This is a genomic window from Qipengyuania gaetbuli, from assembly GCF_020524765.1.
GTDB lineage: Bacteria > Pseudomonadota > Alphaproteobacteria > Sphingomonadales > Sphingomonadaceae > Qipengyuania > Qipengyuania gaetbuli_A.
The window spans coordinates 1,400,201-1,629,430 of sequence record NZ_JAIVLR010000001.1; the positions used below are offsets into that span (position 1 = coordinate 1,400,201).

Here is a 229,230-nt window from a genome sequence, read left to right on the forward strand (position 1 = left end):
CAGTTTCGCCGTGCGCGCGGTAATGATGCTGTTCCAGCTCGTCGTTCCGATGGGTATCGCGGCCGTGACGATATTCGACGAGGGCGAATTCGCCGGGCGGATCGCCTATGCCGTGCCCTTCATCGTCGCGATCATCCTGTTCAACGTGGCGGTCGCCTACCTGCAATGGACGCGGCTGACCTATACGGTGGGCGAGGCCGATATCCGCGTCGAAAGCGGCCTGTTGTCGCGCGCCGCGCGCTCGGTCCCCTACGAACGCATCCAGGACGTGAGCCTCGAACAGAAGCTCCTGCCGCGCCTCTTCGGCCTCGTCGAAGTGAAGTTCGAAACGGGTGCGGGCGGCAAGGAAGACCTCGCGCTGACCTATCTGTCCGAAGCCGAAGGGGAGCGCCTGCGCGAACTGGTGCGCGAACGCCGCGAGGGCGATGCGCCTGCCATGGCAGATACCGTTCCCGCCAAAGCCCCGCCGGAAGCCGCGCCGCTGTTCGCGATGGACGGCAAGCGCGTCCTGACCTTTGGCCTGTTCGAATTCTCGCTCGCCGTAGTGGCGGTGATCGGTGGTCTTGCGCAGCAGTTCGAATTCCTCCTGCCGTTCGACCTGTGGGACATCGACGGCTGGCAGGAGAGGTTGGCCGGGCCGGGCCAGTGGCTCGCAGGGCTGGGCCCGCTGGCACAGGTGGTCGGCATCGTCATGGCGCTCGCCAGCCTCTCGCTGATCGGCTTTGCGACCGGCATCGTCCGCACGGCGCTGCGTGAATGGGACTTCCGGCTCGACCGCACGGCCAAGGGCCTGCGCCGCCGCCGCGGCCTGCTCACCCGCACCGACCTCGTCATGCCCGTGCACCGCGTCCAGGCATTGCGGGTCGAGACGGGTTTCCTGCGCCGCCTGTTCGGCTGGCACAGCCTCAAGGTCGTCAGCCTCGCGAGCGATAGCGGCGCGGCCAATCACGAAGCGGTGCCGTTCGGCCAGATGGACGAAATCGCACCGGTGGTCGCCGAAACCGGCTTCGCCCTGCCGCCGCAGGACACAGGCTGGATGCGCGCGATGGACCGCTATCGCTTCGACAAGATCGTGCTCGCCGCAATCGTACTGCTGCCGGCCACCATCGCTGCCATTTTCATCGCCGACTCGGTCCAGTGGCTGATCCCTGCCGGAGTGCTCGGTGCAGCCGTGGTGCACAACTGGTGGCGCTGGCGCCATGACCGGCACGCGATCGATGCCCGCCAGATCTACAGCCTGCACGGCTGGTTCTCTCCCAGCCTCGCCATCGGTTCGCGGGTGAAGCTGCAGTCGGTCGAAATCCTGCAGGGCCCGATCGCACGCCGCCGCGGCTATGCCAGCCTTCTGCTGGGTCTGGCGGGCGGCAATCTGCGCGTTCATGGAATGCCTGTCGAACGCGCACGCGAATGGCGCGCCGGCATTCTCGACAGCATCGGTAGGACCGATTTTTCAGAACTGGTCGAAGCGCAGGTGGATGCCCGCGCGGCCTAGGCGCGCAAGTCCGACAGCTCCGCATGGCGGCGGAAATAGGTGTCGACATAGGAACAGTCGGGCGCGATCCGGAAACCCTGCTCGCGCGCATCGGCGATCATCGCCTTTACCAGCTTTTCGGCAATACCCTTGCCCCGCGCCGCGGTCGGCACGAAAGTATGCGTCGCATGGCGCACCTTGCCATCCCCGCGCCAGGTCAGTTCGGCATCGCGCGGTGCGCCTTCGACCGCGGCGAAATAACGGCCTGCGGTTTCGCTGCCCTCGTGTTCGATGGTGATCGTATCGCTCACAAAATATCCTTTCTGTGCAAGCAACGCCGTGCGCGCTAGTGGCGTTCCTGACATGAGCCAGGCCCTCTTTCTTTCCGACAATGCCGCGCGCGTCCATCCCAGGGTATGGGCGGCCATGCAGGCGGCCGATGCGCCCGATTCGCCGTATGATGGCGATGCCGTCAGCGCGGCGCTGGACGAGAGGTTTTCCGCCCTGTTCGGCCGCGAGTGTGCCGCGCTCTGGGTGGCGACGGGCACGGCGGCAAACTGCCTTGCGCTTGCCACCATGGTCCAGCCGCATGGCGGCGTGGTCTGCCACGAGGAAGCGCATATCGAGGTGGACGAAGGCGGCGCGCCCGGCTTCTATCTGCACGGTGCCAAGCTGCTGCTGGGGCAGGGCGAGGGTGCCAAATTGACCCCCGATGCAATCCGCGCCGTGATCGACCCGATCCGCGATGACGTCCACCAGGTCCAGCCCCATGCGATCTCGATCACGCAGGCGAGCGAATATGGCCGCAGCTACCGGCCGGACGAGCTCGCGCAGATTTCCGCGCTGGCACGCGAACGCGGGCTGGGGCTCCACATGGACGGTGCGCGCTTCGGCAATGCGGCGGCCTTCCTCGGACTTCCCGCCGCAGAGGTGTCAGGCGATGTCGATGCGCTGAGCTTCGGCTTCGTCAAGAACGGCGGCATGAGCGCGGAAGCGATCGTCTTCTTCGACGCCTCGCTGGCCGATGTCGCTCGCTATCGCCGCAAGCGCGCGGGCCATTTGCAGAGCAAGGGCCGCTACTTGGCAGCCCAGATCCACGCCATGCTGGAGGGCGATCTGTGGCTCGCCAATGCCCGCGCAGCCAATCATGCGGCGCAGGAAATAGCCGGTGCCTGCAGCGACCGGCTGATGCACCCGGTCGAGGCGAACGAGCTGTTCGTGAACTGCACTGCCGCCGAGCGCGAGGTGCTGCGCGGTCAGGGATTCGCTTTCTACGACTGGGGCGATGGCGCGGCCCGCTTCGTCACTGCCTGGAATACGCGCGAGGAAGACGCCCGCGCGCTGGCGACAGCGATCGCCGCTCTATGAGCGCAGCGTCCGGCGACGAGAGCCTGCTCTCCCCGCGCAATCTCGCGGCCTTCCTGCTCGTCAGCGTGATCTGGGGCGGAACATGGCTGGTCATCCGCGACCAGATTTCTTCCGTGCCGCCAAGCTGGTCGATCGCCTACCGCTTCATCGTCGCGGCTGCGGGGATGTTCATCCTCGCCAGGATGCGCGGCGAGCCGCTGGCCCTGCCGCGCGAAGGCTGGGTCTGGGTGCTGGCGCTGGGCCTGTTCCAGTTCTCGCTCAATTTCAGCTTCGTCTACAATGCGGAACACTACATCACCTCCGGCCTCGTGGCGGTGATGTTCGCACTGCTGGTCGTGCCCAATGCCGTGCTCGGCCGCTTCGTATTGGGCCAGCCGATCCGGCGCGAGTTCGTGATCGGATCGGGCATCGCGGCGGTCGGCGTCGCCATGCTGTTCGCGCATGAATACCGCGCGTCCCCGGCAACGCTCGGCGAAGTGCTGCTCGGCGCGGCGCTGACGCTGGGCGGGATATTGTCAGCCAGCGTCGCCAATATCGTGCAGGCGACCGAGGGGGCGAAACGCATCCCGCTGCTCACGCTGCTCGCCTGGGCAATGCTGTGCGGCGTGGCGATCAATTCGATTTTCGCGCTGGTGACTCAGGGCCCGCCGCAATTCGACCCGCGGCCCGAATATGCCCTCGGCATCCTTTATCTTGGCCTCATGGGATCGGTCGTCACCTTCCCGCTCTATTACGGCCTCGTGCGCAAGGTCGGGGCAGGGCAGGCAGCCTACAGTTCGGTCGTGGTGCCGGTGGTGGCGATGATCCTCTCGACCCTGTTCGAAGGGTTCCAGTGGGACTGGCTGCCGGCCGCCGGAGCCGCGATCACGCTCGCCGGCATGGTCGTCGCCATGCGCACCCGCGCCGCGCCGCCGCGCCGCGCTACTCCCGAGCCCTGATCGCCGCCAGCCCTTCGCGGTAGGTCGGGTAGAGCGGCTCCCAGCCAAGCGCCCGCTTCGCCTTGCCGTTCGCCACGCGCCGGTTCTCCGCATAGAAGCCGCGCGCCATGGGCGAGAGATCAGCCTCTTCCATCGATAGCAGCGGTGGCGGCTCCAGCCCGAGCAAACGGCAAGCCTCCTCGATCACGGCGTTCTGGCTGGTCGGCAAATCGTCGGAAAGGTTGTAGGCGCCCTCTGGCGCATCGCTCTCGATTGCCGTGACCACGCCCGTAACGATATCGTCGACATGCACACGGCTGAAGACTTGCTCCGGCAAGTCGATCCGGTGCGCCTTTCCCGCACGCACACGGTCTAGCGCGCTGCGTCCCGGACCATAGATGCCGGGCAGGCGGAACACGCGGGCACCCAGCCGGAGCCAGCGGGAATCGCATTCCGCACGGGCGGTGCGACGGCCGGTTCCGACAGGCGCACTCTCGTCAACCCAGGCCCCCTGTGCATCGCCATAGACGCCGGTCGAAGACAGGTAGCCGAGCCATTTGTCCTCCAGCACTTCGCCGAAACCATCGAGCACCGGATCGCTTTCCTCTGCCGGCGGGACGGAACTCAGCACATGGCTGGCATCATCGAGCGCGGCGAGAACGCCTTGGCGGTCGGCGAAATCGAGATCGCCCGCGCTGCCGGTGGCCCGCACCTCCCAGCCGCGCCCGCGCAGCGCATCGGCGATGCGCGAGGCGGTGTAGCCAAGGCCGAAGATGAGAAGGCGGCTCATTCGGCGTCGAGATAGCCTTCCTCGGGAACGACGACTTGCGGATCGGCCACATTGTCGGCCTTCCACTGCATCGCCATCCGCACGCGGGTCGCCCCGCTCGGGTGGTCGAAGAACAGCATTTCCTCGATCGGGCCCGGTTCGATCTTGCGATATTCGGACAGGCGCATGGCGACCTTGGCGAAACCGTCCGGCTCCTGCGCCGCATCGAGCCCGAAGGCATCCGCCCCGCTCTCCGCCCAGCGGACGAGCGAATTGGTCGCCGGGGTCATCACCAGCATCCACGCGGAAAACAGGATCGTCAGGACCGGCAGCGAAGCGGGATCGGTGATGTCGCGCACATCCCATTTCTGGCCGTGCCGCGCGATCAGCCTGGGTGCGACGCGGCTGATCGTGAACAGCCCGGCGCCGAAGATCGCGAGGTAGATGCCGACGATCCACCAGACGTGGTCGAGCTTGTAGTGACCCATCTCGTGGCCCATCACTGCTAGGATTTCTTCCTCGCTGGTGCGTTCGAGCAGGTTGTCGTTGAGCGAGATGCGGATCGTCGGGCCGAGGCCGGAGACGTTGGCCGAGATGCGCTTGTGCTGTTTCGACTGGTCGAACACGTAAATGTGTTCGGCCGGGATGTCGTACTTCGCGGCCACCGCCTCGATCCGGTCGCGCAGCGGGCCCTGTTCCATTTCCTCGTAGGTGTTGAACAGCGGCGAAACGAACACCGGTGCCAGCACCATGCCGACCAGCATGAACACCCCGATGACGCCGGTCGCCCAGAGCCACCAGCTCTTCGGCGCGCGCCGGATCAGCGCGTAGATCGCTATGATCAGGAGCGGCGCGATGACGAGTTCGATGGCGAGCCCCATCAGCTGTTCACCTGCCCATGTGCCGAAATCCTGCGACATCAGGCCGTACTGCTTCTCGCGGAAGAACTCCGTGTAGATAGTCCAGGGGAGCAGCAAGATCGGCGCCACGATCGAGTAGAGCAGGGCGGTAATGCCGGTGACAACCCAGCGGCGCTTGCTCACCCGCTCGCCGATGTTGCGGAAGGCTGCCGCCAAGCGGAAGCGCAGCAGCAGCCAGTCGGCCAGGATGCTGGCCAGTGCGCCCCACAGGATCAGCCAGTAGCCCCCTTCGAAATAGGCGTCCGACTGTGCGCGGGCCGGGCCCTGCAAGGTATCGAGATAGGCGCGCGTTGCGGTTTCGACATCGAAACCGCCCGCTGCCGTCGCAAGCAGGTCCAGCATGGCAAATTCCCTCCTGCGCGCTGGCTGCGGGAGAGCGGCGAATCTGTCAATCGCACTGCGCTTGCGGTCCGACGAGTGAACGCAAGCCCTCGACGGGCGTTGGTTTGGGTGACACAGAGCACCCGACCCCAGCATTTATCAGGAAAACCATGGATATCGCCCGCACCCCCTCGAACCCCGACGGCAATATCGAGATGGCCGATGCCGCGATGCAGCCGCACGATCCGCCCGAGATCCGGCGCGAGGATTACCGGCCCTTCGCGTGGCTCGTCCCCGAGACCCGGCTGGATTTCGAACTCGGCCTCGACTGCACGCGCGTCCGCTCGCGCCTGACGGTGGTGCGCAATGCAAAGGCGGACAAGTCGCCCACCATTCGCCTGAACGGCGACGGCATCACGGCGACCAGCGTCAAGGTCGATGGCGAGCCGACCAGCGCCTTCACCATGGACGGCGACGATATGGTGCTGACCCTGCCGGGCGATGCGCACGAGATCGCGATCGAGACCGAGATCGATCCGGCATCCAACTCGCAGCTGATGGGTCTCTATGCCTCGAACGGCATGCTTTGCACCCAGTGCGAATCCGAAGGCTTCCGCCGCATAACTTTCTTCCCCGACCGGCCCGACGTGCTGTCGACCTACACCGTCCGCATGAGCGGGCCGAAGGCGCAGTTCCCGATCCTCCTGTGCAACGGCAACCGCGTGGCGACCGGAGAAGAGGGCGGTGACCACTGGGCCGAATGGCACGATCCCTGGCCCAAGCCGTCCTATCTCTTCGCGTTGGTGGCAGGCGACCTCGTCGCCAACTCCGACAGCTTCACCACCATGAACGGCCGCAAGGTCGAACTGAACGTGTGGGTGCGCGAAGGCGATCTCGAACGCACGCAGCACGCCATGGACAGCCTCAAGCGCTCGATGAAATGGGACGAGGAAGCCTTCGGGCGCGAATACGACCTCGACCTGTTCAACATCGTCGCGGTGAGCGATTTCAACATGGGGGCGATGGAGAACAAGGGCCTCAACGTCTTCAACACGAAATACGTGCTGGCCGACCCCGACACCGCGACGGACGGCGATTTCGATGCCGTCGAAGGCGTGATCGGGCACGAGTATTTCCACAACTGGTCGGGCAACCGCATCACTTGCCGCGACTGGTTCCAGCTCTCGCTCAAGGAGGGCTTCACGGTCTTGCGCGACCAGCTGTTCAGCCAGGACATGGGCTCTGCCCCGGTCAAGCGGATCGAGGACGTGCGCATCCTGCGCAGCGCCCAGTTCCCCGAGGACAGCGGCCCGCTGGCGCACCCCATCCGGCCCGACAGCTATCGCGAGATCAGCAATTTCTACACTGCGACGGTTTACAACAAGGGCGCCGAGGTCATTCGCATGATGCGCACCATGGCGGGCGAGGAACGGTTCCGTCAGGGCACCGACCTCTATTTCGACCGCCACGACGGCGAGGCCGCGACCTGCGAGGATTTCGTCAAGTCGATCGAGGACGGCGCGGGTCTCGACCTCACGCAGTTCCGCCTGTGGTATTCGCAGGCCGGCACGCCGAAAGTGACCGTCGACCTGTCGCACGAAGGCGACGAGGCGGTGCTGAAACTCGGCCAGACCGTGCCGGAGACGCCCGGTCAGCCGCTCAAGCAGCCCATGCCCATCCCGCTCACCCTTGCCCTGTTCGACCGGGCCAGCGGAAAGCATTCGGGCGAACAGCTGGTCGTGCTGGACAAGGCGAGCGCCGAATACCGCTTCAAGGGCTTTGCCGAAAAGCCGGTGCTCTCGATCAACCGCGGCTTCTCCGCGCCAGTCACGGTGGAGCGGAGCATTGCGCGCGAGGAGCTCGTGTTCCTCGCCGCGCGCGACGACGATCCCTTCGCCCGCTACGAGGCGATGCAGGACCTTATGGTCGGTCACCTTGTCGCCGCGGTCGGCGGGACGCTTTCGGACCATGAGCGCAAGGGCGGGCGCGCGGATATCGCCGAGGCGATGCGCGCGATCCTTACCGACGCCAAGCTCGACGATCTGATGCGCGGCGAACTGATGACCATGCCGAGCCAGACCTACATCGCCGAGCAGATGGACGTGGCCGACCCGGGCCGCATCCATGCCGAGCGCGAGGCGCTTAAGGCGGAACTGGGCAGCAGGCTGTCGGCAGAAATGCACGCGCTCTACGATCGCGCGGAGAAGATCCCCTTCTCGCTCGAAGCGGAGGCCAAGGGCGCGCGCAAGGTCAAGACGCTGGTGCTGGCCTATGCCGCGGCGAGCGATCCTGAGAAGGCTGCCGAGCTGGCCGCCTACCAATACGAGCGCGCCGACAACATGACCGACCGGCAGGGCGCGCTGATGGTGCTGACCGGCCTCGAAGGGGTGGAGCGGACGAACAAACTGCTCGATTTCTACAACCGCTATCGCGGGAATGCGCTGGTGGTCGACAAGTGGTTCGCGCTGCAGGCTTCCTCGCTGCACCCCGACGTGGTGGAGCACGTGAAGGCGCTGGCTGGCCATCCCGATTTCACCCTGCGCAATCCCAACCGCGTGCGCTCGCTCTACATGGCCTTTGCCGCCAATCCGCACGGGTTCCATGCCGCCGACGGCGAGGGCTATCGCATGATCGGCGACCTGATCCTCGCGCTCGACCCGATCAATGCCCAGACCGCGGCGCGTTTCGTGCCGCCGCTCGGCCGCTGGCGCAGGATCGAACCGGGCCGCGCAGCGATGATGCGCGAGCAGCTGGAACGGATCGCGGAAGCGCCCAAGCTGTCGCGCGATACCTTCGAGCAGGTGACCCGCTCCCTTGGTTGAGATCGTCCGCTCCCCGCTGCTCGAAGGGCTGCCGCATGGCTTCTCGACGCGCGGCGGGCTGACCTCCGAGGATGTCCTGCCCGGCGCGCCCCTGTGCAAGCTGGTGCAAATCCACTCCGCCGACGCGATCAAGTTGCGCGAATTGCCGAGCGAGCCGCGCGAAGGCGATGCGCTGGTGACGGACAGGCCGGGCCTCCTGCTGGGCATTGTCACGGCCGATTGTGCGCCGGTCCTCTTTGCCGACCGCGAGGCCGGCGTGGTCGGCGCGGCGCATGCCGGCTGGCGCGGCGCGCACGGCGGCGTGCTGGAGAACACCATCGAGGCTATGGAATCGCTCGGCGCTTCGGCATCCCGGATCGAGGCTGCCATCGGGCCGACCATCGCGCAGGCCAGCTACGAGGTGGACAGCGGCTTCCGCGACCAGTTCGCGGCGGACGACGGGCGATTCTTTGAAAGCGGGCAGGGAGATCGCCTGCAATTCGACCTGCCCGCCTACGTCGCGCACCGGCTCGGCAAGGCAGGCGTCGGGCGAATCGACGATCTCGCGCTCGACACCTATGCCGAGCCTGCGCGGTTTTATTCCTATCGCCGCGCCACGCACCGACAGGAGCCCACCGAGGGGCGCCAGCTCAGCGTTATCGGGCTTCGTGGATAGTTGCATGTTTGCGAACGCCCGTCGCCAAAATGGCGGTTGGCAAGGAGGCGCAATAAGGCTAGAGGCCCGGACCAAACCGGGACACCGGGGGCTTTCGCGCAGGCTTTTTCGGCACGCCGAAGCTGCACCGGAATCTCCGGCAAACGGATCGCAATTCTTTTGGTCGAACGCCCGTCCTGGGCGTGTGACATGTAAGGCAGGCAAGGCAACGCGCTGATGGCAGACACGACTGCAACCGCTTCCAACGAAACAGTGACCACGACCGAGGACGGTATCCGCCGTCGCGACTTCCTCGACGTGGCAGCAATCGGCGCAGCCGGCGTCGGCGGCCTCGCGGTCGTCTACCCGCTGGTGAGTCAGATGGCGCCCTCCAAGGACGTCCTTGCTGCCAGCACGACCGAAGTCGACGTTTCGGCGATCCAGCCGGGTCAGGCCATCAAGGCCGTGTTCCGCAAGCAGCCGCTGTTCGTGCGCCGCCTCACTCCGGCGGAAGTCGCCGAAGCCAACTCGGCCCCGCTGTCGGCGATGCGCGACCCGCAGACGCTGGAAGAGCGGACCAAGGAAGGCCACAACGACATGCTCGTCACCATGGGCGTTTGCACCCACCTCGGCTGTGTGCCGCTGGGCGCCGCCGAAGGCGAGGTGAAGGGCGAATTCGGCGGCTATTTCTGCCCCTGCCACGGTTCGCACTACGATACGGCCGGCCGCATCCGTAAAGGCCCGGCACCGACCAACCTCGAAGTGCCGGAATACGAGTTCACCTCGGACACGGTCATCCAGGTCGGCTGAGCTAAGAGACGAGAGACAAGATCATGAGCTTTCCCTGGGCACGCGAATACCAGCCGAGCAACGGCTTCACCCGCTTCCTCGACGAGAAGCTGCCGCTTCCGCGCCTCGTCTATAACGCTGTCGGTGCCGGCTACCCGGTTCCGCGCAACCTGTCCTATTTCTGGAACTTCGGCGTGCTCGCCGGTGTGTTCCTCATGGTGCAGATCGTCACCGGCATCGTGCTCGCCATGCACTATGCGGCGAACGCGCAGGTCGCCTTCGCGACGACCGAGCACATCATGCGCAACGTCAACTGGGGCTGGCTGATGCGCTATGCGCACGCCAACGGCGCCAGCTTCTTCTTCATCGTCGTCTACATCCACATCTTCCGCGGCCTCTTCTACTCCTCGTACAAGGCCCCGCGCGAGATGATCTGGCTGCTGGGCGTCGTGATCTTCCTGCTCATGATGGCGACCGCCTTCATGGGTTACGTCCTTCCCTGGGGCCAGATGAGCTTCTGGGGCGCGAAGGTCATCACCGGCCTGTTCGGCGCGATCCCGCTGGTCGGCGAGCCGATCCAGATCTGGCTGCTCGGCGGCTTCGCCCCCGATAACGCTGCGCTTAACCGCTTCTTCTCGTTGCACTTCCTGCTGCCCTTCGTGATCCTCGGCGTGGTGATCCTGCACATCTGGGCGCTGCACATCCCGGGTTCGTCGAACCCGACCGGCGTCGAAGTGAAGAGCGAAAGCGACACCGTTCCCTTCCACCCGTATTACACGGCGAAGGACGGCTTCGGCCTCGGCATCGCCCTGCTGGCCTATTTCGCGCTGGTCTTCTTCCTGCCCAACGCGCTCGGCCACCCGGACAACTACATTGAGGCGAACCCGCTCTCGACCCCGGCGCACATCGTTCCGGAATGGTACTTCTGGCCGTTCTACGCGATCCTGCGTGCTTTCACGGTGGACTTCATCCTGCCGGCGAAGCTGTGGGGCGTGATCGCCATGTTCAGCGCCATCCTGCTGTGGTTCTTCCTGCCCTGGCTCGACAAGTCGCCGGTGCGCAGCGGCCACTACCGCCCGATGTTCCGCAAGTTCTTCTGGTTCGGCCTGATCCCGGCGATGATCGTCCTGTTCATCTGCGGCGGCGCTCCGGCTGAAGAGCCCTACGTGATGCTCAGCCAGATCGCCACGGCGTACTACTTCCTGCACTTCCTGGTGATCCTGCCGATCGTCAGCAGCGTGGAGAAGCCCGAACCGCTGCCCTACTCGATCACCGAAGCGGTGCTGGGTTCGGACAAGAAGGCCGTGCTCGGCGAAAACACGACGCCGGCCGTCTAAGCGATACGAGAAAGATACCAGGTCATGACCAAACTCCTCAGCGTCCGCCTCGTCGCCATTCTCGTCGGCCTCGGCTTCGCCTTCGTTGCTCTCTTCGCCTTCGTGATCGGCGCCTATAACGCCGCGACCGAAGAAGCGCAGGGACACCTGCCCTATGCCAAGCCGGTGGACGTCGACTATTCGTTCGACGGTCCCTTCGGCACCTGGGACAAGGCGCAGCTGCAGCGCGGCCTCAAGGTCTACAGCGAAGTCTGTGCCGCCTGCCACAGCCTCAAGTTCGTTGCCTTCCGTAACCTCGAGGACCTGGGCTATTCCGAAGGCCAGGTGAAGGCATTCGCCGCTTCGAAGCAGGTCCCGGGCATCGACCCGCAGACCGGTGAAGCCAACATGCGTCCGGGCCTGCCGACCGATTACTTCCCGTCGCCCTACCCGAATGCGGTTGCCGCTGCGGCTGCCAACGGCAACGCGATCCCGCCGGATCTCTCGCTGATCACCAAGGCACGCGGCGACGGCACGAACTACGTCGCCTCGCTGCTCCAGGGTTACCAGGAGCCGAGCGCGGAACTGCTGGCAGAACATCCCGAAGCGGCTCCGTCGCCGGGTCTCCACCACAACATCTATTTCCCGAACCTCAACCTCGCCATGGCCCCGCCGCTGACCACTGCTGGCCAGGTCACTTATGACGACGGTACCGAGGCGACGGTGAAGCAGATGTCGGAAGACGTCGCTGCTTTCCTCACCTGGACGGCAGAACCGACGCTGGTGAAGCGCAAGCAGACCGGTTGGCCGGTCCTGATCTTCCTGCTGTTCGCGACCATCCTCGCCTACATGTCGAAGAAGCAGATCTGGGCTGCGGTGAAGCCGCGGAAAGACTGATCCCCGCTTCGATCACGATAACAGGGCGCCCCTCCATCCCAGCGATGCGAGGGGCGCTCTGCATTTCAGGAGTAGCGTTTCGATGACCCCGGCCGAGCTCAAGGCACTCGTGCGGACCGTTCCGGACTTTCCCAAGTCCGGCATCCAGTTCCGCGACATCACCACGCTGATCGGGCATGGAGAAGGCTTCCGGGCCAGCGTGGACTGGCTGGTCGAACGGGTTTCCGAATCCGGCGCGCAGGCGATCGCCGGCATGGAAGCGCGCGGGTTCATTTTCGGCGCAGCGAGTGCGGCCGCGCTCGGCCTCCCCTTCATCCCGATCCGCAAGCCGGGCAAGCTGCCGATCGCGACCATCGGTGTCGACTACGCACTGGAATACGGCGCCGACCGGCTGGAGATGGACCCGACCTCGGTCGCGGCAGGCCAGCAGGTCGCGATCGTCGACGACCTGCTCGCCACCGGCGGCACCGCCTGCGCGGCGGCAGAGCTTCTCCGCAAGGCCGGGGCGAGCGTGCCCGTGGCGGCGTTCGTAATCGACCTGCCGGATCTCGGCGGGGCGAAGCGTCTAGAAGCCACCGGTGTCCAGGTGCGCTCGCTGATGGAATTCGAAGGCGACTAGCCGGAAGTCCCGCGAAAACTTGGATATATCGGGCGTTTCGGGCATTGAGGCTGCGTGACGTGCCGCGGGGGCGTCGGCAGTCAGTGCGAGGGGCATGGAACAGACACTTGTCATAGCCTTGGTGGGCATCCTCGGGATCGGCGCGCAATGGCTTGCGTGGCGGACCGGGTGGCCTGCCATCGTCCTGATGCTTGCAGCCGGCTTCCTTGCAGGACCGGTGCTGGGCGTGTTCGACCCCGAACACGCGTTCGGCGAATTGCTCGAACCCATGGTGGCCGTCGGCGTTGCGCTGATCCTGTTCGAAGGCGGGCTGAGCCTCGATTTCCGCGAGCTTCGCCATACGGGCAGCGCGGTCATGCGCCTCGCAACCGTTGGCGTGGTGCTGGGCTGGCTGTTCGGCTCGCTGGCGGGCATCTACATCGCCGGCCTTGCGCCCGAAGTGGCAATCCTGTTCGGCGGCATCCTTGTCGTGACCGGCCCGACCGTCGTGATCCCGCTGCTGCGGCAAAGCTCGGTCAAGTCGCGCCCCGCCTCGATCCTGAAATGGGAAGCGATCGTCAACGATCCGACCGGCGCATTGTGCGCGGTCATTGCCTTCGAATATTTCCGCAAGGTCGCCGAACAGCCGAACGCCACGCTGTTCGAAGTCGTTCCGCCACTCATCATTGCCGCCATCATTGCCGGTATCATCGGCTATGTCGCCGCGCTCGCCATCGCCTGGTCCTTCCCGCGCGGTGCGGTACCCGAATATCTCAAGGTCCCGGTGCTGCTGACCGCAGTGATCGGCGTCTTCGTGATTTCGAACCTGATCGAGCACGAGGCGGGCCTCGTCGCAGTGACCGTGATGGGCGTTGCGCTGGCCAACATGCATGTCTCCAGCCTGCGCTCGATCCATCCGTTCAAGGAAAACATCGCCATCCTGCTGGTGTCGGGCATCTTCATCCTCCTGTCGGCCTCGCTCAGTTTCGAGGACATCAGGCTGATCAACTGGCCCATCGTTGCCTTCCTGCTCGCCCTGCTGTTCGTGGTGCGACCGGCCACCATCCTCCTCAGCCTGCTGGGCACGAATATCCCGTGGAACGAGCGCCTGTTCCTCTCGTGGATCGCCCCGCGCGGCATCGTGCTGGTCGCCATCTCGGGCCTGTTCGCGCTGCGGCTTGCCGAACCACCGCTCGCCTTCAAGGACGCCAACCTGCTCATCGGCCTCAGCTTTGCCGTGGTCGTCGTGACCATCGTGGCGCACGGCTTCACCGTGAACCCCGTCGCCAGGCTGCTCAACGTGAAGGGCGCCACCCGGCCCGGCATCCTGATCGTCGGCAGCACGCCCTGGACCATCGCGTTGGCAGAGCAGGTGCGCGACATGAAGGCGCCGGTCATCATCGTCGATGCCAGCTGGCAGCGCCTTGCACTCGCACGGCAGAAGGGCATCCCCTTCTACCACGGCGAAATTCTCAACGAGGCGACCGAGCACAACCTCGAGCTCGCGCCCTACCAGAACCTCGTCGCGGCGACCGAGAACGAGGCCTACAACGCGCTCGTCTGCAATGAATTCGCCTTCGAGATCGGGCGCGACAAGGTTTTCCAGCTGGGCGAGGCGGCGCAGAGCGACGACCGCCACTCGCTGCCCGAGAGCCTGCGCGGGCGCGCCCTGTTCGAATCCGGCTTCGGCGTGGAGGACGTGTCCGAGCGCCAGCGCCAGGGCTGGGTCTTCCGCAAGACCAAGCTGTCGGACGAGTTCGATTTCGAGGATGCGCGCGAGCGCCTGCCGGACGCCGCCAACATGCTGCTGCTGATCCGCCGCGACGGCACCATCCGCTTCTTCACGCACGCCGCACGGCCCGAACCGCGCGCGGGCGACACGATCCTGAGCTTCCTCCCGCCGCAACCCCGCACCGCGGAAGACAATGCGGCCCGCCGGAAGCCGGGCAAGAAACAGGGAACCCAGACAGCATGACCCGCCAACCGAGGACATGGATCCCCACCATCGCGCTGGCCGTGGCAGTCGCAGGGCTTTCGGCCTGTGGCAGCGGTGACGCGCCCGATCCGGAAACGACGCCCACCGACGGTCCGCGCTCCATCTTCGACAAGGAGGGGGCAGGCCCCAAGGGTTCGGATGCCCCCGAAGCCGTGCTGCCGCCGCTCGTCACCACGCTGGGTTTTCCCGACGGGACGGCGGAACTGACCGAAGCGGCGCTGGCGGAACTGGCGACGGTGCTCGATTCCCCGCAGATGGACCAGGGCGGCCGCATCGTGCTGCGCGGCCATTCCGATTCGGGCGGGACGGATGCAGCGAACCTTGCCGCATCGCTCAAGCGGGCCGAGGCGGTGCAGGCTTTCCTCGTCGAGAACGGCGTCGCCGAAAGCCGGATCAAGGTCATCGCCTTCGGCGAACAGAACCCGATGGAGCCCAATGCGCTGCCCGATGGCCAGCCCAACGAAGTCGGGCGCGCTGCCAATCGCAGGGTGGAAATCACCATCGAGACCACCAGATTGGAACAGGAAGACGCGCGCGAGCCGACGCTGATCGAGACGATCACCAAGGAGCAGGAAGAAGCGCGCGCGCAATCCGAAGTCGCAGGCGAATGACCTGTTGACGGCAGGTATGTCCCGGTGGCATTTGCGCGGCCGCCCGGACGGACACGAGCGGGTATAGCATAGTGGTAATGCTCTAGCCTTCCAAGCTAGCTAGAGGGGTTCGATTCCCCTTACCCGCTCCAGTCCGCAGGCCTTCAAACGACAGCCATGTTGTCGATCAGCCGCGTGCCGCCGATCCGCGCCGCGACAAACAGGCGCGCGTTGCCGTTGTCCGTGTCCAGCGGGACGAGGCTGTCCGCATCGCGGACCTCCGCATAATCGATACTGTCGAATCCGGCTTCGAGGAGCTTGGCGGAAAGCGCAGCGAGTGCATTCTCGACTGCCTGACCGTTACCGATCGCCGCGATTGCTTCGCGCATGGCCTGCGGGATCGCCGCTGCCTGGCTGCGCTGCTCGGCGGAGAGGTAGGCATTGCGGCTGCTCATCGCGAGACCGTCCGCCTCGCGCACGATCGGCACACCGCGAATATTGTCGACATGGGGCAGCGTGAGGTCGAGATCGCGGGCCATCCGGCGGATGACGGCGAGCTGCTGCCAGTCCTTCTCCCCGAAAAAGGCGATGTCGGGCATGACCTGGTTGAAGAGCTTGCACACGACCGTTGCGACGCCGTCGAAATGGCCCGGCCGGTTTCCGCCGCACAGGCCCTCGCTCACCCCGGCGACCGAGATGTTGGTGGCATAGCCTGCCGGATACATGGCTTCGGGCACCGGCGCCCACAGCAGGGCCACGCCTTCCGCTTCCAGCAGTTCGGAATCGCGCGCGAGCTGCCGCGGATAGGCGTCGAGATCCTCGCCCGCTCCGAACTGGCGGGGATTGACGAAGATCGAGGCGACCACATGATCCGCCGCCTCGCGCGCGCGGCGCATCAGCGTCAGATGGCCGTCGTGCAGCGCGCCCATCGTGGGAACGAGCGCAATGGTCCGGCCTCCGCTCCGCAGGGCTCTGACTTTATTCCTCAACACTTCCAGTTCACGGGCCGTTTGCACCTGTGTATCCCCTTGGATAAGGACCGATGCCAAGCCCTAGCGCCGTGCGCGGGGATGCATCAACCATTTGCGAGAACAGCCCCACCGTGCCTACCGACGCGCCCCACTGGATTACCTTCGCCAACGAAAAGGGCGGCACAGGAAAATCGACCACGGCCGTCCATGTCGCGGTTGCGCTGGCCTATCGCGGGGCGGATGTGGTCGCCTTCGATCTCGACCACCGCCAGCGGACCATGTGCCGCTATTTCGAGAACCGCGCGGAGACTGCGGCGCGGCGCGGCATCGAACTGCCGACAGTGCGGTGCCACACCGTCGAAGGCATGGACGAGCAGGAATTCGGCGCCTTCGTGGAAGAGCAGGGCGCGGGCGCAGACTTCGTGGTCGTGGATACGCCCGGGCGCGACGATCCGCTGGCCCGCTTCGCCGCGACGCAGGCGGATACGCTGGTCACGCCGATGAACGACAGCTTCGTCGATTTCGACCTAATCGGCCAGGTCGAGGGCGAGACGTTCAAGGTGAAGAAGCTGTCCTTCTACGCCGAACTGATCTGGGAAGCGCGCATCAAGCGCGGCCGCGCCCAGCTCGAACGCCAGCGCCCGCCGATGGACTGGGTGGTCGTGCGCAACCGCACCGGCCACACCGAGGCGCGCAACATGGCGCGCATCGAGCAGGCGCTGGCGGAAATGTCCAAGCGCGTCGGGTTCCGCACGGCCAAGGGTCTGTCGGAACGCGTGATCTACCGCGAGCTGTTTCCTTCCGGCCTGACCCTGCTCGACAAGGGTCACCTGGGCGATCTGGGGACCAGCCACCTTGTCGCGCGACAGGAATTGCGCGGTCTGGTCGCCTCGCTGCGGCTTCCCGGCAGCGCGACAGGACCGCATGAAGAGGCAGCCGAATGACCCGTTTCATCCTGATCGCCGCAGCGCTTTCGATCTTCTGCCGCTGGGCGCTGGGCAAGTGGCCGTGGGACTATCTGAGGCCCGCCAAGACCCGCGAACAGGCGATCTTCAAGGCCCGCCGGCTGCTCAATGTCTCGGCCAGGGCGAGCCACCGAGAAATCCGCGATGCTCACCGCCAGATGGCCGCGCTGCTCCATCCCGACAGGGGCGGAGACAAGGCCCAGATGCAGGAACTGAACGCGGCACGCGACCTGCTGTTGAACGAACTACCTTACGAGAATCCGGAGCCTCCCCAATGAGCCACGCCTTCGACGCCACCATCCTGCGCGAATACGACATTCGCGGGATCATCGGCGAAACCCTGGGGGCAGACGATGCGCGGGCGATCGGGCGTACCTTCGGTTCGATGCTGCGCGAGGCCGGCGGAAGCCGCGTCGCGGTCGGCTATGACGGGCGGGTCAGCTCGCCGATGCTGGAACACGCCCTCGTGGAAGGCCTCACCGCATCGGGCTGCAATGTCGTGCGCATCGGCCTCGGCGCGACGCCCATGCTATATTATGCCGAGGCTAGCGATCACGACATCCATGGCGGCATCCAGATAACCGGCAGTCACAATCCCCCCAATTACAACGGCTTCAAGATGGTGTTCCAGGGCCGCCCGTTTTTCGGCGCGGACATCCAGGAACTGGGGCGCAGGGCGGCTGCGGGCGAGTGGGCGGATGGTGCAGGCGAGGTCGAGAAACGCGATATCATCGACGAATACGTCCACCGCATGGTGACCGCGCTCGACGCTATCGACAGCGAAGCGCTGGCGGATATGCGGATCGGCTGGGACGCAGGTAACGGGGCCGCCGGTCCGGCGCTCGAAAAGCTGGTCGCGCAGCTGCCCGGCGAACACCACCTGCTCTACACCGACGTCGACGGCACGTTTCCCAATCATCATCCCGATCCTACTGTCGAGGAGAACCTTGCGGATTTGCGAAAACTCGTCTCCGCAAAGTCCCTCGATTTCGGTATCGCTTTCGATGGCGACGGCGACCGCATCGGCGCGATCGATGGCGAAGGCCGGGTGATCTGGGGCGACCAGCTGCTGATGATCTATGCCGAAGACCTGCTGCAGACGCTGGGCGGTGCGACGATCATCGCCGATGTGAAGGCCAGCCGCGCGCTGTTCGACCATGTCACGGCGCATGGCGGCGAGCCGCTCATGTGGAAGACCGGCCACTCGCTGATTAAGTCCAAAATGAAGGAAACCGGTTCGCCGCTCGCCGGCGAGATGAGCGGCCACGTCTTCTTCGCCGACGAATATTACGGTTTCGACGACGCGCTCTATGCCGGCGTGCGCCTGATCGCCGCCTCGGCGCGGCTGGGCAAGTCGGTCACCGAACTGCGCGGCGCCATGCCCCAGCTGGTGAATACGCCCGAGATGCGCTTCCAGGTCGACGAGAGCCGCAAGTTTGCCGCGATCAAGGAGGTAGAGGACCGCCTTGCAGGCACCGATGCCGACGTGAACGGCACCGACGGGGTACGCGTCAGCACGCCCGACGGCTGGTGGCTGCTGCGCGCATCGAACACGCAGGACGTGCTTGTCGCCCGCGCCGAAAGCGACAGCGAGGAAGGCCTTGCCCGCCTGATGGCACAGATCGACGAACAGCTGGCGCTGAGTGGGCTCGAGCGCGGCGAAAGCGTCGGGCACTAGGCGATTTACGGAGAGGGAATGCCGATGACGAGGTGGCTCCTGGCGCTGGGTGCGCCGCTTGCCTTTGCTGCCCAGCCGCTGGCTGCGCAGGACAATTCCGCCAAGGAAGCGGACATGATGGCGGCCATGGCGGAAGTCTTCGCCGCGCCGCCGCTGACCGCCGAACAGCAGGCCCGCCTGCCGCTGGCCACCAGCGTGGTCGACAAGCTCATGCCGCAAGGAACTATGGGCGAGGTCATGGGCTCCATGTTCGAAGGCATGCTCGGCCCGATGATGAAGCTGGCCGAGAAGGCCCCGCCGAACCTGGCCGAACACATCGGCTACGACGCCTCCGAGCTCGATCTCACCGACGAGCAGGTGATCGAGATCGCGGCCATGGTCGATCCCGCCTGGCGCGAGCGGCGCGAACGCGAGGGCGCGCTAATGCAGGAAGTCATGGTCGACCTGATGACGGCGATGGAACCCGCCATCCGCAAGGGGATGAGCGAGGCCTATGCCGCCACCTTCTCGGTCGCGGAATTGAACGACATTTCCGCCTTCTTCTCGACCCCGAGCGGCGCGACCTTCGCACGCAAGTCCTACCAGCTGGCCAATGACCCGCGCATCATGGGTGCGGCCATGGGCAGCCTGCCGGTCATGCTCGAACAGTTCGCCGCGATGGAGGCCAAGATGGCCGCCGTTACCGCTGAACTCGGCGCCAAGCGCACCTATGCGACGCTCACCGCAGCGCAGAAGGAGCGGATCATGGGCCTTGCCGGGCTGAGCGCGGAAGAGCTGGAGCTGGGAATGCAGGTCGCTGCCGAAGCGGCTGCGGAACAGAACCCCTTCTGAGGCGCGCGGGAACGCACTTCCATCCGGCTCGCTCTGACAGCGTGAGCGACGTGTCCATCCCGCCGGAAATCGCAGACTGGTTCGCCGGTCGCGGCTGGCGCGTGCGCCGCCACCAGGCGGAAATGCTTGCGGCGAGCGATGCGGGCGACCATGCCCTGCTGGTGGCGGATACGGGGGCGGGCAAGACGCTGGCGGGGTTCCTGCCGACGCTGGCCGATTTCACGCCATCGCGAATGGCGGGGGCCAAGCCGCACGAGGGGCTGCACACGCTCTACGTCTCGCCGCTGAAGGCGCTGGCCCATGACGTCCAGCGCAACCTCCTGACACCGATCGAGGAGATGGGGCTCCCGATAACGGTCGAGACGCGCAGCGGCGACACGCCGTCGGACCGCAAGCGCCGGCAGCGCCAGAAGCCGCCCAACGTGCTGCTGACGACGCCGGAAAGCCTTTCGCTGCTGCTTTCCTTCCCCGACAGCTTTGCGCTGTTTGCGGGCCTCAAGCGGATCGTCATCGACGAGGTCCACGCCTTTGCCACCGGCAAGCGGGGCGACTTGCTGGCGCTGGCATTGGCGCGGCTGCAGGCCATCGCACCCGCCATGCAGCGCGTGGCCCTGTCGGCCACCGTTGCGAGCCCCGAAGCCTTTCGCGAATGGTTGGCCCCCTGGGGCGATCTCGATTCGGTGCGGCTGGTGGAAGGCGAGGAAGGCGCGCCGTCGGAAGTTGAAATCCTGCTGCCCGATGAAGAGCGCGTGCCATGGGGCGGCCATGCGGCGACCTGGGCGATCCCGCAGCTCTACGAACAGATCCGCAGGAACCGCACCACGCTGGTCTTCACCAACACGCGTTTCCTCGCCGAATACATCTTCCAGAACCTGTGGGACGTTAACGAGGACAAACTGCCCATCGGCATCCACCACGGTTCGCTTTCGCGCGAGGCGCGGCGGAAGGTCGAAGGGGCGATGGCGCGCGGCGAGCTGCGTGCGCTCGTGGCGACGGCCAGCCTCGATCTCGGCGTGGACTGGGGCGATATCGACCTCGTCGTCCAGATGGGCGCGCCCAAGGGCTCCTCGCGCCTGCTCCAGCGTATCGGAAGGGCCAACCACCGGCTCGACCAGCCCAGCCGCGCGCTGCTGGTCCCCGGCAACCGCTTCGAGTTTCTCGAAGCGACCGCGGCCAAGGAAGCGGTGGACGAGGGCCAGCGCGATGGCGAGGACTTCCGCCCCGGCGGTCTCGACGTGCTGGCGCAGCACGTCATGGCTTGCGCCTGCGCCGCCCCGTTCGAGGAGCAAGCGCTGCTGGCGGAAATCCGTTCCAGCCTCGCCTATGCCTGGGTCGACGAGGAGGTGTGGCAGCGCGTGCTGACCTTCGTCGCTACGGGCGGCTATGCGCTGCGGGCCTACGACAAGTTCAAGCGCATCGTGCGCGACCGTGAGGGCGTGTGGCGCCTCAGCCATCCCGAACAGGCGCAGCGGCACCGGATGAACGCCGGGATCATCATCGACAGCGAAATGCTCGACGTGCGCATCAATGCCGGGCGCGGCAGGGGCGGGCGCAGCCTCGGCAAGGTGGAGGAACGCTTCGCAGCCTCGCTCAGCCCGGGCGATACCTTCGCCTTTGCCGGCATGAGCCTCGAAGTGGTCAAGCTGCAGGACATGGAAGTGGTGGTGAAGGCCGCCAAGGCATCTGCCATGATCCCGAGCTATGGCGGGGCGCGCATGCCGCTGACGACCCACCTCGCGGATCGGGTGCGCGAGATGCTGGTGGACCGCGCAGGCTGGGCGCGCTTTCCCGACGACGTGCGCGAATGGCTGGAAGTGCAGGACTGGCGCAGCCGGATGCCGGGGCCGGGCCAGCTGCTGGTCGAAAGCTTCCCGCACGCCAAGCGGCATTACAGCGTCTACTATACGTTCGAAGGCTGGAACGCGAACCAGAGCCTCGGCATGCTGATTACGCGGCGGATGGAGGACAGGGGGCTGATGCCGGGCGGGTTCGTTGCCAACGATTATTCACTCGCGGTCTGGGGGCTGAAGCCCGTCACCGATCCTGCGCCCCTGCTGTCGCCCGATATCCTGCAGGACGAATTCATCGAATGGGTCCAGAATTCGCATCTCTTACGGCGAGCCTTCCGCGAAGTCGCGGTGATCGGCGGGCTGGTCGAACGCCAGCATCCGGGCAAGCGCAAGACCGGCAAGCAGGTCACTTTCTCGACGGACCTCATCTACGACGTGCTGCGCAAGTACGAGCCCGACCATGTCTTGCTCGAGGCGGCTTGGGCCGATGCGCGCACGCGCATGACCGACGTGGGGCGGCTCGGCAATCTGCTCGACCGGTCGGCCGAGCAGCTGGTCCATGTCGAACTCGACCGGGTCAGCCCGCTGGCCGTGCCCGTGATGGTCATGATCGGGCGCGAGGCGACGCCGCAAGGCTCGGTCGACGATGAACTCCTGCTCGAGGCGGAGAGCTTGGCCGGAGCCGCCATGCGGGTCGACGATCTGCCCTAGTTGCCGACTTCGCTGCCGAACTCGCGGTACTTCTCGTTCCCGACGAAAGCGAAGCGGGTGACGCCTGCATCCTTGATCAGGGCGATGGTGCGGGCCGAGGCCTCGTAGCTGGCGAAGGCGTCCGGTTCGAAGCGCAGGAGCGGTTCCTCGCGCATGTCCGCAGCGGCAGCGAGCTGGTTGAGAAGTTCCTGCCGGTCCAGCTCCGCACCGTTCCAGTAGAGGCGGTCCTGCGCGTCGATGGTGACGACGTTCACGTCGCGGATGTCCTCTGTCGCGCGGCCCGTCGGCAAGGGGACCTGCAGAGCATGGGTCGCGATGGGGATCACCATGATGAACATGATCAGCAGGACCAGCATGACATCAATCAGCGGGGTGATGTTCATGTCGCCCAATGGACGGCCGACCGGAGCGAGGGCGCGCGAGGGATAGGGCATGCTTATTCTCCTTTCAAAAAGACAAGATAACATACCATAGATTTACGTGGGAAAAAGTCGATGTCGGGATACCTGCAGGCAAAAGAAAAGGGGCGGATCGCTCCGCCCCTTTCCCATGTTCCGATTGTCCGGCGTTACTGGGCCGAAGCCGCCTTGCCGAAGGTGCGGTAACGTTCGTTACCGACGAAGCCGAACTTGGTCACGCCGCTCGACTTGATGATCTGGAGCACGCGGGCCGAAGCTTCATAGCTGGCCAGGGCTTCCGGTTCGAACTGCAGTTCGGGTTCCGGATTGATCGTCATCGACTGGGCGAGCAGGTTGACCAGATCGCCTTCCTGGATGGTCTGGCCGTTCCAGAGCAGTTCGTCACCCTGCGTGATGACGAGCTTGTTCTTGTCCGGCTCCACCGTCACAGGGGGCGGGTTGGGGTTCGGTTGCGGAAGGTCGATGTCGACCGAGTGGGTCGCCACCGGGATGGTGATGATGAACATGATGAGGAGAACGAGCAGGACGTCGATAAGCGGCGTCATGTTCATTTCCATCATCGGCGCGCCATCATCCTTGCCGCCTGACATTGCCATGAGGGTATCTCCCTAGAAATTCGGGCTCGAAGCCCGGTCAGCCGTTCGGGTCGACCGGGTTCGAGATGAAGCCGACGGTCGGATAACCGGCCGCCTGCACGTTGTAGATCGCCCCTGCGACGCATGACCAGGGAGCATTCACGTCGCCGCGAATGTGGACCTGCGGGATCGCTTCGGGATCTTCCATGATCGCTTCGGGACCACCGTAGCGCTGAACGATCTGGTCGAGGCGCTCGAATGCCTGGTCGTAGAGCTCTTCAGACGTCACCGGAGTGGTGTTGTTGAAGTACACGCGGCATTCGCCGTTGCGTGCAGCCCCTTCGAACCCGGCCTCGCCCGCGCTGCGGCCTGCCGCGTCGGTCGTGCTGACCGTCAGGAGCAGGTTTTCGACCTTATCCTTCGATTCGATCGACTCGAAGATCGGGATCTCGAGCTTCTCGATCGTCTGGATCGCGACCGGGACCGCGATAAGGAAGATGATCAGAAGCACCAGCATCACGTCCACGAGCGGGGTGGTGTTGATGTCCGACATCGGCGTTTCCGCGCTGCCGCCTACTGAAACCGCCATCTTGTGTCCTGTCCGTAGCTAAAACTTATCGACTGCTTGCGGGAATGGCGGGGACCGTCGGGCCCCCGCCGATCCAGCTTACTTCTTGACCGTGGTGCCGGCCGGAGCAGCGGCAGCCTTGCCAGCCTGCTGGGTCGAAGTCGCGGTCATCACTGCCGGGCGGATCTTGCCGTCCGAGCTGATGTTGGCGAGCAGGTCGGTGGTGAAACCGGTCATCAGTTCGGCGATGCGACGGTTACGGCTCTGCAGCCAGTTGTAGGCGAACACGGCCGGAACGGCGACGAGCAGACCGATGGCGGTCATGATCAGTGCTTCACCGACCGGGCCTGCGACCTTGTCGATCGATGCCGAACCGGCAGCGCCGATGTTGATCAGAGCGCGGTAGATACCGATAACCGTACCGAGCAGACCGACGAACGGTGCGGTTGCACCGACGGTCGCGAGGAACGGCAGGCCGCCTGCAAGCTTGGCGTTGATGGTCGCTTCCGAACGGGCGAGCGAACCGTGCAGCCAGTCGTGGGCTTCGAGGCTGTCACCCATCTGGTGGTGGCTGTCGCGAGCCTTGACGGCATCGTCGACCAGCTGGCGCCATGCGCTGTTCTTTTCCAGCTTCTTCGCGCCTTCGTCGAGGGTGCCTGCACGCCAGAAGTTCTGACGCACGCCCTTGAACTGGTTCATCACCTTCTGCTGTTCGAACAGCTTGGTGAAGAGGATGTAGAACGAACCCACCGACATGATGATCATGACGGAGAGAATGAACCAGGCAACGAAGCCGCCCTGTTCCATGGCTTCCCAGAAGCCGAAAGAGGTCTGCGGAGCAGCATCGCCCGCCGCGGCAAGAAGTTCGATAATCATAGCGAGTAATCCTCTTAGGTAATTGCTTTCAGGCCCAAGACCGGGCGGATTCTTAGTTCAAACGGTAGCTGATCGTACGCACGTCGCTGTCGGGAATCGGGTTCCCGTTCTGGTCCAGCGCCGGATCGTAGCGAGCGTAACGGCTCATGCCGTCGCAGGCTGCGGCGTCGAGGTCGGCGTTGCCGCTCGAAGCCGAAACCGCACAGGCCGAGACGCGGCCGTCGGGTCCGACAGTGACGCGGACGGTCACGTTGCCCTCGATGCCATCGCGTTCCGCACGACGCGGATAGTTGCGCTGGATTCGGGCAGCCCAGCCGCTGAGGCCCTTCGGCGTCGCTTCACGCGACTTGTTGACGGGCGGCGGAGCGGGCGGAGCCGGCGGAGCGGGCGGCGGAATCCGGACCGCGGGCGGTGCCGGCGGCGGAATCGTCGTCTGCGTACGGATCGGGGGCGGCGTCGTCGCGATATTGATCGGCGGCGGCGGGGCCACCGGCGGCGGCGGGGCCGTTTCGGGAATATCTTCCGGCGGCGGCGGCTCGTCCTCGGGCTCCGGCGGCGGTGGTTCTTCCACGTCGATCGTGGTCACGCGTTCGACAACCGACTTGGCCACATCGAGTGCCAGGCCGGTGATCAGTGCGTAACCGAGTCCTATGTGGATGAGGGCAACGATGATGATCGCAACGATGCGATTGCCACTCATCTCTTGGTCAGCATAAGCCATTCGGTTGCATCACTCCATCGTGTCTGCCCGATTCGCACCGGGCCGTTCTGGCGCCGTGGGGGGTGGCTTACTCAACCGTAATCCCGACGCCGAATTCCATTTTTCACACGTACGTTACCCTAGGGGCAACGACGGTGCAGGCCTTTGGCTGTTCCCGAAAAAATCCGCAAGTGGACCCAATCAGGCAATATTGTATCATTCGCCCGGCTCTGGCCATCCCCTTAGCTGCGATGCCAGACAGGGGCAAACGCTTTATCGGTTAACGGCGGATTCACGGCACCGCTGGAAGGTATGACCGTTATCGCCGAATCCATGGCATATTGCGACATGCCTGAGAAAAGCGCCCGAGAAATCACGAGGTTCGTCCCGATCATGCTTCCCCGACACATACTTGCCTGCGCCGCCGTCCTCGCGATCGCGACTCCGGCCGCCGCGCAGCAGGCTGCCCCCGCGCCGCTCACCTATGCCGACCTCGTCGACCTCGCCGACGGCACGCCGCTGGTGATCAAGGCGCAGATTCGCAAGCAGGCGACGGTGGAGCCCGAGCGCGCCCGCGGCCTCGCGCCGGGCCATGCCCGCCTCTATATCGAGGCGCGCACATCGGCGCTCATTTCGGGCACCGTGCCCGTGGGCGAGGAGCTGCGCTATCTCGTCGACGTGCCGCTCGATGCGAAGGGCAAGCCGCCCAAGCTGAAGAAGCAGGAAGTGCTGCTGTTCGCGCGCCCCGTCGCCGGTCGCCCGGGCGAAATCCAGCTGGTCGATAGCGGGGCGCAGCTTCCCTATTCGCCGGAGCTCGAGTCGCGCCTGCGGCCGATCCTGACCGACCTGCTCGCATCCGACGCCCCGCCGGCAGTCACCGGCATCAGCGATGCTTTGGCCGTCGAAGGGACGCTGGTGGGCGAATCGGAAACCCAGCTCTTCCTCGACACGGCGAACGACGGGCCGGTGTCCGTCACCATCGTGCGCCGCCCCGGACAGGCCCCGCGCTGGGGCGTGTCCTGGACCGAGATCGTCGACCAGTCCGCTCGCGCTCCGCGTCCGGGCACTATCGCCTGGTATCGCCTCGCCTGCAGCCTGCCCGCCGAACTGCCGGGCAGCGCGAACCTGTCGCGCGATGCGGGCGCAAGGGCGCTGGCCGCGCGCGACTATGCCTTCGTGATCGACCAGCTCGGCCCGTGCGAGCGCACACGGAACTGAAAGCGCGCTTAGGCCTGCCAAAGACAAACTGGTTCACCTCGCCGCCCTGCCTGCGCTAGGCGGGGCGGCATGAAGCCCTTTTCCCATACCTTCCGCGTGCGTTACGCCGAGGTCGACCCGCAGAGCGTCGTCTTCAATTCGCGCTATCTCGAATATGCCGACCTGCTGGTCAGCGAGTTCTTCCGCGAAGCGCGCGAGGAGCGGGGGATGCCCGCCGATGTCGAGTTCCATGTCCGCCGGGCAGAGGTCGATTACCTCGCGCCCATCCGCCTGGAAGAACTGATCGAGGGCCGCCTGACGATCGAACGCATCGGCAATTCCAGCATGGAAACGCTGGTGACGCTGCACGGGGCGCAAGACGGCGACCTGCGCGCTGAAATGCGCCTGCTCACCGTCCATGTCGATTTGCCCGAAGGACGCCCGACCCCGGTTCCCGATGCCGTGCGCACTGCCTTCGGCTTCCCCGCACTGGAGAAAATCGATGGCTGATCCGCTGCGCATCGCGCTTGCCGGCCTCGGCACTGTCGGCACCGGCGTCATCCGCCTGATCGAGACCAATCGCGACATGATCGCGGCGCGTGCCGGCAGGCCGATCGAGATTACCGCGGTGACCGCACGCGATCGAGGCCGCGACCGCGGCGTGGACCTGTCGCCCTATGCCTGGGTCGACGACATGCACGCCATGGCCGAACGCGCCGATGTCGATGTCGTGGTCGAGCTGGTCGGCGGGTCGGACGGTCCGGCCCTGACGCTCGCCCGCGCCGCGCTCGATGCGGGCAAGGGCTTCGTCACCGCGAACAAGGCGATGGTCGCGCACCACGGCCTCGAACTGGCCGAGCTCGCCGCGATCAAGTCCGCACCCTTCGCTTTCGAGGCGGCGGTCGCGGGCGGCATCCCGGTGGTGAAGGGGCTGCGCGAAGGCACGGCGGCCAATGCGCTCAACCGGATTTACGGCATCCTCAACGGCACCTGCAATTACGTGCTCTCGGAAATGGAGCGCACCGGCGCCGATTTCGACGACATGCTCCGCGCCGCGCAGGAAAAGGGCTATGCCGAGGCTGACCCTGCCTTCGACATCGAGGGCGTGGACGCAGCGCACAAGCTCGCCATCCTGGCCGCCATCGGGTTCGGCACGCGGATCGATTTCGACGCCGTACGCACCGAAGGCATTACCAAGGTGCGCGCCTCCGACATCGCGCAGGCCGATGCGCTGGGTTACGTGGTCCGGCTGGTCGGCACTGCTGCCTTCGACGAAAGCGGCGACGAGCCGCGCCTGCTCCAGCGTGTGCGGCCCTGCCTCGTCCCGTTCCGCCACCCGCTGGCCGCCGTGACGGGCCCGACCAATGCGGTCGTGGCGGAAGGCGATTTTTCGGGACGGCTGCTGTTCCAGGGCGCAGGCGCGGGCGACAAGCCGACCGCCAGCGCGGTGGTGGCCGATCTCATCGAGATCGCCCGCGGGCAGAGCGGGGCACCGTTCTCCGTGCCGGTCACGGCGCTGCGCGAATGCGCGCCTGCCGATCCGGGCCAGCGCGTGGGCCGCGACTACATCCGCTTCACCGTGGCCGACCGCCCGGGCGTGCTTGCGGAAATCACCGCCGCGATGCGCGATGCGGGCGTGTCCATCGAAAGCCTGATCCAGCGCGGCCGCGACCACGAAGGCGGCGAGGTGCAGGTGGCGATGGTCACCCACGAGGGACCGGAGCGCTGCGTCGACGAGGCGCTGGCGCTGCTCGACGGCTCGCCTAGTCTGACGGCTCCGCCTCTGGTGATGCCGATCCTGAAGGACTGACCCCTGCCGCCCGCCCCTGCGGGGCTTGGGGAAGGCCGAGCGCATCGGCATTGTCCTGCCGGCCCGGCTCGGTCACGATCTGCGGCTCGCTTAGCTGGCTGACAGGCGTCTCGCGCCCCAGCGGTGCAAGGCCGCGTGCAATCCGGTCGGCATCGGAGCCGGGCGGGGCTTCGGGCAGGGCCTCGATATCGATCAGCACCGCCATCGGCGGCGGGCAGGGCGGGATGAAGCAGCCGCGTGCGACGACCGGGCCGTGGTTCGGGATGCCGAACATCTCCACCGGCTTCTGGCCCTGCGTGCGCTGCGCATGGCGACGCTCGGCCGCTTCCTTGTCGTAGAGGCGGTTCTCGTCGCCGGTCTGGCGGCGGCAGACGATGATTTCGCCGGAGATTTCAGCGGCATCCTGTTCGGCGCTGCAATCCTCGAACTTCGGGCCGTCGTCCTCCGGCTGGACGCGCAAATCGATGCGCTCTGGCGGCGTCGCCGACTGGGGCTGCAGGGCCTCCTGCGCCGAAGCGGCGAACGGGCTTGCGGCAATGAGGACGGGTACGACCGCAAGGACGCGTCTCGACAATGTCATGCTCCTGCGTCTATCGGCGCGGCGCATACGAATTCGCGCACCGCCCACCCGGTCGCTCCCCAAACTGGCTTCAAGGACTGAACCCGCCATGAACTCGCCTTCCGAAAATCCCCTCGACCGCGTTCTCGTGCTCGAAATGGTCCGCGTGACCGAAGCTGCCGCCATCGCTGCCTCCAAGCTGATCGGCCGCGGCGACGAGAAGGCCGCCGACGCCGCGGCCGTGGAAGCCATGCGCCGCGCCTTCGACACGCTGTACATGGACGGCACCGTGGTCATCGGCGAGGGCGAGCGCGACGAGGCACCCATGCTCTTCATCGGCGAAAAGGTCGGCGGCGCGCCGGGCAAGGGCCCGAAGATCGACATCGCGCTGGACCCGCTGGAAGGCACGACCATCACGGCCAAGGCGGGGCCGAACTCGCTTGCAGTGCTCGCGGCGGCGGCAGAGGGCTGCCTGCTCAACGCGCCCGACGTCTACATGGACAAGCTGGCGGTCGGCCCGGGCTATCCCGAAGGCATCATCGACCTCGCCAAGAGCCCGACCGAGAACGTGAAGGCGGTCGCGGCCGCCAAGGGCGTGGAGCCGGGCGACATCATCGTCTGCGTGCTCGACCGCCCGCGCCATGCCGACCTCATCGCCGAACTGCGCAGCCTGGGCTGCGGCGTAGTGCTGATCGGCGACGGCGACGTGGCCGGCGTCATCGCGGTGACCGACGAGGACACCACGATCGACATGTACATGGGCCAGGGCGGCGCACCCGAAGGCGTGCTGGCGGCAGCCGCGCTGCGCTGCGTCGGCGGCCAGTTCAACGGCCGCCTCGTCTTCCGCAACGACGACGAGAAGGCCCGCGCCCGCAAGTGGGGCATCGAAGATCTCAATCGCATCTACACGCGCGACGACCTGGTGAAAGGCGACTGCATCTTCGCTGCGACCGGCGTGACGTCCGGCTCGCTGCTCGAAGGCGTGAAATACCGCCGCGGCGGCGTGATGACGACCGAAAGCGTGGTCATGCGCGCCTCCAGCGGCACGGTGCGCTGGATCAAGGGCGAACACCGCACGAAATAGGTTCCGGGCGGGGAAAGGCCCGCCATGCCATGTTGCAATCCCATGACGTGTCGCTAGGCGGATTGCACAGCCGCTCACGGGGATTCGCACGCATGAAGATCTTGGCCGCCAATTCGAACCTGCCGCTCGCACGCGCGATCGCGGGCTATCTCGAACTGCCGCTCGTCGACGCGCAGGTACGCCGCTTCGCCGACGAGGAGATCTTCGTCGAGATCCATGAGAACGTGCGCGGCGAGGATGTTTTCGTCGTCCAGTCGACCAGCTATCCGGCGAACGACAATCTCATGGAACTGCTGATCTGCATCGATGCGCTGAAGCGCGCCTCGGCGCGGCGCATCACGGCGGTGGTGCCCTATTTCGGCTACGCGAGGCAGGATCGGAAGCCCGGCCCGCGCACGCCGATCTCGGCCAAGCTGGTGGCGAACCTGATCACCGAAGCGGGCGCCGACCGCGTGCTGTCGGTCGATTTGCACGCCGGCCAGATCCAGGGCTTCTTCGATATCCCGACCGACAACCTCTATGCCGCGCCGGTCATGGCGGCCGACATCCAGGCCCGCTACGGCGACCAGGAACTGATGGTCGTCTCGCCCGACGTGGGCGGCGTGGTGCGCGCCCGCGCGCTGGCCAAGCGGCTCGACAACGCCCCGCTGGCGATCGTCGACAAGCGCCGCGACCGTCCGGGCGAGAGCGAGGTGATGAACATCATCGGCGACGTGTCGGGCCGCCACTGCATCCTGATCGACGACATCATCGATTCGGGCGGCACGCTGTGCAACGCGGCGCAGGCGCTGCTCGACGAAGGGGCGGCATCGGTCGCGGCCTATATCACCCACGGCGTGCTCTCGGGCGGAGCAGTGGCCCGTGTCGACGGTTCCGCGCTCAAGGAACTGGTCATCACCGATTCCATCCGCGCAACCGACGCGGCGAGCGATTCCGAGCGTATCCGCATCCTGACCATCGCCCCGCTGATCGGCGAAGCGGTCCGCCGCATTGCCGACGAAAGCTCGGTCAGCTCGCTCTTCGACTAGGTTTCGTCCGAGCCCTCCATTGGTAGTTCCGATGAAGGGTCGCGCCAGCTCGGCGCCCCGCCCTCGTGCGCGACCGCCAGCGCTTCGGCCTTGCGCGCCTGCCGCGCTTCCAGCGTCAGCGTGATGATCGGCTGGGGCGAGCGGGCGAAGACCATCGGCGTCATGCCGAAGAACTCGCCGAAATCGCGGATCATGTGCGACTGGTCGTAATAACGCATCACCGCTTCATCGCCTTCCGCACCTTCGCAAATACCCCGCAATGTCGCGGCGAGGTCGAGCGCGCGGGCGCGGCGCAGCACGTGCTTGGGTGGCAGGCCGTAATCGCGCAGCACCTGCCGGGTCAGCGTGCGCGGGTTGACGCCCAGCTGTTCGGCAAGGTCGCCCACTTGCAGGTTAGGGTCGGCCAGCGTTGCAAGGTCGAACAGGCGGATCGTCTCGCTCGGCTTTTCCGGCTGCATTTTGCGGACGAGGTCGAGCAGGCATTGTTCGACGAAATCGATCCAGTCGCGCGGCGTGCCGTCGAGATCGAATTCGTCGAGCCATTCCTCGCGGATGGCAGGGTAGACTTCCGCCAGCGTCCTGATTTCGTCGACCAGCGGCGCGATCTCCGGACCACCGAGCGCCCCCACTGCTCCGGGATGGAACTGGATCGCCACGGTCGAAAATCCGCCGCGGAAGGTCGCCGGCATGCGCTTCGAATTGGGGCCGTAGAAATAGGCCCCGCGGCCATGCAGGTAGGAGCCTGACGCCGTCTCGCCGTGCAGATCCCCCTTCAGGATGAAGCGGATGATCGGCACGTCGGAAAACACCCCGCAGGACACGAGATTATCCGCCGGAGCCTCGACCTTGGTGGCATAGAGGCGGCACACCCAAGGCTGCAGTTCCTCGCGGGCCGCGCGGTTGAACGACAGCGGATTGCCGTCGCGGGTGGCGCCCGCAAGCGAGTGCAGGCGGTTGTCCGGGGTCAGGGGCTCGTCGGTTTCGTCACGCATGGGCAGGTCAGGCGGTCAATCGGTATCGGGTTCGGCATCGGGGTCGCGCCACGGGGCAGGCTCGTCGGCGGACAGTTTCGCCAGTGCTTCCAGGCGGCGCGACTGGCGGATTTCCATGGTGATGCGCAGGAGCGGGCAATCGCCGACCTGCAGCCCGCGCGGGGTCTGGTCGAAGAAGTGCCGCATCTCGCGCGACAGGTGGGACTGGTCGAAATAGCGCAGGCGAAGCTCGGGCTCCTCGTCCTCGTCCGCCACGCCGAGCAGGGCGGCGGCCATGTCGAGCGCGCGGGCCCGGCGCAGGGCGAACTTGGGCGTTACGCCCCAGTGGCGGTTGATGGTCCGCTCAAGCGTGCGCCGGGTCACGCCGGTCGTGTCGGCGAAATCGGCAAGGCTCGCATTGGGAGCGGTCAGGCACTGCCACTCGAAAGCCTCGAGCAGGCCGTGCGGCTCCTCGAGCCCCGCCTTGCTGATGCGCTCATGCAGATGCGCCTCGCAGGCATCGAGCCAAGCGACGGGATCATCCTGCGGGCGATGCCCTTCGTGCGGGATGCCGTGACCCGTCAACGGGTCGATCGGCAGGATGCGGTCGAGCATTTCGCTCGCCTCGGGCAGGTCGAAGTTATGCGCAAAGCCGGAGGTGCAATTGACCGAGACAACCCGGAAGGAGCCATGCACCTTCAGCTTCATGGCGCGCGTTTCCGGCCCGAAATAGAGCGCCATGCCCTCTTCGCCCGGCTCGAATTCCTGCACCCCGTCTGCGGTCTCGGCGGTCCATTTCGCGCCGTAGATCATCCGCAGGACCGGGTGTTCGCACATGGACGCGCATTCGATCGCGGCGCCTTCGGGCATGTCGACCGACGTTACGCCCACGCGCATCAGCCAGTGGCGCAGGTCAGGGTGCGGCGACCGGTTGAGCGAAAGGGGCATGCCTTTTGGCGTCGATCCCGTGTTGGAGTGGATCGACGAAATGTCGGCTTCGGTGCCACCAGGCCCCGGCCGGTCAGTGGCGTCCTTGGACGTCGTGACGTAATCCCCCTTCGATGCGACCCGAAGGCGGGATGCGTTATCAAGCTATCTTGACCGTATTGTGTAATGCAGCAAATGCACCGCCATGCCAACGCTTTCCGATCTCGCCTTCGCCAACCGTCTCGCCGATGCCGCCGGGGAAGCGATCCGTCCGCTGTTCCGCGGGAGCTGGGAGCAGGAGCAGAAATCGGACTCCACTTTCGTCACCGAAGCCGACCGCGCCGCCGAGGCCGCGATGCGCGCGTTGATCGAGGCGGAACACCCCGACGACGGCATTTTCGGCGAGGAATACGGCATCCGCAACGAGAGCGCTGGGCGCCGCTGGGTGCTCGACCCGATCGACGGCACCACCAGCTTCATCGCCGGACGGCCCATCTTCGGCACGCTGATCGCGCTGCTGCAGGACGGCTTTCCCGTGCTCGGCATCATCGACCAGCCCATCGGGCGCGAACGCTGGGCGGGCTTTTCGGGGCGCGAGACGACTTTCAACGGCAAGCCGGTGCGCAGCGCGCCGTGCCGTGCGCTGGGCGATGCGGTGCTTGCCACCACCACGCCGCACCAGTTCTCCGACCACGAGGCGGACCATTTCATGGGCCTTGCGAAGTCGGTGGCCGAGCGAAAGATCATCTACGGCGGCGATTGCTACAATTACGGCCTCGTCGCGAGCGGCCATGTCGACCTCGTGTGCGAGGCGGGCCTCAAGCTGCACGATTTCGCCGCGCTGGCCCCGGTGGTGGAGGGCGCAGGCGGCCTCATGTGCGACTGGTCGGGCGAGCCGCTCCATGCGGGCAGCGATGGCAATGTGCTGGCCATCGGCGATCCCGCGCGGCTCGAGGACGTGCTCGAGGCCATGGGCCTCGGCGAATAGGCGGGAAAAGCCCGCGCCGTTCACTTTACAATCATTTGGCCGCCTCTAGGGACCCGTTCGCCGTTTGGACGGCATGAACTCAAAAGGGTCTCAGAACACATGAACAAGACGATTATCGCGCTTGCGCTCGCAGGCGTCGCCATGCCCGCAGCGGCACAGGCACAGGATTACGACAGCTCGAACGCAGTTGCCGCCGACAAGGCCGGCGTGCGTGTCGAAGGTCGCGTTTCCTGGGAGCGGATCAACGATCCCGAAGAAGAAGCCGGCATCAATTACGAAGTGGGTTCGGGCATCGCCTATGGCGGCGAAATCGGCGTCGATTTCCCGGTCAGCGAGCGCGTCGTGCTCGGCCCCTACGTCAACTACGAAGCTTCGAGCGTCGAAGATTGCGCCGACGGCCTGTGCGTCGGCTCGGACGGCTTCTGGTCGGCAGGTATCCATGCAGGCCTGATCACCGGCCAGTCGGGCATGGTCTATGCCAAGCTCGGCTACGGCGAGCAGACCATCTACCTCGACGGCGAATTCTACGATGCCGGCACGAACACCACCTTCGTCTTCGACGAGAGCGAAACCGGTGGCGGTTATGCCTTCGCGATGGGCTACGAGCACGGCTTCACCAGCACGCTCTACGGCCGCGCCGAAGTCGGCGTGAGCGAAGCCTCCGACATCTACGGCTTCGATTTCCAGCGCGGCCACATCGGCCTGTCGCTTGGCGCGCGTTTCTAAGCGCGTAGCAGACTGAAGAGCGTAGGGGCGGGTCGCCGGTCGGGTGGCTCGCCCCCTTTGCTGTCCGGGGACCGCCGGACCTCCTGCGAGCCAGGGGCGTTGTCGGGGCATGACGGATAGCAACACAATCCTCGTGACCGGGGCAGGCAACGGCATCGGCCGCGCGGTCACCACCCATTTCCACGGCCGCGGCTGGCGCGTGATCGGCCTCGATACCGACAGCGAGGCGCTGGCCGAACTGCGCAGCGCCATGCCGGCGGACGGGGCCCTGTTCCTCACCTGCAATGTCGGGCGCGAGGGCGAGGTGAGCCGCGCCTTCGACCGGATCGCGCAGTGGCTGGGCGAGGATGCGATCGACTGCCTCGTCAACAACGCCGGGATCGCCGATCCCTATGCGGGCCCGCTGGACCGGCTGTCGCTCGCCGACTGGCAGGCGTGGATCGATGCGAGCCTCACTGCCGCCTTCCTCGTGACGCGCGGCGCCCTGCCGTTCCTCCAGCGCAGCGGGAGCGCGAGCATCGCCAACATCTCATCCACCCGCGCCGTTATGAGCGAGCCGGAAACCTTCGCCTATGCCGCGGCCAAGGGCGGGCTCGACGCGCTGACCCATTCGCTGGCGGTCTCACTCGGCCCGAAGGTGCGCGTCAACGCTATCCGCCCAGGCTGGATCGAGACGGGCCCGTGGCAGCGCAAGGGCAAGCGCACCGATCCCGACCACCGCGCGAAGGACCGCGCCCAACATCCCGCCGGGCGGATCGGGGAGCCGCAGGATATTGCCGGGGCAGTCGAATACCTGCATGGCGCCACCTTCGTCACCGGCCAGCACCTCAATGTGGACGGCGGCATGACCGTGAAGATGATCTACGAGGACTGAGATGCAGGCGAGGGGGCCATTGGAGGGACGCAAGGCGCTGGTGACCGGCGCCGCGCGCGGGCTCGGCTTCGAGATCGCGCAGCGGCTTGCCGCGCGCGGCGCGAAGGTCTGGCTCAACGGGCGCGATGCGGCGGCGCTCGAAGAAGCGGCCTCGCGCATCGGTGGGGGCTGCGAACCCCTCGCCTTCGACATTGCCGAGGATGCGGCCACGGCGGCGGCGTTCGAGCGGCTCTCCGCCGAGGGCGGGCTCGACATCCTGGTCAACAATGTCGGCCAGCGTGACCGGCGCCCGCTGGCAGACCTCAACCGCGAGGACATGCGCGCCATGCTCGACGTGAACCTGACAGCGCCGTTCGACCTCGCCCGCCGCGCGGCCTTGCAAATGGCGCGCAAGGGCAGGGGCCGGATCATCAACATCACCTCGATCGCCGCCGATATCGCGCGCGGCGACGTGCTCTATACTGCGAGCAAGGGCGGACTGGCCGCGCTGACCCGCGCTCTGGCGGCGGAACTCGGCGGGCAGGGCATTACCGTCAATGCCGTGGCGCCGGGCTATTTCGCGACCGAGGCCAACGGCGAGATGGTCGCCGACAAGGACATCGCGGCCCACCTCGCACGGCGCACCTCGCTGGGGCGCTGGGGCCAGCCGGACGAGATCGCGGGTGCAGTGGCCTTCCTCGCCTCGGACGAGGCGAGCTACATCACCGGGCAGACGCTGGCGGTCGACGGGGGCTACCTCACCCACTTCTGACTTGCATTCGCCGCCCGAAACGCTATTTGCGCGCCCTTCACCGACACGTGATTCACCGCCGGTCTGGCCACAAGGGCTGCCAGGGCTGGTTGGACGTGTCTCCGAACCGATATCCGTAAAGGAGATGAAAATGCCCAAGCTGAAGACCAAGAGTGGTGTGAAGAAGCGCTTCAAGATCACCGCCACCGGCAAGGTCAAGCACGGCGTCGCTGGCAAGCGTCACCGCCTGATCAGCCACAATGCGAAGTATATCCGCCAGAACCGCGGCACCTCTGTCCTGTCGGAAGCCGACACGAAGACGGTGAAGAAGTGGGCGCCTTACGGCCTCGACTGATCGCGAACTAAGGAGAAACTGATATGCCTCGCATTAAACGCGGCGTTACCACGCGCCAGAAGCACAAGCGGCTCCTAGACCAGGCCAAGGGCTATCGCGGTCGCCGCAAGAACACCATCCGCGTCGCGCGCCAGGCCGTCGAAAAGGCCGGCCAGTACGCTTACCGCGACCGCAAGATCAAGAAGCGCAACTTCCGCGCTCTCTGGATCCAGCGCATCAACGCAGCGGTCCGCGCCGAAGGCCTGACCTATTCGCAGTTCATGCACGGCACCAAGCTGGCCGGCATCGAACTGGACCGCAAGGTGATGGCCGATCTCGCCATGAACGAAGGCGCTGCCTTCAAGGCGATCATCGAGCAGGCGAAGAAGGCACTTCCCGCCTGAACGCCAGCCTGACCGGCCGGACGAAATCAGGAAGGGCGTCTCCTTTTGGGAGGCGCCCTTTCTTTTTGTCTCGGCCCGATTGGCTAAACCCCCGTATTTGCGTTACTCTGTGACGCATGGTGGAAGTGGTCTTTCCCGAGAAATCCGGCCGGCTGGACGTGCGGTTTTTCCGCCTGCCCGACGATCTCGAACCCCTTCTCACCTCGGTCTACCACATGAAGATCGATCTTCGGGAAGGCGAGAAGATCGAGGATTTCCTCCAGCCCGAATGGGCGAACCTGCGCTTTTCCTGCGGAGACACCTTCAGCCGCAAGACGAAGTCGGCGGACCAGGGAAATATCGTTGACGGGGATTACCGCTTCGTCGTGACCGGGCCTCGGGCCAAGCCGGTGCATTTCGAGGTGGGCAGCACCGAAATCTGGGGCATCGGGCTCAAGCCGCTGGGCTGGGCGACCTTCGTCGGCGAAGATGCCAGCGAATACGTCGATTTTGCCGGTGACGGCGAAGCCAATCCTGCCTTTGCGCGCTTCCTGCCCCTGTGCGAAGCCCTGTGCGAACCCGATCCGGCCCAGGATGAAACCTTCGCGGCCCTGGTCGAATTCCTCCGCCGCCAGAGAAGCAAATGCCGCGACGCGGACAGGATCGAGGCGATCCACGCAGCCATGGTCGATCCCTATCTCACCCAGATCGAGGATTTTGCCGATGCAGCGAAGATGCACAAGCGCACGCTGGAGCGGCTCTGCCGCAAGCATTTCGGTTTTTCGCCAAGGTTCATGCTAAGGCGCCAGCGCATGACCCGCTGCCTGATGGCTTTCATGCTGTCAGAGGACAAGAACTGGAGGCAGACGATCGATCTCCATTACCATGACCAGTCGCACTTCTTTCGTGAATTCCAGGTCTTCATGGGGATGAGCCCAAGCGAATATGCCGCCCTGCCGCACCCGGTGATGGGCGCCTTTGCTGCCGAGCGGCAAAGGGTATGGGGAGCGCCCGTCCGGGAAACCGTGGCGGCGCAGGCCGATCAGGCGAACGGGGCCTGACGCGTGGCAAGATCGGATGACCAGGGCGAAGTAACACTCACGTTCTTCCTTCCTCCGCCGGAGCTGAAGCCCTTTATCACCACCGTCTACCACATGAGCGTGGCCTGTTCGGGCCGCGGCCAGAACTCCGCGGTGCGCGACTGGCTGCATCCGGAATGGGCAAACCTGAGGGTAGCAACCAGCGGACAACTCATGGCGGGCATCGGCACAGAAGACCCGCAGCCCATGCCGCGCGTGGTCATGACCGGGCCGACCAGCCGGACGATCAATTTCGTAGCGCCGCCCGGGCGCACCTGGGGCATCGGCATACTGCCGCTCGGCTGGGCGCGGCTGGTCGATGCGGCTGCAAACCTCTACGCCGACCGCTCGGTCGACGTGGAGCGCGACCCTGCGCTCGCGCATCTCAAGCCGCTCGGCAGGCTGGACGACAAGGCACCGCTCGAGGAAGAGCGCGACCGCATCTTCGCCATACTGAAACCGCTGCTGGCAACCCCGCACAAGCGCGAGGACGATATCGTGCGGGCGCAGCAGGCGCTGATCGATCCGGCCTGCGCGACGGTCGCCCAGCTGGCGCAAAGCCTGTCGATGACGACGCGCACGCTGGAACGCTTTTCCTGCGAGGCGTTCGGCTTCTCGCCGCAGCTGCTGCTGCGCCGCCAGCGGTTCCTGCGCAGCCTTGCCCAATTCATGCTCGATCCCTCGATGCACTGGATCGAGACGCTGGACCCGCAATATTACGACCAGTCGCAGTTCACCCGCGATTTCAAGCGGTTCATGGGGATGGCGCCGCGTGAGTATGCCAGGCTCCCCCATCCGGTGCTTGGGGCGGCTGCGCTCGCCCGCAAGGAAGTCGTCGGGGAAGCCGTGCAGGTGCTGCACAAGCCGGAAGGTGCACCGGGCGCGGATTGAACCTTCGGCCGCGAGGGAACTCCTGGCCGCCTCCTGCGCTTGAGGAGGCATCATGTCGGATCGTGTTTTTGCCAATGCCGAGTTTGCGGCAGGTGGACTGCGTTTGCAGGTCGCCGGACCGCCGTCTGATCTCGCTCCCTATATTTCCGCCTACTACCGCACCGAAGTCGCGCCGGGCGCCGTGGTCGAGGACTGGTTGCCGCCCGAGGAGGCCAATTTGCGCTGCGGCAAGGCCGAAGTCTACGAGGCCGCCATCGGCGACAGCGGCCTTGCACAGGTACCCGCCTGCGTCTTGTCCGGTCCGACCGACCGGGTCACGCGCCTCAGGATCGGCGGCGGGCGTTTCTGGGGGATCGGTCTCACGCCTGCTGGCTGGGCGCGCTTCGTGGGCCAGCCCGCCATAGCCATGGCGAACCGCTTCGAACGGGTCGATACGGCAGTGGTCGAGGAAGGCCTCGCTGGTCTTCTGGCAACGCTGTGCCACGAAGTGGACCGGATGGAGGAAGCTGCCGACCTCATCGCCGCGACCTTCCGCTCGCTCGCCGGCGACCCGCTTGCCGAAGTGCAGGCGATCCGCAACGTCCATCTCGCCATCACCTCGAGCGATGTGCACACCGTCACCGAACTGGCCGAAATCGCGGGGATGCAGTCGCGCACCTTCGTGAGGTTCTGTCGGCGCCATTTCGGTTTCACGCCCAGCAATCTGCTGCGCCGCCAGCGTTTCCTGCGCAGCCTCGGCAAGTACATGCTCGACCCTTCCATGAACTGGATCAGCTCGCTCGACACGCATTACTGGGACCAGGCGCAGTTCATCCGCGATTTCCGGTCGGTGATGGGCATGACGCCGGGCGAATATGCCGCCCTGCCGCACCCCATCGTCCATGCCGCCGTGGCGGTGACCAATGCGGGCAGCGGCGTTGCCATGCAGGCACTCTACAATCCCGACCGCGAAAGAGAGTCCGAAACTGGGCTTTAGCATTGCCGCACATCCCGCTAGAGGCTGCGCGCAAGACGAAACCCGAGGATTCAATGACCGATCTGGCAACAATGCGGGACACCGCGCTCGCGCGTATCGAGGAAGCCGGCGATGCCGCTGCACTCGAGGCCCTGCGCGTGGAGTTCCTGGGCAAGCAGGGCTCCATCTCCGCACTGATGAAGACGCTGGGCAAGATGAGCCCGGAAGAACGCCAGAGCGAGGCGCCCAAGATCCAGGCCCTGCGCACCGACGTCGCCGACGCGCTGGCCGCGCGCAAGGACGCGATCGACGGGGCTGCCCTCGAGGCGCGGCTTGCCACCGAGACGCTCGACCTCACCCTGCCTGCGCCGCACGCGCCGCGCGGCAGCGTCCACCCGGTCAGCCAGGTGATGGACGAGCTTGCCGAAATTTTCGCCGACCTCGGCTTCTCGGTCGCCACCGGTCCGGAAATCGAGGACGACTGGCACAATTTCACCGCGCTCAACATGGCCGAAACGCACCCTGCGCGCGCCATGCACGACACGTTCTATTTCCCCGACGTGGATAGCGAAGGCCGCCGGATGCTGCTGCGCACGCATACCTCGCCGGTGCAGATCCGCTCCATGGTCCAGCAGGGCGCGCCGATCCGCATCATTGCGCCCGGCCGCGTCTATCGCTCCGACAGCGACGCGACGCACACGCCGATGTTCCACCAGGTCGAAGGCCTCGTGATCGACAAGGGCATCCACCTCGGCCACCTCAAGTGGACGCTGGAAACCTTCCTCAAGGCTTTCTTCGAGCGCGACGACATCGTGCTGCGCCTGCGCCCCTCCTACTTCCCCTTCACCGAGCCTTCGGTCGAGGTCGACGTGGGCTGGCAGGACGTGGGCGGCCGCCGCGTGCTCGGCGGGGACGGCGATGCGCCGGGTCACGGCTGGATGGAACTGCTCGGCAGCGGCATGGTCAATGCCCGGGTGATCGAGTTCGCCGGGCTCGACCCCAAGGAATGGCAGGGTTTCGCATTCGGCGTGGGCGTCGACCGCCTCGCCATGCTCAAATACGGGATGGATGATTTGCGCGCGTTCTTCGACGGCGACCAGCGCTGGCTCGACCATTACGGCTTCTCGCCGTTCGACCAGCCGACCCTTTCCGCTGGCGTAGGAGCGAAGGCATGAAGTTCTCGCTCGAATGGCTGAAGTACTTCCTCGACACCGAGGCAAGCGCGGCGGACATCGCGGCTGCGCTCAACCGCATCGGCCACGAAGTCGAGGGGATCGAGGATCCGGCTGAGCGCCTTGCAGGCTTCCGCGTCGCCAAGGTGCTGACCGCGGCCCCGCACCCCGATGCCGACAAGCTGCAGGTGCTCAGTGTCGACACGGGTGACGGCAACCCGCTGCAGGTCGTGTGCGGTGCGCCCAATGCGCGCGCCGGTATGAAGGGCGTGCTCGGCCTGCCCGGTGCGGTGGTTCCGGCAAACGGCATGGAATTGCGCAAGAGCGCGATCCGCGGCGTCGAATCGAACGGCATGATGTGCTCCGTGCGCGAGCTCGAACTGGGCGACGAACACGACGGCATCATCGAGCTGCCGGACGATGCGCCGGTCGGCACCAGCTTTGCCGAATACCATGACGCCTCGCCCGTTTTCGACGTGGCGATCACGCCCAACCGGCCCGACTGCATGGGCGTCTACGGCATCGCGCGCGACCTCGCCGCAGCGGGTGTCGGCACGTTCAAGCCGATCGAGATACCGGCGATCGAAGCGGCTTATCCCTGTGCTGTCGAGATCCGCACCGACGACCCTGAGGGTTGCCCGGCATTCTACGGCCGCACGATCCGCGGCGTGTCGAACGGCTCCAGCCCCGAATGGATGCAGCGCCGCTTGATCGCGGCCGGCCAGCGCCCGATCTCGGCCATCGTCGACATTACCAATTACGTGATGCTCGCCTTCGGCCGTCCGGCGCATGCCTACGACCTTGCCAAGCTGACGGGCGCAGTGGTCGCCCGCCGCGCGACGAACGGCGAACAGGTCGAGGCGCTGAACGAGAAGACCTACACGCTCGACGAGACCATGACCGTCATCGCCGACGATGCGGGCGTGCACGATGTCGCTGGCATCATGGGCGGCGAACATTCGGGCGTCACCGAAGCGACCACCGACGTCCTGCTCGAAATCGCCTATTTCGATCCCGAGCGCATCGGCGTGACGGGCCGCAAGCTCGGCCTCGCCTCGGATGCGCGCACGCGGTTCGAGCGCGGCGTCGACCCCGCCTTCCTCGACGATGGCCTTGCTCTGCTGACCTCGCTGATCCAGCGCATCTGCGGCGGCGAGGCGAGCGAAGTCGTGCGCGCCGGCCAGCCGCCGGTGGAGCCCAAACTCGTCGCTTTCGACCCCGCGCTGACCCGCGATCTCGGCGGCATCGACGTGGCCGAAGACGAACAGCGCCGCATCCTGACCGCGCTCGAATTTGGCGTGGGCAGCGACTGGCAGGTGACCTGCCCGCCGCGCCGCCACGATATCGAAGGGCCGGCGGACCTTGTCGAAGAGGTGGTCCGCATCCACGGCCTCGACAATGTCGCCAGCGTCGCCCTGCCGCGCGCCGACGGCGTGGCGAAGCCGACCGCGACCCCGCTCCAGCAGACGGAGCGGAAAGTTCGCCGCGCAGCCGCCGCGCGCGGCCTGAACGAGGCGGTGACCTGGTCCTTCCTGCCCGCTGCGGAAGCCGAGCACTTCGGCGACGGCGCGCAGCTCTGGGCGCTCGACAACCCGATCAGCGAGGACATGAAGGTCATGCGCCCCTCGCTGTTGCCGGGCCTCGTCATGGCCGCCCGCCGCAATGCCAATCGCGGCGCGGACGCCTCGCGCCTGTTCGAGATCGGCCGCCGCTATTTCCGCGCAGCCGACGGGTCGAGCGACGAGAAGCCGACGCTCGGCTTCGTGCTGGCAGGCGAGCGGACCCCGCGCGGCTGGGCCAATGGCAAGGCGCAAGGGTTCGATGCCTATGACGCCAAGGCCGAAGTCACGGCCCTGCTCGAAGCGGCAGGCGCGCCGGTCGCCAACCTCATGGTGATGGGCGAGGCTGGCGAGCAGTTCCACCCGGGGCAGTCGGCCACGCTGCGGCTCGGCCCCAAGACCGTGCTCGCCCGCTTCGGCGCGCTGCACCCCAATACGCTGAAGGCGCTCGACATCGACGGGCCGGTGGTGGCGGGCGAGATCTTCCTCGACGCCATTCCCGCCAAGCGCGGCGGCGGCGGCTTTGCCCGCGCAGCCTATGCGCCGCCCGCGCTGCAGGCCATCACGCGCGACTTCGCTTTCCTCGTGCCCGCAGGCCTTGCCGCAGGCGACCTCGTGAAGGCGGTGCGCGGCGCGGACAAGAAGTCGATCGTCGATGCCCGCGTGTTCGACGTCTTTGCAGGGCAAGGCGTGCCCGAAGGCAAGAAGTCGGTTGCGGTGGAGGTCATTCTCCAGCCGGGCGACAAGACCTTCACCGACGAGGAGATCAAGGCGATCTCCGACAGCATCGTGGCAAGCGCCGCGAAACAGGGCGCGGAGCTGCGCGGATGAAGACCGCGCTCGTCACCGGAGCCACTTCGGGCATTGGCGAGGCGACCGTTCGTGCGCTGGTCGCCAGCGGCTGGCGCTGCGTGGCGACGGGGCGGCGCAAGGACCGGCTCGATGCCCTCGTGACGGAACTCGGTGCGGACAAGGTCCATGCCGCCAGCTTCGACGTGCGCGAAGAGGCGGCGCGCGATGCGGCGCTCTCCGGCCTTCCCGAAGCGTTTGCGGCCATCGACCTGCTGGTCAACAATGCCGGGCTCGCGCTCGGCACCGCGCCTGCGCAGAGCGCCGATCTCGACCAGTGGAAGACCATGATCGAGACGAACGTCACCGCGCTCGCCTCGATCACGCACAAGCTCCTGCCCGCGCTGATCAAGCGCAAGGGCGCGGTGATCAACGTCTCCAGCGTGGCGGCGACCTATCCCTATCCGGGCGGCAATGCCTATGGCGGGACCAAGGCCTTCGTGCGCCAGTTCAGCCTCGGCCTGCGCGCCGATCTGCACGGCACGGGCGTGCGCGTCTGTTCCATCGAGCCGGGTATGGTGGAGACCGAGTTCACGCTGGTACGCACCGGCGGCAACGAGGATGCGCACCAGGCGCTTTACGGCGGGGCCAACCCGATGACGGCGGACGATATCGCGGAAACGATCCGCTGGGTCGCGGAACTGCCGCCGCACCTCAATATCAACACGCTCGAGCTGATGCCGGTCAGCCAGGATTTTGCCGGCTTCCGGATCGCGCGCGAGGGCTGAGGCGGGCCGGGGTCAGTTGCCCCAGCCGTCGGCGCTCGAACTGCCGCTTTCGCCCCATTCGCTGCCGTAGCTGCTTTCGAACTCGGCTTCCTGTTCGTAGCGCGACATTTCGGCCGCCGCGGCATTGGCGGCATCGACGTGCTGCTTCATTTCAGGGTTCATCGCCATGGCGGCCTTGGCGTTGGGATTGCCCAGCGTCATGTCGAAGGGTCGCCCCTCGATCGCGGCGGCGACGTGTTCCTTGGCCAGCATCTGCATGACGTTCATCGCATGCGCTGCCATCGGGTCCTTCGACACGGCTTCGTCGAGCCGGTCCTTCACGCCTTCAGGCACGCTGAGTTCGGTGGAGACGCGGCTGCCCGACCCGTCCGGCGTGATGGTGGTGACGAAATGCATCATCTCGCGCCCGCCAGCGCCCAGCAGGGTGGTGACCACCGTATCGGGCGAAGACTGCGTGACGCGGCTGCGCTTGATCTGGCTACCGAGCACGTGGGTCGGCAGGTAAGCGCCCTTGATCGCCTTGGCGACATCGGCCGGCGGCTTTTCGTAATAATCGCCCGATGCACCGCAGGCCGCCAGCGAAACGGCCATGAACAGGGCGAGTATTGACTTGGACAGGCTCATTGTAATTCCCCCGAATATTATCGCCTTTTATAAATGCCGAGTGTTTCCATTCACTTAAAGCGTGCCCCTCGGGGCGGCGCGGTTAGCGGTGGACGCGGGGGCGCTTGCGGTCTAGCGGGCGGCGCATGGCGCAAGCGAATACCGATACCACCCAGTCCCGCCGCACTTTCGCGATCATCTCGCACCCTGACGCGGGCAAGACCACGCTGACCGAGAAGCTGCTGCTGACCGGCGGCGCGATCCACCTTGCCGGCGAGGTCAAGGCGCGCGGGGCGGCGCGGCGTGCGCGTTCGGACTGGATGAAGATCGAACAGCAGCGCGGCATCTCGGTCACCTCCAGCGTGATGACCTTCGAGCGCGACGGCATCACCTTCAACCTGCTCGACACGCCGGGGCACGAGGACTTCTCCGAAGATACCTACCGCACGCTCACCGCGGTCGATTCCGCCATCATGGTGATCGACGCGGCCAAGGGGATCGAGCCGCAGACGCGCAAGCTGTTCGAGGTCTGCCGCCTGCGCAGCGTGCCGATCATCACCTTCGTCAACAAGGTCGACCGCGAAGGGCGGCCTGTGTTCGAACTGCTCGACGAGATCGCCGACATGCTCGCGCTCGACGTGTCCCCGCAGATGTACCCGGTCGGCATGGGCGGGGAATTCCAGGGCATCCTCGACTTCGCCAGCGGCGAAGTGGTCGTGCCCGAAGGCCCGTCGAAGGAATTCAAGGGCAAGCGGGTGGCCGGGTTCGACCTGCCCGACGCGATAGCCGAGAATGTCGAGCTGGCGCAGATCGGCTATCCCGAATTCGATCTCGACGCCTATCGCAATGGCGACATGACGCCGGTCTATTTCGGCTCGGCGCTGAAGAACTTCGGCGTCACCGAACTGATCGAGGCGATTGCGAAATACGCCCCGCCGCCGCGCCCGCAGCCGGCCGGCGAGGAGCAGGTTTCGCCAGACCGCGACGAGGTCACCGGCTTCATCTTCAAGGTGCAGGCAAACATGGACCCCAACCACCGCGACCGCATCGCTTTCATGCGGCAGGTGTCGGGCACCTTCAAACGCGGCATGAAGCTGACGCCGTCGGGCCTTGGCAAGCCGATCGCGATCCACTCGCCCATCCTGTTCTTCGCGCAGGACCGCGAACTGGCCGACACGGCGCAAGCCGGCGACATCATCGGCATTCCCAACCACGGCACGCTGCGGGTCGGCGACACCTTGTCGGAAAAGAACCAGATCCGCTTTACCGGCCTGCCCAATTTCGCGCCCGAAATCCTGCGCCGCGTCCAGCTGGAAGACCCGACCAAGACCAAGCAATTGCGCAAGGCACTGGACGATCTGTCCGAAGAGGGCGTGATCCAGGTCTTCTATCCCGAGATCGGCGGCCAGTGGATCGTCGGCGTGGTCGGCCAGCTCCAGCTCGAAGTGCTGATCAGCCGGCTCGAAGCGGAATACAAGGTCGAGGCACGCCTCGAAGCCTCTCCCTTCGCCACTGCCCGCTGGCTCAGGGGCGATGCCAGGGCGATGGACGAATTCGAGAAATACAACCGCGCCAGTCTGGCCAAGGACCGCGACGGCGACCTCGTGTTCATGGCCAAGAGCCCGTGGGACGTGAGCTACCAGCAGGAGAAGAATCCGGAGCTGGTTTTCTCGGCCACGAAGGAAAGGTGAGGTTGAATCAATTGTGGAGGCGTTGCAAAGCGCCTGCATGACGCTCACCGGACCGACTTCGCAGACCTTCATTTCGCAGCGCCTGCGGCTCAACTATCTCGACTGGGGCAACCGCGGCAAGCCGCCGCTGGTGCTCGTCCATGGCGGGCGCGACCATGCCCGCAGCTGGGACTGGGTGGCAGAGGAATTGCGCCAGGACTGGCACGTCGTCGCCATGGACCACCGTGGTCACGGCGATTCCGACTGGGTCAGCGACGGAAATTACCACGTGAACGACATGGTCTACGACCTTGCACAGCTCGTTCACCAGCTGGGCGTCGGACCGGTGACGATCGTCAGCCACTCGATGGGTGGCAATGTCTCGCTGCGCTATGCCGGTACCTTCCCCGACATGGTCACCAAGATCGTCGCGATCGAAGGGCTGGGGCCGAGCCCGAAGCGGCAGTCCGAGATGCGCGAGCGCCCCTATCCCGAACGCATGGCCGAATGGATCGGGCAGAAGCGGCGCGCCTCCGGCCGCATCCCGCGCAAGTACGAGAGCATCGAGACGGCATTCGCCCGAATGATCGAGGAGAACAGCTACCTTACCGAGGAGCAGGCGCGCCATCTCACGATCCACGGGGTCAACCGCAACGAGGACGGCACCTACAGCTGGAAGTTCGATCCGCACCTCAACGTCTGGCCGGTGGAGGATATCGCCGACGAGTTCCTCCACCAGACCTGGGCGGCGATCAAGGCGCCCACGCTGCTGCTGTATGGCGCGGACAGCTGGGCCTCCAACCCCGAAGGCGACGGCAGGCTCGACCATTTCGCCAATGCGCGGGTGATCGAGTTCGAGAACGCAGGTCACTGGCTGCACCACGACCAGTTCGACCGCTTCATGGCGACGCTGGGAGAGTTTCTCTAGTGGCCGACTTTTTCGACGCGCTGGACGAAAAGCACATTGCCATGATCGGCAAGCAGCCGGTCTTTTTCGTCGCCACCGCTGCCGAAGATGCCCGCATCAACCTGAGCCCCAAAGGGTACGACGCCTTCCGCGTGCTCGGCCCGACGCGCGTCGCCTATCTCGACCTTGCCGGCTCGGGCAACGAGACCCACGCCCATTTGTCGAAAGACGGGCGCATCACCGTCATGTTCTGCAATTTCGACCGGCCCGCGCTGATCCTGCGGATCTACGGCACGGGCCGCGCGGTCCTGCCGCAGGATGCGGACTGGGCTGAACTGTCCGCGCATTTCGACCTCTTGCCGGGCACGCGGCAAATCTTCGATATCGCGGTCGAAAGCGTGCAGACCAGCTGCGGCTGGGGTGTACCCTTCATGGAGTTCACGGACGAGCGCGCCACGCTGAAGAAGGCCCATGCGCAATCCGATCCCGAAGAATGGCTTGCACGGGCGCGGGGCCGCGACCGGAGCATCGACGGGATCGAAGTGCGAACGACCGATCGCTACATCTCGGGCGAATAGGACGTCTGTGCGGCTCACCTTCGCCAGCTACAACATCCACAAGGCCGTCGGCCTCGATCGCAAGCGCGATCCCGACCGCATTCTCACGGTCCTGCACGAAATCAATGCCGACATCATCGCGCTGCAGGAAGTCGACCGGCGGATCGGCGACAGGGCGACGACCATTCCCCGCGCCGAGCTGGACGATACGCACTGGCGCGTCGTCGAGGTCGCGCGCAGGCCGCGCTCCATCGGCTGGCACGGCAATGCCCTGCTGGTGCGCCGCGACCTGGAAATCAGCGAAGGCGAGGCACTCGACCTGCCGACGCTGGAGCCTCGTGGAGCGGCCTGCGGCGAATTGATGGTGGAAGGCCATGCCATTCGCGTGATCGGCACTCACCTCGATCTGTCGGGGCTTCGCCGCCGCGAGCAGATTCGCTCGCTGCTCGGCCATGTCGAGGCCTGCAAGCGCAATTTGCCGACCGTGATCATGGGTGATTTCAACCAGTGGGGCCGCGCCACGGGTGCCATGCGCGAGTTCACCAAGGACTGGATGGTCGTGACCCCCGGGCGCAGCTATCCCAGCCGCCAGCCCGTCGCCACGCTCGACCGGATCGTCGCCAGCAAGCACTGGCGCTGCATATCGTCCGAAGTGCACCACACGGCCCTTTCGGCCGTCGCTTCGGACCACCTGCCGGTCGTCGCGACGCTCGAGTTGCACAAAAAATAAACACGCGCACATAAATTAGGCAAACATGGGGCTTGGCCCCCCGTTTTGGTGCCTCCGTCCCCTCTCTACGCAATTTGGCACGCTTCGTGCTGCATGTGCGAAGGCCGGTGCTTGGCCGGTGCGCAGCCAGAGGGGTGAACGCGTGAAATACATCATCGCAGTCATCAAGCCGTTCAAGCTCGACGAGGTGCGCGAAGCCCTCGGCGGCATTGGAGTGGCGGGGATGACCGTGTCCGAGGTGAAAGGCTTCGGACGCCAGAAGGGGCAGACCGAGATTTATCGCGGTGCCGAATATTCCACCAACATGCTTCCCAAGGTGAAGCTGGAAATCGCCGTCGCGGACGGTCTCGCACCGCAGGTGATCGAGACGATCCAGCAGACCGCCAGCACCGAAGCCATCGGCGATGGGAAGATCTTCGTTCTCGATCTCGCCGAAGTCACCCGCATCCGCACCGGCGAAACCGGCGAAACCGCGCTGTGAGCCGCAAGGAGACACTCATGACCATGCGTAAGTTCCTCTCCGGTGCCGCTGTGCTCGGAGCTTCCCTGACTGCCTCTACGGCAGCTTTCGCGCAGGAGGCCGCAGAAGCTGCCGCTGCCGTTCCCAACCCCGGCAACAATGCCTGGATGATGACCGCAACGGTCCTCGTCATGCTGATGATCATCCCCGGCCTGACGCTCTTCTACGGCGGCCTGACCCGCTCGAAGAACATGCTCTCGACCATGACCCAGATCGGCGCCACCGCCGCTCTGGCGATGATCATCTGGGTGATATGGGGCTATTCGCTCGCCTTCGGCGACACCACCTATGAAGGCACGCTGGGCCTGTTCGTCAGCGGGGGCAGCTACTTCCTTGCCGGAACCGATGCGTCCAGCACGGCTGCAACCTTCACCGACGAGGTGATCAGCAAGTACGTCTTCATCAGCTTCCAGATGACCTTTGCGGCCATCACCGCGGCGCTGATCCTGGGCGCGACAGCAGAGCGCATGAAGTTCAACGCCGTCATGCTGTTCGTGCCGATCTGGCTGACGATCGTCTATTTCCCGATCGCCCACATGGTCTGGGCCGGCGGCGGCCTGCTGTTCGAAGACGGCGCGCTCGACTTTGCTGGCGGTACCGTGGTGCACATCAACGCCGGTGTCTCGGGCCTCGTCCTCGCCTACCTGCTCGGCAAACGCCGCGGCTGGCCGCAGGAGCCCATGATGCCGCACAGCCTGACGCTGACCATGGTCGGCACGGGCCTGCTGTGGGTGGGCTGGTTCGGCTTCAACGCCGGTTCGGAACTCGAAGCCGACGGTTCGGCCGGCCTTGCCATGATCAACACCTTCGTCGCGACGGCGGCAGGTGCCCTGACCTGGATGGTGATCGAGCGGATGGCCGGTCACAAGGGCTCGGCCCTGGGCTTCTGTTCGGGCGTGATCGCCGGCCTCGTCGCCGTCACCCCGGCAGCCGGCAACTCGGGCCCCTTCGGCGCGATCCTGCTCGGCATCCTCGCCTCGGCGGTCTGCTACTTCTTCGTTGCCAAGGTGAAGGCCAAGTTTGGCTATGACGACAGCCTCGATGCATTCGGCATCCACGGCATCGGCGGCATCGTCGGCGCCATCGGCACGGCCGTGGTCTACCAGCCGTTCCTCGGCGGCCCCGGCGACGGTTCGACCGCGCTTGGTGCGCAGCTCGGCGTGCAGGTCTTCAGCGTCATCGTCACCATCGCCTGGGCAGGTATCGGCACGCTCATCGCCGGCCTGATCGTCAAGGCTGCAATCGGCCTCCGGGTGACCGAGGAAGACGAAGTCAACGGGCTCGACATCTCCGAACACGGGGAGCGCGCGTACAACTGACAACCGACTCGGCGGGGCCGCCCACTCTCTCCTCTCTCTCCCCGGGCGGCCCCGCCCACCGATGTTCCTCCTGCGAACACAAGACTAGCCACAGGCCGGAGCCCGCGGGTTCCGGCCTTTTTTTGTTGCGCAAATGCCACACGGTTTTCCCGTTTCTTGCGGGCGTTTCGTTGCATTTGTAAAAAATCCGCAATAGACCGGCGTGCATCGCGGCAACACGGTTTGCCGCCGACAACAGGAGGAGGGAAAATATGCTACGGAAAACCCGTTCCCAATTTCGCACGCGCGCCGCGTTCCTGACTGGTGCCGCAGGTATCGCGATGGCGGTTCCGGCCGCTGCGCAGGACGCCCAGACGCAAATTCGTACGGACTCGGTTTCGGATGCGCCGGCCATCATCGTGACCGGTACTCGCCAGTCCGACCGCTCGGCCGCTGACACCGTCGCGCCGGTCGATATCGTTTCCGCAGCCGAGCTGTCGAACAATGCCGATAGCGACATCGGCAACGTGCTCCGCGTTTCGGTTCCTTCCTTCAACGTCGGCACCCAGCCGATCTCCGACGCGGCGACGCTGGTGCGTCCGGCCAACCTTCGCGGCCTTTCGCCCGACAACACCCTCGTCCTTGTCAACGGCAAGCGCCAGCACCGCGCCGCTGTCATCGCCTTCCTCGGCGGCGGCATCTCGGATGGCTCGCAGGGCCCGGACATCTCGGTCATCCCGTCGATCGCCATCAAGCAGCTCGAAGTGCTGCGCGACGGTGCATCCTCGCAATACGGTTCGGACGCCATCGCGGGCGTGCTGAACTTCATCCTCAAGGACAGCCCCGAAGGCGGCACGATTTCCGGCCAGTGGGGTGAAACCTACGAAGGCGACGGTGACACCTACACCATCGCTGCCAATGTTGGCGTTCCGCTCGGTTCGACCGGCTTCCTCAACCTGTCGGCCGAATATGGCGAACAGGACGCAACCGTGCGTTCGGTCCAGCGCGACGATGCCGCAGCCCTGATCGCTGCCGGCAACACCGCCGTTGCCGACCCGGCCCAGATCTGGGGCCAGCCGAACGTCAACGACGACTTCAAGATCTTCGCCAACTTCGGCGTCGACCTGACCGATGCGATCGAACTCTACGCTTTCGGCAACTACGCCGAGCGTAACGTCGATGGCGGGTTCTTTTTCCGCAACCCGACCAATCGCGGCGGCGTCTATGCCGGTCCGACGGTCGATCCGGCCACCGGCCAGCCGCTCGCCGCTTCGGCAGGCGGCGTGCCCTCGGTCCTCGTGGGTGACCTTTCGAACACCACTGCGGGCGACTGCCCGGCGGGTATCCCGCTGACGCAGGGCGGCCTGATCCCCGATCCGACGATCCTCGCGCAGGTCAGCGCCGATGCGAACTGCTTCAGCTTCGTCGAACTGTTCCCGGGCGGCTTCACCCCGCGCTTCGGCGGCGACATCGAGGACTACTCGATCGCGGCCGGTATCCGCGGACAGATCCTTGGCGGGCTCGACTTCGACCTCAGCTATCGTCACGGGCGCAACAAGTCGTCCTTCTCGATCCGCAACACGGTCAACGCCTCGCTTGGCCCGAACACGCCGACCGAATTCAACCCGGGCGGCTATTCGCAGACCGAGAACGTGATCAACCTCGACCTCGGTTATGAAATCCCGGTTGGCGGCGGCAGCGTCTATGTCGCAGCCGGTGCGGAATATCGCGACGAGGAATTCGGTATCACCGCCGGCGATGCGGCTTCGTTCGAACTGGGCCCGCTTGCCCAGCCGACCGCTGCCTATCCGACGGGCCAGGGTTTCTCGACCAGCTCCAACGGCTTCCCGGGCTTCGCCACCAATGCGGCGGGCACCAGCAAGGAAGACAACAAGGCGGCCTATATCGACATCGAAGCCGACCTCATCGACGCGCTGACCCTGCAGGGTGCGGTTCGTTACGAGGACACCAAGAGCTTCGGCGATACGCTGACCTGGAAGCTGGGCGGCCTGTTCAAGGTTTCCGACGCATGGCGCCTTCGCGGTACCTATTCGACCGGCTTCCACGTCCCGACCGCGGGCCAGGCGAACGTCATCAACGTGACCACCCAGTTCTCGAACGGCCAGCTGCAGGATGAAGGCACCTTCCCGCTCTTCAGCCCGGCAGGCCTGATCGCTTCGGACTATATCGCGGATACCGTCGCCAATGGCGGTCTCGGCCTCGACCGCCCGACCCTTGGGCCCGAAAAGGCCGACAGCTTCACGCTGGGTGTCGCGGGTGACCTGGGCGATTTCTCGGTCACGCTCGACTACTTCAACATCAAGCTGAAGGACCGCATCTCGCGTTCCTCGACGATCGATTTCCCGGCAGCGCTTTGCTATCTGGCCGATCGCGAGAACGTGGCGAACAATTGCACGGCAACCTTCACGCCGACCCCGGCCGAACTGCTCACGCAGCTCGACGCGGCAGGCGTGATCGACCGGAACGACTTCACCGGCTTTGAAGACCTGGTGGCCTTCACCTTCTTCAACAACGACTTCGACACCCGCACTCAGGGTCTCGACTTCGTTGCCAACGCCCGGTTCTATCCGATCGAGGGCGGCACCACGCGTGCCACGCTGGCAATCAACTACACCGAGACCGAAGTCACCGACGTTGGCCAGACCATCTCGGCGACCCGTGTCCGCCAGCTCGAAGAAGGCCTGCCCAAGTGGAAGGGCTTCCTCAACATCACCCACGAACAGGGCCGTTTCCGCGGCTTCGTGCGGGCCAACTACTTCGGCAGCTACTACGAGGCCCACCTCGAAGACGAAACGCTGCCGATCGATGCCAATGCCGAACTGACCTTCGATGCCGAACTGGCCTACGAAGCGTTCGACGGCCTCGAACTGGCAGTCGGCGCGCAGAACGTGTTCGACAACTACCCGATCGAGAACCCGTATTCGGGCATCGTCGGTGCCAAGTACGGGGAACGTTCGCCGTTCGGCTTCAACGGCGGTAGCTACTACCTGCGCGCCCGCTTCCAGTGGTAAGCGCATAACAGTCTGGGGAGAGGAGAGGGGCGACCGCGAGGTCGCCCCTTTTTCGGTTGGAGGAACAGGTGCTGACGATCAGGCTCGCCACGCTCGATGATGTCGATGCGATCAGCAGCCTCATGGCGCGCTCGATCGAGGAATTGCAGCACGGCTACCTGACGCCGGAACAGGTGCAGGCTTCCAAGGCGGGCATGGGTCTCGATCGCGTGCTGATCGAGGATGGCACCTATTTCTGCGTGGAGGATGGCGAGGCGCTGGCCGGGTGCGGCGGCTGGTCGCGACGGGCCACGCTATACGGCGGCAACCACTCCGCAGGACGCGATCCCCGCCTGCTCGACCCGGCGAGCGAACGAGCCCGCATCAGGGCGATGTACACCCATCCCGAGCACACCCGCAAAGGGGTGGGCCGGATGATCCTCGAAGCGGGGGAGCAGGCCGCGAGGGCGGAAGGCTTTCGCGAGATAGAGATGGCCGCGACCATGGCGGGCAAGCCCTTCTACGAGCGCTGCGGCTACGTGGTCGAACGCGAATGGTTCGATACCAATGGCGCCGTCCCTGTCCCGCTCGCGACGATGGCGAAGGCGCTCTAGACCTCGCGGATCAGGTACAGGCCGGTGACCGCCGCCAACGCGAACCAAATCGAGAGCACGAGCAGCAGCCCGACCATGGAATTGGGCCGTTCCGCCAACTTTCCCGCACGTTCGCGCAGCTCTGCCATCAGCGGGGCGGGAATGAGCTTCAGCACGAGCCAGATGCCGACCGGGACGATCAGCAGGTCGTCGATCAGGCCCAGCACCGGGATGAAGTCGGGAATCAGGTCGATCGGGCTCAGCGCATAGGCGGCAACCCCTCCGGCAAGCAGCTTGGCGGCCAGCGGCGTGCGATGGTCGCGCGCCGCCAGCCACAATGCCAGCGTGTCCCGCTTGAGCGCCTTCGCCCGGTCGCGCAGGCTAGGCAGCAAGCGCAGCCTTCACGAAATCGGCGCAGCGTTCGCCGATCATGATACTGGGCGCATTGGTGTTGCCCGAGACGAGCCGCGGCATGATCGAGGCATCGGCGATCCACAATCCGTCGATGCCGCGGGCCTTGAGCGTGGGATCGACCACCGCGTCCTCGTCAGCGCCCATGCGGCAGGTGCCGACCGGGTGATAGACCGTGTCGGCGCGGTTGCGGATCAGCTCGTCCAGCTGTGCATCGTCGTCGATGTCGATGGGGTAGCGGTCGCGCGGCTCGAACGCCTGTAGCGAAGGCGACCCGGCGATGCGGTGCGACAGGCGCACGCCTTCGCGCAGCACCGCAAGGTCTCTCTCGTCACCGAGGAAATTGGGGTCGATGACCGGGGCGTCTGCGGCATTGCCGCTGCCCAGCCGCACGGTACCGCGGCTTTCGGGTCTCAGGACGCAGGCATGGAGCGAGAAGCCATGACCCTTTACCTTGGTGCGGCCGTGGTCTTCCAGCATGGCCGGCACGAAATGCCACTGGATGTCGGGCGCGGGTGCATCGGGCATGACGGTCCAGAAGCCGCCGGCCTCGGCATAGGGCGAGGTCCACGGCCCGGTCTTGTGACGACGGTGTTCGATCAGCCCCTTGGCCATGCGGATCGTGCCTTTGAGGCTGTCGCCCAGCAGGTCCTGGTTCGGGCTTTCCCAGCTCGACACGTAATCGAGGTGGTCCTGCAGGTCTGAGCCCACAGCAGCCTTGTCGAGCACAACGTCGATCCCGTGCTCTTTCAGATGCGCGCCCGGGCCGATGCCCGAGAGCATCAGGATCTGCGGCGAATTGAATGCGCCGGCGCTCAGTACCACGCCGCCGCGCGCCTTGACGGTGCGGCTGCGCTTGCCGACCGAATAGGTCACGCCGGTGACGCGCCCATTCTCGATCTCCAGCTTCTGGACGGTCACCCCGATACGCACGTCGAGGTTCCGGCTGCTGCGCAGCGGCTCGACATAGGCGCGCGCTGCGGACCAGCGCTCCCCGTCCTTCTGCGTGACCTGGTAAAGGCCGAAGCCTTCCTGTGTTTCGCCATTGAAATCGGCATTGCGCGGAAGCTGCAGCTCGCTCGCCGCCTCGATGAAGGCGAGGCTGCCGGGGTTGGGGGTCTTCTGGTCGGACACGAACAGCGGACCATCGGCACCGTGATATGCATTCTCGCCGCGCTCGTTCTGCTCGGCGCGTTTGAAATAGGGCAGCACGTCGTCATAGGCCCAGCCGGTGCAGCCGAGGCTCGCCCAGTTGTCGTAATCCCAGCGGTGACCGCGGATATAGACCATGGCATTGATGGCAGAGGATCCGCCGAGCCCCTTGCCGCGCGGCTGGTAACCGATGCGGCCGTTGAGGCCCTTCTGGGGGACGGTCTCGAAGCGGTAATTGATCTTGTCGGTGCTGAAGGCGAGCATGCCCGGGATAGTCACCCTGAACCCGTCGTTCCGCCCGCCAGCCTCAAGCAGGCACACGCTCTTGCCAGCTTCTGCAAGGCGGCCTGCAACCGCGCTCCCGCCGCTGCCGCCACCGACAACCACTACGTCGAATTCGTCCATGGGTACTCCTCTCGATTCGAGAGGTTAGGCAGGCTCGGCCTCGCCCGCAATCGGGTTTTCGGTTGAAACCGATTTTGTCTGCTCGCCCTGCCGTTCCTGCCAGCGCTGGCGGATCATGTCGGAGGTTTCGCGGCTCCCGTCATGGGTCCAGCCGGGTTCGCGTAGCAGGTAGCCGAGCTTGCTGCCCCAGGGCGCGCGCCACATGTCCTGCACAATACCGATCCATTCGTGGAACACGGCCCACAGCAGGTTGAAGCTGCCGAGCTGCTTGACGATACCGTAGCGGATTTTCTCATCGTCCACTTCGGGCTCGAACGTGCCGAACATCCTGTCCCAGACGATGAACACGCCGGCATAATTGCGGTCGAGATAGCGCGGATTGGTGGCATGGTGGACGCGGTGGTGACTGGGCGTGTTCATCACCGCCTCGAACCAGCGCGGCATTCGCCCGATCGCTTCGGTGTGGATCCAGAACTGGTAGATCAGGTTGAAGCCGGCGCAGATGGCGATCATCCCGGGATGGAAGCCGATGAGCACCAGCGGGAGCTTGAATGCGAAGCCCAGCGTCAGGAAGCCGGTCCACGTCTGTCGCAGTGCGGTGCTGAGGTTGTAGTGCTGGCTCGAATGGTGGTTCACATGGCTCGCCCAGAACCAGCGGACGCGGTGGCCGAACCGGTGCACCCAGTAATAGGCGAGGTCGTCCAGCACGAAGCACAGGGCGAAGGCCCACCAGCTCCATGGCACGTCGAACAGCCGGAACTGCCAGGCCCACAGGAACAGTGCCAGGAAAGCGCCGCCGAAGATCAGTCCCGATACGGTGCTGCCGAGGCCGAAAGCGAGGCTGGTCAGCGTGTCTTTCGGTTCATAGGCACGCGGGTTGCGGCGGCGCGCCCAGATCATCTCGATCAGGACGAGGGCCACGAAACCGGGCACGGCAAGTTCGGTGGGCGAGAAATCGGGCATGGCGGATCAGCCTTCTATCGCCTCGATCGCCTGCATCCAAGCATCGGCATCATCGACGCGCAGCCGTGCCGCGCCATAGCGCTTTTCTGCCGTGTCGATCACCAGCGCATCGCCCTCGAGGCGGGCCTTGGCGGCGGCTGTGAGGACGCGGCCCGCAAAATGCGTGCCGTGCGGGCGCAGCAGGAGGATGCGGCCCTGTGCATCGCGCAGCAGCGCGCCGCGACCATCGGCATCAAGCGCGAGAGCGACGGCACCGAAGCCGCTGACCGCTTCTTCTGCCGCTTCCAGTGCCTCTTCGCGCGACTTGAGCCTCCGCTCGGGGCCGAGCTTCATCGCCCACGCTATTGCGGCGAGCGCGAGGATGGCGACGAGCGAGCCGAGAAACTGGAGCAGGGCGGGGGGCAAATCCATGGGAAGGACGGATTGGCATGACGCCAAGTTTGCGGCAAGCAGCAAGCCGAGGAAAGGATGCCCATGAACAGAATCGCTCTCTTTGCAGCCGCCAGCGCCATGCTCGCCGCTCCGCTCGCCGCCCAGACCGCCGACCCGCTTGCCGAAGTTGACGCACAGGGCGATCGCACCGCCCGTGTCGCCCAGCAGATTTGGGATTGGTCGGAACTCGGCTATCTCGAAGCGGGCTCGAGCGGGCTGCTGCAGGACGAACTGCAGAGCGAAGGCTTCAAAGTGGAGGCGGGCGTTGCCGACATTCCCACTGCCTTCATGGCCGAATGGGGCAAGGGCGGTCCGGTCATCGCCATCCTGGCCGAATATGATGCGCTGCCGGGCATCAGCCAGACCTCAGCGCCCACGCGCGAGCAGTCGGAGCTGGGCGCGGGCCATGCCTGCGGGCACAACCTCTTCGGGGCGGGCTCGCTGACGGCGGCGATCGCGGTCAAGCGCTGGCTCGAAAAGACCGGCACGCCCGGACGCATCCGACTGTACGGCACGCCTGCCGAGGAAGGCGGCTCGGGCAAGGTCTACATGACCCGCGCCGGCCTGTTCGAGGATGTCGACATCGCGCTGCACTGGCACGCCGACGACGAGAACAGCGCGGCTGCCCGCACCAGCCTGGCCAACCGTTCGGCCAAGTTCCGCTTCCGCGGCGTTTCTGCCCATGCTGCCGGCGCGCCCGAACGAGGGCGCAGCGCGCTCGACGGGGTCGAGGCAATGAACATGATGGTGAACATGATGCGCGAGCACACCAGCATGGATACGCGCATCCACTACGTCATCACGGAAGGGGGCGCGGCGCCTAACGTCATTCCCGATTTCGCGGAAGTGTTCTATTACGTCCGCCATTCCGATGCGGAAGAAGTGCGCGCCCTGTGGACCCGCCTCGAAGCCGCTGCGAAGGGCGCGGCGATGGGGACGGGCACCGATGTCGACTGGGAAATCATCCACGGCAACAACCCGCTGCTGGTGAACGAGACGCTGGCGAGGGTGATGGACGCGAAGCTGCGCAGCCTCGGCGGTATCGAATACACCGCAGAAGAGAAGGCGTGGGCGGAGAAGATATCGGCCAGCTTCGGCGACAATGCCAAGCCGCTCGAGGAAGCGGCCAAGGTCCAACCCTACGAAAAGACGCTGGGCTATGGCTCGACCGACGTGGGCGACGTGTCCTGGGCCACTCCCACGGTCGGCGTGCGCACGGCGACCTGGGTCCCGGGCACCAGCGCGCATAGCTGGCAGGCGGTCGCTGCAAGCGGCCACTCGATCGGGCACAAGGGCGCGGAACTTGCCGCCAAGGCCCTCACGCTGATGGCGGCGGAACTCTACACCAATCCGCAGCTGCGCGAGGCCGCGCGGGCGGAATTCGTCGAATCGCGGGGCGAGGATTACGAATATGTCTCGCTCGTGGGCGACCGCGCCCCGCCGCTCGACTATCGCAAGTAATCAGCCCCGCGCGCGGGCGGCCAGCGCCTCGATCGTCGGGCCCAGCGGCGTTACGTCGTAGCCGGCCCCCATGGCGAGGGCTGCGATCTCCGAAGGATCGCGGCCCGCAGCAGCCTGGGCGAGCGACCACAGGAAGGTCGAGCGCGTGCCCGACCGGCAGAAGCCGAGGATCGGCCCGTCATTCGCGTCGATTGCGGCCTGCAGCGCCTCGACCTCGGCAGGGCCGAAGCCTCCGGGCGTGATCGGAATCGCGAGATAGCCGATGCCTGCCTCCGCAGCGGCAGCCTCGATTGCGGCACCGTCGGGCTGGCCGGGTTCTTCGCCTTCAGGACGATTGTTGACGATCAGCGTGATGCCGAGCGCTTTCGCAGTGGCGACGTCATCCGGCTGGATCTGCGGGCTGGCGTAAAAGCCGTCGGTGACCTTGCGGAAATCGCTCATGCCGCGCCCCCTTCGCTGGCAGCCGCCGCAAGCCGCGTACGGCGGCGGCGCTGGACGATGTTGAGAATTTCGACACCGACCGAGAAGCCCATCGCGGCGTAGATGTAGCCCTTGGGCACGTGGAAGCCGAAGCCGTCGGCGATCAGCACGAGGCCGATCATCACGAGGAAGGCCAGCGCCAGCATCACCAGCGTCGGGTTCTTCTCGATGAAGCGCGCCAGCGGGTCGGCGGCGACCATCATGATGCCGACGGTGATGACCACGGCCGTGACCATGATCGGGATGTCGTCGGTCATGCCGACAGCGGTCAGGATCGAATCGACCGAGAAGACGAGGTCGATGGCCACGATCTGCGCGATCACAGCGCCGAAAGTCGCCTTCACGGCGGCACCGGTTCCCGGGGTCTTGTCGAGCAGATCGCCGGAATCGTCTTCCGGCTCCATCGAATGGTGGATTTCCTTGGTGGCCTTCCAGAGAAGGAAGAAGCCGCCTGCAAGCAGGATCAGGTCGCGGCCCGAGAATGCCGTTTCGAAGCTGGGTTTCCCATACTCGTTCTCCGCCCCCACGATGCCGAGGTCGAACAGCGGCGTCTGCAGCGTGACCAGCCAGCCGATCAGCATGAGGAGGCCGATGCGCATGATCAGCGCCAGCGCCAGGCCGATTCTTCGGGCCCGCTGCTGCTGGTGCTCGGGCAGCTTGTTCGACAGGATCGCGATGAAGATGAGGTTGTCGACCCCGAGGACGACTTCGAGCGCGATCAGCGTGAGCAGGGCGAGCCAGGCAGCCGGATCGCTCAACAGGGCTATGATATCCATGTGGGCGCGATGGCGAAGGAATGGGCCCGATGCAAGCGAAACGCTGCTGCAATGCGCCATGCGGAAATGTCACAATCGTGCGTGACAAGGGCCTCAAATGCTAAAACATTCGCGTGTCGCGATCTTTCGCGCTATGCGTAGGGTCATGAGGGGTAGGTCTCGCGCGTTTTCGCACGTGCCCGCCCGCGCTCGGCACGTCTTTCAGCCCTCGTGCCGGCGCACTGACTACCGGGCTGAGCACAAGGTATTTCGAGGGTTATGGGTTACGACAGAGGGCGGCGCCGCGGACGGGACAAGCGGGACGGTTTCGGTGAAGACAATTACGATCCGTTCGGTGGCCCCCCGGGTGGCTTCGAACAGCAGGGCGGCGGCTTCGGCGGCGGCGACCGATTCGGTGGCGACCGCGATCGCGGCGGCTACGGCGGTGGTGACCGCGGTGGTTTCGGCGGCGGTGACCGTGGCGGCTTCGGCGGCGGCAACCGTGGCGGTGGCGGCTTCGGCGGCGGCCCGCGCGGCGGCGGTGGCGGCGGCAATCGCATGCCCGCCCAGGTCGTCGGCACCGGCAAGGGTACGGTGAAGTTCTTCAACGCACAGAAGGGCTTCGGCTTCATCCAGCAGGAAACCGGCGGCGAAGACATCTTCGTCCACATCAGTGCTGTCGAACGCGCAGGCCTCGAAGGTCTCGCCGAAGGCCAGGAACTGGAATTCAACCTGGTGGATCGCGGCGGCAAGGTTTCGGCGCAGGATCTCCAGGTCGTTGGTGACGTCATCGAAGTCGAACAGCGCAGCGCCGCACCGCGTCGCGAGCTGACCGGCGAAAAGGCGACGGGCACCGTCAAGTTCTTCAATTCGATGAAGGGCTTCGGCTTCCTGACCCGCGACGATGGCCAGCCGGACGCATTCGTGCACATCAGCGCGGTCGAGCGTTCGGGCCTGTCCGCCATCAACGAGGGCGAACGCTACGAGTTCGATCTCGAGGTCGACCGACGCGGCAAGTACTCGGCGGTCAATCTCGTCCCGGCGGAATAATTCCGCCGGAATCCACCCGCCCGGTTTGACCCGCGGCGAGCGAGGCAATAGATCGTCGATCAACACGCAGATGGCGGTTCCCTGATGGGGCCGCCATTTGTCGTTTCAATTTCGTGAGTGCCGGAGGCCCCATGTCGATTACCCCGTTGATGCCCGTCTATCCCCGTTGCGGCGTGCGCCCCGTTGAAGGCGACCATTGCCACCTGATCGACGAGGACGGTACCCGCTACCTCGACTTCGCCAGCGGCATCGCGGTCAACCTGCTCGGCCACAGCCATGCCGGCCTGATCGGCGCCATCCAGCGCCAAGCCGAAAAGCTGATGCACGTTTCCAACCTCTACGGCAGCCCGCAGGGTGAAGCGCTGGCCCAGCGCCTGGTCGATGCGACTTTCGCGGACACGGTGTTCTTCACCAATTCGGGCGCGGAAGCGGTCGAGGCCGCGATCAAGACCGCGCGCGCGTATCACCAGCACGAAGACGGCAATTCCGACCGCTTCGAACTGATCACCTTCTCCAACGCCTTCCACGGTCGCACGATGGCGACCATCAGCGCGTCCAACCAGGAGAAGATGCACAAGGGGTTCTACCCCATGCTGGCCGGCTTCAAATATGCCGAGTTCGACAATCTCGACAGCGCCAAGGCCCTGATGAGCGACAAGACCGCCGGTTTCCTGGTTGAACCGATCCAGGGCGAGGGCGGCATCCGCCCGGCCTCGGACGAGTTCATGCAGGGCCTGCGCGCCTTGTGCGACGAGCACGACCTGATGCTGGTCCTCGACGAGGTGCAGTGCGGCGTCGCACGCACTGGCAAGCTCTACGGCTACGAGCATTACGGCATCGAGCCTGACATCATGGCGACCGCCAAGGGCATCGGTGGCGGCTTCCCGCTGGGCGCCTGCCTCGCGACCGAAAAGGCTGCGCGCGGCATGGGCTTCGGCACGCATGGTTCGACCTATGGCGGCAACCCGCTTGCGATGGCTGCCGGCATGGCGGTCATGGATGCCGTCGCGAATGACGAATTCCTCGCCGAAGTCACCGAAAAGGGCGAGCGCCTGCGTGCCCGTCTCGAACAGTTCATCGGCAATTACCCCGACCTGTTCGAACTCGTGCGCGGCAAGGGCCTGATGCTCGGCCTCAAGATGAAGGTCGAAAGCCGTCCCTTCTTCGTCCACCTGCGCGACAACCACCAGCTGCTGACGGTGGCCGCAGGCGACAACACGCTGCGCGTCCTGCCCCCGCTGGTGGCAGGCGATGCGGAATTCGATGAATTCATCGAAAAGCTTTCCGCAGGCGCGGCGAGCTTCGAGCCGGAAGACGCCTGATGGCAGGCGGCAGCGCACTCGACCTGGGGCCGGCAGTGAGGAATTTCCTCGACCTGTCGGACGCGGGCGGGGATGCGATTGCCGCCATGCTTGCCGATGCGCAGGACCGCAAGGCGGCGCGGGCGGGCTGGCCCAAGGGCAAGCCCGACGCCGATGCACCGCTCACGGGCCATGTCCTCGGCATGATCTTCGAGAAGAATTCGACCCGCACGCGCGTCAGCTTCGATATCGCGATGCGCCAGCTCGGCGGATCGGCGCTGATCCTCGATTCCGGCACAAGCCAGTTGGGGCGCGGTGAAAGCATCGCCGACACTGCCCGGGTGCTCAGCCGGATGGTCGATGCGATCATGATCCGCACCGACGATCATGCCAAGGCCGAGGAACTGGCGCACCATGCCCACGTGCCGGTGATCAACGGGCTGACCGACCGGTCGCATCCCTGCCAGATCGTTGCCGACCTGCTGACCATGGTGGAACACGGCAAGGCGCTGCCCGGGCTGGAGCTTGCATGGCTGGGCGATGGCAACAACGTGCTCCATTCGATTCTGGAAGCGGCCGGTATCTTCAAATTCAATGTCCGCGTAGGCACGCCGCAGGGCTACGAGCCGGATGCCGAATTCGTGGACATGGCGCGGGCAGGCGGTGCCAATGTCCTGCTGACGAAAGATGCGCAGGAGGCGGCGCGGGGTGCCGATATCATCGTCACCGATACCTGGGTATCGATGGGCCAGCAGCACGCGCACAACAAGCTGGCGGCGATGGCGCCGTTCCAGGTCGACAAGCGCCTGATGGAACTCGCCGCGCAGGATGCCAAATTCCTCCACTGCCTGCCTGCGCATATCGGCGAGGAAGTCACCGAGGACGTCTTCGAAAGCCCGCAATCGGTCGTCTTCGACGAGGCCGAGAACCGGATCCACGCGCAGAAATCCGTCCTGCTGTGGTGCTTCGGCCTGCTTGCCGCAGGTGACTGACCCCTGTTAATCGGGGCATGCCGCCCCATATGGCGCCCATGACGCAGATCCCCGCTTCACCCGAAGAGACCTTCGCCGGTCGCACGCTCGCTTTCGCCATCCCCTCGCGCAATGCGCGCGGCAGGGTGGTGCGCCTTGATAGCACGCTCGACGAAATCCTCGGTGCGCACGACTATCCTGCCCCCGTCACCCACCTGCTGGCAGAAGCGCTGGTGCTCGCAACGCTGATCGGCGGACTGCTCAAGGACGACGCCTCGCAAGTGACCATGCAGGCGCAGACCGAGGCGGGCGCTGTCCGGCTGCTGGTGTGCGACTACAAGGCGGGCGCGCTTCGCGGCTATGTCGATTTCGACGAGGCGAAGCTGGCGGAACTGGGCGCCAATCCGTCGCTCTTCGCCCTGTTCGGCAAGGGCTATCTCGCGATCACCTTCGACATGGCCGACGGGCGCGGGCGGTACCAGGGCATCGTTCCGCTCGAGGGCGATTCGCTGGCCGATGCCTGCCAGAGCTATTTCTTCCAGTCCGAGCAGGTACCGACGCTGATCCGCACGGCCGTCAGGTCGGGCAAGGACGGCAGTCTTGCTGCAGGCATGCTCCTGCAGCACCTGCCCGATGGCGAGGAAGGGCGCGAGCGCCTGCACGCGCGGCTCGACCATCCGGAATGGGAGCATGTGGCTGTCATGGGCGGCTCGCTGCGCCACGACGAACTGCTCGACGAAGCGCTTTCGCTCGAGGCGATCGTCTGGCGCCTGTTCCATGAAGAAGATGAAGTACGCATCATTGCGGGACATGAAGTAACCCGCGGTTGTCGCTGCTCGAAAGAGCATTACGAAATGGTACTTGCGAAGTTTCCTGAAGAGGACCGCGCCGATATGCGCGACGATGACGGGATCATAATGGTCGACTGCGCATTCTGTTCGCGCAAGTTCCCGATCGAGGCGTAAATCCCGCCTGTCGAGGCGGAACCGACAACCGAATGTCGCTGTTCTACAACTGTTCAGCGCGAATTGTTCATAGACTGATGCTAGCGAATCGGCTCGCGAGCACGATGACGAGGTGGATCATGGGACCATTCAAGGCCCGCAAACGCATGGCTGTCCTGGGCGCGATTGTCGCCCTGCCGGCGCTTGGCCTGGCTGCACCTTCGATGGCGCAGGCCTCGCTCGCCATGCTCGCCTCGCTCGATAGTGGTGCATGGGAAGTGCGTTTTCGCGACGGCAGTCCCAGTCGCAAGCTGTGTGTGCGCAGCGGACGCGAATTCATCCAGCTCCGCCATACGGAGAGCGGGTGCAACCGCTTCGTCGTCGAAGATGGCAAGGACGAAGTGACGGTCCAGTACACTTGTCCGGGCAATGGCTACGGCCGCACGAACATCCGCAAGGAAGGGTCTGGCCTCGTCCAGATCGACAGCCAGGGGATTGCCGACGGTCGTCCGTTCCAGTTCTCTGCCGAAGCCCGCCGGACCGGCACCTGCAAGTGAGCATTGCCGAGGCGGCGGCTCTTCGTTAGCTGCCCCTCTCATGCCTGCAACTGACACCCAGCCGAAACCTGTGGCCGTCCTGCTCCTGTCGGGCGGTCTCGATTCCATGGTCACGGCCGCGCTGGCCCAGGAGGCCGGCTTTGGCGTCCATGCGCTGACGATCAACTACGGCCAGCGGCACAGCCGCGAACTCGAATCTGCGCGAGCGATTGCTGAACGTCTCGGCGTAGAGCGTCATGTCGAACTGCCGCTCGATCTCAGGAAATTCGGCGGGTCGGCCCTGACCGACGATATCGATGTGCCGAAAACCGGGGTCGGCGACGATATTCCGGTCACCTATGTCCCCGCGCGCAACCTCGTCTTCCTCGCGTTGACTACGGCGTTTGCGGAAAGCGCCGGCTCGAGCGACATCTTTATCGGCGTGAATGCGCTGGATTACTCGGGCTATCCCGATTGCCGCCCCGAATTCATTGCCAGCTTTGCCGAAACGGCACGGCTCGGCACCAAGCAGGGCGTGGAGGGCAGGCCCTTCCACATCCACGCCCCGCTCCAGCATATGACCAAGGCGGACATCGCGCGCGAATGCCATCGCCTGGGTCTCGATCCGTCATGGAGCTGGTCCTGCTATGACCCGGGCGCAGATGGCCTGGCGTGCGGAGCCTGCGACTCGTGCCGCTTGCGTCGAAAGGGCTTTGCCGAGGCGGGTCTTGTCGATACGACCGCTTACCGGGCCGATGCGCCGGAACTGAGGGAGTGAGAGATTGAGCCAGACTGATGCGAGCAACGAGACAGAGACACAGGCATCGGCTCAAACAGACGCGAAAGTCCCTGCCTACAGTTGGTACGCACTGGGCGTGTTGGTCGTGGTCTACATGCTCAACTTCATCGACCGGCAGATCCTCTCGATCCTGGCCAATGATATCAAGGCCGACCTCGGTGTCGGCGACGACTATCTGGGGTTCCTCTACGGTACCGCCTTCGCGGTTTTCTACGCGCTCTTCGGCATCCCCCTCGGCAAGCTGGCGGATAGCTGGAAGCGCGTCCGGTTGATGGCCATCGGCCTGACGCTGTGGTCGGCCATGACCGCACTGTCGGGCTTTGCGAAGACCGCGGCAGGCCTGACGGTTGCCCGTATCGGCGTGGGGGTCGGGGAAGCGACCGCCAGCCCCTCTGCCTATTCGCTCATTTCGGACTGGTTCCCTGCGCGCCTGCGCGCCACTGCCCTCGCGATCTATTCGTCGGGCCTGTATGTCGGCGGCGGCATCTCGCTGCTGATCGGCGCGATGGTGGTCGAGGCCTGGAACGAGGCATATCCCGGCGGCGGCCCGCTGGGCCTTGTAGGCTGGCAGGCCGCATTCCTCGCGGTCGGCATTCCCGGCCTGCTGCTCGCCATCTGGGTCCTCAGCCTGCGCGAACCCGTGCGCGGCGAGATCGACGGCCTGCCAACGCCGGAAGATCCGGAGCCGTTTCGCGGCTTCATGCGCGAACTCTTCCAGGTCATCCCGCCGTTCACGATTTTCGGCGCGGCCATGCGCGGTACTTCGGCGCTGATGGTCAACCTTGCCGGTCTCGTGGGTTTCGCGGTGCTCGCCTGGGTCATGACCCAGATCGCGCCTGCCAGCGCAGCGCTGCTCCCCGGCATCGTATCCGACCAGTGGCTGTTCCTGGGCATCGGCTATTATGCCGTATTCAGCTGGGCGATGGGGCTGAAGGCGCGTGACCTGCCCACCTTCAAGCTGACCTGGGGGTCGCCGGCCTTCCTGACCGTCATCCTCGGCTACGGTATGGTCGCCTTCATGTCCTATGCCGGATCCTATTGGGGCGCTCCCTACGCAGAGCGTGCATTGGGTGCGGCAAAGTCGGACCTCGGGTGGTTCCTCGGTGCACCGGCCGCAGTTGCAGGCTTCCTCGGGGTGATCCTCGGCGGACGACTTGCCGATTTCCTGCTGGAACGTCGGCCCGAAGGCCGCCTCTACGTGGTGATGTTCGGCCTCGTGGCGCCGATCCCGGCGCTTCTTATCGCCTATACAACGGACATCCTGGTCACGTTCTACATCGCCAGCTTCTTCGCCAATATGTTCTCCGCCTCGGCACTCGGTGCAGCAGCGGCGAGCAGTCAGGCACTGGTCCTGCCGCGCATGCGTGGTCTCGCGACGGCGACCTTCTTCCTGTCGACGACGCTGGTGGGCCTTGGGCTTGGTCCGTTCATGGCCGGATATGTCTCGGCCACCAACGGCGACAACCTGTCCTTCGGTGTGCTGTCGACGCTCGTTGCCGTGCCGATCGGCTTGGTGCTCCTGCTGGCTGCTATGAAGCTCGTGCCTGCAGCCGGAGCGAGCGTTGTGGAGCGTGCCCGGGCTGCAGGGGAAAACGTCTAGGACAGTAGGCGATCAGGCGGGGCGCAATACGCCGCACGCGATCCGCGAACCGGCATCGCCGGCCGGGTCGCTGCGATAATCGTCCGCGCCTGCATGGATCATCACGGCCGCACCGTCTGCGTCGAAGATGTCGGCCAGGACCTGGTCGCGCGGGCCTGAAAGATCGAACTCTGCGGTAGCAGTGCCGTTGGCGCCGACGACAAGGTTGGGCAGGTCCCCGAGGTGCTTGCCGGAAGGGTTCTCGCTTCCGTGCTGGCGACCTGCCGGATTGAGATGGCCGCCTGCGCTCGTGAAGCCGGGTGCTTCGCATTTGCCGGTCGTATGGAGATGGAAGCCGTGAGGGCCCGGTTCGATCCCGGTGACGGCAACGGCGATGCTCACCGTGGTGCCGTCTGACAAGAGCTGTGCCGTCCCCGCTGGGACACCGTTGGCGAGGGTCAGGCTTGCTTGGCCGACGCGCTCTGTCGGCAGGCTGCTCAGGGTGCTGCACCCGCCAAGTGCGAAAGCAAGCAGGGCAGGGGCGGCTAGACTTTTCGAAATCATGTGGTCGATCCTCGCAAGTTTGGTGTCTCTGCAAGGCCCAACGAAAAAGGGGCCGGATTGCTCCGGCCCCTAATCCTGTTTCTACCTTGAAGGGTAGAATTACATGCCCGAACCCGGACCGTAGGTGACTTCCACACGACGGTTCTGGAGTTCGCGGACGCCGTCTGCGGTCGGAACGCGAAGCTGCGTTTCGCCGAAGGCTTCGCTGCTGATCCGGCCATCGGGGATGCCGCGGGCGGTCAGGTAGTCGCGAACCGACGAGTTACGACGCTCTGCCAGGCCCATGTTGTACTGGGCCGAACCCGAGGTGTCGGTGTGGCCAGCGAGCATGACCGAAGCCATACCGCAGTTGGCGTATGCCGAAACCGCGTTGTCGAGGATCGTCGCTGCTTCCGGAGTGATGTCCGACTCGTCCCAGTTGAAGAAGACGATGTACGGGCCCTGCTGGCACACCGGAGCCGGCGGCGGCGGCGGCGGGGGGGGCGGCGGGGGCGGCGGCGGCGGCGGCGGCGGCGGAGGCGGCGGGGGCGGCGGGGTCGGAGCACCGAAGTTGTAGGTCAGGGTGCCCATGAGCGAGTGCGTGCGCCACTTTTCGTCGAGCGAACGACCGCCAAGGTCGACGACTTCCACGTCTTCGGCGGTGAACATGCGATAGCGCAGGCCGACGTCGACATTGTCGCTCAGCGGAGCGTTGATGCCGGCAAGCAGCTGCCATGCAAGGTCAGTGCTCGAATCGTCGATCGACGGGCTGCCAGCGCTGGCAATACGAGCTTCGACGCTGGTGCGAGCAACACCGATACCAGCACCCGCATAGAACTGGAGGCCATCGTCCGAACCGAAGTCGAACAGACCGTTCAGCATGAAGCTGAGCGAGTCGATACCGCCATTGGCAGCATATTCGCCAGCAGGAGCAACCGCGCCAACAGCATTGGCAAGGCTGGCACCGACGTCGACGCTGTCGAGCGAGGCATCGCGGTAGCTGGCTTCTGCTTCGAGGCGGAATGCACCGAAGTCGTAACCGACGTAACCACCGCCATCGAAACCGTAGTCGGTATCGAGGCTGACGATGCTGGTTTCATTGCCGTCGGCATCGCGGACGGCGAGGTCGAGATCTTCCGCAAGCATCGGGCCGAATTCGGCGCCGATGTACCACGAATTATCTCGTGCGAGGGCAGGCGACGCAAGGGCCGTAGAGGCCATCGCCATTCCTAGGACGAAATTCCGCATTATTTATTTCCCCTTTTTGCGAATTTAAGCCACCGAGTGAAACTTATCTAACTTTCCCTCAGCAAGGTGGCAAGCTGCCTTTGAACGGGAACTGTTGCAAGAATGTCGCGATTCCCGTCAGATTATTGGGTTGTCTGGCGGGTTTCCCCGTCCAGCACGCGGCTTTAACGTGACCGCCCGAAACTAGTTCCGACAAATCAGACGAATAGGCCGAACTGTCGCAAAACGGCTACAACTTCCCCAATCGCGGCCCATGCTTCGGTATCGATGGTGCCTCCCCTGGACGGTTCGAACAGGGCGCCAAGGCGCATTCAGCTACTCGAGTATGCCAACGACGAGGCGGCGCTTTAGTCCCTAATGGCCATGCCATCGCACGGTCGACGAAGCTCCAGCTACCCCTGGTCCTCCTAATCGCCTTTGTTTAGCCAATTGAGTTATCTTGAAGTGCTTGTCTACACTGCGAGGCCGGCATAATTGCCGCGCTTCGGACGAGAAGGGTCACACCAGTGCTGCGCAGCCTCTACAACTGGACGATGGACAAGGCCGCGCACCCGCATGCGGTGTGGTGGCTGGCCTTCTTCTGCTTCATCGAATCCTCCTTCTTCCCGATCCCGCCGCACCCGCTGCTGGGCCTCATGTGCCTCGCCGAACCGAAGAAGGCGGTGAAGTTCGCGACTGTCGCGACGCTGTCGTCGGTCGCGGGCGCGCTGCTCGGCTACGCGATCGGCTGGGGGCTGTACGACACGGTCGGCGTGTGGCTGATCTCCAGCCTCGGCCTCAGCGAAGCCTTCCCGGTCGCTGCCTGCCACTTGCGCGAATACGACTTCGAGGCGATCCTGATCGCCGGCGCCACGCCTGTCCCGTTCAAGCTGCTGACGATCACTGCCGGTTTCGTGGGCATGAACCTCGTTACTTTCGTGCTGTCGAGCCTGTTCGCCCGCGCGCTCATCTTCATGACGGTCGGTATCCTGTTCCGCGTTTTCGGTGCGCCGATCAAGCGGCTGATCGACAAGTACCTCGGCCTGTTGACCACGCTGTTCGTCGTGCTGGTGGTGGGCGGCGTGCTGGTGCTCGCCCAGTTCGGCAGCAGCGATGAAGGCAGCGACGACGTCTGCGCCAACGCTCCGGCTATCGAGGCCGGCGCCTAGGCCAGCGCAAAGGCCGCGAGCCGCTCGCGGTCGGGCACCCTGATGCGGCCGTAGCCGCGCTCCACCAGCCGTTTCGCCTGCAGCTCGCGCAGGGCCGCATTGGCGGTCGCGCGCGTCACGCCGAGGAGGTCGGCCAGTTCCTGCTGGGTGATCGCGACAGTCCCGTCCTCTCCCGCCATGTTGGCGAGCAGTTCGGCAAGGCGGGCAGGGTTGGTTCCGCGCCTTACGCTGGCAAGGATCGCGAGGACGTCCTGCAACTGCGCCGACAATGCGCCGAGCAGGGCCTTGCTCGATGCCGGGTAATTGCCCAGCGCATCGAGAAACCGGCGCGCGGCGATGAAGCGGATGCGGCTGGTCCCGCGCGACACGGCATCGACGATGCGCGGGCGGCCGGAGAACACCGCCAGCTCGCCATAGGAATCGCCCGGGCCCAGCAGGGCCATCGCGCGGAACTCGCCATCGGGCAGGAATTGTCCGACCATGACCGAGCCTTCCTCGATCAGCCAGAAACCGTCCGCCTGCGTCCCGCGCTGCTGGATGAGCTGCCCGTCGGCGAATTGCCGGTCGACGCCGCCATTGCGCAAATGCGCCTGGAGCGAGGGATCGAGCGCAGTGAACAGCATGGGTGTCACCAGCGAGCGCCGAGTCGTGCGAGAATGTAAAATATTCGACATTCTTGCGCCTCGGTAAACGCTAGACAGCGAATCGACAAGTTTGTCCGGGGAGAGGACACATGCCTGCATCGACCATCGCCATCGTGGCGATCTATCTCGGTTTCGCGCTGCTGGAGCTGTGGCGCTCCAACCTTTTTTCGAAGGAAGAGCAGTCGCGCGACGACGGGATCGTCGAGGCCATCAGCATGACCATGCTGCTCGCCGTGACCCAGCCGACCGTGCTGCTGCTGGCGGGCAAGGTCGCCGACATGGTCGCGCCGCAATATGCAGGTGCGCTGTCGGGCCTCAACATCTTCGCCGCGATCGCGCTGTTTCTCGTGCTCGACGACATGCTGCAATACTGGTGGCACCGCGCGAGCCATTCGACGCCGTGGCTCTACAACCTCCACCGTGCCCACCACAACGCGCGCTACATGAGCGTGCGGCTCGTCTACCGGAACAACATCATCTACTACGCCATGATGCCCAGCCTGTGGATGTCGGGCATGCTGATCTGGCTCGGCCTCGGCTGGGTCTACGCAGGCTACATCGTGGTGAAGCTGCTGGTCATCACCAGCGCGCATTCGGACGTTGCCTGGGACAAGCCGCTCTATGCGAAGAAGTGGCTCTCGCCCGTCATGTGGGTGGTCGAGCGCACCATCTCGACGCCCGCCACGCACCATGCCCACCACGGCCGCCATGCCGACGATCCGGCGGTCCACTACAAGGGCAATTACGGAAACCTGCTGTTCTTCTGGGACGTGCTGTTCGGCACGGCCAAGATCACCCGCACCTTCCCGGTAAGCTACGGGGTCGAGAACCTCGCACCCGCAACGCTCGGCCAGCAATTGCTGTGGCCGATCTTCCCGGAGAACAAGGTGATGGACGAACCGGTTGGAGAGGGGACGACCGCAAAGGTCGCCTGACGGAAAGGCCGGCCGGTTTTCGCGACCCTCCGGCCGGTCTTTCCATTTCCGCTCAGCCTTCGAAGGCGGTTTCCAGAGTTATCTCGCAATTCAGCAGGCGCGAGATCGGGCAGTTCGCCTTGGCGTCTGCAGCCAGCTCCTCGAACTTCGCCTGGTCCATGCCCGGGACCGATCCCCTGGTCGAAAGGGCCGAGCGGGTCACGGTGAAGCCGCCGTCGAGCTTTTCCAGCGTCACTTTCGCTTCGGTTTCGACCTTGCCGTCGGTGAAGCCGGCTTCGGCCAGCTTGAACGAGAGCGCCATGGTGAAGCAGCTCGCATGGGCTGCGGCCACCAGCTCTTCCGGGTTGGTCCCGGCCGCATCCTCGAAGCGCGTGTTGAAGCCGTAGGGCTGGTCCGACAGCGCGCCCGAGCCGGTCGAGACATGGCCCTTGCCGTCCTTGCCGAGGCCTTCGTAGGTCGCGCTGCCGCTATTGGTCGTCTTCATCGGTGCAATCTCCTTTGCACCGATGAGACGGATGGCCGGACCTGCCGTTCCCGCAGGCTCAGATGATGCCGACGGCCTTGCCCGATTTCTCGAAGATATCGAGGATCTGTCCGACCTCGTCCTCGCTGTGTTCGGCACACAGCGAGCAGCGCAGCAGCGTCATGTTGGCAGGCGTTGCCGGCGGACGCGCGAGGTTCACGTAGAGGCCATTCTTGATCAGCGCTTCCCACATGGCCGCGCCCTGCTGGAGGTCGGGCATGATTACCGCGATGATCGCGCTCTGCGGTTCCTCGGTGCCGAGCTGGAAGCCCAGGTCCTTGAGGCCTTTGTGCAGTGCCTTGGAATTTTCCCAGAGATGCGCGCGCTTGTTCGACCCGTGCATCAGCTTGCGGATCGAGGTGCAGGCTGTCGCCACCACGCTCGGCGGGAGCGAGGCGGTGAAGACATAGGGGCGGCACACAAGGCGCATGATCTCGAACTTGGGGTGGTTGGAGACGCAGAAGCCGCCCACCGTGCCCACGCTCTTGGAGAAGGTGCCGATGATGAAATCGCAATCGTCGATCACGCCGGCCGCTTCGCACACGCCGCGCCCGTGTTCGCCGATGAAGCCCATCGAGTGCGCTTCGTCGACCAGCACCATGGCACCGTATTTCTTGGCGACCGCGACCATTTCCTTCAGCGGCGCGACATCGCCCAGCATCGAGTAGACGCCTTCGAGGATGACCAGCTTGCCGGCCCCTTCGGGAATGCGCTTGAGGCGCTTTTCCATCGCTTCGATGTCGTTGTGCTTGAAGGGCACGACTTCGGCATTGCCCATCGCGCAGCCGTCCCAGATGCTGGCATGGCTGTCGATGTCGAGGATGATGTAATCGCCCTTGCCCGCGATGGTGCTGATGATCCCGAGATTGGCCTGGTAGCCGGTCGAGAAGACCATCGCGTGGTCCATGTCGTAGAAGTCCTTGAGGGCTTCCTCGACGTCCTTGTGACCCTGGTAGGTGCCATTGAGCACGCGGCTGCCGGTGGTGCCCGCACCGAAATCGGTCAGCGCCTGCTTGCCCGCCTCGACCACGTCGGGGTCGAAGGTCATGCCCATGTAGTTGTAGGTGCCGAGCAGGATCGTCTCGCGCCCGTTGCAGATCGCGCGGGTCGGCGAGAGGACCTTTTCCATCACCAGGTTGAAGGGATCCTCGACACCGCTGTCGAGCAGGCCCTGGCGCATGGCGATGATGTCGTCGAACTTGGAGAACAGGTCCTTGCCTTCGCCCTCGCGCTCGATCGGCTGGTCCGGCTGGGAGATGCCCTCGCTCATCAGTCGGCCTGCATCTTGGTCACGGCATCGACGAGCTGGCCGTAGGTTTCGATCTCGGCCTGCTGGTTCATCGAGATGATGATGTCGAACTCGTCCTCGATCTCGGCGACGAAATCCATGACCGTCAGGCTGTCGAATTCCAGGTCGTTCTGGAAGCTCGTGTCTTCGGTGATGGTGACGCCCTTCTTGTTGAAGGGTTCGGCGATCTCGCGAATCTTCGCGTCGACTTCCGCTCGGTCCATGAAGGTCCTGTCCTTGTAATGCGTGGCGAGCCGCAGCTGTTGCGGTTCATGACCATTGGCGCGGCAAAGCGGTTTCCGCAGGGTTTTGTCAAGCGCGGCGGCGCGTTCCTATTCGCCGACCAGGCGGCGCACGGCGGCCATGAAGGGGCCGATAGACACCGGCTTGGCGAGGTAATCCTCTGCCCCGGCACCGCGAATCCGTTCCTCGTCGCCCTTGCCGGCATAGGCAGTCACGGCCAGCACCGGCACTCTCGCCAGTTCGCCGTCGCGCTTGATTTCGGCGATCAGGTCGACCCCGCTCACGCCGGGCAGCTGGATGTCCATGATGACGAGGTCGGGCGAGAACTTGCGCGCGGTCGCCAGCACGTTGTTGCCGTCGGCCACGGGAACGACTTCGTGCCCGTTTGCCTTGAGCACGTCACAGAACAACTTACGATTGAGATCGTTGTCCTCGACAACGAGGATTCTTCTTGCCACGGGCCTGCCGTCTCCTGCGAATGGCGCAAGTACCGGCAGGCGGCATAGGGACAAGCGAAAGGGCTGACAATTCCTGCATCGGACAAAGCTGACGAAACGCGCGCGCCGGAAGTCCTGGCGCTGGAAGCGCTGGGCTGGGCGCTGGTCGACGAGCGCCGGGCAGAGCGCCTCTTGTCGCTGACCGGCCTGACGCCCGAACGCCTGCGCCACGGCATCGCCGAACGCGAAGTGCAGGCCGCGGTGCTCGAATTCCTCGCAAATCACGAACCCGACCTTATCTCGGCAGCCGATGCGCTGGGCACGACGCCCGAAGCGCTGGTCGCTGCCCACAGGAGCCTGTCACAATGAGCCGCCCGCTGATCATCACCGATTGCGACGAAGTCCTGCTCTACATGGTGTCGCCGTTCCGCGACTGGCTGGACGAGACGCAGGGCGTCGACTTCCACATGGGGACGAACGATTTTTCCAAGGCGCTGCGCTGGCAGGAAAACGGCGAATATCTCGCGCCGGACGAAATCTGGCACATGCTGGGCCGCTTCTTCGATACCGAAATGCACCGCCAGTCGCCCATTCCCGGCGCGATCGAGGGCATCAACACGCTGGGCGAGAAAGCCGACGTGGTGGTGCTGACCAACCTCGTCGACAAACGCCAGCAGATGCGCACCGAGCAGCTGGCCGACCACGGTCTTGCCGCGCGGGTCTTCACCAACCAGGGCCCCAAGGGCCCGGCGCTGCAGCGCATCCTCGAAGAATACAATCCGACCAAGGCGATCTTCATCGACGACCTTGCGCAGCACCACCGCTCCGCACGCGAGACGATCGGGACGATCACCACGCTACATTTGTGCGGCGAGCCGATGCTTGCCCCGCATATCGACTGCGCCCACACCTCCGGCCATGCCGATGCCCGCATCGACTGCTGGACCGAGGCGCTGCCCTGGCTGATGGGCGAACTGGAGAGGGAAGAAGCATGAGCATCGAAGCGAAACTGGCCGAACTGGGCCTCACCCTGCCGCAGGCCGCGGCACCGGTCGCCAGCTACCAGGCAGTGGTCGTCACCGGGAACATGGCCTTCCTGTCGGGCCAGCTGCCCTTCGTCGACGGCCAGCTCGTCACCGGCAAGCTGGGCGCGGACGTCTCGCTCGAAACCGGACAGCAGGCCGCGCGAGCCTGCGGGCTGATGATCCTTGCCCAGCTCAAGGCAGCCGGGCTGCTCGAACGCGTGGAACAGGTGGTTAAGCTGGGCGGCTTCGTTGCCAGTACTCCCGATTTCACCGACCAGCCCAAGGTCGTGAACGGCTGCAGCGATTTGATGGCCGAGGTGTTCGGGGATGCCGGCAAGCATGCGCGCAGCGCGGTCGGGGTGCCGGTCCTCCCGCTCGATGCCGCGGTCGAGGTCGATGCGATTGTCGCCCTTCGCCCTCATTGACCGGCTGGTCGTTCCGGCACCCGACCCCGCGCGGGTCGGGTGGCTGCGGACATGGACCTATGCCCACCGCGGCCTTCACGGGCCGGGCCGGATAGAAAACGGGCCGAGCGCCTTTCGCGCCGCGGTGGAAGCGGGCCTCGGGCTCGAATGCGATATTCAGCGCAGTGCCGACGACTGGCCGATGGTCTTCCATGACTGGGATTTCGCCCGGCTGGTCGGGCGACCGGAGAAGACGGAAGCGCTGACCCGCGAAGAATGGCGCGAGCTCGCCTATCTCGAAAGCGAGGACCGGCCGATGGACCTGCCCGAGCTGCTGGCGATGGTCGCAGGCCGGGTGCCGCTGCTGATCGAGATCAAGTCGCGTCGCGGCTACGATGTCGAGCTCACCTGCCGCCGCGTGGCCGATGCGCTGGAAGGCTATGCCGGCCTCCACGGTGTGATGAGCTTCGATCCGCGCGTCTCGCGCTGGTTCGCGAGGCATAATCCGCAAACGGTGCGCGGCCTCGTCATGCGCGAGGACGAGCGCGGCTACACGCAGTCGGCCGCCAGCCGCCATCTCGCCCTGTGGGCGGCACGCCCCGAATTCATCGCCTACCATGTCGCGGCCTTGCCGAACCCGATGGTCGCGGAACTGAAGGTGCGCGGGATGCCGGTCCTCACCTGGACCGTGAACTCGCCCGAAAGCCGCGCGGTCGGCGAAGAACATGCCGATGCCCTGATCGCGGAAGGAGCGGGGCTGGCGTGAGCGAGGGCGACCTGGCGGCAAGGGTGGCCGGATCGGTCGGCGCGATCGACCGCGATGCCTGGAATGCGCTTGCCGGGGACAATCCCTTCGTCTCGCACGAATTCCTCACCGCGCTGGAGGATTCGGGCAGTGTCGGACCCGGCACAGGCTGGCAGAGCGCGCCGCTGGTCATTTCTTCGGCAGGCGGTCCGCCGCTTGCTGCCATGCCTGCCTACCTCAAGAGCCACAGCCAGGGCGAATATGTCTTCGATCATGCTTGGGGCGATGCCTACGAACGGGCAGGGGGGCAGTATTACCCCAAGCTCCAGATCGCCGCGCCTTTCACGCCGGCCACGGGCCCGCGCCTGCTGCTGTCGGACGAGAGCCTTGCCGCGCCCCTCCTGAAGGCGGCCGAGCAATTGTGCCTGCAGAACGGCTTTTCGAGCGCGCATGCGACCTTCATCGAACCGGCGCAGGTCGCCCTGTTTGAAAAGGCCGGCTGGCTGATCCGCAAGGACCTCCAGTTCCACTGGCACAATCGCGGGTTTGCAGGTTTCGACGATTTCCTCGCCACGCTCACTTCGCGCAAGCGCAAGGACCTGCGCAAGGAGCGGTGCACGGCGCAGGCAGGGCTGGAGATCGTGAAGCTGCGGGGCGGGGAGATCCGGCCCGAACACTGGGACGCCTTCTGGGTCTTCTACCAGGACACCGGCGCGCGCAAATGGGGTCGGCCCTATTTGACGCGCGAGGCCTTCGACCTCTTCCACGAGCGGATGGGCGAGAAACTGCTTCTCATCCTTGCGCTGGAAGACGGGCTGCCGATTGCCGGCGCGCTCAATTTCATCGGGGGAGATGCGCTCTACGGGCGCTACTGGGGCTGCACGAAGGACGTGCGCTTTCTGCATTTCGAGCTGTGCTATTACCAGGCCATCGATGTCGCCATCGAACTCGGCCTCGACCGGGTCGAAGCCGGCGCGCAGGGCGGGCACAAGCTGGCCCGCGGATATGAACCTGTCGAAACGGTCTCGGCGCACTGGATCGCCGATCCGGGTTTTCGCGAGGCGGTGGCCGATTTCCTGACACGCGAACGCGCCGGAGTGGCGGCCGATCGTAACTACCTCGCGCGCCGCACCCCGTTCAGGCGCGGCGGGTAGGAATCAGGCGACGCGGCGTTCGCCTTCGCACAGCCACTGGCGTGCACGGCGCTGAGCTTCGGAAATTTCGCGGGCGGTCATTTCGTCCGAAATGTCGGCACGGCACCAGGCAGCTTCCTCGTGACCCTTGGATGCGGCGATGTTGAACCACTTGTGCGCCTCGATCATGTCGCAGGCCACGCCGTGGCTGCCGGTCGAGAAAGCAACGCCCAGGTCGTAGAGCGCGTCGATGCTGCCCTTGGCAAACGCACCCAGATATTCAGCGATGGTCGCTTCGCCTTCACCGGTCTGGTCGATGCGGCCGGCGCCCCCTTCGATGCTCGTCAGTACGGTCATTTCGAACTTCCCCCATTGGCCCGGCCCCCCGCCGGGTGAGGACAGTCCTCGCCTGTTATGGTCAATAAAAGGTTAACGCGGTTTTCGTTACCTCGCCGGGGATGCGGTCCATTTGTCACAGGTCGGTGAAAGGATTGGGATTGCGCCTTGTGCCGGAAAGTCGTGCGACCTATAGGCCGCGCCATCGAACAGGCGGCGAGGTACCGGAAAGATCCGGACCAGCAGGGCGACGCGGCATCCGTTCCGATGGGTAGAAGGATTACGAGGTCAATGGCCACTTCGGCTTCGAGTGTTTCCGACAAGCTCGCCAAGGCAAAGGCGGCTGTCGCTCCGGACTATGTTCCGTCCGACGACGAAGAATACATGAGCGACCAGCAGCTCGATTACTTCCGCATGCTCCTGCTCGACTGGAAGAAATCGATCCACGACGCGGCCGGGCTCACTCTCCAGCATTTGCAGGACGGCCCGATCCGCGAGCCCGACCTCAACGACCGCGCATCGTCGGAAACCGATTGGGGCATCGAACTGCGCACCCGCGACCGCCAGCGCAAGCTCATCGCCAAGATCGACGCTGCGCTGCGCCGCATCGACCAGGGCGAATACGGCTATTGCGAGGTCACCGGCGATCCGATCGGCCTGCGCCGTCTCATCGCCCGACCGGTCGCCACCATGACGGTCGAGGCGCAGACCGCGCATGAACGCAAGGAAAAGATCTCGCGCGACGATTGATTTTCCTAGGAAATCTTGCTGCGCGGGTAACCATTTCTTCATCGGTAAATCGCTAGTTTCGGCGGCAGCGCACCCGGTTTTCGGGTCGGCGCGCGAAGCTGCTCGGAGCCCACTCCCTTGTCGATGATAGACACGCGAAACCTGAACCGTGACAGTCTCTTCCTGACTGCAACCCTGCACGCCGGTGCGGCTGGTGAGGCGGTCAGGGTCAAGGTGCGCAATTTGTCGGACGGCGGCATGATGGCAGAAGGGCTGCTGGCCCTCTCCCGCGGGGATCGGGTCACGGTCGAACTGCGCAATACCAAGCCGGTTCGCGGCGTTGTCGCGTGGACGCAGGGCAACCGCTTCGGCATCGCCTTCGAGGAAGAGATCGACGCCAAGGCCGCCCGTGCGGTGATGGCCGTCTCGGAAAGTGTCGCGCCGCGCCACACCAGGCCGATCGGCTTCTACCAGCGCGACCCTTCGCAGCTGCGCAAGCTCTGATTGCCTTGCACGACGGCGGTGCGCTGCTAACCCAGCGCAATGCGCCGCCTCGTCCTCACCCTTGCCGTGCTGGTCCTTGCCGCCTGTTCGGGGCGCGAGGATGACGGTGTGCTCGACGTCGCTTTCATCGGACAACCCGAAGATGCTTTCGAGCAAGGCCTCCGCATCGGTCCGGCCGCACAGCTGGTCCGGGCTTCGACCCAGCAGGGCCTCGTCCGGCTGAATGCCGCCGGCGAGGTCGTTCCCGGCATCGCCGAACGCTGGATCGTCACCGATGACGGTGAAAGCTACATCTTCCGGATCACCGAATTCGACCTGCCGAGCGGCGAGCGCCTGACGGCAACCATGGTGCGCGATTCGCTTCGGCGCACGATCGCGCGGCTGGATGGAACCAGTCTCGGCCTCGACTTGCAGAAGGTCGCAGAGATCAGGGCCATGACCGGGCGCGTGGTGGAAATCCGCCTGAAGAGTCCCATGCCTGGTCTGCTGCAGGTGCTGGCCCAGCCGGAGCTCGGCATCTCGGCAGAAGCCGCCCGCACCGGCCCGATGAGCGCGGCGCGCGACGGCGATGCCTGGCTGCTCGAGGCGATGGCACCCGAACTGCGCGGCCAGCCCTCGCAGCCCGAGTGGGGCGAAGGCATGCGCGCGATCCGCTTCCAGACCGTGCCTGCCGAACAGGCGGCGCAAGGCTTCCAGCAGAACCGCTACGACCTCATCCTTGGCGGGCGGATACAGGACCTCCCGCGCGCCTCGACGAGCACGTTTTCGCGCGCAACCGTCAGGCTCGATTCGGCGATTGGCTTGTTCGGCCTCGACGTCAGGCAGCAGCGCGGCTTCCTTGCGGATGCGGCGAACCGGGAAGCGATTGCCTTGGCCATCGACCGCAATGCCATTGCCAGCGCGCTCGGCATCGGCGGCTGGAGCGCTTCTGCCCGGATCGTCCCTGCGGACCTGCCAGGCGTCGCACCTTCGCCGGAGCGCTGGGAAGGGCTGTCGCTCGACCAGCGCAGGGCGCGCGCGGCACAGCGGGCAGCCGGGTGGCGCGCCTCGAACGGCACCGCGCCGAGCGTCTCCCTCGCTCTACCCGAAGGGCCCGGTTCGGACCTCTTGTTCGCCAGCATTGCCAAGGACCTCTCGGCAGTCGGGATCGTGCTCGAACGCGCCGCTGCTGAATCGCGGGCCGACATGGTCCTGCGCGACCGGGTCGCGCGCTATGCGGGGCCCCGCTGGTTCCTCAACCAGTTCAACTGCAGCATCTCGCCGCGCATCTGCTCCGAGGACGTCGATTTCCTCGTTTCGCTCGCCACCGATGCTGCCAATGCGGAGGAAGAAGCCTCCTATCTGCTCGAGGCCGAGGCCACGCTGGCGGCGACGAACCTCTACATCCCGCTCGGCGCACCCATCCGCTGGACCCAGACCCGTTCGGAAGTCGAGGGCTTTTCGGAGAACCCCTGGGGCTTCCATCCCTTGTTCCCGTTGACCCTCGCGCCCATCTAAAGGGCATGGACGACAATCGCCTGACCCCGATCGATATCTACACCGGTCGCGAGGAGCCCCGTGCCGACCGCGCTTCTGCGCAGGCATTCGGCATCGAACTGCCCATGGGCAACGACCCCCAATCCATCCGCCGCCGGGTGGAAGCGCTGGAGATGATCCTCGAGCGCAGCATGGTCATCCCGGGCACGAACTACCGGATCGGCCTCGATACGATCATCGGCTTCGTGCCGGTACTGGGCGACATCATCACGGCCGCCATGGGCAGCTATATCGTGTGGGAAGCCCGCAATCTCGGCATTCCGAAGTGGAAGCTTTGGCACATGATGGGTCGCATCGGCTTCGACACCGCAGTAGGCGCCGTGCCGCTGCTGGGCGATGCGTTCGACGTGCTCTATCGCTCGAACACCAAGAATCTGAAGACGATCAAGAAGCATCTCGACCGCCACCACCCCGAGACGCGGGTCATCGACCAGTAGTTTTGCCTGCGTCGGGGGCGCGGCCATTGCGCGCCGGTTCCAGCGGCCATAAGGCTGCGCGCATGACGCAGGACGTGACCTATTCCTCCTATCTCGATCTCGACCGCATTCTCACGGCGCAGCACCCCTCGTCGGATGCGCATGACGAGATGCTGTTCATCATCGTCCACCAGGCGAGCGAGCTATGGCTCAAGCTGTGCCTGCACGAACTCTTCGCCGCGCGCGACTGCATCCGCGACGACCGGCTGCGCCCGTCCTTCAAGATGCTCGCCCGCGTCGCCCGCGCACAGGGACAGCTGATCCAGAGCTGGGACGTGCTGAGCACGATGACGCCGCACGACTATTCGACGATCCGGCCGCACCTCGGTTCCTCCAGCGGGTTCCAGAGCGCGCAGTATCGGATGATGGAATTCCTTCTCGGCGGCCGGAAGCCGGCGATGGTGAAGATGCACGAGACCACGCCCGAGGTGGCGGGGCAGCTACGGGCCGAGCTTGGTCGCAAGAGCATCTACGCCGAAACGGTCGCCCTGCTCGCGCGGCGCGGCTCCGCCATTCCTGTGGCGGTCCTAGACCGCGATGTCGGGGAACCGTGGGCGCATTCGCCCGAGGTCGAGGCGGCATGGGCCGAAATCTACCGCGATCCCAAGGCGCACTGGGACCTTTACGAGCTGGCGGAGAAGCTGGTCGACCTCGAGTATCACTTCCAGCGCTGGCGCTTCGGTCATTTGAAGACGGTGGAACGGATCATCGGCTTCAAGACCGGCACCGGCGGCACGCCCGGCGTGCCCTACCTCGCCGGTGTCTTGCAGCAGGCCTTCTTCCCCGAGCTGCTGAGCGTGAGGACCGCGATATGAGTTCCTGGCGCAGCTCGCGGCGGATCTGGGATATCAGCCAGGTGCTGCGCCCCGGACTGCCCGTCTGGCCGGGCGATACCGCCTTCGAGTTCGAGCGCACATGGCGAATGGAGGACGGCTCGCCGGTCAATGTCGGCCGGATGGTGATGAGCACGCATTCGGGCACCCATGCCGACGCGCCGCTGCACTATGACGCCGCCGGTATGGACGCGGCGCAGATGGAACTCGATCCCTTCATCGGCGAGTGCCTTGTGGTGGATGCACGCGGCGTTTCCGGAGAGATCGACGTCGCCGACCTGCCGCACCTTGGCAGCGCGGACAGGGTGCTGTTCCGCACCTGGGATGCATTCCCGCATGACGAATGGCGCAGCGACTGGAAGCCTATCGCCGCGGAGACGATCGAGTGGCTCGCGCTGCAGGGTGTAAAGTTGGTGGGCACAGACGCCCCCAGCGTCGATCCGCAGGATTCCAAGACCATGGATGCCCACAAGGCCGTGGCGAGAAACGACATGCGCATCCTCGAAGGTCTTGTGCTCGATGATGTGGCCGAGGGCCGCTATGAGCTTATTGCACTGCCACTCAAGGTGGGCGGCGGCGATGCCGGCCTGACACGCGCGATCCTCAGGGAACTTCGCGATGCTTGAGCGCGCACGCAGCCTCGACGCGGCGGACCCGCTGGCAAGTTTCCGCGACCGTTTCGACGTGCCCGAGGGCGTCATCTACCTCGACGGCAATTCCCTCGGCTGCCTGCCCAAGGACACGCCGGCGCGTCTCGAACAGGTCGTCCGGGGCGAGTGGGGCAATGATCTCATCCGCAGCTGGAACAACGCGGACTGGATCCACCTGCCGCAGCGCGTCGGGGCGAAGATCGCCCCGCTCATCGGCGCGCAGCCGCACGAGGTCATCGCCTGCGACAGCGTCTCGGTGAACCTTTACAAGCTCATCTCCGCCGCGCTTGGCATGCAGCCGGGGCGCAAGACCGTGCTGAGCGAGCCGGGCAATTTCCCGACCGATGTCTATATGATCGAAGGCCTCGAAAAGCAGGGGTTGGCGCAGCGTAGGCTGGTCGCCCGCGAGGAACTGGCCGATGCGCTGGACGATGATGTCGCGCTGCTGCTCCTCACTCACGCGCATTACAAGACGGGGGAGCTGTTCGACATGGAGGCACTCACCCGCGTGGCGCACGAGGCGGGCGCGCTGGTGCTGTGGGACCTGTCGCATTCGGGCGGTGCGCTGCCGGTGAACCTCGAGGCCTGCCGGGCCGATTTCGCGGTCGGGTGCGGCTACAAGTACCTGAATGGAGGCCCGGGCGCACCGGCTTACGCTTTCGTCGCTAAGCGGCATCACGAGGCCATCGCGCAGCCGCTGAGTGGCTGGATGGGGCACGCGAAACCGTTCGAGTTCAGCGACGATTATACGCCTGCTGCAGGCGTTGATCGCCTGCTGTGCGGCACGCCCGGCATCCTTGGCCTCGCCGCGCTGGAAGTGGGCGTCGACCTCATTGCCGAGATCGGGGTGGAGCGGCTTTATGCCAAGTCGCAGAAGCTGTCGGAATTTTTCCGCCAATGCCTTTTCGAAGCGGGTGTCCAACTGGAACTCGTCAGCACGGCAGATCCCGCGCAGCGCGGCAGCCAGCTCTCGTTCCGCCACGGCGATGCCTACGCCATCTGCCAGGCGCTGATCGCGCGCGGCGTGATCGGCGACTTCCGCGATCCCGACATCCTGCGTTTCGGGTTCGCGCCTGCCTACTTGCGTTTCGCAGACATGGCCGAGGCCGTGAGGCACCTCGCCGAGGTGCTCGAGACCGGCGAATGGCAGCGCAGCGAGTTTCGCGAGCGAGCGGCCGTCACCTGACAGGCTGGGCCTTGTGCCCTTACTGCGGCCGCTTGCCCAGGCTGGCGCGATATTCCTCGATCGTCATGGCGTCCTCGTAACCCTCGTCGCCGGGGGAGACGCAATCGCCGGTGACGACGACATTGCCGAACATCCCGCCCTGAGATTCCGCGGTGGGAGATGCGATCCGCGTGTTCGGTCCGTTGGATTCGCACAGATCGGCCAGCTTGTTGCCTGCCTGGTCGATGGCCGTCGACACGCAACCGCCAAGGACTGCCGCCAGCGGCAGGAGGAAAGCGACACCAGTAATTCTCATGATCGTTCAATTCCTTGCGCCAAGATTGGCGTCAACGATTGAATAATTTACGGAGTTTTCTTGGACAAGCGAATAATCGGGTCGCTGTAACTACGGGTACTGCCCGCTATGACGCTTTACTGCCGCCCTAACTAGAGTGCGCGGCGCATCAGGATATCGCGCTGCACATCGTCCCCGATCGTGAATTCGTGTTCGCCGAAAGCCTTGAAGCCCTGCCGCGAATAGAACTCGATCGCCTTGGGATTTTCTTCCCACACCCCGAGCCACACGGCGTCGGCCGCCATCGCTTCGGCCTGCCCGACGGCATGCTGGAAAAGCGCCTTGCCGACGCCCGTGCCCTGCATCGTTTCATCGACGTAAATGCGCTCGATTTCCAATGTACGGCCTTCGACTGCCTCGGTTTGGGCACTCCCGGTGTTGGTCTTGAGATACCCGCCGATCTCGTCCCCGATCCGCGCAAAATAGAAGTGGGAATCCGGATTCTGCAGTTCCTGTTCGAGCTGCTCCTGCGAAAACGCCCGGTCGAGGTAGACGGCAAAATCGTCGGGATTGTTTCCGGCAGCGAAAGTCTGCTCGAAGGTCCGGCGCCCGATCGCGGCCAAGATAGAAACCTCGTCAGGCTGGACCGGCAGGATCGAAATAGCTGTCATCGATGCGGGCTAACCGCTGCCTTGCGCGGCGGTCAAGCGAATGTCCGCACCCTTACTCTTCCAGCTCGATGTCCCAGTAGAGCCAGTCGCGCCAGGTTTCGTGGAGGTAGTTGGGCGGAAACATCTTGCCATGCTGCTGCAGCTGCCAGTGCGTCGGGCGGATCGGCTCGTTGTAAAGCTGCATCCCTGCCTGCTTCGGCGTGCGGCCGCCCTTCTTCATGTTGCAGGGCGCGCAGGCGGTGGCGATGTTTTCCCAAGTCGTCTTGCCGCCCAGCCGGCGCGGAATGACATGATCGAAAGTGAGATGGTTCATGTCCCCGCAGAACTGGCAGGAAAACCGGTCGCGCAGGAACAGGTTGAAGCGGGTGAAGGCGGGAAATTCGCTTGGGCGCACATATTGCTTTAGCGCGATCACGCTGGGGATCTTCATGTCGAGATTGGGGGAATGGACCTCGCGGTCGTAGGTGGCGATGACGTCCACCCGGTCGAGGAAGATGGCCTTGATCGCGGTCTGCCATGGCCAGAGGCTGAGCGGGTAATAGGAAAGCGGGGTGTAATCGGCATTCAGGACGAGTGACGGACACGACTGCAGATTGCGGGTCGGATCCCCGTCCGTACTTCGGAACCTTGCGGCCCGTTCAAGCAGTTCGGCCCTGAACACTTCGGCGTTCCTCCCCGATGGCTGTGAGAATGCACTTGCACAGATACGGGTCAAGACTGTTACAGACAGGCTTTCCACAGGCTTATCCAGCGAGTCCGGTCATTTGGTAGTCACGCGCTTCGCCCCAAGTCCCAATGGTTCGCTCCACCTGGGGCACGCCTATTCGGCCGTGGTGGCACACGACATTGCCAGGGAACGGGGCGGGAAATTCCTCCTGCGGATCGAGGATATCGACGGGGTGCGCTCGCTCCCCGAAAAGCCCGACGAATTCCGCGAGGACCTCGCCTGGCTCGGCCTGGAGTGGGAGGAAGTGCCCGCCCAGTCCAAACGCCTCGCCAATTACGAGGAGGTGGCCCAGTTCCTCCTCCACGAGGGCCTGCTGTATCCCTGCACCTGCACGCGGGCCGAAATCGCCGCGCTCGAACCGCGCCTGGGGCCGGAAGGGGCCGTCTATCCCGGCACCTGCAAGGGACAGAATTTCGATCCCGAAAAGCCCGTTTCGCTGCGGTTGGATGTTGACAAGGCGCTGGCGCGGGTGGGCGAGGTCATCTGGGAAGACGAGACGAACGGCGTGATGGTGGCGGACCCGCGGGTCTTCGGCGATGTCGTGCTGGTCAGGAAGGATGCGCCGGCGAGCTACCACCTTGCCGCCACGCTGGACGATGCTGCAGACGGTGTGACGCTGGTGACGCGCGGGCAGGACCTTTTCGCCATGACGCATATCCACCGGGTCCTCCAGGAATTGCTGGGCCTGCCGGTGCCCGAATACCATCACCATCCCATCCTGCTGGACGACACCGGGCAGAAACTTGCCAAGCGCCGCAACTCCCCCAGCCTTGCCCAGAGGCGCAAGGATGGCGAGGACGGACGGGAACTTGCAGCCCGCCTGCGCGCTGGAGAGTTTCCGGCTGGAATTTCTCTCGCCAATGCCTAGGTAATCCCCATGAACACGTTCTTCGTCATCCTGCTCATCGCGGCCATGGTCATGGTCGTCGTTTCACTCGTGCGCGGCGTGGTCGCTTTCCTGCAAAGCACCAAGATCGACCTCGAGAGCGGCGAGCAGGTCGATGCGACCGAGATGCAGCTCAAGCAGAACCGCGCCATGATGGCGCGCGTGAAGTGGCAGGCGGTGGCGATCATCATCATCGCGATCATGCTCGCAGTCGCCAGCTAGGCGGGCTGCGGGGGTGGTAAAGCTCAACAAGATTTATACTCGCACGGGCGACGACGGGACCACCGGTCTTGTCGACGGTTCGCGCCTTGCCAAACACGCTCCGCGCATGGAAGCGATCGGCGCGGTGGACGAGGCGAATTCCGCCCTCGGCCTTGCGGCGGTGGTGCTGGCGGGTAGCGCGCCGGGCGATACGCTCTACCGCATCCAGAACGACATGTTCGACCTCGGTGCCGACCTCGCCACGCCTGCTGGCGAGGGCGAGGATTTCGCACCGTCCGAAATGGTCCTGCGCATCGTTGCCGGCCAGGTCGCCTGGCTCGAACAGGCCATCGACGCGGCCAACGAACAGCTCGAGCCGCTGACCAGCTTCGTGCTGCCCGGCGGAAGCGAGGCCGCGGCGCGCCTCCATGTCGCCCGCGCGTCCGCCCGCCGTGCCGAACGCGCTATGACCGCCATGGCTGCGGCAGAGCCGGTCAACCCGCAGGCGCTCGCCTATATCAACCGGCTGTCGGACTATCTCTTCGTCCTTGCACGGTTGGCCAATGACGGCGGCAGGGCGGACGTAAAGTGGATTCCGGGCCAAAACCGCTAACTGGCCGCTAGCCAGCCCCCGCCACCTTCGCTAGACCGCGCGCTTTGCTGCACGTGCGAAGGAATTTCCAAGTGACCAAGACGATCGCGATCATCGGTGCGGGCCAGATGGGTTCGGGCATCGCGCAGACCATTGCCCAGCACGGCATGCAGGTGCTGCTGGCCGACGTCAGCCTCGAAGTCGCGGCGAAAGCGCACGCAGGCATCGACAAGGCGCTGGGCAAGCTGGTCGGCCGCGGCAAGATCGAGATCGCCGATGCCGAAGCGGCGCTGTCGCGCATCACCCCGGTGGGCGACTATGCCCGCATGGACGAAGCCGAGATGATCATCGAGGCGGCGACCGAGAAGGAAGAAATCAAGAAGGCCATTTTCGAAAAGGCGGGCGATAAGCTGGGCGCCGGTGCGATCATGGCTTCCAACACCAGCTCCATCCCGATCACGCGCATGGCGAATTACTCGCCCGATCCGGCGCGCTTCATCGGCCTGCATTTCTTCAACCCCGTGCCGGTGATGGGCCTGATCGAAGTCATTCCCGGCCTCGCCACCAGCGAAGAAACGACCGCTCGCACCAAGGCATTTGCCGAGGCTTTGGGCAAGGAAGTCGTGCTGTCGCAGGACGAGCCGGGCTTCGTCGTGAACCGCATCTTGCTGCCGATGATCAACGAGGCGATCTTCGTCCTTGGCCAGTCGACGGCCGGCATCGAGGATATCGACAAGGGCTGCCGCCTTGGTCTCAACCACCCGATGGGCCCGCTCCAGCTGGCCGATTTCGTCGGGCTCGACACCTGCCTCGACATCCTGATGGTGCTGTATCGGACCACGCGTGACAGCAAGTACCGTCCCGCGCCGCTGCTGGTGAAATATGTCGAGGCCGGCTGGCTTGGCCGCAAGACCGGTCGCGGCTTCTACGACTACTCGGGCGAGGTGCCGGCCCCCACGCGTTAGGAACCGCGCAGGCCGCCCGCCCGTTGGTCATGCAAAGGAGATCTTGCATGACCGACACCAAGGCAGAGAGCCAGGAAATGCGCCAGTCGGGCCTCGCGCCCGAGACGCATAATGACGAGCAGGACGATCACCGCTCGCAGGCACAGGAAGTGGCCGAGCAGGCCCGTTCGCTGACTTCGGAAACGCTTTCGCCGACCGAAAGTACAAAGGGTCCGCATTCCTCGGGTCTGATGGGCGATTCCACGCAGGACACCGTCGATCACATGCGCGACATGGAAAGCTCGGGCCGGATCGACATGGGCGCATTTCGCGGCGAACCCAACATGGACGACAATGCCGGCAAGTATGGCGAAGGCCATGATGCCGAATTCGAAGAGGACGACAGCTAGCCGCCCAGATTGCCGTCGTTGAGGATCCAGAGGCCTGCAGTCAGCACTAGCGAACCTGCGGCGACCGAATAGGCGAGGGCGCGGAAGTTCGGTGTCGAAATGGCTTCGAACTTGTGCGCGTCGAGCCGTTCCAGCGTGCGACAAGCGCGTTTCTGGGCGGTGATCGCCAACCAGCCACCTGCAAGTATGAAGACCGTGGCGATGGCCTTCGCCAGCCACGGCGGGTCGAATGCGCCGAACACGGCCTTGAAGCCAAGGCCGATGCCGATAGCGGCGAAGGATGTCCGTATCCAGCCGGCAAAGGTCCGCTCCATCGCCATGATGTTGCGGTCTTCGGCAAGGTCGGTGCGCAGTTCAGCCCACTGGGTGCTCTTGTCGGGTTTCTCGGGCGGATCGTCCTGGGCCATGCCCTAGAAGCGAGCGAGGAAGGCAGGCGTTCCGGATTACTGGGCCGCGACGGGGTCGGTCGAGACCAGCGGCTCGGTATCGTTGACCAGCCAGCTCTGGTCTTCCGGCGTCGTTTCGGCGGGCGCATCCAGGCTACCGGCTTCGGAATACCAGCTGTCGAGTTCGGGCGAGGCCTGCTGGCGCGGTTGCGCCTGTGCCTGCGCCGGGGCTGCGGCTGGCGCAGCCACTACGGGGCGCGCAGTGGCTTCGGCCGACTGGTCGGCAAGGCTCTGCAACATGCCCGGGTCTTCCTCGCGCCCTACCATCGCCACGACAGCGAGAAGGAACAGGCCGATCATCACGAGCTTCTTGCGCTGGGTGGTAAACAGGCTGGTTTCCATGACGCGCAACTATATGCGCGGCGCGGTTAAGCCTTCGTTGATCCGGCTTCGGCCTTGAGTTCGTAGAGTTTTTCCAGCGCCTCGCGCGGGCTGAGCGTGTCGACGTCAAGCGCTTCGAGCATCTTGCGCAAGCCGTCGTCGGCCGCTTCCGGCGCTTCGAGGCTGGCAGCGAACAGGGGCAAATCGCCAAGCCCGGCAGCAAGTCCGCCGGTTTCCGCGCGGCCCTTTTCCAGCTTGTCGAGCACCGCCTTGGCCCGCCGGATGATCGGCGCAGGCACGCCAGCCAATTTGGCGACCGACAGGCCATAGCTGCGATCCGCCGCGCCCTTTGCGAGCTCGTGGAGCAGGACGAGGTCGCCCTTCCACTCGCGCGCCCGCACATGGTGGAGCGAAAGCGCATCGCAGGTGTCGGCGAGCCGGGACAGCTCGTGGTAGTGCGTTGCGAACAGGCAGCGACACTTCAGCTGCTCGTGCACGGCCTCCACCACCGCCCAGGCCAGCGCCATACCATCATAGGTCGACGTGCCGCGCCCCACTTCGTCGAGAATGACGAAACTGCGCTCGGTCGCCTGCGACAGGATGGCGGCGGTTTCCACCATCTCGACCATGAAGGTGGAGCGTCCGCGGGCAAGGTTGTCCGATGCCCCCACGCGGCTGAACAGGCGGTCGGCAAGGCCGATCCGCGCCGAGGAGGCAGGGACGAAGCTGCCGGCCTGCGCCAGCAACAGGATCAGCGCGTTCTGGCGCAGGAAGGTCGACTTGCCGCCCATGTTCGGGCCGCCGATGAGCCACAGGCGATCATCCGGCCCCAAGGCGCAATCGTTGGCGACGAAGCGTTCGCCTGCCTTGGCCAATGCCTGCTCCACGACCGGGTGACGCCCGCCGGTCACTTCGAGGCAAGGCTCGTCGAGCATCTCGGGCCGCGACCAGTCGCCTTCCACTGCCCGTTCGGCGAGCGCTGCGGACACGTCGATGCGGGCAAGCGCGGCAGCAGTGGCTGCGATTGCCTCGCGCGCGGCCACGACTTCGCTGAGCAGGACCTCGAAATGCGCGTCCTCGGTGGCGAGTGCATGGCCGCCCGCTTCGGCGATCCGGGTCGCTTCCTCGTGCAGGCCGACCGAATTGAACCGCACCGCGCCGGCCATGGTCTGGCGATGGGTGAAGCCGCTGTCGGCTGCCATCAACTTGTCGCCGTGCTTGGCAGGAACTTCGATGAAATAGCCGAGCACCTTGTTGTGCTTGATCTTGAGCGAGGGCGTCCCGGTCTCTTCGCGGTATTTCGCTTCCAGCGCGGCGATGGCCTTGCGGGCATTGCCCGAAGCTTCCCGCAGTGCGTCGAGCGAGTGGTCATAGCCGGCTGCAATGAAGCCGCCCTGACTACGCTCGGTTGGCGGGGAGGGAACGAGCGCGCGGGCGAGGTGGTCGACCAGGGCCGCATGGCCGCCGAGGGCGCCCGTCATCCGCTGGAGCAGCGCTGGCAGGTCAGGGCTTGCGGCCAGCATGTCCCGAACGCGCCGCGCTTCCGACAGGCCGTCGCGGATCTGGCCCAGATCGCGCGGGCTGCCGCGCCCCGCGACGAGGCGACCCAGAGCGCGGCCGATGTCCGGCGCCTGCCGCAACACTGCGCGCAGGTCGGCGCGCAGCAGGGGATCGGTGTGGAAATGCTGGACTGCGGCCAGCCGCTCCTCGATCGCACCCCGGTCGGCGAGCGGGGCGGAAAGGTCTTCGGCCAGTTGGCGAGCCCCTGCTCCCGTCGAACATCGATCGACACAGGCGATGAGCGAACCGGTCCGTCCGCCGCCTTGCGCCTCGAGGATTTCGAGGCTGGCGCGCGTCGCTGCGTCCATGGCGAGATGCGCGCCGCTGCCGCGGGCGACGGGAGGCAGCAGGAACGGCAGCGTGCCGCGCCCGGCATGGGCGAGATAGGCGACCAGTCCGCCTGCAGCCGCCAGCATGGGCCGCGTGAAATCGCCGAGCCCGTCAAGCGTCGCCACGCCGTGGACCGCCTTCAGCCGCGCTTCGCCTTCCTCGCTCCGGAAATCGGGACGCGGGCGGGGGATGACATCGGCAGGCGCATCCTCCCAGTCATCGGGCGCGACGATCTCGCTTGCCCCAAGCCGCGCAAGGGCCGCATCGAGCGCCTGCGGCGCGCATTCTTCCAGTTCCATCCGCCCGGTCGAGATGTCGCAGGAAGCAAGGCCCACGCCGTCGCGTACCGGCGCGATGGCGACCAGCAGGTTGGCCCGGCGCGGCTCGAGCAGCGCCTCTTCGGTCAGCGTGCCGGCAGTGACGAAGCGCACGATATCGCGGGCGACCAGCGCCTTCGACGTCGGGGTGCCTTCGCGCTTCGCCCGCTCCTTGGCCTCGTCGGGCGTTTCAGTCTGTTCGGCGATGGCAACGCGGCAACCCGCCTTGATCAGCCGGGCGAGATAGCCTTCCGCCGCATGCACCGGTACGCCGCACATGGGCACAGGCTCGCCCCCGTGCTCGCCGCGGCTGGTCAGCGCGATGTCGAGCACTCCCGAGGCTACTTTCGCATCCTCGAAAAACAGCTCGAAGAAGTCGCCCATCCGGTAGAACAGCAGCGCATTGCCGGCCTCGCGTTTCAGCGCGAGATATTGCTGCATCATCGGGGTAGGCTTGCCGGACATGGGACCGGCCTAGCGAGGGGCTTGGCGATTCGGGAGTCGGCGGGAGGCGCCTTTCCCCTATGACTTCGCGGAAAATGCCCTTAGGGCGGGGCCGGATAGAGACAAGGACGCACATGGACGACGAGAAACCGACCGCATTCACCACGCGCGAGGCGCTGTTCTACCACGAGACCATCCGTCCCGGTAAGATCGAGATCATCGCATCGAAGCCGATGGCGAGCCAGCGCGACCTGTCGCTTGCCTATTCGCCGGGCGTCGCCGCGCCGGTCGAAGCGATTGCAGCCAATCCGCAGGATGCGGCGAAATACACCGCGCGCTCGAACCTCGTCGCGGTGATCTCCAACGGCACCGCCATTCTTGGCCTCGGCAATCTGGGCGCACTCGCGTCGAAGCCGGTGATGGAAGGCAAGGCCGTCCTGTTCAAGCGCTTCGCCGATGTCGATTCCATCGATCTCGAACTCGACACCGAAGATCCCGACAAGTTCATCGAGGCGGTCGCGCTGATGGAGCCGAGCTTCGGCGGCATCAACCTCGAAGACATCGCTGCGCCGGAATGCTTCATCATCGAGCAGGCGCTGCGCGAACGCATGAACATCCCGGTCATGCATGACGACCAGCACGGCACCGCGATCATTTCCGCCGCTGGCCTGATCAATGCCTGCCACCTGACCGGCCGCAAGCTCGAAGACGTGAAGATGGTGGTCAACGGGGCAGGGGCATCGGCGCTCGCCTGCACCGCGCTCATCAAGTCGGTCGGCGTGCGCCACGAGAACGTTATCGTGTGCGATCGCACGGGCCCGATCTATCCGGGCCGCGATGGCGTCGATCAGTGGAAGAGCGCGCACGCAGTCGAAACCGAGGCCCGCAGCCTCGAAGAAGCGCTCGAAGGTGCCGACGTCTTCCTCGGCCTCTCGGCGGCCGGCGCACTGAAGCCCGAATGGGTCGCCAGGATGGCGGACAAGCCGATCATCTTTGCCATGGCCAATCCGGTGCCCGAAATCATGCCGGAAGATGCCAAGGCTGTGCGCCCCGATGCGATCATCGCCACCGGGCGCAGCGACTATCCCAACCAGGTCAATAACGTGCTGGGCTTCCCCTTCATCTTCCGCGGCGCGCTCGACGTGCAGGCGACAGCGATCAACGAGGAAATGAAGATTGCCGCTGCCCGGGCCATCGCCGAACTGGCGCGCGAGCGCGTGCCCGAGGAAGTGGCCGCCGCCTACGGAGTGACCCACCAGTTCGGCGAGGAATACATCATTCCCGCGCCCTTTGATCCGCGTCTCATGGAAGTCGTCTCCAGCGCGGTCGCGCAGGCGGCGATGGATTCGGGCGTGGCGCAGGCCCCGATCGAGAACATGGAGGAATACCGCCACAAGCTGAAGGCCCGCCTCAACCCGACCACGGCGGCACTGACCAATATTTACGAACTCGCCAAGGCGAATCCCAAGCGCATGGTCTTTGCCGAAGCGGAAGAGGAAGTGGCGCTTCGCGCTGCGATCCAGTTCCGCGATTTTGGCTATGGCGAACCGATCCTTGTCGGTCGCACCGAGAAGGTGCGCGAGAAGCTGGTCGAACTGGCGGTGGAAGATCCCGACGACTGGATCATCGAGAACTCGGCCGTGTCGGACAAGGTCCCGGCCATGGTCGACTATCTCTACAAGCGCATGCAGCGCCGCGGTTATACCGAGCGCGACGTGGGCCGCATGGTCAATCAGGAGCGCAACGTCTTCGCCGCCTTGCTGGTGGCGCTGGGCCATGGCGACGGGATGATTTCGGGCCTTACCCGCACCTTCGCGCAGACCGCGCGTGAGGTCGGCCGCGTGCTTGATGCGAAGCCCGGCGCAGTGCCGTTCGGCATCCACATGATGATCGGCAAGAACCAGACGACCTTCCTTGCCGACACGACCATCAACGAGCGGCCGAGCGCCGAACAGCTGGCCCACATCGCGCGCGAGACGGCTGCCGTCGCGCGCCGCATGGGGCACGAACCGCGCGTCGCCTTCATGTCCTATTCCACTTTCGGCAATCCGTCGGGCCAGTGGCTGGCCAATATCCGCGATGCGGTGGCGCTGCTCGATGCCGACCCGAACGTGAACTTCGAATACGAGGGCGAAATGGCGCCCGATGCCGCGCTCAACCCCAAGGTCATGGCGCTTTATCCCTTCAGTCGCCTGTCGGGTCCGGCCAACGTGCTGATCATGCCCGGCCTGCAATCGGCGAACCTGTCGGCCAAGCTGCTGCGCGAACTCGGCGGCGAGACCACGGTCGGGCCGATGATGATCGGGATGGAAAAGCCGGTGCAGATCGCGCCGATGACCTCGATTGCGCCCGATATCCTGACGCTGGCGGTGCTGGCGAGTGCGGGCGTGCTGGGCTGACGCCTTGATCGGCTCGCAGCGCCACCTGTTCTCGATCCCGCGGGAGGTTCACTATCTCAGCTGCGCCTATATGGCGCCGCACTCGCACGCGGTCACGGCGGCGATGGTGGAAGGCGCGCGGCTGAAGGAGCAGCCGTGGGATTTCCGCCCGCCCGACTTCTTTCGCGTGGTCGAGGATTTCCGGTCCAAGGCGGCGGGACTGGCCGGGGTCGATGCCGATTGCATCGCCGTGGTGCCGTCCGTCAGCTATGCGATTTCCGTGGCGGCGAAGAACCTCTCGCTGGGGCCGGGCCGCAAGGTGGTGACGCTGGGCGACCAGTTTCCTTCCAACGTCTATCCCTGGCAGGAGAAGGCCAAGCGCGAAGGCGGCGAGGTGATTGCGGTGCAGCGCCCGTCGCAGGATTGCTGGACCGGCGCAGTCCTCGACGCGATCGGCGAGGATACCGCCATCGTTGCCGTGCCAAACTGCCACTGGGCAGACGGACGCGTGGTCGATCTGGTGAGGGTCGGCGAAAGGTGCCGCCAAACCGGCGCCGCGCTGGTGCTGGATCTGACCCAGTCGCTGGGCGCAATGCCGCTCGATTTCGCGGCGGTGAAGCCCGATTTCGCGGTTGCCGCCTGCTACAAGTGGCTGATGGGGCCCTATGGCATCGGGATGCTCTACGTCGATCCGAAGCATCACGGGGGCGAGCCGATCGAGCACAATTGGATCAACCGCGCCGGATCGGAGGATTTTGCCCGGCTGGTCGACTATCGCGACGATTTCCAGCCTGGCGCACGGCGTTTCGACATGGGTGAGAAATCCAATGCCCCGCTGTTGATGGGGGCGGGCGCAGCGCTCGATTTCCTGACCGGTCACGGGGTCGACGCGATCGCCGAGACACTTGCCGCGAAGACGCAGGCGATCGCCGAGGAGGCGGCGACCCTCGGCCTGGGGGCAGCGCCGCTCGGCACGCGCGCGGCGCATTTCCTCGGGCTCGAATTCCCCGGCGGCCTGCCTGCGGGGCTGCCCGAGAAACTGGCGGAGGCGCAGGTGTTCGTTTCGGCCCGCGGCCAGTCGCTGCGCGTCACTCCGCATCTCTACAATGACGAGGAAGATTCGGCGGCGCTGCTGGACACGCTCCGGCAGGTTCTCGCCTAGCTTCCCGCACGGCTCGTCGAGCGGTTCTGCAAGCTGGCCGCGCGGTTAAGCCGCGCGCAAGGCGGCCTTGCGCAAAGGCCGCGCCCCAACGGGGAAAGCAGAACAAGGAATACCCACAACATGAAGAAAATCATCGCGCTCGCCGCCATCGGTGCAGGCTTCGCTGCCGCGCCGGCCATGGCGCAGGACCAGAACGCCGCTCCCGGCGGACTCCATATCGGCGTGATCGGCGGCTACCAGGGCCTTGACGTGGATGCGGCCGACGGCAGCGCCACCGCCAGCGCCGACAGCGCCGTCTACGGCATCACGGCAGGCTACGACCTCAGCCTCGGAAGCGCCTTCGTCGGCCTCGAGGGCGAGCTGTCGACTAGCGACGGTTCGACCAGCTTCCCGGACAGCTTCGGCGGTGCGCGTGAAGGCCTTGAAGCCAACGGCCAGTATTATGTCGGCGCGCGCGCCGGCTTCGCCATCACGCCTGGCATCGCGGCTTACGGCAAGGCCGGTTACACCGCGCTCGACACCAAGGCCTTCACCGAAAGCGGTTCGCTGTCCGATCTCGACGAGAATGCCGACGGCTTCCGCTACGGCGCGGGCCTGCAGTTCCAGCTGCCCGGCGCGCTGGAAGCGAAGGTCGAATACCGCCGTTCGAAGTACAATGACCTGGCCGATCTCGACCAGGGCGATGCCACGACCGACCAGCTGGTTGCAGGCGTCGGTTTCCGGTTCTGACCGGGCAAACCTTCTGGCGCCCGTGAGGCGCTAGAACGGCAGGTCCTTGCCGGTGTAGTCGACGTAGCGAAACTCTCCTCCCCCCGCGCTCTCGACTACATCGGCAAGGCCCTTCACGCTTTCATCGACGCTGGTCGGCGCATTTGGCCCGCCCATGTCGGTCTGGACCCAGCCGGGATGGAGCGCCAGCGTCGCGATGTTGCGCGGTCCGGCATCCTGTTCCGCCACGCCCTTGGCCAGCATGTTGAGCGCGCACTTGCTGGTGCGGTAAAGTTCGTACCCGCCCGAGCTGTCCTCGATCGAGCCCATCAGCGAGGTCATGAAGGCGATGGTCCCGCCATCCGCCACGCGGGGCAGCAGCGTCTTGGCCAGCCGCACCGGGCCGAAGGCGTTGGTCATCATGACCTCTGCCACTTCCTCGCCCGTAGCCTGCTCGGCCGACTGGTGCCTTGCGCCGGTGATGCCAGCGTTGACGATCAGCGCATCGAGCGGGGTGTCGAAGCCTTCGAAACTGTCCGGATCGGTCACGTCCATCGTCTGGATCGTCACACCGCCAAGGGCATGAAGTTCGTCGCTGTGCGAGCGTTCGGTCGCGATCACGTTCCAGCCGCGCGCTTTGAATTCGCGTGCGAGGCCGAGGCCGATGCCGCGCGATGCGCCGACGATGAGGATGGTCTTGCTCATGCGGATTGTCCTTCTGCCGGGTAGACCAGCGTCTTGAGGTTCATGAATTCATGCAGGCCGTGGTGTGACAATTCGCGCCCGAAGCCCGATTTCTTGATGCCGCCGAAGGGCGCTTCGATCTTCGATCCGTTGACCGCGTTGAAGGTCGTCATGCCCGCCTCGATGCGGTTGGCGAAGATCTCGCGCTCTTCCTCGTCGCGGGTCCAGACGGCAGAACCCAGACCGAAAGGAATGGCATTGGCGATGGCGATCGCCTCCTCGATGTCCTTCGCCTTGTAGATCTGGCCCACGGGTCCGAAGATTTCGTCCGTTCCGGTATCGCTGGCGAGCGGGACATCGGTGAGCAGGCCAGCGGTCATCCATGCCCCGGCGCGATCGAGTTTCTCCGCGCCGAACAGGAGCGCGCAGCCTTCCTGCTTCGCCTTGTCGACCTGTTCGAGGACGGTATCGCGCTGCCCCTCGCTCGAAAGCGGGCCGAGCCTCGTATCGTCGTCCATCGGATCGCCCGGCTCGATGGCCTTCAGTGCCGTGATGAACTTGTCGGCAAAGGCATCGTGGATGTCGGTATGGACGATGGTCCGCTTGCCGCAGATGCAGGACTGGCCGTTGTTCTGGATGCGCGCGAAAACCGCGTCCTCGACTGCCTTGTCGAGATCGGCGGACGGCATGACGATGAAGGGGTCCGATCCGCCGAGTTCCAGCACGACCTTCTTCAGGTGCTTCCCCGCCTGCGCGGCGACCGCGCTGCCCGCGCCTTCGCTCCCCGTGAGCGTGGCCGCGACTATGCGCGTGTCGGCAATGACATCGGAAATCGGGTCGGACGAAACGCACAGGTTCTGGAACAGGCCTTCGGGCGCGCCGGCTTCCAGCACCAGCTCTTCCATCTTGTGCGCGACGCCCTGCACGATGCTGGCGTGTTTCAGCACGCCGACGTTACCGGCAAGGATGGTGGGGGCGAGGAAGCGGACCACCTGCCAATAGGGGAAGTTCCACGGCATGACCGCCAGCACCGGCCCCTGCGGCAGCCACCGCCCTTCGGCCCTGCCGCCATCGCCCAGTTCCCAGAATTCCGATTCCAGCATGGGCGGGCCGTGTTCGGCGAGATAGGCGAACAGGCTGGCGCATTTTTCGACTTCGGAGCGCGCCTGCGTGATCGGCTTGCCCATCTCGGTCACCGCGAGCCTTGCGAGCTCTTCCTTGCGTTCGAGATAAAGCTCCGACAGCCGCGCCAGCAGCTGCGTGCGCTGCTCAACGGGGCTGGTGCGCCAGTCGCGATAGGCCCGCGTTGCCACCTCCAGCTTCGCATCGATGCCGTTCGCATCGAGCGTTTCGTATTCCGCGATGGTTTCGCCGGTGGCGGGGTTGGTGGTGGTAATCAAGAACGCGCTCCTGTGCGGGGTATGCTCCACCAATGGCTGCCCCCGCCAGGCGTTCCGGCCCTATTTGCGGCGGAAGCGGAAATACCAGACCTCGTGGCCGTAGGTGTTGCGCGCCTTGTGCTCGTAGCGCGTCTCGCACCAGCCCGACGGGCGGTTTTCCCAGCTCTGCCGGCCATCGACCAGCCATTCGAACTCGTCCGTGAAGCGGCGCATCACCATCAGCGCGTGGCGCAGGTAAATCGGGTGGTCGGTGCCGAAGCGGAATTCTCCACCCGGTTTCAGCTTGTCGGCGATCATCCGCACCGGACCGTCGTTCATCATCCGGCGCTTGGCGTGCTTGGCCTTGGGCCAGGGGTCGGGATGAAGGAGGTAGAGCATCGTCAGCCCGCCGTCGGGCACGCGGGCGAGGGCCTGTAGCGCATCGCCGTGCTGGATGCGGACATTGGCAAGCCCGCCGTCGCGCACATGCGTCAGCGCCTGCGCCACCCCGTTGAGGAAGGGCTCTGCGCCGATGAAGCCATGGTCGGGCAGCAGGTCGGCCCGGTAGGCGAGGTGTTCGCCCGCGCCGAAGCCGATTTCGAAATGGAGCGGGCGATCGAATCCGAACAGGCGCTCGGCGGTGACCGGGCCTTCCTCGGGCACCGCGATCTGCGGCAGCAGCTTGTCGACCAGCTCCTGCTGGGCCGCGCGCAGGGGTTTGCCCTGGCTACGCCCGTAGAGCCGGTTCAGCGTGGTCGGATCGCCTTCCTTGTGTGCAGACATGGCGCGCCCGTTAGCCGTGCCGGACGCTGCGGTCCAGCGTGTGCGCTCAGGTGAAGAGCATCCAGATGGCGACCGAGGTGGCCAGCCCCACGCCGATGTTCATCGGGACGCCGATCTTCACGAAATCCCCGAAGCGGTAATTGGCCGCGCCGTAGACCAGCGTGTTGGTCTGGTAGCCGATGGGTGTGGCGAAGCTCGCGCTGGCGCCGAACATCACTGCCACGATCAGCGGGCGCGGATCGATCCCTGCCGCCTGCGCAAGGCCGATGGCGATCGGGGTCATGATGACCGCGATGGCATTGTTGGTCACTGCCTCGGTCATCACGCTGGTCACGGCATAGACCAGCAGGATCAGCAGGAAGGGTGAGCTCGCGCCCATGAACGGCTGGATGGCCTGTACGATCAGCTCGATCGTGCCTGCATTGTCGAGCCCCTTGCCGAAGGCGAGCATCGCGAAGATCAGCACCAGCGTATTGCCATCGAGGCTCGCCCAGGCGTCGGTCGGCTCGATGCAGCGCGTTGCCAGCGCAACGGCCACGCCAGCCACCGCCAGCGCCTCGATCGGCAGGCCGAAGAGAGCTGCCCCGACGACCACGGCGGCAAGGGTGGCGATGGCGATGGGCGCCTTGTCACGGCGGAAAGGGCGGACAGCAGTTTCGCCCACACCTGCTAGCTGGATATTGTCCTGGAGCGATTGCAGCGCTTCCGTGCCGCTCGCGATCAGCAGGCGGTCACCCGGTCGCACGCGGACCTCGGCCAGCGAAGGCCCGGCAAGATGGCGCGGCCGCGAGAGGCCGAGCACACGGACCTTGAGCCGCGACAGCATGGGTATTTCGGCCAGCCGCTGCCCGACCACGGGGTGCGATGCGGCGACCATCGCCTCGACGATCCGCAGGTCGCGCGGCCGGTCGGGCGCGGCGGTCGCCACTCCGCCGCCCACACCGACGAGGCCGGTGCGGAAATCGCGCGCCTCGGCGAGCGAGGCGATCTCTTCCGGGCTTCCGGCCACGACAAGCTGGTCGCCCGCTGCAAGGACGGCTTCGCCCACGTCCTTTCGCACCGGCTTGCCGCCGCGCATAATCGCCTGCACCTTGAGCCCAGGACGGCGCGAGAAGGCGGCATCCTTGATGCGCTGGCCGACATAGCGGCTCTCGGGGTTCAGGATCAGGTGCGTGAGGTAGAGGTCGTCCTCGCGTTCCTCGTCGCCTACCCGCGGTCCGCGGTCGGGCAGGAGGAAGGGGCCGAACACCAGCAGCACCACCAAGCCCGCCAGCACGGCGACCGCGCCCACGGCCGATATCTCGAAGATGCCGAAAGCGGCCTGCCCCTGTTCCTGCGCCACGCCGTCGACCAGCAGGTTTGTCGAGGTGCCGATCAGCGTCATCGTGCCGCCGAGGATGGTCAGGTAGGACAGCGGGATCAGCAGGCGCGTCGCCGAGATCCTCAGCGCGCGGGCGAGGCGCTTGACCACCGGGATCATGACGATAACCACCGGCGTGTTGTTCATGAAGGCCGAAGCGGCGAGCGTGCCGACCCCGATCTCGCCCACTGCCAGCCGGGGCTTGCGCAAGGTGCGCCGGACGACCCAGCCCGATATCGCCTCCAGCGACCCGGTCCGTAGCAGTGCGCCCGAAAGGATGAACATCGCCGCGATCGTGATCGGCGCGGAATTGGAGAAGGTCTCCAGCATCTGCTTGGGCGAGAGATAGCCGAGCGGCAGCATCAGCACGGCCGAGACGACGGCGATGACGACCGGCGGCCTGCGCTCGAGCACGAAGGCGGCAAATGTCGCGGCCAGCAGCAGGAGCCCTATCTGGGCCGAATAGTCCGAGAGAAACGACATAGGGCCCGATCGAATTGTCTGGTTTGCAGGCCATCAAATTCGCAGATCGCGTGGCGGGTTCCAAGCAAGATGGGCAATCGGGCAAGAAAGCGGATCCATCGGGCGCGGCGTAGGGGCAGGGCACCACGCAAAACGCCCGCAAGCCGGTGGCCTGCGGGCGTCTCGCTGTCCCGTCCAGGAGTAATCAGGTCAGGCGGCTTCCGCCTCTTCGTTCGGGTCGCGCAGCACGTAGCCGCGGCCCCATACGGTTTCGATGTAATTGTCGCCGCCGCACGCATGGCTGAGCTTCTTGCGCAGCTTGCAGATGAACACGTCGATGATCTTGAGTTCGGGTTCGTCCATGCCGCCGTAGAGGTGGTTGAGGAACATTTCCTTGGTCAGCGTGGTGCCCTTGCGGAGCGAGAGGAGCTCCAGCATGGCGTATTCCTTGCCGGTCAGGTGGACGCGGGCGCCGTCGACTTCGACAGTCTTCGCATCGAGGTTCACGGCCAGCTTGCCGGTGCGGATGATCGACTGGCTGTGGCCCTTCGACCGGCGCACCACGGCGTGGATGCGGGCGATCAGTTCCTCGCGGTGGAACGGCTTGGTGACGTAATCGTCGGCGCCGAAACCGAAGCTGCGGATCTTGCTGTCCATCTCGGCAATGCCCGAGAGGATGAGAACCGGCGTCTGCACCTTGGCGACGCGCAGCTTCTTCAGCACGTCGTAGCCGTGCATGTCCGGCAGGTTCAGGTCGAGCAGGATGATGTCGTAATCATAGAGCTTGCCGAGATCCAAACCCTCTTCGCCCAGGTCGGTCGAATAGACGTTGAACCCTTCGGTCGTAAGCATGAGCTCGATCGCCTTGGCGGTTGTCGGCTCGTCTTCGATCAGCAGTACACGCATGGGTCTGGTCCCCCGTTGCCCCAGTTCGCGGTAACGCCCCGTCAAGAGGTGTTGCCCGTTGTTAACCACAGGAGGTCTGAACGGAAAAGGTTAACGTGAGGTAAAGTGCGTTAAGATTTTTCGGTGTTGCAGAAGAGACTCACAATGATTTCAGCTTCTTCTGTCGGCGCCGTTCCGCGCTCGACCCGATACCGATGGCTTCGCGGTACTTGGCGACGGTCCGCCGGGCGAGGTCGAACCCCTCCTTGTTGAGGAGGTCGGCAAGCGCCTGGTCGGACAGGACCTTCTTGGGATCTTCGCCATCGCACAGGGCGCGGATGCGGGCCTTGATCGCTTCGGACGAAGCGCCTTCGCCGTCGGCGGCGGCCACCCCGCTGGAGAAGAAGTACTTCATCTCGAAGGTGCCGCGCGGGCAGTGCAGGTACTTGTTGCTGGTAACGCGGCTGACCGTGCTTTCGTGCATCTCGATGGCTTCGGCCACTTCGCGCAAAGTCAGCGGTCGCATGGCCGAAACGCCTTCGCGGAAGAAGCCTTCCTGCCGCTTCACGATCTCGCTCGCGGTCTTGAGGATGGTCTTCTGGCGCTGGTCCAGTGCGCGGATCAGCCAGTCGGCTTCGCCAAGCTGTTCGTTAAGCCATTTGCGCGAAGCCTTGTCCCGCGCCCCGGCTTCCAGTTCCACGTAGTATTCCCGATTGACGACCAGACGCGGCAGGCTCGCCTCATTGATGCGGATCGTCCAGCTGTCCTTCCCGCTCGGGCTGACGAGAACATCGGGTACGACCGCCGCCTCCGCAGTGCCACCATAGCGGCAACCGGGCTTTGGATCGTAGCTGCGCAATTCGGAGAGCATGTCGGCGAAGTCTTCATCGTCGACATCGCACAGCCGCTTGAGGCGCGCGATCTCGCCGCGCGCGAGCAGCTCCAGATTGTCGATCAGCCGCGCCATGCATGGATCGTAGCGGTCGGCTTCCTTCGCCTGCAGTGCGAGGCATTCGGCCACGCTGCGCGCACCGATGCCGGTGGGATCGAGCGACTGGACCAGCATGAGGCCGCGCTCGACCTCGGCCAGCGAAGTGCCGAGTTCCTCGGCGAGGTGGCGCAATTCGGTATGGAGGTAGCCCGCCTCGTCCAGCTCGTGGACGATCCGCGTCGCGATCAGCGCTTCGCGCCCGTCATGCGCCTGCGCGCCGACCTGGTCGAGCAAATGTTCGGCCAGCGTCGGGCCGTCCGAGCTGCGGTTCTCGAAATCGGGCAGGTCGCCTTCGCCGGCGCCGCTCGCGCCTGCGCGGCCCCAGTCGCCCATGTCGCCGGGCGCTGCATCGGGATCGAGTGCGTGCTGCGCGATATCGAGCGCCCCTTCGCCATCAGGGCCGGGAGCGCTGTCGTGTTCGCCGGCCGGCTCGGGCGCATCCGGCTCGCCCGCTTCGCGGCGCGTCTCGCCGATTTCTAGCAGCGGATTGCTCTCCAGAGCTTCGGCCACGAAGCTTTCGATTTCCAGATTGGACAGCGCCAGCAGCTTGATCGCCTGCTGCAACTGCGGCGTCATCACCAGCGATTGGGTTTGCCGGAGGTCTAGCCTCGGACCAAGCGCCATGGGTCAGCTCCGGGCGCGCGCCGTCGTCACAGCGTGAAGTTCTCGCCGAGGTAGAGGCGCTTGACGTTCTCGTCCGCCACCAGCGCCTCTGGTGTGCCGGCGAAAAGCACCTGCCCGCCGTATATGATGCAGGCGCGGTCGACGATTTCCAGCGTCTCGCGCACGTTATGGTCGGTGATGAGCACGCCGATGCCGCGGGTCTTCAAATCCTTCACCAGGTCGCGGATGTCGCTGATCGAGAGCGGGTCGATCCCGGCGAAGGGTTCGTCGAGCAGCATGATCGAAGGCTTGGCCGCCAGTGCGCGGGCGATTTCCGCGCGGCGGCGTTCGCCGCCCGACAGCGCCATGGCCGGGCTGGTCCGCAGCCGCTGCAGGCCGAATTCGTCGAGCAGGCGGTCGAGTTCCTTCTCGCGCGTGTCGGCATCGGGCTCGACCATTTCGAGCACGCAGTTGATGTTCTGCTCCACCGTCATGCCGCGAAAGATGCTGGTTTCCTGCGGCAGGTAGCCGAGACCGAGGATCGCGCGCCGGTACATCGGCAGCTTGGTCACGTCCTCGCCGTCCATCAGGATGCGGCCTGCATCGGGGCGCACGAGCCCCATGATCGAATAGAAGCAGGTCGTCTTGCCGGCACCGTTGGGGCCCAGCAGGCCGAGCACTTCGCCCTTGCCCACGGTCAGCGAGATATCGGTAAGGACCGCCCGCTTGTCGTAGCTCTTGGCGATGGAAATGACTTCCAGCCCGCCCTGCGGGATGGGCGGGGCGGCATCGTGCACCGCTTCGTTTTCAGGGCTCATGCTGACATCTGCCATGGGCCGCGCCATAGCATGGCAGGCCTTGCTGGAAACCCCCGAGGACGCCTCTTTCGACGAACTGGCAGGATTCCTGCATGGACTACATTGGAACAGTCCCGCGCAATGTCGCGCGCCATGCTTGCCAGCCTGCCGCAATTTTGAAACAATGCGAGTCGGAGAGAGAACGGGGAGAATGCCGATGGGCAAGGCGATCGAGGACAGTGCGGTGTCGGGGGCCGAACCTCGCGTTCACCGCAGGGACCTGCGAAAATCGATGAGCGACAATGTCGCGATCGCGCTGATCGTCTACACCGGTCTGCACATCTTTTTCACGGTCCACGCGATGAAGGAAGGCGTGTCTTCAACCGCCCCCTATTTCGCACTGGCGATCCTCGTCGCGCTTATCATCCCGGCCTGCCGCTGGTTCGAGAAGCGCTGGGCCAGTCTCACCGACGAAGAAGCGCATGGTTCGGAACTGCTCGGCGCGTTCCGCCGCGACCTCGTGCTGCTGTGGGGCCTCGCCATCGGGCTGCCGATGGTCCTGACCGGCCTGTTCAAGCTCGCCTACGCCGCTTTCGGCTGACCTTGCGGGGACGCCTCCCGCGCTCTAGCCGGACCCCGAACAGGTCCAGCGGAGTTACATTTACATGATCGATACCGACACCGCGCTCGCGCGCTGCCAGGACCTCGTCGCGCTGGCCCGAAGGATGGGCGCCGATGCTGCCGATGCCGTGGCGCGTGCCGATTCCTCCGAAAGCGTCAGCGTCAGACTGGGCGTGCTGGAAGAGGTGGAGCGGTCCGAAGGCGAGGAGATCGGCCTGCGCGTATTCGTCGGCAAGCGCTCGGCCTCGATCCACACCAGCGATTTCGCGCCCGAGGGCCTGCGCGCACTGGCCGAACGTGCGGTCGAAATGGCGCGCCACGCGCCGGAAGACGCCTATGCCGGGCTTGCCGGGGCCGACGCGCTGATGACCGGCGATCTGCCCGACCTCGACCTTTCCGACGATAGCGAACCCGGCCCGGAAAAGCTGCGTGAGATGGCGCTGGCGGTGGAAGATGCCGCGCGCGCTGTCGAAGGCGTGACGAACAGCAATGGCGGGGGCGCCAGCAGCGGCCGTTCGCTGGTGGCACTGGTCACCTCGGAAGGTTTCGCACGCGGCTATTCGGGCAGCGGCTTCTCGCTCTCTGCCAATGTCATCGCGGGCGAAGGCAGCACGATGCAGACCGATTACGCCACCCGCAGCGCGCGGCATCTCGCCGACCTGCCATCCGCCGCCGAAATCGGGCGCGAGGCGGGCGAGCGGGCGGTGGCGAAGGTCGGTCCCGGATCGCTGCCCAGCGGGCCGATGCCGGTGGTCTTCGATCCGCGTATCGGTGCAGGCCTGCTCGGCCACCTCGCCGGTGCGATGAGCGGACCGGCCATTGCGCGCAAATCCAGCTTCCTTTTCGGGCGCGAGGACGTGGCCCTGTTCGATAGCGCGATCCGCATCGTCGAAGACCCGCTTCGCGCGCGGGGGCTGCGCTCTCGTCCTTTCGACGGCGAGGGTGTCGCCTGCACGCCGCGCAACCTCGTCGAAGGCGGACGCATCACCGGCTGGCTGACGAACGTCGCCTCTGCCCGGCAACTGGGGCTCGGGCTGACGGGTCATGCTGCCCGGTCGAGCGGCGGGGCGCCCGGTGTCAGCCTTGCCAACGGTCACCTCGAGGCGGGCAGCGTCACGCCAGCCGAACTCATGACCGATATTGCGGACGGGCTTTATGTCACCGGACTGTTCGGGCAGGGTGTGAACATGGTAACGGGCGATTACAGTCGCGGCGCGACGGGCTTCCGCATTCGCAATGGCGAGATTGCCGGGCCGGTTGCCGAAATCACCATCGCCGGCAATCTGCTCGACATGTTCCGTGCAATGATCCCGGCAAACGATCTCGAAATGGACCGCGCGATCAACGTGCCGACAATCCGCATCGACGGCATGACGGTGGCCGGCGAATGAGGGCGCTCCTCGCCTCGCTCGTGTTGCTTGCGGCGACGCCAGCGAGTGCGATCCTGCCTGAGCTTTCACAGGAAGGCAGCGAGGCCTCCGCCCCTGTCGAGGTGCCCGTCCAGCAGATCGACGACACCATCGACGAGGGTGCGGACGACAGAATTGCAGAGCGAATCCGAGGCATTTTCGCAGAACTGCCGGCCTTTGCGGAGGTCGAGGTGTCGGTCAGCCAGGGCGTCGTCTCGCTGGGCGGCACGGTGCCGCGACAGGAAGACATCGCCCGCGCCGAAGCGATCGCCGGGCGCGTCTCGGGCGTGGTGACGGTCGAGAACGATTTGCAGCGCGACCTGTCCATCTCCTCGCAGGGCGAAGGGCTGTCGAGCCTTGCCGACCGCTGGTCCGGCTTCGTCGCGATGCTGCCGCTGATTGCGCTGGCGCTTGCCGTGTGGGGCGTGATCGCGCTGGTCGGCTACATCATCGCCGGGCTGGGCGTGCTGTGGCACAAGCTCGCGCCCAACAGCTTTCTTGCCGAACTCATCGCCAGCGCCATCCGCTTCGTCTTCATAGTGGGCGGCCTCGTGGTGGCGCTCGACATGGTCGGGGCGGGCGCACTGCTCGGCGCGGTGCTGGGCGGGGCGGGGGTCATTGGCCTCGCGCTCGGCTTTGCGCTGCGCGATACGATCGAGAACTACGTCGCCTCGCTGATGCTGTCCCTGCGCCAGCCCTTCCGCGCCAACGACTGGGTGCAGATCGACCAGCTGGAAGGCCGCGTCATTCGCCTCACCAGCCGCGCGACGATCCTCATGACGCTCGACGGCAATCACTTGCGCATCCCCAACAGCCAGGTGTTCAAGGCAGTCATCACCAATTTCACCCGCAATCCGAACCGGCGCTTCGAATTCGATCTCGGCGTGGATGCGGATGACGATGCCCGCGCGGCGCGGCAGCTGGGCCGCGATACGCTGGCGGCGCTCGACTTCGTGCTCGACGACCCGCCTGCCGAGGCGCGGATTGTCGAAGTGGGCGATTCGAACGTGGTGATCCGTGTCCTCGGCTGGATCGACCAGACGAAGACCGATTGGTGGAAGGCGCAAAGCCAGGCGATCCCGGCGGTCAAGGAAGCGCTGGAAGAGGCCGGTTTCGGCCTGCCGGAGCCGATTTACCGCCTGCGCTTCGACCCGCGTTCGGCCACCCTGCCGTTCGAAAACCGTGCGGAGGGCACCAGCGAGAAGGAACAGCAGGCGGCGAAGAAAGTGCGGCAGGTCAGCGCCGCGCCGCCTGAAGAGGACGTGCGACCGGTCGATGAAATCGTCGAGATGGTCGAGCAGGAACGTCGCCAGGCGGGCGGCGAGCAGGACAAGGACCTGCTCGACCGCTCACGCCCGGTGGAATGAGCCTTGCTGTCTCGCACCGACCTTCGTCGGTGCATCCTCGCTAGACGCTCAGCAAGCTGCGCCGCCTGCGGGCGGGCGGTCGCCCTTGCCGTGCCCGACCGGGCACGGATCGGGTTCCTACTTGCCCGCCTCGTAGCGCTCGATCGCTTCGATCACGATCTTGCGCGCTTCTGCGGCATCGCCCCAGGCGCCGACACGGACCCACTTTTCGGCTTCCAGGTCCTTGTAGTGGGTGAAGAAGTGCTCGATCTGCTGGAAGATGATGGACGGAAGGTCCTTCGTCTCGCCGACGTCCGAGTAATAGGGGAACGTCGTGTCGACCGGCACGCAGATCAGCTTTTCATCGCCGCCGTGCTCGTCTTCGAGGTTAAGCACGCCGATCGGGCGGGCGCGCACCACGCAGCCCGCGATGAAGGGCGAGCGCGAGATGACCAGCGCGTCCAGCGGGTCGCCATCGGGCGACAGCGTGTGGGGCACGAAGCCGTAATTCGCCGGATAGCGCATCGGCGTGTGCAGGATGCGGTCGACGAACAGCGCGCCGCTTTCCTTGTCGAATTCGTACTTCACCGGTTCGCCGCCGGTGGGCACTTCGATGATGACGTTGAGGCTCTCGGGCGGATTGTCGCCAACGGGGATCTTGTCGATGCGCATGCGCTACTCTTCTAACTAAGTTTAGGTTCGCCCCTCTCCCCAGAAAGACTTCGCGGCGCGCCCTAGCGCCTTGCGAAGGATTGCGGAAGGGGGACGATAGTCCTAATCGCGGCGCCCATGTCGAAAACACCACAGGCCATTCGCGGCACGCAGGATATCTTCGGTCCCGATGCGGAAGCATTCGCTTTCGTCGTCGAAACCTTCGAGCGCGTGCGCAAGCTCTACCGCTTCCGCCGGGTCGAAATGCCCGTGTTCGAGAAGACCGAGGTGTTCAGCCGCGCGATCGGCGAGACGACCGACGTCGTCTCGAAGGAAATGTATTCCTTCGATGACCGCGGCGGGGAATCGCTCACCCTGCGCCCCGAATTCACCGCCGGCATCGCGCGCGCCTATCTGTCGAACGGCTGGCAGCAGCACGCGCCGCTCAAAGTCGCCACCCACGGCCCGCTGTTCCGCTACGAGCGCCCGCAGAAGGGCCGCTACCGCCAGTTCCACCAGATCGACGCCGAAATTCTCGGTGCGGCCGAACCGCAGGCGGATGTCGAACTGCTCGCCATGGCCGACCAGATCATTCGCGAACTGGGGATCGAGGGCGTGACGCTCCACCTCAACACGCTAGGCGACGGCGACAGCCGCGAAGCCTGGCGCGGCGCGCTGGTCGAACATTTCCGCGCCGTGAAGGACGAACTGAGCGAAGATTCGCAGGAACGGCTCGAAAAGAACCCACTGCGCATTCTCGACAGCAAGGACCCGCGCGACAGGCGGTTCGTGGCCGATGCGCCGAAGATCGATGCTTACCTGTCGGACGACGCGCGCGCTTTCTTCGACGCGGTGACCGCGGGCCTCGATGCGGCGGGCGTGAAGTGGACGCGCGCGGAAAGCCTCGTGCGCGGCCTCGACTACTATCGCCACACCGCCTTCGAGTTCATTCCCGACGAGGGTAGCGAGGCTGCCGGGAAGCTCGGCAGCCAAAGCACCATCCTTGGCGGCGGACGCTATGACGGCCTGATGGAAAGCCTCGGCGGAGCGCCCACGCCTGCGGTCGGCTGGGCTGCCGGGATCGAGCGCCTCGCGATGATTGTAGGTGACAAAACCCCTCGCCAACAAACTGCGGCGGTCGTGATAGAGTCTGCCGAGGATCAGATTACCAACATTGCCATGATGTATGTGCGCGCAATGCGACATAACGGCGTACCCGTCTTAGTCTATCGAACCGGAAGCGTTAAAAAGCGCTTCGATAAGGCTCTCAAAGACGATCCGGCGATAATGTTCGTATTCAAGAATCCGCGAACTGAAGGTGAGGCGGCGCGGATTGACGTTCGCGTGGCTGCCCACAAGACCGGCGAATTGAACAAAGGGTTGGAAGCAAGGCCCGCGACGCTATCTCAGAATCTATTTTTGGTTGACCGTAGTATCTGGGGGAATGCGATCCGTAAGGGATCGGAATTGTCTCTCTTTTCCAAACAATGACGATCCCAGCCGAACGCCTTGACCAGATTGCCAACCGCTTCGCCGAACTCGAAGCGCGCATGGCTTCGGGCCAGCTGGAAGGCGATGCCTTCGTCCAGGCGAGCCGCGACTATGCCGAGCTCGAACCGGTGGCGAAGATCGCTGCCGAGGTGAAAGCCGCGCGCGAGGAGATCGAGAGCCTCGAGGAGATGCTGACCGATCCCGAGATGAAGGCGATGGCGGAAGAAGAACTGGCCACGCTTAGGAAGCGGCTGCCCGAGGCAGAGCGCCAGCTGGCGATCGCCATGCTGCCGCGCGACAGTGCCGACAACAAGCCCGCCATGCTGGAAATCCGCGCGGGGACCGGCGGCGACGAGGCAGCACTATTCGCCGGTGACCTCTACCGCATGTACGAGCGCTATGCCGCCGAGCAGGGCTGGAAGGTCGAGCCGGTCAGCATCAGCGCGTCCGAAGTCGGCGGTTTCAAGGAAATCGTCGCCAACGTGACCGGCACGGGCGTGTTCGCCAAATTGAAGTTCGAAAGCGGCGTGCACCGCGTCCAGCGCGTGCCCGAGACGGAGAGCGGGGGACGCATCCATACCTCCGCGGCAACGGTCGCCGTTCTGCCCGAGCCGGACGAGGTCGATGTCCAGATCGATCCGGGCGACCTCAAGATCGACACGTACCGCGCCAGCGGGGCGGGCGGCCAGCACGTCAATACGACCGACAGTGCGATCCGCATCACGCACTTGCCCACCGGCACGGTCGTCACCTGCCAGGACGGGCGCAGCCAGCACAAGAACCGCGAACAGGCGATGCAGGTGCTGCGCACCCGCCTCTACGATGCCCAGCGCGAGGCGACGCAGGGCGCCGAGGCAGAGGCCCGCAAGGCCATGGTCGGCAGCGGGGACCGGTCGGAACGCATCCGGACCTATAACTACCCGCAAGGCCGCGTGACCGATCACCGCATCGGCTTGACCCTGCAGAAGCTGCCCCAGATCATCGCCGGACCGGGTCTTGGCGAATTGGTCGACGCGCTGATCGCCGAGGACGAAGCCAAGCGGCTCGCCGCGATGAATGACTGACACGATCGCGGAAGCAATCCGCACTGCTGCGGAAAGGCTATCCGCGACCAGCGATACCGCGCGTCTCGATGCGGAATTGCTGATGGCGCACGCGCTGGGCATATCGCGCTCGCGGATGCTGATCACCATGATGCGCGAGGCACCTCCACCCGCTTTTGCCGAACTCGTCGAACGCCGTGCCGCGCGCAAACCAATCGCACATATCACGGGCGAGCAGGAATTCTTCGGCCTGCCATTGCGTGTCACTCCGGACACGCTGGTGCCGCGCGGGGATAGCGAGGTGCTGGTCGAGGCGGCGCTGGAGTTGAAACCAGATGCCGCGCGCGTGCTCGACCTTGGCACGGGGACGGGCGCGCTGCTGCTCGCCATCCTGTCCCACTGCACGGCGGAAGGGGTCGCGACCGACCGTTCTTCGGGCGCCCTTGCCGTGGCGCGCGACAATGCGGAGCGGCTAGGGCTTTCCGCGCGCACCCGCTTCGTGGAGCGCGACTGGACGCAAGAGGGCTGGAGCGACGGGCTCGGCCAGTTCGACCTCGTCGTGTCGAACCCGCCCTATGTGGAGAGCGATGCCGCGCTCGAACCCGATGTGCGGGATTACGAGCCGGCCTCCGCCCTGTTTTCCGGGCCGGAAGGACTTGACGACTATCGCGTGATTGTCCCTCAGCTTGGCAAGCTATTAATTCCGGGCGGGGTGGCAGTGCTCGAAATCGGCGCGACTCAAGCGGATAGCGTGTCTGCCATCGCCCGCGACTCGGGCTTCGATGTGACCTTGCGCCACGACCTTGCCGGACGGCCCCGGGCACTGATTCTCAGATAAGGCTTGGCAAAGGCGATTCGACGCTTTACCTCTGGCCACAGGCCAGTGGTGTGCGAAGGACTTCGTCCCACCGGTTCCAGCTCCGACATTGCAGTTTTGGTGCGAGGCTCCGGCCCCGCATACCATGCACGAACGGGGGCACGCAGGTCGCCATAGGTCGCGTCCTGCGCAAGGGGATACGCGGCTGTAGGTGGATCACAGGATTCGCGCCGCGCCAGTGATGAGGACGAATATCCTTGAACAACAATCGCAATAACCGTCGTCGCGGTCGCGGCAACAACCGGAACCAGGGCGGGGCAAATTCCGCCAACCGGATCGACAGCCGCGCCAGGGGCAATGCGCCCCAGCTGCTCGACAAGTACAAGAAGCTTGCCCAGGACGCCCAGCACAATGGCGACCGCGTGCAGGCCGAATACTACCTGCAGTTCGCCGACCACTACTTCCGCGTGATCGCCGACAACAAGGCACGCCAGGAAGAGTCCAAGGGCAAGCGTGACGACCGCTCCTCCGACGACGAGGATGATGGCGAAGACGAGGGTGACGACCACCGCGGCAACCGCCGCCAGCGTTCGCGCCGCGACGACGACCAGCAGGGCGGCCGCGGACGCAAGCAGCGCGACGGCAATGACGACGGCCGCGATGACCGGGACAATGACGTCGAAGCCGATGAAAAGCCCAAGAAGCGCCGCGGCCCCAAGAAGGCGCCGCGCGCCGTCGAGGGTGAACCGGGTGTCGAAGGCGAAATCGACGTGGCGGTCCTGCCGCCGGCTTTCGGCTCCAACGACGACGACAGCGACGAGAGCCCGGCTCCGCGCCGCCGTCGCCGCAAGAACGAAGACGCCGAAAGCGCCGTCGGCTGATCGCTCCGCGACCGGCTGACGCTTTCGCTTGCCATCGCCGCGCTTGTTCGTAACAGGCGCGGCAATGGATCGTCTTACCGGATTGCTCACCCGCTACCCGCTCCGCAGCGCCTTTGTGCTCGGGCTGGTCGCCGCGCTCGGCTATCCGCCGCTGCATCTCTGGCCGCTGGCGCTGGCCGGCATGGCGTTCTTCGTGAAGCTGCTGATCGAGCGGGACACGGCGCGCGGTGCGTTCCTCGCGGGCTGGTTGTTCGGCCTTGCGCATTTCACGCTGACCAACAACTGGATCGCGACTGCCTTCACCTTCCAGGCTGAAATGCCGGCCTGGCTGGGCTGGCTCGCGGTGCCGCTGCTCTGTCTCTATCTCGCTGTCTGGCCGGGGCTGGCCTCGCTCGGGGCATGGTTGCTCGCGCGGCGCGGCGGAACGGTGGCCTTTGCGCTCGCTTTCGGCGCGTTCTGGATTGCGGGCGAATGGTTCAAGAGCTGGATGTTCACCGGCTATGCCTGGGGGCCCTTTTCGCTCGCCCTGCTTGGCGGGTGGAGCACGCCCGGCGCGGCGATCGCACTGCCATTCACGGGGACCTACGCCCTTTCGGGCATTGCCGTGGCGCTGAGCGGATTGCTTACATGGATGGTCGCGGGCCGGCGGTGGGCCGTGCTTGGCGGTACACTGGCCATCCTTACCTTCGCCATGTTCCTGCCTGCCGGCGAAGAGCGTGAAGGCACGCTGCCACTCACGCTTGTCCAGCCGGATCTGAAGCAGGAGGATATCGACGATCCGTCCAAGTTCGAGGCCCAGTTCCGCACCATAGCCAGCCTCAGCCTGCCGCAGCGCGATGTCGAGAGGCGGCTCGTGCTATGGCCCGAAAGCGGTGTGCCCGACTACCTGCGAGAAGGCTATCCGCAGCGCTATTATGACCGCATGACTGCCGCCGGGGACCCGGCCTTCGCGCGGTTCCGCATTGGGCAGGCGATCGGCGAGGGCTCGCTATTGCTGACCGGCGCCACCGATCTCGAGATTGGCGAGGTTGATGGATACCGCCGGGCAACCGGTGCCTACAACACCATCACGCCGATCGAGGCGGACGGCACGCTGGGGCCGCGTTACGCCAAAGCGCATCTGGTGCCCTATGGCGAATATCTGCCGATGCGCGAAATTCTCGAGCCGCTCGGCCTTTCGCGCCTGGTGGCCGGGACGATCGACTTCATTCCCGGACCCGGGCCGCGAACCATCGACCTGCGCCAATACGGCAAGGCAGGCATGCAGATCTGCTACGAAATCGTCTTCAGCGGCGAAGTGGCGGAGCGGGGCGAGCGGCCCGATTATATCTTCAACCCGTCCAACGACGGCTGGTTCGGCAACTGGGGCCCGCCGCAGCATCTTGCGCAGGCGCGTATGCGCGCGATCGAGGAAGGCCTTCCGGTGCTCCGCTCGACGACCACCGGCATCAGCGCGGTGATCGATGCGCGCGGCGTGGTGCGCGATTACATCGGCCGCGGAGAGGCCGATCGCATCGACGGCTACGTGCCGCCCGCCGCCGCGCCGACCCCGTTTTCGCAGCTCGGGCACTGGCTCACCCTCGTCTGGGCGATCGTACTTCTGGGCGGATCGCTTGTTGCCATGCGCGCCAAGGGTCGTTACCTGTCGCAAGACACATAAAGATTTCTTTATATCCAGATTCCGGGGTCTCAATGCGCGCCAATTACCTGTTCACGTCGGAAAGCGTTTCCGAAGGCCATCCGGACAAGGTTTCCGACCAGATCAGCGATGCCATCGTCGACCTGATGCTGGCAAAAGATCCGGAATCGCGCGTCGCCTGCGAAACCATGACGACGACGCAGCGCGTCATCCTGTCCGGCGAGATCCGCTGCGCGCCGATGTACGACAAGCACAATCCTGATTGGGCCGACAATGGCGGCTGGGCTCCGGGCGCAAAGGACGAAATCGAACAGGCGGTTCGCCGCACCGTGCGCGAAATCGGCTACGAGCAGGAAGGTTTCCACTGGCAGACGCTCGAGTTCGAGAACCATCTGCATGGCCAGTCGGATCACATCGCGCAGGGCGTCGATGCTAGCGGCAACAAGGACGAGGGCGCGGGCGACCAGGGCATCATGTTTGGCTTCGCCTGCGATGAAACGCCCGATTACATGCCTGCTACGCTCGACTACAGCCACAAGATTCTCGAACGGCTGGCTGCCGACCGCAAGAGCGGTGCCGCACCCTTCCTCGAACCCGATGCGAAGAGCCAGGTCACGCTGCGCTATGAAAACGGCAAGCCGGTGGAATGCACCGCGGTGGTCGTCTCGACCCAGCACGGCAAGGGCTACCACGAGGGCGAAAAGGAAGCCGAGCTCAAGGCCTATGTGAAGCAGGTCGTGTCCGACGTCCTGCCCGCCGGCTGGCTGACCGATGCGACGGAATGGCACATCAATCCCACCGGTGCGTTCGAGATCGGCGGGCCCGACGGCGATGCCGGTCTCACGGGCCGCAAGATCATCGTCGATACCTATGGCGGCGCGGCACCGCACGGCGGCGGCGCTTTCAGCGGCAAGGACCCGACCAAGGTCGACCGTTCAGCTGCCTACGTCACCCGCTACCTCGCCAAGAACATCGTGGCGGCAGGACTGGCGACGCGTTGCACGATCCAGCTGTCCTATGCGATCGGCGTGTCGAAGCCGCTGTCGCTCTATGTCGACACGCATGGCACCAGTGCTGCAGGCGTAACCGACGAGAAGCTCGAAACCGCGATTTCAAACATCGAGAAGCTGGGCGGCCTGACACCGCGCGGTATCCGCACGCACCTCGGGCTCAACAAGCCGATCTACCGCCAGACCGCAGCCTATGGCCACTTCGGGCGGCAGGCGGACGGCGATGCTTTCCCGTGGGAACGCACCGACCTGGTCGACGAGCTGAGAGCGGCGCTCGCCTGACAGCAAAAGGGCGGCACGCGAAGAGCCGCCCAGTTGCATTCTTCGATCACTTCTAACGCAGCACAACGCTCTCGCGCGGTGCTTCGACGGGATTGCCGAAGCTATCCTCGCGCAGCCACTGCCCGACCTTGCGACCGAATTTCGCAATCGCGTTCATGTTGAAGAAGTGCATGAACCCGAGCGCGACCACGACCAGCCCGATCTTGCCCGAGAGGAACTGGATCATGTCGGCAATGTCGCCGGGCGCGCTGCCGAACCGCAGCGTGAGCAGGATCCACCCCAGATTGACGAGATAGAACCCGACCACAAGCAGGTGATTGGTGCTTCGCGCCAGCTGATCGTCATGCCCGAAGCATTCGACCAGAAAGATAATGCCGTTCTTCGACAGCGTGCGGGCCACCCAGACCGTGAGGGCGATGCTGACGACAAGATAGATGATGTAGGCAGGTACGAGATACATGAGGGTTCCTCCTCGGTTTTGGGTGTGTCTTGCAAAGGTCGCGTGCGTGGCGGGCCTGTCTCCTTTCAGTGGATGAGATCGTGGATGGGATTGGAGCGCTTGTTCGGCTGCGCCTCCTGCTCGGCCAGCCGCTGGCGATAGCGTGCGACCGCCTCGCGCCAGCGGCCCCAACGCAGCGCGGCCGCGAAGCCTGCGAGCCCGCCTGCGAGGAGGAAGATCACGGCCTCAGGCTCGTACCGCCACGACACGCCCAGAACTACCGCCTGAAAGCTGGACCCGGCGAAGAAGCCTATCCCGGCGTAGAGATAGCGATGTTCAGCGTGGGCGAACTTCAGAAGGGCCGTGACGGGGAGGCCAATGGCCAGCATCCCGATCAGGGTGAAAAGGCTGGTGCCAATTGTCATGAAAAAAAGGCCAGCAAACAGTGTCACAGCAGCATTCTGCGGGGTCGAGATCGCCAGAGGAACGACCACCGTCACTGCTCCGGTCAACGCGCCCCACAGGAGAGCGGCGCCAAAGTGTACGGCAGCCGACTCTTTCGCCAAATCTGGAATTTCTGAAATTTCAGAAACGGATCTCCGCAGTTCGTTGTCCATGGTCCGAAGCTCCTCGGTTTTCGATCAGTCCTTGGGTTTTCCGCCGCCGGGCAGCAGGCGTGCGACACGGCTGCCCAGCTTCATCAGCGTGACGAGAGTCGCTTTGGGCAGGCGCCGCACGTCGGCGTACCAGCCTGCCAGATTGCCGATGAAATCATGCATCCGGCCGATCCGCTCGCGCACATGCGCGGGCACGTCGCCGCGGCCTTCTAGGCTTTCGGACAATTCGCCGAGCAGCTGGATCGTCGGGTCGATCTCGCGCCGTTTGCGCTCGGCGGTGATCTTCATGAGCATGTCCCACAGGTCGCTCTCGGCCACGAAGTGGTCGCGGCGATCGCCCTCGACATGGACGCGGCGCACGATCTGGTAGCTCTGCAATTCCTTGAGGCCGTTCGACACGTTCGAGCGGGCGAGGCCCAGCTTCTCGCAAATGTCCTCCGCATGGCGCGGGCGATCGGAAAGATAGAGCAGCGCATGAACCTGAGCGACCGAGCGGTTGACGCCCCATTGGCTGCCCATCTCCCCCCAATGGAGGATGAAGGCGCGCGCTTCGGGAATGTCCATGATGTCGGCCACGACTCAGCTCCTGTGCGGTAATTTCTGAAATTACAGAAATAACGGGATGCGTCAAGTGGGCTTGGAAATTTGCGGACTATTTGATGGCCTTAGCCGTCGCCGCCCTTGCGCGGGCTGGGCCGGTCGAGCGCAAGTTCGGCGTCCGAGAAGGTGAACGGGCTGCGCACGCCCGGCACTCCGTCCAGATCGACGCGCATCCCCCGTGCAACCACTTGTCGGTCGGCAAAGACCTGGTCGACGGGGTTGATCGGACCGGCGGGAATCCCGGCCTCGCCGCACTTGGCGAGGAGGTCGTCCTTCTGCCACGTGGCAGTTTCGCCAGCGATCAGCGCATCGAGCTCGGCGCGGTTTGCAAGGCGCGCCTCGTTCGAGGCGAAGCGTTCATCGGACAAGAGGTCGTCCCGGCCCAGCAGCTTCAACAGGCGGCGGAACAGCCCATCATTTGCTGGCGCCAGCACCACCTCGCCATCGGCCACCGGAAACACGCCATAGGCGCTGACCTGTGCGTGCTCGTTGCCCATCCGCGGCGGGTTGGAGCCAGTGGTAAGGAAATGAAGCGCCTGGCTCGCGAGCAGGCCGACCGAACAGTCGAGCAGCGCCATGTCGACGTGTTGTCCGCGTCCCGTACGCTCGCGCATGGCGAGGGCAGCCTGAATCCCGATGACCGAATAAAGGCCGCAGGTGAGGTCCGATATCGACACACCCATTTTCATCGGCTGGCCCTGCGGTTGCCCGGTCAAAGCCATGAAGCCGCTCATCCCCTGGATGACGAAATCATACCCCGCCTCGTGCGCACGGGGGCCGGTCTGGCCGAAGCCGGTGATCGAGCAGTACACGAGGCCCGCGTTCGCTTTTGCCAGCGTTTCGTAGTCGAGCCCGAATTTCGCCAACGTCCCAGTCTTGAAGTTTTCGAGCACCACATCCGCACTCGCGGCAAGTTCGCGCACCCGGTCGAGGTCGCCGGGGTCCTTGAAATCGGCGACGATGCTGCGCTTGCCGCGATTGGTCGCGTGGTAATAGGCGGCCGAACGCTCGCCCTCGTGCTGGACCCAAGGCGGCCCCCACAGCCGGGTCCCGTCGCCTTCCGGGCTTTCCACCTTGATGACATCCGCGCCGAGATCGGCGAGGATCTGTCCCGCCCATGGCCCGGCGAGCACGCGGGCGAGTTCAAGCACCTTGAGGCCGGCAAGCGGGGCCTTGGGATTGCGCGGTGTATCGAGCCACATGCGATGCGCAGTGCTTGGCGCGCGCGCGGCGGTCAAGTCACTCCATGCCTACCGATGCGGCAAGGCTGCCTACGGCTTCGAGGAATTCCTCGCGGAAGTCCTGCACGACTTGGCGGCTGGAACGGACCTGTTCGACCAGCCCGACGCCCTGGCCGACGAAATAGCTCACCAGCTCGTGCGCTTGCGCATTGCCTGCCGCGGCCTCGCGCTCGATGCGGGCGAAGGCGGGTTCGGAGACCATGCCCATCAGCGGCATCGGTAGGGTCCCGGGGCCGTCTGCCGAATCCCACGCATCATGCCATGCGGTCTTCAACTGGCGTGCGGGCTTTCCGGTGCGGCTTTTGGAACGGACGGTATCGCGGCTGCGCGCGGCGATCATCCGGGTGCGGAAGGCTTCGGAGGTTTCAGACTCGGGCGTGGCGAGCCAGATCGAGCCGGTCCATGCGCCTTGCGCCCCGGCTGCCATCATTCCGGCCATCTGCCCGCCGGTCATGATGCCGCCTGCTGCCAGCACGGGGATGTCGTGCCCGGCCCGCCTGAGCTCGCGCACGACCTCGGGGATCAGGACGAGAGTCGACACCTCGCCGCAATGACCGCCGGCTTCCGTGCCCTGCGCGACGATGATGTCGACGCCGGCCTCGGCCTGGCGGATCGCATGTTCCTTTGCCCCGACGAGAGCCGCCACAGGCACGCCGCGCTTCTTGCCTTCCTCGATCATCGCGGGCGGCGCGATGCCGAGCGCATTCGCGATCAGCCTGATGGGGTGGCGGAAGGCGACCTCCATCAAGGCGAGCCCGTTCTCAGGCGTAATGCCCATGCGTTCGCGCAGGATCGGCATCTCGGCCTCGGGCGCGATGCCGTAATGACCGAGCACCTCGTTCACGAAGCCCTGGTAAGCTGGATCGATTGCTGCCGCACGGGACTGGTTGTCGCCAAGGTCGCGTACGCGCGGATCGACAATCTCCGGCACGAGGACATCGACGCCGTAAGGCGCGCCGTCGACATGGGCGTCGATCCAGGCAAGCTCTTCCTCGAGCTGGTCGGGGCTGAACCGCGTGGCGCCCAGCACGCCGAACCCGCCTGCCTTGCTCACTGCGGCGACGACGTCGCGGCAATGGCTGAAAGCGAATAGCGGGAACTCCGCCCCGGTCAGCTCGCAGACGCGGTTCATCGGCATCGCACTCTCCCCTCGATTACTCCCTCGCAGCATGGTGAGGGGCGAATCGAGGGGTGGCAATACCCGCCGTGTCAGGAAACGTAATTCGCGGTGGTCTTGGCGGCGATTTCGTCCGCCGTGATGCCCGGTGCCATCTCGATGAGGCGGAAAGGGCTGTCGTGGTCGGGCCGTTGGAATACGGCCAGATCGGTGATGATCATGTCGACGACGTTGCGGCCCGTCAGCGGCAGCGTGCATTCGGGAATGAACTTGGGGCTGCCGTCCTTGGCCGTGTGTTCCATCACCACGATGATCTTCTTCACGCCGGCGACGAGGTCCATCGCGCCGCCCATGCCCTTGATCATCTTGCCCGGGATCATCCAGTTGGCGATGTCGCCGTTTGCGGCCACTTCCATCGCGCCCAGCACGGTGAGGTCGATGTGCCCGCCGCGGATCATGGCGAAGCTGGCAGCGCTATCGAAATAGGCCGAATGGGCCAATTCGCTGATGGTCTGCTTGCCTGCATTGATGAGATCGGCGTCTTCCTCCCCTTCATAGGGGAAGGGGCCGATGCCCAGCATGCCGTTCTCACTCTGCAGCGTGACGTGCATGCCTTCGGGGATGTGGTTGGCCACCAGCGTCGGGATGCCGATGCCGAGGTTGACGTAATAGCCGTCCTTCAGCTCGCGCGCCGCGCGGGCGGCCATCTGGTTGCGATCCCAACCGGTCTTTTCTGCCGTGTCGCTCATCTCAATTGCCTTCGCTCATGATTGCAGGCGCGTTCGATCGCGCGGTATCGGGGTTCCAGCGCTGGTCTTCGGCAAAGACCTCGCCGATCGTGCCCTTGATGGAATCGCCGTAGACTGGGTTGGGGAGGGCGAACCACCCGTTGCCCCACAGCTGCGCATAGTCGCCGCGTGCGACCAGCTGGCGGCGCGCGGCAGGCGCACGGCCTTCCTCGTTGAAGACGTCGGCGAAGTCGCCGAGGTTATCACCTGCCAGAGCGATGACGCAGTACTTGGCCGCGATCATCTTGCGGCGACCGTCCTTGCCGCCTCCGCCGCCATCGTCGCCGCGCAGGTACAGCGTGTCGAGGTGGACTGCCTTGCCGAGCCCGGCGACCTCGATTGCGCGCGCCGCGCCTTCGGGGCTGTGCTGGCGGTTGGTGTTGAACACCGGCGTGATGCCCGCCTCGCGCAGGCGGCGGATTCCGGTGACGGCACCGGGCACAGGGCGCGCGAGCGATGCGGCGCTTTCTTCCCACTTCCGCCAGCTTTCGCTGGTGTAGCGATTGCCCTGTGCCAGCCAGTATTCGTAGCCCTGGTTGAGCAGCACGGTCTCGTCCACGTCGAAGACCACCGCCAGCGGCTTGACCCGGTCCCCGTCCATGCAGGACGGTGCGGAGACGCCGCCGTCGATACCCATCGGCACGGCCTCGGGAATGCGGCGCTCGCGGGCGCGGGCGGTCGCGTAATCGGCCAGCATGCGCCAGCTCTGGATGGAAACGGCCGCAGCTTCGCCCGAGCCGTAGAGCCAGCGCATCGTGTCGGGCGCGTCGCTGTCGAGCGTGACGGCGGGCGCACTGGCGACAGGAGCTTCGGGCGCGGCGCCGGTCGTGGCGCAGGCCGAGAGGAGCATTGTCGAGGCGGCGATTGTGAGGCGGAGCTTCATCATTTGCCTTCCATGTCTGCGGGAAGCGAGTTGGCGGGTGTTTCGGCCTGCCAGTAGATTGACTGCACCAGCCAGCGCCCGTCGTCCTGGCGCATCAGCTGGAACGAGTTGATGCCGCGCACAGAACCGGCGCTGCCATCCTCGTTGGTCCAGGTCCCGGCATAGGAGGACCAGGCGTGGGCGATGTCGCCATAGACCTCGATCCGGTTGACCAGCGCGCTTTCGGTAAAGCCGCGATCGATCAGGAACGGGCCGCTGCGTTCGATATAGTCCTCGACCGATCCGCTCCAGAAGCCATCGACCCGCAAGGCGGTCATCTTCGCGTCGGGCAGGAACAGGGCGCGCATCGCATCCCAGTCGCGCGGCTGGCCCACGGGGCCGGAAATGACGGCGTAAACCGCGTCCACCGTTGCATTGATGGCAGCCTTGTCTTGAATGTTCTCGCTCATCGCGCTCTCCCCGTGATGCCCCGCAGATGCTGCTCCCGGAACTGCCAGCAGCAGGGCTGCCGCAAGCGACCTCATGCGGTTTCCCGCGGGCGCGTGGTCACGAATTCGATCTTCTTGTCGTAGGGCGCACCGATGATCATGCGCTGGACGTAGACGCCCGGCAGGTGAATGCAGTCGGGATCGAGGCTGCCGGCCGGGACCACTTCTTCCACCTCGACGACGCAGACCTTGCCGCAGGTCGCTGCCGGCAGGTTGAAGTTGCGCGCGGTCTTGCGGAACACGAGGTTGCCGGTCTCGTCGGCCTTCCACGCCTTCACAATGGCAAGGTCGGCGAAGATGCCGCGCTCGAGGATATATTCCTCGCCGTCGAAAACCTTGGTTTCCTTGCCTTCGGCGACCTGCGTACCGACGCCGGTCTTGGTGTAAAAGCCGGGAATGCCCGCGCCACCGGCGCGCATACGTTCGGCGAGCGTGCCTTGGGGGCAGAACTCGACTTCCAGCTCGCCGGAGAGGAACTGGCGCTCGAACTCCTTGTTCTCGCCAACATAGGAAGAGATCATCTTCTTCACCTGCTGCGTGCGCAGCAGCATCCCGATGCCCTCGTTGTCGATCCCGGCATTGTTGCTCGCGAAGGTTAGGCCCTTCACCCCGCTCTCGCGGATCGCTTCCAGCAGGCGTTCGGGAATGCCGCACAGGCCGAAGCCCCCGCTGGCGATCAGCATGTCGTCTTTCAGGATGCCCTCGAGGGCGCTGGCGGCGTCGGGATAAAGCTTGTTCATCAATCCTCCGTTACGGCATGGCTGCTAGCCTTGGACCGGTCGCCTGTCACCCCTGAAGAATGGCCAAAGCGCGCGAAGCGATTGGAGAATTCGCCAGTGCAGCATGGGATGCACGCCTGAGCCGAATCCCCTCGCCGTGTGTAGCAAATTGTGCTGCGCTTGCGAAAAGCGCGGGGAATCCAGCTGTTGTTAATTCAGTTATTTGCTCCATTATGTTGCGCCCTACGCAACAATCGATGTGCTTTTCGCACTTGCACAAAATGTGTCCGGAAAGCATATGTGGGCCTGCCTTTCAGGCATCCTCTCCCAAGACTTTCCAAGCCCGGCTGGACTTCCAGCCGGGCTTTTTTCTTGCCTGCAGGGGGCTTTTCTCCGGACCCCTCGCGCCTCTCGCTCATTGCAACCTTGCACGGTGACCCCATTTGGGGGGCAACCGGATACGAGTTGACGGAAGGGAGACTACCCAGATGGCCGATGCCGATGCAGCGACTGCCGTGGAAGACAAGACGGTGCGGCTCCAGGTCGCCGCTGCCCGCCAGGAAGAAAGCGGCCAGGGGATCGCCCGCATGCCGCGTTCGGCGTTCCAGGCACTTGGCATCACCGAAGGCGATACCGTCCAGATTACCGGCAAGCGCGACACGGTGGCGATTGCCATGTCCGCCTATGACGAAGACCAGACGCTCGACGTCATCCGCCTCGACGGCCTCCAGCGCGGCAATGCCGAGGTCGGCTCGGGCGAGCACGTCAAGGTCGTGGCTGCCGAATCGCGGCCCGCCACCCGCGTGGTCTTCGCACCCGCTACCCGCGAAATGCGCCTGCAGGGACCGGCACAGGCCCTGAAGCGCAATTTCTTCCGCAAGCCCATTATGGCCGGCGACCTCGTCGCCACCACCGGCCAGCAGCCGGTTCAGAACCTTCCGCCTAACGTGCGCGGGATGTTCAATGCACCGGCCTATGCGCTGACCCAGATCCGCCTCTCGGTCGTGTCGACCAGCCCCAAGGGCATCGTCCACATCGACGAGAAGACCGAGGTCGAACTGCGTGCCGAGTTCGAAGAACCGCGCGATGCCCGCGCCGTCGTCAATTACGATGATGTGGGCGGCATGGGTGACACCATCCAGGCGCTGCGCGAGATGGTCGAACTCCCGCTGCGCTACCCCGAGTTGTTCACCCGCCTCGGCGTCGATCCGCCCAAGGGCGTGCTGCTCCACGGTCCGCCCGGCACCGGCAAGACGCGCCTCGCGCAGGCGGTAGCCAACGAGAGCGACGCGAACTTCTTCACCATCAACGGCCCGGAAATCATGGGCTCGGGCTATGGCGAGAGCGAGAAGGCCCTGCGCCAGGTGTTCGAGGAGGCGAGCAAGTCCTCGCCTGCCATCGTCTTCATCGACGAGATCGATTCGATTGCGCCCAAGCGCGACCGTGTGCCGGGCGAGGCGGAAAAGCGCCTCGTTGCGCAATTGCTCACGCTGATGGACGGGCTGGAGGCGCGCTCCAACCTCGTGGTCATCGCGGCGACCAACCGCCCCGACGCCATTGACGAGGCATTGCGCCGTCCCGGTCGTTTCGACCGCGAAATCGTCATCGGCGTGCCAGACGAAAAGGGCCGGCGCGAGATTCTCGGCATCCACACCCGCGGCATGCCGCTGGGTGACAAGGTGGACCTCAACGAACTGGCCAAGGCAACCTACGGCTTCGTAGGTGCGGACATTGCCGCCCTGTCGCGCGAGGCCGCGATCGACGCGGTGCGCCGGATCATGCCCAAGCTCGATCTCGACGAACGCACGGTCCCGCCCGAGGTGCTCGACGAGCTGTTCGTCAGCCGCGAGGATTTCCTTTCCGCGCTCAAGCGCATCCAGCCTTCCGCCATGCGCGAAGTCATGGTCCAGGTGCCCAATGTCGGCTGGTCCGACATCGGCGGCGTGGGCGATGCGATCGAGAAGCTGAAAGAAGGCATTGAGCTGCCGCTCAAGAACCCCGACGCGTTCCACCGGCTCGGTATCCGTCCGGCCAAGGGCTTCCTGCTCTATGGCCCGCCCGGTACCGGCAAGACGCTGCTGGCCAAGGCCGTCGCCAAGGAGGCGGAGGCGAACTTCATCTCGATGAAGAGTTCGGACCTCCTGTCAAAATGGTACGGCGAGAGCGAGCAGCAGATCGCCCGCATGTTCAAGCGCGCCCGCGCGGTCGCACCCTGCGTGGTCTTTATCGACGAGATCGACAGCCTCGTCCCGGCGCGCGGCAGCGGGCAGGGCGAACCGCAGGTCACCGGCCGGGTCGTCAATACCATCCTTGCCGAGATGGACGGGCTTGAAGAACTCCAGTCGGTCGTCGTGATCGGCGCGACCAACCGTCCCACTCTGGTCGACCCAGCACTGCTACGGCCCGGCCGTTTCGACGAGCTGGTCTATGTCGGCACGCCCGACAGGGCCGGGCGCGAGCAGATTCTCGGCATCCACACGGAGAACATGCCATTGGCGACCGATGTGTCGCTGGCCGATGTGGCAGGCAAGACCGAGCGCTTCACCGGCGCGGACCTCGAAGACGTGGTGCGCCGCGCTGGCCTCAACGCCCTGCAGCGGGCAGGCGGCGACGTGCAGGAAGTGGCGGCGGTCGATTTCGAGGAAGCCTTGAAGGACAGCCGCGCGACCGTCACTTCGCAGATGGAAGCCGAATACCAGAAGATGCGCGGCGAACTGAAGAAGCGGGCGGCGGAAATCCAGCCGATCGGCTTCATTCACGAAGGCATGGTGGAAAGCACGCGCGACCAGAAGCATTGAACCGCAGCGGGTGGAAGGGTCAGGCCTCTTTCGCCCGCGCGTTGGCTGCTTCCACTTCGAGGCGGTGGCGGATCAGCGCATCCGGCTGGTTTTCGCGCAGCCACTTCACCATGTGCTCGCGCACGGCGCAGCGCAGGTTGAAGAGATCGCCGATGGTCTCCGCGCTCATCGACAGGCGCAGCTCGATGCTTTCCGGATAGGCTTCTGTCATGACGAGCGCGAGATTGCGGCCGTCCCACAGGGGATGGGCCTTCACGAAGGCTTCGAATTCTTCGCGGATCGGCTCGACTTCGCTTGCCGGGTCGAGATGGAGCATGACCGGGCCGGTCAGCTTCTCGCTCACCCGTGACCAGTTCTCGAACGTGTTGTCGAGGAAGCGTGCGGTCGGCACCACAAGCACGCGCTCGTCCCAGGTGCGCACTGTCACGAAGCTCATGCGGATCTCTTCCACGCGCCCGGCCTGGCCGTCCACCTTGACGAGGTCCCCGATGCGCAGGGGCTGGGTCAGCGCCATCTGCAGGCCTGCAATCAGCGACTTCAGCGCCGGCTGGGCGGCAGCGCCGATGGCCAGTGCGGCAAGACCGGCAGAGGCGAGCATCGTCGTGCCGACCTTGGCGACACCCGGAATGCTCAGCATGATCAGCGAGACGGTGATGATGACGATGGCGAAGGTCGCCGTGCGCGACAGGATCGCAATGCGGGTGCGCAGCGAACGGGTCGCCACCTCGTCGCCGGCCAGCTCCACCTGCCGTTCGTATCCGGCTGCGAAACCCTTGACCACGGCATAGGCGACCCAGCCGAGAACGAAGGGCTGGAGGAATTTCGCCAGAACGTCCCAGCCGTCACCGACGAGGTGGTCGTTTTCCGCTGCAATGGAGATCGCAAATCCGATCATGGCCCAGCGCAGCGGCTTGCGTACGCGCTGGACGATCACGTCGTCGATCTGGCTTTCCGATGCGCGGGTGAACCGCCGCAGCAGGGCAAAGGCGATATAATGGACAATCAGCGCGAGGACGATCGAGCTGCCCAGCGCAACTGCGGTTTCAATCAGGCCTTCGTAGGAAATCGGCCAGTTGCGTGGATCGTAGCGTTCTAGCATCGGCAGAGGCGACTAGGGTTTGGCGCTATCGGTTGCAAGCGAAGCGGGGCCTTCGTCGGCAGGCAGGTCGATAGTCACGACGAGCCCGTCGGGCGTGAAATCCCGCGTGACCGACCCGCCGAACTGGCGCGCGGCGGAGTTCATCAGCAGGCTGCCGAAGCCCTGCCGCTCGGGCTCTCCGTCGAGCGGGACGCCGCTTTCCTTCCACACCAGCACGACGCGATCGTCCTTGCGGTCCCAGGATACGTCGATGGTACCACCATTCGCCCAGGCACCGTACTTCACCGCATTGGTGGTCAGTTCATGGAACACGAGGCCGAGCGGCGTGATCCGCTTGGCAGGGACAAGTACTTCGGGGCCGCCGATGGTCGCGGTCTGCGAAGCCGAGCGGTAAGGTGCAAGCGAGGTATCCACCAGCGCCTCGAGCGAGGCGACCTGCGTCTCCAGCGCGCCCTGACTTACTTCGTGCGCGGTCAGGAGAGCGCGAATACGCTCCGAAATACTGTCCGTGACAGGCTTCGCTTCCGGTTTGTCGCGCGCGCTCATCTGCACGATCGCGAGGACCACCGCGAAGAGGTTCTTCACGCGGTGGTTGAGTTCGCGCGCAAGCAGGTCTGCACGGTCGCGGGCCTCGACCACGGCAGCGGCCTGCGCGGCTTCCGCTTCGGCCCGGGCTGCGCGCGATACCAGCCTTGCGCCCAGCAGGATGGCGATCAGGATAAGGATAATGAGGCCGCCGAGCAGCGGCAGGATGCGCGCCTCCAGCCGGGCGGTTTCCGCAGCCTGTGCGGCCAAGATGTCGCGTTCGATCAGGCGCATTTCCTCGATCGCGCGGCGCAGGCGCTCCATCGCTTCCTGTCCTTCGTCGGACAGGACCGCGCGGCGCGCATCGAGCAGGCGGCCGTCCTGCACCAGCAGCACGCTGCGTTCCATCTCGTCGAACTTGGCGCGCGCGAGGGCATCGATCTGGTCGAGCAGTTCTTCCTGCCGGACCGTGGTCTGTCCCTTGAGCAGCGCACGCAGGCGGCGCAGCGTCGGTTCGATCTGCTCGCTGCCTTCTTCGTAGGATGCGAGGTAACGGCGATCGAGCGTGATGAGATAGCCGCGCTGGCCGGTTTCCGCATTGAGCGCGGCAACTTCGACCTGCTGCAGTTCGGCAAGTACGCTGGCGGTCAGGCGCGACTGTTCGCGTTCGTCCCGCTCCCCGCCAAGGGTCTGGTAGACGAGGAAGACCACCGCGATCATCGCGCCGAAGATGACCAGCGACAGCGCCGCATTGGGCCATCGGCGCGTCGTGCGCACAGCGGCGATCATGTCCTTCAATGCGCGGCCCCCCAGCTCTTGCCGGTCCCGATTTCGACGCCGAGCGGAACATCGAGGCTGACCGCGGGGCCGGCCGCACCGGCCATGACCTCCTCGATCACCTTCGAAGCGCGTTCGACGTCCCCTTCGGGCAGTTCGAAAACGAGTTCGTCGTGCACTTGGAGCAGCATGCGCACCTTGTCGAGCCCTGCGTTTACAAGGGCTTCGTCCATGCGGATCATGGCGCGCTTGATGATGTCGGCGCTGGTGCCCTGGATCGGCGCGTTGATCGCCGCGCGCTCGCTGCCCTGGCGTTCGGCCTGGTTCTTGGACGAGATGCGCGGGAACCACGTCTTGCGGCCGAACAGTGTCTCCGAATAGCCGCGCTCGCGCACCCGCTCGAGCGTTTCGAGGATGTAGCGCTGGATGCCCGGGAAGCGCTGGAAATAGGTGTCGATCATGGCCTGCGCCTCGTCCGGCTCGACCTTGAGGCGGCCGGCAAGACCCCAGCGCGAGATGCCGTAGAGGATGGCGAAGTTGATCGTCTTGGCCCGGGCGCGGGTATCGCGCGTCACTTCGCCGAACATCTCGGTCGCCGTGCGGGCGTGGATGTCCTCGCCATTGGCGAAGGCTTCCTTTAGCGGGCCGACATCGGCCATGTGCGCGGCGAGCCGCAGCTCGATCTGCGAATAGTCGGCAGCGAGCAGCACATTGCCCTCTTCCGCCACGAAGGCCTCGCGGATCTGGCGGCCGATTTCGGTGCGGATCGGGATGTTCTGCAGATTCGGGTCGGTCGAGGACAAGCGCCCGGTCTGCGCCCCCACGAGGCTGTAGCTCGTGTGCACCCGGCCGGTCTTAGGGTTGATCGCGTCCTGCAGGGCGTCGGTATAGGTCGACTTCAACTTGCTGAGCTGACGCCATTCCAGCACCTTGTCGGCGATTTCCGCGCCTTCGCCCGACAGGCGTTCGAGCACCGACTGGTCGGTCGAATACTGGCCGCTCTTGCCCTTCTTGCCGCCTTTGTAGCCGAGCGTGTCGAATAGGACGTCGCCCAGCTGCTTGGGGCTGCCAACGGTGAATTCTGCGCCGGCGAGCGCATGGATTTCCTTTTCCAGCCGTCCGGTCTCGGTCGCGAATTCTTCCGACAGCTTGGCCAGCCGCGCCCGGTCGACCTTGATTCCGCGCTGTTCCATACGCGCGACTACGGGCACGAGCGGCCGGTCGACACGCTCGTAAATTGCCGCACCGCCTTCATCCGGCAGGCGGCGCTTCAGGTGCTGGTAGAGCCGCCTGGTAACGTCGGCATCCTCGGCGGCATATTCGGTCGCCTTGTCGAGCGGGACCTCGCCGAAGGGGATGGCCTTCTTGCCGGTGCCGCAGACTTCCTTGAACGCGATGCAGGTGTGGCCGAGGTGTCGTTCGGCAAGCTCGTCCATGCCGTGGCCGCCGCCGATCCCGTCAAGGCCGCGCCCAGCATCGAGGTCGAAGCTGATGACCATCGTATCCTCGACCGGCGTGACCTCGACGTCGTAACGCGAAAGGACGTTGAGATCGTATTTGCCGTTGTGCAGGACCTTGATCACCGCATCGGAGGCCAGCAGCGGGCGCAGCGCGGCAAGCGCGGCATCCAGCGGCACCTGGTCGGGCTTTTCGGCGAACATGTCGGTCCCGCCGTGGGCGAGCGGAATGTAGCACGCATCGTTGGGACCGAGTGCGAGGCTGATGCCGACGAGGTCCGCCGCCATGCTGTCGAGCGCGCTCGTCTCGGTATCTATGGCGACCAGCCGTGCGGCCTTGGCGCGCTCGATCCAGTGCTCGAGGCGCTCGATCGACTGGACGCATTCATAGGCGCTCCGGTCGACCTTCGGCATGTCGGGCAGCGGCTGCCGGCTACCCTCGGCATTGGCGGGCGCGCTGGCGTTTTCCTGCTTGACGGGATTGAGCTCGGTCGGCTTGCCGGGGCTCCCGGCACCGGCATCGAGGCGGCGCAGCAGGCTGGTGAAGCCGTGCTTTTCGAGGAACTGGGCGAGCGGTCCGGGCGGCACGCCGTCGAGCTTCATGTCCTCGAGCGAGACGGGCAGGGGGCAGTCTTCCTTGAGCGTCACGAGGATGCGGCTCAGTTCCGCGTCCGCGCGGTGTTCCAGCAGCCGCTCCTTGAGCTTGGACTTCTTCATGTCCCCTGCCGAATCGAGCGCGGCGGTCAGGTCGCCATGCTCGGCAATGAGCTTGCTTGCGGTCTTGGGGCCGACGCCGAAGATGCCCGGGATATTGTCGACCGAATCGCCCATCAGCGCGAGCACGTCGCCGACCTTTTCCGGCGGGACGCCGAACTTTTCCTCGACCTCCTCGATATAGATGCGCGCGCTCTTCATCGTGTCGAGCATGTCGATGCGCGCGCCGTCCTTCTCGCCGACGAGCTGCATCAGGTCCTTGTCGGAAGACACGATGGTCACGTCCCAGCCCTGTGCCTGTGCAGCCCGGGCATAGGAGGCGATCATGTCGTCGGCCTCGACATCGGGCTCTTCGATGCAGGGCAGCGAGAAAGCGCGCGTCGCATCGCGGATCAGCGGGAACTGGGGCACGAGGTCTTCGGGCGGAGCGGGCCTATTCGCCTTGTACTGGTCGTAGATCTCGTTGCGGAAGGAATGGCTCGACTTGTCGAGAATCACCGCGAGGTGAGTCGGGCCTTCCGCCTTGTCGAGGTCTTCGGCCAGCTTCCACAGCATGGTGGTATAGCCGTAGACCGCGCCGACCGGCGTGCCTTCGGGGTCAGTGAGGGGAGGCAGCCTGTGATAGGCACGGAAAATGTAGGCGGACCCGTCGACGAGATAGAGGTGGTTTTTATCGGCCATCATGGCGTTGCCTAGCAGCGGTTAGGGGACTTTGGGAGCGGAAAGGCCTCGAAAAAATGTGGCCGACAAATGGCGGAAATCCGGCAATTTGGGGGCAAATGAGGCGAAATTGGGCATGAATGTGGCGAAATCGCTTGCAGTGCCACAATCCGGCCATTATTTAGGGCCTCGTAAGGCCTCGAAAGGGTCTTGCGCGGAGGAGGCGGATCATCGCCGAATTCGCACTCAAACTCGCTGTTTAAGGATTTATCTTATGCGCAAGATCGCTCTCGTTGCTGCCGCTTCGGCCGCTGCTCTCTCGCTCGCCGCTTGCTCGGAAGCCACCGAAGACGCTGCTGAAGCCACCACCGAAGCTGCTGCTGCTGACGCAGAAGCAAACATGGAAGCTGCTGGCGAAGCCGTCGAAGCAGCCGGTGCTGAAGTTGCCGCTGAAGGCGAAGAAGCTGCTGCCGAAGTCGAAGCAGCTGTCGAAGGCGAAACCACCGAAGAAGCTGCTGCCGAGTAATCGCGCACTCTTCGCTGGCTAAAGCCAACGAAATAGAAGGGCGGTACCGCAAGGTGCCGCCCTTTTCGTTTGTCCGGTGGTGAACCCCCGAAGGAGTGGGCGCTTACTTCCCGCCGAAATCGGCGTTGGTCCACACCCGCTTGGGATTGGAAGTCTGCGCCGAATAGCCATCGTGAATGGCCCGCGCGATCTGCGCGATCTTGGCTTCGCGATTGAGGCGCGAACCCTGTCCCGTGACATAAATGGCAACCGCCACGGCGCGGCCGTCCGGCGTCTCGAGAATGCCGACATCGCTCGACGTGTTGTTGAGCGAGCCGGTCTTGTGGCTCACTCGCACACTATCCGGCATCAGCGCCGGGATACGACGCTTGCCCGTACGCGTGCGGCTCATCGCGCCGAGCAGCACGCGGCGGCTTTCGGGTTTCAGGAACTTGCCCTGGTAGAGGCCGCTCAGCAGATCGAGCATCGCCTTGGGCGTGGCGCTGTCGCGCTTGTCGATGTGCTGGGCAGGATCGTATTCGCCGTCGTCACGCACGAGCGTGGCGATGTCGCGGTCGATGCTGAAATCCCGGATGCCCTGGCGGCGCACCCAGTCGTTCACCGCGTCCGGCCCGCCGACGACACGCAGGAGCGCGTCCGTGGCAGGGTTGCTCGATCGGGTGATCATGATTTCGATCAGGTCGATCGCCTTCATGTACTCGCCCTCATAGACCGGGGCGACCTTGCTGGAGAAGCGGGCCGACTTGCGCGGCAGCAGCAGCGGGAATTCGCTGGTGAGGCTCCACTTCCCCTTTTCGACACCTTCGAGGAAGGTCGCGGCCACGGCGATCTTGCTGGTGCTCGCCATGGGGAAGCGCTGGTCGCCAAGGACGGTAACCATCTGGCCGCTCGTCAGGTCGATGGCGGCAACGCCGATACGTCCGTTCGAACCGTCGGCCAGTTCGGCCAGACGCTGTTCGAAGGCATTGTCGTATATCGCATCGAAGCTCTGCGGCGCGCGCAGTTCCGTGCCGAGCGCCGTATCGAACTGCTTGAGGTATGAATTGTCCTGCGCGCTAAGCGTGGTCGGGGCTGCGAAGGCCAGCGTCGCTGCCAGGATTGTCTTGCCGAGGTTCTTCATTCGCATACCGTTACGTATAGCACAGTTTGGTTAGGGCCGGCTTAACGTAACGGAATCGAGCAAATCAAGCGCGCCCGCGACAGAATGTGTCGCAGGCACGCCCGATGCTTGTTTATCGGCGTCAGGACGCGTTACGCGGACGCAATCACCTTCTCGATGCGGTCGGTGCTTTGGCCGGTCACGGTCTTGTCGATCTCGCCCACCAGCCTGCTCTGCAGTTCGGAATGATAATGCTTGCGCATTTCGCCCAGCGTCTTCGGATCGGCGATGATCAGCACATCCGTGATCTCGCCGGAGATCGCCTTGGCGTTCAACCATTCGGCTGCCGCGGCACCGTGGGCGAGTTCTTCGAGGTCGGTGCGGCCAAGCTGGCGACCGATATTGTCCTGGTGTCGCACGCCGGCGCTAAAATTGCTCGGGCTGAGGTCCGGCTTCTCCGCATCCGAAAGCCGCGGCTCGAAGGGCTTGCCGGTATTGCGCATCACGGTGAAGCTTTCACCGTCGACGATGGCGACATGCGCCTTGTGCGGCACTTTCATGGGATATCTCCTCTGGCTCGTTCGATGTCTCATCCTGTCAACGGACGAGCGAGCGATCCGGTCCGCCGATCCGGCGTGCTGCGCGCTCGCCCTGCCTTTCATGGTTCGACGAATTGCCAACCATCACGGGCCAACGACTTGAGCCTATCGCTTTCCGGCTTGACCGGCCTTGATCCATGACAACTATGTGCCCCGCCAAGGTTTGGGTTGCCCCGGGGGACTGACATGAAATCGATTATCCGCGTAACGGCTGCTGGCCTGTTGCTTTCCTCTTCGCACGCGGTGCTGGCACAGGAAGTGCCCATCGTGCTGCCCGGTGCGCCGGGCGAAGCGCCGCGCGTCATTGACAAGACTGAAGCCGTGGCGCTTTCGGACACGTCCTATTCGCCCGCCGACGTCGCCTTCATGCAGGGCATGATCGTCCATCACCAGCAGGCCGTCGACATGGCTGCCCTGGTGAAGGAACGTACCAATAACGACGCCATCCTGAAGACCGCCGACCGTATCGAGGCGGGCCAGAAGGACGAAATGAAGTTCATGCGGGAATGGCTGGAAGCGCGCGGGGAAGCGGTCACCATGCCTCATTCGGCGCATATGGGTCACGCCGGTCACGGCGGCATGAAAGGCATGGCCAGCGGCGAGCAGATGACGGCGCTGGCTGCCGCTCGCGGGACCGAATTCGACCGCCAGTTCCTGATGCTCATGGTCGCACACCACCAGGGCGCACTCGACATGGTCGAGGCCCTGCACGATGCCCCCGGCAGCGCTTACGAACCGGTGATGTTCGAATTCACGAACGAGGTCGTCAGCGACCAGCAGGCCGAGATCGAGCGCATGAACGCCGTGCTCGCCGAACTGTCGACCGACCCGCGCGCCACGCTCGCCGCCGGTTTCCGCGACGCTGGCGAGGCGATTTCCGGCCTGCGCCTGGTCGTCGCGCAGCCCAAGCCCACCGGCTTCTTCGATCCTGCCAACCCCGCCGGCCTCCAGCCGCGCATCGAGAAAGACAAGGACGAGAAGGACGAAGAGGACAAGAAGGCCAAGCCGGCCAAGAAGGCTGCGAGCGAAGACGAGGACGGCGAGGAAGAGAAGCCGCGCTTCGGCAAGCGAGGTTCGCTGCTCGACTTCGCCAATACCGACATGGCCTTTTCCGGCGACCTGATGGTGGCCGGCAATTATCACGGCTTCAACGCCTATCGCCTTGGCGAAGACGGCGTGCCGCAGCTGGTCAGCTCGGTCGTCTGCCCCGGCGGTCAGGGCGACGTCTCGATCGTCGGCAACCTGCTCGTGATGAGCGTGCAGGACAGCCGCGCGCGCGTCGATTGCGGTCTGCAGGGCGTCAATGGCAAGGTGAGCGAGGAGCGCTTCCGCGGCCTGCGCATCTTCGACATCTCGGACATCACCCGCCCGCGCCAGGTCGGCCAGGTGCAGACCTGCCGCGGCAGCCACACCCACTCCATCGTCACAGCCGACGACAAGACCATCGTCGTCTACAATTCGGGCACGTCCTATGTGCGCGACGAGAAGGAAATGGCGGGCTGTTTCAACACCGCCGGTGACGAAACCGCGCTCTTCAGCATCGACGTCATCGAGATCCCGGTCGCCAATCCCGCGGCGGCCCGCATCGTCGACAGCCCGCGCGTGTTTGCCAAGGATGGCCAGATCGCCGGCCTGTGGCGCGGCGGCGACCATGGCGAAGGCACGCAGGACACCAATGTCACGAACCAGTGCCACGACATCACGGTCTTCCCGTCGAAGAAGATCGCGGCCGGCGCTTGCTCGGGCAATGGCATCGTGCTCGACATCTCGAACCCGCTGAAGCCCACGCGTATCGCCGATGTGACTGACAAAGGCTTCGCCTACTGGCACTCGGCCACCTTCAACAATGACGGCACCAAAGTGCTGTTCACCGACGAATGGGGCGGCGGCGGTCGTCCGCGTTGCCAGGCGGGCGATCCCGTGACCTGGGGTGCCGACGCCTTCTATGCGCTCAATGGCGACAAGCTTGAATACCGCGGCGTCTTCAAGCTTCCCGCTCCGCAGAGCGACAAGGAGAACTGCGTCGCGCACAACGGTTCGATCATCCCGGTACCGGGCCGCGATATCTTCGTGCAGGCATGGTACCAGGGCGGCATTTCGGTGATCGATTTCACCGATGCGACCAATCCGGTCGAGATCGCCTATTTCGACCGTGGCCCGATCGACAAGGACCAGCTGATTACCGGCGGTTATTGGTCGGCTTACTGGTACAACGGCCGTATCTATGCGACCGAGATCAGCCGCGGCCTCGACGTCTTCGCGCTCGAGCCCAGCGAATTCCTCACTGCCGAGGAAATCGCGGCAGCCGAAGCGGCGCAGTATTCGGGCGGCGTCTTCAATCCGCAGACACAGACCGAAGTGACCTGGCCCGCCGATGTCATCGCGGCGGTGGAAGCCAGCCGCAAGGGCGGCTGACCGGAGCCGCCGGTAGCAGGAGCCATCCGTCAATCGGGGCGAGAGCAGAACTCGCCCCCATAGTGCAGGGAGCCGATTTTGGGCTGGGTCGCAACCGCTCGTCTCGTCGAGGCGATCTATGACGCCGAAGCATTCACCGACGTCGTCGGTGAACTTGCGCAGAGCATCGGTGCGCGATCCTTCTTCGGCGGCTTCGGGCTGGAGGGCGGCCTCAGCGATTTCGCGATCGACAGCGGTTGGTGGTCGGCGGAGCAGATCGCGCTCTACGGCAGCGCCTATATCGAGCACGACCCCTGTGTCGGCGCGATGCTGTCGAACTGGCACCCGCAAAAGGTGCTCGACCTCGAACGGCTGATCGGCGGGCGCGAGTTCGAACACAGCCTGCTCTACCAGGACTTCATCCGCCCGATGGGGGATGACACGTTCCGTGCGCTTGGGGTTCCGTTCGAACTCGCTGGCGGCAAGGGCGCAGTGACCTTCCAGCGGGGGATCGGCCAGGCGAAATTCTCGGAGGAGGAGAAGGCCGCGCTTGAACGGTTTGCACCTGCCTTGGCGCAGCTGTTCGCAGCACGCGGAAAGATCGTCGCGCTGGAAAATACGGCGCAGCGTCACCGCGGCCTTGCCGACAGTTTCGGGCGACCCATGATGAACCTGACGTCTGCAGGCAGGCTGGTGGAAGCCAATGCAGCTGGCAGCGCGCTGCTGAAGGCCGGACAGGTGCTGGAACTCCACGAAGGCTTCGTGCGCCCGCCTGCAATCCGGATGCGCCAACCGTTCAAGGATGCGCTTTCAGCGATGGCGGAGCGGCCCGGCGCGGGAATGTCCGGCCTTCGCCTGACCCGGCCCGACGCGCCGCCGGATGAGGCGATCGCATTGCCGCAAATGGACGGTACTATCCTGCTCGAGATCATGCCTGCCGCAGCGCCCGACCTGTCGGCCGACCTGCAGCGGATCTATGGCCTGTCCCCGTCCGAAAGCCAGGTCGCTACATTGCTCTGCGACGGGCATTCGATCGGCGAGATTGCCGAATTACGGAACGTCAGCATCCATACCGTGCGCCTGCAGGTGCGCTCTGTCGCGGCGAAGATGGGCTGTTCGCGGCAGGTCGACATCGTCCGGCGAATAGCTGCCCTGCCGCGATATCATTCGTCCCAAATACAGTAATATAGCGCGTTTGCGTTATTCTCCCGGCAAGTCGTGTCGTTTATCAGCGACTTGCGACCCGAAGGGAGCCTGTTAGACAACAAGCTTTCTCGACTTTGCACCCGGCGGGCCCATGCTCGCCGGGTCTTTTTTTGGCGTTTTCCGGCCGCACAATTGGTTCAACCGACGAAAAAGGCCCGGCGGATCGCTCCGCCGGGCCTCTTTTCGTTCGGCTGTGGTGCCGGGCTTAGAAGCCCATGCCGCCCATACCGCCCATGCCGCCCATGTCGGGCATGCCGCCGGCCGGCTTGTCTTCCGGCTTGTCGACGATGGCGGCTTCGGTCGTGATCAGCAGGCCGGCAACCGAGGCTGCGTCCTGCAGTGCGGTGCGAACGACCTTGGTCGGGTCGATGACGCCGGCAGCCACGAGGTTTTCGTAGGTGTCGGTCGCGGCGTTGAAGCCGAGCGTTTCGTCATTGGCGTCGACCAGCTTGCCGGCGACAACCGCGCCGTCATGGCCGGCGTTGGTCGCGATCTGGCGAACCGGTGCCTGCAGCGCACGGCGGACGATGTCCACGCCGCGGGTCTGGTCGTCGTTCGCGCCTTCGAGGCCGTCGAGAGCCTTGGTGGCGTAGAGCAGGGCGGTACCGCCGCCCGGGACGATGCCTTCTTCAACGGCTGCGCGGGTTGCGTGCAGCGCGTCGTCGACGCGGTCCTTGCGCTCCTTCACTTCGACTTCGGTGGCACCGCCGACCTTGATCACGGCTACACCGCCAGCAAGCTTGGCAAGGCGTTCCTGCAGCTTTTCACGGTCGTAGTCCGACGAGGTGTTGTCGATCTGCGTGCGGATTTCCGAGACGCGGGCCTTGATGTCGGCTTCGTCACCGGCACCGTCGACGATGGTGGTGTTGTCCTTGTCGATGGTGACGCGCTTGGCCTGGCCGAGCATGCCCAGCGTGACGTTTTCCAGCTTGATGCCGAGGTCTTCGCTGATCATTTCGCCCTTGGTCAGGATCGCGATGTCCTGCAGCATGGCCTTGCGACGATCGCCGAAGCCCGGAGCCTTGACCGCTGCAACCTTGAGGCCGCCGCGCAGCTTGTTGACCACGAGGGTCGCCAGCGCTTCGCCTTCGATGTCTTCCGCGATGATCAGCAGCGGACGGCCCGACTGGACAGCCGCTTCGAGAACCGGAAGCATCGCCTGCAGGTTCGACAGCTTCTTTTCGTGGATCAGGATGTACGGGTTTTCGAGTTCGACCGTCATCTTTTCCGGGTTGGTGATGAAGTAGGGCGACAGGTAGCCGCGGTCAAACTGCATGCCTTCGACGGTTTCGAGCTCGAATTCAAGGCCCTTGCTCTCGTCGACGGTGATCACGCCTTCCTTGCCGACCTTGTCCATGGCTTCGGCGATCTTCTCGCCGACTTCACGGTCGCCATTGGCCGAGATGATGCCGACCTGTGCGATTTCGTTCGAGCCGGACACGTCCTTCGAACGGCCCTTGAGGTCTTCGACGACCTTGGTCACAGCGAGGTCGATGCCGCGCTTGAGGTCCATCGGGTTCATGCCGGCGGCAACCGACTTCATGCCTTCGGTCACGATCGCCTGGGCAAGCACGGTGGCAGTGGTGGTGCCGTCACCGGCGGCGTCGTTCGCCTTCGATGCGACTTCCTTGATCATCTGCGCGCCCATGTTCTCGAACTTGTCCTTCAGTTCGATTTCCTTGGCGACGGAAACGCCGTCCTTGGTGATGCGGGGTGCGCCGAAGCTCTTGTCGATCACGACGTTGCGGCCCTTGGGGCCCAGCGTGACCTTCACGGCGTTGGCGAGGGTGTCGACGCCGCGCAGGATGCCTTCGCGCGCGTCGCGGCCGAACTTAACGTCCTTGGCTGCCATTGGTGTTTCTCCTGGAATTCTGTCTGGTGGTTGGAAGCGTCAGAGGATCGGGCTCAGCCGATGATCCCCATGATGTCGCTTTCCTTCATGATCAGCAGGTCTTCGCCGTCGAGCTTGACCTCGGTGCCCGACCACTTGCCGAACAGCACGCGGTCGCCGGCCTTCACGTCCAGCGGAGTGACGGTGCCGTCTTCGGCCTTCGAGCCGTTGCCCACGGCCACGACTTCGCCTTCGCTCGGCTTTTCCTTGGCGCTGTCGGGAATGATGATCCCGCCGGCGGTCTTTTCTTCTGCTTCGATGCGACGCACGAGCACACGGTCGTGCAGCGGACGAAATGCCATGTTGATGACCTTTCTACTGAGAGTGGATGTCTGGATTGGCACTCCCACCCGGAGAGTGCCAGCGGGTGCGCATTTGGTAGCGCCCCGGCGCGGAGTCAACGGGTCGGCGAGGAAAAAATTTGCCCCGTGCGGGCCGCGGCGCTCGCGTTCCTAGAAGGCGTGGTGCGGCTCTGCCGTGAGGCCGAGCGTTTCGCGCCTCGCCCAGCGCCAGGTCAGCAGTCCGGCCGAGAAAACCAGCCCGATGGCCAGACCGATCCACACTCCGGTACCCTCCAGCGGTGTATAGAAGCCGAGCCAGATTGCCGTGCCGAAGCCGGGCACCCAGTAGCTGAAGACCGCGATCAGCATCGGCATGCGGGTGTCCTGCAGGCCGCGCAGGGCGCCTGCCGCGACCGCCTGCACGCCGTCGAACAGCTGGAAGGCCGCGGCGACCTTCATGTAGCGCACGGCAAAGACGACCATGGCGGCGTTCGCGGCGAGGGTCGGATCGATATAGATGCGCAGGAGCAGCATCGGCGCGGCGAGCATCAGGATTGCGGTGATGCACATGAAGGCGCCGCCCATGGCGATACCGACCCAGCCTGCCCGGCCCATCGCCGCGCGGTCGCGCGCGCCAAAGTGATAGCCGACCCGGATGGTCGCCGCCTGCCCGAGGCCGAACGGGATCTGGAAGGCAAGCGCTGCAATCTGCAGGGCGATCGTGTGGCCCGCCAGCTCGGCCGGTCCGATCCGCCCCATGAGCAGTGCGGCACCGCTGAACAGACCGGCTTCCGCGATGATGATGATCATCACCGGCGTGCCCAGGATTACCAGCTCGCGCATTCTCGGCCATTCGGGCCGCCACCAGTTGCCAAGGATGCGGTAGCGACGCAGGCGCCGGTCGAGGCGGATCGCAACGAGGTAGCTGGCAAGCTGGACGAACGAGGTCAGCACGCTCGCCAGTGCCGAGCCTTCGAGGCCAAGCGCCGGGGCACCGAGATTGCCGAACACGAAGGCGTAGTTGAACACCACGCTGGCAACCAGCGCGACGCCCGTGATGGCAGTGGCGAAAACCGGACGGCCGAGCGCGGAAACGAAATTGCGCAGGACGCTAGAGGCGATCATCGGCCACATGGCAAACATGATGATGACCAGGAAGTCGCCTGCCCGCTCGGACAGCGCGTCGTCCTGGCCGGTCAGCCGCATCAGCGCCTCGCCCTGCCAGCAGATCGCCATCCCGACGAGCGCTGCGACGACCGAGAGCCACATGGCCATTCGCACCGAGCGGCGAACCTCGCGGACCGAATGGCGGCGGCGGCCCAGTTCCTCGGCGATGAGTGCAGCGACCATCCCGACCAGACCGGTGAAGGCCCACATCGTCAGGCCGAACAGCGCGATGCCCAGAGCGGAGGCCGCCAGTTCGCGCTCGCCCAGCCGTGCGACGAATATCACGTCGACTGCATGGACCAGCATCTGCAGCAGGTTGGCGAGCGCCAGTGGCCAGGCCAGCCGGAAGGTCGCGGCGATTTCCTCGCGCCAGCCGTCACCGCCCGCGGGCGTGGGCGCAAGCGGGCGATCACTGCGCATGGCCCGCTCGATAGGCCAGCCGGGGACACTTACCAATCCCGCGCCGGTTTCTGGGCCTTACACGGTGACAAACTGGCACCGCTTTGCCACAGTGCTCTTCGTGATGACGCAGCATCGCACGCGACCGGGACGGATAGGTGAAAGAGACGAGGACCGAGGAAACCTCAGCTGACGAGGCCGACCGGCGGCGCCGGAAACCCCGCCTCGTGCTCCGTCTCAATACCGGCGTGGGCCAGTCGGGCCGCGCCTTCGACGCGGAAATCATGAATTTGTCGCACAGCGGCATGCTGGTGAAGACGCAGGCGACGCTTGCTTTCGACGCCCCGCTCGAAGTGGTGCTGCCCAAGGTCGGGCCCACCGTGGCGAAAGTCGTCTGGTTCGACGACCAGCTCTATGGCTGCAGCTTTTCGACGCCGCTCACGCCGGAACAACTGGATGCAGCCAATGAGGCGGCGTCCGACCCGGATGAAACGCACGGCGTCGACCACGCTACGCTGGGGGCGCGCATCCGCCACCTGCGCAATCGGAGGGGCATGACCATGCGGGGTCTCGCCGCAGCCGTCGGGGTCAGCAAGCCGACCTTGTGGAAGTGGGAAAGCGACCAGGTGCGGCCGCGGCACAAGACCATGCAGCGCCTCGCCGACGAGCTGGGCGTGAGCGAACTGGAACTGGTCTACGGTACGCCCGACCTCGGCGAACCGGACGAGACCGTGCAGGGCTCGCTGGCCGAAATCGTGCGCGATGCGAAAAAGCGTATCGCCGAGGCGGCCGGTGTCGACGAAGCCAGGGTCGATGTGTCGATCGACTGGGGCGACGGCGAATAGGCCAGCGCCCGGCTCAGTCCATCAATACGAGCCGGTCCCTGATCGCGTCGTAGCGCAGGTCCAGTCCTGCCCGGCGGACGGCATCGAGCGACAGGCGGTCGCCCTGCGGAAGCTTCGCGTCGTCCATCGCCAGCCCGAGCCGTTCGAGCGCGGACAGGAGTTCTGCGCGCCCGATCTCGATACGGGTCGCGTCGACCAGGATGATGGGTAGCTCGGTCTGCGCGCCCTTTTCCCGCGCCAGTGCCTTGGTCACCCGCATGCCGTCCGGCCCGGGATTGAAGTTGGGCTTGAGCGAGAAATCGAGCGCGAGGATGTTCCTGTCGGAAGATCCGCGCGGTGCGGGACCCATGCTGGACGGCTCCGGCGCGCCGGGCGTGTGCGGGGCAACTTCGGCAAGATTGGCCGCCGGTTCGCCAGTGTCGGCGCGCTGCGCCCCGTGGCCGAAGTCGACCACGCTCTCGGCAGGGGCGGGTTCGAGCGCGACGCGCAGAATATCGCGCGAGGGATCATGGGGATGGACTGCCGCCGTCGAGGCGAAGGCAAGGAAGACGACGAGGAACGTTACCGCCACGGTCGCGGCGATGACCCCCAGTTGCATGACCTTGGTCCTGCGCGGTTGGGGAGGAGCAGGGCGCATGTCAGACCGCAAGTCGCAATCCGGCGAGGACAACCGCTCCCGCCGCGATAGCGAGACCGTAAGGCATCTTGGCAAAGTCGTCCTTGCGGGCGCGAAGCTGGGGATTGGACTTTTTCGCCATCAGCCAGAAGATGGCCATCACGCCTCCCAGCAGCACGATGGCAAGGGCCAGCGCGGGTGCGAGCTGGATCGGGAAGAAGGCCGCCACGCCGGCATAGAACTTGCCATCGCCCGCTCCGAACATGCCGCCGGCGAACAGTCCGTAGCCGAGCAGGAAGGCGACGACGACATGGGCGAAATGCAGGCCAAGGCCGACCCATCCTGCCGCAGCGAAGGCAAAGCCAAGACCGGCGATGGCAATCGCAAGCGACAGGTAATTGGGCAGTTTGCGCTTAAGCACATCGATGAGGGCACCGATGGTCGATAGCGCCGCGAGAACCCCGAAGGACAAGGAGGCGAGGGCCATTTCGAGCGATTATTTCTTTTCTTGCTCGACCTTGGGCGCATTAAGGCTGACCCGCACCGGATAGCCCTTGGCAGGCGTGGCAGACACGCGCGCTTCTTTCCCGATGCGCACCCGCATGGGATAGCCGGAGGTGGCACCGACACGGATTTCGGCCGGACGGGCGGCCGTGCTGGTGCGCATCTGCTGGCCGTTCACGCTCACGCGCACGGCCGGCTTGGTGGGTGCGTCAGCCACTTCGGCCACCGACACGCGCACGCGCTCTGGCGCGGCGAGAGGCTGGGGCGCACCGAGCGCGATCCGCGAAGACGTCGCGCCGCGGGCCAGGGTGATGCGGCGTTCCTGCCCTCCACTGACGACCACACGTTCCTGTTCGGCCGGGATATCGGGGCGCACGGCCTCGTCGGACTTGGCGAAGTCGGTGTAGGCTTTGCGAGCCTCCTCGTTCTGGGCGTAGAGCGTGCGCAGGTCCTGCCCGAGGTCGCTGGCATAGAAGCGGTCGAGATTGGCAGCGAACTTCGTCTCTTCCGGCGCCAGGGTGACGGCAGCGCGGAAATAGCGTTCGGCCAGGTCGCCGCGGCCGAGGCGGGCGTATGCCACGCCGAGAGCGTTCGCGGCTTCGGGCGCGGTTTCGCGGTTGAGCGCGGCGCGCTGCAAGGCGGGCAGGGCGTTGCCGATCTGGCCTTCGGCCAGCAGCCGGCGACCTTCCTCGAGGTCCGCCTCGCCGAAGACCGGCTGGCTCGCCCGCGAATGCTTGCCGAGATCGAAGGTGCTGAGGAAGCTCTGGCAACCGGACAGCGGCATTACCACCGCCAGGGCTGCAAGGGTTGCGGGGACTTTCTTCATCTTATCCTCCTGCTAGGGCGGGCGCGACTTCACGAATAAAGCCGACGATTGCGGGTAGTGCGAGCACACCGATCATCACGGGAAGCATGCAAACGACGAGCGGAATGGATATGAGTACGGGGATACGGTGAGCGCGCTCTTCTGCGCGCATGCGTCGCGCTTCGCGCATTTCGGCTGCGTAGACGCGCAATGTCGTGGCCACACTTGTGCCAAGCTTGTCTGACTGGATGAGCAGGGTCGAGAACGAGCGGATCTCGTCGACCGCGGAACTCTCGGCCAGCTGCCGCAGGGCCATGTCCCGCGGTGCACCGGCGCGCATCATCAAAGTACATTCGATCAAAAGGCGCGCGATCAGCGGATGAGTGCGGATCATCTCACGGCCGACGCGGTCTAGGGCAGATTCTAGCCCGAGGCCGGCCTCCACGCTGACCAGGATCAGGTCGAGAGAGTCAGGAAAGCCATTGATGATCTGCTCCTTGCGCCGGTCGGCCTTCGCTCGCACGAATAGGGTGGGGAAATAGAGCCCCAGTGCCGCAAGCAGGGTACAAATGAGATACATCTGCATCGTCTTCGGGAGGTCTGGATCGAAATAGACCGACAGCAGGTAGATACCGGGCAGGACGAACACCATGACGATGCGCACGAGGGTGTAGACGCGCGGGGCGGATGGGCTGTGATACCCTGCAAGCTTAAGCTGCTTTTCCAGCTTGAGGTCGGACTTGTCGGTCAGGTTGATGCCGGTCTTCTCGATGGCATCGGCAACCTTGGCCCACGGGCTTTCCTCGCTGTCGCGCACCAAATTGGCCTTCGGCATGCCGGCCATGGAGGTGTCGAGCCGGGCAATCTGGCGGGACGCCCGGCGGCGGGCCTCGATCCCGTTAACGATCATCATGATCACGCCCGTCACCAGCGCGAACACCAGCGCGAGGAGAAGGAGGCGGATTGCGGGACTGTTGGCAGCAAGCTCGATCATGTCAAACCTTCAAGTCGATCATTTTGCGCATCACGAAGACACCGACCACGTAGAGCGTGAGAAGGAACACCCAGCCCCAGATGAAGATCGGGTCGTCGGCGACGTCGAGGTAGAACTCGGGTGAGCCGAGGAAGGTCATCACGAATGCGAACACCGGCAGGACGCTGAGCATCCATGCGGTCATTCGGCCTTCCGAGCTCAGCGCGCGGACTTTCATGTAGAGCGCGGCGCGCTCGCGAATGACGCCCGAGAGGTTCTCCAGGATTTCGGCGAGATTGCCGCCTGTTTCCTGCTGCACGGTCAGGGAGACGACAAACATCCGCAGGTCATCGAGTTGCCAGCGTTCGGCCATCGCCGCGAGCGCGTCCGTCAGGCTCGCGCCATAGGTGACTTCGTCGCTGACGACGCCGAATTCCGACCCAATCGGGTCTTCCATCTCTTGCGTCAGGAGGTCGATCGCCGCTGCAACTGGATGGCCTGCCCGCAGCGCACGAACGAAGATATCTAGCGCTACGGGGAACTGCTTTTCCATCGTTTTGCGCCGATTTGCGGCAAGGCGCTGGAGGACGAGGAATGGCAGCAATGCACCCGCGGCGAGCGCAAAGATGAAGCAGATCTGCACGGTTCCGAAATTGAGCGCAGCGCCCGTTCCCAGCGCGAGGGCGAGGGCGATGACCATGAGGATGCCGACCCCTACTGCCATCGCGGTAAGGACCTGCGAGATGCTCCAGCTGATCCCCGAAGCATAGACGCTGTGCTCGAAACCCAGCACGATGCTGCGCAGAAACCCGGGGAGAGCTTCGTGCTCGCGCGGACGGTTCTTCACCAGTTCTCCGTACAGCTCTTCGCGTTCCGCGCCCATCTGGATCATCGTCATACGGCGGTTGGTGGCGACGATATGCGCACGCCGCTCTGCCACGACGCGTCCAACGGTCTGGAATAGCAGGAATGCTGCGGCGAAGATCGCCAGCAGGAAGCCGATGCGGATGAATTCTGTCGCCATCAGCCGACCTTCATATCCGGACGGAAAAGGTCCGACGGCAGGCTGATACCATGCGCTTCGGCATCCTGAAGGAATTTGGGCCGAATACCGGTCGCCTCGAAGTGGCCGAGAACGCTGCCGTCCTCGCCGCGACCTGTCATCTTGAAGCGGAAGATCTCCTGCATCGTGATGGTGTCACCTTCCATCCCGGTCAGCTCTGAGAGGCTCTTGATCTTGCGGCGGCCGTCCGACAGGCGGCCAACCTGAACCACGACGTTGAGCGCCGAGGCGATCTGCGCGCGCGACGATTTCGAAGTGATATCAATGCCGCTCATGCCGATCATCTGCTCGACGCGGCTCAGCGCATCGCGCGGGGTGTTGGCGTGGACGGTGGTCATCGACCCGTCGTGACCCGTGTTCATGGCCTGGAGCATGTCGAACGCTTCGCCGGCACGGACTTCGCCCACGATGATCCGGTCAGGGCGCATGCGCAGCGCGTTTTTGACGAGATCGCGCTGGGTGACTTCCCCGCGGCCCTCGATATTGGGCGGGCGCGTCTCGAGCCGCGCGACGTGGGTTTGCTGCAGCTGAAGTTCGGCCGAGTCCTCGATCGTGACGATGCGCTCCTGCTCGTCGATGTAGGTGGACATCGCGTTGAGCAGCGTCGTCTTGCCCGAACCGGTGCCACCCGAGATCAGCACGTTGCGACGCGAGCGGACGATCGCCTCCAGAACCGGGGCCATCTGCTCGGGAACGCTGCCGAGGCCGATCATCTTCTCGATGCTGATCGGCTTCTTCGCAAACTTGCGGATCGAGAGGAGCGAGCCGTCGAGCGCCAGCGGCGCGACGATTGCATTGACACGCGAGCCGTCGGCAAGGCGGGCGTCGACGAAGGGCGAGCTTTCGTCGACCCGGCGGCCGACGGCGCTCACGATCTTCTGGATCACGCGCATGAGGTGCTTCTCGTCTTGGAAACGGGTCGCCACGCGTTCCAGTTTGCCACGCTTTTCCACGAACACGGTTTCAGCGCCGTTCACGAGAATATCGGTGATGGTGTCATCGGCCAGAAGCGGCTCTAGCGGGCCCAGCCCCATCAGTTCGTCGACCAGTTCTTGGACCAGCTGGTTGCGTTCCTCGCGGTTGAGCGGCTCGTCGAACTCGGCCAACATCTCGGGCAGCAACGCCGCGATCTGCGACTTTATCTGCTCGACCGGTGCCTGGTCGAGCATCGCGAGGTTGAGGCGATCGAGGAGACTGCGGTGAAGCGACAGCTTGAGGCTGAGCATCTTCTCGGTGTGTTCATCCTTCCGGCCGAAGAGGATGCGTTGCTCTTCCTCCTGCGAAATCGGCTCGGCCGATCCGGCCTGGTCGTTATCGTGCTCGGGAGTGTCGTCTACCCTGATCTTCCACATCTCAACTGTCCTTCCCGATCTTCTCGCCGAGCGAGGCCGCCAGTTCGGCAAACTGCTTGGAGAGGCGTGAACGGCGCTGAATGTCCGCTACCTGGCATCCCTGGAGCTGGGCTTCCTCGACGAGGGCCACGTCCTCTTCGAGCATCTGCTCGACCGAATGGTGCAGCACCTCTTCCATTTGCGAGGCATCGGCCCGCTTGAACAACCCGCTTGCGCAGCGATTGAATACGATCGCGATCGAATCGCGCGGCCGTCCCAGCATCTGCAGCAGTGCCAGCTTGCGTTTCACGTGGCGCAGCGCCGACAGCTTGCCGTGGCCGACCAGGACCACGAGGTCGGCCGACAGGAGCAGGGGCATGGCCCAGTTGGTGATGGTCGATGGCAGGTCGAGGATGACGGCATCATAGCGCTTGCGCGTCTCGCGCAGCACACGGTTCACAGCTTCGGCGGAAGTGCTCTCGATAGGCTCGATATCCTCCGGCGCGGCGAACAAGTCGGACCGTTCGCCGAAGGGAATGGCGACCGAACGCATCAATTCGTCGTCAATCCGCTCGACCGAGCCGAGCAGATGATTGATGGTCATCTTGCCGCGCTTGTCGAGATAGGCTGCCGCATCGCCGCTCTGCAGAGACAGGTCGATGAGGGCCGTGCGCGCCTTCTCGCCGAGATGAGCGGAGAGCAGAGGCGCCACCTGCGTGGCCACGGTGGTCGCACCGACGCCGCCGGCCGCCCCGAGGACCGCGATGACAGGTGCCAGGGTGACCGGCTTTTCTGGCTTGATGCGCGCTTTGGCGACATCGACGATCGCGGCTACCAGTTCCTCGCTGGAAAACGGCAGTTCGAGCACGTCCGACACGCCCTTGCGCAGCAGCGAACGCACGGTAGCGACCGGCGCGGCGCGCAGCCCGGCGATTACCGGCAACCCTGGGCGCAGCGCGCGCAGGCTTTCGAGCCGAGCGAGCGAAGCCGGATTTTCGGAATCGATTTCGATGACAGCGATCGTAGCTTTTTCGAGGGCTTGGGCCGGCAGATCGTCGGCCAGTTCGATGCAGTGCATCGTCAGCGCATCCGCGAGCACGGCGATATTGCCAAGCGCTTCGTCGCGAGCGAACACATGCACGCCGTCAGGAAGTGTCATGCCCTTGCCCGTTTCGTAGATTTCTGAAAAATCTGTCATTTCCAATTCAGTTCGAAAAAGTGCCGATGCTGTCTTCGGCTGTGAGAGAATAGGCGAAGGTCGGCAGATTGGTCGTGCCGAACAGGATGGAAGTGATCGGCGTATGGGTCAGGCCGGTAAGCTTCACCGTGACGATGGGGGCCACGTCTGGCCCGTTCGGATCGCCGGCATAGCCGAGGCCCGACCACTCGTACTCCACGGTCAGGTTGCTGGCCGCGACGCCGGTCTTGATCTGCTGCAGCCGAGTAAGGATCGAGTTGAACGCTGTGGTGCTGTGGCCCCATTGGCCGGTGCAACTCGTCGAGGTGCAGGTAACCTTGGGGAAAGAAGCCTCGGGGACCACGGTACCCTGCTCGATCCCGCCCGATACGGCGAAGCTGTAATTACGCAGATTGGCGGGTACCATATCGGTCGCGACGGCCCAGCGTGCACCGATCTGCACGGCCTTTTCGGCGCGGTTCAATTGCCACATGTAATAGCCGGCATCGATGATGCCGATGAAAAACAGGATCATCAGCGGGAGCACGAGAGCGAATTCGGCAGCCGAGGCCGCGGTCGTGTCGCTCCCGAACCGGCGGAGGAGGCTGATGTGCTTCCTCATATGCCGTTCACTACTGCCTGGGAGGACGAACGCACCCTGATGCCATTGGCGAAGACGCCGAGCGAGCTGAACAGGGTCGGATAGGTGGCGGTTGCCGTTAAGGTAACGATCGGTGCACCGCCGCTATTGCCCTTGAAAATCCCCTGCGTGGCATAGCTTGCATTGCAGGTGTAGGTCACGGTTATGTCGCTTGCGAGCCAGTTCCGGATCCGCGGCGTCATCCCGGTCAGCGTGCCGGTCAGCGTGACGTTCTTGATCGCCGTCTCGGCGGCAGGATTGATGGAACCGCCACAGGGGAAGTCGGCGAAAGGCCGGCGGCCTGCGTAGCGCGCGCCTTCGCGCACGGCCTGGACGATCTTCTGCTCGTTGTAGAGATAGTGCCCGGCCTCGAAACCACCGAACAGGAGCGCTATCAGCAGCGGCAGCATCAACGCCATTTCCGCTGCGGCGGCACCCTCTGTCTGCTTGATCAAGGCACGCAGAGTCGTCATTCGATCAGATACGGCACGTCCTTGCGGACCTGCTGCCCTGCGGTGCCACCGCCGCCAACTGTCGTGGCGCCGATGACCTCTACATAGACATCGCTGTTGTTGGTGTATTTCGTGCCGTCCGGAGCGACGCGGCGCGCGGTCGGTTCGACCAGGAAAACGTCCACGAACTTCTCGATGTCGGCATCGGTCGTGTTGGCGCCAAGCCCCTCGGCCGTGCAGTTGATGATCGCGATGCTGAGCACCCGGCGATCCGGCGTCGAGCCTGCTGGGACCTGACCCGCCGCTGTGCATAGCGGCGTACCCTGCTGTTTGAAATCGACATTGTTGCCAGGCGGGTTGCTAATGTTCTTGGGGGCAAGCAGCGAAGGATTGGCCGCTTCCCAGCGATACTGCTGGTAGCGGGTAGGCAGTGTTCGGTTTTCGAGTTCGGGATAACCGTAGGTCTGCGCTGCCACATCAGAGGGAGTGACCGTGCCCGAGTAGTTATTGGTAGCGTAGTAGGCGGTGCGATCCCAATTGCCGTCGCCTACGCGTGCATTGCCATTGCCGGAACAAACGCCTGCAAGGCTCACAGCATGGCACTTGTCCCGCGGATAACCCATCGGCTGGATGTTCGACGAATCGGTCAGGTCGTCCGTCGGTGACGTGGGGCGATAGGGACGCTCTCCAACCTGAAAACCTTGCGACGAAACCCTGCAGCTCGCGCCGTTCGACGCGCTGCGAACGAGGTCGATGCGCGAATTGGCCGCGGCGGGACAAAGCGCGTCGTTGGTGCCGCACACATTGTTGAGGCCGTTCTCATAAATGCCGAAGCGGGTGTTGAGCGCATCGAGCACGCTGACCTGCTGGCCGGGCTTCACGTCCGCGCCGTCGAGCGCGACACAATTGCCCGGCAGGGCCTGACGGCCCAGCGTCCTTGCAGTGTCGATGGCACCAGGGCCCGCATTGGTTTCCAGAAAGCCGAAGACACCCGGTCCATAGCTGCCTGCCACTTCGTCGGCATCATCGCCGCCGCCATTCTTGCCGTTCACATTGGCGATCAGGCGAATGCCCTTGCCGACGTAATTGGCAACGATGAACTCGGGATCGGTCCCTTCGTTGGGATTGCACATCATCACCGGCGGCACTTTGCAGATGGCCGATCCGAGGCCGGCCACTGCCAGCGCCACGCCATCGGCATTGGCAACGCCCGCCACGGCAACCAGCGAATAGGTCACTCGCCGCCCATCGAGTGTAACCTCGACATAGTTCGCATCCTCGTCAGTGGTGGCGAGGGTGAAATTGGTCCTGCTTTCGTATTCATCGAAAAACCGGATGTCTGCAAAGACGCCGCACTGGTCGTTGGCAACCGTGATGGCCGTTCCCACGGAGAGGGCGCCGCCGCCATCGGCCAGCAAGGTGCTGTTCGAAACCAGTCCGATCGCCGCATTGCCGGCGCGGGCGCAGGCTCCGTCCTTGCCGTCGAGCTGCGTGGCTGCGGCAAGAGCGGCCTGGTCCGCGCCGTTCTGAAGTTCGGAATCCATGCCCGCCATTCGCGCATAGTCGTAGCCGAGACCGGCCATGGCGATCAGCGGGACGAGAGCCAGCGCATAGGTCGCAGCGACGGCGCCGCCCTGTTCCTTGCGGAACCGATTTATGCGTTTTAATGCGCTAGCCATCTCTTGGTCATCCTATCAACCAGGCTCTTCCGTGGTCGAAACACGCTCGGGTTCCTTGACCTGGTCGTTGCGCAGCCGGTCGATCGCATCGACGGCGTTGTCGGCCGAGGTCGGCGGGATCGGGTCCTCGTAAACCGGGTTCGGATCGATCACCTGGGCTGCCATGGTCTGGCGGTTGGCATTACCGAAACCGGTGTCGCCAAGGCCACTGATCCCGTCATCGGTTACGCAGCCGGCCAGCGCCAGGGCGCCGGTGCCCACGAAGAGGATGCGAAGCTTAAAATTCATAGCCATCGGTTGCCTCCTGTGCGGCAGTTTCGCTCGCTTGCGCGGTGTTGGCGGGCGTGGGCCCCTGGATCGGCTCGAGTTCGACCGGCCGTCCGGTTGCCCCGTTAAGCAGGACGTCGACTGCCACCGGATCGGCGATGCGGTCGGTCGGCAGGCGGACCTGCTCGGGCCGGATCGGTGCGACGAGGCGCGGCGTGACGATGATCAGCAGTTCGGTCTCGCCTTTCTGGAAACCGCTGGAGCGGAACAGCGTGCCGATGATCGGGATCGATCCCAGGATCGGGATCTGTTCGACCGTGGTCTGGAAGTCGCGCTGCAGCAGGCCGGCGATTGCAAAGCTTTCGCCGTCGCGCAGTTCCAGCACCGTGCTGGCACGGCGAGTTTGCAGCCCGGGAATGCGGATCCCGTTGAGCTGGATCGACGCGTTCTCGTCGATTGAGCTCACCTCCGGCTCGACGATCAGGTTGATGACCTTGTTCGAGAGTACAGTCGGCGTGAAGCCGAGGCCGACGCCGAAAGACTTGAACTCCACGGTGATACCGTTCTGTCCGCCGGCTCCGCCGCCGCCCTGGACGACCGGGATCGGGAACTCGCCGCCGGCAAGAAACGAGGCGCGCTGGCCCGAGAGGGCCACCAGCGTCGGTTCTGCGAGCGTCTTGGCCAGACCCTTTTCCTCGAGCGCATCGATTGCGATGTCGACATCGAGCCCGAGGACATCGGTGAAGGAGCGGGTTACCACGCCAAACGCGTCGGTGATATCGGCGACCTCAAGATCGCCATTGCCGAAATTGCTCGTTCCGGCCCCGGGACGCAGGGCGGAGCCCGGGCCCGTTACGCCGGAGAAGCGGCCGCTGTTGAAGAAGGTGCGGACACCCAATTCCTTGCCGACCGTGCGGCTGACTTCTGCAAACCGCACTTCGAGCATGACCTGCTGGCTGCCGCCGAGCGTCATCAGATTGACGACCTTGTCCGGTGCGCCGGCATAGGCCTTGGCGAGCTGGACAGCCCGGTCGGCGGTGCCTGCATCGCTGACCGTGCCGGACAGGACGATGGAACCGCCGGACATGCGCGCATCCACGCCTTCGCCGGGAAGCAGGTCGCTCATGTGTTCGCGCAGGCTGACCACGTCGGGGCCAACGGCGATGTCCATCACCGCGATCACCTGGTTCGAACGGTCGTAAAGGGTCAACGAAGTCGTGCCGATTGCCTTGCCGAGCACATAGACCGAACGGTCCGACACCGGCAGGATATCGGCGATTTCCTCGTTCCCGATCATGGCCCGGTCGATCGGCACGTCGGCGGTGACGACCTGGCTCTTGTTGATCGGGATCTCGACCGTCCCGGCGTGCATGGACGCGCCGGAATACTGGGCCTGTGCCAATGCGGTCTGGGGAAGGGCCGCCGCGGCGAGCGCGGTGGTCAGGGTGAGTGCCGCGAGGGCTGCTTTCTTAGTAACCACGGAGCGCCTCCACTGCATAGGTTTCAGCATCTGTGCCGCGTACGACACTCATCGTCGGTCCGCGGGGGCGTGCCGGAGCACTCGCCTGTCGCGGACCAGGAGTAACGCTTGCCGGGGCAGGTGAATAGGATGGCCCCGCCACGGCCGGGCCGGTCGGTCCGGTACGGCGGTAGATGTAGCGCCCTGCGCCTCCCAGATCGTTAGCAACTACGGTTTCCGTAGCTCCAACTTCCTGGTTCTCGACATTGCGAAGCGCGAGGCTGAGCGTGCCGATTTCGCGGGCGAGAGCCAGCTTCTGCGCGCCGAAGATATCGGTCTGTAGGGTGGCGGTCTTGCTGACCACGGGCTGGGTGTTGTTCTCGTCGGCCACTTGGTCGATGCCAAGGACGAGCACGTTCTCGAGCGCGACGGTGGTCATCTTGTCGAACTGCTGCGTGCCTTCGCCGGGGATCTGGCGGGTCAGCATGACGTCCACAACGTCGCCGGGCCGCACGAAACCGCCCACACCCGATACTTCGTTGATCGGGATTGACACGGCACGCATGTCTTCGGGAAGAATGGATGCCAGGGTCGCGCGGCCGTTTTCGCCGCTGACCTTGGAGGCGAGGATCGGCTCGCCGGGCACGATCGGCCGGAGCGCCACGCGCCCGCCCATCATGGCTTGTTCAAGAGAGGTAAAGGCGCCCTGCGGCACCGCATCGGCGGGCCAGTTGGCGAGGCGGATGTTGGTATTGGTCAGCGGCTGGCCGAACCCGACGTCCTGGGTAGCTACTACGATTCGCGCGAGCTGCTGCTCTTCCGCGATCGCTTCCTGCTGGTCTTCAAGTCCGGTAAAATAGGCGTTTGCCAGATACACGGCGATTAGGCCGAGAAAGACGGCAACCCCGACTATAAGCAGATTCCTGCCCTGCATGGCACTTCCCCCCGTCGCTGATCCAAGCGAAAAGGCCCCGCCGGTTCGCCGGCGGGGCCCCTTGTGCGATTACACGTTGATGGTGTTCGCAGTGTTGGTCATTGCGCCGGAAATCGCGCCTTGGAGAAGGCCAGCAGCGGTAACGATGCCAATGCCGATAATGGCGAGAATGAGAGCGTATTCAGCAGCCGAAGCACCGGCTTCTTCACGGATGTAGTTCTTGAACATGATATTACCCCAAGTCTTGAATGACATTTCGCCAGGAGAGCGACGTGTCGTCTTCTAAACAGGACCCCGGCATCTATTTCCGGATGGCCCGCCCGAGGGGGTAAGGTGTTGGAACCGGCGCGACCTTTTATTGTTTAATCGGCATGCGCCGATCCGTTTCACGCTGGCTCCCTCGGAGCAATTACAAGTTCCCGTAAACAGCCGTTACGGTCAACTTTGGTGCAATGATTTAACAATTTCTCGGATTCTCAGCAAGATAATTCGGGGAAAAGTTAATTCTGCTAGTTAACAGGCGGTAGAAGTTGCGGCTTTATCGCGCTGCTCGAATCGGGAAATTGCTGATTCGACGAGGAGTTTGAAATGATTCGCAGGCCAGCGAATGCCGGGGGGAAATTAACGGTTTCGCCGTTTCCCGCTTTGGCCGCCTGGTTCGCGCGCTGGAAGGATGATCTCCACCGGCGCAGCGTTGCGCTGACCTCCTGGATCGAAAACCACCTGGGTTTGCTTGCTTTTGCCTGGCTCGCGCTGATGGCAAGCCTGCTCGCTTACAAGGTAAGCCGCCTGATGGTGCCCGTGCATGGTGCCTTCGACATGGTGCAGCTGGTGCTGCCGTATGTCTTCATAGCGCTGGCCCCGATCGCGGGCTTCATGATCGGCCGCGCTGCCTTCCTTGGAAATCGCACGCAGCCGGAATACCGCTTCGCCCTTTTTGGACGGTGGCGGGAAGTCGACCGCATCCAGGCCGAAGCGCATCCCAGTTTCGGACCGACCGGCTTCCTGACCTCATTGATCGTGGGAATGATGTTCGGCGTGGTGATGCGTACCGGCGAATTCGTCATGATCCAGCCCGCCCTGAACGAACACGCGCCTGCATGGGCCTATACGCTGTTCCTCGCGATGAGTGTGGAAATCGCCGTGATGAATTTCTTCTACATGATCTGCTTCGTCATGGCGCTGCGCAGCGTGCCGCTGTTTCCGCGCATGCTGCTTTACGTCTGGATTCTCGACGTGCTGTGCCAGCTCTCAATCGCGCGCGCGCTGGCGGGGAAGGATTTGCCGCCTTCCATCGGAGAGCCGCTGTCGACGCTACTCACCGCGAATCTCAATACGGTCCTCATCAGTGCGGCCATCTGGCTGCCCTACCTGATTCTCTCGGAACGTGTGAACGTTACCTTCCGTCACCGGGTGTCGTCGGAAGCCTCTCAAACCTGACTCACTGGCCTGCGGTCCCGATTTCGGACAGCCTGCAAGTTTCCCAAAGATTCATACGGTTAGATGTGATTTTCGACCGATTCCGGGCCCGAATGGCGTTTTTTTGCTATCCATCAACTGGTTAACAACATTGAAAGATCAGGTTTGACCTGTTTCACCTAATGCAACGACACGTCCCGCAGGCGCCTCGATTCGCCTTTGTGAGGACGACAAGTCGGGCCGCGGAAATTGCTGGACGGGCACCTGCCCCGATCTCGCTCGAACAATTCTTGGGGGGTGGTCCTCCGGAGATTCGCAGCCCGTATCGTTCCCGGCAACTTCCGCGTCATAGGGGGGGAATTCGCTCCTCCTCCCGGCTGCAGGAAGGACCGATACGATGGACAGTTTCGAGCAGAATGGTGAATTCACCGGCGCACAGGACAGCCAGGACACCGGCGACACCCCGCGTGTCGAACGGGCCCCTGCCCAGCGCAGTGCACGCGGCGATATCGTGCTCACGCCCGATGAAAACGGCGTCGTGGTCCTGCCCGAGGGAGCATCGCTCGAAAACCTGGCCGCTTCCGGCCGCGACCTCGTCCTCGTCCTCGACGACGGCACGCGCATCATCATTCCCGAAGGCGCCATCATCGTCCCGCAGATCGTGGTCGACGGCGTCACGGTCCCTGCCGCCAACCTTGCAGCCCTGCTGACCGGCAACGAGCCGCAGCCCGCCGCCGGCGACCCGCAGAGCTCGGGCGGCAATTTCGAAGTCGACCCGGGTGCCATCCAGGCCGCCTACGACCTCGGCGACCTGCTGCCCTATACCGAGCTGCAGTTCCCGCAGCCCGAAGAGCGGGAGATCATCCCGAATGCGCCGGACCAGGATCCGGACATCATCATCGAAACGCCGGACAACCCGGCAGGCGTGATCAACGCCATCGCGACCGTTGCCGAATCGGGCCTGCCCGAACGCACGATCAACGGCGTCGATGAAAGCGAAGGCACGCAGAGCGAGACCAATGGCGAAACCGCCGCGGGCACCATCGTCTTCAACGCGCCCGACGGCGTGGGCTCGGTTGCGATCAACGGCGTTGCCATCACCGCGGTCGGCCAGACCTTCGTGGGCGAATACGGCATCCTGACGATCACCAGCATCGACTTCGCCGGTGGCCAGATCGGCTTCAGCTTCACGCTCAACGACAACCTCGTGGGCGAGACCGTCGACGGTTCGTATTCGATGACGGTCACCGACACCGACGGCGATACCGCGACGGCTACCCTGCAGATCATCGTCATCGACGATGCGCCGATCGCGCAGGACGACACGGGCTCGGTCCCGGGCGGCAGCCACGCGACGATTTCGGGCAGCGTGCTCGTCAACGACGAATCGGGCGCCGACAACTATGCCGCCAGCGGCGCGGTCAACGACTTCGCCAATGCCGGCGGTAGCGCTGCGCCCGGTGCGACCCTGGCCGGCACCTATGGCGAGCTGACGCTGAATGCGGACGGCACCTACGAATATACCCGCTTCGTCAACACGCCCGGCGGCGTGTCCGAGCAGTTCACCTATACGATCGTCGATGCCGACGGCAGCACCAGCACTGCCACGCTGACGATCAACATCGGCGATGCGCCCAACGTCATCACCAACGTCCCCGAGGGCGACGATGCAACGGTGGTCGACGAAGGACAGCTGCCGCCGAACACCGGTACGCGCACCGACGAGCCTGAAGGTTCGGACTTCGACGGCGACGACGAAACCGCGACCGGCACGATCACCTTCAACTCGCCCGACGGTGTCGGCAGCGTGTCGATCGGTGGCACAGTCATCACGCCCGGCAGCCTGCCGCAGGTCGTTTTCTCCGACGAAACGGGCACGCTGACGGTCACCGGCTACACCTATGACCCGGTGACGGGCGCAGGCACGATCACCTATGTCTACGAGCTGACCGACAACACCGGCGATGCCGACACGACCACGGTCACCTTCCCGATCGTCATCACCGATCTCGACGGCGATACGGCATCCGACGATCTCGAGATTACCATCGTCGACGACACGCCGACCGCACTCGACGACAGTGCGACCGAGGGTAGCGAGAACGCACCGGTTTCGGTGAACGTGATCGCCAACGATACGCCCGGCGCCGACGGCGTCGACCTGGCGACCGGCGTTGCCGCTGTCGACGGAACGCTGAGCGGTGGCGGCAGCCTTGCCTACAATGGCGACGGCACCTTCACCTACACTCCCGCTGCCGGCGAAACCGGCACGGTCACTTTCGATTATGCCATCACCGATGGCGACGGCGACGTGTCCACCGCGACCGTCACCATCACCCTTTCGGACGATTCGACCCCGCAAATCGCGGTCGAAGGCGATGACGACGTCGAAGAAGCCGCCCTGGCTGCCCGTGATGGCGAGCCGGCCGGTTCGAACGAAGCCAGCACCGGTGAAACCGCCTCGGGCGTGATCGCGATCAGCACCGGCAACGACACCGTGGCCTCGCTCGTCGTGAACGGCGTGAATGTCACCGGCGGCGGCACGGTAACCACGGCTGCGGGCGTGCTCACCATCTCGGTGAACAACGGTGCCTACAGCTACAGCTACGAGCTGAAGGACAACACGCTGTCAGATCCCGACAGCGAAAGCTTCACCCTGACGGTGACCGACAGCGACGGCGACACCGCCTCCACAACGCTGGTCATCGCCATCATCGACGATGCGCCGACGGCCAATGACGATGCGAACGCGCTCGGCGCCGGCACCTATGGTCCGGTCGGCGGCAACGTGCTGTCGAACGACGTGCAGGGCGCGGACAGCGCCGATGTCACCTCCTATTCGAGCGCGAGCGACAGCGGAGTGGCCGGCGAGACCATCCAGGGCCTTTACGGTACGCTGACCATCGCTGCCGATGGTACCTACAGCTACACCCGCGATGCGGGCACGCCGGGCGGCGTGGAAGACAGCTTCGACTACGTCATCACCGATGACGACGGCGATACCTCCACCGCGACGCTGGTCATCTCGATCGCCGACAGCCCCGTCACGCTCGACCTGCCGGTTGCAGGCGGCGAGACGACGCAGGTGGACGAGGCTGGCCTTGCTGCCGGTTCGGATGCTGCGAGCAACAGCGAATTCACCAGCGGCACCTTCACCTTCACCGCGCCCGACGGCCCGGCGGTCCTGACTATCGACGGCGCTCCGCTGGTCGCCGGCCAGACCTACACCGGTAGCTTCGGAACGCTGACCATCACTTCGGTCGGTAGCGGCACGGTCGGCTACACCTACGAGCTGACCACCAATACCAACGGCGACACCACGTCCGACAGCTTCGCGATCGTCGTGACCGACCAGGACGGCGATTCGATCAGCGGCGACCTCGAGATCGCCATCGTCGACGACGTGCCCACTGCGCGTCCGGACACCGACAGCGTCACCGAAGACGGCCCGCTGCTGGCCAGCGGTAATGTCATCACCGATGCTGAGGCCAATGGCGACAACGGCGGCGACACGCGCGGTGCCGACGGCGCCGCTGTCACCGACGTCGATTTCGGCGCGACCGACGGTACGCCGGGTACTCCGCTTCAGGGTCTCTACGGCACGCTGACGCTCAACGCGGACGGCAGCTACAGCTACGAGCTCGACAACACGAACGAGACTGTCCAGGGCCTCGACGAGACCGAGAGCCTGACGGAGGTCTTTACCTATACGCTGACCGACGGCGACGGCGATGACAGCGTCACCACGCTGACGATCACCATCAACGGTGCCGACGATCCGGTCGTCATCAACGACCTGTCGCTGACGGCTCCGGAAGGCCTCGTCGACGAAGACGACCTTGCCGACGGTTCGGACACGACCAAGGAAAGCCTCGTCACGAACGGCACCTTCTCGGTCGATGCACAGGACGGGCTTGAAACGCTGACCATCGGTGGCGCTGCCGTCTTCGGTGCAGGCGTGACCTATCCGGTCGTCCTCACCGGCGATTACGGCACGCTGCGCATCACCGGCGTAACGCCGGTGACCGATGCGGATGGCGATACGGTTTCGCTGACCGTGGCCTGGGAATACGAACTCAGCCAGAACACGCTCGATCACCCAATCGCGGACTCGCAGGACTCGCTCTTCGACGCCTTCGACGTGGTGGCCACCGACAGCGACGGTTCGAGCGCGAGCTCCGTGCTCGATATCGAAGTGGTCGACGACGTTCCCACTGCCAATGACGACGGCGTCGTCCAGGCGAACGAGAACCAGGCTTTCACCATCGATGCGCTCGATAACGACGTGTTCGGTGCCGACGGCGTCGACACCGCCGATGTCGCAAGCGTCGAAGTGACCACGCAGGCTGCGCAGGGCACCGTTACCTACGATCCGGCGACCGGCCTGTTCACCTACACGCCCGCACCGGGCGCAGGCAGCAACGGCAATCTGACCGACAGCTTCACCTACACCATCACCGACAATGACGGCGACACCTCGACCGCGACGGTGGAAGTCACGCTGAAGCCGGATTCCGAGCCTCAGGGCGGCGAGCGCACCGCGAGCGTCGACGATGACGGCCTGGCCGGCGGCAATGCCACGTCGACCACCGGCGATCTCGACGCCAACAATGGCGACGATCCGGCCGACACCAGCGAGGCCAGCTTCACCGGCACGCTGTTCTTCAATGTCGGCAACGACACCCCCGCAGCAATTGCTTTCGACCCGGCGCTGGAAGGTGCTTCGGCCTCGCTCGGCACCGAGACGGTGAGCTACTCGATCAGCGGCAATACGCTGACTGCGAGCAGTGCGCGCGGCGCGGTCTTCACCGTGGAGATCACCGACAGCGCGACCGGCGAATACACCGTCACCCTACTGCAGAACGTGCTGCACGCAGCCGGTAGCGACGAGAACGACGCCTCGGTCTCGATCGACTTCACCGTCACCGACAGCGACGGCGACCAGACGTCGACAAATCTCGGCATCGTGTTCGACGATGATGCGCCCTCTGCCTACGACAATGCCAACGACGTGAGCGAAGGCGGCTCGACCGCCGGCAACGTGCTGACCGATAGCGACGGCTTCGGCCTCGATGCGGCCGGTGCGGACGGGTTTGCGGCTGGCGGCGGCATCGTCTCCATCAGCAGCGTCAACGACACCATCACCCAGACCACCGTCGACGTCGACGGCAACCTGGTCATCGTGACCACGCTGGGCACGCTCACGCTCAATGCGACCACGGGTGCCTACACCTACGAATCCAAGGTGGACTCGACCAATGCCGACGTGGCGGACGTCTTCACCTACACCATCCGTGACGGCGACGGCGATGAAGCCACCGCGACGCTGACGATCGATATCGACAACGTGGCCGGCCAGGTCTTCGACGATGACGCCATCGTCAACGAAAAGGGCCTGCCGACCGGTTCGGGCGAACTGGCTGACGGCATTGGCGGCAACAACAGCGATCCGAGCGAAGTCGATGCCAATGGCCAGATCACGGTCAGCGGCGCCACCGGCACGTTGGTCTACACCCTGCTCGACCCGGCGACCGGCAGCTACGGCACGCTCACGCTCGACAGCGATACGGGTGAATACACCTACACGCTGGCCAGTGCGGTGGACGGCGACACGCTGGTCCCCGACCAAGGCGGCAACAACAGCACCAACACGGTCACCGGCTTCGAAACCTTCGACTACGAAGTGCGCGACACGCTCGGTAACCTCATCGGCACGGGTACCATCTCGGTCTCGATCGTCGACGATGTCCCGACCGCGCGCGACGAGACGCTGCAGAGCGTGGCGGAAGATGCAGTCGGAACCATTGGCGGCGACGTCATGGCCAACGACACCGAAGGGGCCGACGGCGCGACCGTGACCTCCATCACTGTCGGCGCGCAGACCTTCGCGGTCCCGCAGGACGGCACCGATGCCACGGTCATCACGGCCAACGGCACCTACACCATCGACATGGACGGCAACTGGACGTTCGACCCGAACACCGGCCTCGACCAGAGCGGCGGCGATATCGTGGCCGACTTCAGCTACACGCTGACCGACGGTGACGGTGACATCTCCACCGCCACCCAGCCGATCCGCATCGAGGACGGCGCCCTGCCGCAGGCTCCGCAGCCCGGCTCGGTCACCGTGGACGACCAGAACCTGGCCGATGGCAGCACGCCGGCAGGCCCAGATTCCGCCAGCCACGTCCTGAGCTTTACCGAAGGTTCGGACGCTTTTGCCGGCTTCGTCTTCGGCGATACGTCGGGCCTGCTCGGCGGGCTTACCTGGGTGCGTGTCGACGACAACACGATCACCGGTTCCGACGGTGGCCGCCTCGTTATCACGCTGGAACTCAGCGTTTCGGGGAATGACGCGACGGTTACGGCGACGCTCGAGGACAATTATCTCGGCCACCCGAACCCGTTGCTCGACGATCTCAGCCTGCTGGGTTCGGTCGACGTGATCGCGACCGATATCGACGGCGACACCGCGACCGGCAGCGTGCTGGTGCGCGTGTCCGACGACCGTCCCACGCTCGAAGCTGCAGCACCTGCCGCGGACTCGATCGAGGTCGATGAAACCGATCTCGGCGTTCCGGCCGATGCCGACTTCTCCGGCCTGTTCACGCCCGACTATAATGCGGACGGTCCGGGCAGCGTGGGCGGCTACGTCCTCGGCCTGACCGGCTCGGCGACCAGCCTGGTGGACACTGCCACCGGCGAAGCGGTCGAAGTGTCGATGAACGGCACGGCCATCGAAGGCCGCACGGCGACCAGCGACGACCTCGTCTTCACGATCACCGTCGCCAGCGACGGCACCGTGACCCTGACCCAGCTGCGCGCCGTGGTGCACGCCGACGACACCGATCCCGACGACGCCACCGGCGGCCTTGCCGACGTTCTCGTCACGCTGACGGCAACCGTCACCGACGGCGACGGCGATACCGCCAACGCCACGGCCAATATCGGCGGCGCCTTCAGTTTCCGCGACGACGGGCCGAGCATCGATGCGGCCGTGGTCGACCTCGACACCGTCACCCTGACGACCGAGGACGGGGCCACCATCGGCACGGACTTCGATGTCGACATTTCGAGCGCGAACTTCGGCAGTGCGTTCTCCGTTGCCAGCTCTTCGTACGGCTCTGACGGCGCAGGCACGACCACCTGGGCGTTCTCGCTGGATATCGTCGGCACCTCCGGCGTCGACAGCGGGCTGACCCAGAACGGCACCACCATCTACCTCTACAAGGTCGGTGCCGAGGTCATCGGTTCGACCCAGACGCCGGGCGGCGGGGTGATCGACGGCTCGAACATCGTCTTCAAGATTGCCGTCACCGAAACGACCGGTGTGGTCACTCTCTCCCAGTACCAGGAAATCGACCACGATCTTCCGGGCGACAGCAGCGGTTATGAAAACCAGCTGGAGGCTCTGGGCACCAATCTCGTCATCCTCTCGGGCACTGCCACTATCGAAGACCGCGACGGCGACAAGGCCAGCGAGACGGTGACGCTCGACCTCGGCGGCAATATCCGCTTTGCCGACCACGGTCCGGACGTGACCGTGACCGGTGCCATCCCGACGCTCATCACCGATGAAAGCTTCCTGCCGGACGGCGCGAACGCCACGTTCGCGGATGTGTTCAGCTTCGATTTCGGGGCCGACGGCGCAGGCGCAGTCAACGGTGGCAAGGCTTACACCCTCGGTATCTCGGCCACCGGCGCCGACAGCGGTCTCGACGACACGCTGACCGGCAACAACGTCTACCTCTTCCTCGAGGGCGGCGTGGTCGTCGGCCGTGAAGGCACCGACGCTCTCGATGCTGCCACGGGCGAGCAGGTCTTCACCCTGTCGGTCGACGCGAACGGCTTCGTGAACCTCACCCAGCTCCGCTCGGTCGAGCATTCCGATCCGAACAACGCCAACGAACCGGCGTTCCTTGCATCGGACGACCTGATCACGCTGACGGCGACCGCCACCGACGGTGACGGCGATACCGACAGCGCGACGATCGAGATCGGCCGAGACATCCAGCTGCGCGACGACAATCCCGCTGCCGGCAGCAGGACCGTCCAGCTCGACGACGACACCGAGACCGGAGGCAATCCGGGCGGTACGGGCGATGTGGATCCCGACACCGAACTCACCAGCAATACTCTTCCGCATTCTTTCGGCAGCGACGGCGGCACCATCGCCTTCCTGACCACCGGTGCGCCTGCCGGCTTCCAGTATGTGGCGAGCGGCAACGATATCCTGATCCAGCAGGACCAGGGCGGTTCGTGGGTGACCGTCGTGACCGTCACCCTTGTCCCGACCACCGGTGCCTACACCGTGACGCAGAACGCAAATGTGCTGCACGCGGCAGGCGGCGACGAGAACGACCTGAGCCTGCAGCTCACCTACCGGGTGACCGATGGCGATCTCGACACGGACGACGGCACGCTGACGATCAATATCGACGACGATACGCCGACGGCGAATGCCGTGCTTGTCGCCGGTATCGTCGATGAAGACGCCCTCCCGGGCGGCATCGAAGGCGGTCCGTCGGATGCAGACAATGGCGCAGGCACCTATACGGACACGGCCAGCGGCAGCGCTGCGGCCCTGTTCAATGCAGGTGCCGATGGCCCGCTGACCTACGGCTTCGATGTCGCAGGAGCACAAGCCTACCTGACCAGTCTCGGCCTGACTTCAGGCGGCGATCCGCTGGCATTCCTCGTCAGCGCCAACTCGATCACCGCGACGGCGGACGGCTCGCCCGTGTTCACCTTCTTCCTCGCGACGAACGGTGACTGGCAGTTCGACCTCGTCGGTCCGCTCGACCACCAGCAGAACAACCAGGAAGACGATATCGGCATCGACTTCGGTCCGCTGGTGCAGGCAACCGATGCGGACGGCGACACTGTCGACGCCACCGGCAACTTGGTTGTCTTCGTCGACGATGACACGCCTGTGATCGTCTCAGGACCGACCAGCGTCACGCTGAATGGTACGACTTCCAGCACCGGCACATTCGAATATGCCATTGGTGCGGACCAAAACCCGGAAGGCGGCGTCTACTCGGCACTCACCTCCGATCTGGCAGTGTCGTTGACCGGTGCGGTCGGCGGGATTGCGATCTCGAATGTGGCCGTGAGCTGGACCAGCGAAGATGACAGCTCTGCGGTCTTCGATTTCAGCTTCGACTACGATGCCAACCCGAATTCGAATACCAACCCGCTGTCGCAGGGATCGGGTACGATCACCTTCGACAAGGATCTTGGCGAGTATGTCGTCACGCTCGATGCGCCGATCGAATCCTATTCGATCAGCCAGACGAGCGATGCGGTAGCTCAATTCGATTACAACCTGACCGGGCCCGCTTCTCAGGCCGAATATACAGTCCTGCAACTGGGTGCGACGGATCCGATTTACGTCCGCTTCGTCGGGGTGTCGGGTGCGGACAATTTGAACAACGCAACGCCTACCGATACGGTCTTCAATAACGGGGACTTCTTCTTCGGTGATCTGGATTACGTAACAATCTCTGGTGACTTCAATGGCGTGTCGGGTGACACGATCCAGGGCCAGGGTGGCGAGGTACTGAACCTGCAGTTCTTCACCGATAATCCGGGCACATACGACAATGGCGGCGGTTCCCCGCAAGATGGGCTCAATCAGTCTCCGACCGCCTTCGCCACTGGCCTGACATTGCGCCTGGACCTGGTCGGCAACGCGACTGATTTCATTGTCGTCCTCCAGCTTGCCGATCCGAACGATCCGTCGGTAACTCTGACGACAAGGGCAATCGTCGTCGATAACGCGGACATCTTCCGCAATGGCGATACTTTACCAGATGGCTACACTCTGAGCTCGCCGCTCGACAGTAATGACGGCTTCGTTGTCATCGAGGCAAACGACTACCTGCTGGGCGGTGAAACGAGCGATGATTATGTCATTACCGGCGCTCAACTTGTTCCGTCGACGGAAGGTGTCACGGGCACTGGCCTCGCCTTCAACCGGGCGACGGGTGATGCAGGCGGCACTACGGGTGCTCCCCAATCTTTCGCCGGTCATGATGACAATGACGTGATCAAGATCAGCGATATCGGCGTGATCCGTACGGTTACGAACTCGGAGACCCTCACGCTTGATTTCGGTGTCACCGTTCGCGACAGCGATGGCGACGAGACGGCAACGCAGCACCTGCTGGTGAACCCGTCGATGGTCACTCCGGTGGTGCTCGATCTCGGCACCGAAGGCGATGCGCCGATCTTCTCCGGCCTGTCTTCCAACGTATCCTACGATTACGATGGCGACGGTGTCCGCACGAAGACGGCGTGGATTGCTGCCGGTGCAGCAATCCTTGCCTACGACATGAATTCCGACGGAATTGTCACCAATGCTTCGGAATTCGTGTTCGGAAACGACACCATGACCGATCTCGAAGCCATTGCTGCCAAGTACGACAGCGACGGTAACGGCAAGCTCGACGCTTCCGACGATGCTTATGGTAAATTTGGAGTGTGGATCGACGGCGATCTCGACGGCGTGTCCGACGATGGCGAATTCGTCTCGCTCTCCGACATGGGCATCGTGTCCATCGACCTCGTTTCCGACGGCATCCAGACGATCGAGGCTGACGGCTACGTCAATGTCTTCGGCAAGTCCGCCTTCACCTGGGCCGATGGCACCACGGGCGAGGTTTCGGACACGGCGTTTGTCACCGGCGGCGCGGTCGATAGCTCGATGGAAGCGCTGCTGCAGATGACCGCGGACCTGCCCGGCACGAAGGCTCCGGCGGCCGACTTCCTCGGCGATGCGGCGCTTGCCAGCACGCTGGGCGATGCGATCTCGGACGTGGTGGCGGAAGCCGGTGTGGATGCGCTGGTGGCCCAGTTCGATGTCCGCACGACGGGCGAGGGTGGCGGCAACCACAGCCACTTCGCTGCCGAAGGCCTGCTCGATGCCATGGTCCATCCGGGCCTGGCCCAGTCGCTGGCCAGCGGCATGACGGTCGACAATCTCGATGAAGCTGCAGCCCAAGCGGGGGCGGCAGCATGAGGATCCAAGAAACCTTGCAACAGGGGAACTTGCAATGAAGAAAATAACAGCGGTGTTCACGCTGGCAGGAGCTGCGGTGGGTCTATGCCCTACCGCGGCTTTTGCGCAGGATGACTTGATGGCGATGGAGAAGGGCCAGCTGCGGCCCGAAGTCCAGCGACGGTACGACGCGGCGCTTGCGCTGACGAGAGATGCCTCGGTGGTTTCGGCCAATGACCCCCGCTACATCTGGGCGAGCGAGGCAAAGGCGCAGTGCGGTATCGCGCTCGGCTTCCTCAAGTCCAACACGCGGGACGAGACCAGCCTGCGGCGTTGCGGTATGGCCTATGCGATGATGCAGCGCATGCCGCAGACGCGGGTAGAGCCGGCTCCGGTCGCGCCGCCGCCGGCACAATGCGGTGTCGAGGCACCGGGCCTGATCTTCTTCGAATTCGATTCCGCCACGCCGCAGGACGACGCGATCCAGACCGTCGAATACGTCGTGCAGAACGCACCCGCCTGTAACTGGCGCAGCTTCACCGTGATCGGTCACACCGACCGCGCGGGCAGCAACGCCTACAACCAGGGCCTGTCTCAGCGGCGCGCCGAAGCGGTTGCGAACCTGATGTCCAGCCGCGGTATTCCCGCAGCGAGCATCTCTACCGACGCCAAGGGCGAAGAAACGCCCCGGGTGCCGACTGCCGATGGCGTGCGCGAGTTGCAGAACCGTCGCGTCGAAATCCAGGTCAGCGAATAAGAGGGGGGACGAGAAATGCGTACGACAACCCTGGCAATGACCGCAGCGCTCCTGCTTGCAGGTGCGGCTCCGGCAGCAATGGCCCAAGAGGCCGCCGATCCGGTGACCATGCAGGAGGCGATCACCATCGCCATGCAGTCCAACCCGGAAATCCTGCAGGCGCAGTACAACAAGGAGGCGATCGAGTTCGAACGCCGCCAGGCGCAGGGCCTCTATATGCCCCGCGTCAATATCGAAGCCAGTGCGGGTATCCGCCGGCTCGAGAACAATACCCGCCGCACGCTCGGTATCGCCGATGACGAGCTCTATCCGCTCGAAGCCGGAATCACCGGCGAATGGACGGTCATCGACTTCGGTCGCCGTCGCGGCGAACTGCTGCGTCAGGCCGCCCGCGTCGACGGCGCCTCGCTCCGCGTGCTCGAACGCTCGGAGTTCGTCGCGCTCCAGATCGCGCGCCAGTACCTCGACGTCCTGCTCCAGCAGCGCGTCGTGGCAGCAGCTCGCGACAATGCGGCCTTCCACCAGTCGCTGGTGGGCGACCTGTCGCGCGGCGTCGATGAAGGCTCGATCTCCATCGCCGACCAGCAGCAGGCCGAGGAACGGCTCCAGTCCGCCCTGGTCCGCAGCGAAGAAGCCAATCTCGAGCTCGAGAATGCCTATATCTCGCTGCGCCGCCTGACCGGCCTTGACCTGTCGGCAGCGACCCTGCCGCCGAACCTTGCCAGCGCGATGCCGCCGGATCTTCCGAGCGCTGTCGGCATGGCACGGCTCAACAACCCGCTGGTCCGCGAGGCGCAGGCCGATGTCGATGCGGCGAATGCCGTGGTCAAGTCGGCCGAAGGCGACCTGTGGCCCACGATCGGTATCGAAGCCCGCGGCCGCGTGGGCGAGGATATCGACGGGTTTGCCGGCGAGACCAACGACGTGCAGGCCCGCGTGGTGCTGCGCTGGGACGTGTTCACCGGCGGCATTAACCAGGCCCGCCTGCAGGAAACGGTCCGCCAGGCCAGCCTTGCACGCTATGCGCTGCATGACCGCCAGCGCGCCGCGGAAGAGGATGTCAGGCTTGCCTGGCAGCAGCTCGACACGCAGCGTCGCATCACCGAACAGCTTGCCCGGCAGAGCCAGGTGAGCGACGATCTGCTGCTGTCCTACCGCAGCCAGTTCAACATCGGACGCCGTTCGTTGCTCGATGTTCTCGATGCTCAGAATACTAGGTTTAACACCCAGGTTCGTCTCGAAACGGCACGCTTCTCCCAATTGTTCGCCCAGTACCAGACACTTGCTGCTACAAACCAGTTTCTGGACGCGCTGAGCATTGCACCGGGAGCCGGTGCCAACGAGCGGGAACGCGAGCGGTTCGATTACGGACCGCCGGTCGAAGCCGAACTGCAAAGGCGCGTTGACGGAGACTGAAACGCGTAGAGGCTCGTGACGGGCATGGAACAGACAAGTGCAGACCAGATCGACGGGCGGGTCCTGGACCCGCTCGTCGAGTGCATCGCGGAAGGGGCGCGCCGCTACGGCCTGCCCTTTGCGCGCGGCCTGCTTGCGCAATTGCCGCGCAATGCCGAAGGGCTGCTTCCCGTCCACCAGGCTCCGGCAGCGCTGGAGCTTGCGGGCCTCAACTATGACGTGGTGCCGCGTCGCCGTCTGCCCAATGGCGCAGGCGACCTGCCGGCGATCATCACGCTGGCCAATCGCGGCGTCGCCCTGCTGCTCGATGCGCAGGAAGAGGAGCTGCTGCTGTGGCATCCCGAAAGCGGCAACGAGCTGTGGGAGCCGCGCGGCGATGTCGAGCAGGCCTATTCCGGCACGCTCATCTCCATCTACGGCGATCCCGACAAGATGCGCGCCAACGAGGCGCCGTGGCACGCCAAGGCGCGCCAGCACTGGTTCTGGGGCGAACTGCGCCGGGAACGCCGCGCTTTCCTGCCGGTCATTCTCGGTTCGCTGCTGATCAACCTGCTGGCGATCGCGCTGCCGATCTTCACCATGAACGTCTACGACCGGGTGATTCCCAACCAGGCGCAGGAAACGCTCTGGGTGCTGGGCATCGGCGTGCTGCTGGCATTCGCGCTGGAATTCGCGCTGCGCCGCGCGCGCACCTCGATCGTCGACGAGATCGCCCAGCGACTAGACCTCAAGCTTAGCCAGAAGATATTTTCGCGCCTGCTCGCCGTGCCGCTGGCAGAGCGCAAGGGCCACACCGGCTCGCTTGCCGCGCGCGTCTCCGAATATGCCGTGGTGCGCGATTTCTTCGCCTCGACATCGGTCGTGCTGCTGGTGGACGTCGCCTTCCTGGTGGTATTCGTGGCGGTCATCGCCATCATTGCCGGCTGGCTGGCGCTGGTGCCGCTGACGATCATCCTGGCGATGATGGTGGCCGGTTACGTGCTCCAGAAGAAGGTCGTCGAAGCCTCGCAGGATGCGCAGGCCGACTACGGCCTCCAGCAGACGCTGCTGGTCGAATCGCTGACCGGCGCTGAAACGCTGAAAGCCATGGGCGGCGAGGGCGGGATGCTGTCGCGCTGGCACCAGCTGGCCGAAATCGGCGGCCATTCGCAGCTTCGCCTGCGCTCGATCAACTCGCTCGCCGTGGGGCTGGCGCAGGTCTTCCAGCAGATCTCGACCGTCTCGCTGATAATCGGCGGCTATTATCTCTTCGCCGCCGGTGACATCACCATGGGTGCGATCATCGCCATCGTGATGCTCGCTTCGCGCTCGCTCGCCCCGGCCGGCCAGATCGCATTCCTGCTGACCCGCGGGCGGCAGGCGCAGGAAACGCTCGGCAGTATCGAGCGCCTGTTCGAAGGCGGGGACGAACGGCGCGAGGGCGCCAGCGTGGCCCCGACCGCGATCGCCCGCCCGAAGATCGAATTCCACGACGCCGAGTTCGCCTATGGCGAGAACATGCAGCCGGCGCTTTCGGGCCTCAACCTGACCATCGAGCCGGGCGAGCGCGTGGCGCTGGTGGGCCGTGTCGCATCGGGCAAATCGACGCTGGGACGCCTGCTGTGCGGCCTCTACCGCCCGACCGGCGGCGCGATGCTGGTCAACGGCATCGATGTCCACCAGTACCGCCCGCAGCAGCTGCGCGAGGCGCTCGGCTTCGTCGGGCAGGATGCGGCGCTGTTCTCCGGTTCGGTGCGCGACAATCTCACGCTCGGCCGGCTGGGAATTTCGGAAGAAGACCTGCTGGCCGCGATGCGCGCCACCGGGGCCGACACCTACCTGTCGCGCGATGCCGGCGGTTTCGACCGTCCGGTGGGCGAGGATGGCCGCCAGCTTTCGGGCGGGCAACGCAGCTTCCTCGCGCTCGCCCGCGCCATGGTCGAACCGCGCGAACTCCTGTTCCTCGACGAGCCGACCGGCGCGATGGACAGCGAGACCGAAAAGATGTTCGTCGAGCGCCTGTCGACTGCGCTCAAGCCCGAACAGACGCTCGTCATCGCGACGCATCGTCCGGCGCTGTTCGCCATTTGCGACCGCCTGATCTTGCTCGACCGGGGCCGCGTTGCTGCCGACGGCCCGATCAAGGAAGTGCTGGCCAAGGCCGGCGCGCCGCGCGGAGTGGTGTCATGAGCGCCGCCTCCGTCACCCGCGTCCGCCGCTTCGGCGCGCTGATGATGCTGGCGCTGGCCAGCCTGCTGGTCGGCACCTCCTCGCTGCTCGCTCCGCAGGAAGCGGCGCGGGCCATGGCGCGGCTCGATCCCGAAATGCAGGCCGGACTGGTCGCCATGACCACCGGCAGCCAGGATATCGCCGAACTCGCCGTGGAAGACGTGGACAGCGCGCGCAGCCGCAACCTTGCCATTCCGCTCAGCGGCCTGCGGCTGGAAAAGACCGGTCGGTTCAGCGGCATCCCGCTTTCGTCCGTCTATTTCGGCACGGCGCGCGAATGCCTTGCCCAAGCGATCTATTACGAAGCCGCGCTCGAACCTGAATCGGGCCAGCGCGCCGTGGCGCAGGTTGTCCTCAACCGCGTGCGCCACCCCGCCTATCCGAACACGGTCTGCGGCGTGGTCTACCAGGGCTACAACCAGCGCGTGTGCCAGTTCAGCTTCACTTGCGACGGTGCGCTGCTGCGCCGTCCGCAGGCCAATCTGTGGAAGCGCGCGCAGGCCCTCGCGAAGGACGCGCTGGCCGGCTACGTCATGCCCGATGTGGGCACGGCAACGCACTACCATGCCGATTACGTGGTGCCGAAATGGGCCTATACCCTTGGCAAGATCACGCAGATCGGCCGCCATATCTTCTATCGCTTCCCGGGTTCGCCGGGCATGTCTGCCAGCTTCTATCGCGGCTGGGGCGGGCGCGAGGTGCTGCCTCAGGTCGACTACACGCGCTTCCTCCTCGCCGAGGCCGAGGGCGCGGAGGAGATGGCGATCGACACCGGATACACGCCGGGCCTGACTGTCGTCCCCGACGTCAAGGACCGCCACGCCGCTGCCGACGTCGGCGGGCGTATCGACACGACCAAGACCTGGCGCCTGTCGATCCCCGATCCCGTCGAACTGAGCGCCGGTTACCGCTCGACCCTGGCAGGACAGGGCGAGGCCGGCGGGGTCGCAACCGATGGTTCCACGGAGACGAAACAATGACGCTCGCCGCACGCTGGCGGACAATGCCTGCCGCCCAGCGCCTGATCGTCACCGCCGCTCTCGGCATGGCGCTGCTGTTCGTCTGGGCCGCTTTCGCACAGGTTGACCAGATCACGCGCGGCACGGGCAAGGTGATCCCGTCGAGCAAGGCACAATTGGTGCAACCGGCCGAACCTTCCGTCATCGCCGAGATTCTCGTGCGCAACGGGCAGAGCGTGAAGAAGGGCGACCTCCTGGTCCGCCTCGACGATACGCAATCTTCCGCAGCGCTGGGCGAGCTCGAAACCGAGAACCAGCGGCTGGCCGTTCGTGCCCAGCGCCTCGACCAGGAAGCGTCGGGCGGCAGCATCGGCTGCGAGGCCGGCAGTGCCTGCGCCGAGGAAGCCCGCCTTGCCCAAGCGCGCCGTGCGACCGCCCAGGCGCGCGAGACTTCGCTGGCTTCTGCGGTCGAGCAGCGTCGCCGCGACCTTTCGGAAGCCGAAGCGACTGCCAGCAGCCTCGAGAGCAGCTTGCGCCTTGCCCGCGAGCAGGTGGACATGCTCCGCCCGCTGGCGGCCAAGAACATCGTCCCGCAGACCGACCTGCTGCAGGCCCAGCGCGAAGTCGTCGACCTGCAGGGCCGCCTTGCCGCCGCGCGGCAGGCAGCGGGCCGCGCTTCGGCCTCGATCATGCAGGCGCAGGCCGATCTCAGTCAGGCGCGCGCCGATTTCCGCCAGCAGGCGCTAGCCGAGCGGAGCGAGATCGCCACGCGCATTGCCGTCAATCAGGAAAGTATCCGCGGTGCATCCGCACGCCGCGACCGCAATGAACTGCGCGCGCCTTCCGACGGCGTGGTCAACGATCTGCAGGTCAGCACGCAGGGCGGCTTCGTCAATGCCGGCGAGCAGATCATGCAGATCGTCCCTGTGGGCGACAAGCTGCTGATCGAGGCGCGCATCTCGCCTGCCGACCGCGCTTTCGTGAAGGTCGGCGATGCGGCGAACGTGAAGGTCACCGCCTACGACTTTTCGATCTACGGCGGGATCAAGGGCCGCGTGGCACAGGTCAGCGCCGACAGCATCTTCGACGAGGTCGAGCGCGAGGCCTATTACGCAGTGGTCATCGAGACCGATCGCGCATTCATCGAGAAGGGCGGGGTCCGCCTGCCGATCGTGCCCGGCATGGTCTGCGATGTCGAGATCATGACCGCCCGCCGCAGCGTGCTGTCCTATCTCTTCAAGCCGGTGAACCGCGCTTTCGACAGGGCAATGACCGAGCGCTGACCAGCGACGGGGCGCGGCTCAATAGCCGTGCAGCCAACTCTGTTTCGCCCCCAGGCTCATGACCGGGCGGTAGCCGTGGTCGGAGCGCGCATCGAGCGGGGCATCGCCGACATTGTCGAGCATCATCATGCCGTGATCGGTCTTCACCAGCAGCACGGCATGGTCGCGCCGGCGGATGAGATCGCGGGCGAGCGTCAGCATCATGTCCTCGCGCGCGACACCGGCGGCGGCGAGCAATTCCATTTTGAGCAGTGCGAAATCCTCGCAATCGCCCTTGCCGAGACGCAGCGTGGTCGCGGCATCGGCCCAGTAGTCTGCGCGGCCATAAAGGTCGCGGTCTTCCGCGTGGCGGATGCTGCGGTTGACCCAGCGGTTGACCGAGGCGACCAGTGCCGACTTTTCGGCCTTGGCTGTGCCGATAGCGGCCAGCGTCGGGCCGAGATTGCTGCGGGTGCGGCTGACGCGGGCAAAAGCCCCGTCGAAGCTGGTCTGGCCCACGGGCACCATCTTGCTGCCGAGAACGAGATTGGCATCGGAGCGGCGAGGGCCGGGGGCCGGTGCCAGTGCAGGCTGCGCTTGCGGGCGCGGCACGAAGGACAGCGGCTTCACAGGATCGAAAGCGGGGCGCGCAGCGAAGGGGCTGGTCACGCTGCAACCGGCGCTGCGTGCGGGCGAGGGCGCGGCGGCAGGTTCCAGCGGCTTGGCCGGCACACCTGCAAACAGCGGGTGATCGTCCCTGGCGCCTTCCTGCTGTGCGCGGATCGCATCGAGCGCGCTCGATCCGCCTAGGATGGCGGCGGCCTTGCTCTGCGCGGCAGGGGCGAGGTCGGCGGGCACCGAAGCGGTGCCTGTGCTGGCCGCGCAATCCTCTGCCGGCGCAAGGCCCGGCGCGGCCCGCATCAGCACTTCCGCGCTCGCTGCAGAGGCGCTGGCCGGCAGCATGGCTGCAAGGGCCGCACCCGCCAAGGCGAGGGAAATGCCGTGCTTACCGCGGCGCAGGGAGATTGGTGCATCGACCATGCCCCCCTGCTAGTGGGTCGCGGTCAAGACGAGGTTTCGCGCTCTGGTTAACGGCGAGGAAACGCTTCGGCGCTTCATCGGTGCGAAAGCGTGGGTTGATCAGGAGAGGGCTTCTCCCCCAATTCCATCAAAGGTCGCGCGCTGTATGTCGATCCTCAAACAGGCTATCGCCCCGATCTCGGCAGCCGCGTGCTGTTCGAGCCCGAACTGGCTATCGGCACGTGCCTGGACCATCGATGCCCGGCTGTTCACTTCTCAGCAGAACCCCGGCATCGGCATGATGGGCCAGCGAGTGAATTACCGTATCCGGGCTATCCCGCGATCAGCTGCGGCCACGCCTGCGCCTGCCGGAACCACCGTAACCGAAATAGGCGGATCGCGCGTTCATCAGCTTGTGGCCCGACAGGAGCTCGAAACTGCTGCGCACACCCTGTAGCATGATTCCGAAGAAGACCGACAATACTGCCGACAGTTCGATCAGGACGAGCGCAGGCAGAAGGCCCGCAAGGAAGAGGTGCCTTCTCAAGCGGATGCCGATGCGGGACTTCGGGAAAGCGCGCACGATCGCGGCGCTCAGCAGGAAACAGGCGAGGAAATACGAGAGAGGAACTGCGAACCCGAGCATGATGACTTTTGACGACCCCCTAGGAAGAGGCGGGGCATTGGCAATGCAGGCAGGGCGGCGCAACGGAAACCGTATATCCTTATTACACGGACCTCGCGGACGGGATCGCGTGCGGACGGCACCAGCTTATTTGGCAGCGGCATCGTGCCCGGTCAGGTGTGGCTCGTCGCGGTGCAAATGCGTTTGGCGGACCTCTTCCTTGAAGTCGTATCCGACCCATTCGACGCAGTCGGGCCATGCCCCGCTCGCAAGCCAGTATTCGTTGAGGCCCAGCCGTTCGCACAGTTCGATGAAGCGCGGCTGCTGGATGACCTCGCTCCACTTGCCCAGGATCGTGCCGGGGTAATAGACGCTCGGCCGGTCGCCCTTGGGATCGAAGATGTAATCGTAGGACGCCTTCTCGGCGAGATCGAGCGCCTCGTCGGCCAGCCCGAACGCGGCGATGGACAGCACGAGGTTGAGCGGCAGCGTGCCGGTGGTCTCGATCAGCTGGGCATAGCGATCGGTACGCGTGCGGACGAGCTGCGGGTCCTTGTGGCGCAGCGCTTCGTTGAAGGCCTTGGCCGCTTTCATGTCGCGCGCGGGCCAGCCGTCGAACTGGTCGATCGCGCAGACCTGTTCGTCGTACACGTCCCAGAAGCCGAGGAAGCCGGAGGTGTTGATCACCCACAGCATGATGCCCGGATTGGCCGGCCAGCGCTCGCGCAGCTTGCGCGCCATCTTCACTCCGCCCTCGTAATCGCAGGTGTAGATCAGCATCTGCGCGAGGTGCAGCTGGGCGGACGGCATGATCGGATTGAGTTCGCAGGCGCGCTTTGCAAAACCCAGCGCATCGTGGAACCGGCCCACACTCCAGCAGAAATTGCTCATGTCGGTCAGGATCGCCGGATCGTTGGGCGAGACTTCCAGCGCTTTCAGCAGCCGCTTCTCGCGCGCGGCATAGGCGCCCCATGGCTCGAGCATGGCAAGCGCGAGGTGCGCGCCGCCGCGCTTTGGATCAAGCGCGAGTGCCGCATGGGCCGCCTCGATCACCGCATCGCGGGCCGGGGCGTAGTCGCCTTCGAAATGGCCGGAACGCAGGAAGGATGCGCGGGCGACGGCGAGCATTTCCCATGCGGGGGCGAAATCGGGAGCTTCGCGCGTGACCTTTTCGAGCTTGGGAATGGCCTGCTGGGCGGAATCGTCGAAGGTCGCATCACCGTCTGCCAGGTGGCGCCGGGCGCGCAGGAAGGTATCGTAGAGGTCCGATGGCAGCGAGCTGGCGCTGCTCGAGGAGGATGGCGCAAGCGCGATCCTCAGCGCTGCGGCGACCTGGCCGGCGATCTTTTCCTGCAGATCGAAGACGTCGTCGAGCGTGCCGTCGAAACGGTCGCCCCAGATGGCGTTGCGGCTGGCGCAGTCGACCAGTTCGGCGCTGATCCGGACCCTGTCCCCGCTGCGCCTGACCGACCCGTCGAGGACGTGGGTGGTGCCGAGGGCTGCGGCGACCTTGGATATTTCCTTGTCGGCCCCGCGAAACTGGAAGGCAGAGGATCGCGCCACGACCTTCAGCGTGCTGCCGTCCGACACGGTGCGCTGGATTTCCTCGGAAATGCCGTCGCAGAAATAGGCCAGCTCGCTGTCGGAGGAGAGATTGTCGAAGGGCAGGATCGCGACCAGCGGCTCGCGGCCGGGGACGGGGCCGGGATGGACTGGTGGGGCCTTGCTGCCCGTGCCGGTCAGTTCCGCGATGCTGGCGACCAGCTTGTGCCAGGTCGGCGCATCGGGTTCGCCGTTCCAGCTGGCCGCGGTTTCGCACTGGATGCGGTTGAAGGGCAGGGGCGGCAGCACCCCGTCGAGGCTCAGCTGGACGAGCTTGTCGGCTTCGAAGGCCATGCCCGCCTCGGCCGGCACCCAGCGCGATGCGCGCGCCTGTTCCGACCACAGGACGAGTACGGCCCGGGCCGCCTTCAGCTGTTCCTCGATGAGCGTGGAAAATGCACCGTGCGCGGGCAGGTCGTCGTCGATCCAGACTTCGTATCCGGCATCGCAGATGGCATCCGCGATAACGCGCGCCTTGGCATAGTCGGCGCGGGCATAGGATATGAAGACATCGGTCAAGGGCGAGTCCTTGCAGCGAAGTCTTCTGTCTACGCCAGCCTAGAGGGCGACTCAATCATTTGGGCGCATACGAAAAGGGCGGCACCTTTCGGTACCGCCCTTTCCGTGATCAGCGAAAGCTGTTCGAAGCGTAAGCGAAAAGCTTACTTCAGTTCGACGGTGCCGCCGGCTGCTTCGATCTTGGCCTTCACTTCTTCGGCTTCGGCCTTGTTCACGCCTTCCTTGAGCGCCTTCGGGGCGCCTTCGACGAGAGCCTTGGCTTCGGTCAGGCCCAGGCCGGTGATGGCACGGACTTCCTTGATGACCTGGATCTTCTTGCCACCGTCGCCGGTGAGAATGACGTCGAATTCGTCCTTCTCTTCAGCAGCGGCGCCAGCGTCGCCACCACCAGCAGGTGCGGCAACGGCAACAGCAGCGGCGGCGCTAACGCCCCACTCTTCTTCGAGCGCCTTGGCAAGCTCAGCGGCTTCCATGACGGTCAGCTTCGACAGTTCTTCAACAAGCTTGGCGATATCGGCCATGATGTTTCACTCCAAATAATAGGCCGGGGTGCCGGATAGGCTCTGCCCCGATGAATATGTGTTCTAAGCGAGAACCAGCTCTTACGCGGCTTCCGTGGCGGCATATGCGCCGAAGACACGAGCGAGCTTGCTTGCGGGTGCGTTGACGAGCTGGACAACCTTGGTTGCCGGCGCGTTGACGAGGCCCACGATCTTGCCACGCAGCTCGTCGAGGCTCGGCATCGAGGCGAGTGCCTTGACCCCTGCTTCGTCGAGCACGGTCGCGCCCATCGATCCACCGACGATTTCAATCTTGTCGGTGGTCTTGGCGAAGTCCACCACGGCCTTGGCCGCAGCGACCGGATCCTCGGAATATCCGAGGGCGGTCGGACCCGACAGGTACTCTTCGAGACCTGCGTAGTCGGTGTCCTTCAGCGCGAGCTTGGCGAGACGGTTCTTCGCAACCTTGTAGGACGCACCGGCTTCACGCATCTTCGTGCGCAGTTCGGTCGACTGGGCGACCGAAAGGCCCAGGTTGCGGGTCACGACGACCACGCCAGCCTGGTTGAAGACTTCGCTGAGCTGGGCGACCGAATCGGCTTTCTGCGAACGATCCATGCCATACTCCTTCACTATGACCCCGCCGGAATGGACCGGCGAAATCGGCTACGTTTGTCCATGCTGCAAACTGCAACACGGGCGAGTCCGTTGAGGGGGAAGGAGTGCGCCAATTGGCGCGAAACAACGGCTTACCCATGGCTGGGCGTACCGCCGGAAAATCTCTGTTCCCCGTCTAGGCTGGAAATTAAGGTCGGGCAGATCCCGGCCACCAACTGTCTCGGACGGATGATCGGCAGTGCCTTGCGGCCTTACCGAGCGGGGCGGCCTTTAGCGTTTCCCGGCCGGGAGTCAAGCATTCGCGAGGCCGCCCGCAAGTCCTCACATGGCGGATAGACGTGCCCTGACGCCTTCAATCGCCTCCGCCAGTTGGGGATCGGGGAAGTGCGGCTGGGCCAGTTCCATGATCCGCAGCGCCGATGCCAGCATCGCTTGGTCCTCGCCCGCCTCGATCGAGCGGTAATAGCCCCAGATCGCCACCAGCGGCACATCGAGGCGCGGGTCCTTTGCCGCAAGGGCTGCCGCAAGCGGTGCCTCGTCGCCTGCGATCGCGCGGGCGACCAGCATGACGCTGCGCTCGTCGGCCCACGCTTCGCGGTGGGCGGGGGTCTTGCCCATGGCTTGCACCAGCGCATCGCTCGCCGCGCCGACCGAGAACGGGTTCTGGCCGGTGACCACCCTGCCGTCGACTTCGACATGGGGCAGCATCATCGGTGCCTCGCCGAAGCGCGCACCGACCGAGCGCAGCTCGCTTTCGAGCAGGAAGGGGAAGTGTTTGACCCAGCGCTTGCCGAACAGGACCTCCTCCTCGTCGGTGAAGCCCGCCAGCCTGCGGCCTTTCGCCCATGGCGTCCCGTCGTCGCGGACCATGCGGGCGAAGACCGCCGGGCCGTGACAGACCGCCGCCACCACGCCGCCGCGGCTTTCGGTGTCGGCGAGGAGGCCCTGCAACACCTGCGAAAATGGCAAGTCGAACATCGCGCCCTTGCCGCCGATCACCATGACGGCGCCGTATCGGCCGGCCATCGCCGGATCGAGCCGCAGGGTCTGGCCGAGCTTCGCGCTCGCCTCGGCATCGGCGAGGAAGGCGGCATTATAGGACTTGGCGGGATCGAAGCCGTCGGGTTCCACCGCGCCTCCCGCGGGGCTGGCGATATCGACGGCAAGCCCGTTCGCTTTCAGGACCAGCCAGGCCTGCGCCAGCTCGTCCATTTCGAAACCGGGCTGGACCTGCCCCTTCTCTTCGCCCGCGCTGCGGCCATGGCTGCTGACGACGAGCAGCACGTGCTGGGGCAGTTCTGCTGGGGAGGCGGCTTCGGCAGGCTGCCGGGCGGCAGCCTGTCCGGGGGCGGCAAGGGAAACGAGGGCGCAGGCAAGGGCTGTGGAAAGGCGAAGGGTCATCGGGAAGTCCTTTTCGGTAGGGCGCAAGACAGCTGCCGGCGCCGCGGGGGCGCCGGGCTTTGCTGTCTTCCTGTGTCGGGTTCGGGGGGGGCTTAGTCCTGCCGGTAGGCGAGCAAGTCGCCCGGCTGGCAGTCGAGTTCGCGGCAGATCGCCTCCAGCGTGGAGAAGCGGATCGCCTTGGCCTTGCCGGTCTTGAGGATCGACAGATTGGCGAGGGTGAGGCCGACGCGTTCCGCCAGTTCGGTCAGCGTCATGCGGCGGTCGTGGAGCAGGTCGTCGAGCTTGACGATGATTGCGGTTCCTTCTGAATCAGCGCCCATCACACGGTCCCTTCCAGGTCGGCGCGCATTTCGGTTCCCTTGCGGAAGACGCGGGCGAGGATGAAGAGGACCAGGACCATCACCGGGCCCGTCAGGTCGTAAATGCTGAAACCGAGCCGGTCGCCGCCCCCGCTAGCAAGGTTGGCGAGGTAAAGGCGCACAAGTCCGACCAGCACGGCCAATACCTCCACACCGAGCAGTAGCCAGGCCATCGAGCCGAGCCGCTGGGCGTTCTCGGCGATGAACGGGTCGCCTTCACCGACACTCACGATGATTGCGCGCATCTTGCCGAAGAAGGCGAACAGGGCGGCAACAATTGCCGAAAGCATTACCAGGATGGCGATGTACGAGACGAGAGAGTTATCGATGAGTTCGAACTCGTTCGCGTTGACGATCCCGTCCGCCAGGTCCTGGCTTATCAGCACCAGGAGCAGCATGACCGCGAACAGGATAACTCCCGCCAGGGCACACAGGCCCTGTAATATCAGCGCAAGAACTTTTCCCGTGGCGAGCAGCGGGTCGTTGGGAATGATGCGGGCCATGGCTGGTCCTTTCTCTACCGGGTCAGGCGATGAGCGGAGCGGACACCACCGCCATCTGGGCGGACGGCACGGTCACGACCGTCTGGACCGAAACGAGGGTGATGACGATGGCGGCAAGCGCCGCGGCGAAGTGGGACTGGAAACGGGACATTTATCGATCTCCTTGCATCTCAATATCGATAATCAATAATCCGAGTCGCACTTATTGTCAATCGATAATATCGAAAAACAATATATGACTTAGCGAGAGGCGATAAATGGGCCTTGGGCAGGCTCCCAGCGCAGGGTTTGGCAGCCGCCCCGCTTCTCTCTATAAGGGGCGCAGGGGGAGGGCTGGTCTTCATGGTTTTCCGGATGCTGTTCGTCAGGCTGACGGTGTTCTACCTCGTCGTGACCGGCGCGGTGCTGGGCGTGGTGGCGCTCGATCCGTCGCTGTCCCATTTCCTGCCCATCGGCGGCGCGCAGACGCTGCTCAGCGCAACCTCCGGCGATCCGCTCGGCGGGGTGCAGATCGGGGCGGAAAAGGTCGCCAACCTCGGCAGTTCGATCCTCTGGCTGTTCGTCGCCGTGGCCGGGGCGATGCTGACGACGATCCCGGTCACCTGGACCTACATGGCCAGCCGCAACCGCGCGGAATATGATCAGGCGCTGGTCGAGACGATGATCGTCCTGCCCATCGCCGTGACCGCGATCGTGGTGATGGTCCACAACTCGCTGGCGCTGGCCTTCTCGCTGGCAGGGATCGTGGGCGGCGTGCGCTTCCGCAACACGCTGAAGAGTTCGGGCGATGCGATCTACATCCTGCTTGCCATCGGCATAGGGCTGGCCGCCGGTATCGGCGCGCTGGAGATCGCGCTCGTGATGACGGTGATGTTCAACTACGCCTTCGCGCTGCTTTGGATGGCGGATTACGGGGCCAAGGACGGCACCCACCGCTACCTGCGTTCGCCCGAGGCTTCTGCCGGCGGCAAGGATGCGGACACCGACCGCCACGACCAGTCGGGCGAAGGCAGCGAGGTAGGCTGACCGCCCGTGCTCAGCGGCACTTCTTCAGCAGCTTCTTCCCGATCGATTCCTCGTCCCCGATGTCCTCGTAGAAGCTCGCGAGGTATTTCGTCATGGCGGCCACGGTCCCCGCATCGGCTTCGGGCGTTGCAGCCAGGCTCGCTTCGAACTGGCTGCGCAAGGCGCGCATCCGTGCCGCTGCCGCAGGGACGAGGTCGTTGAACGAACAGAAACCGCGATAGACGCGGGTGCGCACCGAATAGGTGCCGAGTTCCGGATTGGGCACGGCATAGCCTGCATCCACCAGCCCCGAATTGTCGAAATCATAGGGCACGGGGACCAGCGCGCTGCGGGCCTCCTTGCTCGCTCCGAACAGGCGCGAGTTGTGGCAGCAGTCGGTCTTCGTCGGGCCGAGTACCATGGCCCAGTCGGTATTGCCGATCATGTACTGGAACAGCGCGTAGCGGGCCGCATCCTCGCGGTCGACCTGCGCCAGCGGTGTGTCGCCGACATCCAGCTCCTTCAGGCCCAGCCGCCGTGCCGCATCGTCCCCGTCCTCGATGAAGAAGGCCAGCCGGCGGGCATATTCCCTGTCGCCGTCGCGGTAGCTGACGCGGACCAGCCGGACCCTGAAGCTTTCCGGTGTCAGGACGTTGTAGAGCCGGTAGGCGGCATATTCACGCAGCATGGTCTGTTCGGCACTGTCGCTGTCGCGGCAATGGGTGACCAGCTTGATGCTGCCCTGCCGGTGGAACAGCGAAGCCTCGTCCGGCTTGCCATCGAAGCGCACCCTCAATGGCGGGAAGCGGCACAGTTCCTTCAGGCGCCGCGAATTGCCGCGGGCGGACAGCTGGATGGCATGGCTCTCGCCGGCGGCCGACAAGGTGGCGGGGTGGGGGTCGGTCGATTTCTCGCCCCGCGCGACGATCTCGCGAATGGGCCCGTCAAGCGTGAGTTCGAGGATTTCATCGGAGGCGAAGAGCGGGGTGGCCTCGCCCTGTGCGAAGGCAGGTGGGGCAGCGCAGGCAAGGGCAAGGGTGAGAGCGAGGCGCTTCATCGGGGCGCTCCTTCGGACAATATCCGGCTGGTCCACGAGCCGTCGGATTCTCGCTGGTGTGCGGTGATGCGATCGCCTGCGATTTCGAGATAGGAGGCGGGGCCACCGTAATGGCGGGAAATGCCGGTATCGATGCGCAGCAACCTGCCGCCGAGGTCGTCGGCGATACCGTCTCGCGAGGGCGTATGGGCGACGACCAGCCGCTGTGCGCCATAACGGGCGAGGACCGTTGCCAGCTCTTCTTCGCGCGATAGCCTGGCGGACTGGGGCTCGGTGTCATCGGCCTCGCGCACCACATTGCCGCGATACCATATCGGCCCCAGCGGATCGTCGAGCACGCTCCGGTCGACCTCGTCCCCGGGGGCGAGCGCCGCTTGGTGGCGGCGGTTGATCGTCGCGATCTCCTCTGCCGACCGTTCCGCGCTGAGGCCGCCATGCGCGAAGAGGGTCGGCCCCAGTTGCACCACGGCAGGCAGGGTCGCCGCCCACAGGCCCAGATCGCCCCCGGCGCGCCAGCTGCGCCGGTGCTCGATCATGCCGAGCGGCGTTTCGGCCAGCCAGCGCCGCTTGATCTCGTCGATGGGCAGGCCGGGCTTGTCCGCCCGGTAGAGCTCTGCCAGCCGGTCGCGCTGGGTGGCCCAGACATCAAGCCGCACCGCGCGCGAGCGGCGGTCGCGGAAGGCCTCGTATTCGCCGGGGTGAACGTAGCGCAGGTCGCCCGTGACGTTCATCGCCTCGTGATTGCCGAGCAGGACGATGACCTGCCCGCCGGCGGCAGTCGCTTCGCCGGCCAGCCGTTGCAGCTGGCGGATGATCCTGAGCGAATCCGGTCCGCGGTCGGTGATGTCGCCCATCTGGACCAGCGCAGTCCCGCCTCCCGACCAGCCGCCCTTTGTATCGACGATGCCGGCGGCGCGGGCGATCTCCTCCCATGCCTCGTAATCGCCGTGCAGGTCGCCCACCGCCACGATGCGTGCAGGCGCGGCGCCCTGCGCTGCCAGCGCGAATGGCGCGAGCAGCAGGCTTGCCAGCAGGACCAGCAGTCGCAGCATGCGTCCTCCCCCTTGCGAAGCCCTGCCCATAGCATATTTTTGCCACCTGCGATGCCTGCCTGTCGTTACGTCGCAGGGCGTTTGACAAAGCCCCCGCGCCTTCCTAAATGCCTCTCGACCGCACGCTTCGAGCGAGTCCGATTCATGCGCGGGTTTCGGACACAGGATGGAAGCGGCGTTTCCATATCGCGACGCTTTTTAACGAGCTGCAGCCGCCGCCCCCACGGGCGTGTCATCGCTGCGGCCTTTTTGCGTCTCGCGATACGGTTCTCACGCGCATGAGACATCTGATTGGCAGTCCTGTCCGCGCGGGGCTGCAAGGACACGAAAAGAGGCACGAGCTCCTTTATGGCTACCAAGGCGAAGGCACCCCGCAACACGTCGTCGGGCACCGCTAAGCGGCGCATCCGCAAGATTTTCGGCGACATCCACGAAGTCGTCGACATGCCCAACCTCATCGAGGTGCAGCGTGAAAGCTACGAGCAGTTCCTGCGCTCGAACAAGCAGATCGACTACGTCTCGGGCCTCGAAAAGACGCTGCGTTCGGTCTTCCCGATCCGCGACTTCGCCGGCACCGCCGAGCTCGACTTCGTGCATTACGAGCTCGAAGCGCCGAAGTACGACATCGTCGAATGCCGCCAGCGCGGCATCACCTACGCCGCCCCGATGAAGGTCACCCTTCGCCTGATCGTGTTCGAGGTGGACCAGGAAACCGAAACCCGCTCCGTCCTCGATATCAAGGAACAGGACGTCTACATGGGCGACATGCCGCTCATGACGGATAACGGCACCTTCGTCATCAACGGTACCGAGCGCGTTATCGTGTCGCAGATGCACCGTTCGCCGGGTGTGCTGTTTGACCATGACCGCGGCAAGACGCACTCCTCGGGCAAGCTGCTGTTCGCAGCCCGCATCATTCCTTACCGCGGTTCGTGGCTCGACTTCGAGTTCGACGCGAAGGACGTGGTCAACGTGCGTATCGACCGCAAGCGCAAGCTGCCGGTCACCGCGCTGCTCTATGCCCTTGGCCTCGACGCCGAGGACATCCTCGCCCATTTCTACGACACCGTCACCTGGAAGCGTGCCAAGGACGGCTGGGAAATCCCGTTCGTCGCCGAAAACTGGCGCGGCCGTAAGCCGGCGTTCCCGCTGGTGGACGCCAAGACCGGCGAGGAAGTCTTCCCCGCCGGCCAGAAGATCAGCCCGCGTGCTGCCAACAAGGCTGCCAAGGACGGTCTCGAAACCCTGCTGCTTCCGACCGAGGAAATCTTCGGCCGCTATGCCTCGGCCGACATGATCGACGAAAGCACGGGCCGCATCTACATCGAAGCTGGTGACGAAGTCTCGGCCGAGAACCTCGAAGCGCTCGACAATGCGGGCGTCGACAGCCTCGTCCTGCTCGACATCGACCACATCAATACGGGTCCCTGGATCCGCAACACGATGAAGGTCGACAAGGCGGAGAACCGCGACGAAGGCCTCGAGGCCATCTACAAGGTCATGCGCCCGGGCGAACCGCCGACCAAGGAAACCGCCGAAGCGCTGTTCGAAGGCCTGTTCTTCGACGCCGAGCGTTACGACCTGTCGGCCGTCGGCCGCGTCAAGCTCAACATGCGTCTCGACCTCGATGCCGAAGACACCGTCACCACGCTGCGCAAGGAAGACATCCTCGCCGTGGTCAAGGAACTGGTCGACCTCAAGGACGGCAAGGGCGAAGTCGACGACATCGACAACCTCGGCAATCGCCGTGTCCGTTCGGTCGGCGAACTGCTCGAAAACCAGTACCGCGTCGGCCTGCTGCGCATGGAACGCGCGGTGAAGGAGCGCATGAGCTCGGTCGACGTGTCGACCGTCATGCCGAACGACCTGATCAACGCGAAGCCGGCCGTTGCCGCCGTGCGCGAGTTCTTCGGCTCCTCGCAGCTCTCGCAGTTCATGGACCAGACCAACCCGCTGTCCGAAGTCACCCACAAGCGCCGCGTTTCGGCGCTTGGCCCGGGCGGCCTTACCCGTGAGCGCGCCGGCTTCGAAGTCCGCGACGTTCACCCGACCCACTATGGCCGCATCTGCCCGATCGAAACGCCGGAAGGCCCGAACATCGGCCTGATCAACTCGCTCTCGACCTTCGCGCGCGTCAACAAGTACGGCTTCATCGAAACGCCGTACCGCGTGGTGAAGGACAACAAGGTCACCGACGAGGTGATCTACCTGTCCGCCATGGAAGAGCAGAAGCACACCGTCGCACAGGCTTCGGCCGAACTCGACGCCAACGGCGGCTTCGTGGAAGAGCTCGTCTCGGCCCGCCAGGCCGGCGACAACCTGATGGCCCCGCGTGAAACCATCACGCTGATGGACGTCAGCCCCAAGCAGCTCGTCTCGGTCGGTGCATCGCTCATTCCGTTCCTGGAAAACGACGACGCCAACCGCGCACTGATGGGCGCCAACATGCAGCGCCAGGCCGTTCCGCTCGTGAAGGCGGAAGCGCCCTGGGTCGGCACCGGCATGGAAGAAACCGTCGCCCGCGATTCCGGCGCGGCCATCACCGCCAAGCGTGGCGGCGTGGTCGACCAGGTCGACGCGACGCGTATCGTGATCCGCGCGATCGGCGATGTCGAACCCGGCCAGTCGGGCGTGGACATCTACACGCTGCAGAAGTTCCAGCGTTCGAACCAGAACACCTGCATCAACCAGCGTCCGCTGGTGAAGGTCGGTGAGACGGTCGAAGCCGGCGACGTGATCGCCGACGGTCCTTCGACCGACCTCGGCGAACTGGCACTGGGCCGCAACAGCCTCGTCGCCTTCATGCCCTGGAACGGCTACAACTACGAGGACTCCATCCTCATCTCCGAGCGTATCGTGAAGGACGACGTCTTCACCTCGATCCACATCGAGGAATTCGAAGTCATGGCTCGCGACACCAAGCTCGGGCCGGAAGACATCACCCGCGACATCCCGAACGTAGGCGAGGAAGCGCTGCGCAACCTCGACGAGGCGGGCATCGTCTACATCGGTGCCGAAGTGCACCCGGGCGATATCCTGTGCGGCAAGATCACGCCGAAGGGTGAAAGCCCGATGACGCCGGAAGAAAAGCTCCTGCGCGCCATCTTCGGCGAAAAGGCCAGCGACGTGCGCGACACCTCGCTCCGCCTGCCGCCGGGCGTTGCCGGTACCGTCGTGGAAGTCCGCGTCTTCAACCGTCACGGTATCGAGATCGACGACCGTACCCGCGCGATCCAGAACGAGGAAATCGAGCGCCTGCGCAAGGACGCGCAGGACGAGCGCGCGATCCTCAACCGTGCGACCTACAACCGCCTGCGCGACATGCTGCTCGGCCAGACCGCTTCGGCCGCCCCCAAGGGCGTCAAGAAGGGTTCGGAAATCACCGAGGAACTGCTGGAAAGCGTCGATCGCCACGAATGGTTCAAGTTCGCGGTCGCCGACGACAACCGCCAGGCCCAGCTCGAAGCGGTGAAGTCGCAGTACGATGAGAGCGTCAAGTTCATCGACGAGAAGTTCGAAGACCGTAAGGAAAAGCTCGAACGCGGCGACGAACTCGCCCCGGGCGTGCTGAAGATGGTCAAGGTCTTCGTTGCCGTGAAGCGCAAGCTTCAGCCGGGCGACAAGATGGCCGGCCGTCACGGTAACAAGGGTGTGATTTCGCGCATCCTGCCGGTCGAGGACATGCCGTTCCTCGAAGACGGTACGCCGGTCGACATCGTGCTGAACCCGCTGGGCGTGCCTTCGCGCATGAACGTCGGTCAGATCTTCGAAACGCACCTCGGCATGGCAGCCCGCAACCTGGGCATGCAGATCGGCCAGCAGCTCGACGAATGGAAGGCTGCCAACCCGAATGCAGAGGAAGATTACGCCAAGGCCAAGCCGCCGGCAGCAGTGATCGACCGCCTCAAGGAGGTCTACGGCGAACAGTATGTCGAGGCGATCGACAGCCGTTCGACCGAAGAGATCGTCGAGCTGGCAAGCAACCTGCGCTACGGCGTCCCGATGGGCACCCCGGTGTTCGACGGCGCCCGCGAAGGCGACGTGACCGTGGAACTGGAAAAGGCCGGCCTCGATGCGGACGGCCAGTCCGTCCTCTACGACGGCCGCACCGGCGAAGCGTTCGACCGCAAGGTGACCGTGGGCATCATCTACATGCTCAAGCTGCACCACCTGGTCGACGACAAGATCCACGCACGTTCGATCGGCCCCTACAGCCTCGTTACCCAGCAGCCGCTGGGCGGTAAGGCGCAGTTCGGCGGCCAGCGCTTCGGGGAAATGGAGGTCTGGGCACTCCAGGCCTACGGTGCAGCCTACACGCTGCAGGAAATCCTCACCGTGAAGTCGGACGACGTGATCGGCCGTACCAAGGTCTACGAAGCCATCGTCAAGGGCGACGATACCTTCGAGGCCGGCATTCCCGAGAGCTTCAACGTGCTCGTCAAGGAAATGCGCAGCCTGGGTCTCAACGTCGAACTCAAGTCGCTTACCGACGACGAAGACGACGACGGCCTCGCGATCGCGGCGGAATAGGGGGGCGTTTCGCTCCCCACCGCTTCCGCCCGAAAGAATTAACCCGACAGGGATTTAAGTCATGAACGAACTGACCAAATTCACCAACCAGCTCGCGAAGCCCGAGACTTTCGACGAGATCCAGATCGGCATCGCCAGCCCCGAGCGCATCCGCTCGTGGTCCTTCGGCGAAATCAAGAAGCCGGAAACGATCAACTACCGCACGTTCAAGCCCGAACGTGACGGCCTGTTCTGCGCGCGCATCTTCGGTCCGGTGAAGGACTACGAATGCCTTTGCGGCAAGTACAAACGCATGAAGTACAAGGGCGTCGTCTGCGAAAAGTGCGGCGTCGAAGTGACCGTGACCAAGGTCCGCCGCGAGCGCATGGGCCACATCGAACTGGCCGCGCCGGTCGCGCACATCTGGTTCCTGAAGTCGCTGCCTTCGCGCATCGGCCTGCTGCTCGACATGCAGCTCAAGCAGCTCGAGCGCGTGCTGTACTTCGAAAGCTACATCGTCGTCGAACCGGGTCTCACGCCGCTGGACAAGTTCCAGCTGCTGACCGAAGACGAACTGCTCGAAGCGCAGGACGAGTATGGTGAAGACGCCTTCTCGGCCAGCATCGGCGCAGAAGCCGTCAAGATGATGCTGATGGACCTCGATCTCGAACAGGAGAAAGAGGACCTCTTGGAAGAGCTCGCAACCACCAAGTCGAAGCTCAAGCCCGCCAAGATCATCAAGCGCCTGAAGGTCGTCGAAAGCTTCATCGAGAGCGGCAACCGTCCCGAGTGGATGATCCTCGAAGTCGTGCCGGTCATTCCGCCGGAACTGCGCCCGCTCGTCCCGCTGGACGGTGGCCGCTTCGCGACGTCGGACCTCAACGACCTCTACCGCCGCGTGATCAACCGTAACAACCGCTTGAAGCGCCTCATGGAGCTGCGCGCGCCGGACATCATCGTCCGCAATGAAAAGCGCATGCTGCAGGAAGCCGTCGACGCGCTGTTCGACAACGGCCGCCGCGGCCGCGTGATCACCGGTGCCAACAAGCGTCCGCTCAAGTCGCTGTCCGACATGCTCAAGGGCAAGCAGGGCCGCTTCCGCCAGAACCTTCTGGGTAAGCGCGTCGACTATTCGGGCCGTTCGGTCATCGTGACCGGTCCGGAACTCAAGCTGCACCAGTGCGGCCTGCCCAAGAAGATGGCGCTCGAGCTGTTCAAGCCGTTCATCTACGCCCGTCTCGACGCCAAGGGTCTTTCGATGACCCTCAAGCAGGCGAAGAAGTGGGTCGAGAAGGAGCGCAAGGAAGTCTGGGACATCCTGGATGAAGTCATCCGCGAACACCCGGTCCTCCTGAACCGCGCACCGACGCTCCACCGTCTCGGCATCCAGGCCTTCGAGCCCGTGCTGATCGAGGGCAAGGCGATCCAGCTTCACCCGCTGGTCTGCGCCGCGTTCAACGCCGACTTCGACGGCGACCAGATGGCCGTGCACGTCCCGCTGAGCCTCGAGGCCCAGCTGGAAGCGCGCGTCCTGATGATGTCGACCAACAACATCCTCTCGCCCGCCAACGGCAAGCCGATCATCGTGCCTTCGCAGGACATGGTGCTGGGTCTCTACTACCTGTCGATGGAACGTCAGGAGAAGAAGCCCGAGTTCACCGAAGACAGCGACGGCAACAAGGTCGAGAAGCTGCCCCTGTTCTCGGACATGGCGGAAGTGCACCAGGCGCTGGAAATCAAGTCGGTCACGCTGCACTCGAAGATCATGGCCCGCGTGCCCCAGGCGGACGAGGACGGCAACGTTTCGATGAAGCGTTTCGTCACCACCCCGGGCCGCATGCTGATCGGCGAATGCCTGCCGAAGAACCACAAGGTTCCCTTCGACATCGTCAACCGCCTGCTGACGAAGAAGGACATCGCCGACGTGATCGACGAGGTCTACCGCCACACCGGCCAGAAGGACACCGTGCTGTTCGCCGACGCCATCATGGCGCTGGGCTTCCGCCACGCGTTCAAGGCCGGCATCTCCTTCGGCAAGGACGACATGATCATCCCCGATGCCAAGGTTGAACTGGTCGAAGCCACCAAGGCACTGGTTGCTGATTACGAGCAGCAGTACCAGGACGGTCTCATCACCCAGCAGGAAAAGTACAACAAGGTCATCGACGCCTGGAGCCAGTGCGGCGACAAGGTGGCCGATGCCATGATGGAAGAGATCAAGTCGCAGCCGATCGACAAGGACGGCAAGGAAGCGCAGATCAACTCGATCTACATGATGAGCCACTCCGGCGCCCGTGGTAGCCCGGCCCAGATGAAGCAGCTGGCCGGTATGCGCGGCCTGATGGCCAAGCCGTCGGGCGAGATCATCGAGAACCCGATCATCTCGAACTTCAAGGAAGGCCTGAACGTCCTAGAGTACTTCAACTCGACCCACGGCGCCCGTAAGGGTCTCGCGGATACGGCGCTCAAGACGGCGAACTCGGGTTACCTGACCCGCCGTCTGGTCGACGTGTCGCAGGACTGCGTCATCGTCGAAGAGGACTGCAAGACCGACAACGCGCTCGAAATGCGTGCCATCGTCCAGGGCGGTAGCGTGATCGCATCGATCGGCGAACGTATCCTCGGCCGCACGCTGGCCGAAGACATCGTCAACGCATCGACCGACGAAGTCATCGCCAAGGCCGGCACGCTGGTCGACGAACCGCTGGTGAAGGCGATCGAGGAGGCCGAAACGCAGGTCGCCAAGATCCGTTCGCCGCTGGTCTGCGAAGCCAAGCAGGGCGTTTGCGCGACCTGCTACGGCCGTGACCTTGCCCGCGGTACGCCGGTCAACATCGGTGAAGCTGTCGGCGTCATCGCCGCCCAGTCGATCGGTGAACCGGGTACCCAGCTGACCATGCGTACCTTCCACATCGGCGGTGCTGCGCAGCTCAACGAAACCTCGCACCTCGAAGCGGTGTCGGACGGTAAGGTCGTCTATCGCGACATGCCGACCATCACCGACAAGAAGGGTCGTATCCTGTCGCTCGCCCGCAACGGCGAACTGGCCGTGATCGACGCCGAAGGCCGCGAGCGCGAAATCCACAAGGTGCCTTACGGTACGGTGCTGATGCACAAGGATGGCGCGAAGGTGAAGGAAGGCGATCGCCTTGCGGAATGGGATCCGTTCTCGCTGCCGATCATCACCGAAACTTCGGGTGTGGTGAAGTTCCAGGACCTCATCGACGGTACCTCGATGGAAGAACGCGTCGACGATGCCACCGGTATCGCCCAGCGCGTCGTCACCGAGATCCGCACCAGCGGCCGTGCGAAGAAGGAAGACCTGCGTCCGCGGCTTACCCTCTTCAACGAGGCCGGCGACGAGAACGAGGCCGCGCGCTACATGCTGGCGCCCGGTACCGCGCTCTCGGTCGAGGACGGTGCACAGGTGCAGGCAGGTGACATTCTCGCCCGTGCCAGCCGCGAAGCTGCCAAGACCCGCGACATCACTGGTGGTCTGCCGCGCGTCGCCGAACTGTTCGAGGCCCGCGTGCCGAAGGACAATGCGATCATCGCCAAGATTTCGGGCAAGATCGAATTCGTCCGCGAATACAAGGCCAAGCGCAAGATCGCGATCGTGCCCGAGGAAGGTGATGCGGTTGAATACCTCATCCCCAAGACCAAGGTTATCGACGTCCAGGAAGGCGACTTCGTCAAGAAGGGCGACACGCTGATCTCGGGCTCGCCGAACCCGCACGACATCCTCGATGTCCTCGGGGTCGAGGCGCTGGCCGAGTACCTCGTGAACGAGATCCAGGAAGTCTACCGACTCCAGGGCGTGAAGATCAACGACAAGCACATCGAGGTGATCGTTCGCCAGATGCTGCAGAAGGTCGAGATCACCGATGGCGGCGACACCACGCTGCTGCCGGGCGAACAGGTCGACCTTGAGGAACTCAACGAGACCAACGCCAAGCTGCCGAAGAACAAGGAACCCGCACAGGGCACCCCGATCCTCCTCGGCATCACCAAGGCCTCGCTGCAGACCCGCTCGTTCATCTCTGCCGCCTCGTTCCAGGAAACGACCCGCGTGCTCACGCAGGCCGCTGTCGAGGGCAAGAAGGACACGCTGATCGGCCTCAAGGAAAACGTGATCGTCGGCCGTCTCATCCCCGCCGGTACCGGCGCGGGCATGAACCGCATGCGCGTCACTGCCTCCAGCCGCGACGCCGCCCTGCGCGCTTCGTGGAAGAAGGCCCAGGAGGCGATCATCGCTGCCAATACCGCAGAAGAAGAGCACGCGGCGGAACTCGCCCAGGGCCCCGAAGCTGCGATCGGCGACGATCCGCTGGCGGTGATGGAAGGTGAAACCCACGGCACCGATGCCGATGCAGGCGATTACCTCAACGAAGAGGCGAAGGACGGCGAATAAGCCCCCGTTCATCGCAACAAATTGAAAAGGCCCCGGAAGTCATCGCTTCCGGGGCCTTTTCCCATGCGCGCTCCGGATGGTTCGGGGAGTGTCCGATGCGAGTAGCTGCTGTACTTGCCGCCCTTGGCCTCCTGACCTGTTCGCCCGCACCCGAAGATGCGCCGGCCAGCGCTGCACCTGCCATCGACGGCGAATATGTCGTCACTTTGGTCAATGAAGAAACCCCGCTGATCGGCATCGAGGGCTACGAGCCGACGATCACCTTTTCGGGCAACCGGATCCATTTCCAGTCGCAGTGCATCTACGACGACTGGACCTTCGACCGCACGGGCGAGGGTATCGAGACCGGCGAATGGGACTATGCCGAACCGCCTGCCATGTGCGCGCGCAGCTATGCGCCGGGCGAGGAGGCGATCATCACCGCTATCGACAAGGCGACGACCATCAGGCCGGTGCGGGGCGGACTCTGGCTGTCGGGACCGGGCGGGACGGTCCAGCTCGAACGCATTCCCGATCCCGCGCAGGTCGCCGCGCGCGCGGTGGACGTTCGCGGATCGTGGGATCTCGTCAGCCTCGACGGCAAATCCCTTGCGGAACCGATCCCGCTGGAGGCGAATTTCGATCAGGTCTGGTGGGAGCCCGGCTGTGCCGGCCAGTCGGTCAATTACATGATCGACGGCGCGCGGTTCGACCTCATGGACCACAAGTCGCCGGAGATGGTCTGCGACATCGGATTCCCCGAGGAATTGCCCGCGCTCTGGCAGGCGATGGACATGGCCGAGACCGTGCGCGCGGACGGGAACGACCGCGCCATCCTGTCGGGCAAAGGACACGAGGTGGTGTTGCAGCGCCGCTGACAAGCGAGCGGACAATCCCCCGATCCGGAGCAGAAAGCTATACAGCGGACCGGAAATTCGGTTACACTTGAGCAGGATGCGCGCGATCCTGCGCACAACCGGGGGCCGCATGGGAAGACCGAGCGCGAATAGCGAAGAGGTGCGCCGCCTGCTGCTGGTGCGGCGCCTGCGGGCAGTGACCGCGGGCAATACGCTCGCGACCCTTTCGGCCATCGCCTCCATTTTCGTGCTCGTCATCGCTTTCGACGAAGCCAAGTTGGAAGTACCGATCCTGACTTGGGCGGGCGCGGCCATCGGCCTGTTCTGCCTCAGGGCGTTCTATTTCGCCTCGCTCGATCCCGAGATCGGCGATGCCGCCTCGTTGCGCCGCGATTACCGCCGCGTGACCGGTGCGATGATGGCCTCGAGCGTGATCTGGGCAGTCGGTTTCGTACTCCTTGCCCTGATTGCGCAGGGGCTGGAAATCGCGACGCTCGCAGTCGTGGGTACCGCGATGATGGTCGGCGTGCTGCTGATCCACCGCGCCGCCCCGCAGGCTGGCTATGTCCATATCGTCATGCTGCTGGGCGGGCTCCTCGCTGCTGCATGGCTTGCCATCGGTATCGAGGCGACGCCGGTGGCAGCGCTGCTGGTAGTCTACGGCCTCACCCTGTGGCGGGCGGTCGGGCGCATGGATGCAGCCTTCGAGGCGGCTGTGGTGGCCGATATCGAGCGCGAGGATGCCGCCGCGACGGTTGCCATGCTGCTGCATGATTACGAAGAGCAGTCAACCGACTGGCTGTGGATCGTCGATAACGATGCGCGCCTGCGCGAAACCAGCGAACGCTTTGCCAAGGTGCTCGGCCTTGATGCAGAAACGCTCGAGGGCATGTCGCTGCTCGATCTCGTCGAACCGGGGGAAGAGCGGGAAGGGCTCTCGCGCTTCCTCGTCGAACAGCGGGCCTTCCGCGACCTGCCGGTGACCATCGCAGTCGAAGGGGAACGGCGCTTCTGGCAATTGTCGGGCCGTCCGCGGATGGACGGCACGATGAGCGGGATCGGCCGCGACGTCACGTCCGCGCGGCTGATCGAACAGCGCGTCACCTTCATGGCGCATTACGACAATCTGACGAACCTCGCCAACCGCTACCTCTTCAACGAGCGGCTGCGCGAACTGCTGGGCGACAGCCATTCGCGCGGGGCTAATATCGCGCTGTTCTATCTCGACCTCGACGATTTCAAGGCGATCAACGACACGCGCGGCCACCTTGTCGGGGACCGGCTTCTGCGCGAAGTCGGCGAACGGCTTGCAGGCGAAGTCCGCCAGCAGGATCTCGTCGCCCGGCTCGGCGGGGACGAGTTTGCCGTGCTGATCGAAACGCGCGCAGGCGACGGCCTGCTGATCGAACGGGCGCACCGTTTCCTGTCGGTCGTGCGCGCGCCCTACGAGATTGACGGGCACAGCTACCGTGTCTCCACCAGCGTGGGCGTGGCGCGCTGTCTGGAGGGCGATTGCGATGCCGAGGAATTGATGCGCCGCGCAGACCTTGCGCTCTATGCAGCCAAGAACAAGGGGCGCGACAACCTTGCCCTGTTCGAGCCGCGTCTCGACCAGGAAGCGCGCGAGCGGCGTGATATCGAGGCTGACCTGCGCGAGGCGCTGGCGCGCGACCAGATGCAGCTGCATTTCCAGCCGATCATCGAACTCGATACCGGCCAGACCACGGGCTACGAGGCGCTGCTGCGCTGGTACCACCCGACCCGCGGCGTGCTGGGACCGGCGGATTTCCTGCCCGTGGCAGAAGATACCGGCCTGATCACGTCGATCGGCGAATGGGTCATCCGCCGCGCGCTGGAAGAAACGGTCGGCTGGGACGGCGATTTCCGCATCGCGATCAACCTGTCGACCACGCAGGTCGCCGATGCGAAACTGGTTGCCGCCGTGTCGCAGGCCCTGCGCGCCACCGATTTCCCGCCCGAACGGGTCGAGCTGGAAATCACCGAGCACGTGCTGATGGATACCAGCGATGCCAATCGCGAGACGCTTCTGGCCCTGCGCGAGCTGGGCGTACGCATCGCGCTCGACGATTTCGGGACCGGCTATTCCTCGCTCGCCTACCTGCGCCGTTTCCCCTTCAACCGGATCAAGATCGACCGCGCCTTCGTGCGCGACGTGACGCATGATCTCGGCAGCCAGGCGATCATCTCGACCATCACGCGCCTTGCCGAGGCGATGGACATGGAGACGACCGCCGAAGGTATCGAGGACCGCGAGCAGCTCGACCTTCTGCGCAAGCTCGGGGTGAAGGAGGCGCAGGGTTTCCTCATCTGCAAGCCGATGCTGGCCGAAACACTGGCGCAGGAAGACCCGGAACACGGCGCGAAAATCAGCCCGCCGGTCGACAAGGCGGTGATCGACTACCGCGCTGCACGCAAGGCGGCCCTGAAGCGCCGGGGAGGCCAGGCCGCGTGAGGGCGGCGCTACTGCTGGCGGCAATGCTTGCCGCATGTGCGCCGGCCGCCGACGAGCCGACGGCAGAGCCTTCGCCCGCAGCGGCCGATACGGGAATCGTCCCGGCCAGCATCGTGGGGGAATACCGCGTCGCCGGGATCGACGGAGAGCCGCTGGAGACCGACTTCGGCATCGCGCTTTCGATCACGGAGGAGACGATCGGTTACGAACCGCGCTGCCTCGGCTTTGCCTGGACCTACGGCCTCGAAGACGGGCGCGTCGAAATACAGCGCGATCCTGCCTACGGGCCGCAACCTGCGCCCGGCGGCGGGACGGTGACCTGCCTGCCCGCCGTATCGCCGCAGCATCGCGCGCTGGCGGTTGCCATCGATGCCGCAGAGGAGGTGCGCCGCACTCCCGCCAATGCGGTGGAACTGCGCGGCGGCGGACATTCGGTCACGCTCTTCTCGCAATAGGCTGCGCGCTGCGCTATCGGCGCGGCCATGACCACCATTACGCGTTTCGCGCCGTCTCCGACCGGGCGTCTCCATGTCGGCAATATCCGCACCGCGCTCCACAACTGGATGCTCGCGCGAAAGGCCGGCGGGCGCTTCATGCTGCGCATCGACGACACCGATGCGGAGCGCAGCCGCGAGGAATATGTCGACGCGATCCGCGCCGATCTTGCCTGGCTGGGGCTAGAGCCCGATGGCGAGGAGCGCCAGTCGCTGCGCCTTGCCAAGTACGAGGCCGCATTCGAGGCGCTGAGGGCCGCAGGCCGGGTCTATCCCGCCTACGAGACCGCGCAGGAACTCGAACTCAAGCGCAAGATCCAGCTGGGCCGCGGTCTGCCGCCGATCTACGACCGCGGCGCGCTCAAGCTCACGCAGGAAGAACGCGCTGCGAAGGAGTCGGAAGGCATCGCTCCGCACTGGCGCTTCAAGCTCGATCACGACGAGCCGATTACTTGGGGCGACGGCGTGCGCGGGGTGCAGAAATTCGACGCTGCCCAGCTTTCCGATCCGGTCATCCGGCGCGCCGACGGCAGCTGGCTCTACATGCTTCCGAGCGCAATCGACGATTTGGACATGGGCGTCACCGACGTGCTGCGGGGCGAAGACCATGTCAGCAATACTGCCGTTCAAATTCAGATGTTTACCGCGCTTATTGCTGCACAATATGCTGCAGCAAAAATTCCGCGGTTCGCGCATGAGGCTTTGCTGGTCGGGCGTGAGGGCAAGCTGTCGAAACGCCTCGGTTCGCTGGGCTGCGATGCCTTCCGCGAGAAAGGCATCGAGCCGCAGGCGCTTGTGGCGCTGCTTGCCCGTCTCGGCACCAGCCAGCCGGTCGAACCGATCGCCGATCGCAGCGTGCTGGTCGACAGCTTCGACCTGTCCACTTTCGGCCGGGCGCCTGCGAAATTCGACGATGCGGAACTGGAGCGGATCAATGCCGCGCTGGTCCACCAGATGAATTTTGCATCCGTCGAGCATCGCTTGCCCGAAGGCATGGACGAAGCCGGCTGGCACGCCATCCGCCCGAACCTTTCGCACGTGCACGAGGTGGCCGACTGGTGGCAGCTCGTCACCGGCCCGATCGCCCAGCCGGACTTTGCCGATCACGACCGCGCTTACCTTGAAGAGGCTGCGCGCCTTCTCACCTGGGGCGATGATCCCTGGCACGCGCTCACCAATGCGCTGAAGGAGGCGACGGGGCGCAAGGGCAAGTCGCTGTTCCTGCCGCTGCGGCAGGCACTGACCGGTATGGACCACGGCCCCGACATGGCGGAACTCCTGCCGCTGATCGGCGAGGCGGAGGCGCGCGCGCGGCTGGAACGGGCAGCCGCCTAGGCCCGCTGCAATTCGTGCGGGCTTGTGCCGGACTGGACCGCGCTCTAGCGTGAGCCGATAACAAGCCAATTACGGTCGCAGGGTGCGCAGCTCTTCTAGGGAGGGAGACTATGCCTGCATTTTCACGCCGTAATTTCATCGTCGCTGGGGGCGCTGCCACCATCGCGGCACCCGTAGCCGGACAGGACCTGCTCGAAGTCCTCGGCAAATCGACCCCGCCGCAGCAACTCGGCCCGTTCTATCCGACCGTAAGGCCGCTCGACCAGGATTCCGACCTGACCCATGTGCAGGGCGTTCATGGGACGGCGCAGGGCGATCTCCTCGATGTCTTCGGCGTGGTGACCAACCACGACGGCTCGCCGCTTGCCGGCGTGACGCTGGACCTGTGGCAAGCCAATGCGGTGGGCCGGTACATGCACGGCGGCGACCAGCGCGAGGAACTGCCGCTCGACCCCTATTTCCAGGGCTCTGCCGTGCTGGTGACCGATGCGCAAGGGCGCTACCGTTTCCGCACCATCCGCCCCGGCATCTATGCCTTCGGCGGCACCCCGCGGCCCCGCCACATCCATTTCGACATCAAGAGCCGGCAGGCGCGCCTGACCACTCAGATGTATTTCCCGGGCGAGAAGGAGAACGCGATCGAGGATATCGCGGACGAATCGCTCCTCGTCGCACGCGCAGCGGATGCACTCGATGCGGGCGGTGTAGAAGCGCTGCGCTGGGACGTGAGATTGCCCTACGGCTGAGCCAGCCGCGGACGATCACCGGCCTTCGTATTTTTCCAGCTCGTCGCCGCTGACGGTGACGACGTGCATGAGATTGGTCGAGCCGGGCGTGCCGAAGGGAACGCCTGCGAGCGCGACCAGCTTGCTGCCCGCTCCGGCAAAGCCGTGGCGCAGCGCCATGCGCTTGCCCTTGGCGATCATCTCTTCGAAGCTGCCGATGTCCTTGGTCGCCACGGCGTGCGCGCCCCACAGCAGGGCAAGGCGGCGGGCGGTCTTCATGCTGGGCGTGAGGACCAGCATGGGCACGCTCGGGCGTTCGCGCGCCACGCGGCGAGCGGTGCTGCCCGAACCCGTGAAGACGGTGATCGCGGCGATCGAGACGGTGTCGGCCACGGTCATGCAGGCATGGGCCAGCGCGTCGGCGGTGGTCTTGTCCGGCGGCGTGTCGAGAAAGCGCACGCGGGGGAGATAGGCCTCGTCCCGTTCGACCTGGTGGGCGATGCGGTGCATGATGGTGACGGCCTCTTCCGGCCAGTCGCCGGCGGCGGTTTCCGCCGACAGCATCACGGCATCGGCACCGTCGTAGACGGCATTGGCGACGTCGGAGACCTCGGCGCGGGTCGGCGCGGGGCTCTCGATCATGCTTTCGAGCATCTGGGTGGCTACGATCACCGGCTTGCCGGCGGTGCGCGCCTTGTTGACGATCTGCTTCTGGAGCGGCGGGACTTCCTGCGGCTCCAGCTCCACGCCGAGGTCGCCGCGGGCGACCATGATGCCGTCGGACAGTTCGATGATCTCGTCGAGCCGGCGGACGGCCATGGGCTTTTCGATCTTGGCGCACAGCGCACCATACCCGCCCATCAACTTGCGCGCCTCGGCAAGGTCTTCGGGACGCTGCACGAAGCTGAGGCCGATCCAGTCGACGCCCTGCTGCATCGCGAATGCCAGGTCCTTGCGGTCCTTGTCGGTCAGTGCGGGGATCGGCACTTCGGCATCGGGTACGTTGACGCCCTTGCGGTCGGAAATGACGCCGCCGACTTCGGCCGAACAAAGGATCTCGTTCTCGTCGGCACGGATCACGCGCAGGCGGATCTTGCCGTCGTTGATCAGCAGGCGCTGGCCCTTTTCGAGCAGGCCGAACAGCTCGGGATGCGGCAATTCGACGCGGGTTTCGTCGCCCGGCTCGGGATTGCGGTCGAGCGTGAAATGGCCCGAATGGCGGATGACCGCCTTGCCGTCCTTGAACTTGCCCACGCGCAGCTTCGGGCCCTGCAAATCGGCCAGGATCGCGATGGGGCGGTGGAACTGCTTTTCCAGCGCGCGGATCGCGGCGATCGTTTCGCCATGGGTCTCGTGCTCGCCATGGCTCATGTTGACGCGGAAGGCATCGACCCCGGCCTTGAACAGGCGGGCGAGCATTTCGGGAGATCGGCTGGCCGGACCCACGGTCGCGAGAATTTTGACCTTGCGGCCACGGGGATCGAGCTTGGGTGCGCCTTCGCGCTCTTTGTCGGGCTTTGCCATGAACCAGCGCTATGGCAGGGCGGTGAGACATTTCAAGGACGATGACATGGTTACGAATGCACCCGACCCGCTCGACCGACTGCCCGATGACGTAGCGGCAGCAGCCTTCAGGCGCCTGGTCCGGCACCTGCGTCACCGCCACGATGCCCAGAATATCGACCTGATGGGGCTGGCCGGTTTCTGCCGCAATTGCCTCGCCGACTGGATCATCGATGCCGGTTATGAAGGCGACAAGGCGCAGGCGCGCGAACTGGTCCACGGAATGCCGCAGGACGAATGGAAGGCGACCCGCCAGACGCCTGCCACGCCAGAGCAGCTGGAGCGCATGGAAGCCAGCATCGCGAAAAATCGCGTGGAGTAGCGAGTCGCCGCCTTCACCCCGCGCGGCTGGGTGGCTATTCGCACCGGCCAACCGATTCTCAAGATCACCGGAGTTACCTTCACATGGCCGAAGCCACCGACGACCGCCTGCGCCTTCTCATCGAGCGCATCGAACGCCTCGAAGAAGAGAAGAAGGGCATCGCCGACGATATCCGCGACGTTTACGCCGAATCCAAGGCGGTGGGCTACGACACCAAGATCATGCGCCAGATCATCAAGCTTCGCAAAATGAAGCCAGACGAGCGCAGCGAGCAGGAAACCATCCTCGATACCTACAAGGCCGCGCTCGGAATGGGTTGATTTGCTTGACTTTCCTTGCGTATTGGTGAAGTAATACACCAAATCAACAAGGAGAGCGGTATGTCGGAAGTAAATCGCGGGGCAGGACTGGTCGGGCTGGTCCTGCTGGGGCCGGTCTTCATCGCCATCGTATCGCTGGTGGCGATGCTGTTCGGGGCGGCGGCCGGCTGGGCAGGTGGCCTTATCTTCCCGCAGGTTTTCGACCGGCTGACCACGCTGATCTTCGGTGAGGCGATACCCGCATGGCAGCTCGGCGCGATGCTGGGTTTCCTTGCGACCTTCCTTCGCGCATCCTTCCCAAAGCGCAAGTAGGAGAGCAGTCATGGCAGGACCCTGGAAAGACGCCCGCGGCGTCATCGTCACCACCACGCCCACGATCGAGGGCAGGCCGATCCAGGAATACCTGGGCATCGTGACCGGCGAGGTGATCGTGGGCGCCAACATCTTCCGCGACCTGTTCGCCAATATCCGCGACATCGTCGGCGGGCGTTCGGGCAGCTACGAACGCATCCTTGCCGATGCGCGCAACCAGGCGATCGAGGAATTGCAGGCCGAAGCGGCCACGCGCGGCGGCAATGCGGTGGTCGGCATCGACCTCGATTACGAGGTGATCGGCGACACCGGTTCGATGCTGATGGTCAGCGCCAGCGGTACGGCGGTGAAGATCTGACCTAGCCGCGCACGAGGCCGAGCGCCTCGTAGGTGGCGTCGAGCGTGGGCACGGCGATCTCGCGTGCCTGCGCCGCGCCGCGCGCGAGGATCGCGTCCAATGCCTCGCGGTCTTCGAGCAGTTCGGTGAACCGCGCCGAGATCGGGCGCAGCGTTTCCACCAGCAGTTCGCCCAGCGCGGGCTTGAACTTGCCGAAGCCTTCGCCGCCGAAGTCCTTCAGCACACCTTCCACGCTGCCGTCGGTCAGCGCGGCGTAGATCGTCACGAGGTTCAGCGCCTCGGGACGGTCCTCCAGCCCCTTTTCCTCGCTTGGCAGGGGTTCGGGGTCGGTCTTGGCCTTCTTGATCTTCTTCATCACCTCGTCCGGATCGTCGGCAAGGTTGATGCGGCTCATGTCGGAAGGGTCCGACTTGCTCATCTTGGCCGCGCCGTTGCGCAGGCTCATGATGCGCGCAGCCTGCGGCGGCACGATCGGATCGGGCAGGGTGAAGACCGGCGCTTCCTCGGACGCGAAGTCGTTGTTGAACTTCTGCGCGATGTCGCGCGCCAGTTCGAGATGCTGCTTCTGGTCCTCGCCCACCGGCACGTGGGTCGCCTGGTAGAGCAGCACGTCGGCGGCCTGCAGGACGGGGTAGGTAAACAGCGCGACCGACTGGCCTTCGCGGTTCTTGCCTGCCTTGTCCTTCCACTGCGTCATGCGGTTGAGCCAGCCCATGCGCGCCGTGCCGCCCAGCAGCCACTGCAGTTCCGCGTGCTGCGGGACCTGTGCCTGGTTGAACAGCACGCTGCGCTGCGGATCGATCCCGCAGGCGACCAGCGCGGCGGCCATTTCCAGCGTGCCCTTGCGCAGCTCGGCCGGATCGTGCGGCATCGAGATCGCGTGCAGGTCGGCCAGGAAGAACAAGCACTGGTGACCGTCACCCATCTCGTCCTGCATGCGCACCCAGTTGCGGATCGCCCCCAGGTAATTGCCGAGGTGGAGATTGCCAGTGGGTTGGATGCCGGAAACAACGCGCATGACGGGTTACGAAGCTTTCTTCCTGGTGAGGGCAGCGATGCGCTGCCGGTCGATGGCGCCGACTGCGAACGCCACCCCGAAATAGACCACCGCCGAACAGGCGACGAGGACGATGAGTGCACCCAGCCGTTCGAACAGGCCGGCCGAATACCAGCCGGTTAGCAAATCGCGCGCGAACCACAAGGCTGCGCCCATGGCTGCGGCGGCGACCAGCTGGCGAGCGACACGCGCGACCAGCGACAGCGGGATCTCGTAATACCCGCGCCTGAGCAGGACGATGTAGAGATAGACGACGTTGATCCAGGCGCCGATGACGCTGGCATAGGCGACCCCGACCACGCCAAACCGCTGGAGGAAGGCGATGTTGAAGCCGACGAAAACCGCAAGCGAGATGAAGGCTGCATAGACCGGCGTCTTGGTGTCCGACCGGGCGTAGAAATTGGGCACCAGCACCTTGACCAGCACATAGGCGGGCAGGCCGAGGACGAGCGCGGCCAGCACCTCGCCCGTGACTGCCGCATCGGCCATGTCGAAGCGGCCCCCCTGGAAGATCATGGTGATGAACGGGGTGGCGCAAATCGCCATCGCCACGGCTGCCGGAATGGTCAGCAGCATCGACAGCTCGATCGCGTCCGACTGGATCCGGTCCGCGCCTTCCTTGTTGTTGCCGCCCACGAATTTCGACAGCGTCGGCAGGATGGCGGTCGACAGGGCTATGCCGATGATGCCGAGCGGCAGCTGGTTCAGCCGGTCGGCATAATTCATGTAGCTCACCGAGCCGGTTTCGAGCTGGTTGAGGAAATAGAGCTGGACCAGCGTGTTGATCTGGTAGGCGCCGCCGCCGATCGCGGCCGGCAGGGCGATGATGGACAGCCGCTTCACTTCGGGCGTGATGCGCGGCCACAATATCTTGGGCCGAAAGCCTTCGACCCGCACCCAGTAGAGCAGCCAGAGCAGCTGGATCACGCCGCCCGCGGTCACGGTCCACGCGATGCCGTAAGTGACCTGTTCCAGGCTCGCGCCAGCCTCCATCCACCGCTCTCCCAGCAGCAGGGCGGCGATCAGCAGGATATTCAGGATGATCGGAAAACTGGCGCCCGGCGCGAAGCGCGAGACCGAATTGAGCATCCCGGTGAACAGCGTCACCAGGCTCACCAGCAGGATGTAGGGAAACATGATCCGCGCAAAATCGACCGCAAGGTCGAATTCGCCCGGGTCGACTGGCTTGTCCGCCAGCAGCCAGATGACGCCCGGCATCGCCAGTTCGAAGACGATGCACAACGCGATCAGTACCGGCAGGAAGACGCTGAGCACGTCGGCGGAGAAGCTGCGCGCTTCTTCCAGCCCGCCGTCGCCGTGGAGCCGCTTGGAAAACATCGGCACGAAGGCGGCCGAAAACGCGCCTTCCGCGAACAGGCGGCGGAAGACGTTGGGGATGATGAAGGCCTGGAACCAGGCATCGGTCACCGCATTTGCGCCGAGGACGCGCGAGAAGATCATCTCGCGCGCCATTCCGGCGATGCGGCTCACCATGGTGAGCGAGCCGATCGTGCCGACGTGCTTGAGCAGGCTCATGCGCGAGCCTCCATCAGAGTTCCGCCCCTCAGGCGTTCCCGGTCGGAGCCGGGGTGCCCTGCGCCTGCTGCGCGGCGCGGGCCTGCAGCTGCTGCTGGTAAAGCGTGCCGAAATCCATCGGATCGAGCATCAGCGGCGGGTAGCCGAGATCGCGCACCGCTTCGGCGATGATGCCGCGCGCGAAGGGGAAGAGGAGGCGGGGCGTTTCGGCAAACAGGAAGGCGTGCGCGTGTTCTTCGGGCACGTTGCGGATGCCGACGAGGCCGCAGTAAGCCAGCTCGACGATGTACATCGCGCCCTGGTCCGCGTCCGCGCGCACGGTCATCTTCAGTTCGACTTCGTGCACTTCGTCGGTGATCTTGTTGGCCGCGATGTTGACCTGCACGTCGATGCGCGGCTGTTCCGACCACTGGTAGGCAGCCGGCGCATTCGGGTTCTCGACCGAGAGGTCCTTCACATACTGGTTGAGGACGCCGACCGTGGGGCGGTTGTCCGCGCCGTTGGCACCGGCTGCAGGGTCCGCGTTGAGATCGGTCAGTACGTCGTTTTCATCGGCCATCGGGCAAGCTTTCTCTAGACTGGCAATTCGGGATCGGTCGCCGGACGCGCACGCGCCCCGCATTTCAGGGCGCGCGCCTAGCACCGTGCAGGGCGCGGGGCAATGCGCGAGGAAGGCGACGGTCCGGTGCCTGATAGGGGTGTCTGGACCCGGCAGCGCCCATTGTGCGTTTGTAATTGGTCCCTATCTAGGGCAGTAGGGAGACAGGGCCGGTAACCTGCCTCCCCCCGCAGATTTGCCAAGTCGACCAGAACGGAATTTCGCCAGTGATCTACGAGATCGTCATCCTTGCCGCCATCGCCGCCTTCCTCGGCCTGCGCCTCTATTCGGTGCTCGGCCAGCGGTCGGAGCAGGAAGAGGACCCGATCCGCCGCAGCTACGGCCCGCGCGAACAGAATGCGCCTCCGCCGCCGGTCGCTGGCAGCGCCGATGCGGTTCCCGCCGCCCGCCCGACCGTGACGCTGCGCAGCGTGGACAATGCCACCAGCGCCAACGAAACCGCGATCCGCGCGATTGCCGCGTCCGATTCGCGGTTCGACCTGCTGTCGTTCCTCGAAGGGGCGAAGGCAGCCTATGCGATGATCCTCGAAGCCTTCTGGAAGGGCGACCGTGAAACCCTGCGCGAACTGACTGACGACGATGTCTACGCCAGCTTCGCTGCCGCGATCGACGCGCGCGAGGCAGCGGGCGAAACGCTCGACAACCGCCTGATCCGGATCGAGGACGCGACTGTCCATTCGGCCGAACTCGCGGGCAAGGATGCGCGCATCGCCGTGCGCTTCGTCGCCGATATCGCGGCCGTTACCCGCGACAAGGACGGCAATGTCGTTGCCGGTTCGCTCGACGATGCCGTGGAAAGCCGGGACATCTGGACCTTCCGCCGCCATGTCGACGCGATGGACCCGAACTGGGTCCTCGACGAAACCGACCAGGACTGATCACCGCCAGCACAGGAGACGGATGGATGCGAAGCGCGCTCATAGCAGGGGCGGCTTTGCTGCTGTCCGCCTGCGCCGTGGTTCCCGATGCAAGGCCGCCGATGGACACGGGCGTGGTCCCGCCGCCGCCCGCGACGCTGGCCGACAACGCCCTGTCGGCAGGGCTGACTGCGGGGCCTGACATCGCCAGCCTGCCGATCGGGTCGCAGGATGCTGCCGCGGCCCTGTCCGCGTTTCGCGCCTCGTGCGACAAGATCCTGTTCCGCGACGATGCGAGCGGCCTCACCAGCCGGCTCGACTGGCAGGGCCCGTGCCTTGCCGCGACCAACTGGTCGAGCGAGCCGCGCCTGTTCTTCACCAGCCAGTTCGAAACCGCAGTCGTGGGTGAGGGCAAGGCCTTCGCCACCGGCTATTTCGAGCCGGAAATCCTCGGCAGCCGTACCCGCGCGCCGGGATACGACGTGCCGGTCTATGCCATGCCGACCGACCTCGTGCGCGCATGGCCCGACGACACGCCCGAAGCCGAACGAACCGGTCGCCCCCCGCTCGGCCGGTATGACGAGAGCGGCAAGTTCGTGCCCTATTTCGAGCGGGCCGAAATCGTCGCAGGCGCGCTCGAAGGCAAGGTGCCGGTCATCGCCTGGGCCGCCGATCCGGTCGAATTCTTCTTCCTCCAGATCCAGGGTTCGGGCCTGCTGCGCCAGCCCGACGGCAGCGTCATGCGCATCGGCTATGCCGGGCAAAACGGGCGCGAATATGTCGGCGTCGGTTCGATCATGCGCGAACGCGGGCTGATCGGCGACGGGCCGGGCCAGTATCCCGGGTCGATGCAGGGCATCATCCAGTACATCCGCGACAACCCTGAAGAGGGCGAGGCGCTGATGAACCTCAACAAGAGCTGGATCTTCTTCCGCGAGCTGACGACCGATGGCCCGCTCGGCTCGCTCGAAGTGCCGGTGCGAGGCCGCGACAGCGTGGCGGTGGACCCCAAGTTCGTGCCCTATGGCGCGCCCGTCTGGCTCGATCTCGACCGCGACGTCGCCGATGGGCTTTGGGTGGCGCAGGACACGGGCGGCGCGATCAAGGGTGCCAACCGCTTCGACACGTTCTGGGGCAATGGTGCCGATGCACGCGAGATCGCCGGCGGCATGAGCGGGCGCGGCAAGGCCTACATCCTCCTGCCCAAGGGAACGCTCGCGCGTCTCAAACCGTGACTGCGCCGCGTGGCCTGACGGCAGAAGAAGCAGCGGCCTGGGAAAAGGTCGCGGCGACGGTCGATCCGCTGCACCCTCCGGTAAAGCGGCCAGTGGCGCTTGCACCGGCTGCCGTGACAGCGCCTGCTCCTCCCAAGCCCCTGCCGAAGGTCCGCAAGGCGGTAGCGCCGCCGAAGAAGGCACCGCCCCCGCCGCCGCCGCAAACCAATTCGCTCGATTCCCACTGGGACCGCAGGCTCAAGTCGGGTTCTATCCAGCCCGATGTGACGCTCGACCTGCACGACCACGGGCTCGATGCGGCCTACGACCGGCTGATGAGCGGCATCGCGCAGGCCCGCGCCATCGGTGCGCGCACGGTGCTGCTAATCACCGGCAAGCCGCGTCCCGTCGCGCCTGCCGACCGGGCGGAGCGGCGCGGGGCGATCAGGGCCAAGGTGCTGGACTGGCTGGCGGCCTCCAGCCACCATTCCGCCATCGCCGCGGTCCGCCGCGCGCACCAGCGCCATGGCGGAGACGGCGCGCTCTACATCGTGCTCAGGCGCGAGCGCTGACAAGCCGGCGCAGACCGAGCAGCAGCGCACCGAACAGCATGAACACCAGCGCAAGCCCCGCGATATTCGCGAAGACCCGGCCATATCCGTACTGCGGCACGTCGAGGAAGAAATAGGCGTAGAAACCGCTCATTTCGCCATAAACCAGTGCGAAGACGGTGTAGGTCACCGGCGCGATCATCACCAGCGGCAGGTCCTTCCAGCCATTGTCGGCCGGACGGGTGAAGGCCAGCCACCAGCCGACCGTCGCGGCGGGAATGATCGTGTGGTGCATCTGGTTGGTATACCAGTCCAGCCCGACCGGGTGGTGATCTGCCGCCAGCAGAGTGTGATAGACGATGGCCACGATCGTGATTGCGGTCGCAAGCGCAAAAGGCACGGCGCGGTGGATCGATCCCTTCGCTGCGATCCAGGCGAACAGCACGGCGGCAGCCAGATTGCTCCAGATCGTGAAGAAACGCAGCAGCAGGGCGAAGGAGACGAGCGGGCTGCCGTCCCGTTCGAGATTGAGCGTGGACTGGACCGCGAGGCCGATGAAGGCTGCCAGCGAGATGATGCCGGCGAGAACGCGGGCCCGTTGCGAAAATGCGATGCTCATGCCCGTTGCGTAGCGGGTGGCGGCGTGCAGTAAAGCACGAAAAAGCCCCCGACATTGCTGCCGGGGGCTTCTTCTGCGGCCCAGTGGGCTCGGGTATGACCCGTTATTTGTGGTACTTGGCGTAGGTCAGGTCGAAACGGTCCGCGTCCATGACCTTGGTCCAGGCCTTGACGAAGTCGCGCACGAACTTCTCCTCGTTACCGTTCTCGGCATAGACTTCGGCCACGGCGCGCAGGCGCGAGTTCGAACCGAAGACGAGGTCGGTGCGCGTGGCGCGCCATTTTTCGGCACCCTTCAGGCGGCAGCGACCGACGAATTCCTCGTCGCCGCTCTCGTCGACCACTTCCCACACCGTGCCCATTTCGAGCAGGTTCACGAAGAAGGAATTGTCGAGCTTGCCCGGGGTGTCGGTGAGAACGCCCAGCGGCTTGTCGCCATAGACCGCGCCCATTGCGCGCAGCCCGCCGACCAGCACGGTCATCTCGGGGATCGAGAGGCCGAGCAGGTGTGCCTTGTCGACCAGCATGTCCTCGGTCTTCACCGAAGCCTTGGTCTTGAGGTAGTTGCGGAAGCCGTCGGCGAAGGGCTCGAGCGGCTCGAAGCTCTCGGCGTCGGTCTGCTCCTGGCTGGCATCGCCGCGGCCGGTGGTAACCGGGACCGCGACGTCGAAGCCGGCATCCTTGGCTGCCTTCTCGACTGCAGCCGAACCGGCGATCACGATGGCATCGGCCATCGAGAGGTCGCCGCGCAGTTCGTCGAGCTTGGCCAGGACCTTGGCGAGCTTGTCGGGCTCGTTCGCTTTCCAGTCCTTCATCGGCGAGAGGCGGATGCGGGCACCGTTGGCGCCGCCCCGGTGGTCCGAATTGCGGTAGGTCGAGGCCGAGGCCCAGGCCGTCTTGACCAGTTCGGCAATTGACAGGCCGCTGGCGAGGACCTTGGCCTTGAAGTCCGCAACCGCCGCGTCCGAGGCCTGCTTGCCGGCGGGGACGGGGTCCTGCCAGATCAGGTCTTCAGCCGGGACTTCCGGGCCGAGGTAACGGACCTTGGGACCCATGTCGCGGTGGCACAGCTTGAACCATGCGCGGGCGAAGGCATCGTCCAGCGCCGCCTGGTCGTCGCGGAAGCGTTCGGAAATCTTGCGATAATCCGGGTCACGCTTCAGCGCCATGTCGGCGGTGGTCATCATGGTCGGGACCTTCTTGCTCGGGTCCCGCGCATCGGGTGCCATGTCTTCCGGATCGGGATTGATCGGCTGCCACTGGTTCGCGCCGGCCGGGCTCTGGACGAGCTCGTAATCGTACTTGAACAGAAGGCGGAAGTAGTCGCCACCCCACTGCGTCGGATTGGGCGTCCAGGCACCTTCGATACCCGAGGTGGTGATGTGGCCCTTCTCGATTTCTTCCGGATCGGTCAGCCAGCCGAAGCCCATGCGATGCAGGGTTTCGCCTTCCGGCGCGCCCGAGAACGTGTCCGAAGGCTTGGCACCGTGGGCCTTGCCGAAAGCGTGGCCACCGGCGGTCAGCGCAACGGTTTCCTCGTCGTTCATGGCCATGCGCGCGAAGGTTTCCTTCATGTCGCGCGCCATGCCTTCCCAGTCGTTGGGATTGCCGCCCGGACCTTCGGGATTGACGTAGATGAGGCCCATCTGGATCGCTGCCAGCGGGTTTTCGAGCGCCTTGCCCTCGTCGGGCAGGATGCGGGTTTCCGCACCGGTGTCGACCCACTGTTCTTCCGTGCCCCAATAGACGGTTTCCGGATCGTACACGTCCTTGCGGCCGCCGCCGAAGCCGAAGACGGGACCACCCATCGATTCAATGGCGACGTTGCCGGTGAGGATGAACAGGTCGGCCCAGCTGATGTGCTTGCCGTACTTCTGCTTGATCGGCCACAGCAGGCGGCGGGCCTTGTCGAGGTTGCCGTTGTCCGGCCAGCTGTTGAGCGGAGCGAAGCGCTGCTGGCCGCTGCCGCCGCCGCCGCGCCCATCGCCCGTGCGATAGGTACCGGCTGCGTGCCAGGCCATGCGGATGAAGAAGGGGCCGTAGTGACCATAGTCTGCCGGCCACCAGGGCTGGCTGTCGGTCATGAGGTCGGTGAGATCCTTCTTGAGCGCGTTGTAGTCGAGCGCGTTGAAGGCTTCGCAATAGTCGAAATCCTCGCCCATCGGATCGGCCGCGCGGCCGCCTTCGGTCAGGATTTCAAGGTCGAGCTGGTCGGGCCACCAGTCGCGGTTGGTACGGCCGAACAGCGAGCGCGTGCCGGCGTTGCCGTGGAAAGGACAACCGCTGATATCTCCGGTCTTGGCGTCCATTGAACTCTCTCCTTCGAAAAAAGACTCGGTCTCCCGCCCGAGAACCGAAGGACGATGAACGGCGCCCGTTAATTCGTCCAATCGATTAAACGGTTCAAATTGATTGCCATAAGCGATTGAGCGGCGAAGCGTGCCCCAGTTGCGAAAAGCGCCGCCATCCCGCTGGAATGACGACGCTTTCGTAACTGATCTGGGTCAATTTCAGGCGGCCTGGGCGATGTCCTCCACCGGCTCCGTGCGGATCAGGTAATCGAAGGCGGACAGGCCCGCCTTCGAGCCTTCGCCCATGGCGACGACGATCTGCTTGTAAGGCACGTCGGTCACATCGCCTGCACCGAAGATGCCGGGCACATTGGTGCGGCCTTCCTCATCGGTGACGATTTCGCCGAACTTCGTCAGTTCGAGGCCCGAGCCCTGCAGCCATTCGGTGTTCGGCACGAGGCCGATCTGGACGAACACGCCTTCGAGCGCGATGCGGCGTTCGGAACCCGACTTGCGGTCTTTGAGGACGAGGCCGTTGACCTTGCCGTTCTCGCCGGTGATCTCGGTCGTCTGGCCGCTGGTGACGATCTCGACATTGGGGAGGCTGCGCAGCTTGGCCTGCAGCACTTCGTCGGCGCGCAGCTTCTCGTCATATTCGACCAGCGTGACGTGGCCGACGATCTTGGCGAGGTCGATCGCCGCCTCGACGCCGGAATTGCCGCCGCCGATCACCGCGATGCGCTTGCCCTTGAACAGCGGCCCGTCGCAGTGCGGGCAATAGGCGACACCCTTGTTGCGGTATTCCGCCTCGCCCGGCACGCCGAGATTGCGCCAGCGCGCACCCGTCGCGAGGATCAGGCTGCGCGCCTTGAGGCTTGCGCCATTGCCCAGTTCGACCGTGTGAAAGCCGCCTTCCTTAGTGGCTGGGACAAGCTTCACGGCCTTGGCGAGATCCATCAGGTCGATGTCGTATTCGCCCACGTGGCGTTTGAGTTCACCAGCCAGCTTCGGCCCTTCGGTATAGGGCGTGCCGGGCAGGTTCTCGATGCCGAGCGTGTCGTGCAGCTGGCCGCCGAAGCGTTCCGCCGCGATACCGGTGCGAAAGCCCTTGCGCGCAGTGTAGATTGCGGTTGCCGCGCCTGCCGGACCGCCGCCGATGACGAGCACTTCGAACGGGTCCTTGGCCGACAGCTTTTCTGCCGCCTTCTCCTCGCTGCCCGTGTCGAGCTTGGCGAGGATTTCGGCCAATTCCATCTTGCCGTTGTAGAAGGGCTCGCCGTTGAGGAAGGTCGCGGGGACCGCCATGATCTCGCGTGCCTCGACTTCGTCCTTGTGCGTGCCGCCTTCGATCAGCGTGGCGGTGATGCGCGGGTTTTCCAGCGCCATCAGCGTCAGCGCCTGCACCACGTCGGGGCAGTTGTGGCAGGACAGCGAGAAATACATCTCGAAATTGTAATCGCCCTCGAGGCCGCGGACCTGTTCGATGAGGTCGGCATCGACCTTGGGCGGATGGCCGCCGGCCCACAGCAGGGCGAGGACGAGGCTGGTGAACTCGTGGCCCATCGGCAGGCCCGCGAAGCGCACCCACTTTTCCGCATCGCTGGCGCGGCGGATGACGAAGCTGGGCTTGCGCGCGTCGGTCCCGTCGAAGCTCGCGTTGACGAGATCGTGCAGCGCGGCGATTTCCTCCAGCAGTTCGCGCGTTTGCGCGGACTTGGCGTCATCGCCCAGCGAGGCGACGAGTTCGATCGGCTCGCGCAGATTGGCGAGATAGGTCGAAAGCTGCTGCTTCATCGCGGTGTCGAGCATGAAAGTCTCCGAAGGGATGGAAGATGGGAAAAGGCCCGGGGCGGGGGGGAGGCAAGTGCCCCGGGCCTTCCAGCGACCCGAGTCCAGTCAGGCTCGGGCTCTTGGGCGGCACCCGGAGAAGATGGGCGCCGCCGGTCTTGTCGCGCTTAGATCTTGCCGACGAGGTCGAGCGAAGGAGCGAGGGTTTCGCTGCCTTCTTCCCAGGCTGCCGGGCAGACCTGGCCGGGGTTGTTGCGCACGTACTGGGCGGCGCGGATCTTGCGGACCAGTTCGTTGGCATTGCGGCCGACGCCTTCGCAGGTCTGCTCGACCAGCTGGATCACGCCGTCAGGGTCGACGACGAAGGTGGCGCGATCGGCCAGGCCCACGCCTTCACGCAGCACGTCGAAGTTCTTGGCCAGCTCGTGGTTCTGGTCGCCCAGGAACGGGAAGTTCAGCTTGCCGATCTTTTCCGAGGTGTCGTGCCAGGCCTTGTGGCTGAAGTGGGTGTCGGTCGACACGCCGTAGACTTCGACGTCCAGCTTCTGGAGCATTTCGTAGTGCTCGCCGAGGTCTTCGAGCTCGGTCGGGCAGACGAAGGTGAAGTCGGCCGGATAGAAGAAGAACACGGCCCACTTGCCGCGCACGTCTTCGTCGGTGACGTCGTAGAAGTCCTTGCCGGCCTGGAAGGCGGTGGCCTTGAACGGTTTGATCTGGCTTCCGATGATACCCATGGTTGTTATTCTCCGTATGTTCGGGTTGGAATTCGTGCCCTCCAGATAGGGTTCGCTGCGATGCACAAAAGCGATTTTGTGCGATTGCGAGCATCGAAATAATCAATCAATCGATTAGAACTTTCGATAAGTGCAACTGTCGGGCGATTTCGTTGCGTCTGGCGCAAGAGAGGGGTGTGGCAAGCCGGTTCGCGAAATCCGGATTTTCGTGCTAGGTGAAGGGGATGGGAGCTGTCCTCGCAGACCGATCCCCGCGCTCCGCGGCAGGCAACAGGCGCCTCGACTGGCGCAGCGCCGGCATTGCGGCCGGCCTGACGATCTCGCAATTCGCGCTCCTGCTGATAGCCCTCCAGATGCGTGCGGCAGTGCCCGAACCGCCGCAGCCGCTGCCGGTGATCCTGCTACCCAAAGCTGCGCCCGAACCACCGCCGCCGGTGCCCGATCCGCCTGCGGCAGAGCCGGACATCGCGGGCGGCGCACCTGCCCCCGAAGTAGCGCGCAGCCTGCCGCTGGCCCCGATCGTCCTGACCGAGCCGGAACCGGTGATGGTCGCTGTCGAGCGGCCTGATCTCGCCCTTGTACCGCCATCCGCCATAACCGGGCCGGGCGGGACCGGGCTGGGCGGCATCGGAACGGGCACGGGGTCGGGCGTAGGCAGCGGCAAGGGCGGTGGCGGCGAGGCGGCCGCGCCCAAGCGGCTGGTCCGGCTGAGCTGGGCTCCGTCGATGCGGTTCGAGCGGTTGCACCGCTACTATCCGGACGCAGCAAAGTTCGAACGGATTGCAGGCGTGGCTCGCCTCGATTGCGAGATCATCCGCCGCGACCGGGTGCGCGATTGCCGCCTGCTTGGAGAAGCGCCTGCAAATTACGGCTTCGGCGAAGCGGCTTTGCAGGCAGAGGGCGTCTATCGCCTGCAACTGCGCGAGCGCAACGGTACGCGCATCTATGGCGAACGGATCATCCTGAACGCGCATTTCAAGCCCCCGCCCGGAGGCAAGAAGCCCTAGGTCAGCGGCCCGTCTGTCCGCGGTGGAGCAGCTTGTGGTCCGCCAGCACCAGCGCCATCATCGCTTCGACCACCGGCGTCCCGCGAATGCCCACGCAAGGGTCGTGGCGGCCCTTGGTGCGCACTTGTGTCGCTTCGCCCTGCCGGTCGATACTGGCGACGGGGGTGAGGATCGAACTGGTCGGCTTGAAAGCGACGCGGCAGACCACCGGTTGGCCGGTCGAGATACCGCCCGCGATGCCGCCGGCATGGTTGGCGGCGAATTCGGGGCCGTTTTCGCCCGGCGACATGGCATCGGCGTTCTGTTCGCCGGTCAGGCGCGCAGCTTCGAAGCCGTCGCCGATCTCCACGCCCTTGACCGCATTGATGCTCATCATGCCGCTCGCCAAATCGCTGTCGAGCTTGGCATAGATCGGCGCGCCCCAGCCCGCCGGAACGCCGGTGGCGACGCATTCGACCACCGCGCCGAGCGATGATCCGGCCTTCCGCGCCTCGTCGACCAGCGCTTCCCAGCGCTTGGCGGCGGCTGCATCCGGGCACCAGAAGGGATTGCGGCCGATCTCGGCGGCATCGAAATTCGCCGGATCGATCCGGTCGCCGCCGATTTCGGCGACGTAAGCAATGATTGCGACTTCGGGGATGACCTTTCGCGCCACCGCGCCTGCTGCCACGCGCATCGCCGTCTCGCGCGCGCTGGACCGCCCGCCGCCGCGATAGTCGCGGAAACCGTATTTCGCGTCATAGGCATAGTCGGCATGGCCGGGGCGATAGGTGTTCGCGATCTCGGAATAGTCTTTCGAGCGCTGGTCGGTGTTCTCGATCAGCAGGCTGATCGGCGTGCCCGTGGTCTTGCCTTCGAACACGCCCGACAGGATGCGGACCTCGTCCGCCTCCTTGCGCTGCGTGGTGAACTTGTTCTGCCCTGGCTTGCGCGCATCCAGGAAGGGCTGGAGGTCGCCTTCGGCCAGCGCGATGCCCGGCGGGCACCCGTCGACGACCGCGCCGATGGCGGGGCCATGGCTTTCCCCCCAGGTGGTGAAGCGAAGCACGCGTCCGAAAGTGTTCCAGCTCATGGTGAGCCTTCCTGTCGCAACTGTGGGCGCGTGTCCATTCGTGCTGGACCAAATCCTTCTTGGGGGGCAAGAACAAAACGCGCTCATGCAGCGAAGCGTAGCGCGGAAAGAGACTTATGATTGCAAAGCTCAAGGGCCTGCTCGACGATACCGGTGCCGACTGGGCGGTGATCGACGTCTCGGGCGTCGGCTATCTCGTCCACTGTTCGACCAAGACGCTCGCCGCGCTGGGCGAGAAGGGCGAGGCCTGCACGCTCTATACCGACCTGCAGGTGTCGGAAAACGACATGCGGCTGCTCGGTTTCGCCGAAGCGGCCGAACGCGACTGGTTCCGCCTGCTCACCCAGGTGCAGGGCGTGGGCAGCAAGGTGGCGCTGGCGATCCTGTCCGCGCTCTCGACCGCAGAGGTGCAGCAGGCCTGCGCCAGCGGCGATGCGGCGACGGTCGCCCGCGCGAACGGCGTGGGCCCGAAACTGGCCGGACGCATCGTCAACGAACTGAAGGACAAGGCGGGCGCGCTGCCTTCCTCGGGCGGCGGCGCGGCGATGGCGGCGACCCCGGCGGGCGGGGCCAGCGCCGATGCGGTGAGCGCGCTCGAGAACCTGGGTTTCAAGCCCGCCGTCGCGGCGCGGGCGGTAGCCGCCGCGCAAGGAGAACTGGGCGAAGGCGCGAGCGAGGGTGACCTCATCCGCGTCGCCCTGAAGCGGGCAGCGGGATAAGGGGGATGACCATGCGTATCACGATAGCAATGGCGGCAGCCGCGCTGATGGCGACCGGCGCTTCGGCACAGGACATGAGCGCATTCAAGCCCGGCCCGGTCTTCCCGCAGTTCGGTCCGCACGCGCCGGTCGCGGGGATCGGGCAGGTGCCCGCCGATACCGAGTTCGCCATCGCCTTCGACGTGGCCAAGCCGGCGGACGAAGGCACGGTGAACCGCGGCTTCGAAAGCGCGGCGCGCTTCATCAACATGCACGTCGCCCACGGCGTTCCGGAAGACAACATCCGCATCGCCGTGGTCGTCCACGGCAAGGCAGTGATGGATTTGCTGGCCAGGCCCGACAATACCTCCGCCGACATGGTGCAGGTCATGCTGGGCGAGGGCGTGCGCTTCATCGTCTGCGGCCAGAGCGCCGCTGCCTATGGCGTGACACAGGAGGACCTGCTGCCGGGCGTAGAAATGGCGCTCTCCGCCATGACCGCCCACGCATTGCTGCAACAGCGCGGCTACACGGTGAACCCGTTTTGAGATGACCGAACCCGTCCCCCTCCATTCGCCCGAGCGGCAGCCGGAAGACCCGGATGCGGCACTGCGGCCCAAGAGCCTGTCCGAATTCGTCGGGCAGAAGGCGGCGCGCGAAAACCTTCGCGTCTTCATCGAGGCGGCCAAGAACCGCGGCGAGGCGATGGACCATGTGCTGTTCTTCGGCCCTCCGGGCCTTGGCAAGACCACGCTGGCGCAGATCGTGTCGAAGGAACTCGGCGTCGGTTTCCGTGCCACCAGCGGGCCGGTGATCGCCAAGGCGGGCGACCTTGCCGCGCTGCTCACCAATCTCGAACCCAACGACGTCCTTTTCATCGACGAGATCCACCGGCTCAATCCGGTGGTCGAGGAGGTGCTCTATCCCGCGATGGAGGACCGCGCGCTCGACATCATCATCGGCGAGGGGCCTAGCGCGCGCAGCGTGAGGATCGACTTGCCGCCCTTCACGCTGGTGGGCGCGACGACGCGGCAGGGCTTGCTGACCACGCCGCTGCGCGACCGTTTCGGCATCCCGGTGCGGCTCAATTTCTACACCGAGGACGAGCTGCTCAAGGTCGTGACTCGCGGGGCAGGCCTCATCGGCATGGGCATCGACGAAGGCGGCGCGCGCGAGATCGCCCGCCGTTCGCGCGGCACGCCTCGTGTTGCAGGCCGCCTGATGCGCCGCGTGCGCGATTTCGCCAGCGTGCTGGGCGAAGCGGTGGTGACCACCCGGGTGGCCGACGAGGCGCTGACCCGGCTCGAAGTCGACAGCCTCGGCCTCGATGCGATGGACCGGCGCTATCTCACCATGATCGCGACAACCTACAAGGGCGGTCCGGTGGGCGTGGAGACGCTGGCTGCGGGCCTCAGCGAGCCGCGCGACACGGTGGAAGAAGTGATCGAGCCCTATCTCATCCAGCTCGGCCTGATTGCCCGTACCGCGCGCGGGCGAATGCTCAACGATGGCGGCTGGCAGCATCTCGGCATGAGCGCGCCGCGCGCCGCGGGGCAGTCAGACATGTTCGACAAATAGGCTGAATCGTCCGGTAACATCCCGCGATTTTCCGGTCCCATAGCGGGACAGGCGTTGCGCAACGCTCGCGCCGGTCAGGAAAATTTAGTTTTGTGGCCTCATAAGGACGTGTAAATTCGTCGGTCGGGGGATTCGCGAAAATCCGGCTTTTCCGATCGATGCGGGGTAGCCCTCCGCGCAGCAGGAAGTGCATCATATGTCGGTCAAAGCAGCGCTTGCCAAATTGTCAGCCATCGCCGCCGGCGGTGCGCTCGTCGCTGGCGGCGCGGTCCACGTGGCCGAACGCCCGATCACCGATGCGCCAAGCTACAAATCCAAGAGCATCAAGCAGGCCAAGGCCAAGCCGGTTCCGATCAAGCGGGCCAAGCCGCCGGTCCGCGCCGCGCGCACCATTCCGCAGCGCGTGCTCGAATGCGTTCCCGCCGATTCGCCCGAAGCGGCCTATGATCCGAACAATGTCTGCCCGCCGGTGCAGCGCGTGGTGATGGCCCCCGTGCCGCTGCCCCCGCTGCCGCAGGCGGCCCCGCCTTCGGGCGGCGGCGGCTCGCGCTCGATCCCGGGCGGTTACGGTGGCGGATACGGCGGCGGCTTCGGCGGCGGTTTCTTCGGCGGTTTCTTCGGCGGCGGGTCGAGCGGCGGCAGCGTTGTCGTCAATTCGACCACCACCACGGGCGGCGACCTGCCCCCGATCACCGTGACCACATCGACCAGCAGCGGTGGCAGCTCGACCAGCACGTCGACCGGCGGAATCAGCACCTCCACGGGCGAGGTCAGCACCTCCAGTTCGACCTCCACCTCGACCAGCACCGGCAGCGTTTCGAGCTCGACGGGCGAAGTCTCCTCGACCTCGACCTCCTCCACCTCGGGCGATGTCACCAGCTCGACGTCCAGCTCGACCTCGGGCGACGTGTCGAGTTCGACGTCGACCTCGTCCTCGACTTCGGGCGATGTAAGCAGCTCGACCTCGACCTCCAGTTCGACGTCCACCTCGACTTCGGGTGACATCACCAGCTCGACTTCGACCAGCGGCGACCTGAGCTCGAGCACGAGTTCCTCGACCAGCACGAGCACCAGCACTTCGACATCCGGCGGCACCACCACTGGCGGCACGACGACGGGTGGCCCGCCTCCTCCTCCTCCTCCTCCTCCTCCTCCTCCGCCGCCGCCTCCGCCTCCTCCCCCGCCTCCGCCGCCGTCGAGCACGAGCAGCGGAACGGAAGTGCCCGCTCCGCCGATGATGGCGCTGTTCGGGCTGGGCGCGGCCGCGATCCTTGGCCGGCGACGCCTGCGCCAGGTGCGCGGCGCGAAGGGCGCGAAGGCCTGAATTCGAGCACCGCAGGGCCGGCATTGCCGGCTCCGCCTCAGGCCCGCCCGGCACACGTGCCGCGGCGGGCTTTTTCGTGGTCAGGGGCTGCTTGCAGCACCCACGAAAAAGGGCGCCGGCCCGAAGGCGGCGCCCTGTGTAATTCGTTGGCTTAGGAGATTAGTTGCCCGGTTCGACGCCCCGTCCGCGGGTCTGGAATTCGCGCGTCGCGTCCTTGGCGTTCTGCGCCATCCGGTCCCAATATTCCTTGGTTCCGCACAGCTTCTTCTTGAACTTCGAACCGACGATCGCGGTGCGCTTGCAGATCATGCGCTCGTCGTCGCTGTCCTCGCTCGCTGCGGCGGCGGTTTCGCCCGCAGCGGGCTGGGCGTCCTGCGCGCTCATGGTAACGGGAGCAACCAGCAGGCTTGCTGCCAGGACGATTGCGGTCTTCTTCATGTCTCTTCCTTCCGGGCCAATCGGACGGCCAAATCTGTCTCAACATTCATGGAGATAGAACTGTATTATGCACCTAGCATGACTGGATGGCAAAGCCGCTCGTCGAATAGGCTCGGCAGGTCGTAGTCCTGCAGGCCGGTTATTCAGCGGTAATTGCGGCTCCATTCTTCCTGCCGGTACCACTGCGTGATCACGTATTTCTCGCCGCTGACGACAGGCAGTGCGGCGTGGCGGGTATTTCGGTTGGGCCGCCCGCTGCGGTCCATATTGTCCCATGCGATCAAGAGGCCGGGTTTGGGCGTGACGGTCAGGCCGAGTTCGGGAAATTCTGTTTCGCCGCCTGCCTCCACCGCGTTGAGGTAGACCATTGCGGTCCAGCTGCGCTGCCCGCCGCGCCGCCGCTCGTTCTGCCAGTGGTCGCGTTCCTCGCGGAAATAGTCGCGGTGGTGGCGGTATTCCTCGCCCACGCGGTAACGCTGGCCCTGGATCGTCTCCGCATGGCTGCGAGCAATGCCGGTGACTTCGTCGATCTTGTGTCCCAGCGCGAGCGTTTCCGGCGCTTCCTGCGCAAAGAAATGCGTCGAGCTGGTGCGCGCGTTCGGCACCTTGCGCTCATTGAACAGCTTCGAGGGCTGGATGCGACTTTCGATGATGGCGATCAGCCGTTCGCACTCTGCAGGTGCGAGGAAGCCGGGCAGCAGGAACAGGTCGGCCTTGGAGCCGCCACGCTCCTGCGCGCGCGGGTCGGCAAGCAGTCGCTCGCGGACGCTGTTGCCGATGGCGGAAAGGACTTGCGGGTCGGCCATGGGGTCGACCGGACGTGGGCGCAGCAGTCCCGACAGGCGGCCGAGCAGCGTCACGCCGCCTCAGTCACGCTCGACCGGAAGGCCCGCCTTTTCCCAGGCGAGGATGCCGCCTTCAAGATGCACCGCATCGCGCCCGGTCGCATCGGCCAGCTTCTCCGCCGCCTCGGCAGAACGGCGTGCGGAACGGCAGTAGAGCACTCGCTCGGCCCCGCCCGTATCGGGCAACGCGGCGGGGTCGAAGCTGTCGAGCGGCACGTTGATCGCGCCCTCCAGGTGCCCTTCGGCGAATTCTTCGGGCGTGCGCACGTCGATCAGCTGGATCTGCTCGCCCGCCTCGATGCGTGTGGCGAGCGCCTTGGCCTCGATGGTCAGCGCGCCGGCAAGGTGCGGCGCGGCGACATCGTCGTCCGCGGTGGTCGCACCTGCCGAGCAGGCGGCGAGCAGGCCCGCCGCCGCAAGGGCAAGGAGCGACCGCAGCATCATACGGCCAGCTTGCGCAGCACGTAGTGGAGGATGCCGCCGTTGCGGTAATACTCCATCTCGTTGGCCGTATCGATGCGGCAGAGCGCGGTGAAGGTGAAGGTCGAGCCGTCTGCGCGGGTGACTTCGACTTCCAGGTCCTGGCCGGGCGTCAGGTCGGCAAGGCCGCGAATGGTGAAGCTGTCGGTCGCCGTGAGGCCGAGGCTGTTGCGCGTCTCGCCGTCCTTGAACTGGACCGGCAGCACGCCCATGCCGACGAGGTTCGAGCGGTGGATACGCTCGAAGCTTTCGACGATGACCGCGCGAACGCCCAGCAGGATCGTACCCTTGGCCGCCCAGTCGCGGCTGGAGCCGGTGCCGTATTCCTTGCCCGCGACGACGACCAGCGGCGTGCCGTCGGCCTTGTGCTTCATCGCGGCGTCGTAGATCGCCATCTGCTCGCCATTGTAGGTGGTGACGCCGCCTTCGACGCCCGGGACCATCTCGTTCTTGATGCGGATGTTGGCGAAAGTGCCGCGCATCATGACTTCGTGGTTGCCGCGGCGCGAGCCGTAGGAGTTGAAGTCCGCCTTCGAGACCTGGTGGCTCTTGAGGTATTCACCTGCGGGTGAGTCTTCCTTGATCGAACCGGCGGGCGAGATGTGGTCGGTGGTGACCGAATCGCCGAGGATGGCGAGCGGCTTTGCACCTTCGATGTCGGTGACCGGTGCCGGTTCCATGCCCATGCCTTCGAAATAGGGCGGGCTGGCGACGTAGGTGCTGACCGGGTTCCAGCGATAGGTGTCCGATGCCTCGACCTTGATCGCCTGCCAGTGCTCGTCGCCCTTGTAGACGTCGGCATAGCGGGTTTCGAACATGTTGCGGTCGATATTGGCGATGCGGTGTGCGCGCACTTCCTCGTTCGACGGCCAGATGTCGGCCAGCATCACGTCGTTGCCGTCCTGGTCCTGGCCGATCGGGGTCTGCGTGATGTCCTCGGTCACCGTGCCCTTCAATGCGTAGGCGACCACCAGCGGCGGGCTGGCGAGGAAGTTGGCGCGCACGTCGGGCGACACGCGGCCTTCGAAGTTGCGGTTACCCGACAGGACGCTGGCCGCGACGATGTCGTTGCCGTTTATTGCCTTGCTGATCGGCGGGGCGAGCGGGCCCGAGTTGCCGATGCAGGTGGTGCAGCCATAGCCGACGAGGTCGAAGCCCAGCGCGTCGAGATCGTCCTGCAGGCCGCTCTTCTCGAGGTAGTCGGTGACGACCTGCGAGCCCGGTGCGAGGCTGGTCTTGACCCACGGCTTGGGCTTGAGGCCGCGCGCGTTCGCCTTCTTGGCGACGAGGCCGGCGGCGATCAGCACGTCGGGGTTGGAGGTGTTGGTGCAACTGGTGATGGCCGCGATCACGACGTCGCCGTCACCGATGTCGTGGTCCTTGCCCTCGACGCCGACGCGTGCCGGGGCGGCCTTCTTGTAGACCTTCTCAAGGTCGGTGTTGAACAGCTCGTCCACCTGCGGCAGCGCAACGCGGTCCTGCGGGCGCTTGGGGCCGGCAAGGCTGGGGACGACCTTCGACACGTCGAGTTCGAGGGTCTTGGTGAAGACCGGCTCGTTCTCGGGCGTGAACCACATGCCCTGTTCCTTCGAATAGGCTTCGACGAGAGCGATGGTGTCCTCGTCGCGGCCGGTCAGGCGCATGTATTCGAGCGTCTTGTCGTCGATGCCGAAGAAGCCGCAGGTCGCGCCGTATTCGGGCGCCATGTTGGCGATCGTCGCGCGGTCGGCGAGGGTCAGGTTGGCGACGCCTTCGCCGTAGAATTCGACGAAGCGGCCCACCACGCCGACTTCGCGCAGCATCTGCACGCAGGTCAGCACGAGGTCGGTGGCGGTCACGCCTTCGGCCATCGCGCCGGTCAGCTTGAAGCCGACGACTTCGGGGATCAGCATCGAAACCGGCTGGCCGAGCATGGCCGCTTCGGCTTCGATCCCGCCGACGCCCCAGCCCAGCACGCCGAGGCCGTTGATCATGGTGGTGTGGCTGTCGGTGCCGACGCAGGTGTCGGGATAGGCGACCAACTGGCCGTCATCGCCAGCGGAGGACCACACGCCCTTGCCGAGGTATTCGAGGTTCACCTGGTGGCAGATGCCGGTGCCCGGGGGCACTGCGGTGAAGTTCTGGAAGCTCTTCGAGCCCCACTTGAGGAAGTCGTAGCGTTCCGCGTTGCGGGCGTATTCGAGTTCCACGTTCTTCTCGAACGCCTTGGGGTGGCCGAATTCGTCGACCATGACCGAGTGGTCGATCACGAGGTTCACGGGAACCTGCGGGTTGATCTTGGCGGTATCGCCGCCGAGCTTCGAAATCGCATCGCGCATCGCGGCAAGGTCGACCACGCAGGGCACGCCGGTGAAGTCCTGCAGCAGCACGCGCGCCGGGCGGTACTGGATTTCCTTGCCGGTGGCGGGGTTCTTCTGCCAGTCGGCAATCGCCTGCGCATCGTCGGTCGAAACGGTGAAGCCGCCGTCTTCGAAGCGCAGCATGTTTTCCAGCAGCACCTTCAGGCTGAACGGCAATTTCGACACGTCGCCGATCGTTTTCTCCGCCTTGGCGAAGGAGTAGTAGGCATAGTCCTTGCCGTTGACAGTGAGGGTGGAGCGGGTTCCGAGCGTATCCTTGCCGACCTGGGTCATGCGCGCATTCGTCCTTGATCTAGAATGGGGCCTTTCGCGCCTGTGCGGGCGGGCGGGCACAATGTGCCGCGCACCTGCGCCGAGACGGGCGAAAAATCAAGGCCCGCCGCCTAGGCAAAACGTCTCATCGGGAACAAAAGCGCCGCTTCATGGCTTATTAAGGCAAAATTGGGGCAACGGCGCCGGATGGCCAGTCCAGTCGAGGCGCGGCCCGCCAGAGGAGCATGACATGACTGCCCAGTCGCAGGCGCACACCCGTTCGCGCCGCACCCTTCGTATCGCCGTAACTGCAGCCGCACTTGGCGTGATCGGCTGCTTCAGCGCCGCCTTCACCTGCGCTGGAAACACCGCGCAGGCTAGCGAACAGCCCGATACGCTGATCGCCGCTGCCCGCTAAAGCGCGGTCTGTTCGGTCCGGCGGCGGGTCGCAATCCAGCAGCCGATGACGATCAGTACTGCCCCGGCCACGGTCAGGGGGCGGATCGGTTCGGCGAAGAACAGCCAGCCGAATAGCGATGCCCATAGGAAGCCGGTGTATTCGATCGGCACCAGCCGCTGCGTTTCGCTGCGGGCATAGGCCCAGATGAACAGCATAGCGGCAAGGATCGCCAGCACGGCGGCAAGGCCGAGCAGCATCACCGTCTCGCGGTCCGGCAGAACCAGCAGGAAGGGCGCGCCGACGCCGAGCACCAGCGTCACCATCCCGTTCTGGAAGGTGCTCGCCTCGAGCGGCGAGGACACCAGCGCCTGTTGCCGCTGGAGGATGAGGTTCCAGGCGAACAGGACGGCGGATACCAGCACCAGCGCGATGCCGAAGGCGGCATCGCCGTCCAGCCGTTCGCGCCCGATACGGCCCGCCACGATCACGATCACGCCCACCAGCCCGAGGATCGTCCCGGCAACGGCGCGCGGGCGGATGACCTCGCCCAGCAAAAGCCGCGCGAGATAAAGCGCGATCAGCGGCGCGACGAAGCTGATGGCGATGGCTTCGGCGAGCGGGAGGTACACCAGCGAGGCGAAGAAGCTCCAGCCCATGAAGGCGATGACCGTGCCGCGCACCAAATGGATGCGTAGCACGCGGCCCCTCGGGAAGACCCTTGTGCGCCACCACCATATCGGCGCCAGCAGCAAGCTGCCCATCAGGCAGCGCAGCAGGAAGGCGCTATAGGCCCCGATCGCCAGCGCGCCGCCCTTCATTACGGCGTCCATCGCCGCGAACAGCGCGATTCCCAGCGTTGCCGCCAGTACCGGGCGGATCGAGTTGTCCTGCGCGCTCATGTGCGCCGGGCATATTACGGGCAGGCGAGAAGGTCACGCCGGTTCATCCTTGTGCAAGCCGCACACGTGGATAAAGGGCCAAACAATTGCTAATGAAGGCCGATCCGAAACGGACGGCATCCGGTGGGCTGAATGACTATCAAGACTCTTCTTCTTTCCGGCGCGGCTGGCGCCATTCTTCTTGCAGGCACTGCGCAGGCGCAGAACAGCGCGCCCGAAAGCCTCCTGCCGGCCACCAAGGCACAGCCGGCCAAACCCGCCCCTGCAAAGCAGCAGAGCGTCGATGAAGCCTTCGGCGATATCCGCATGGAAAGCGGCGAAGTCGTGCAGGAAGTGCCCTCGCTGGAAGGCGAATGGTCGGTCGAACAGGTCGAGGCGCTGCTCGCTTATATCCCGACCGTTGCCGCCGAAGGGCTGAACCCGGCCGATTACCGCGCCGACGAGCTCAGCGAACTGCTGACCGTCAAGGGGCCGGGCGGCGAGGTGAACCGCATGGCGAGTGAAATCTTCGTCTGGCTGGTCGAGGATTTGCGCGACGGGCGCACGCCGATGGAATCGCGCCGCCAGTGGTTCGTCGTCGATCCCGATGCGGACCGCCTGCCGACCTGGAAGCTGCTGGAAGAAGCGCTGGCGAGCGGCGACATCGCCGGCACGCTCGATTCGCTCGACCCCGTGCACCCCGATTACGACAGGCTGCGCACCGAGCTGGCGTCGGCCAAGGATCCTGCCAAGCGCAAGCTGATCCGCGCCAATATGGACCGCTGGCGCTGGCTGCCGCAGGACCTCGGCAAGCAGTACCTGCTAACCAACGTGCCCGAATACAAGCTGCGGCTGACCGTCAATGGCCGCATCATCAAGAGCTACCGCACCATCGTCGGCAAGCCGGGCCGCACCGCGACCCCGCAGCTGGCCGAAATGGTCGAGGCAGTCATCTACAACCCGACCTGGACCGTCCCGCAGTCGATCGTGAAAGGCGAAGGCCTGGGCGCGAAAGTGCTGGGCAATCCCGGCTGGGCCAAGGCCGCCGGCTACAAGGCGACCAAGGGCGCCAATGGCTGGGTCACCGTGGTTCAGCAGCCGGGGCCGCAGAACGCGCTCGGCCTGATGAAGCTCGACATGCCCAATCCGCACGCGATCTTCCTGCACGATACGCCCAGCCGCAATCTGTTCGCGCAGGACAACCGCGCGCTCAGCCACGGCTGCATCCGCGTGCAGGGTGCACGCGAACTGGCCATGACGATGTCGCTGCTCGGCAATGCGGAAAACAAGGACGAATTCCCCGCCATCATCGAGGAAGTCTCGCAGATCACCGCGAGCGGCGAGTACACGCGCTATGCGATGGAGAAGCAGTGGCCGGTCTACATCACCTATTTCACCATGGCGAGCGACGTCGACGGGGTGATGAAGACCTTCGGCGACATCTACGACCGCGATGCGCCGGTTCTTGCCGCGCTCGATGCGCCGCGCCAGTCCAACCGCGCCCGCGAAACGAGCGAGGAAGTCGTCGAGATCGTCGACGACATGCAGACCTGAGCCATTAGGGAATAAGGCCTAGTAAAGGCCGGGATTGGTGCGCTCGAACGTGCCGCCCCCCGGCCGCAGGAGCAGGTCCATCTGCGCCATCGGCGGGGGCAGCTGGCTGCCGTCCGCTTCGAGGCCGAGGCTTTCGGCAAACAGCAGGCGCCCGCCGCTCAGCTTCAGAAGCACCTTGTCGAACTGGTCGGGGCCGAGCGCGAAGCACCCGTTCGACCGGCCGAGCCGCCCGTAGCGCGAGATATGTTCGGGCCGTGCATATTCGGCCGGATGCATCACGATGGCGCGCGGCAGGGCGTTGGAGTTGGTCGGGTCCAGCCCGTCCAGCCTGATCGAGGTGCCGTAGCGCCCGCGATACCAGCTGCGCGTCATATAGGCACCGCGGCTGGTCGCCTCGCTGCCTTCGATGTTGGAATAGCGCTTCAGCCAACCGTCGTGCTCGCCGTCGGAACCCGTGCCGTGAGTGACGAAGAAGCTTTCAACCCGCTCGTTCTCGAGATCGACGAAGTGGAAGCGTTCCTTGGCCGAATGGAGGCCGAAATCGGCAATGCCGACGATATCCTTCTTCCAGATATCCGCGCCAACGCGGTCCAGCTGGCGGCGGGCGATCTCGATCAGCTTGCGGTCGCGCGAGGAGGTCGGATTGACCTGCGCAAAGACGCGCGCGGGCAGCGCGGCAGCGGTTGCGGCTGCAATGGTACCCTTGATGAGATCGCGACGCTTCATGGTTTCTGGCTTATAACATAGGACGTGCTGCGCGAAAATGAATGGTCGAATGCGACATTCGCCTGCGCGCAGGTAAGCATGGAACGCGCGTGCCGCCGTGCGACTTCCAGCGGATCGGTCCCGTATCCGCCACCAAGCGCACTTGCGAGCGGGAGTCCACGCCCGCGCACCGCGTTCACGACGAAGCGGTCGCGCGCCGCGATACCTTCATCGCTCAGGGCCAGCCGGCCTAGCCGGTCGTCCGCATGGACGTCCACACCGGCTTGGTACAACACGATATCCGGCGCGAAGCTGTCGAGGACCTGCGGCAGGTGGCGTTCCAGCGCTTCCAGATAGCCGTCGTCGTCCGTCCCGTCGGCCAGCGGCACGTCGAGGCTGGAGCGCGCCTTGCGCACCGGGAAGTTCTTTTCCGCGTGGAGCGACAGGGTGAAAATGTCGTCGCGCCCGGCCGTTAGGCTGGCGGTCCCGTCGCCCTGGTGCACGTCGAGGTCGACCACCAGCACGCGCGCCGCATCGCCTTGTGCAATCAGGCGGTTGGCGCAGACGGCAAGGTCGTTGAACACGCAGTAACCCGCACCGGTATCGTGCAGCGCGTGGTGGCTGCCGGCCGCGGAATTGGCGGCATAGCCATGCTCGAAGGCAAGCTGCGCTGCGAGCCACGTGCCGCCATTGGTATGCGTTACGCGGCTGGCGATATGCGGGGTGACGGGAAAGCCGATGCGGCGTTCCTTGTCGGGCGGGACCGCGGCGCTCAGCACTTCCTCGACGTAAGCGGGGCAATGGACCGCCTCTAGCCACTGGCGCGGGCAGGGCGGGGGCGCGTGTTCGGTAATCGGCTCGCCGCTTTCGCGCAGCACCTGCATGACCGCCCGGTACTTGTCGAAACGGAAGGTCCCGCGCGCGGGCGCGGGCGCCATGTAATCGACGTGGTGGACGACGTGGAGGATGGCGCGCCCTCTAGCCTGCCTGCGCTTCTGCCGCAGCCTTGGCCGCCAGCTTCTGGAGGTTCGGCATGGCCGCCATCACCGCCCCCTGCATCTCGGCAATGATGCCGAGCCGCTCCGGCGCGGTCTCGCGCAACTGGCGGATCGTCGGGGCCGAGGGATCGAGCCGCGATGCCGCGAGGAACTCGGACACCTTCGGGTTCTGCGCCCAGGTGAATCGGTTGATGCCGGTGCCGAGGATGATGCCGGCATAGCCGTCGATATTGTCGATGAAGGACACCGGGCGGCAGAGCGCGTTCTTTTCCTCGTCCGTGTCGAAATTCGCTTCGATGAAGGCGCTGACCGCGGAATTGAGCGTCACCAGCGGGACATGCAGCAATTGCAGCACGATGCGGTCACCCTGCCACTGCGGCGCGACCGGCTTGGGCCGGACGGCCGAAGCGGTGCAGTCGATGTAGAGCGTGCCTTCGGGCATCGCGACATCGCCACCTTGCAAGATCATGCGCCCATGCTCGACCGCCTCGACGCGGCCCATGCGCACGACATTGCCGATGCCGCGCAGCCGGTCGACTTCGCCCTGCGAGATCGTGGCGTAGTGGAACATTTCCGGCTCCACGTCGCGGTCGATGCGCAGCATCACGCCGTCGCGTTCCAGCTGGTGGAAGATCTCCGCCCCGCTGGTGGCAGTGGCGGCGGCCTTCATGATGGCGATCTGGCCGCCGATGGTGCTGTCGAAGAACTGTTCGCCCGGTTGGACGGTAGCGCGGTTGATCAGCCAGCTTTCGCGCGGTTTCACCCAGGTGATGCTGTCGGCCGGGATGCCCGCCTCCAGCAGCCAGACGCCGGTGTCCATCGCGGTCTTGCCCGCGCCGAGAATGCAGTAATGCGGCGGCAGCGGCCCGCTCTTCCAGAGGTCCGGCAGCGCGCCGGGCACGACGACACGCACGCCGTCGGTGACCGTGAAGGCCCGCTTGTGGGTCGAGGGGACGGAGGTTTCGAAATAGGTCGTGTCGACCAGTTTGCGGCGGACCGTCACCTGCGTTTCCTCGCCCGAGAAGATGTTCCGGAAGCCTCGCTCGCCATGATATTCGCTGTTCGGGAAGTACTGCACTCGGCCCGTGGGCAGCAGGTGGTCGCGCATGACGGACTGGAAATAGGCGAGGACTTCGGCCCCGCTCGCCAGTTCGAAAAAGCCCTTGTTGGGACCGGCCTCGTCGATCCGGTCCTGCCCCAGCGGCACCCGGTTGACCCCGTAGGACGAACTCGGCTGGTGCAGCGCGACGAAGGAATAGGCATCGTTCCAGTGCCCGCCGGGCGCCGAATGACGGTCGACCATGACCACCGTCGCCTGTTCGTCCTGATCGAGCAGCGTGTCGACGAAGGAGAGCGCGGTCGCACCCGCGCCGATGACCAAGTAATCCGCTTCGAGAGCCATTGCGCCGTATCTCCTATCCGGCGAGGCCGACCAGTTCCTCGTAGATTGCATCCTCGCTGCGACTCGCAGCATTGCGCCACGTCGTTGCCGTGTCCGCATTGACCAGTGTGCCGTCAGCAGTGACGACCAGCAAGTTCGGCGTGCCGGGCAGTTCTTCGAGGCCAAAGCGTTGCGCGATGTCGAGATTGTGCCCGTCGCCCGTCTGCGGAAGGCCGACGTTGACGTAGACGAGTTCGTACTTGCTCTCGACCAGTTCGGCGAACCGCGGCGTTTCCAGCCAGCCTGCCAGCGCGCGGCTGTCGTGGCACCAGTTCCCGCCCATCACCAGCAGCAGGCGGGTGCCGCGCTCGGACGCGCGGGCCAGCGCCGCATCGACTTCGCCCATCGGGTTCTTTGTCACCGCATAGGGCCGTGCCTCGGGATGGGCCGGTGCGGCGGTTTCGGGAACGGTGGCGCAGGCAGCGAGCGAGAGGCTGGCGAGCAGGAGGAGCGGTGTGCGGTGCATCACCGGTTCTTAGCGAGCGTCATGCCGGGCCGAAAGCCCCGCCTTCGCAATCACATGTTGGACAGCACCATCTGCCCGCCGCGGATTTCCACGCTGCGGACATGGGCGAGGTAGCTCTGGCCGAGCAGGGAGACGTCCAGTCCTTCGGGAATGATGATCGCCTCGACATTGCGGGCGGTGATGCCGCCGACATCGATTTCGGGAATGCGCCGGATGACGCCGTGCACATCGCCGCTCGCACCGCGGCCGACGACGGCGACTTCGTGCTGTTCCCAGCTCAGACCAGCCGCGCGGGCATCGTCCCCGGTCAGCGCCACGACCGATGCGCCGGTGTCGACGATCACGTTGAACTTTGCCGCACCCACGCTGGCGCTGGAATAATAGTGGCCGTCGCCCGCGCGTTCGAGGCGCACCTCGCCGTACCATTCGCCGCCCTGCTGGGCTTCGATCACGGCATCGCTCGACCACGGGTTGGGCGAGGAGTTGAAGCGTTTCACCTCTCCCGGCTCCTCTGCGGCCACGCCCGGATGGTCGCGCACGGCGAACGCGGCGAGGCCCGAAATGGCGGCAACGATGAAGAGCAGCGGCCTGATCATGGCCGCAAACCTAGCGGGAAGGGATTAAACCGCCGTAAAGCCCGCGTCGTCGCCCTTGTCGAGCGGTTCGGACAACGGACGGTAGCCGTGGTGGATAGCGGTGCCCCATGCGCCCGCCAGCAGGCCGACGACGAGGCTGTCGAAGACCATCAGCGCCCAGACCAGAGCCTTGTCCGCGCCCATCGCCCAGACGTGGTTCTGCGAATGCAGCCACATCAGCGGGACGAGGACGATGGCCGAGAAGATCACGATGCGCAGCGCTGCGCCCCAGCCAGAGCGATAGACGGAGGCAAGCGTTGCAGACCGGTCGCCGACCAGTCCTGCGATGAGCATGACGAAGATCGGCAGGGTAATGATGCTGAAGGCAATCGAGATCGCTTGGACGGTCGTTTCGCCGTAGTGCGCGGCACCGATTTCGAGGCCCGTGCTGGCCAGCCCCACCACGATGTTGGCGACCAGCGCTATGCCGAAGACCTTCCACGCGATCCCCTTGATCGACCACCAGGGCAACCCTTCGCGCCGCGCCGCCCAGAAGCGGATCGCGGCGAGGATGGCGATCAGGTAGCCGGCGAGCTTGGCATAGCCGAAGGCCCAGCGCGTCTCGCCGTTCGATACCGCGCGTGCGGTCTCGATATCGTCGAACATGCCAAGGTTTATCTCGGCCACGTGCTGGATGAAATCCGGCACGATCGCGATGAGGGGGATGACCGGCGCAAGCAGCCAGATACGGCCGCTGTCGCGCAGGACATCAACGATGCGGCGCGCGAATGCCTTGATCACTCGGCGGCGACCGCGTGCGGATCGAAAGCGACCGCGTCACCGGCCTCGATGGCGGCGGCCTTTTCCTCCACCAGCCGGACGATGTGGTCGAGCATGTCCTCGTTCTCGATATGGTGATCCTTCACGCCCGAGAGATAGACCATGTGCTTGCCATTGCCGCCGCCGGTCAGGCCGATGTCGGTCTCGCGCGCTTCGCCCGGACCGTTGACGACGCAGCCGAGAACCGAAAGGCTCATGGGCGTCTTGATGTGTTCGAGCCGCTTTTCCAGCGCCTCGACCGTGCGGATGACGTCGAAGCCCTGGCGCGAGCAGCTGGGGCAGGAGACGACGCGCACGCCGCGGGTCCTGAGGCCCAGCGCCTTCAGCATCTCGAAGCCGACTTTCACT

218 protein-coding genes and 1 tRNA gene (2 of these 219 only partly in view) are annotated in these 229,230 nt (G+C 65.0%); 115 read left to right on the forward strand and 104 right to left on the reverse strand.

From position 1 onward, the window contains the following. On the forward strand, positions 1-1,492 hold the 3' portion of the coding sequence (locus tag LC083_RS07135; RefSeq protein WP_226699770.1) for a PH domain-containing protein. Its footprint begins 38 nt before the window's first position; 1,492 of the gene's 1,530 nt are visible here — the last part of the coding sequence; the start codon falls outside the window, past its left edge; it ends in the stop codon at positions 1,490-1,492. Here the strand turns inward: LC083_RS07135 and LC083_RS07140 are convergent. Next, positions 1,489-1,782 carry a GNAT family N-acetyltransferase gene (locus LC083_RS07140; RefSeq protein ID WP_226699771.1) on the reverse strand — a complete coding sequence of 98 codons (294 nt, stop codon included), beginning with the start codon at positions 1,780-1,782 and terminating at the stop codon, positions 1,489-1,491. The two genes, LC083_RS07135 and LC083_RS07140, sit on opposite strands and share 4 nt — an antisense overlap. Positions 1,783-1,834: 52 nt before the next feature. Between LC083_RS07140 and LC083_RS07145 the strand changes: the two genes are divergently transcribed. Together LC083_RS07145 and LC083_RS07150 are read left to right on the forward strand one after the other, a co-directional pair. After that, the gene (locus LC083_RS07145) at positions 1,835-2,839 is read left to right on the forward strand and encodes a threonine aldolase family protein (RefSeq protein ID WP_226699772.1); all 1,005 of its coding nucleotides are present in this window, start codon (positions 1,835-1,837) and stop codon (positions 2,837-2,839) included. Next, positions 2,836-3,777, forward strand: coding sequence for a DMT family transporter (locus LC083_RS07150; protein WP_226699773.1), 942 nt, complete (start codon positions 2,836-2,838; stop codon positions 3,775-3,777). The genes LC083_RS07145 and LC083_RS07150 overlap by 4 nt, the downstream gene beginning before the upstream one ends. Here the strand turns inward: LC083_RS07150 and LC083_RS07155 are convergent. Further along, on the reverse strand, positions 3,761-4,546 hold the full coding sequence (locus tag LC083_RS07155) for an SDR family NAD(P)-dependent oxidoreductase (protein WP_226699774.1): 786 nt from the start codon (positions 4,544-4,546) through the stop codon (positions 3,761-3,763). The two genes, LC083_RS07150 and LC083_RS07155, sit on opposite strands and share 17 nt — an antisense overlap. Continuing rightward, a complete protein-coding gene (locus LC083_RS07160; RefSeq protein WP_226699775.1) occupies positions 4,543-5,787 on the reverse strand; it encodes a M48 family metallopeptidase in 1,245 nt (414 codons plus the stop codon). Before LC083_RS07160 ends, LC083_RS07155 begins: the two co-directional genes overlap by 4 nt. A gap of 149 nt (positions 5,788-5,936) precedes the next feature. On the opposite strand from LC083_RS07160, the gene pepN reads away from it, so the two are divergent. The 9 genes from pepN (at position 5,937) to LC083_RS07205 (ending at position 15,560) form a co-directional block, all read left to right on the forward strand. Next, positions 5,937-8,588: an aminopeptidase N gene (gene pepN / locus LC083_RS07165; protein ID WP_226699776.1), complete on the forward strand. Its 2,652-nt coding sequence runs from the start codon at positions 5,937-5,939 to the stop codon at positions 8,586-8,588. Beyond that, positions 8,581-9,243, forward strand: a complete 663-nt coding sequence (pgeF, locus tag LC083_RS07170; RefSeq protein ID WP_226699777.1) for a peptidoglycan editing factor PgeF — start codon at positions 8,581-8,583, stop codon at positions 9,241-9,243. The genes pepN and pgeF overlap by 8 nt, the downstream gene beginning before the upstream one ends. A 216-nt stretch (positions 9,244-9,459) precedes the next feature. After that, positions 9,460-10,032 (forward strand): ubiquinol-cytochrome c reductase iron-sulfur subunit, encoded by a 573-nt coding sequence (petA, locus tag LC083_RS07175; RefSeq protein WP_160608694.1) that lies wholly within the window; start codon positions 9,460-9,462, stop codon positions 10,030-10,032. A 23-nt stretch (positions 10,033-10,055) separates the two neighbouring features. Continuing rightward, on the forward strand, positions 10,056-11,348 hold the full coding sequence (locus LC083_RS07180; protein ID WP_160608695.1) for a cytochrome b: 1,293 nt from the start codon (positions 10,056-10,058) through the stop codon (positions 11,346-11,348). A gap of 24 nt (positions 11,349-11,372) precedes the next feature. Beyond that, positions 11,373-12,224, forward strand: a complete 852-nt coding sequence (locus LC083_RS07185; RefSeq protein ID WP_226699778.1) for a cytochrome c1 — start codon at positions 11,373-11,375, stop codon at positions 12,222-12,224. Between the two features lie 82 nt (positions 12,225-12,306). Next, on the forward strand, positions 12,307-12,843 hold the full coding sequence (locus LC083_RS07190; protein WP_226699779.1) for an adenine phosphoribosyltransferase: 537 nt from the start codon (positions 12,307-12,309) through the stop codon (positions 12,841-12,843). Between the two features lie 94 nt (positions 12,844-12,937). Then, a complete protein-coding gene (locus tag LC083_RS07195) occupies positions 12,938-14,797 on the forward strand; it encodes a cation:proton antiporter (RefSeq protein WP_226699780.1) in 1,860 nt (619 codons plus the stop codon). Next, complete coding sequence (locus LC083_RS07200; RefSeq protein ID WP_226699781.1) at positions 14,794-15,429, forward strand: OmpA family protein; 636 nt, start codon at positions 14,794-14,796, stop codon at positions 15,427-15,429. Before LC083_RS07195 ends, LC083_RS07200 begins: the two co-directional genes overlap by 4 nt. 57 nt (positions 15,430-15,486) lie before the next feature. Further along, positions 15,487-15,560 (forward strand) — tRNA-Gly (locus tag LC083_RS07205). Positions 15,561-15,572: 12 nt separating this feature from the next. Here the strand turns inward: LC083_RS07205 and panC are convergent. Next, positions 15,573-16,424: a pantoate--beta-alanine ligase gene (gene panC, locus LC083_RS07210; RefSeq protein WP_226699782.1), complete on the reverse strand. Its 852-nt coding sequence runs from the start codon at positions 16,422-16,424 to the stop codon at positions 15,573-15,575. A gap of 86 nt (positions 16,425-16,510) precedes the next feature. Here panC and LC083_RS07215 point away from each other — a divergent pair, with 86 nt between their 5' ends. Genes LC083_RS07215 through LC083_RS07235 form a run of 5 tightly spaced genes read left to right on the forward strand, consistent with a single transcriptional unit; the run spans position 16,511 to position 22,354 of the window. Beyond that, positions 16,511-17,323, forward strand: a complete 813-nt coding sequence (locus LC083_RS07215) for a division plane positioning ATPase MipZ (RefSeq protein ID WP_226699783.1) — start codon at positions 16,511-16,513, stop codon at positions 17,321-17,323. Beyond that, positions 17,320-17,622: a J domain-containing protein gene (locus tag LC083_RS07220; RefSeq protein ID WP_160608702.1), complete on the forward strand. Its 303-nt coding sequence runs from the start codon at positions 17,320-17,322 to the stop codon at positions 17,620-17,622. Before LC083_RS07215 ends, LC083_RS07220 begins: the two co-directional genes overlap by 4 nt. After that, positions 17,619-19,022, forward strand: coding sequence for a phosphoglucomutase/phosphomannomutase PgmG (pgmG, locus tag LC083_RS07225; protein WP_226699784.1), 1,404 nt, complete (start codon positions 17,619-17,621; stop codon positions 19,020-19,022). The genes LC083_RS07220 and pgmG overlap by 4 nt, the downstream gene beginning before the upstream one ends. A 24-nt stretch (positions 19,023-19,046) precedes the next feature. Beyond that, positions 19,047-19,853, forward strand: a complete 807-nt coding sequence (locus LC083_RS07230; RefSeq protein WP_226699785.1) for a DUF2059 domain-containing protein — start codon at positions 19,047-19,049, stop codon at positions 19,851-19,853. Positions 19,854-19,894: 41 nt separating this feature from the next. Beyond that, the gene (locus tag LC083_RS07235) at positions 19,895-22,354 is read left to right on the forward strand and encodes a ligase-associated DNA damage response DEXH box helicase (RefSeq protein WP_226699786.1); all 2,460 of its coding nucleotides are present in this window, start codon (positions 19,895-19,897) and stop codon (positions 22,352-22,354) included. Here the strand turns inward: LC083_RS07235 and LC083_RS07240 are convergent. The 5 genes from LC083_RS07240 to LC083_RS07260 all read right to left on the reverse strand — a co-directional run bounded on the left by LC083_RS07240 (position 22,351) and on the right by LC083_RS07260 (position 25,492). Continuing rightward, positions 22,351-22,788, reverse strand: a complete 438-nt coding sequence (locus tag LC083_RS07240) for an ExbD/TolR family protein (protein ID WP_226699787.1) — start codon at positions 22,786-22,788, stop codon at positions 22,351-22,353. The two genes, LC083_RS07235 and LC083_RS07240, sit on opposite strands and share 4 nt — an antisense overlap. 134 nt (positions 22,789-22,922) lie before the next feature. Next, on the reverse strand, positions 22,923-23,369 hold the full coding sequence (locus tag LC083_RS07245; RefSeq protein WP_226699788.1) for an ExbD/TolR family protein: 447 nt from the start codon (positions 23,367-23,369) through the stop codon (positions 22,923-22,925). A gap of 37 nt (positions 23,370-23,406) precedes the next feature. After that, entirely contained in the window at positions 23,407-23,937 is a 531-nt protein-coding gene (locus LC083_RS07250; RefSeq protein WP_199800462.1) for an ExbD/TolR family protein, read from the reverse strand. A 78-nt stretch (positions 23,938-24,015) separates the two neighbouring features. Further along, positions 24,016-24,792, reverse strand: a complete 777-nt coding sequence (locus LC083_RS07255; protein WP_226699789.1) for a MotA/TolQ/ExbB proton channel family protein — start codon at positions 24,790-24,792, stop codon at positions 24,016-24,018. A 52-nt stretch (positions 24,793-24,844) separates the two neighbouring features. Beyond that, entirely contained in the window at positions 24,845-25,492 is a 648-nt protein-coding gene (locus LC083_RS07260; RefSeq protein ID WP_226699790.1) for an energy transducer TonB, read from the reverse strand. 348 nt (positions 25,493-25,840) lie between these two features. On the opposite strand from LC083_RS07260, the gene LC083_RS07265 reads away from it, so the two are divergent. From LC083_RS07265 to LC083_RS07275, 3 genes are all read left to right on the forward strand, one after another. Further along, on the forward strand, positions 25,841-26,710 hold the full coding sequence (locus LC083_RS07265) for a hypothetical protein (protein ID WP_226699791.1): 870 nt from the start codon (positions 25,841-25,843) through the stop codon (positions 26,708-26,710). Positions 26,711-26,779: 69 nt separating this feature from the next. Beyond that, the gene (locus LC083_RS07270) at positions 26,780-27,199 is read left to right on the forward strand and encodes an acyl-CoA thioesterase (RefSeq protein WP_226699792.1); all 420 of its coding nucleotides are present in this window, start codon (positions 26,780-26,782) and stop codon (positions 27,197-27,199) included. After that, positions 27,192-28,499: a homoserine dehydrogenase gene (locus tag LC083_RS07275; RefSeq protein ID WP_222554859.1), complete on the forward strand. Its 1,308-nt coding sequence runs from the start codon at positions 27,192-27,194 to the stop codon at positions 28,497-28,499. Before LC083_RS07270 ends, LC083_RS07275 begins: the two co-directional genes overlap by 8 nt. Here the strand turns inward: LC083_RS07275 and LC083_RS07280 are convergent. Continuing rightward, on the reverse strand, positions 28,453-29,073 hold the full coding sequence (locus LC083_RS07280; RefSeq protein WP_226699793.1) for a hypothetical protein: 621 nt from the start codon (positions 29,071-29,073) through the stop codon (positions 28,453-28,455). The two genes, LC083_RS07275 and LC083_RS07280, sit on opposite strands and share 47 nt — an antisense overlap. Positions 29,074-29,167: 94 nt before the next feature. Between LC083_RS07280 and glpX the strand changes: the two genes are divergently transcribed. Further along, positions 29,168-30,142 carry a class II fructose-bisphosphatase gene (gene glpX / locus LC083_RS07285; protein ID WP_226699794.1) on the forward strand — a complete coding sequence of 325 codons (975 nt, stop codon included), beginning with the start codon at positions 29,168-29,170 and terminating at the stop codon, positions 30,140-30,142. Between the two features lie 92 nt (positions 30,143-30,234). Further along, entirely contained in the window at positions 30,235-31,170 is a 936-nt protein-coding gene (locus tag LC083_RS07290) for a ribose-phosphate pyrophosphokinase (protein WP_222554862.1), read from the forward strand. Here the strand turns inward: LC083_RS07290 and LC083_RS07295 are convergent. Both LC083_RS07295 and LC083_RS07300 read right to left on the reverse strand, forming a co-directional pair. Then, positions 31,167-32,162 (reverse strand): helix-turn-helix domain-containing protein, encoded by a 996-nt coding sequence (locus LC083_RS07295; RefSeq protein WP_226699795.1) that lies wholly within the window; start codon positions 32,160-32,162, stop codon positions 31,167-31,169. The two genes, LC083_RS07290 and LC083_RS07295, sit on opposite strands and share 4 nt — an antisense overlap. A 15-nt stretch (positions 32,163-32,177) precedes the next feature. Next, entirely contained in the window at positions 32,178-33,089 is a 912-nt protein-coding gene (locus LC083_RS07300) for a helix-turn-helix domain-containing protein (RefSeq protein ID WP_226699796.1), read from the reverse strand. A gap of 184 nt (positions 33,090-33,273) precedes the next feature. On the opposite strand from LC083_RS07300, the gene hisN reads away from it, so the two are divergent. The 12 genes from hisN to LC083_RS07360 all read left to right on the forward strand — a co-directional run bounded on the left by hisN (position 33,274) and on the right by LC083_RS07360 (position 44,336). Beyond that, on the forward strand, positions 33,274-34,056 hold the full coding sequence (hisN, locus tag LC083_RS07305) for a histidinol-phosphatase (protein WP_226699797.1): 783 nt from the start codon (positions 33,274-33,276) through the stop codon (positions 34,054-34,056). Positions 34,057-34,155: 99 nt separating this feature from the next. Continuing rightward, positions 34,156-34,782 carry a hypothetical protein gene (locus LC083_RS07310; protein ID WP_226699798.1) on the forward strand — a complete coding sequence of 209 codons (627 nt, stop codon included), beginning with the start codon at positions 34,156-34,158 and terminating at the stop codon, positions 34,780-34,782. Between the two features lie 109 nt (positions 34,783-34,891). Next, a complete protein-coding gene (locus tag LC083_RS07315) occupies positions 34,892-35,656 on the forward strand; it encodes an SDR family NAD(P)-dependent oxidoreductase (protein WP_226699799.1) in 765 nt (254 codons plus the stop codon). A 1-nt stretch (position 35,657) separates the two neighbouring features. After that, positions 35,658-36,407: an SDR family oxidoreductase gene (locus LC083_RS07320; protein WP_226699800.1), complete on the forward strand. Its 750-nt coding sequence runs from the start codon at positions 35,658-35,660 to the stop codon at positions 36,405-36,407. A gap of 130 nt (positions 36,408-36,537) precedes the next feature. Further along, positions 36,538-36,741, forward strand: a complete 204-nt coding sequence (rpmI, locus tag LC083_RS07325; protein ID WP_160608719.1) for a 50S ribosomal protein L35 — start codon at positions 36,538-36,540, stop codon at positions 36,739-36,741. Between the two features lie 23 nt (positions 36,742-36,764). Continuing rightward, positions 36,765-37,124, forward strand: coding sequence for a 50S ribosomal protein L20 (gene rplT / locus LC083_RS07330; RefSeq protein WP_160608720.1), 360 nt, complete (start codon positions 36,765-36,767; stop codon positions 37,122-37,124). Between the two features lie 116 nt (positions 37,125-37,240). After that, complete coding sequence (locus tag LC083_RS07335) at positions 37,241-38,164, forward strand: helix-turn-helix domain-containing protein (protein WP_226699801.1); 924 nt, start codon at positions 37,241-37,243, stop codon at positions 38,162-38,164. A gap of 3 nt (positions 38,165-38,167) precedes the next feature. After that, entirely contained in the window at positions 38,168-39,073 is a 906-nt protein-coding gene (locus tag LC083_RS07340; protein ID WP_226699802.1) for a helix-turn-helix domain-containing protein, read from the forward strand. 52 nt (positions 39,074-39,125) lie between these two features. After that, positions 39,126-40,049 (forward strand): helix-turn-helix domain-containing protein, encoded by a 924-nt coding sequence (locus LC083_RS07345; RefSeq protein WP_226699803.1) that lies wholly within the window; start codon positions 39,126-39,128, stop codon positions 40,047-40,049. 53 nt (positions 40,050-40,102) lie between these two features. Continuing rightward, positions 40,103-41,203, forward strand: a complete 1,101-nt coding sequence (pheS, locus tag LC083_RS07350; protein ID WP_413469445.1) for a phenylalanine--tRNA ligase subunit alpha — start codon at positions 40,103-40,105, stop codon at positions 41,201-41,203. Further along, positions 41,200-43,590 (forward strand): phenylalanine--tRNA ligase subunit beta, encoded by a 2,391-nt coding sequence (pheT, locus tag LC083_RS07355; protein ID WP_226699804.1) that lies wholly within the window; start codon positions 41,200-41,202, stop codon positions 43,588-43,590. The genes pheS and pheT overlap by 4 nt, the downstream gene beginning before the upstream one ends. Continuing rightward, complete coding sequence (locus LC083_RS07360) at positions 43,587-44,336, forward strand: SDR family NAD(P)-dependent oxidoreductase (protein ID WP_226699805.1); 750 nt, start codon at positions 43,587-43,589, stop codon at positions 44,334-44,336. The genes pheT and LC083_RS07360 overlap by 4 nt, the downstream gene beginning before the upstream one ends. A 12-nt stretch (positions 44,337-44,348) precedes the next feature. Here LC083_RS07360 and LC083_RS07365 read toward each other — a convergent pair whose 3' ends face one another. Then, positions 44,349-44,960 (reverse strand): hypothetical protein, encoded by a 612-nt coding sequence (locus LC083_RS07365; protein WP_226699806.1) that lies wholly within the window; start codon positions 44,958-44,960, stop codon positions 44,349-44,351. A gap of 125 nt (positions 44,961-45,085) precedes the next feature. Between LC083_RS07365 and LC083_RS07370 the strand changes: the two genes are divergently transcribed. The 8 genes from LC083_RS07370 to LC083_RS07405 all read left to right on the forward strand — a co-directional run bounded on the left by LC083_RS07370 (position 45,086) and on the right by LC083_RS07405 (position 54,246). Beyond that, positions 45,086-46,630 (forward strand): peptide chain release factor 3, encoded by a 1,545-nt coding sequence (locus LC083_RS07370; protein WP_226699807.1) that lies wholly within the window; start codon positions 45,086-45,088, stop codon positions 46,628-46,630. 37 nt (positions 46,631-46,667) lie between these two features. After that, the gene (locus LC083_RS07375) at positions 46,668-47,537 is read left to right on the forward strand and encodes an alpha/beta fold hydrolase (protein ID WP_226699808.1); all 870 of its coding nucleotides are present in this window, start codon (positions 46,668-46,670) and stop codon (positions 47,535-47,537) included. Further along, complete coding sequence (locus tag LC083_RS07380) at positions 47,537-48,094, forward strand: pyridoxamine 5'-phosphate oxidase family protein (protein ID WP_226699809.1); 558 nt, start codon at positions 47,537-47,539, stop codon at positions 48,092-48,094. Before LC083_RS07375 ends, LC083_RS07380 begins: the two co-directional genes overlap by 1 nt. A 7-nt stretch (positions 48,095-48,101) precedes the next feature. Beyond that, on the forward strand, positions 48,102-48,803 hold the full coding sequence (locus LC083_RS07385) for an endonuclease/exonuclease/phosphatase family protein (protein WP_226699810.1): 702 nt from the start codon (positions 48,102-48,104) through the stop codon (positions 48,801-48,803). A gap of 142 nt (positions 48,804-48,945) precedes the next feature. Next, positions 48,946-49,284 carry a P-II family nitrogen regulator gene (locus LC083_RS07390; protein ID WP_160608731.1) on the forward strand — a complete coding sequence of 113 codons (339 nt, stop codon included), beginning with the start codon at positions 48,946-48,948 and terminating at the stop codon, positions 49,282-49,284. 17 nt (positions 49,285-49,301) lie between these two features. Beyond that, positions 49,302-50,642: an ammonium transporter gene (locus tag LC083_RS07395; RefSeq protein WP_226699811.1), complete on the forward strand. Its 1,341-nt coding sequence runs from the start codon at positions 49,302-49,304 to the stop codon at positions 50,640-50,642. A gap of 251 nt (positions 50,643-50,893) precedes the next feature. Beyond that, a complete protein-coding gene (locus LC083_RS07400) occupies positions 50,894-53,653 on the forward strand; it encodes a TonB-dependent receptor plug domain-containing protein (RefSeq protein ID WP_226699812.1) in 2,760 nt (919 codons plus the stop codon). A gap of 122 nt (positions 53,654-53,775) precedes the next feature. After that, positions 53,776-54,246, forward strand: coding sequence for a GNAT family N-acetyltransferase (locus tag LC083_RS07405; protein WP_226700031.1), 471 nt, complete (start codon positions 53,776-53,778; stop codon positions 54,244-54,246). On the opposite strand, the gene LC083_RS07410 is transcribed toward LC083_RS07405, so the two are convergent. Genes LC083_RS07410 through LC083_RS07425 form a run of 4 tightly spaced genes read right to left on the reverse strand, consistent with a single transcriptional unit; the run spans position 54,243 to position 57,567 of the window. Beyond that, positions 54,243-54,617, reverse strand: a complete 375-nt coding sequence (locus tag LC083_RS07410) for a YkvA family protein (RefSeq protein WP_226699813.1) — start codon at positions 54,615-54,617, stop codon at positions 54,243-54,245. The genes LC083_RS07405 and LC083_RS07410 overlap by 4 nt on opposite strands. Then, complete coding sequence (locus LC083_RS07415) at positions 54,607-56,193, reverse strand: GMC family oxidoreductase (RefSeq protein WP_226699814.1); 1,587 nt, start codon at positions 56,191-56,193, stop codon at positions 54,607-54,609. Before LC083_RS07415 ends, LC083_RS07410 begins: the two co-directional genes overlap by 11 nt. A 24-nt stretch (positions 56,194-56,217) precedes the next feature. Further along, the gene (locus LC083_RS07420) at positions 56,218-57,156 is read right to left on the reverse strand and encodes a sterol desaturase family protein (protein ID WP_226699815.1); all 939 of its coding nucleotides are present in this window, start codon (positions 57,154-57,156) and stop codon (positions 56,218-56,220) included. A gap of 6 nt (positions 57,157-57,162) precedes the next feature. Beyond that, positions 57,163-57,567, reverse strand: a complete 405-nt coding sequence (locus tag LC083_RS07425; RefSeq protein WP_226699816.1) for a hypothetical protein — start codon at positions 57,565-57,567, stop codon at positions 57,163-57,165. Positions 57,568-57,630: 63 nt separating this feature from the next. Here LC083_RS07425 and LC083_RS07430 point away from each other — a divergent pair, with 63 nt between their 5' ends. Continuing rightward, entirely contained in the window at positions 57,631-59,049 is a 1,419-nt protein-coding gene (locus LC083_RS07430) for an amidohydrolase (RefSeq protein WP_226699817.1), read from the forward strand. Here the strand turns inward: LC083_RS07430 and LC083_RS07435 are convergent, their stop codons facing one another. Then, entirely contained in the window at positions 59,050-59,490 is a 441-nt protein-coding gene (locus tag LC083_RS07435; RefSeq protein WP_226699818.1) for a TIGR01244 family sulfur transferase, read from the reverse strand. Beyond that, positions 59,487-60,305 carry a TerC family protein gene (locus LC083_RS07440; protein ID WP_226699819.1) on the reverse strand — a complete coding sequence of 273 codons (819 nt, stop codon included), beginning with the start codon at positions 60,303-60,305 and terminating at the stop codon, positions 59,487-59,489. Before LC083_RS07440 ends, LC083_RS07435 begins: the two co-directional genes overlap by 4 nt. Before the next feature lie 258 nt (positions 60,306-60,563). Here LC083_RS07440 and LC083_RS14060 point away from each other — a divergent pair, with 258 nt between their 5' ends. From LC083_RS14060 to LC083_RS07480, 7 genes are all read left to right on the forward strand, one after another. After that, positions 60,564-61,334: a cold-shock protein gene (locus LC083_RS14060; RefSeq protein ID WP_319003420.1), complete on the forward strand. Its 771-nt coding sequence runs from the start codon at positions 60,564-60,566 to the stop codon at positions 61,332-61,334. A gap of 131 nt (positions 61,335-61,465) precedes the next feature. Beyond that, the gene (locus LC083_RS07455) at positions 61,466-62,656 is read left to right on the forward strand and encodes an aspartate aminotransferase family protein (protein WP_226699820.1); all 1,191 of its coding nucleotides are present in this window, start codon (positions 61,466-61,468) and stop codon (positions 62,654-62,656) included. Next, entirely contained in the window at positions 62,656-63,627 is a 972-nt protein-coding gene (gene argF, locus LC083_RS07460; RefSeq protein WP_226699821.1) for an ornithine carbamoyltransferase, read from the forward strand. Before LC083_RS07455 ends, argF begins: the two co-directional genes overlap by 1 nt. Positions 63,628-63,665: 38 nt before the next feature. Next, a complete protein-coding gene (locus LC083_RS07465; protein WP_226699822.1) occupies positions 63,666-64,571 on the forward strand; it encodes an Hsp33 family molecular chaperone HslO in 906 nt (301 codons plus the stop codon). A gap of 119 nt (positions 64,572-64,690) precedes the next feature. Next, a complete protein-coding gene (locus tag LC083_RS07470; RefSeq protein WP_226699823.1) occupies positions 64,691-65,107 on the forward strand; it encodes a hypothetical protein in 417 nt (138 codons plus the stop codon). 40 nt (positions 65,108-65,147) lie between these two features. Next, a complete protein-coding gene (gene queC / locus LC083_RS07475) occupies positions 65,148-65,864 on the forward strand; it encodes a 7-cyano-7-deazaguanine synthase QueC (protein ID WP_226699824.1) in 717 nt (238 codons plus the stop codon). Between the two features lie 4 nt (positions 65,865-65,868). Beyond that, entirely contained in the window at positions 65,869-67,485 is a 1,617-nt protein-coding gene (locus LC083_RS07480) for an MFS transporter (protein ID WP_226699825.1), read from the forward strand. Between the two features lie 12 nt (positions 67,486-67,497). Here the strand turns inward: LC083_RS07480 and LC083_RS07485 are convergent, their stop codons facing one another. Together LC083_RS07485 and LC083_RS07490 are read right to left on the reverse strand one after the other, a co-directional pair. Continuing rightward, complete coding sequence (locus tag LC083_RS07485; protein WP_226699826.1) at positions 67,498-68,028, reverse strand: superoxide dismutase family protein; 531 nt, start codon at positions 68,026-68,028, stop codon at positions 67,498-67,500. Between the two features lie 99 nt (positions 68,029-68,127). Next, positions 68,128-69,255, reverse strand: a complete 1,128-nt coding sequence (locus LC083_RS07490; RefSeq protein ID WP_319003421.1) for an OmpA family protein — start codon at positions 69,253-69,255, stop codon at positions 68,128-68,130. A 506-nt stretch (positions 69,256-69,761) separates the two neighbouring features. Between LC083_RS07490 and LC083_RS07495 the strand changes: the two genes are divergently transcribed. Then, positions 69,762-70,403: a YqaA family protein gene (locus LC083_RS07495; RefSeq protein WP_226699827.1), complete on the forward strand. Its 642-nt coding sequence runs from the start codon at positions 69,762-69,764 to the stop codon at positions 70,401-70,403. Here LC083_RS07495 and LC083_RS07500 read toward each other — a convergent pair. Further along, positions 70,400-71,077 carry a Crp/Fnr family transcriptional regulator gene (locus tag LC083_RS07500; RefSeq protein WP_226699828.1) on the reverse strand — a complete coding sequence of 226 codons (678 nt, stop codon included), beginning with the start codon at positions 71,075-71,077 and terminating at the stop codon, positions 70,400-70,402. The two genes, LC083_RS07495 and LC083_RS07500, sit on opposite strands and share 4 nt — an antisense overlap. 59 nt (positions 71,078-71,136) lie before the next feature. Here LC083_RS07500 and LC083_RS07505 point away from each other — a divergent pair, with 59 nt between their 5' ends. After that, a complete protein-coding gene (locus tag LC083_RS07505; protein WP_226699829.1) occupies positions 71,137-71,982 on the forward strand; it encodes a sterol desaturase family protein in 846 nt (281 codons plus the stop codon). 52 nt (positions 71,983-72,034) lie between these two features. Here the strand turns inward: LC083_RS07505 and LC083_RS07510 are convergent, their stop codons facing one another. From LC083_RS07510 to LC083_RS07525, 4 genes are all read right to left on the reverse strand, one after another. Further along, the gene (locus tag LC083_RS07510; RefSeq protein WP_226699830.1) at positions 72,035-72,466 is read right to left on the reverse strand and encodes an OsmC family protein; all 432 of its coding nucleotides are present in this window, start codon (positions 72,464-72,466) and stop codon (positions 72,035-72,037) included. A gap of 58 nt (positions 72,467-72,524) precedes the next feature. Continuing rightward, positions 72,525-73,775 (reverse strand): serine palmitoyltransferase, encoded by a 1,251-nt coding sequence (spt, locus tag LC083_RS07515; protein ID WP_226699831.1) that lies wholly within the window; start codon positions 73,773-73,775, stop codon positions 72,525-72,527. Next, positions 73,775-74,017 carry an acyl carrier protein gene (locus LC083_RS07520; RefSeq protein WP_226699832.1) on the reverse strand — a complete coding sequence of 81 codons (243 nt, stop codon included), beginning with the start codon at positions 74,015-74,017 and terminating at the stop codon, positions 73,775-73,777. The genes spt and LC083_RS07520 overlap by 1 nt, the downstream gene beginning before the upstream one ends. A 108-nt stretch (positions 74,018-74,125) precedes the next feature. Then, on the reverse strand, positions 74,126-74,494 hold the full coding sequence (locus LC083_RS07525) for a response regulator (protein WP_226699833.1): 369 nt from the start codon (positions 74,492-74,494) through the stop codon (positions 74,126-74,128). 141 nt (positions 74,495-74,635) lie between these two features. Between LC083_RS07525 and LC083_RS07530 the strand changes: the two genes are divergently transcribed. From LC083_RS07530 to LC083_RS07550, 5 genes are read left to right on the forward strand one after another with little or no spacing between them, the layout of a single operon-like run. Then, positions 74,636-74,842: a DUF3572 family protein gene (locus LC083_RS07530; RefSeq protein ID WP_409996173.1), complete on the forward strand. Its 207-nt coding sequence runs from the start codon at positions 74,636-74,638 to the stop codon at positions 74,840-74,842. Further along, entirely contained in the window at positions 74,839-75,468 is a 630-nt protein-coding gene (locus tag LC083_RS07535) for an HAD family hydrolase (protein WP_226699834.1), read from the forward strand. Before LC083_RS07530 ends, LC083_RS07535 begins: the two co-directional genes overlap by 4 nt. After that, positions 75,465-75,923 (forward strand): RidA family protein, encoded by a 459-nt coding sequence (locus tag LC083_RS07540; protein WP_226699835.1) that lies wholly within the window; start codon positions 75,465-75,467, stop codon positions 75,921-75,923. Before LC083_RS07535 ends, LC083_RS07540 begins: the two co-directional genes overlap by 4 nt. Further along, positions 75,895-76,668, forward strand: a complete 774-nt coding sequence (locus LC083_RS07545) for a glycerophosphodiester phosphodiesterase family protein (RefSeq protein ID WP_226699836.1) — start codon at positions 75,895-75,897, stop codon at positions 76,666-76,668. Before LC083_RS07540 ends, LC083_RS07545 begins: the two co-directional genes overlap by 29 nt. Further along, complete coding sequence (locus LC083_RS07550; RefSeq protein ID WP_226699837.1) at positions 76,665-77,801, forward strand: GNAT family N-acetyltransferase; 1,137 nt, start codon at positions 76,665-76,667, stop codon at positions 77,799-77,801. The genes LC083_RS07545 and LC083_RS07550 overlap by 4 nt, the downstream gene beginning before the upstream one ends. A 3-nt stretch (positions 77,802-77,804) precedes the next feature. Here LC083_RS07550 and LC083_RS07555 read toward each other — a convergent pair whose 3' ends face one another. Beyond that, a complete protein-coding gene (locus LC083_RS07555) occupies positions 77,805-78,137 on the reverse strand; it encodes a sel1 repeat family protein (RefSeq protein WP_160608758.1) in 333 nt (110 codons plus the stop codon). A 270-nt stretch (positions 78,138-78,407) separates the two neighbouring features. Between LC083_RS07555 and dksA the strand changes: the two genes are divergently transcribed. The 7 genes from dksA (at position 78,408) to kynU (ending at position 84,030) form a co-directional block, all read left to right on the forward strand. Next, the gene (gene dksA, locus LC083_RS07560) at positions 78,408-78,866 is read left to right on the forward strand and encodes an RNA polymerase-binding protein DksA (protein WP_160608759.1); all 459 of its coding nucleotides are present in this window, start codon (positions 78,408-78,410) and stop codon (positions 78,864-78,866) included. A 123-nt stretch (positions 78,867-78,989) separates the two neighbouring features. Continuing rightward, a complete protein-coding gene (locus LC083_RS07565; RefSeq protein ID WP_226700034.1) occupies positions 78,990-79,349 on the forward strand; it encodes a PilZ domain-containing protein in 360 nt (119 codons plus the stop codon). Positions 79,350-79,388: 39 nt separating this feature from the next. Continuing rightward, positions 79,389-80,846: an ABC transporter substrate-binding protein gene (locus LC083_RS07570; protein WP_226699838.1), complete on the forward strand. Its 1,458-nt coding sequence runs from the start codon at positions 79,389-79,391 to the stop codon at positions 80,844-80,846. Between the two features lie 104 nt (positions 80,847-80,950). Next, positions 80,951-81,322: a DUF4112 domain-containing protein gene (locus LC083_RS07575; protein WP_226700035.1), complete on the forward strand. Its 372-nt coding sequence runs from the start codon at positions 80,951-80,953 to the stop codon at positions 81,320-81,322. A 62-nt stretch (positions 81,323-81,384) separates the two neighbouring features. Beyond that, positions 81,385-82,176, forward strand: a complete 792-nt coding sequence (locus LC083_RS07580) for a tryptophan 2,3-dioxygenase (RefSeq protein WP_413469446.1) — start codon at positions 81,385-81,387, stop codon at positions 82,174-82,176. Further along, on the forward strand, positions 82,173-82,820 hold the full coding sequence (kynB, locus tag LC083_RS07585) for an arylformamidase (protein WP_226699840.1): 648 nt from the start codon (positions 82,173-82,175) through the stop codon (positions 82,818-82,820). The genes LC083_RS07580 and kynB overlap by 4 nt, the downstream gene beginning before the upstream one ends. Next, positions 82,813-84,030, forward strand: coding sequence for a kynureninase (gene kynU / locus LC083_RS07590; protein ID WP_226699841.1), 1,218 nt, complete (start codon positions 82,813-82,815; stop codon positions 84,028-84,030). Before kynB ends, kynU begins: the two co-directional genes overlap by 8 nt. Before the next feature lie 19 nt (positions 84,031-84,049). Here kynU and LC083_RS07595 read toward each other — a convergent pair whose 3' ends face one another. From LC083_RS07595 to LC083_RS07605, 3 genes are all read right to left on the reverse strand, one after another. After that, positions 84,050-84,325 carry a hypothetical protein gene (locus tag LC083_RS07595; RefSeq protein ID WP_226699842.1) on the reverse strand — a complete coding sequence of 92 codons (276 nt, stop codon included), beginning with the start codon at positions 84,323-84,325 and terminating at the stop codon, positions 84,050-84,052. Between the two features lie 131 nt (positions 84,326-84,456). After that, the gene (locus LC083_RS07600) at positions 84,457-84,975 is read right to left on the reverse strand and encodes a GNAT family N-acetyltransferase (protein WP_226699843.1); all 519 of its coding nucleotides are present in this window, start codon (positions 84,973-84,975) and stop codon (positions 84,457-84,459) included. Positions 84,976-85,027: 52 nt separating this feature from the next. Next, a complete protein-coding gene (locus LC083_RS07605) occupies positions 85,028-85,636 on the reverse strand; it encodes an HNH endonuclease (protein WP_226699844.1) in 609 nt (202 codons plus the stop codon). A 103-nt stretch (positions 85,637-85,739) separates the two neighbouring features. Between LC083_RS07605 and gluQRS the strand changes: the two genes are divergently transcribed. The 5 genes from gluQRS to LC083_RS07630 all read left to right on the forward strand — a co-directional run bounded on the left by gluQRS (position 85,740) and on the right by LC083_RS07630 (position 88,735). Further along, positions 85,740-86,570 (forward strand): tRNA glutamyl-Q(34) synthetase GluQRS, encoded by an 831-nt coding sequence (gluQRS, locus tag LC083_RS07610; RefSeq protein WP_226699845.1) that lies wholly within the window; start codon positions 85,740-85,742, stop codon positions 86,568-86,570. Between the two features lie 9 nt (positions 86,571-86,579). After that, on the forward strand, positions 86,580-86,810 hold the full coding sequence (locus LC083_RS07615; RefSeq protein ID WP_160608769.1) for an HIG1 domain-containing protein: 231 nt from the start codon (positions 86,580-86,582) through the stop codon (positions 86,808-86,810). 13 nt (positions 86,811-86,823) lie between these two features. Beyond that, complete coding sequence (locus LC083_RS07620; protein WP_226699846.1) at positions 86,824-87,402, forward strand: cob(I)yrinic acid a,c-diamide adenosyltransferase; 579 nt, start codon at positions 86,824-86,826, stop codon at positions 87,400-87,402. A gap of 71 nt (positions 87,403-87,473) precedes the next feature. After that, complete coding sequence (locus tag LC083_RS07625) at positions 87,474-88,346, forward strand: 3-hydroxyacyl-CoA dehydrogenase NAD-binding domain-containing protein (RefSeq protein ID WP_226699847.1); 873 nt, start codon at positions 87,474-87,476, stop codon at positions 88,344-88,346. Positions 88,347-88,393: 47 nt separating this feature from the next. After that, positions 88,394-88,735 carry a hypothetical protein gene (locus LC083_RS07630; RefSeq protein ID WP_226699848.1) on the forward strand — a complete coding sequence of 114 codons (342 nt, stop codon included), beginning with the start codon at positions 88,394-88,396 and terminating at the stop codon, positions 88,733-88,735. Here the strand turns inward: LC083_RS07630 and LC083_RS07635 are convergent. From LC083_RS07635 to mutS, 3 genes are read right to left on the reverse strand one after another with little or no spacing between them, the layout of a single operon-like run. Beyond that, a complete protein-coding gene (locus tag LC083_RS07635) occupies positions 88,732-89,142 on the reverse strand; it encodes a YidH family protein (protein ID WP_226699849.1) in 411 nt (136 codons plus the stop codon). The two genes, LC083_RS07630 and LC083_RS07635, sit on opposite strands and share 4 nt — an antisense overlap. Before the next feature lie 36 nt (positions 89,143-89,178). Further along, positions 89,179-89,523, reverse strand: coding sequence for a hypothetical protein (locus LC083_RS07640; protein WP_226699850.1), 345 nt, complete (start codon positions 89,521-89,523; stop codon positions 89,179-89,181). 26 nt (positions 89,524-89,549) lie between these two features. Continuing rightward, a complete protein-coding gene (gene mutS, locus LC083_RS07645) occupies positions 89,550-92,174 on the reverse strand; it encodes a DNA mismatch repair protein MutS (RefSeq protein ID WP_226699851.1) in 2,625 nt (874 codons plus the stop codon). A gap of 113 nt (positions 92,175-92,287) precedes the next feature. On the opposite strand from mutS, the gene LC083_RS07650 reads away from it, so the two are divergent. From LC083_RS07650 to LC083_RS07660, 3 genes are all read left to right on the forward strand, one after another. Beyond that, positions 92,288-94,552 (forward strand): NADP-dependent malic enzyme, encoded by a 2,265-nt coding sequence (locus tag LC083_RS07650; RefSeq protein ID WP_226699852.1) that lies wholly within the window; start codon positions 92,288-92,290, stop codon positions 94,550-94,552. Between the two features lie 4 nt (positions 94,553-94,556). Next, positions 94,557-95,693, forward strand: a complete 1,137-nt coding sequence (locus tag LC083_RS07655; protein WP_226699853.1) for an aminotransferase class V-fold PLP-dependent enzyme — start codon at positions 94,557-94,559, stop codon at positions 95,691-95,693. Between the two features lie 120 nt (positions 95,694-95,813). Beyond that, positions 95,814-96,422, forward strand: coding sequence for an outer membrane protein (locus tag LC083_RS07660; protein WP_160608778.1), 609 nt, complete (start codon positions 95,814-95,816; stop codon positions 96,420-96,422). 30 nt (positions 96,423-96,452) lie between these two features. Here the strand turns inward: LC083_RS07660 and LC083_RS07665 are convergent, their stop codons facing one another. The 7 genes from LC083_RS07665 to lptB form a co-directional block, all read right to left on the reverse strand. Then, the gene (locus LC083_RS07665; RefSeq protein ID WP_226699854.1) at positions 96,453-97,106 is read right to left on the reverse strand and encodes an SDR family NAD(P)-dependent oxidoreductase; all 654 of its coding nucleotides are present in this window, start codon (positions 97,104-97,106) and stop codon (positions 96,453-96,455) included. After that, positions 97,103-98,485, reverse strand: coding sequence for an NAD-dependent succinate-semialdehyde dehydrogenase (locus tag LC083_RS07670; RefSeq protein ID WP_226699855.1), 1,383 nt, complete (start codon positions 98,483-98,485; stop codon positions 97,103-97,105). The genes LC083_RS07665 and LC083_RS07670 overlap by 4 nt, the downstream gene beginning before the upstream one ends. A gap of 60 nt (positions 98,486-98,545) precedes the next feature. Further along, the gene (gene trmB / locus LC083_RS07675; RefSeq protein WP_226699856.1) at positions 98,546-99,247 is read right to left on the reverse strand and encodes a tRNA (guanine(46)-N(7))-methyltransferase TrmB; all 702 of its coding nucleotides are present in this window, start codon (positions 99,245-99,247) and stop codon (positions 98,546-98,548) included. Between the two features lie 46 nt (positions 99,248-99,293). Beyond that, positions 99,294-101,090, reverse strand: a complete 1,797-nt coding sequence (locus LC083_RS07680) for an SLC13 family permease (protein ID WP_226699857.1) — start codon at positions 101,088-101,090, stop codon at positions 99,294-99,296. 189 nt (positions 101,091-101,279) lie between these two features. Beyond that, the gene (gene ctrA / locus LC083_RS07685; protein WP_160596098.1) at positions 101,280-101,975 is read right to left on the reverse strand and encodes a response regulator transcription factor CtrA; all 696 of its coding nucleotides are present in this window, start codon (positions 101,973-101,975) and stop codon (positions 101,280-101,282) included. A 139-nt stretch (positions 101,976-102,114) separates the two neighbouring features. Beyond that, complete coding sequence (gene rpoN / locus LC083_RS07690) at positions 102,115-103,569, reverse strand: RNA polymerase factor sigma-54 (protein WP_226699858.1); 1,455 nt, start codon at positions 103,567-103,569, stop codon at positions 102,115-102,117. 26 nt (positions 103,570-103,595) lie between these two features. Next, positions 103,596-104,366 (reverse strand): LPS export ABC transporter ATP-binding protein, encoded by a 771-nt coding sequence (gene lptB / locus LC083_RS07695; protein ID WP_224832686.1) that lies wholly within the window; start codon positions 104,364-104,366, stop codon positions 103,596-103,598. A 190-nt stretch (positions 104,367-104,556) separates the two neighbouring features. Between lptB and LC083_RS07700 the strand changes: the two genes are divergently transcribed. From LC083_RS07700 to LC083_RS07710, 3 genes are all read left to right on the forward strand, one after another. After that, entirely contained in the window at positions 104,557-104,946 is a 390-nt protein-coding gene (locus LC083_RS07700) for a hypothetical protein (RefSeq protein WP_319003422.1), read from the forward strand. Positions 104,947-105,010: 64 nt separating this feature from the next. After that, positions 105,011-106,357 (forward strand): TldD/PmbA family protein, encoded by a 1,347-nt coding sequence (locus LC083_RS07705; protein ID WP_226699859.1) that lies wholly within the window; start codon positions 105,011-105,013, stop codon positions 106,355-106,357. Beyond that, positions 106,354-107,742: a mechanosensitive ion channel family protein gene (locus tag LC083_RS07710; protein WP_226699860.1), complete on the forward strand. Its 1,389-nt coding sequence runs from the start codon at positions 106,354-106,356 to the stop codon at positions 107,740-107,742. Before LC083_RS07705 ends, LC083_RS07710 begins: the two co-directional genes overlap by 4 nt. 117 nt (positions 107,743-107,859) lie before the next feature. Here LC083_RS07710 and ppa read toward each other — a convergent pair whose 3' ends face one another. Then, positions 107,860-108,393 (reverse strand): inorganic diphosphatase, encoded by a 534-nt coding sequence (gene ppa, locus LC083_RS07715; protein ID WP_160608787.1) that lies wholly within the window; start codon positions 108,391-108,393, stop codon positions 107,860-107,862. 117 nt (positions 108,394-108,510) lie between these two features. Here ppa and hisS point away from each other — a divergent pair, with 117 nt between their 5' ends. From hisS to metK, 6 genes are all read left to right on the forward strand, one after another. Then, positions 108,511-109,863 carry a histidine--tRNA ligase gene (gene hisS, locus LC083_RS07720; RefSeq protein ID WP_226699861.1) on the forward strand — a complete coding sequence of 451 codons (1,353 nt, stop codon included), beginning with the start codon at positions 108,511-108,513 and terminating at the stop codon, positions 109,861-109,863. Then, entirely contained in the window at positions 109,860-110,927 is a 1,068-nt protein-coding gene (gene prfA / locus LC083_RS07725; protein WP_226699862.1) for a peptide chain release factor 1, read from the forward strand. The genes hisS and prfA overlap by 4 nt, the downstream gene beginning before the upstream one ends. Next, positions 110,920-111,744: a peptide chain release factor N(5)-glutamine methyltransferase gene (gene prmC / locus LC083_RS07730; RefSeq protein WP_226699863.1), complete on the forward strand. Its 825-nt coding sequence runs from the start codon at positions 110,920-110,922 to the stop codon at positions 111,742-111,744. The genes prfA and prmC overlap by 8 nt, the downstream gene beginning before the upstream one ends. 236 nt (positions 111,745-111,980) lie before the next feature. Continuing rightward, the gene (locus LC083_RS07735; protein ID WP_226699864.1) at positions 111,981-112,604 is read left to right on the forward strand and encodes a DUF4167 domain-containing protein; all 624 of its coding nucleotides are present in this window, start codon (positions 111,981-111,983) and stop codon (positions 112,602-112,604) included. A gap of 64 nt (positions 112,605-112,668) precedes the next feature. Beyond that, complete coding sequence (gene lnt, locus LC083_RS07740) at positions 112,669-114,264, forward strand: apolipoprotein N-acyltransferase (protein WP_226699865.1); 1,596 nt, start codon at positions 112,669-112,671, stop codon at positions 114,262-114,264. Positions 114,265-114,296: 32 nt separating this feature from the next. Then, positions 114,297-115,535, forward strand: coding sequence for a methionine adenosyltransferase (gene metK, locus LC083_RS07745; RefSeq protein WP_226699866.1), 1,239 nt, complete (start codon positions 114,297-114,299; stop codon positions 115,533-115,535). 52 nt (positions 115,536-115,587) lie between these two features. On the opposite strand, the gene LC083_RS07750 is transcribed toward metK, so the two are convergent. The 9 genes from LC083_RS07750 to LC083_RS07790 all read right to left on the reverse strand — a co-directional run bounded on the left by LC083_RS07750 (position 115,588) and on the right by LC083_RS07790 (position 122,448). Then, positions 115,588-115,995, reverse strand: coding sequence for a hypothetical protein (locus LC083_RS07750; RefSeq protein ID WP_226699867.1), 408 nt, complete (start codon positions 115,993-115,995; stop codon positions 115,588-115,590). Positions 115,996-116,060: 65 nt separating this feature from the next. Continuing rightward, entirely contained in the window at positions 116,061-116,591 is a 531-nt protein-coding gene (locus LC083_RS07755) for a hypothetical protein (RefSeq protein ID WP_226699868.1), read from the reverse strand. Between the two features lie 24 nt (positions 116,592-116,615). Beyond that, a complete protein-coding gene (locus tag LC083_RS07760; RefSeq protein WP_226700037.1) occupies positions 116,616-117,155 on the reverse strand; it encodes a GbsR/MarR family transcriptional regulator in 540 nt (179 codons plus the stop codon). A 101-nt stretch (positions 117,156-117,256) separates the two neighbouring features. Further along, a complete protein-coding gene (locus LC083_RS07765; RefSeq protein ID WP_226699869.1) occupies positions 117,257-118,393 on the reverse strand; it encodes a CaiB/BaiF CoA transferase family protein in 1,137 nt (378 codons plus the stop codon). A gap of 37 nt (positions 118,394-118,430) precedes the next feature. Then, positions 118,431-119,570, reverse strand: a complete 1,140-nt coding sequence (locus LC083_RS07770) for a nitronate monooxygenase (protein WP_226699870.1) — start codon at positions 119,568-119,570, stop codon at positions 118,431-118,433. Between the two features lie 71 nt (positions 119,571-119,641). Further along, positions 119,642-120,298, reverse strand: coding sequence for a CoA transferase subunit B (locus LC083_RS07775; protein ID WP_160608796.1), 657 nt, complete (start codon positions 120,296-120,298; stop codon positions 119,642-119,644). A 1-nt stretch (position 120,299) separates the two neighbouring features. Further along, complete coding sequence (locus LC083_RS07780; protein ID WP_226699871.1) at positions 120,300-121,223, reverse strand: HAD family acid phosphatase; 924 nt, start codon at positions 121,221-121,223, stop codon at positions 120,300-120,302. Then, positions 121,220-121,669, reverse strand: a complete 450-nt coding sequence (locus tag LC083_RS07785; protein ID WP_226699872.1) for a YybH family protein — start codon at positions 121,667-121,669, stop codon at positions 121,220-121,222. Before LC083_RS07785 ends, LC083_RS07780 begins: the two co-directional genes overlap by 4 nt. 71 nt (positions 121,670-121,740) lie before the next feature. Further along, positions 121,741-122,448, reverse strand: coding sequence for a CoA transferase subunit A (locus LC083_RS07790; RefSeq protein WP_226699873.1), 708 nt, complete (start codon positions 122,446-122,448; stop codon positions 121,741-121,743). A 467-nt stretch (positions 122,449-122,915) separates the two neighbouring features. Between LC083_RS07790 and LC083_RS07795 the strand changes: the two genes are divergently transcribed. After that, positions 122,916-125,225 (forward strand): CDC48 family AAA ATPase, encoded by a 2,310-nt coding sequence (locus LC083_RS07795; RefSeq protein WP_226699874.1) that lies wholly within the window; start codon positions 122,916-122,918, stop codon positions 125,223-125,225. A 19-nt stretch (positions 125,226-125,244) separates the two neighbouring features. Here the strand turns inward: LC083_RS07795 and LC083_RS07800 are convergent, their stop codons facing one another. The 3 genes from LC083_RS07800 to polA are packed head-to-tail and all read right to left on the reverse strand — an operon-like array spanning position 125,245 to position 130,478. Next, positions 125,245-126,324 carry a mechanosensitive ion channel family protein gene (locus LC083_RS07800; RefSeq protein WP_226699875.1) on the reverse strand — a complete coding sequence of 360 codons (1,080 nt, stop codon included), beginning with the start codon at positions 126,322-126,324 and terminating at the stop codon, positions 125,245-125,247. Between the two features lie 12 nt (positions 126,325-126,336). Continuing rightward, the gene (locus LC083_RS07805; RefSeq protein ID WP_226699876.1) at positions 126,337-127,638 is read right to left on the reverse strand and encodes a sensor histidine kinase; all 1,302 of its coding nucleotides are present in this window, start codon (positions 127,636-127,638) and stop codon (positions 126,337-126,339) included. Positions 127,639-127,643: 5 nt separating this feature from the next. Beyond that, the gene (gene polA / locus LC083_RS07810; RefSeq protein WP_226699877.1) at positions 127,644-130,478 is read right to left on the reverse strand and encodes a DNA polymerase I; all 2,835 of its coding nucleotides are present in this window, start codon (positions 130,476-130,478) and stop codon (positions 127,644-127,646) included. Positions 130,479-130,731: 253 nt separating this feature from the next. Between polA and LC083_RS07815 the strand changes: the two genes are divergently transcribed. Continuing rightward, positions 130,732-130,983: a hypothetical protein gene (locus tag LC083_RS07815; RefSeq protein ID WP_226699878.1), complete on the forward strand. Its 252-nt coding sequence runs from the start codon at positions 130,732-130,734 to the stop codon at positions 130,981-130,983. A 103-nt stretch (positions 130,984-131,086) separates the two neighbouring features. Here LC083_RS07815 and LC083_RS07820 read toward each other — a convergent pair whose 3' ends face one another. Both LC083_RS07820 and LC083_RS07825 read right to left on the reverse strand, forming a co-directional pair. Continuing rightward, positions 131,087-132,109 (reverse strand): serine hydrolase, encoded by a 1,023-nt coding sequence (locus LC083_RS07820; RefSeq protein WP_226699879.1) that lies wholly within the window; start codon positions 132,107-132,109, stop codon positions 131,087-131,089. Positions 132,110-132,234: 125 nt separating this feature from the next. Beyond that, on the reverse strand, positions 132,235-132,642 hold the full coding sequence (locus LC083_RS07825) for a host attachment protein (RefSeq protein WP_226699880.1): 408 nt from the start codon (positions 132,640-132,642) through the stop codon (positions 132,235-132,237). A gap of 225 nt (positions 132,643-132,867) precedes the next feature. Here LC083_RS07825 and LC083_RS07830 point away from each other — a divergent pair, with 225 nt between their 5' ends. Continuing rightward, positions 132,868-135,096: a DUF305 domain-containing protein gene (locus tag LC083_RS07830; protein ID WP_226699881.1), complete on the forward strand. Its 2,229-nt coding sequence runs from the start codon at positions 132,868-132,870 to the stop codon at positions 135,094-135,096. Positions 135,097-135,174: 78 nt separating this feature from the next. Continuing rightward, positions 135,175-136,260 carry a helix-turn-helix transcriptional regulator gene (locus LC083_RS07835; protein WP_226699882.1) on the forward strand — a complete coding sequence of 362 codons (1,086 nt, stop codon included), beginning with the start codon at positions 135,175-135,177 and terminating at the stop codon, positions 136,258-136,260. A gap of 226 nt (positions 136,261-136,486) precedes the next feature. Here the strand turns inward: LC083_RS07835 and groL are convergent, their stop codons facing one another. From groL to LC083_RS07850, 3 genes are all read right to left on the reverse strand, one after another. Then, positions 136,487-138,133: a chaperonin GroEL gene (gene groL, locus LC083_RS07840; protein ID WP_224831761.1), complete on the reverse strand. Its 1,647-nt coding sequence runs from the start codon at positions 138,131-138,133 to the stop codon at positions 136,487-136,489. Between the two features lie 53 nt (positions 138,134-138,186). Next, positions 138,187-138,474: a co-chaperone GroES gene (gene groES, locus LC083_RS07845; protein ID WP_090477425.1), complete on the reverse strand. Its 288-nt coding sequence runs from the start codon at positions 138,472-138,474 to the stop codon at positions 138,187-138,189. A gap of 150 nt (positions 138,475-138,624) precedes the next feature. Further along, positions 138,625-140,040 carry an MATE family efflux transporter gene (locus tag LC083_RS07850; RefSeq protein ID WP_226699883.1) on the reverse strand — a complete coding sequence of 472 codons (1,416 nt, stop codon included), beginning with the start codon at positions 140,038-140,040 and terminating at the stop codon, positions 138,625-138,627. A 137-nt stretch (positions 140,041-140,177) separates the two neighbouring features. Between LC083_RS07850 and LC083_RS14065 the strand changes: the two genes are divergently transcribed. Beyond that, positions 140,178-140,864 (forward strand): helix-turn-helix domain-containing protein, encoded by a 687-nt coding sequence (locus tag LC083_RS14065; RefSeq protein ID WP_226699884.1) that lies wholly within the window; start codon positions 140,178-140,180, stop codon positions 140,862-140,864. A 13-nt stretch (positions 140,865-140,877) separates the two neighbouring features. On the opposite strand, the gene LC083_RS07860 is transcribed toward LC083_RS14065, so the two are convergent. From LC083_RS07860 to LC083_RS07925, 14 genes are all read right to left on the reverse strand, one after another. Continuing rightward, positions 140,878-141,462 carry a hypothetical protein gene (locus tag LC083_RS07860; protein ID WP_226699885.1) on the reverse strand — a complete coding sequence of 195 codons (585 nt, stop codon included), beginning with the start codon at positions 141,460-141,462 and terminating at the stop codon, positions 140,878-140,880. A gap of 40 nt (positions 141,463-141,502) precedes the next feature. Continuing rightward, entirely contained in the window at positions 141,503-141,967 is a 465-nt protein-coding gene (locus tag LC083_RS07865) for a prepilin peptidase (RefSeq protein WP_226699886.1), read from the reverse strand. A 9-nt stretch (positions 141,968-141,976) separates the two neighbouring features. Beyond that, positions 141,977-142,810, reverse strand: coding sequence for a hypothetical protein (locus LC083_RS07870; protein ID WP_226699887.1), 834 nt, complete (start codon positions 142,808-142,810; stop codon positions 141,977-141,979). 1 nt (position 142,811) lies between these two features. Further along, positions 142,812-143,783, reverse strand: a complete 972-nt coding sequence (locus LC083_RS07875; RefSeq protein WP_226699888.1) for a type II secretion system F family protein — start codon at positions 143,781-143,783, stop codon at positions 142,812-142,814. Between the two features lies 1 nt (position 143,784). Continuing rightward, positions 143,785-144,786, reverse strand: coding sequence for a type II secretion system F family protein (locus LC083_RS07880; protein ID WP_226699889.1), 1,002 nt, complete (start codon positions 144,784-144,786; stop codon positions 143,785-143,787). Next, a complete protein-coding gene (locus LC083_RS07885) occupies positions 144,786-146,177 on the reverse strand; it encodes a CpaF family protein (RefSeq protein ID WP_226699890.1) in 1,392 nt (463 codons plus the stop codon). The genes LC083_RS07880 and LC083_RS07885 overlap by 1 nt, the downstream gene beginning before the upstream one ends. A 1-nt stretch (position 146,178) precedes the next feature. Then, entirely contained in the window at positions 146,179-147,354 is a 1,176-nt protein-coding gene (locus LC083_RS07890; RefSeq protein ID WP_226699891.1) for an AAA family ATPase, read from the reverse strand. A gap of 7 nt (positions 147,355-147,361) precedes the next feature. Beyond that, positions 147,362-147,955 (reverse strand): TadE/TadG family type IV pilus assembly protein, encoded by a 594-nt coding sequence (locus LC083_RS07895; protein WP_226699892.1) that lies wholly within the window; start codon positions 147,953-147,955, stop codon positions 147,362-147,364. Next, positions 147,952-148,428: a TadE/TadG family type IV pilus assembly protein gene (locus LC083_RS07900; RefSeq protein WP_226699893.1), complete on the reverse strand. Its 477-nt coding sequence runs from the start codon at positions 148,426-148,428 to the stop codon at positions 147,952-147,954. The genes LC083_RS07895 and LC083_RS07900 overlap by 4 nt, the downstream gene beginning before the upstream one ends. A 14-nt stretch (positions 148,429-148,442) precedes the next feature. After that, positions 148,443-150,104: a TadE/TadG family type IV pilus assembly protein gene (locus LC083_RS07905; protein ID WP_226699894.1), complete on the reverse strand. Its 1,662-nt coding sequence runs from the start codon at positions 150,102-150,104 to the stop codon at positions 148,443-148,445. Positions 150,105-150,119: 15 nt separating this feature from the next. Next, positions 150,120-150,398, reverse strand: coding sequence for a hypothetical protein (locus LC083_RS07910; RefSeq protein WP_226699895.1), 279 nt, complete (start codon positions 150,396-150,398; stop codon positions 150,120-150,122). Beyond that, positions 150,382-151,851: a type II and III secretion system protein family protein gene (locus LC083_RS07915; RefSeq protein ID WP_226699896.1), complete on the reverse strand. Its 1,470-nt coding sequence runs from the start codon at positions 151,849-151,851 to the stop codon at positions 150,382-150,384. Before LC083_RS07915 ends, LC083_RS07910 begins: the two co-directional genes overlap by 17 nt. Next, positions 151,841-152,764, reverse strand: a complete 924-nt coding sequence (gene cpaB, locus LC083_RS07920) for a Flp pilus assembly protein CpaB (protein ID WP_226699897.1) — start codon at positions 152,762-152,764, stop codon at positions 151,841-151,843. Before cpaB ends, LC083_RS07915 begins: the two co-directional genes overlap by 11 nt. 69 nt (positions 152,765-152,833) lie before the next feature. Continuing rightward, positions 152,834-152,992: a Flp family type IVb pilin gene (locus tag LC083_RS07925; RefSeq protein WP_226699898.1), complete on the reverse strand. Its 159-nt coding sequence runs from the start codon at positions 152,990-152,992 to the stop codon at positions 152,834-152,836. Between the two features lie 417 nt (positions 152,993-153,409). On the opposite strand from LC083_RS07925, the gene LC083_RS07930 reads away from it, so the two are divergent. The 7 genes from LC083_RS07930 to LC083_RS07960 all read left to right on the forward strand — a co-directional run bounded on the left by LC083_RS07930 (position 153,410) and on the right by LC083_RS07960 (position 171,808). After that, on the forward strand, positions 153,410-154,204 hold the full coding sequence (locus LC083_RS07930) for a DUF2569 family protein (protein WP_226699899.1): 795 nt from the start codon (positions 153,410-153,412) through the stop codon (positions 154,202-154,204). Positions 154,205-154,580: 376 nt separating this feature from the next. Beyond that, positions 154,581-165,206 carry a DUF5801 repeats-in-toxin domain-containing protein gene (locus tag LC083_RS07935; protein ID WP_226699900.1) on the forward strand — a complete coding sequence of 3,542 codons (10,626 nt, stop codon included), beginning with the start codon at positions 154,581-154,583 and terminating at the stop codon, positions 165,204-165,206. Positions 165,207-165,240: 34 nt separating this feature from the next. Then, entirely contained in the window at positions 165,241-165,942 is a 702-nt protein-coding gene (locus LC083_RS14070) for an OmpA family protein (protein WP_319003424.1), read from the forward strand. 15 nt (positions 165,943-165,957) lie between these two features. Further along, positions 165,958-167,358, forward strand: coding sequence for a TolC family protein (locus LC083_RS07945; RefSeq protein ID WP_226699901.1), 1,401 nt, complete (start codon positions 165,958-165,960; stop codon positions 167,356-167,358). 24 nt (positions 167,359-167,382) lie between these two features. Continuing rightward, entirely contained in the window at positions 167,383-169,527 is a 2,145-nt protein-coding gene (locus LC083_RS07950) for a type I secretion system permease/ATPase (protein WP_226699902.1), read from the forward strand. Beyond that, the gene (locus tag LC083_RS07955) at positions 169,524-170,546 is read left to right on the forward strand and encodes a cell wall hydrolase (protein ID WP_226699903.1); all 1,023 of its coding nucleotides are present in this window, start codon (positions 169,524-169,526) and stop codon (positions 170,544-170,546) included. Before LC083_RS07950 ends, LC083_RS07955 begins: the two co-directional genes overlap by 4 nt. Continuing rightward, positions 170,543-171,808 carry an HlyD family type I secretion periplasmic adaptor subunit gene (locus LC083_RS07960; RefSeq protein ID WP_224831783.1) on the forward strand — a complete coding sequence of 422 codons (1,266 nt, stop codon included), beginning with the start codon at positions 170,543-170,545 and terminating at the stop codon, positions 171,806-171,808. Before LC083_RS07955 ends, LC083_RS07960 begins: the two co-directional genes overlap by 4 nt. 18 nt (positions 171,809-171,826) lie before the next feature. On the opposite strand, the gene LC083_RS07965 is transcribed toward LC083_RS07960, so the two are convergent. The 9 genes from LC083_RS07965 to LC083_RS14000 form a co-directional block, all read right to left on the reverse strand. Continuing rightward, positions 171,827-172,828, reverse strand: coding sequence for a transglutaminase-like cysteine peptidase (locus tag LC083_RS07965; RefSeq protein WP_226699904.1), 1,002 nt, complete (start codon positions 172,826-172,828; stop codon positions 171,827-171,829). 322 nt (positions 172,829-173,150) lie between these two features. Next, positions 173,151-173,453: a hypothetical protein gene (locus tag LC083_RS07970; RefSeq protein ID WP_226699905.1), complete on the reverse strand. Its 303-nt coding sequence runs from the start codon at positions 173,451-173,453 to the stop codon at positions 173,151-173,153. Between the two features lie 126 nt (positions 173,454-173,579). After that, positions 173,580-175,553 carry a TIR domain-containing protein gene (locus tag LC083_RS07975; RefSeq protein WP_226699906.1) on the reverse strand — a complete coding sequence of 658 codons (1,974 nt, stop codon included), beginning with the start codon at positions 175,551-175,553 and terminating at the stop codon, positions 173,580-173,582. 143 nt (positions 175,554-175,696) lie between these two features. Further along, positions 175,697-176,074: a 50S ribosomal protein L7/L12 gene (gene rplL, locus LC083_RS07980; RefSeq protein WP_160608832.1), complete on the reverse strand. Its 378-nt coding sequence runs from the start codon at positions 176,072-176,074 to the stop codon at positions 175,697-175,699. Positions 176,075-176,155: 81 nt separating this feature from the next. After that, positions 176,156-176,671, reverse strand: coding sequence for a 50S ribosomal protein L10 (rplJ, locus tag LC083_RS07985; protein ID WP_226699907.1), 516 nt, complete (start codon positions 176,669-176,671; stop codon positions 176,156-176,158). A 321-nt stretch (positions 176,672-176,992) separates the two neighbouring features. Further along, positions 176,993-178,072, reverse strand: coding sequence for a type 1 glutamine amidotransferase domain-containing protein (locus tag LC083_RS07990; RefSeq protein ID WP_226699908.1), 1,080 nt, complete (start codon positions 178,070-178,072; stop codon positions 176,993-176,995). A 92-nt stretch (positions 178,073-178,164) separates the two neighbouring features. Further along, positions 178,165-178,392 carry a helix-turn-helix domain-containing protein gene (locus tag LC083_RS07995; RefSeq protein WP_226699909.1) on the reverse strand — a complete coding sequence of 76 codons (228 nt, stop codon included), beginning with the start codon at positions 178,390-178,392 and terminating at the stop codon, positions 178,165-178,167. Continuing rightward, positions 178,392-178,934 carry a DUF2975 domain-containing protein gene (locus tag LC083_RS08000; RefSeq protein ID WP_226699910.1) on the reverse strand — a complete coding sequence of 181 codons (543 nt, stop codon included), beginning with the start codon at positions 178,932-178,934 and terminating at the stop codon, positions 178,392-178,394. Before LC083_RS08000 ends, LC083_RS07995 begins: the two co-directional genes overlap by 1 nt. A 22-nt stretch (positions 178,935-178,956) precedes the next feature. Then, entirely contained in the window at positions 178,957-179,085 is a 129-nt protein-coding gene (locus tag LC083_RS14000; RefSeq protein WP_263611767.1) for a hypothetical protein, read from the reverse strand. Positions 179,086-179,276: 191 nt separating this feature from the next. Between LC083_RS14000 and LC083_RS08005 the strand changes: the two genes are divergently transcribed. Then, positions 179,277-179,960, forward strand: a complete 684-nt coding sequence (locus LC083_RS08005; RefSeq protein WP_160608837.1) for a DUF4956 domain-containing protein — start codon at positions 179,277-179,279, stop codon at positions 179,958-179,960. A 10-nt stretch (positions 179,961-179,970) separates the two neighbouring features. Here LC083_RS08005 and LC083_RS08010 read toward each other — a convergent pair whose 3' ends face one another. Together LC083_RS08010 and LC083_RS08015 are read right to left on the reverse strand one after the other, a co-directional pair. Further along, positions 179,971-180,996 (reverse strand): hypothetical protein, encoded by a 1,026-nt coding sequence (locus tag LC083_RS08010; RefSeq protein WP_226699911.1) that lies wholly within the window; start codon positions 180,994-180,996, stop codon positions 179,971-179,973. Then, entirely contained in the window at positions 180,993-182,048 is a 1,056-nt protein-coding gene (locus tag LC083_RS08015) for a metallophosphoesterase (protein ID WP_226699912.1), read from the reverse strand. Before LC083_RS08015 ends, LC083_RS08010 begins: the two co-directional genes overlap by 4 nt. A 348-nt stretch (positions 182,049-182,396) precedes the next feature. On the opposite strand from LC083_RS08015, the gene rpoB reads away from it, so the two are divergent. The 7 genes from rpoB (at position 182,397) to LC083_RS08050 (ending at position 196,852) form a co-directional block, all read left to right on the forward strand. Then, positions 182,397-186,578 (forward strand): DNA-directed RNA polymerase subunit beta, encoded by a 4,182-nt coding sequence (rpoB, locus tag LC083_RS08020; RefSeq protein WP_224831791.1) that lies wholly within the window; start codon positions 182,397-182,399, stop codon positions 186,576-186,578. Between the two features lie 61 nt (positions 186,579-186,639). Beyond that, entirely contained in the window at positions 186,640-190,968 is a 4,329-nt protein-coding gene (rpoC, locus tag LC083_RS08025; RefSeq protein WP_160608841.1) for a DNA-directed RNA polymerase subunit beta', read from the forward strand. A 95-nt stretch (positions 190,969-191,063) separates the two neighbouring features. Continuing rightward, positions 191,064-191,825, forward strand: a complete 762-nt coding sequence (locus tag LC083_RS08030; protein WP_226699913.1) for a hypothetical protein — start codon at positions 191,064-191,066, stop codon at positions 191,823-191,825. A gap of 109 nt (positions 191,826-191,934) precedes the next feature. Continuing rightward, positions 191,935-194,277, forward strand: a complete 2,343-nt coding sequence (locus LC083_RS08035; RefSeq protein ID WP_226699914.1) for a putative bifunctional diguanylate cyclase/phosphodiesterase — start codon at positions 191,935-191,937, stop codon at positions 194,275-194,277. Further along, positions 194,274-194,732 (forward strand): hypothetical protein, encoded by a 459-nt coding sequence (locus LC083_RS08040; protein ID WP_226699915.1) that lies wholly within the window; start codon positions 194,274-194,276, stop codon positions 194,730-194,732. Before LC083_RS08035 ends, LC083_RS08040 begins: the two co-directional genes overlap by 4 nt. Positions 194,733-194,759: 27 nt before the next feature. Then, entirely contained in the window at positions 194,760-196,106 is a 1,347-nt protein-coding gene (gltX, locus tag LC083_RS08045; RefSeq protein ID WP_226699916.1) for a glutamate--tRNA ligase, read from the forward strand. A gap of 110 nt (positions 196,107-196,216) precedes the next feature. Further along, positions 196,217-196,852: a hypothetical protein gene (locus tag LC083_RS08050; RefSeq protein ID WP_226699917.1), complete on the forward strand. Its 636-nt coding sequence runs from the start codon at positions 196,217-196,219 to the stop codon at positions 196,850-196,852. A 15-nt stretch (positions 196,853-196,867) separates the two neighbouring features. Here LC083_RS08050 and pyk read toward each other — a convergent pair whose 3' ends face one another. Then, positions 196,868-198,355, reverse strand: a complete 1,488-nt coding sequence (gene pyk, locus LC083_RS08055; RefSeq protein WP_226699918.1) for a pyruvate kinase — start codon at positions 198,353-198,355, stop codon at positions 196,868-196,870. Positions 198,356-198,401: 46 nt separating this feature from the next. Between pyk and LC083_RS08060 the strand changes: the two genes are divergently transcribed. The 4 genes from LC083_RS08060 (at position 198,402) to LC083_RS08075 (ending at position 199,706) form a co-directional block, all read left to right on the forward strand. Next, entirely contained in the window at positions 198,402-198,716 is a 315-nt protein-coding gene (locus LC083_RS08060) for a DUF1244 domain-containing protein (RefSeq protein WP_226700039.1), read from the forward strand. An 83-nt stretch (positions 198,717-198,799) separates the two neighbouring features. Next, positions 198,800-199,036 carry a DUF2312 domain-containing protein gene (locus LC083_RS08065; protein ID WP_160608848.1) on the forward strand — a complete coding sequence of 79 codons (237 nt, stop codon included), beginning with the start codon at positions 198,800-198,802 and terminating at the stop codon, positions 199,034-199,036. A gap of 60 nt (positions 199,037-199,096) precedes the next feature. Next, positions 199,097-199,348, forward strand: a complete 252-nt coding sequence (locus LC083_RS08070) for a hypothetical protein (RefSeq protein WP_160608849.1) — start codon at positions 199,097-199,099, stop codon at positions 199,346-199,348. Positions 199,349-199,358: 10 nt separating this feature from the next. After that, positions 199,359-199,706 (forward strand): heavy metal-binding domain-containing protein, encoded by a 348-nt coding sequence (locus tag LC083_RS08075; protein ID WP_222554984.1) that lies wholly within the window; start codon positions 199,359-199,361, stop codon positions 199,704-199,706. A gap of 1 nt (position 199,707) precedes the next feature. Here LC083_RS08075 and trpS read toward each other — a convergent pair whose 3' ends face one another. The 3 genes from trpS to secB are packed head-to-tail and all read right to left on the reverse strand — an operon-like array spanning position 199,708 to position 202,858. Beyond that, positions 199,708-200,724 carry a tryptophan--tRNA ligase gene (gene trpS, locus LC083_RS08080; RefSeq protein WP_224831799.1) on the reverse strand — a complete coding sequence of 339 codons (1,017 nt, stop codon included), beginning with the start codon at positions 200,722-200,724 and terminating at the stop codon, positions 199,708-199,710. Positions 200,725-200,730: 6 nt separating this feature from the next. Further along, on the reverse strand, positions 200,731-202,299 hold the full coding sequence (gene murJ / locus LC083_RS08085) for a murein biosynthesis integral membrane protein MurJ (RefSeq protein ID WP_226699919.1): 1,569 nt from the start codon (positions 202,297-202,299) through the stop codon (positions 200,731-200,733). Positions 202,300-202,327: 28 nt separating this feature from the next. After that, positions 202,328-202,858, reverse strand: coding sequence for a protein-export chaperone SecB (gene secB, locus LC083_RS08090; protein ID WP_160608853.1), 531 nt, complete (start codon positions 202,856-202,858; stop codon positions 202,328-202,330). Between the two features lie 266 nt (positions 202,859-203,124). Between secB and LC083_RS08095 the strand changes: the two genes are divergently transcribed. Genes LC083_RS08095 through LC083_RS08105 form a run of 3 tightly spaced genes read left to right on the forward strand, consistent with a single transcriptional unit; the run spans position 203,125 to position 205,561 of the window. Beyond that, on the forward strand, positions 203,125-203,796 hold the full coding sequence (locus LC083_RS08095; RefSeq protein ID WP_226699920.1) for a Tim44/TimA family putative adaptor protein: 672 nt from the start codon (positions 203,125-203,127) through the stop codon (positions 203,794-203,796). Between the two features lie 26 nt (positions 203,797-203,822). After that, positions 203,823-205,010, forward strand: coding sequence for a murein transglycosylase A (locus LC083_RS08100; protein ID WP_226699921.1), 1,188 nt, complete (start codon positions 203,823-203,825; stop codon positions 205,008-205,010). Next, positions 205,007-205,561, forward strand: a complete 555-nt coding sequence (locus LC083_RS08105) for a Smr/MutS family protein (RefSeq protein ID WP_226699922.1) — start codon at positions 205,007-205,009, stop codon at positions 205,559-205,561. Before LC083_RS08100 ends, LC083_RS08105 begins: the two co-directional genes overlap by 4 nt. On the opposite strand, the gene LC083_RS08110 is transcribed toward LC083_RS08105, so the two are convergent. From LC083_RS08110 to ahpC, 4 genes are all read right to left on the reverse strand, one after another. Next, on the reverse strand, positions 205,545-206,159 hold the full coding sequence (locus tag LC083_RS08110) for a Pr6Pr family membrane protein (RefSeq protein WP_226699923.1): 615 nt from the start codon (positions 206,157-206,159) through the stop codon (positions 205,545-205,547). The two genes, LC083_RS08105 and LC083_RS08110, sit on opposite strands and share 17 nt — an antisense overlap. Positions 206,160-206,262: 103 nt before the next feature. Then, positions 206,263-208,467, reverse strand: coding sequence for a catalase/peroxidase HPI (gene katG / locus LC083_RS08115; RefSeq protein ID WP_226699924.1), 2,205 nt, complete (start codon positions 208,465-208,467; stop codon positions 206,263-206,265). A 201-nt stretch (positions 208,468-208,668) separates the two neighbouring features. Next, positions 208,669-210,258 carry an alkyl hydroperoxide reductase subunit F gene (ahpF, locus tag LC083_RS08120; RefSeq protein WP_226699925.1) on the reverse strand — a complete coding sequence of 530 codons (1,590 nt, stop codon included), beginning with the start codon at positions 210,256-210,258 and terminating at the stop codon, positions 208,669-208,671. Positions 210,259-210,404: 146 nt separating this feature from the next. Further along, positions 210,405-210,971, reverse strand: coding sequence for an alkyl hydroperoxide reductase subunit C (gene ahpC, locus LC083_RS08125; RefSeq protein WP_160608860.1), 567 nt, complete (start codon positions 210,969-210,971; stop codon positions 210,405-210,407). A 224-nt stretch (positions 210,972-211,195) separates the two neighbouring features. Here ahpC and LC083_RS08130 point away from each other — a divergent pair, with 224 nt between their 5' ends. Continuing rightward, the gene (locus tag LC083_RS08130; protein WP_226699926.1) at positions 211,196-211,978 is read left to right on the forward strand and encodes an energy transducer TonB; all 783 of its coding nucleotides are present in this window, start codon (positions 211,196-211,198) and stop codon (positions 211,976-211,978) included. Position 211,979: 1 nt separating this feature from the next. Here LC083_RS08130 and aroC read toward each other — a convergent pair whose 3' ends face one another. Further along, positions 211,980-213,050, reverse strand: coding sequence for a chorismate synthase (gene aroC, locus LC083_RS08135; RefSeq protein ID WP_226699927.1), 1,071 nt, complete (start codon positions 213,048-213,050; stop codon positions 211,980-211,982). Between the two features lie 116 nt (positions 213,051-213,166). Between aroC and ruvA the strand changes: the two genes are divergently transcribed. From ruvA to LC083_RS08155, 4 genes are all read left to right on the forward strand, one after another. Next, the gene (ruvA, locus tag LC083_RS08140) at positions 213,167-213,769 is read left to right on the forward strand and encodes a Holliday junction branch migration protein RuvA (RefSeq protein ID WP_226699928.1); all 603 of its coding nucleotides are present in this window, start codon (positions 213,167-213,169) and stop codon (positions 213,767-213,769) included. Between the two features lie 11 nt (positions 213,770-213,780). Further along, complete coding sequence (locus LC083_RS08145) at positions 213,781-214,296, forward strand: DsrE family protein (RefSeq protein WP_226699929.1); 516 nt, start codon at positions 213,781-213,783, stop codon at positions 214,294-214,296. A gap of 1 nt (position 214,297) precedes the next feature. Then, complete coding sequence (gene ruvB / locus LC083_RS08150; RefSeq protein WP_226699930.1) at positions 214,298-215,326, forward strand: Holliday junction branch migration DNA helicase RuvB; 1,029 nt, start codon at positions 214,298-214,300, stop codon at positions 215,324-215,326. Between the two features lie 196 nt (positions 215,327-215,522). Further along, the gene (locus tag LC083_RS08155; RefSeq protein ID WP_226699931.1) at positions 215,523-216,650 is read left to right on the forward strand and encodes an MYXO-CTERM sorting domain-containing protein; all 1,128 of its coding nucleotides are present in this window, start codon (positions 215,523-215,525) and stop codon (positions 216,648-216,650) included. A gap of 159 nt (positions 216,651-216,809) precedes the next feature. Here the strand turns inward: LC083_RS08155 and LC083_RS08160 are convergent, their stop codons facing one another. The 4 genes from LC083_RS08160 to acnA all read right to left on the reverse strand — a co-directional run bounded on the left by LC083_RS08160 (position 216,810) and on the right by acnA (position 221,046). Further along, positions 216,810-217,088, reverse strand: a complete 279-nt coding sequence (locus tag LC083_RS08160; RefSeq protein WP_226699932.1) for a hypothetical protein — start codon at positions 217,086-217,088, stop codon at positions 216,810-216,812. Between the two features lie 143 nt (positions 217,089-217,231). Continuing rightward, positions 217,232-217,948 (reverse strand): prolyl hydroxylase family protein, encoded by a 717-nt coding sequence (locus LC083_RS08165; protein WP_226699933.1) that lies wholly within the window; start codon positions 217,946-217,948, stop codon positions 217,232-217,234. A gap of 6 nt (positions 217,949-217,954) precedes the next feature. Then, a complete protein-coding gene (locus tag LC083_RS08170; RefSeq protein ID WP_226699934.1) occupies positions 217,955-218,374 on the reverse strand; it encodes a rhodanese-like domain-containing protein in 420 nt (139 codons plus the stop codon). Then, a complete protein-coding gene (acnA, locus tag LC083_RS08175; protein ID WP_226699935.1) occupies positions 218,374-221,046 on the reverse strand; it encodes an aconitate hydratase AcnA in 2,673 nt (890 codons plus the stop codon). The genes LC083_RS08170 and acnA overlap by 1 nt, the downstream gene beginning before the upstream one ends. A gap of 229 nt (positions 221,047-221,275) precedes the next feature. Here acnA and LC083_RS08180 point away from each other — a divergent pair, with 229 nt between their 5' ends. Continuing rightward, the gene (locus tag LC083_RS08180) at positions 221,276-221,443 is read left to right on the forward strand and encodes a hypothetical protein (protein ID WP_226699936.1); all 168 of its coding nucleotides are present in this window, start codon (positions 221,276-221,278) and stop codon (positions 221,441-221,443) included. Here LC083_RS08180 and LC083_RS08185 read toward each other — a convergent pair. Beyond that, complete coding sequence (locus tag LC083_RS08185) at positions 221,440-222,324, reverse strand: DMT family transporter (RefSeq protein WP_226699937.1); 885 nt, start codon at positions 222,322-222,324, stop codon at positions 221,440-221,442. The genes LC083_RS08180 and LC083_RS08185 overlap by 4 nt on opposite strands. Positions 222,325-222,456: 132 nt before the next feature. Between LC083_RS08185 and LC083_RS08190 the strand changes: the two genes are divergently transcribed. Further along, on the forward strand, positions 222,457-223,857 hold the full coding sequence (locus tag LC083_RS08190) for a L,D-transpeptidase family protein (RefSeq protein ID WP_222555004.1): 1,401 nt from the start codon (positions 222,457-222,459) through the stop codon (positions 223,855-223,857). 18 nt (positions 223,858-223,875) lie between these two features. On the opposite strand, the gene LC083_RS08195 is transcribed toward LC083_RS08190, so the two are convergent. The 7 genes in view from LC083_RS08195 to ispG are tightly spaced (at most 50 nt apart) and all read right to left on the reverse strand, a layout consistent with a single transcriptional unit that may run on beyond the window. Next, complete coding sequence (locus tag LC083_RS08195; protein ID WP_222555005.1) at positions 223,876-224,583, reverse strand: murein L,D-transpeptidase catalytic domain family protein; 708 nt, start codon at positions 224,581-224,583, stop codon at positions 223,876-223,878. Further along, positions 224,580-225,500, reverse strand: a complete 921-nt coding sequence (locus LC083_RS08200; RefSeq protein WP_226699938.1) for a histone deacetylase — start codon at positions 225,498-225,500, stop codon at positions 224,580-224,582. Before LC083_RS08200 ends, LC083_RS08195 begins: the two co-directional genes overlap by 4 nt. Before the next feature lie 40 nt (positions 225,501-225,540). Further along, positions 225,541-226,962 carry a hypothetical protein gene (locus tag LC083_RS08205; RefSeq protein ID WP_226699939.1) on the reverse strand — a complete coding sequence of 474 codons (1,422 nt, stop codon included), beginning with the start codon at positions 226,960-226,962 and terminating at the stop codon, positions 225,541-225,543. 13 nt (positions 226,963-226,975) lie between these two features. After that, entirely contained in the window at positions 226,976-227,467 is a 492-nt protein-coding gene (locus tag LC083_RS08210) for a thioredoxin family protein (RefSeq protein ID WP_226699940.1), read from the reverse strand. A 50-nt stretch (positions 227,468-227,517) separates the two neighbouring features. Then, entirely contained in the window at positions 227,518-228,063 is a 546-nt protein-coding gene (locus LC083_RS08215; protein WP_160608876.1) for a TIGR02281 family clan AA aspartic protease, read from the reverse strand. Positions 228,064-228,087: 24 nt separating this feature from the next. Beyond that, positions 228,088-228,843, reverse strand: a complete 756-nt coding sequence (locus LC083_RS08220; protein WP_226699941.1) for a hypothetical protein — start codon at positions 228,841-228,843, stop codon at positions 228,088-228,090. Continuing rightward, a protein-coding gene (gene ispG, locus LC083_RS08225; protein WP_160608878.1) for a flavodoxin-dependent (E)-4-hydroxy-3-methylbut-2-enyl-diphosphate synthase crosses the window boundary here: on the reverse strand, positions 228,840-229,230 show its end. It continues 749 nt past the right edge of the window; the window shows 391 of its 1,140 coding nt (coding positions 750-1,140); its start codon lies beyond the right edge, outside the window — the gene reads right to left on this strand; its stop codon occupies positions 228,840-228,842. Before ispG ends, LC083_RS08220 begins: the two co-directional genes overlap by 4 nt.

Coding starts and splice junctions, on each gene's coding strand:
- kynB (WP_226699840.1), top strand. CDS start 82,173: ATGAGTTCCTGGCGCAGCTCGCGGCGGATCTGGGATATCAGCCAGGTG.
- rplT (WP_160608720.1), top strand. CDS start 36,765: ATGCCTCGCATTAAACGCGGCGTTACCACGCGCCAGAAGCACAAGCGG.
- LC083_RS07185 (WP_226699778.1), top strand. CDS start 11,373: ATGACCAAACTCCTCAGCGTCCGCCTCGTCGCCATTCTCGTCGGCCTC.
- LC083_RS14070 (WP_319003424.1), top strand. CDS start 165,241: ATGAAGAAAATAACAGCGGTGTTCACGCTGGCAGGAGCTGCGGTGGGT.
- LC083_RS07275 (WP_222554859.1), top strand. CDS start 27,192: ATGGCTGATCCGCTGCGCATCGCGCTTGCCGGCCTCGGCACTGTCGGC.
- acnA (WP_226699935.1), bottom strand. CDS start 221,046: ATGACCCAGGTCGGCAAGGATACGCTCGGAACCCGCTCCACCCTCACT.
- LC083_RS07640 (WP_226699850.1), bottom strand. CDS start 89,523: ATGGAAACCAGCCTGTTTACCACCCAGCGCAAGAAGCTCGTGATGATC.
- LC083_RS07220 (WP_160608702.1), top strand. CDS start 17,320: ATGACCCGTTTCATCCTGATCGCCGCAGCGCTTTCGATCTTCTGCCGC.
- gltX (WP_226699916.1), top strand. CDS start 194,760: ATGACCACCATTACGCGTTTCGCGCCGTCTCCGACCGGGCGTCTCCAT.
- LC083_RS07990 (WP_226699908.1), bottom strand. CDS start 178,072: ATGACCCTTCGCCTTTCCACAGCCCTTGCCTGCGCCCTCGTTTCCCTT.
- pheS (WP_413469445.1), top strand. CDS start 40,103: ATGACCGATCTGGCAACAATGCGGGACACCGCGCTCGCGCGTATCGAG.
- LC083_RS07180 (WP_160608695.1), top strand. CDS start 10,056: ATGAGCTTTCCCTGGGCACGCGAATACCAGCCGAGCAACGGCTTCACC.
- LC083_RS07370 (WP_226699807.1), top strand. CDS start 45,086: ATGGCGCAAGCGAATACCGATACCACCCAGTCCCGCCGCACTTTCGCG.
- pheT (WP_226699804.1), top strand. CDS start 41,200: ATGAAGTTCTCGCTCGAATGGCTGAAGTACTTCCTCGACACCGAGGCA.
- LC083_RS07150 (WP_226699773.1), top strand. CDS start 2,836: ATGAGCGCAGCGTCCGGCGACGAGAGCCTGCTCTCCCCGCGCAATCTC.
- LC083_RS08215 (WP_160608876.1), bottom strand. CDS start 228,063: ATGATCAGGCCGCTGCTCTTCATCGTTGCCGCCATTTCGGGCCTCGCC.
- LC083_RS08190 (WP_222555004.1), top strand. CDS start 222,457: ATGACTATCAAGACTCTTCTTCTTTCCGGCGCGGCTGGCGCCATTCTT.
- lnt (WP_226699865.1), top strand. CDS start 112,669: ATGGATCGTCTTACCGGATTGCTCACCCGCTACCCGCTCCGCAGCGCC.
- mutS (WP_226699851.1), bottom strand. CDS start 92,174: ATGTCCGGCAAGCCTACCCCGATGATGCAGCAATATCTCGCGCTGAAA.
- LC083_RS07785 (WP_226699872.1), bottom strand. CDS start 121,669: ATGAGCGAGAACATTCAAGACAAGGCTGCCATCAATGCAACGGTGGAC.
- LC083_RS07315 (WP_226699799.1), top strand. CDS start 34,892: ATGACGGATAGCAACACAATCCTCGTGACCGGGGCAGGCAACGGCATC.
- LC083_RS07770 (WP_226699870.1), bottom strand. CDS start 119,570: ATGCCGATGAACCGCGTCTGCGAGCTGACCGGGGCGGAGTTCCCGCTA.
- LC083_RS07600 (WP_226699843.1), bottom strand. CDS start 84,975: ATGACAGCTATTTCGATCCTGCCGGTCCAGCCTGACGAGGTTTCTATC.
- LC083_RS07400 (WP_226699812.1), top strand. CDS start 50,894: ATGCTACGGAAAACCCGTTCCCAATTTCGCACGCGCGCCGCGTTCCTG.
- petA (WP_160608694.1), top strand. CDS start 9,460: ATGGCAGACACGACTGCAACCGCTTCCAACGAAACAGTGACCACGACC.
- LC083_RS07555 (WP_160608758.1), bottom strand. CDS start 78,137: ATGACCGTACTGACGAGCATCGAAGGGGGCGCCGGCCGCATCGACCAG.
- LC083_RS14060 (WP_319003420.1), top strand. CDS start 60,564: ATGGGTTACGACAGAGGGCGGCGCCGCGGACGGGACAAGCGGGACGGT.
- LC083_RS07565 (WP_226700034.1), top strand. CDS start 78,990: ATGATAGACACGCGAAACCTGAACCGTGACAGTCTCTTCCTGACTGCA.
- LC083_RS07485 (WP_226699826.1), bottom strand. CDS start 68,028: ATGATTTCGAAAAGTCTAGCCGCCCCTGCCCTGCTTGCTTTCGCACTT.
- LC083_RS07755 (WP_226699868.1), bottom strand. CDS start 116,591: ATGGACAACGAACTGCGGAGATCCGTTTCTGAAATTTCAGAAATTCCA.
- LC083_RS07415 (WP_226699814.1), bottom strand. CDS start 56,193: ATGGACGAATTCGACGTAGTGGTTGTCGGTGGCGGCAGCGGCGGGAGC.
- LC083_RS07890 (WP_226699891.1), bottom strand. CDS start 147,354: ATGACAGATTTTTCAGAAATCTACGAAACGGGCAAGGGCATGACACTT.
- spt (WP_226699831.1), bottom strand. CDS start 73,775: ATGAGCGAGGGCATCTCCCAGCCGGACCAGCCGATCGAGCGCGAGGGC.
- ahpC (WP_160608860.1), bottom strand. CDS start 210,971: ATGGGTATCATCGGAAGCCAGATCAAACCGTTCAAGGCCACCGCCTTC.
- LC083_RS07300 (WP_226699796.1), bottom strand. CDS start 33,089: ATGCCCCTTTCGCTCAACCGGTCGCCGCACCCTGACCTGCGCCACTGG.
- LC083_RS07825 (WP_226699880.1), bottom strand. CDS start 132,642: ATGAAAGTGCCGCACAAGGCGCATGTCGCCATCGTCGACGGTGAAAGC.
- murJ (WP_226699919.1), bottom strand. CDS start 202,299: ATGAGCCTGCTCAAGCACGTCGGCACGATCGGCTCGCTCACCATGGTG.
- LC083_RS08060 (WP_226700039.1), top strand. CDS start 198,402: ATGGTTACGAATGCACCCGACCCGCTCGACCGACTGCCCGATGACGTA.
- LC083_RS07830 (WP_226699881.1), top strand. CDS start 132,868: ATGAAATCGATTATCCGCGTAACGGCTGCTGGCCTGTTGCTTTCCTCT.
- kynU (WP_226699841.1), top strand. CDS start 82,813: ATGCTTGAGCGCGCACGCAGCCTCGACGCGGCGGACCCGCTGGCAAGT.
- LC083_RS07955 (WP_226699903.1), top strand. CDS start 169,524: ATGAGCGCCGCCTCCGTCACCCGCGTCCGCCGCTTCGGCGCGCTGATG.
- ruvB (WP_226699930.1), top strand. CDS start 214,298: ATGACCGAACCCGTCCCCCTCCATTCGCCCGAGCGGCAGCCGGAAGAC.
- LC083_RS14000 (WP_263611767.1), bottom strand. CDS start 179,085: ATGTCCCGTTTCCAGTCCCACTTCGCCGCGGCGCTTGCCGCCATCGTC.
- LC083_RS07850 (WP_226699883.1), bottom strand. CDS start 140,040: ATGCGCAGTGATCGCCCGCTTGCGCCCACGCCCGCGGGCGGTGACGGC.
- LC083_RS07490 (WP_319003421.1), bottom strand. CDS start 69,255: ATGCGGAATTTCGTCCTAGGAATGGCGATGGCCTCTACGGCCCTTGCG.
- LC083_RS07805 (WP_226699876.1), bottom strand. CDS start 127,638: ATGATCGCCGCTGTGCGCACGACGCGCCGATGGCCCAATGCGGCGCTG.
- LC083_RS08050 (WP_226699917.1), top strand. CDS start 196,217: ATGCCTGCATTTTCACGCCGTAATTTCATCGTCGCTGGGGGCGCTGCC.
- LC083_RS08000 (WP_226699910.1), bottom strand. CDS start 178,934: ATGGCCCGCATCATTCCCAACGACCCGCTGCTCGCCACGGGAAAAGTT.
- LC083_RS07925 (WP_226699898.1), bottom strand. CDS start 152,992: ATGTTCAAGAACTACATCCGTGAAGAAGCCGGTGCTTCGGCTGCTGAA.
- LC083_RS07780 (WP_226699871.1), bottom strand. CDS start 121,223: ATGATGAAGCTCCGCCTCACAATCGCCGCCTCGACAATGCTCCTCTCG.
- LC083_RS07750 (WP_226699867.1), bottom strand. CDS start 115,995: ATGTATCTCGTACCTGCCTACATCATCTATCTTGTCGTCAGCATCGCC.
- LC083_RS08180 (WP_226699936.1), top strand. CDS start 221,276: ATGACTGCCCAGTCGCAGGCGCACACCCGTTCGCGCCGCACCCTTCGT.
- LC083_RS08155 (WP_226699931.1), top strand. CDS start 215,523: ATGTCGGTCAAAGCAGCGCTTGCCAAATTGTCAGCCATCGCCGCCGGC.
- LC083_RS07310 (WP_226699798.1), top strand. CDS start 34,156: ATGAACAAGACGATTATCGCGCTTGCGCTCGCAGGCGTCGCCATGCCC.
- LC083_RS07870 (WP_226699887.1), bottom strand. CDS start 142,810: ATGAAGAAAGTCCCCGCAACCCTTGCAGCCCTGGCGGTGGTAATGCCG.
- LC083_RS07700 (WP_319003422.1), top strand. CDS start 104,557: ATGCCGATGGGCAAGGCGATCGAGGACAGTGCGGTGTCGGGGGCCGAA.
- LC083_RS07790 (WP_226699873.1), bottom strand. CDS start 122,448: ATGAACAAGCTTTATCCCGACGCCGCCAGCGCCCTCGAGGGCATCCTG.
- groES (WP_090477425.1), bottom strand. CDS start 138,474: ATGGCATTTCGTCCGCTGCACGACCGTGTGCTCGTGCGTCGCATCGAA.
- LC083_RS08170 (WP_226699934.1), bottom strand. CDS start 218,374: ATGCTGCGGTCGCTCCTTGCCCTTGCGGCGGCGGGCCTGCTCGCCGCC.
- LC083_RS07320 (WP_226699800.1), top strand. CDS start 35,658: ATGCAGGCGAGGGGGCCATTGGAGGGACGCAAGGCGCTGGTGACCGGC.
- ctrA (WP_160596098.1), bottom strand. CDS start 101,975: ATGCGTGTACTGCTGATCGAAGACGAGCCGACAACCGCCAAGGCGATC.
- LC083_RS07335 (WP_226699801.1), top strand. CDS start 37,241: ATGGTGGAAGTGGTCTTTCCCGAGAAATCCGGCCGGCTGGACGTGCGG.
- LC083_RS07425 (WP_226699816.1), bottom strand. CDS start 57,567: ATGGATTTGCCCCCCGCCCTGCTCCAGTTTCTCGGCTCGCTCGTCGCC.
- secB (WP_160608853.1), bottom strand. CDS start 202,858: ATGGCCGATGAAAACGACGTACTGACCGATCTCAACGCGGACCCTGCA.
- metK (WP_226699866.1), top strand. CDS start 114,297: ATGCGCGCCAATTACCTGTTCACGTCGGAAAGCGTTTCCGAAGGCCAT.
- LC083_RS07255 (WP_226699789.1), bottom strand. CDS start 24,792: ATGATTATCGAACTTCTTGCCGCGGCGGGCGATGCTGCTCCGCAGACC.
- LC083_RS07250 (WP_199800462.1), bottom strand. CDS start 23,937: ATGGCGGTTTCAGTAGGCGGCAGCGCGGAAACGCCGATGTCGGACATC.
- prmC (WP_226699863.1), top strand. CDS start 110,920: ATGACTGACACGATCGCGGAAGCAATCCGCACTGCTGCGGAAAGGCTA.
- LC083_RS07970 (WP_226699905.1), bottom strand. CDS start 173,453: ATGCTCGGGTTCGCAGTTCCTCTCTCGTATTTCCTCGCCTGTTTCCTG.
- LC083_RS07455 (WP_226699820.1), top strand. CDS start 61,466: ATGTCGATTACCCCGTTGATGCCCGTCTATCCCCGTTGCGGCGTGCGC.
- LC083_RS08100 (WP_226699921.1), top strand. CDS start 203,823: ATGCGAAGCGCGCTCATAGCAGGGGCGGCTTTGCTGCTGTCCGCCTGC.
- LC083_RS07760 (WP_226700037.1), bottom strand. CDS start 117,155: ATGGACATTCCCGAAGCGCGCGCCTTCATCCTCCATTGGGGGGAGATG.
- LC083_RS07860 (WP_226699885.1), bottom strand. CDS start 141,462: ATGCAACTGGGGGTCATCGCCGCGACCGTGGCGGTAACGTTCCTCGTC.
- LC083_RS07505 (WP_226699829.1), top strand. CDS start 71,137: ATGCCTGCATCGACCATCGCCATCGTGGCGATCTATCTCGGTTTCGCG.
- argF (WP_226699821.1), top strand. CDS start 62,656: ATGGCAGGCGGCAGCGCACTCGACCTGGGGCCGGCAGTGAGGAATTTC.
- LC083_RS07635 (WP_226699849.1), bottom strand. CDS start 89,142: ATGGCCCAGGACGATCCGCCCGAGAAACCCGACAAGAGCACCCAGTGG.
- rplJ (WP_226699907.1), bottom strand. CDS start 176,671: ATGGATCGTTCGCAGAAAGCCGATTCGGTCGCCCAGCTCAGCGAAGTC.
- LC083_RS07570 (WP_226699838.1), top strand. CDS start 79,389: ATGCGCCGCCTCGTCCTCACCCTTGCCGTGCTGGTCCTTGCCGCCTGT.
- LC083_RS07430 (WP_226699817.1), top strand. CDS start 57,631: ATGAACAGAATCGCTCTCTTTGCAGCCGCCAGCGCCATGCTCGCCGCT.
- prfA (WP_226699862.1), top strand. CDS start 109,860: ATGACGATCCCAGCCGAACGCCTTGACCAGATTGCCAACCGCTTCGCC.
- queC (WP_226699824.1), top strand. CDS start 65,148: ATGCCTGCAACTGACACCCAGCCGAAACCTGTGGCCGTCCTGCTCCTG.
- LC083_RS07195 (WP_226699780.1), top strand. CDS start 12,938: ATGGAACAGACACTTGTCATAGCCTTGGTGGGCATCCTCGGGATCGGC.
- ahpF (WP_226699925.1), bottom strand. CDS start 210,258: ATGCTCGACACCGCGATGAAGCAGCAGCTTTCGACCTATCTCGCCAAT.
- LC083_RS07935 (WP_226699900.1), top strand. CDS start 154,581: ATGGACAGTTTCGAGCAGAATGGTGAATTCACCGGCGCACAGGACAGC.
- LC083_RS07865 (WP_226699886.1), bottom strand. CDS start 141,967: ATGGCCCTCGCCTCCTTGTCCTTCGGGGTTCTCGCGGCGCTATCGACC.
- LC083_RS07775 (WP_160608796.1), bottom strand. CDS start 120,298: ATGAGCGACACGGCAGAAAAGACCGGTTGGGATCGCAACCAGATGGCC.
- LC083_RS07910 (WP_226699895.1), bottom strand. CDS start 150,398: ATGGCTATGAATTTTAAGCTTCGCATCCTCTTCGTGGGCACCGGCGCC.
- LC083_RS07800 (WP_226699875.1), bottom strand. CDS start 126,324: ATGCTAGAACGCTACGATCCACGCAACTGGCCGATTTCCTACGAAGGC.
- LC083_RS07405 (WP_226700031.1), top strand. CDS start 53,776: ATGGCGCGCTCGATCGAGGAATTGCAGCACGGCTACCTGACGCCGGAA.
- pgmG (WP_226699784.1), top strand. CDS start 17,619: ATGAGCCACGCCTTCGACGCCACCATCCTGCGCGAATACGACATTCGC.
- rpoN (WP_226699858.1), bottom strand. CDS start 103,569: ATGGCGCTTGGTCCGAGGCTAGACCTCCGGCAAACCCAATCGCTGGTG.
- LC083_RS07470 (WP_226699823.1), top strand. CDS start 64,691: ATGGGACCATTCAAGGCCCGCAAACGCATGGCTGTCCTGGGCGCGATT.
- rpmI (WP_160608719.1), top strand. CDS start 36,538: ATGCCCAAGCTGAAGACCAAGAGTGGTGTGAAGAAGCGCTTCAAGATC.
- pyk (WP_226699918.1), bottom strand. CDS start 198,355: ATGGCAAAGCCCGACAAAGAGCGCGAAGGCGCACCCAAGCTCGATCCC.
- dksA (WP_160608759.1), top strand. CDS start 78,408: ATGGCCACTTCGGCTTCGAGTGTTTCCGACAAGCTCGCCAAGGCAAAG.
- LC083_RS08035 (WP_226699914.1), top strand. CDS start 191,935: ATGGGAAGACCGAGCGCGAATAGCGAAGAGGTGCGCCGCCTGCTGCTG.
- LC083_RS07500 (WP_226699828.1), bottom strand. CDS start 71,077: ATGTCGAATATTTTACATTCTCGCACGACTCGGCGCTCGCTGGTGACA.
- LC083_RS07820 (WP_226699879.1), bottom strand. CDS start 132,109: ATGCGAATGAAGAACCTCGGCAAGACAATCCTGGCAGCGACGCTGGCC.
- LC083_RS07795 (WP_226699874.1), top strand. CDS start 122,916: ATGGCCGATGCCGATGCAGCGACTGCCGTGGAAGACAAGACGGTGCGG.
- LC083_RS07270 (WP_226699792.1), top strand. CDS start 26,780: ATGAAGCCCTTTTCCCATACCTTCCGCGTGCGTTACGCCGAGGTCGAC.
- LC083_RS07765 (WP_226699869.1), bottom strand. CDS start 118,393: ATGTGGCTCGATACACCGCGCAATCCCAAGGCCCCGCTTGCCGGCCTC.
- LC083_RS07945 (WP_226699901.1), top strand. CDS start 165,958: ATGCGTACGACAACCCTGGCAATGACCGCAGCGCTCCTGCTTGCAGGT.
- LC083_RS07245 (WP_226699788.1), bottom strand. CDS start 23,369: ATGGCAATGTCAGGCGGCAAGGATGATGGCGCGCCGATGATGGAAATG.
- pepN (WP_226699776.1), top strand. CDS start 5,937: ATGGATATCGCCCGCACCCCCTCGAACCCCGACGGCAATATCGAGATG.
- aroC (WP_226699927.1), bottom strand. CDS start 213,050: ATGAGCTGGAACACTTTCGGACGCGTGCTTCGCTTCACCACCTGGGGG.
- LC083_RS07395 (WP_226699811.1), top strand. CDS start 49,302: ATGACCATGCGTAAGTTCCTCTCCGGTGCCGCTGTGCTCGGAGCTTCC.
- LC083_RS08200 (WP_226699938.1), bottom strand. CDS start 225,500: ATGGCGCCCGCGCCCGCGCGCGGGACCTTCCGTTTCGACAAGTACCGG.
- LC083_RS08185 (WP_226699937.1), bottom strand. CDS start 222,324: ATGAGCGCGCAGGACAACTCGATCCGCCCGGTACTGGCGGCAACGCTG.
- LC083_RS07545 (WP_226699836.1), top strand. CDS start 75,895: ATGCGATTGTCGCCCTTCGCCCTCATTGACCGGCTGGTCGTTCCGGCA.
- LC083_RS07465 (WP_226699822.1), top strand. CDS start 63,666: ATGACGCAGATCCCCGCTTCACCCGAAGAGACCTTCGCCGGTCGCACG.
- LC083_RS07710 (WP_226699860.1), top strand. CDS start 106,354: ATGAGGGCGCTCCTCGCCTCGCTCGTGTTGCTTGCGGCGACGCCAGCG.
- LC083_RS07815 (WP_226699878.1), top strand. CDS start 130,732: ATGCGCAAGATCGCTCTCGTTGCTGCCGCTTCGGCCGCTGCTCTCTCG.
- LC083_RS07660 (WP_160608778.1), top strand. CDS start 95,814: ATGAAGAAAATCATCGCGCTCGCCGCCATCGGTGCAGGCTTCGCTGCC.
- LC083_RS07905 (WP_226699894.1), bottom strand. CDS start 150,104: ATGGCTAGCGCATTAAAACGCATAAATCGGTTCCGCAAGGAACAGGGC.
- hisS (WP_226699861.1), top strand. CDS start 108,511: ATGTCGAAAACACCACAGGCCATTCGCGGCACGCAGGATATCTTCGGT.
- LC083_RS08075 (WP_222554984.1), top strand. CDS start 199,359: ATGGCAGGACCCTGGAAAGACGCCCGCGGCGTCATCGTCACCACCACG.
- LC083_RS07995 (WP_226699909.1), bottom strand. CDS start 178,392: ATGGGCGCTGATTCAGAAGGAACCGCAATCATCGTCAAGCTCGACGAC.
- rpoC (WP_160608841.1), top strand. CDS start 186,640: ATGAACGAACTGACCAAATTCACCAACCAGCTCGCGAAGCCCGAGACT.
- LC083_RS08130 (WP_226699926.1), top strand. CDS start 211,196: ATGGGAGCTGTCCTCGCAGACCGATCCCCGCGCTCCGCGGCAGGCAAC.
- LC083_RS07290 (WP_222554862.1), top strand. CDS start 30,235: ATGAAGATCTTGGCCGCCAATTCGAACCTGCCGCTCGCACGCGCGATC.
- rplL (WP_160608832.1), bottom strand. CDS start 176,074: ATGGCCGATATCGCCAAGCTTGTTGAAGAACTGTCGAAGCTGACCGTC.
- LC083_RS07535 (WP_226699834.1), top strand. CDS start 74,839: ATGAGCCGCCCGCTGATCATCACCGATTGCGACGAAGTCCTGCTCTAC.
- ruvA (WP_226699928.1), top strand. CDS start 213,167: ATGATTGCAAAGCTCAAGGGCCTGCTCGACGATACCGGTGCCGACTGG.
- LC083_RS07885 (WP_226699890.1), bottom strand. CDS start 146,177: ATGTGGAAGATCAGGGTAGACGACACTCCCGAGCACGATAACGACCAG.
- LC083_RS07240 (WP_226699787.1), bottom strand. CDS start 22,788: ATGCCCTATCCCTCGCGCGCCCTCGCTCCGGTCGGCCGTCCATTGGGC.
- LC083_RS08010 (WP_226699911.1), bottom strand. CDS start 180,996: ATGAAGCGCCTCGCTCTCACCCTTGCCCTTGCCTGCGCTGCCCCACCT.
- LC083_RS07880 (WP_226699889.1), bottom strand. CDS start 144,786: ATGGCGACAGAATTCATCCGCATCGGCTTCCTGCTGGCGATCTTCGCC.
- trpS (WP_224831799.1), bottom strand. CDS start 200,724: ATGCGCGTTGTTTCCGGCATCCAACCCACTGGCAATCTCCACCTCGGC.
- LC083_RS08160 (WP_226699932.1), bottom strand. CDS start 217,088: ATGAAGAAGACCGCAATCGTCCTGGCAGCAAGCCTGCTGGTTGCTCCC.
- LC083_RS07190 (WP_226699779.1), top strand. CDS start 12,307: ATGACCCCGGCCGAGCTCAAGGCACTCGTGCGGACCGTTCCGGACTTT.
- LC083_RS07440 (WP_226699819.1), bottom strand. CDS start 60,305: ATGGATATCATAGCCCTGTTGAGCGATCCGGCTGCCTGGCTCGCCCTG.
- LC083_RS08145 (WP_226699929.1), top strand. CDS start 213,781: ATGCGTATCACGATAGCAATGGCGGCAGCCGCGCTGATGGCGACCGGC.
- LC083_RS07345 (WP_226699803.1), top strand. CDS start 39,126: ATGTCGGATCGTGTTTTTGCCAATGCCGAGTTTGCGGCAGGTGGACTG.
- LC083_RS07960 (WP_224831783.1), top strand. CDS start 170,543: ATGACGCTCGCCGCACGCTGGCGGACAATGCCTGCCGCCCAGCGCCTG.
- LC083_RS07365 (WP_226699806.1), bottom strand. CDS start 44,960: ATGAGCCTGTCCAAGTCAATACTCGCCCTGTTCATGGCCGTTTCGCTG.
- LC083_RS07895 (WP_226699892.1), bottom strand. CDS start 147,955: ATGAGGAAGCACATCAGCCTCCTCCGCCGGTTCGGGAGCGACACGACC.
- LC083_RS08110 (WP_226699923.1), bottom strand. CDS start 206,159: ATGAGCATCGCATTTTCGCAACGGGCCCGCGTTCTCGCCGGCATCATC.
- LC083_RS07630 (WP_226699848.1), top strand. CDS start 88,394: ATGACCGACACCAAGGCAGAGAGCCAGGAAATGCGCCAGTCGGGCCTC.
- katG (WP_226699924.1), bottom strand. CDS start 208,467: ATGGACGCCAAGACCGGAGATATCAGCGGTTGTCCTTTCCACGGCAAC.
- LC083_RS07705 (WP_226699859.1), top strand. CDS start 105,011: ATGATCGATACCGACACCGCGCTCGCGCGCTGCCAGGACCTCGTCGCG.
- LC083_RS07435 (WP_226699818.1), bottom strand. CDS start 59,490: ATGAGCGATTTCCGCAAGGTCACCGACGGCTTTTACGCCAGCCCGCAG.
- LC083_RS07155 (WP_226699774.1), bottom strand. CDS start 4,546: ATGAGCCGCCTTCTCATCTTCGGCCTTGGCTACACCGCCTCGCGCATC.
- LC083_RS08070 (WP_160608849.1), top strand. CDS start 199,097: ATGTCGGAAGTAAATCGCGGGGCAGGACTGGTCGGGCTGGTCCTGCTG.
- LC083_RS08195 (WP_222555005.1), bottom strand. CDS start 224,583: ATGAAGCGTCGCGATCTCATCAAGGGTACCATTGCAGCCGCAACCGCT.
- LC083_RS07540 (WP_226699835.1), top strand. CDS start 75,465: ATGAGCATCGAAGCGAAACTGGCCGAACTGGGCCTCACCCTGCCGCAG.
- LC083_RS08210 (WP_226699940.1), bottom strand. CDS start 227,467: ATGCACCGCACACCGCTCCTCCTGCTCGCCAGCCTCTCGCTCGCTGCC.
- glpX (WP_226699794.1), top strand. CDS start 29,168: ATGAACTCGCCTTCCGAAAATCCCCTCGACCGCGTTCTCGTGCTCGAA.
- LC083_RS08005 (WP_160608837.1), top strand. CDS start 179,277: ATGGTTTTCCGGATGCTGTTCGTCAGGCTGACGGTGTTCTACCTCGTC.
- LC083_RS08030 (WP_226699913.1), top strand. CDS start 191,064: ATGCGAGTAGCTGCTGTACTTGCCGCCCTTGGCCTCCTGACCTGTTCG.
- LC083_RS07520 (WP_226699832.1), bottom strand. CDS start 74,017: ATGGACCGAGCGGAAGTCGACGCGAAGATTCGCGAGATCGCCGAACCC.
- LC083_RS07145 (WP_226699772.1), top strand. CDS start 1,835: ATGAGCCAGGCCCTCTTTCTTTCCGACAATGCCGCGCGCGTCCATCCC.
- LC083_RS07295 (WP_226699795.1), bottom strand. CDS start 32,162: ATGCGTGACGAAACCGACGAGCCCCTGACCCCGGACAACCGCCTGCAC.
- lptB (WP_224832686.1), bottom strand. CDS start 104,366: ATGAGCCCTGAAAACGAAGCGGTGCACGATGCCGCCCCGCCCATCCCG.
- polA (WP_226699877.1), bottom strand. CDS start 130,478: ATGGCCGATAAAAACCACCTCTATCTCGTCGACGGGTCCGCCTACATT.
- LC083_RS07375 (WP_226699808.1), top strand. CDS start 46,668: ATGACGCTCACCGGACCGACTTCGCAGACCTTCATTTCGCAGCGCCTG.
- LC083_RS07260 (WP_226699790.1), bottom strand. CDS start 25,492: ATGAGTGGCAATCGCATCGTTGCGATCATCATCGTTGCCCTCATCCAC.
- ppa (WP_160608787.1), bottom strand. CDS start 108,393: ATGCGCATCGACAAGATCCCCGTTGGCGACAATCCGCCCGAGAGCCTC.
- LC083_RS07680 (WP_226699857.1), bottom strand. CDS start 101,090: ATGTCGTTTCTCTCGGACTATTCGGCCCAGATAGGGCTCCTGCTGCTG.
- LC083_RS07875 (WP_226699888.1), bottom strand. CDS start 143,783: ATGATCGAGCTTGCTGCCAACAGTCCCGCAATCCGCCTCCTTCTCCTC.
- trmB (WP_226699856.1), bottom strand. CDS start 99,247: ATGTCTGCACACAAGGAAGGCGATCCGACCACGCTGAACCGGCTCTAC.
- LC083_RS07200 (WP_226699781.1), top strand. CDS start 14,794: ATGACCCGCCAACCGAGGACATGGATCCCCACCATCGCGCTGGCCGTG.
- rpoB (WP_224831791.1), top strand. CDS start 182,397: ATGGCTACCAAGGCGAAGGCACCCCGCAACACGTCGTCGGGCACCGCT.
- groL (WP_224831761.1), bottom strand. CDS start 138,133: ATGGCAGCCAAGGACGTTAAGTTCGGCCGCGACGCGCGCGAAGGCATC.
- LC083_RS07615 (WP_160608769.1), top strand. CDS start 86,580: ATGAACACGTTCTTCGTCATCCTGCTCATCGCGGCCATGGTCATGGTC.
- LC083_RS07360 (WP_226699805.1), top strand. CDS start 43,587: ATGAAGACCGCGCTCGTCACCGGAGCCACTTCGGGCATTGGCGAGGCG.
- LC083_RS07160 (WP_226699775.1), bottom strand. CDS start 5,787: ATGCTGGACCTGCTTGCGACGGCAGCGGGCGGTTTCGATGTCGAAACC.
- LC083_RS07665 (WP_226699854.1), bottom strand. CDS start 97,106: ATGAGCAAGACCATCCTCATCGTCGGCGCATCGCGCGGCATCGGCCTC.
- LC083_RS07420 (WP_226699815.1), bottom strand. CDS start 57,156: ATGCCCGATTTCTCGCCCACCGAACTTGCCGTGCCCGGTTTCGTGGCC.
- LC083_RS07580 (WP_413469446.1), top strand. CDS start 81,385: ATGACGCAGGACGTGACCTATTCCTCCTATCTCGATCTCGACCGCATT.
- LC083_RS07650 (WP_226699852.1), top strand. CDS start 92,288: ATGGACGACGAGAAACCGACCGCATTCACCACGCGCGAGGCGCTGTTC.
- LC083_RS07595 (WP_226699842.1), bottom strand. CDS start 84,325: ATGAGAATTACTGGTGTCGCTTTCCTCCTGCCGCTGGCGGCAGTCCTT.
- LC083_RS07950 (WP_226699902.1), top strand. CDS start 167,383: ATGGAACAGACAAGTGCAGACCAGATCGACGGGCGGGTCCTGGACCCG.
- LC083_RS08065 (WP_160608848.1), top strand. CDS start 198,800: ATGGCCGAAGCCACCGACGACCGCCTGCGCCTTCTCATCGAGCGCATC.
- hisN (WP_226699797.1), top strand. CDS start 33,274: ATGCCAACGCTTTCCGATCTCGCCTTCGCCAACCGTCTCGCCGATGCC.
- LC083_RS07965 (WP_226699904.1), bottom strand. CDS start 172,828: ATGGTCGATGCACCAATCTCCCTGCGCCGCGGTAAGCACGGCATTTCC.
- LC083_RS07265 (WP_226699791.1), top strand. CDS start 25,841: ATGCCTGAGAAAAGCGCCCGAGAAATCACGAGGTTCGTCCCGATCATG.
- LC083_RS07230 (WP_226699785.1), top strand. CDS start 19,047: ATGACGAGGTGGCTCCTGGCGCTGGGTGCGCCGCTTGCCTTTGCTGCC.
- LC083_RS08015 (WP_226699912.1), bottom strand. CDS start 182,048: ATGCTGCGACTGCTGGTCCTGCTGGCAAGCCTGCTGCTCGCGCCATTC.
- cpaB (WP_226699897.1), bottom strand. CDS start 152,764: ATGCAGGGCAGGAATCTGCTTATAGTCGGGGTTGCCGTCTTTCTCGGC.
- LC083_RS07510 (WP_226699830.1), bottom strand. CDS start 72,466: ATGAAGACGACCAATAGCGGCAGCGCGACCTACGAAGGCCTCGGCAAG.
- LC083_RS07575 (WP_226700035.1), top strand. CDS start 80,951: ATGGGCAACGACCCCCAATCCATCCGCCGCCGGGTGGAAGCGCTGGAG.
- LC083_RS08205 (WP_226699939.1), bottom strand. CDS start 226,962: ATGGCTCTCGAAGCGGATTACTTGGTCATCGGCGCGGGTGCGACCGCG.